The following is a 230,686-nucleotide window of genomic DNA, read 5'->3' on the forward strand; positions in this document are numbered from 1 at the left end:
ACGTTGTATATTACCGATAACTTCAGCATATACTTTACAAGCTGTGTCGAAACCGAATGATGTTTCTATCATTTCGTTTTTCAAGTCACCGTCAATTGTTTTCGGACAACCGATTACCTGAACACCTGCATTGATTTCTTTATAGTATTCAGCAAGCACACAAGCATTTGTATTCGAGTCGTCACCACCGATAATTACAAGAGCTTTTATATCTAGTTTTTTCAATATTTCAAGACCTTTGTCAAATTGCTCTTTGCTTTCGAGTTTTGTACGACCAGAACCGATAATATCAAAACCTCCTGTATTACGATATTCATCGATAATATCGGCTGTAAGTTCTTTATAATCATGATCAACCAAACCGCCCGGACCCATTAGGAATCCAAAAAGACGACTGCTCACATTCATATTTTTTATACCATCAAAAAGACCAGCGATAACATTGTGTCCACCGGGAGCTTGTCCTCCAGAAAGTATAACTCCTACATTGATAGCAGGTAAGTTTACTTTTTCTGAAGTTTCTACAAACTTGATAGTCGGCATCCCGTATGTATTAGGGAATAACTTTTTCACCTCTTCTTGATCTGCTACGGATTGAGTAGCTGCTCCTTCCTCAACTTTTACAGAGCCATACAATGCTTTTGGCATTTTAGGGTTATAAGCAGCTCTTGCAATTTGTAACGCACTTTTTTTCATTTGTTTTTATTGATTATATATAGTTTAATATTCTCATTTTTAAGGCATGCAAATTTCGTCATTTTTTTTGATATATGAAAGAGATTAATTCTCATCAAGGAGGATTTTTGCTAACCTCTTCTTATATTTTTACTTATTTTAAATTTTTGATATTTTTTAATGACTTTTTATTACTCTTTTCTACCTTAAAAGTTATTCTATTCGCATGCATATCATTTAGAGGCATTGAAACTTTCTTTTTGAAAGCAAAAACAAACAAAACAAAAGACAAAACAAATAATAAATATCATTTTTAACCATATTTAACTATGATATTGTAACTTTTTGTCACCAAACACGTCTTATATATAAAGAAACAAAAGTATCTTTGTATAACTAAATAAATAAAGCCATGAACCTAAAAAAATTATTATTATTCGCAGTTCTATTTTTATCATTGAGCATATATGCTAATGATCCGGAAACAGTGATGTTCAGCAATATAGAAACAACCGAAACAGGTTGTGTAAAGGAATTTTTGTTATGTGACAAAAATACAAACGCCCCTTTAACCAAGACGGTTTATAACTATGATGCTACCGGACGTATGCAAGAGAAAGCTACTTACGAATGGGATGGAGCAAAAGGTTGGATCGGTGTTCAAAAATATGAATATAGCTACGATAAAAACAATCAGCCAACAGCTCCTACCCTATACAAATGGGACAATAAATCTAGCAATTGGTCAAAAAAATAAAACTCTCCAATAGTGGGAAAGCGAAAGCCTTACATAAAAATTATGTGAGGCTTTTATTTTTCCATAACTACTCATTTGCAACCTTAACGCAAAAAGACAAAAGCATAAACTTCATGAAAATAACCATACTCCATACTCTTTCTTTGGATATATCATCGTATTTCTGAATAAAAAATGACCTTTTAAAAACTTTTTTATCTGTTCTATGTTTAAATATTAAAATATAACAGGAGAATGTGACGGTAAGAAAATGAGGAAAACCATTGAAGATTGTACAATCCTAAATTATTAGTACAAAGCCCACAAGGCTCAATCTAAGTCTTGGTACAGTAAAAAAAGGAGTCGAATAGAGTATTAAAAAAGAGAGAGATCATAAATATGGTCTCTTTTCGCTCATATAAATAATGAATGAATATAGCAACACAATATTCTGAATGATATACTTTTATACTCAAATACTTAAACAAGACTACCAAACCACATAATTAAATAAAATGGCTCTTGACTTTATTCTTATCACAATCGGAACAGTCCTTGTCATCATCGGAATTATCGGCTGTATCTTACCTGCCTTACCGGGAGTTCCGCTAAATTACATCGCAATTGTTTTGCTACAATTTACCTCCAAAACTAATTTCTCTACAGAATTTCTTGTTGCTTGGGGTATAATTATCATAATCGTACAACTATTAGACTATTACATCCCTATTTGGGGTACTAAGAAATTGGGAGGAGGTCCCTATGGTGTATGGGGAAGTGCTATAGGGATGATACTAGGTCTTTTCATCTTTCCTCCCTGGGGTTTTATTATCCTCCCTTTTGCCTGCGCAGTAGCAGGAGAAATATTGGACAATAAAGAGTTCAAAGTTGCACTTAAAGCGGGTTTTGGCGCTTTTGTCGGCTTCATAGCCGGAATCATAATGAAACTAACTGTTGCGATTATCCTGTCTTTCTTTTTCTTTAGAGAAGTTATCAGGTACTTTATCAACAACTAGGTATACAATTCAGGTTATAGCTATACTGTCCAACAACTGACACGTTTATCATCCATAATTATTCACGAACCAAATAAACAGAGCCAGTAAAATAAGACCCGCCGTAATAGCTAAAGCTATTTTGGCAGCACTATATGGCCTATCGCCCGTTACACGTCCCGTGCGTGCATTCACAAAGAAATGATATAGCTTGTTGTTATATGTATAGGACGACATATACACAGGCAACAATATCAATTTGAACTTCACGTCTCTAAAAGATGTCTTTTTGGAATGCACACGCTGTCTATCTCCTCCGATATCCTGATAGATAGCATAGTCGATATCCGACTCTATCTTACTTTTAGCAGCCGCATAGCCGGTTTGCATATTTATGTTATACTTCTCAGTAATAAAACCGCTAAGGAAGCGATTATCCGCCTCTACCATGTTCATCATATCCCAATTGCTGATCTCGGTCATCACTTGTGTTGTGATAATCTTAGATGCCGGAATCATAACATCGTCGAAGAACAAAGAAATATGCCCGCTTACATCACTCCAACGTGTACGTGTCTCGGTACGACGATTTTTACCGACTCCTACCGTGGTGGTATAATCATCGCCTCGTTCGCCGGTGTAATCCGTCTCGGTCTGAGCATCGTAAGTCCAACAAGGAATATAAACACCCTGTTGCCTACGATCGTACAAAGCCCTCGACTTTAATTTATTGGGAGCAAACCATCGTCTAGATATCCAAACAGACATATAGCTGCCGATCTCATTGTCAGAAATCTTGAATGGTAACAAGTACGACGGCTGAACAAGACGTTCCTCGTAGGCATCGGACTCAATAAGCGGTGTTGCACAATAAGGACACTCTACGGACTTCATACTTTCGTCGAAAGTAGATTCTGCGCCACAAGTACGGCAACTGATTACTTTGGTAGCCTTAGTATTTAGTGCCTCCGCTTGTTCTGCATAGGCATCAAAATCGAGCTCGTGAACATCATCTACCTTTTTACTATTGATGAGAGTATCCATTCCACAGTAATCGCAGTGAAGAAAATCTGTTCCCGGTTTGTATTTAAGAGCAGCGCCACATTGCGGACATTGATATGTGTCGCTGCCATTCAATGTAATCTGAACGTTATCCGCCATATTCTAATCTTGTTTTGGCAGAGGAGGAGGTGTCATTGTCCAAAGATCTTGCAAGTCCGGCTGATTTCCTGCCGGAGCCCAATCTGCCAATCCGCTTTTCCAAACCAAAGTATCACGAGTCAGTGTATTGCTTTTTGACAGCTCTACTAATGCAGCCTTATCAAAAGGACCTGCTTGCTGTCCGTTCACAGCTACGTAGTAAGATGCTGCACCCGGAAGTGGTGGTGGCACAGTTTGTCCCGAAGCACTCTGATTAGCCATCGATTGTACCATCTGATTAGCCATTGCCATACCTGCACCAAGCCCAACCCCCATACCGGCCGTACCCGAAGGGTTTTCGGCAGCCGCTTCCATAGCCTTTGCAGCCTTCATTTTGGTCAGTTTATCCAAATCTATTTTATCAAGGCGGCTGAGTTCGAATATCTCTTTCTTCACCTCATCAGGCATAGAAATATTCTCTATCAGGAATTTGGTTACATCCATACCGTATGCACCAAAATCATCCTTCATATAGCCGAATATAACTTCCGAAAGTTCATTCAGGTTAGCAGCATACGATTCTATCGGCAAATTTGATTCTGCTGCTGCATCCGAAAAGCGGGTAACAATGATACTCTTGAGCTGTTCTTTGATATTGTCGGTAGTAAAGGTCTGATTTGTACCAACTATCTCTCTGATAAACACCGGGGCATCGGTTATCTTGAATGAATACATCCCAAATGCTCTTATTTCGACCATTCCAAAACGGTTATCGTTTAATATTATGGCATTTTTGGTTCCCCATTTCTGGTCTATAAAGTTCTTTGTACTCACAAAATAAACTTCTGCCTTGAACGGACTATTAAATCCATACTTCCATCCTTTCAGCGTGGTGAGTATCGGCAGATTTTGAGTGTTAAGCGTATAAGTGCCGGGAGTAAAAGTATCAGCGATTTCGCCCTCATTTACAAATACGGCTATCTGTCCTTCGCGAACAATCAGTTTCGCATTGTTTTTTATTTCGTTGTTGTACCTCTCAAAACGATAAACAATAGTATCTTGCGTATTATCTAAAAATTCGATAATATCTATTAATTCATTTCTTAGCTTATCAAAAAGTCCCATACCTGATATTTTTTGAGTTAATATTCTGTCTTCAAAAATATATTATTTTTATCATTAAAAAGCAGTTTTACAGCTTTTTATTTTCTTTTCTTCAAGGTCGTACTACGATCTCATATTCAGCAACCAAAGTAATTTTCTCAACACAAAAAGTAACAAAAGTAACAGGTATCAGCATATTATTTATTGTCACTTTTTCCCTCTGAAAAATTACTCTTAAAGGTGACTGCTTCTATATTAGACAATTTTTATATATAAAAATCACAAGAAAAGGTTTCTTTAGGAGGGCATAAATTATAAAAAGAGATTGTTGTCGTGTTTCTTGTCATGCTAACGAAGGAAGGGCCTCATTACGATAAAGAGTTGGGGTGCTTCATTTCACCAGCATGACAATGAGGGGTCACAAGATTGCAATGGATGCGACCAATTCAGTTTGTATGACAGCACCCAAAACAAAAAAGGTTGTCCATATTAGACAACCTTTCTTCTACTATATATTTTCGATAGATCTACTTTTCCAATTCGTTCAGATTCTCATCAAGAGCCTCTATTTTCTTAACAAGCAATTCCATTTCTTCTTTCAGCTTTTCAATCTTATTATTTACATCCTTCAACAGTCCGCTTGCCCCTTTAGACGAAATAGACAGGAAGTTCATGTTGTTTTCATAAGTCTGAAGATCGGATTTCACTTTATTGTACTGATGCATCAAATGATCACGCTCTCTGTACAAAGCTCTCTTCGGATTATCTTGTTTCGAGATATCTTTTATATTCGATTTGAAAGATTCGAAACGACGTTCTGTCTTATCCACTTTCAGACGATCATAATGAGCGTCAACAGCCTGATGGAATTCTTTATAAATTTTATCCTTTTCTTTGAATGGAACAAAACCTATTTTATGCCATTCGTCTGCTAACTCACGCACCTTAGCGATAAGCTCGGATGGCTCTAAAGACTGATCAACATTTTTGATCTTCTCTATTATTTCTTTTTTAGCAGCCAGGTTATCCAACTCTTCGCTCTTCTGAGAAGACTCATTCTTCTTCTTTTGTTCGAAGAAATAATCGCAAGCCGTTACAAATTCCTTCCATATAGCATCCGAATATTTGCGAGGCACAGGCCCTATAGTCTTCCACTCTTTCTGTATAGCAATCAGCTTATCTGTTGTAGATTTCCAGTCTGTACTGTCTTTTAGGGCTTTTGCTTGTTCTGTCAATGCACGTTTCTTCTCCAGATTTTCGTCCATTTCGCCTCTCACACCCTTAAAGAATTCACTCTTCTTTTCGAAGAATGCATCGCACAACGAACGGAACTCTTCAAATATCTGATTATTTACTTTTTTAGGAACAAAACCGATTGTCTTCCACTTAGCCTGAAGCTCTATCACTTCCTTGCTCTTTTCATCCCATTCTTTGAAAGAAGTCAAAGTAGAATAATCTATGTTTTTCAAGGCTTCACAAATTGCAGTCTTTTCAACCAGATTTTCTTCTTCCCTACCTTTCAATGACTCGAAATGAGTTTGATATTTTTTATTTATGGCTGTAGAAGCATTCTTAAATCGAGTCCAAATTTCTTCCCTCAATTCTCTGGCAACAGGACCTATCTCGCGCCATTGCTGATGGAAATTCTGCAACTGATGAAAGGCTGAAACCGAATCAGTATCATCTATCAGTTTTTCTACCGACTCGCAAATCGCATTCTTAAGTTCAAGATTCTTCTTGAAGTCATAATCACGAAATTCATTGTTGATCTTTATCAGATCATAAAACTTCTCTGTATATATTTGATAAGATTTCCACAAATCTTTCTCTTTCGACTGAGGAACCAAGGTTATATCATTCCATCCCTGCTGCAAGTCTTTAAACTCTTTATATAGCTTATTGAAGTCATCAGAACTTTCGGTCAAATTCTTAATTGACTCTATTATCTGAAGTTTTTTATTATAATTTTCTTCTTTAAGACTTTCTTCGGCTGCTGCCTGGCTTGCACGTTTTTCTTTTAATTCGCTCAAGAAAGTTTTCAGTACATCCTCACTCGGATCAGGTGCAGGAACAAATGCTTCGGCATCGTTTCCAGCCTCAACAAATTCGGCCTTTTGCTCTTCTATAGCAGCAGAACGCAATTTATAAAAAGCTTGCTTAAGCGACTCTACTTCAGCTCTTGAAGGGATTTCAGTTTGTGCAGTCAAGTTTTTTAATTTTTCAATTATCTCATCTTTGGTCAAAGATACTTGCTTTGCCACCGAAGTCTCTGTAGATGTTTCCGATTGCTCTTTCGCTTCCTCTTCAACAGATTGGTTTGTAACTTCCTCTGGTAGATTATTTTCTGGCAATTCAGGATTTAGGTTCTCGTTCATATAGTTAGTTTTTAGGATGAAAGGCATAGCCTCTAGTAATTCATAAGGCAAATTAATGATTTTTTTTTGTTATTTCAACTATCAGAGCACACCTTTTTTAGTTTTTGATACTAAAAGCTCATTTTTCACCTTTTTTCTTTCAAACGCTGCTTTCTTCTTTCTTCCGCTTCACGCTCTTTTTGTTTGCGTTCTTGTTCTTTGACCTTTTCTTTTTCCTTCCGTTCTTTTTCGCGCTGACGCAAGCGTTCTTTCTGTTCACGTTCCTTTTGCTTACGGTCTGCCTCTTTCTGTTTGCGGGCATCCTCACGAGCCTTCACGGCAGCTTTGGCTGCATCTTCTTTTTGTTTCTCTTCCAGTCGTTTTTGTTCCTCTGCTTGTTTATTTGCTGCCTTTATCGAATCATCGAGTGCTTTTTCTACATTCGCTATCGAGTCTGTTCGGGCTTTCTCTATTTTAGTGATAGAATCTAAGCGGATCTTTTCTATTGCTTTTTGTTGTTTTTCTTGTTCTTTACGTAACTTCTCTTCTTCCTTGAGCGCTTGCTTCTCTTCTTTTGTCAGTTTTTCCCTATTCTTATATCGGTTAAACAAGCTCTTTATACCATCAACAGGATTGCTGACAACATCGGATATGCCATCGATAACGTCATTTACTTCTCCGGCTTTTTGCAACTGATCTTTCGACAACAAATCATCTCCTGTTATCTGCCTATCATTCACTTTCGTTTCAGGTTGTTTTTGTACAGGCTTTTCAGGCACGACAGGCGTCTGTGGTATAGTTACAGGCTTTTTTACCGATTCATCAAGCTCTTCCGCCTGACTCTCCTTTTTAGCCCCATCAACTTCTGCAATTACTACAGGCTGGGTAGATTCTACATACTTCTTACCACTCCATGAAGCTATCAACTGAGGGAATTGTTCTGAAAAATGTTCACTAAAATATGCCATGTATTGCTCTAAGCCAAGACGAGGTAGCACATTGATATAATTATCCGTTGATATCGGTACTACAAGAATTGCCTTATCGAGATGTTGTATCAACCCTTCTTTGCTGTATGCCTTCGAGAGATATGACCTTATAGCTGCAAAAGAATTAAACCCTTTCATCTGCAATACCTCATACGGCGGGTCTGTATCAAAACTCAAATCGAACGTCTGAATCACATAATTAGTGAAGTTATAGTCTGCCACCTGATACAGTAATTCGTTTCGGTCTATCGTCTTTGGTTTAAACATCAGCATCAACACATAAGGGACATCCAATGTGTCGGAATATTGTAATATCTTCCCTTTAGAAGCCAATAAAGAATCTGCGCCCTGATAAGCCTTACTCCAGTCGAATCCGGTGACAGGAGAGCCATCCGACAGTAATATTTTTCCACTTTTCAGCCGTTCGAGAATATCACTCGCTAAAGGAGTAATATCAGACTTCGGATACTTTTTCACCAAATCGGTCAAGTTCGCTTCCAAGTTGCCCGCATCACGTACCTGAGCATAAGTCAATGCATTCAGCAGAGTAAAATTAGGCATCAGGTCAGTAAACGGATATTTGGTATTCATTGCCGCATAGTTGCGCCTTACAGTCTCCACATCTGCCTGTTGGTATGCTTTATAAGCTTCGTTGTAGAGCGAATCCTGCAAGCTAGCCATGTTTCGGAAATTCCATTCATAGTCGGGTTGAGAAACAGGACCTGCGTACTTACCCGATGCAAACTCATTCATCAGTTTAGATCGGTATGTAGCCATCATATTGTTATCTCCCAAACGCATATAAATAAGAAACAACTGATAGTAAATTTCTTCCAGATTAGGCGTATTTGGAAAGCGGTGTATATTTGTATTAAAGGCATCGATAGCCAAATCCATATCTTGCAACTTATCTTTATATATCAGCCCCATTTTATACAAAGCATCCTCGATAAGAACATTCGATTCTTTTATTGCCTCAGGAGTAAGAGGTAATTGTTGCAGATAATATTCGACAGAGTATTCATCGTCAACGGCATTCTTCGGACTGTTTAGTTCTTCATTCTGAGCTTGAAGCTCCTTTATCCGATGCGCTTCTGTATCCAGTGAATCGGATTGTTGGGCTGTATCGACCTCATCAAAGATTCCTGTAGATCGCTTATTACGTCTGCGCCAATCATCTTCCAGCTTACGATTTCCCCATTGCTGCTGAAATGCTATTTTACCCTGATTTACTGCTTGCTCGTTGTAAAAATAGAATGTAGCTGCACCTTGTTGTGTAATAACAGGGGGTGCTACCGGCGTCTTGTTAGACTGGTCAAACAATTGTTCATTTATATCATCCCACGACGATATACGCTCCTGCCGTTCTTCGATCCGCCTTTGGTTCTCCTCTTCTTTTTGTCTCTTTTCTTCTTCTTTTTTCAGCTCTACGATCTTATCATTAATAATGCGAAGACGTTCCTCTTCGGGCAGTTGGGCTATATATTGCAAACTATCTTGCTCTTCTACCACTTTAACATGTACAACCAGCTCATCTAGCACACTCGATCTTAGAGCAACCTTCGGATAATCGTGATGAGATTTATTTAATTGAGGTAAAGCTTCTGAGTAACACGGTTGAGCCAAGACAAATTTCCGCTTAAGGAAATAAAGGTCTCCGAGTCTTATCTGAGCCATAGCCTTATCGTACCCATTACGGATACTTTCTTTGACACCTTTTCTATAGTTTTCAAGAGCCTTCAGGGTGTCTGTTTTCTCAAGGTATATATCTCCCAAAGAGGTATATATCTGATCGAGATATTCTTTGTTACGTGATTTCTTAGACATCCCCGACAGCATGGATAGTGCCTTTGTCTTTGCCGGAGAGTCATCCAGTTCTATCTGCCTGAGTTGCGCATTAAATGTATACTTATAAGGTGTACTCATACCCTTAACAGACGAGAATGCCTTATCGGCTTTGGTTTTGTCTCCCAGCTGAGCATAAAGCTGCCCCAAAAGATATTTCATACGAGTCTTTTGATGCTTGTTATGTTCGTTCTTTATGGCAATCTCTAATTGAGGTATGGCTGCCTCATACTCATTGTTATATACTAGATAGTTGGCTTTCACCAATGCATAAAAACCTTTATGTTTTTCGGGAGCTCCTCCTGCTATCTCTATTTTATGTAAGATATCGCCAGCTTCGTACAACCATCCCATTTCGGTATATGCACGGGCTATCCACAACTGACACTCAGCTACAATCTCGGGATTGGTACTGTATATCTTAGTTATATACAGGAACGTACTGACAGCTTGCAAATAGTTTCCATCCTGAAATTCAGCTTTCGCCAGCAACAGCCATACCTGATCCATAAATGGAGTATATTCTTTTTGACGAATCCACGCCTGATATTCGGCATCGTTTCGCCTATCGGGATCACGTTTGGGTTTTGCAGTTATCGAATGCAGCTTGATTGCTTTGGTTGTTTTGTCTATCGTGGTTGTAAAACTCCCCGATGATGCACCAAGCGAGTCCATACTTTTCGGGAAAATGTAGACCAATTGCGAAAGATTGTCTTCCCTCCCCTTCTCTTTTGCTTCGAGCGCTTCTTTGTAAGCTATATCAGCATTGTAGTGTATATTATAACGTGTATTCACCGAATGGTAAAAACGTGTCAAGGCGGTGTTCTTCTTATTAGAACATGACGATGTGATAAGTAGGATAAACAATACACCAAATCCTATGTATAGTGTACGTACTAGATTATTTTGTGACACGTATAAACCAACAGCTGATTAATCATATATAAAACACAAAAATAAGCATTTTATTGTTTTATATCCTATCATCACTTTTGAGCAAGTCTTCAATTATCAAAATCCGGATTTAATCTTTTTCATTATACCCAAAAGTATATCTAATGTCTATATATGAATACAGGTATAGACAAGCAAAAAAATGGTTACCAAGAGCTAAAAAATAAGCTTTCAGCTATACAAACTTATCGTGTACATATATAAACCAGGACAAGGAAAAGGAAAAGTGCAGCAGATACAATTAACATTGCTTTTCTCATATTCATTTATGGTATTAGGATTTCTACGAAGATATAAGATTTTAGATAAATAGAAACAAAAAGAGCCAAAATTTAACTTTCGGCTCTTTCTGAATTAGAATAAAGAGCATTTCCTTATTTTATCTTTTCCATTATTTCGTTCAAAGCCTTTGTCAAGCCTTCGGTATTTTTACCACCGGCTGTAGCAAAGTGAGGTTGACCTCCACCTCCACCTTGGATGTGCTTAGCGGCATCACGTACCAGTTGGGATGCATTCAATCCTTGATCTTTTACAAGGTCGTCACTTAGCATCACAGTAAGTAATGGCTTCCCTTCGTATTCAGTAGCTCCAACGAAAGCTGTATTTGCGGCGAATTGTCCTTTTATCTGGAAAGCTATATCTTTCACAACTTCAGCCGGGAACGGACCATTCAACACATAGAAGTCAATACCATTTATAACCTGCTTTTTCTTGATCAGAGCATCTTTAATCTGAACGGTCTTTTCCTTAACATACTCTTCAACGGTCTTCTTCATTTCGGCATTTTCCTCAAAGAATTTGCGAAGAGCCTGAGTCAGATTTGGTGTATTGTTAAACAGGGATTTCACCTCTGTCAATATATCTTGTTGAGCATAAAAGTAATCTTCGCAAGCCTCAGCCGTAATTGCTTCTATACGGCGAATACCCGCAGCAATTGAGCTCTCGTTGATAATACGGAACGAACCGATACGTCCTGTAGAAGAAATATGAGTACCGCCACAAAGTTCTACTGAATCGCCAAAGCGTATTACACGTACATCTTCACCATACTTTTCGCCAAATAGAGCCATCGCGCCCATTTCTTTCGCTTCGGCAATAGGGACATGGCGCATTTCCTCACGAATGATGTTCTCTCTGATCTTCCCTGTCACATAACGCTCTACTTCACGGATCTCCTTGTCTGTCAACTTTTGGAAATGAGAGAAGTCGAAACGAAGAACAGACGGAGACACATACGACCCCTTTTGTTCTACATGGCTACCCAGTATTTCACGCAAACCTTCATGCAACAAGTGTGTTGCAGTATGGTTGCACTCTGTTGCAGTACGGTTCTTTAGATTGATACGAGCTATAAATGTAGCTGTCAGATCTTGAGGCAGCTTATTCGACAAATGTACTGCCAGATTATTTTCACGCTTAGTATCCGACATTTCGATTGTTTCGTCATCGGTTACCAGCCAACCACTATCACCTACCTGTCCTCCCATTTCGGCATAGAATGGAGTGCGACTCAGTACAATCTGATAGAACTCGCTATTCTTTTGTTTTACCTTGCGGTAACGTAATATTTCGGTTTCACATTCAGTGAAGTCATAGCCTACAAACTCTGTGTCACCGTCTTTCAATGTTACCCAGTCTTCAGTTTCTACTGCTGCTGCATTCCGGGCACGGTCTTTTTGTTTTTGCATCTCTGCCTTAAAGCCAGCTTCGTCTACAGACATGTCATTCTCTTTCAGAATCAGCTCGGTAAGGTCGAGAGGAAATCCGTATGTATCATACAAGGTAAAGGCCTCAACACCACTAATTTCGGTTAACCCCTTTACTTTTGCATCGGCTATTTGCTTGTCCAGTAGTTTTATACCCGTCTCTAGTGTACGCAAGAAAGACTCTTCTTCTTCCTTCATTACTTTTTCAATCAGCGTCTGCTGTTGAATAAGCTCAGGATAAGCATCTCCCATTGTTTCGATCAATGCAGGAAGCAGCTTATACATAAAAGACTTGTGCTGATCAAGGAAGGTATATCCGTAACGAACGGCACGGCGAAGAATACGGCGAATCACATACCCCGCTTTGGCATTCGATGGCAACTGCCCGTCTGTTATCGAAAAAGCGATAGTACGCACATGATCGGCAATCACACGCATCGCAATGTCTTTCTTCACATCCTCTCCGTATGTGGTGTTAGCCAACGCACCAAGAGCCTTTATTATAGTCTGAAATACATCTGTATCATAGTTCGATGTCTTACCTTGGACAGCCATACACAAACGTTCGAATCCCATACCTGTGTCAATTACTTTAGCAGGAAGCGGATCTAGTGACTTGTCGGCTTTACGGTTGTATTGCATAAACACAAGGTTCCAGATTTCTACAACCTGAGGGTCACTCTGATTCACCAATGTCAGCCCGTCAACTTTCGCACGTTCTTCATCAGAGCGTAAGTCTATATGTATTTCGGAGCAGGGACCACAAGGACCTGTGTCACCCATTTCCCAAAAGTTATCTTTCTTGTTGCCATTGATAATCCGGTCTACAGGTAAATACTTTTCCCAATAGGCGGCTGCTTCATCGTCACGAGACAAGCCTTCGGAAGGACTGCCTTCGAAAACAGTAACATAGAGACGATTTTTATCTAATGCCAAAACTTCTGTCAGATATTCCCACGCCCATTCGATCGCCTCTTTTTTGAAATAGTCTCCAAAAGACCAGTTTCCAAGCATTTCGAACATCGTGTGATGGTAAGTATCGTGCCCTACCTCTTCCAAATCGTTATGCTTCCCACTCACTCGAAGGCATTTTTGAGAATCGGCTACACGTGCATACTTGATTGGCGCATTACCCAGAATAACATCTTTAAACTGGTTCATACCCGCATTCGTAAACATCAGTGTAGGGTCACCCTTGATCACCATCGGTGCCGATGGTACAATTTTGTGCTCTTTAGATGCAAAGAAGGATTTAAACGATTCACGAATTTCTTTAGAAGTCATCATATTTTTAAAATTAGTAAATTAGCAAATTAGCAGACATCGGATACATTCCTAACCGTTTGCTAATTTTCACATTTTCATGTTGCCACATTAATTTCTGTTTCTTTATTATAATCAATTTGCAAAAATAGCGCAAAAACTTTACTTTTGTCGAACTCGCGAAAATAAAAATGACAGGAACCATAAAATGAAGCGAAAAGTATATTACAGATACAATCCGCAAACACTCACATACGACAGAATTTATCCTAGCCGCAAAGATAGGATTATTGTGGTTTTCCGTCACCTGATATCGGGTATTGTAGTTGGCATAGTGGGTTTGGTAGCAGTTACCTATTTCTTCGATACGCCTTGGGATAAAGCCCAGAAGAAAGAAGATGAACTGATCCGTGCGCAGTATGAAGTCTTGTCTAAGCGAATGGACGAAGTTATAAATGTGATCGGAGACATACAACAACGTGATGATAACCTTTACAGGGCAATATTCCATGCCGACCCTATCCCCTCCTCTATCCGAAGCTCGGGAGTCGGAGGTATCGGCAGGTACGATTACCTGATGGAGCTGAAAAGCCCGGATCTGATTATCCAAACTACAAAGAAGATGGACTTCATCGAAAAGCAAATCTATATACAGTCTAACTCGTTTGATGAAGTGCTCAGCCTTGCCAAAAGCCAAAAAGATCGTCTGAAACATATACCAAGCATACAACCTGTACCCGACAGATACCTGAAACAAGTAGCCTCGGGATACGGCACACGCATCGACCCCATATATGGTACAGCCCGCTTCCATGCAGGAATGGACTTTGCCGCAAACATAGGAACACCCGTGTATGCGACCGGCGATGGTACTGTGATAGAGGTAGGCTGGAAGCAAGGATATGGTAAATGTATTATGATCAGTCATGGCTATGGCTATGAAACGTTATATGCTCACCTCAACGAATACAAAGTACGTCCAGGACAAAAGGTTACCCGTGGCGAGCAGATCGGAGAAGTGGGTAACACCGGGAAATCGACAGGCCCGCACTTGCACTACGAGGTACACGTAAAAGGTCAGCCCGACAATCCGGCCAAATACTACTTTATGGATCTCTCTCCTGCAGAGTATGATAAGATGTTACAAATTGCCGCTAACCACGGACAGGTAATGGATTGATGCCGCTATGAAAATCGATTTCGAAAATAGTAACCGCCTGTACTACTCCCTGAGAGAAGTTGCTTCGCACTTTAAAGTGAACGAATCGCTACTCCGTTTTTGGGAAGGTGAGTTTGACATCATCAGACCAAGGAAAACGGAAGGAGGTACACGCCAGTACACAAAAGCCGATATCGAGAACATTGCCATCGTTTATCATTTAGTAAGAGAAAAAGGACTTACCCTCGAAGGTGCACGCCAGACCTTAAGACAGAAAAAAGACGAAGAAGCCCGCAAAATACAGGTTCTCCAAAAACTGGAACAAATAAAAAAGGAACTGATGGATATGGAACGGGAGTTTGACGATTCTATCGATTGAGGTAATCTATATTTTCACCTTGCTTTATCTTATTCCTCCAACTATTTCTATAAAAAGTAACAAAAGTAACACATATCCCCCCTTTTTCAGTTGTCACCTTCTGTAACGGTATCCGGGAGGCAACGGACCTGTGTTCTGGTTGGGAATGGTAACGTGTTTTGATTTTTTCTTTGGCTGAGGCTCTACCTCCGTATCAGCTTCCTTTATTGCTAAGGGTTTATCTGACGGTTTTATTGGCTGATCGCCTACAACCGCTTCCTCTTTTTTCTTTTGTTCTACCGAATGATTATTTCTAAGATTTTCACGCAAAAGGTTTAGGCTCTCTGCTGTGGTAGGATCGCGCACCACGATTGTTAAAGCAGGTTCTTGCTTATACTCTGCCTCTTTCTCTTCTTTGGCTTCATTTTGCAACAATACCAGTTTTATAGCATGGGTATCGGGAGCATATTCCTTTTGCCTGACAGTGCGGGATTTCAATACTAACTTTTCAGGATTGCTCTTATCGGGTACATAAATAGTCCGGGTTTCGGTGAGGGTATAGCCTTCCAGCTTCTTCTTCAACGAACTACGTGCCAACATCAAGAGTTTGTCGTCTCGACATTCCATTGCTCTTTCAACAGCCTCGTTGAACTCAGGTTTTGTTTTACGCCATTCATAGAATGTTTTCCGATTTATATTCAATGCATTACATATTTCCGAAATACTATATGTATCCTCTTCGATAAAGGAAATTATCCTTTCTACCAATCGCTCTGTGTATTTTGCCATGTCTATTATAAGTTAAGTGCTAAAAGAATTTATTGTTGTCTTTTTTATCATTCTGAGGCATTAAAGGGTCGGTATACTTCTTTGCCTCACCATGACAAAAGACTATAAGACAATAATTATGATTGATTACTATAATAGATAAAATTGGACAAAAATGATAAAGGGGCATTTTGAAAGGAAAACAGGGTTCTTGCTATTCTATATTGAAATCGTTCATACGAGATTGTTCGTTTTATTCAGGATAATAGGCTGTGTTTCGGAAGTAGGGGCAGTGGCTTGTGCCTGCCCATTTATATCCGGGCAACCACAAGTGAGTGCCCCTACACACGCATATACGAAAAAGCACCTCTAAGTCTGATTGATAGACTTAGAGGTGCTTTATATTCATTCTTCAGGCAATTCTTATATGCCCAAATCTTTACATACTTGTTCTATTTTCTTTTCAGTAGCAGCATTCACTGCATCGTATTCTTCACGTGATTTCAACTTGTCCTGAACTTCAATGTAGAATTTTATCTTCGGTTCTGTTCCCGAAGGACGGATTGAAACTTTCGTTTTATCCTGTGTAAAGTATTGAAGTACGTTCGAAGTTGTAGGCATCTCGAGAGTATATTCTTCATTGATACTAAAATCTTGTGCCTTCAATGTCACAAAGTCTTTGATCAATATCACTTTCGAGCCGGCTATTTCTTTGATCGGATTTTCTCTGAAATTCTTCATCATCGCTTCTATTTCTTCAGCACCGCTTCTACCTTCTTTCGTTACCGAAATACCTTTCTCTTTAGAGAAACCATATTCCACATAGATATCCTGAAGCATTTCGTACAATGTTTTTCCGTTGTCTTTTGCCCATGCCGCAATTTCGCCAAACAAGATAGCAGCAGAAACAGAATCCTTATCACGCACAAAATCTTCGGCCAAGAATCCGTAACTTTCTTCACCCCCACCTATATAATTACGCTTGCCTTCCAGTTCGCGCATTACTGCAGCTATCCATTTAAAGCCGGTGTAGCACTCAAACATTTCCACGCCATTCTTCTCAGATACAACCTGAGTCAATGCACTGGTAACGATTGTACGCACTGTATAGTCTTTCTTCGAGAGCAATCCCAATTCCTTACGGCGTGTGATTATATAGTAGATAAGGATAAGCATTGTTTGATTACCATTCAGCAAGATAAATTCTCCTTTATCGTTGCGAATACCCGCACCAAAGCGGTCAGCATCAGGGTCAGTAGCAAATACCAACTCGGCATTTGTTTCTTCTGCTTTTTTCACAGCCAACGCCATAGCGGCAGGATCTTCAGGGTTTGGAGAAATCACTGTAGGAAAATCGCCACTCAACACATCTTGTTCGGGTACGTTTATAATATTGGTAAACCCGCATTCTTTTAGTGCTTTAGGGATAATTGTAAATCCCGTGCCATGCAGAGGAGTATAAACAATACCGATATTTGCATGACGCTTGATCGAATCGGGAGAAAGAAGCAATGTTTTCAAGTCCTGTATATAGGCATTGTCCATATCCTTGCCCAGTATTTCGATCAGCTTTTTATCACCGCCTTTAAATTTGATCTGGTCAACTTTCACTCTGTTCACCTCAGCGATAATGCTCTTATCATGCGGAGGAATAACCTGCGCACCATCTTCCCAATATACCTTATAACCGTTATATACTTTCGGGTTGTGAGAAGCTGTAATCATTATACCACTCTGACAACCTAGCTTGCGGATAGCATACGAGATTTCGGGAGTAGGTCGTAAGTCTTCGAACAGATATGCCTTGATTCCGTTTGCAGCAAAAATATCTGCCGAAATTTCAGCATACAAACGGCTATTGTTACGACAATCGTGACCGATCACTGCTTTTATTTCTTTTAACGAAGAAAACTCCTTCAATAGATAATTAGCCAGCCCTTGTGTTGCACCTCCGATTGTGTATATATTCACGCGGTTGGTACCTACACCCATAATTCCGCGAAGTCCTCCTGTTCCAAATTCAAGATCTTTGTAAAAAGATTCTATAAGTTCAGTTTTATCTTCTTGATCCAACAATGCCTGAACTTCTTTTCGTGTATCGGCATCGTATTTTTCCGACAACCATGTTTTTGCTTTAGCTGTTACCTGTGCCAGTAATTCACTGTTTTCCATGCTTTCTTCTTTATTTTAGTTTTATATTGATCTAAACAAAAATGCGAATAACAAAAATAACAATTTTTTGCTTTGAGGGGGTAAGAAGATCTAAGAAATATAGTCTTTCTCCACACTCCGACCAATCATATCCTTTAATCCATTGATTATTCACACAAAACTAAATAGGTGAATACCAAAAACATAATAAAGTATAATAAAACCTAATCGCTCGGTATCGCATTCCATTTAAGAAAAGTTCTTTTTGGCAGTTCCCGAAGAAAGCATTACTTTTGCAGCGGTTTTAACGCCCCCTACTCATTTTGGGCTAGTATTCACTAAAAATTAAGAATCATGGACGAAGACCCCTATCCGAGTTACAGAAACAAAACAGAAGTATTAACCTCTCTGTAAAGGGTCTTATTGTGATTTCCTTACAGAGATAAAGTAAGGAGATTGCATCATGAGTGAAATAATAATCCGCCTCCAACAGCTTATTGAAGACAAAAGCTGGAAAATCGTAAAACAAGAACTTAACAACCTCGATTCTGTTCAGATAGCAGAAATCATTGCCGACATACCAAAGTCTGATCAGATCATTTTATTCCGCCTCTTGCCACAAGAATTGGCAAAGGAGACTTTCAAACGCCTTTCTCACGACGAAAAAGAAGATATAATCGAAGGACTGGCTGTTAACATCAATGTAGTAACATCTCTTCTTAATGATCTTGATCCGGACGACCGTACGGCTTTTTTTGAAGAACTACCGGGCGAAGTGAGCCAGCGTCTGATGCAGATATTATCGGACGAAGAAAGAGAAATCACCACCAAGCTACTGGGCTTCCCAAAAGATAGTATCGGACGTCTGATGACACCCGAATACGTCGCTGTAAGACCATACTACACTGTAGAACAGGCTATAAACCATATCCGCAAGTTCGGACAAGACTCTGAAACACTAAATGTAATATACATCGTAGATGATAATTGGAAGCTTATCGCCGATATCCGCATCAAGGAAATAATTTTGGCTTCCGCCAACCAGACTATCGGCGAGCTTAGCGACAATCGGGTTATCTCGCTTAACGCATACGACGATCAGGAAGTTGCCGTAAAAATATTCTCCGACCACGACCGTGTAGCTTTACCCGTAACGGATACCAACGGCACATTACTGGGCATTGTTACCATCGACGACGTTATGGATGTGGCAGAAGAAGAGAGCACAGAAGACTTCCAAAAGTTTGGGGGTACAGAGGGGCTCGACCTGTCATATACCAAAACATCTCTTTCCGAAATGGTGAAAAAACGTGCGGGATGGCTAGTTGTACTCTTTTTAGGAGAGATGCTCACAGCATCAGCAATGGGCCACTTCGACGAAGAGATAGAGAAAGCCGTAGTGTTGGCCTTGTTTGTTCCACTAATCATTTCAAGCGGTGGTAACTCGGGTTCGCAGGCTGCCAGTCTTATTATCCGTGCATTGGCACTGGGCGAATTAAAGCTAAAGAACTGGTGGTATGTGATGAGAAAAGAAATTTTATCAGGTCTGCTTTTGGGTTCTATCCTCGGTGTAATAGGCTTTACACGGATATTTATATGGCAAGAACTGGGCTTATACGACTATGGAGAGTATTGGGTATGGGTTGCGTTGAGTGTATCCGTTTCGCTCGTATTTATTGTCTTATGGGGAACGTTCTCCGGCTCGATGATCCCCCTCATGCTAAAGAAAATTGGATTAGACCCCGCTACCGCTTCAGCTCCGTTTGTGGCAACGCTGGTGGATGTTACCGGACTGATCATCTATTTCTCTATTGCAGCTATGTTCTTAAGCGGAAAACTACTCTGACAAACTAATTATCTATAAAGTAAAGATCGGCTGGCTTAAGGTTATCTCTTGTCATACTGAGCAAGATGAATAATTTAAGCCAGCCGATCTTTTTTATATTATATTATACGAAAGCACCTTCAATCTATCCGACTCCGTATTTGATCTGATCGAATAAGAAAGGGAATATTTTTGCGTCTACGCCATGATTTAATAGACTTTCTCTGTCTGCATCAAACAACATAGCAAACAATTCGAAGTCATTCTCTTTGTATACAGCCTGTTTATAATGTTCGATAGCTTCTTTCATATTACCGGCGCAAAGGTCTACATGTCCGGCATTTAAGAAGTCATGTATCGTAGGTTTTCTTTCTAAAATTTGATTGTAATATTTTTGAGCTAACTCGTACTTTCTCAACAAGAATGCAGTCCATGCAATAGGACGCTGTGCTTTTGTACCCTTAGAATCTAATAGCTCTACCTTAAAATACGTATTTAAGGCCTGCTCATAATCGTTCATCTCCAGATAGCAATGCCCTATATTCAGCTCCGTGTTTACATTATCAGGATTCAATTTTGCTGCTTTCTGATAGTAGTACAATGACATATCGGGCTTCTTCAACGTTCGGTATATCTGTGCTATACGCCTTATGATCCACGAATTATCGGGTCTCAACACGTCCGCTTGCAAGTATGCAGCCAAAGCACCATCCTGATTGTTGAGCATTTGCTTACAATACCCTATTTTTTGCCAAATGTCATCATTCTGAGTATCAATATCAATCAGGCGATTGAAGACATCCAACGCCTCACTGAAATTATTTTTATCGAAACAATACTGAGCAATTTTTCTCATGCTTTCCTCATCGGATATCAATGGAGCAATAGACTTCTTGTCATAAAAATTCAAATTCAGCTTGAATACGTCAAAGAAGTTGTTGCGATATGGATGCAATTTAAAGAAACGATACAGGTCTTGAATATATTGATTTGAAGTAACCTCATCATCGATAGTAGGATTCATTGCCTGTGCCTCTTTTTGCAGTTGCTTGATTTCTTCCGATTCGGCACCCATCCGCCCCATCATCATATCCCGTTGTGCAGGAGATATTTGTAACAGGCTCAAACAAAAAGAATACTTGTCGGAGTTGCACATATGCCCCGAATCGAGAACGGCAGTCTTCAACAGATTACTTCCGCTATCTTCGGGAAACAGGCTCATAAGCTCAGAGTACGAAGGATCGAAGGGCATAAACCAATTGCTCATTTCGGAAAAGAAAGAAAAGTGCTTTAATCCCGAAAATGTAGAATGAAACACATCAGCACCTTCCATTTGCAAATTGGAATATTCCTGTAACTTTTTACCAAGTCCCGATTCTTCAAGCTCCTTTTGCCATTCAGGATTTTTCTCCGAAAAGTCTGTATCACCGCCCATCAGCTCTTCCATATTCAGTTTGCGACCGGCCAGATTATTAAACTTCATCATCTCTGGCAAAATCTCCTCCCTGATTTTCTTGCTAATCTGCTCGGTCTCGCGCGAACGAATCAACTGAATCACAACACGGCGAACAGCCCTGCGGAATTCCTGATTTTCGGACATAATATCCAATTGGTTTTGCAACTCAGGATACAATGACCAACGCACATCGTACATTTGCATGACAATCACAAGACCTACAATAGCCCTTACCCGCAGTTGCATATTGTCGGAAAAAGACATGTACATCAACACCTGTACTTTTCTATAGTCGAAGCGATGAAACAAGCTTAGAGACAATGCAGACAAAAGCAAGCTCTTTTCTCTTACAGGCATCACCTCATTTTCGAGAAAAGAAATATAATCGTTGTAGTCGCTTTCTTCAGCTCGGGGAGAAACATATACTTTGGAGAATAAATCGGAAGCTACACGTTCACGCCTTACCGCCAAATCGAGTTTTCGCTGGTTCTTTTCTTCTCCCACCTCAAGTAAATCGACAATAGACATAGAATCGGAAATATCCTTCAACTGCTTCAAATAATCAGGCAGCGTATTTGTCTTTAATCTGTTTATCCGATACTTTTCATAAAATATATTGGTCGACTCTGTATTTAAGAGTTCATCGGCAACATCGTCTGTCAGCTCATATAGAGATCTTAACAAGTTACGATAAACATTATCCCGTTCGGTATCTTCAACACCTTCAAACAGGTAATGAAGCATATATTTGTAGTTTGTCTCCAATTCGCTCAATGTTTCAGACACTTTCCAATCCTGAAGGTTTACGACCAACTTTGTCAGTGACTCAAACACATCTTTCAACTGTCTTTTTGACAGGTTTTGAAGAATTTCTTTTTTAAGAGCTATTATATCGCGACTGTTCATTCTTTAATACTATGTATGGGTTATGCTCAATTAGTCATTATCAATGTAGAAGGAGCATCACGAAGCAAGTTAGGTTTTTTTACATCCAGTTCTTTCCAACTATTGAGACTAATCAAGATCAAATCTTGTTTCATCAATATATCACTATCCACAGGTATATTGTTGTTCCACAGCTGAAATAAGTATGGGTTCACTGCTTTTATTGCCTTTACAGACTTTACAAATTCTATCGAGTTCTCGGCGAGTCCTACCCGATCCCATAATGTTATTCTCACGTATGAGTTTTCGGCCAGCCTTTCCATAAAGTCACCCATAAAAATATCATCCTCATCCAATATAGGAACAAAAATATTACGGATAGTTATTAATCCTTTATCAATAAATATGCCAACCGGCATATTGGTCTTCGAAATAATAGAGCGGGTACGATCATCGAACGGAGCATTGAATGTTCCTTTTTTTCTGATCTTGTTCTGCACGATAGAAAAGATATAATCGGGAACATAACTCAGAGCATTGGAGAAACGCCCTAGAAACCTGTCGGAATATGTATATCCTTTATTCCCAATCAAAAGGAAATCGTATTCTCCTTTGTTTGCAATTTTTATAATACTGTTCTGAAAATTATTTGTAACCTCAAACATTGTGTTTACATCCTGTTGCAAAGAATGAGCCTCCTCCTTAACGGGTTTAAAAATACGATCTTCTTCCTCATCTATATTGTATTGATGCATCGGGCTACCTTCCGTTAAATGCAATAATGTCAGATCAGACTGTGATTGTTTTCTTTTTATCAAACAACTTGCCAAAAGCAATAGCTTACGCCCTGTTTGAGGGCTTGAAAAAGGCACTAATACTTTAAATTTCTTTTGTGCCGAAATTTCAGAATAATTTTCGTTTCGTTTAAATATCTTATCCAGAATATTTAAACTAGGCGATGTCATAAAGGTGGTAACCAGTGCCATAATCACCATCATGGCAAATAGTTCGGGCGTTAATATTCCTAAGTCGAGACCGATATTCAATACAACGAGCTCCATCAAACCTCTGGTATTCATCAATGCACCTATCACCAAACTATCTTTCCAGTTTTGCCCCACAAAGCGTGCGGCCAAGGCGCTACCCAGAAATTTACCGGTTACAGCAACTGCAATCACAATAAAACACACTAGCCACAAATGTCCGGTATTTAATAAGCCAATTTCGGTTCTCAATCCTGTGAAAACAAAGAATAGAGGCAACAAGATTATCAGTGTTACATATTCTATCCTTTCGGTCAGAAGATTACGCAAACGGATATTCGAAGGCATTATAACCCCTGTAAGGAAAGCCCCAAACAAGGCGTGAATCCCGATAGCCTCGGTAGTATATGCCGATAGGAACAATATCAATATAAAGCCACCCATTATAGTTTTAGACATCCCTTTCGAATGGTGATTATCTGCAATATTTTTTAAGATCGGACGAACAACCTTAAACATAATAAGCACATATACCACAGCCATCAAAATCACATATAGGGAACTGGTGAAAGTTCCGGCTTTGGCTATCGCTATCACAGCAGCCAACAAACACCAGGCTGTGATATCGTCTATGGCTGCACAGGTAATAACCATAGGCCCTACGGGCGATTTGTTGATTCCTTTTTCGTGCACAATACGTGCCAAAACGGGAAAAGCTGTTATACTCATCGCAATCCCCATAAAGAGAGCAAACGAAACAAACCCGGAGTGTGCATGAGTAAAGTCTTCATATATAAAATATGCCAGTAATGCCCCTAACGTAAATGGAAAGACAATGCTGGCATGACTTATGATTACGGCACTATGAGCCCTATTCTTCAACACATTCAGATTCAGCTCCATACCCACAATAAACATAAAGAGTATCAGTCCTACCTGACTCAACAAGTTGATATTAACGAGTGAAGCTACAGGAAACAGGAATTGAGAAACCTCTGGAAAGTAGAAGCCTAATAAAGATGGCCCTAATACGATCCCTGCCGCTATTTCGCCAATCACAGAAGTTTGACCGATTTTTTTACAGATCCAGCCAAAAATTTTCACCACCAGCATGATTACAATTATCTGCAACATTAAGATGGCGAAAGGAACACTTATATTATGCAATAAGCTTTTGCCAAATTCGCCCCATGCGGTTTCCCCTGTTGTTTGCTCCGAGATCGTACGTCCTACCTCCAGATTATTTTTACCAAGTTGAAGTATAATAAGTAATATGAGAGAGAATGACCCTATCGATATAATGTAAAAAAGTACATTCTTTAATTTTTTCATATATGTTCTCCGTTAACAACCTAAATTAATTATAAGTACCTAATAATACTTTTGCCTAAGCGAAGACAAAATTATGGTTTATTTTCGAATCCTATCCCACTTTACTTTATCAGCGTATGTAGAAGCATAATACATATTAATCTTTTTTAACTAATATTTTATCTATACGAACACCATCCATATCTACAATTTCGATTATAAAATTTTTCCATTTCAGGATCTCCCCGGTCTTCGGTATATGCCCCAGGTTATCAAGTATCAGACCACTAACAGTATTATAATCGTATTTGTTATACATGTCTCCCATTCTGAAATAAACAAGAAAATCATAGAATGAGCATTGTCCATCTATCAGGCAACTTCCATCCTGACGCTGTACGATTGCAGGCTCTTCCAGCGGATCTAACAAAGTACCAACCAATGCTTCCAGAATATCTTTTAATGTAACAATTCCCCTCACCGCACCAAATTCGTCGCAAACGAGAGCATACGATACATGATTCGCTTTCATGTCAGCCAATGCACTATATACTTCCATACTTTCAGAAAAGAACTGAACAGGACGCACAACAGTCTTCACATCAAAGTCGGGAGATTCTATTTTCCCAAACATATCCTTCAGATAAACAACTCCCAACACATGATCCAAATCTTTAGTTCCTACAGGATATTTATCAAAGGGGTATTTATGTATAAGGGTTACGATCTCATCATTTGTCATATCCGTATCTATCCATACAATATCTCCCCGATTGGTCATAATAGATTCCAAATCTCTATCGCCCAGATTAAAGACACGCTCTACGATTTCTTTTTCTACATCACGCACTTCCCCGTCTTCTGCTCCTTCAATTACCATCGACTTGATTTCTTCTTCTGTAACTTTAGACTCGGATAGAGAAATACCCAGCATGCGAAATATTAAAGACGAGCTTTTGGATAACAGCCATACAAAAGGAGATACAACAATAGACAAATAATGCATCGGGCGAGCTATAACTTTAGCGACTTTCTCTGCCGAACTCATACCGATACGTTTTGGCACCAATTCGCCAAGAACAATTGTGAAATAAGTAACTATTATAACAATACCAAACCGAGCAAGCGGATATGCATAGTTTGCAGAAAGCCCCATATTGACAAATAGTGCCGATACATCGCTAGCCAACACATCGCCCGAATAGAGCCCCGTGAGGATACCGATGAGTGTAATCCCCACCTGAACCGTAGATAAAAAACGATCGGGGTTTTCGGACAATTGCATTGCAGTCTGAGCAGATTTACTGCCTCGCTTTGCTTCCGTTTTGAGACTTGATTTACGTGCTGAGATAACAGCAATTTCGGACATTGAAAAAACACCATTCAATAATATCAAAAGAACTATGATTGCGATTTCCATATATTTTATTAATATTCGTCAAGCGAAGGTAAAGATATTACAAATGCAAAATACATTTATTTGATATTTATTAAGAAAGTTTGAAAATCCATTCAATCTTAATTGCTTTGTTTGGTATTACCCATAAAGGAATAAAGGGGTGAAACAGGATATAACCCACTTCTCAAATAAATGATTCGATAGATTATATTAACAACCGAATGAAATAAATTTTGTATTTTTGACGGACTTTTTCGAAAAAATAAAAACATTAATATATGAACATCTCGTACAACTGGTTAAAAGATTATCTTGACTTCGATTTATCCCCTCAGGAAACTGCCGATGCCCTGACATCTCTCGGTCTCGAAACCGGCGGTGTAGAAGAAGTAGAAACAGTAAAAGGAGGTCTCGAAGGCCTAGTGATAGGTGAAGTACTCACTTGTGTAGATCATCCCGACTCAGACCACCTGCACATCACAACGGTAAACGTTGGAGAAAGTGAGCCGCTGCAAATAGTGTGCGGAGCTGCAAATGTTGCCGCAGGACAAAAAGTGGTGGTTGCCTTGGTAGGAACAAAACTATATTCGGGCGATGAGTCTTTTACGATAAAGAGATCTAAAATCAGAGGTGTGGAGTCGCTTGGTATGATATGCGCCGAAGACGAGATAGGAATAGGTACAAGCCATGCGGGAATCATCGTATTGCCTGCGGATGCTAAGGTAGGTACTCCGGCAAAAGAACATTACAACATACAGAGCGAATATATTCTCGAAGTAGATATTACGCCAAACCGTATAGACGGTGCTTCACACTTTGGAGTTGCCCGTGATTTGGCTGCATATCTGAAACAAAACAAACTAAAAGGGTCACTGAAAAGTCCATCAGTTGAAAGCTTTCAACTGGATGAACCAAACGGCGGTGTACCTGTAAAAGTAGAAAATACGGAAGCCTGCCCACGTTATGCAGGTGTAACAATAAAAGGCGTAAAAGTTACCGAAAGTCCTGAGTGGCTTAAGAACAGGCTTACTTCTGTAGGCTTGCGCCCAATCAATAATGTAGTAGATGTTACCAACTATGTACTGCAAGAACTGGGACATCCATTGCACGCATTCGATGTAGCTCATATCTCGGGAGGAACAGTAATTGTAAAAACCTTACCGGAAGGAACTAAGTTCGTTACCCTAGATGAAGTAGAACGTACACTTAGCGAGAGAGACCTGATGATATGCAACGACAAAGAAGGGATGTGTATCGGTGGAGTATTTGGCGGATTAGATTCGGGAGTTACAGAAAATACTACCGATGTTTTCCTCGAATGTGCATACTTCAACCCTACATGGATACGCAAATCGGCACGTCGTCATGGACTAAATACCGATGCTTCATTCCACTTCGAACGTGGCTGTGATCCAAACGATACGATTTATGTATTGAAACGTGCTGCGTTGTTGATACAAGAACTTGCGGGTGGAAAGATAGTAGGACCGATACAAGATATATATCCTAACCCTGTAGCAAAACCTACAGTAGAGCTGTTGTACGATAAAGTAAATAGCCTGATAGGAAAGGTTATCGAAAAAGATACTGTAAAATCTATCCTCGAAAGTTTAGAGATTACAATAGAGAAAGAAACAGAAGATACGCTTAGCCTATCTGTCCCTACCTACAGAGTAGATGTATTGCGTGATGTAGATGTGATCGAAGATATATTACGTGTCTACGGATATAACAACATAGAAATAGGCGACAGCCTGAAGTCAAACCTTTCGTACGAAACACCTACGGATAAAAGTTATGACTTACAAAACCTGATCTCCGAGCAATTGACAGGTAGCGGATTTAAAGAAATAATGAATAACTCGCTAACAAAAGAAGCCTATTATTCAGACTCTCAATTATACCCTGTTATTAACAGCGTACGAGTTATCAATCCGCTCAGCAACGACCTTAATGTGATGCGTCAAACGTTGATTTACGGAGGTTTGGAAAGCATTGCATACAACCGTAATCATCAGAACCCTGACATCAAATTCTATGAGTTCGGGAACTGCTATTTGTATGATGCTTCTAAAAAAGTGGAGGGTGAAACTTTAAAAGAATACAACGAAGAGTTTCATCTTGGCTTGTGGCTTAGTGGAAACAATATAAGCAATAGCTGGGCAGCAGGCGATGAAAAGACATCTGTATATCAACTAAAAGCCTATGTTGAAAATATATTAGCCCGTTTGGGTATCGCTCCCAACAGGTATGAATACGTACAGACATCGAACGAAATATTTACAGCAGCTTTAGACATACAAGCCAAGGGGAAAGGTAAATCGCTCGGTGTATTGGGTATCGTTAACAAGAAAGTGCTGAAATCGCAAGACATTAATGCCGAAGTGTTCTATGCCGAACTAAACTGGGACAGCCTGATGAAAGAGATCAAGAAACACAGCATTACATACACGGAAATATCAAAATTCCCGGCTGTAAAACGTGACCTTGCTTTGCTATTAGATAAGAATATCCTATTCGATCAGATAGAGAAGATAGCATACAAAGCCGAACGCAAGTTATTGAAGAACGTTTCTTTGTTTGACGTATACGAGGGCAAAAATTTACCCGAAGGCAAAAAGTCTTATGCAGTAAACTTTGTCATTCAGGACGATGAAAAAACGCTGAATGACAAACAGATTGATGCCATCATGCAAAAGATACAAAAATCTTTAGAAAGCGAGTTAGGTGCACAGTTGAGATAAATATCAAACTAAAATAGATGAAATAGGCTGCTTTGTAAAGCAGCCTATTTTTTTAATAATAATGAACGATATCTATTACCTCCGATCGTGACATTGCTCCGGGATTTATACCAAGCTCACCCTCGGGTACAGGAAGATTCAGCTTATCGAAATACTCTTTCCAACCATCTGTTATTTCATCCGAACCGGGAGATTTGAATGTCATAACATTAAGAGGAAAAATCGCAGTCCCGTTATTTGCTCTTAATAATACCTCATAGATGAATTCGGAACAATAATATTGATCGTTATTCATCACAAAGCCGTCGTCATATTCTTTCCCTACCAGCGTAAATCCTTCTTGTATTGCCCGGGGTATACAACATTGATATTCTGCCTTTAACCTCCCCACAACAGATACAGGATAACAGCCTTTATTATTTTCGGGATAGAGATATTCATGCAAGGGAGTAATAGCAACTCTGGGATGAGTAGCTTCGATTACATAGATGCTGTCATTTTCATCGATATAGACCATACCCACATGGGTGAAATGATATTGATCGATACTCGATGTTACTTCCTTTATTGCTTTGCCCATATCTCCCGAACAAGACTCCTGAAAAATAAGGTCTCCCGCTTGCAGCTTAAAGTTATCGGCTGAAATATGAAATGGCAGCAATAGAAATAAAATAAGAACAATTGTTTTCATATTATTGAGGTATGTAAAAGAACTGTCTGTTGTCATAAGAGATGTTTCACTCTGTTCAGTATAACAAAAACACTGTCTCTATGACAACAGACAATCCCAATTAATTCTATCTAAAAGTATAACTAATACCACCCATCAACCAAAAACCCGGTTGAGGAATATTCCCTCTATCAAAATAATGAGTATTGTACAGATTATTCATACTCAAATTCAACTGTAGGTCATTATACTTGTAGTTAAGCTTTAGGTCGAGAGTAGAGAATGACGGATAATGCTCATTACCAACCTTCACCAGATTTTCATACTTTTCATAAAATCCCATCCGTTTTTGAAAACGGAAATACCAGCCTGCCGAAAATCCTTTATAAATTTGATGATGAAACTGAGCTGTAAACTTATCCCGCAAATAATTCAAGCTATACAATGATATCATATTTTGCGCATAGCTGGTCTGGTGCATACGTGCATAGTCAAGAGATACGGAAGACTGCTCCCCTAATACAGGGAACACATCTGCCAATCGGAACTTTACTCCCATTTCAACGCCTTTTGTATCTACTTTTGTAAGATTCCACGATGCCCATTTTGTATCATTCGCATTCACCTTTACCCAGTCTATCATATCTCGTCCCCAGAGAAGAAAGCCTGTGAAATATGCAGAGAAAAACGATTTATTGTATTTGAAGTTAAGATCGAGAGACTCTGACTTCTCAGGTTTCAATCCGCTGTTTCCGTTGTGGGTTTCTGTTGTATAATAAAGATCAGTAAAAGTAGGCATCCGTGTCGATTTGCTCCACGATGACGATATGTTAAAATCTTCTACAGGGCGATATGTAGCGCTCACCGAGGGGTAAAATCTATATTTACCACTCAACAAAGTGTTGTGATTCATCAAAACGCCTGCAGACAGCACAACTTTTTCGATAGTTAAAGTATGCTCGAATGCCACACTCGCATTGGTGCGGTCATCATACATTTTATATTTCCGGTGAGGTTCTACCATCGGTTTACCTAATACCGAACTCATTATATCTTCTTTTCGCAACTCACCGCCCAAGCTGGTAATCCCCAATCGAGATTCATAGCTAAAGATAAGATTCGCTCCATAGGTGTCATTCCGGTGATAGTTGCGCCCCTTGTCGGTATCCTTGATCAGGTCAAACTGATCGTGATGCCTATCCCAATATACAATGGGAATTATTTTGAGTTTAGAACCAAACTCTCCTTTCAGAGACCCCATATATGTGCTTGTACGCTCATACTGATTGGGATATTTCGCCGAATAGAAAGTATTAGCTCCATATTTTTTATCGTTATAACCTAATTGCAAGTCAATTTTAGATTCGTTTAGTCTGAAACGTGTTTGCCACAACACATTATACAGATCATAGTCGCTATTGGCTATATAACCCGCAGAAGAGTTGTAGCCTACCGACAAACTATTTGTTGTTATTCCTGCTTTTGCCACACCACGGACTTCCATGCCACGCAACTTGTGCATGCCCGACTCTACACTGGCATAAGCTTTATAATCCGCACTTTTCTTTGTAATAATATTGATTCCCCCCGAAAAAGCACTGGCTCCGTATATTAGGGCTGATGGGCCGTGAATGATTTCGATACGTTCGATGTCGGAAAGATTGATTGGAATATCGAAACTGTAATGTCCTGTGTGGGGATTGGAGAGATTTACTCCGTTGAGAAGTACTGCGTTTTGATCGAATGTGCCACCTCTGATTGAGATATCGGCTTGTACACCATGTCCGCCTCGTTGAATCACATCTATGTTAGCGGCGTAAACTAACAAGTCTTGAATACTCCGGACGGGCGCCTGCTCTATTTGCTCTTTAGTGATTACTGTTACCAGCTTAGCTGTTTGGTTGATCGGCATCTCTACCCGCGATGCCGTCACCATCACTTCATCGAGCTCTTTCTCCATCACTTTTTGTTGTTGCTCGTTACTTGTAGTTTGTGCAGATGCGAGCGATACATGAAGACATGTAAGTGCACATCCTGTCACAACCCCAATGTTAACAAGCCTGTGCATACTGTTGAATGCACTGTAGGCTTTCCGCAAAAATCTTTTAAAGCGATAAGCCTGCTGTTTGTTTACTTGTTTTTGATTCATTTTGTTTAGTTAATTAATAATAAAAATGTCGCTGCAAAAGTAAAGAAATTCTGCACAACTTCACCTATATATATCAGCTAGAATTATAGAAGCAACAGTCTACAGCTTAAACAATTTAGAGCAAATAAACTTAAGCATCAAACACTTAGAGAAAGGAATAGTCAAGAAAAAAAATGTTTTAAAAATCCTTGAAATCAAACCACATTCTAAATAAAGAGCGAGCTTGATAGATAGTGTTCAAAAAAAATAAACAACTAATAATAAAACACCTCCATTCACATTGTATTCATTAGATACTCAAACTTCCACAGCTCAGGAGAGGTTCTGTAATTGATAATTTTTATGCGATACAACTTTCAAATAAAATATTTCTATTATATTTACTGTTTTGAACTAGCATAAAATACGAAGGAAACAAAATAAATAATGAACAATACCATTATTTTCTACAGAATTAAGAGTTTATTATTCCAACCAAAAGTATCTTAATAAATACATAAAAATGAAGAAATCATACGAACAGTTCATTGCTCGTCAAGAGCTCTTGAAGAAACAATATGACGACACATATTACCAAAAACAACATCAGCGAGGCAAACTAACTGCACGCGAACGCATCCTTCTTCTATTCGACGAAGATACATTTGAAGAAACAGATGCTTACGCCCCTCCTGCTACGTCCTCATTCGGAAAATCAGTAAAAGCTTTTGGAGACGGAGTGATTACAGGATTCGGAAAAGTTAACGGGCGTTTGGTGTATGCATATTCACAAGACTTTAATGTACTTGGAGGTTCTCTTGGAGCAACCCATGCCGCCAAAATAGCAAAAATACAGGACATGGCGCTCAAAACAGGTTCGCCAATGGTGGGACTTATCGACTCGGGAGGCGCGCGTATACAGGAAGGTATCAGCAGCTTGGATGGATATGCAAGTATATTCAAAAGAAATGTGCTTTCCTCTGGCGTTATACCTCAAATATCAGTAATAATGGGACCTGCTGCCGGAGGCGCAGTATACTCCCCTGCCCTCACCGATTTTATATTCATGACTGCCGACACAAGCTATATGTTTGTTACAGGCCCTAACGTGGTGAAAGAAGTACTCAACGAAACAGTATCCACCGAAGATTTGGGTGGAGCCTCGGTACACGCTTCAAAATCGGGAGTAGCGGACTTTGTATATAGCGACGACGAAAATACAATATTGGGCGTCAAGAAATTGCTATCCTACCTCCCATCAAATAATATGGAGAATCCACCGCTCACCGAACCGGCAGAAGCGGCAACACGGGATGATGAGCAACTCCGAAACATTGTTCCCGAAGATCCGGACAAGCCTTACGATGTAAAAGAAGTAGTGAGATTGATCGTAGACAATGGAGACTTTTTGGAAATATCGGAGAACCATGCGGCGAATATATTTACAGCTTTTGCCCGTATCGATGGTCGTGTAGTAGGAATAGTAGCCAACCAGCCCAAAGTAATGGCAGGAACACTGGATACACACTCTTCGGTAAAAGGAGCTCGTTTCATCAATATTTGCGATGCTTTCAATATACCAATTGTAACGCTGGTGGATGTTCCGGGATTCCTTCCGGGAACCGATCAGGAACATGAAGGCATTATCCGTCACGGAGCAAAGCTTTTGTATGCATATACATTTGCCAATGTACCTAAAATAACAATTATCCTCCGAAAAGCTTACGGTGGGGCATATATAGTAATGAACAGCAAAGGAATCGGAGGCGACTTTAGTTTTGCATGGCCAACTGCCGAAATTGCAGTAATGGGACCCGACGGAGCTATTGCTATTCTCTTCCGCAAGGAATTGAACGAAGCGGAAGATCCGGCTCTACTGAAAAAAGAACTTACCGACAAATATCGAGAAGAGGTTACAAATCCGTATATAGCAGACGAAAAAGGATATATAGATGAAGTGATAGACCCTGCTGTAACCAAACAAAAGATTGCTTCGAGCCTTAAAGCCCTTGAACGCAAAATTGAGTTACGTCCTAAGCGTAAGCATGGTAATCTACCTTTGTAATACTTAAAATTGTATCTGATGAAAAATAAAAATAAGATAAAATCAATTCTTATTGCCAACCGTGGAGAGATCGCTATCCGAATAGCGCAGACCGCCAAGAAAATGGGCATAGAATCTGTAGGTATACGCACAGTAAAAGAACCTGATGCATATTATCTGACTCAGGTAGACCGTATCGTCAATTTTCCGGATAGGGAGATAAACGAAACGCCTGAATTTTTGGATATAGAATGCCTGGTGCTATTAGCTAAAAGAAACAAAATAGACGCTATCCATCCCGGATACGGCTATCTATCCGAAAATGCAGAGTTTGCGACCCGCTGTACAGAGGAAGGAATTATTTTTATAGGGCCTTCGCCACGTATCATACAGAATATGGGTGACAAGATCACTGCAAAAAATATCGCAGCCAAAGGCAATGTTCCCATGCTAGGGGGTAGCAACGGTAGCGTCAGCACACTGGACGAAGCTATCGAAATTTCAAAATCGATTGGTTTCCCTGTAATCATAAAAGCTTCTGCCGGAGGTGGAGGGCGAGGTATGCGTATTGTACGCAAACAATCAGACCTCAAACAAATGTACCTGTCCGCTTCGTCCGAAGCACTGGCTGCATTCAGCAACCCATCTGTATTTATTGAGAAGTATCTGGAGAATCCGAAACATATTGAAATACAAATAGTAGCCGACACCCATGGGAATATTATCCATCTGGGAGAAAGAGAATGTTCGGTACAACGCAAACATCAGAAGTTGCTCGAAGAAGCCCCTTCTCCGGCTCTGGACGATGAGCTGCGGAAAAAGATGACTGATGCTGCTGTTTCTCTTGCAAGAGAAGCTAAATACATCAGTTTGGGAACAGTGGAATTCTTACTTGATAAGGACAAAAACTTCTACTTCATGGAGATGAACACTCGTGTGCAGGTAGAACACCCTGTAACCGAAATGATAACAGGATTAGATCTTATAGAATTGCAAATACGAATTGCCAACGGAGAAAAACTCCCGATTACGCAAGACGATGTAAAACTCAACGGATGGGCTATCGAATGCCGTATCAATGCAGAAGATGTGCAAGCTAATTTCTCACCATGTACAGGTATCATCAAAGCAATGAGTTTGCCAAAAGGGAGCAACACCAGAATAGATAAAGGCGTAGTAGTGGGCTCTGAGGTTACTCCTTTCTTCGACTCTATGATTGCCAAATTGATTATTCACGGAAAGGATCGGGATACCGCCATTGCAAGAACAATCAAGGCTCTCAATAAATTCCATATAAAAGGAATAAAGACAACGATACCATTCGACAAAGCTGTACTGCATAACAAAACATTCCAAAAAGGTGATTACAATACATCTTTCATCGAAAAGCAATTAGACTCACTCGTATATCGCGAGAAAGATGAAGACCTGTTTGCAGCACTGTTCTCTGCCAATCAGTTTAAGAAACAAAACGAGGCACTTACAGAGAAGAAAGAAGAAACAGACCCTTGGGCTATGAGAAACAGGATTAATAATATGTAATACATCGATTATGAAAAATAAACAACATAAACCAATCATAGCTTTAGATAAGAATTCGAACAAAACATTTGATTTCCTTATCGATGAAAATGGAAAATATACACACAATTCTAAAGAGCTGGACTTCAAAATAGAAACCACGCCTGATGGTTTTACCGCAATGACAGTGAATGGGCTTACCTATCCTGTAGAAGTAATAGCCCAGCACCAGAATGAATATGAATTGCAGGTGAATGGTGTCAGTTATGTATTTTCGATTGAGTCTCCTTTTTCGTTGGAGCGTAAGAAGCTATTGGCCAACTTACTAAGCGAATCTACTACGATACGGCTAAAAGCTCCTATGCCGGGTAAAATACTCGATGTTTTGGTGAAGGCCGGCGATACGGTAAAGGTAGGCGATACTCTTTTGATTTTGGAGGCCATGAAGATGCAAAATGCGATCTTGGCAAGCACCAAAGGTATCATAAAAAAAGTATTGGTAAAGAAAGGCGATACCACTAGCAAAAGTGATTTGTTGATAGAATTGGAGAAAGAAGTGTAATAAAAAGGCGATACCCGTTTCTAGCATCAGCAACAATAAATTGTATTTCCCCAACTTAATATCTTTTACGATATGTAGTATATAAAATAACCTGCTTCGGCGGGTTATTTCCTTTTTATGGGTTAAATTTGTACTCAAACAATCTATAAATGTCCAAAATATGAAAAAAACACTTTTAGGGATTATCCTCCTTTGTTTATGCTCTTTTATTTTTGCCCAAACTCTTAATGTAGCCACGTACAATATCAGAAATGATAATCAAGGTGATGCCAACAAAGGCAACGGATGGGCAACCCGATGTCCTGTTATTGCCAACCTTATAGCCTATAACGATTTCGACATCTGGGGTTCACAAGAAGTAAAACACAATCAGCTGATAGACTTGCTCGATGCATTGCCACAATACAGCTATGTAGGTGTAGGTAGGGACGACGGGAAAACCGAAGGCGAGTATGCTCCCATCTTTTTCAAAAAAGATAAATACAAAGTATTAAAGTCCGGACATTTCTGGATGGCAGAAAAAACGGATGAGCCAAACAAGGGCTGGGATGCTGCACTTCCCCGCATTTGTACATGGGTACAACTGAAAGAAACAAAAGGCAAGCTTAAGTTCTGGTTCTTCAACCTACATATGGATCATGTAGGAGTAATAGCCCGTGAAGAAAGTGCGAAGCTGGTACTGGCTAAGATAAAAGAAATGTGCGGCAATGATCCTGTTATCTTAACCGGCGACTTCAATGTAGATCAAACACACAAAAGCTATACATTGCTAAGCACATCGGGAATCCTTACCGACTCATACGACCGTGCAGCAGTGAGATATGCACTGAACGGAACATTCAATGCATTCAAACCCGATCTGCTGACAAGTAGCCGTATCGATCATATTTTTGTAAGCCCAAGCATGTCAGTAGAACGCTATGGTGTATTAACCGATACCTATCGTACCCCAAGAGATGGTGAAAGCAACATCAAAACGGGCGATTTTCCGAAGGAATATTCCTTCGATGGGTGCGACATACGTTTGCCTTCAGACCATTTTCCGGTGTCTGTAAAACTCATATACAAGAAAAAGTAGGAATAAACCGCTATATTTCAATTTTTAATGTTAATCTCTAGTTGTTCAGTTAATAATTTTGTACTTTTGCAGCGCCAAAGAGAAGGTGTTAAAAATCAACTTTATACAATTTATTTAATCATACTTTTAGAAAAGACATGGCTTTAAAATTTATGACTGCTGATGAGGCAGCCGCACTTATCAAACACAATGACAATGTAGGATTTAGCGGATTTACTGCCGCAGGATGTCCTAAGGTAGTACCAGTAGCGTTAGCTAAAAGAGCTGAAGCAGAACATGCAAAAGGGAATCCATTCCAGATAGGGATGTTTACCGGAGCATCTACAGGCGATTCTATCGACGGATCACTGGCTCGTGCTCATGCAGTTAAATTCCGTACACCGTACCAGTCTAGTAAAGATATGCGAAATGCTATAAACAGCGGGGAGGTTAAATATTTTGATATGCACCTTTCTCAGCTTGCTCAGGAAATACGTTATGGCTTTTTTGGACAAGTGGATTTTGCTATTATCGAAGCGTGTGACATTACCGAAGACGGTGAAATAGTACCAACATGCGGTGTAGGAATCACTCCTACTGTAGCTCGCCTTGCTAAAACTGTAATTGTAGAGCTTAACAGATGGCATCCGAAAGAAATGCGTGGTATGCACGATATTGCAGAATTGCCAAACCCTCCACACCGTAGAGAGATCGGGGTATATTCTGTAAAAGACCGTATGGGTACCGACTGCGTAAAAGTAGATCCTAGCAAAATAATCGTTGTAGAAACAAATACACCGAACGAAGGTGGTGGCTTTAGCCCTGTAGACGAAATAACAGCAAAAATTGGAGAAAACGTTGCTAACTTTTTCGTTAAAGAAATGGCTGAAGGCCGTATGCCTAAGACATTCCTTCCTGTTCAGTCGGGTGTAGGTAACATTGCAAATGCGGTATTGGCTGCAATGGGTCAAAGCAAAGAAATACCTGATTTTGAGGTTTACACAGAGGTTATTCAAGATGCAGTAATCAGCTTGATGGAAAGCGGACGTGTAAAATTTGCGAGTGGATGTTCGTTAACAGTAAGTAACCCTGTTATCGAAAAGATCTACAAGAATCTGGAATTCTTCAAAGAAAGACTTGTACTTCGTCCTTCTGAGTTTTCTAACAACCCGGGTATTGTGCGTCGCTTAGGTATTATCGCTATCAATACAGCTCTGGAAGCTGATATATATGGTAATATCAACTCTACTCACGTTACAGGCTCTAAAATGATGAATGGTATTGGTGGTTCGGGAGACTTTACCCGTAGTGCTTATGTATCTGTATTTGTAACTCCATCAGTAGCTAAAGATGGAAAAATCAGTGCATTTGTTCCTATGGTATCACATCAGGATCATAGCGAGCACTCTGTTAAAATCATTATCAGTGAATATGGAATTGCAGACCTTCGCGGTAAATGCCCTAAAGAAAGAGCAGAAGCGATTATCGAAAACTGTGTTCATCCCGAATATCGTCCTTTGCTAAGAGAATATCTTGCTCGCAGCGAACAGGGACAAACTCCTGTTGACTTATATGATGGTTTTGCTTTCCACGAAGCATTTATGGAAACCGGCGATATGCGCAACGTGAAATGGACTAAAGAAAAGAAAGCTTAATCTCGATAGATTAAAGATTAAGTATTACAATATTGTAAAAGATCCTGTACTCATAGCTGAGTACAGGATTTTCTATTTAGAACCATACAAGGTGTCCGTTTATGAACACAACAAGGCTTCCACAAATAAACTTAATATCTTAATATACTGCACATTAAAAATAATGGCACAGTAATTGACTTTATAGTAGTAAAATAAAATGTTTTACTATAAAGCGTACAATTATGAAAACAATAAAATTAATCGCAGTAACAATCGTCTCATTTCTATCTATCGGAATATGTGCACAGAACAAAGTTGAGGTAACATTAAAAGAAAGACAACCACAAGAGAAAGAATGTGTAATATATAAGAATAATGAGACTGCCTCTAAAATTGTATATGAATATGATTGCAATGGATACAGAACAAAACGCACATCTTATGAATGGGATAAGACTCTTGGGTGGATAGCCCTATCATTATACAAATTCGAGTATAACACCAACGACCAGATAGATCACATTTATTATACAGAATGGAACGATAGAAAAGGAAAATGGAATGATAATAGTGATATGATAACATATAAATATGATGCGGATGGCAATCTGGCAGCCATAGAACGAACAAAAGTAGACGGTAAACCCTTAGAGTTGGTATCATTATATTAAGGGAGTGTTTGTAAGAAAATCCTGATTTGCTAGAAACAAGTCAGGATTTTTACATTTCTTATAATCTAGCTTTTATTTTAACCTTTTAAAATTAAGGTTTTATTATCTATCTCCTATCTTTGTTATTCAATAATAGAAAAGTATTCAATGGAACACGTAAAAAAACCAGATTGGTTAAAAATAAAACTTGGGGGAAATAATAATTTTTCACAAACCAAACATATAGTAGAATCACATAACCTACATACAATTTGCTCGAGCGGAAGATGTCCTAATATGGGAGAATGCTGGGGACGAGGAACGGCCACGTTCATGATCGGGGGCGATATATGTACTCGGTCATGTAAGTTTTGTAACACAAAAACCGGAAAGCCTCTGGCATTGAATCCAAAAGAGCCGCAAAATGTAGCGGAATCCATCCGATTGATGAATCTGAAACATGCCGTTATTACATCCGTAGACAGAGATGATCTACCTGATCAGGGTGCTATGCACTGGGTGGAAACAATCACGAAGGTGAAGGAAGTAAACCCGAATACAACTCTAGAGGTTCTGATCCCCGATTTCCGAGGTAATACCGAGTTGATTGATATGGTTTGCAAAGCTGCTCCGAATGTTATCTCTCATAACATGGAAACAGTACGAAGCCTGACACCACAGGTGAGAAGCGCTGCTAAATATGATGTAAGCCTATCTGTGTTGAAGCGAATTGCAGAAAACGGATTAAAAGCAAAATCGGGTATGATGGTTGGACTTGGAGAAACAAGGGAAGAAATCTATCAGCTGATGGACGATCTTTTGGAGGCAAACTGCTCTGTTCTTACTATCGGACAATATCTTCAACCAAGCAAAAAACATTTGCCTGTAGTAGAGTATATTCACCCGGATGAGTTTAAGAGATTGAAGAGTATTGCTTTGGAGAAAGGATTTTATTATGTAGAAAGCGGTCCGCTCGTGCGATCTTCTTATCACGCCGAAAATTGCCTGTAATATTCAAACCTTACGGCAAATAGTAAGGACTTTCTTTTCATCAGATAGTGTGGTGGCGAATATATAAATTTCTCCACCTTCACTTATTCTTGTCTTTTTTCTGATCTCTTGAACAGAAACGGGAAAATTACGGGTCGTTATATTCGCTTGTTTTATAGCAGATAGATGCTGTTTTATATCTTTCTTATTAAAAGAGCATACAGTTTCAACAACAAACTTGCGCCCCTGAAATTCAGAGATCAGATCAGTAGACGTATATAAATGGCTGCTTGGGTGCAACTTCTCTAATTTGTAAATATCCGCTACAGATTTGTACATTCCCGCTTTCAATATCGAAGCATTGGGCTCGTACAGGTATTGTCCAACAGATGAAGCGTAATTAACATGAGCTGAATCTTCGTTCTCTTTACGAAATGACAGTATATCAGTCTTATCCTTTTGTATATTCACACAATGAATATGCTGATCTTTTTTATTCTTGTCTTTTATAAAAAGCAACTCCTTACACTCGTTCGCTACGCTTATAACATGGATATCTGATACGTTCCTCAAAGATTTTAGCGCTAATGAAATATCAAGCATGGGTGATAATTTTATCATTATCCTCTCGCCCTTTGCTTCCAATAAATCTTCTATCTCTATTATATTAGGGGTACAATCTTCTATACGGAATATCTTTCTCCCTTCGCTACTACGTCTTGCCGGATCGATATATATGAGATCAACAGGTGATAATTTTTCAAGATATGCTATTCCATCGGTACTCTCTACTCGAACATGTTTGAGTCCTAAAACATCTAAGTTATATTTCGCAACTTCAGCGAGTTCTTCCTGTTGCTCTATATAAATTGCCTCTTTAAACTTTGCAGCTATGAAAGAGAAATCGACACCAAAACCTCCTGTAAGGTCTATCATAGAATTTCCTTCCACCAACCCCGCCTTGTATCGGGCGGTCTGCTCCGAAGAACATTGTTCCATTGAGATATGCTTAGGATATAGAATGGAATCGATATGATACCACGAAGGCACTTTCTCTTTTGCGATCTTTCGCCCTGAAATTTGCTGTACTGCCAATTGAATATCTATATCAGGATATCGCTTTGCAGATAAAGCAAGCTCATGAATATCATCAGACTCATGCTCTTTTATAAAATCTATTAGTGAAGGACTTAGCATTACTTTTTCATTCTGATGAATCGGCTCAACGAGCTACCTCTCTTCGTGGAGTCTGGTAATATAGGAGTAACCGTATCTCGAACAGACTTCGTCTTTAATGTAGGGAATCCAAACAGATCTCTGAGGTTATCGAAGTCTTTCTTGTATATAAGACCTACCCCTTGAGATTGCGATGTTTTTCCGGTATAATAGAATTTCTCGTTATAGTGGTTGTATGCTTTTACGCGCCATGTTCCGGCATTATTGAGCAAATACTCGATATCAACGTCACTAATCATGGCTTCTTTGCCGTTATTGATATTTACATCATTGCGATATCCAAAGTTACCATTTATCAATAGCCGGTCATTCATCAAACGACTAGACAATATGAGTTCTACTTCTGTACTTGTAAAATCTTTGTCGCTATAACGTATATTCGTCCCGAGCTCCCATCTACTATCTATCTGGCTGACAATTTTGGTCAACTGATTGGACAGTGTAGCAGAAGCCACGGCGGCAAAATCTGAAGTTTCGTAAGGGGTATTCGATCCTTTAGGGCTATCAAACTTAGACAAGAGTAGCAAATATGCAACTTGCCAGTTGATCATATCAGGTGTATTTATAAGGCTCTTCACCTGCCGTGCCACTTCCGGATCGGCAGCAGGGAATTGTATATCAAGCCCCACGGTAGGTTGTCTCAATGGCCCTGTCAGATCAAGAACACAGTTTACCGGAATAGTCGTTTGCCCGGTTGTTTCTATTAAAGTTTGATCGAGATCTCTTAAACTAGCTGTAAGTTTATAGATAGCTGTTACATCCAAAATGGCTTCGAACGGATCACCCTTAAATTGTACTGTACTCCCATCCTCTATCGTAAACCGCCTTTCCATCAAGCGTTGGAAAGTAAAAGTGTAACTTCCTCTATTTATAGTATATGTTCCAAACAGACGAGGCGCAGATTTTGAGCTCCATTGAAATTGCATAGCACCACTACCCGTTCCGCTAATTAGATCACCGCCCACAGGATCCATAAGAATTTCTACTGTAGCGTTAGGTGTGGCATCAATATAAAAATTCATATTTATTTCCATCCCCGAACTCGCTTGTATCGGGGGTGCGACCTCTGCTATATTTGGAGAGGCTACAGAGTCGGTCTTGTGCTTCGATTTATAATTGATAAACGAATATTCATTTATGATATTCTCCATGAAATTCATACGGACGAGTGTCTTATCCTCAGTCCTCATGCTAATATCTATATCTACGGCTCGTTCGTCACCACCAATAGTTCCTTTTCCACTCCCGAATACCTTTCCATAGAAGATTGGATTTTGTTTTTGGGTGGCATTATATACAAGGAAATGATCGGCTGAGAGATCGACTAAATACATGAAATCCTTAAAATAATCGTGAGCCACCTTTCCGCTGGCTAAAGACTTATTATTATATTCATCGATGAGAGTGATGTTGGTAAAGTAGATAAGATCTTTCTTCATATAGATCGTATCCGAAAACTTATAATTTGTATTCAGGAAGTTAATCCCTATATTTCCATCCTTAATGTAAGCCTTGCCCTCAACGGTTACATCCGAAAAGTCTCCGAACAAATGGACTTTACCCGTACCTCTACCACTTATATTCTGAAAAACAGCCTCTGCGTACCTATTCAGAAAACTAATATCCAAGCTATCGGCATCAAAATTTATAGAAAGCCCCTGATGTATCGGATCTATTTCTCCGTCTACTTTTGTTTTCTTATTTTCTTTGCTGACAATCATGCCATCCAACATTATTTTGTTGGTTTCGTCATCCAGCTCACTGAATATATTTAACCGACCAAGCTCTGTTCCATTAAACTTAAAATCAGTGATATCCAAACGAGTATTCAGATACGGCTTGTTCTCGATGCTGGACATAAACAAGCTGCCTGTAGCCGCTCCACCAAATCTCAATACATCGATTGCTAATGTCTGGAATACATATTCTAAATTGATTTTTTTCAACTCTACCTTCAATATATCCGAAGAGCTGCTTGGCGAGTAACTGCCATTTATCTTTATCTCTTGACTTTTGTCACTTGTATATACCGAAAAATTATTAACAGTATAATGCCCATCCTGTATTTTAATATGAGATTTTTCCATCTTCCAAGTCGTATTGTTCAGCAACAGCTCGCTTGGTAGTGTTTCAAAATCAATCATCAAAGGCTTTCTGTCATCCTTGGTAAAGAGCGTGGAAATAGAAAAATCACCTTTAGCCTTCTGCATTCCATCATTAAGGAGAGAAATATTGGTATTTATCTTATTGTTGGCTAATGTAGATTTTACAGAGATTTCATTTGTCACTTCTTTTTTTCCAATTATAGAGGCATCTATACGTGTATTCACCACATTGTCTGAATTCTCATTTTCGGCAAGAACATAGCCGGATTTTATATTCATTCCGGCAGCTTTGATAGCCGGAGTAAAGATTTCCACTTTGAATTTATCCAAATGATTATCGTACCGTCCTACTATTTTAGCCTGATTTATGACTGTAACAGGTAGTTTGAATACAGAACTGAGTGTCTCCGTATTATTGATAGCAAAATCGAATGTAAAATTATTATTAACCTCGCTTTTTTCTACCTTCTTTCCATTTACTTTTATCAAAGCGGGCAAATATGGATGCAATGTCTCTAAAATACTATTTGCCATCGTAGAGAAAGAGTAGTCACCATTGACATGTCCGTTAAGGATATCAGACTTTATACTTAGTGTATGCCCCAAAGAATCTATTGTAGACTTAACAAGAAACTCGTCCATCTTGAAAACTTGATTTTCTCGAAGAAAGTCAACCGAATCGATACGTATATATCCTTGCGCATTATCTATATCCTTACCCACAAAGTCGGCATCTATATTAAACGATAAATAAGAATAAGGCATATTCTTTACCAAATGCAATTTATCTAATTGGATATCTGTAGCCTTTGCCTTAAAAACGAGTTCGGGCATATTCTTATCTGTAAGATCAAACAAGCCCGCTATATCGAGCTTTCCATTCGGGTCGTCAATCGCTAACTTACCATCGATGCGCAAACCATCATATCCGGCATCAAGCTTTATATTTTTATATGAATATTCTTTATAATCGAAGTTTGGAATAATCCCCTCGGCTTTACCTCTCAGCTTACCATTTTTTGGTTTTTCAAGATCCACTGTCAAGCTTAAAGAAGCCTTATTGAGATCTTTATTGTCCAAGAGTGTCCCCAAACTGAAATCGGTAGTATATACTTTACCTTTTACGTATGTTTCGATGCCCGGCTTCGGATTATTAACTCCGAAAAGGACATCTGTTTTAACCACTCCCAAATCAGTTTCTACACTACCAAAAGCGACAAGTTGATCGAGATAGCCCGAAATATCTCCTCTGAAAGATATTGCCCCAAGTTTTTTTAATTGAGCAGGCAGTTGCCTTTTTTTTGACGAGAAGTTGTCAATAATACTCGACAATTCAGTATGGGTTAACGATAATTCATCGACACTACCAAGTACATATGTCTTGGATGGGTCTCTCATATCTCTGATTTCTGCATTCGCAATCAAATGCATCTTCTTCCCGTAATCTAAGGATAATCCCGATACAGTGAGGTCATCAATCTTGCCTTTGACTTGCCCGCTTATAATGATCTTATCATCAAAGTCCTTTAAGATAGGGACTAATGCAGAAACATCCTGCGGCAATATATAAGAAGTAGCAACAACGCAATCGATACTGGCGTAATCCATTATCTTAGCGGTATCGCTGGTAGGAGTCAGATCTATTTCGCAACGACTTAGTTCTAATGAAGATGAAGGCAGGTCGAGTTCAAAATTCCTTATAGAAACTTTCTTCCCTTGAGTGATTATACGAAAAGTAAGATCAGATATATCCAATCCGCTTTTCTCTCTAAGAGCGAACTTTTTGACTTGAATGTTCAACGAATCTGATGTTAGAGATTTCATCGCTAACTTTGCATTCAAGTCCGAAACGGCTATATGGTTTTTGTCAAAATGATGAACAACTAACGGCTTATCTTTTACATCGTAATAGAATTGACCATTCGTAATATTTACAGCATTCAGTTTGACTTCTATTTTCGATTTGGGCTTATCGTCCTTTGGTTTAAAGGCATCGATAATATACTGTATATTCAGAGGCGAATCATCAGATTCTTTAGAAAGGTGAACCTCGAAGTCGGAAAGCCAAGCAGAGGTTACCACTATCTTATTTTGAATCAAAGAGATGAGATCGACACTGGCTGATATCTTATCGGCCAATAGTACTTTCTCCTGAGACTGATCATAGAGGTAAACACTGTCTAGCTGAACAGTATTGAATAGCTGAAAATGTAATTTACCGATACCTAATTCGGTTCCGATTTTTGCTTTTAGTTCTTCTACAATAATGCCTTTAGCATATTCCTGCACAGCAGGCATATTCAACAGTCCAAATAGCAGGGTTACGAGTCCAACTATTATACCTAATACAGTGAGAAATATTTGCTTAAACCGTTTAATATCGCTTCCTTTTTAGAGATACAAAATTACCAAAAAAAGTGATTCCCTCTTACTCCGAAAACAGTTATCTTGCACTTTTAGTGTACTATTAAGATTAATTATGGAAAACCTTTTCTAAACACACTTACAAGACAGAAAGCTTTCAGATACTACGCTATAATTTATTTCCGAAGCAAGTCGGTTATCATCAAAGGATTTGTTGTCTTCATTTCGTCTAAGACTTTCTTCACCTCATCATAAGCTGAGTTTGCCGATGTAATCCGATTCATCTCATTTGCAGTAAGTCCTACCATTTGCAAGAATGACACTTCTCCGTGCGGCGTTTGAATCTTTCCCAACTCAGGATCGGAAACAAAAGCAACCCCTACAATATTAATTTCGGCTGTAGAGTTGAGACGAATAGGGCCATTCGCCGGAATAACATGATATTCTTCAAACCACTTACCGCTCTTTATTACATAGCGGGCAAGATTATTCATGAGGTTGACCACCCAAGTAGGATCGTCGCCATCTTCGTCAAAAGGTTTGAGACGGAATGTAAATTCAAATCCCCATTTACTAAATTCACCTCCGGCAGCCTCTTCATTATAATAAAGTTCAGACATGCCATAGCTTACTAAGTGGCGATGAAACATATCTTTTTGCGAATCGTATATACTCACACCATCTAACGGGTCTTCTCCACCCACCATGTAATGCACAGGAGGAGCATAATGGCGAGGTTTTTGATCTCCATAAATACCTTCCACTACCTTATCTATCTCCAGCCACCCTACTGCATCTTCTTCATCGAATATATTCTTGTATTCTTTTTGTGTCATTTATGTACTATTCTATTCTTCTAATTTTCTGTTTTCTTTCGGACATTTAGCCCACCACACACCAATATCAGTACGATACATACAAATATAATCTTTTTAGTAAATAGTTACTGGCGATACACATAAAAAAGTGCCGGCACATGAAGTCACCGGCACATCTCTTACATTATATATCTAGTTACTCTATTGTGTCTTACTTAAAATAAGTCTCATCCAGGTAACTGAATTCCGATTTATCTGCCTTACGGATACCTACATAGATATCTTCCCACTGGGTAGGCCATCCGCCAAATATAGCACCTAGTCTAATTAGCTTGAATGCATGAGTACCTTTGGCCAATGCAACCGACTTATCACTACGTGAAAATCTGCGGGCTGTTCCATTGTTATCTTTTTCGTTAGATATCAACAATTTACCATCAATCCACAATTCATAGTCTGTAGTGAAGTAATAAACACCATCTTCAGGAATATTCACGTACCCGGTAAGGACAGTAGAATAATAGTCGTCGGCATACGGTTCTGTATAATTCGGTATTCTATGCTTAGACTTCTGTGGAGCAGCTACATATTCAGTTTCGGCAGCAGTCTTGCCTTCCAGTTCTGCCACTGTCCTTGTATATCCTTTATAGTATTCTGCTTTAAGTCCCGGATTAGCATCCTTTTCCTTCTCTACAGCCGGTGCATACGATTGCTTCTCGATAGTGATAGTACGCACATCGCTCATCTTGTCAGACAAGAGTACCGAACGTATTTTCAATGTTGTATTTTCAGTAAATGTCAATGGCTTATCATAAACCTGCGACGTCAATACAGGCTCGCTGCCATCGGTAGTATATACCATTTTTACAGGTTCTGTTGTTTTAAATTCGAGTGTAACCTGATCTGTGAATGCTACAAAGTTGCACGACGGCGCTCCCTTTTGCTCTGGTAGCGGTATATAATAATTGATGTTATGCATATCAAGACGCACACGCTGATTATCGATACGACGTTCAAAATCTTTATAGTTTTTCTTGTCTTTCGGAGTCCAATTCAGTTCAGCCAATGCAATAATACGCGGATAAATATCATATTCCATACCATTACCATTATACTTATATTCAGTCCAAACATTGGCCTGCGCACCTAAGATATGATGTTTCTTATCTTCGGCAATTTTTTCCGGAACAGGCTCATATCCATACACTTTCTCTAAATCCAAGAAGCCGCCTATCGTTACCGGAAGGTTTTTAGAATCACCTTGGTATTTGTCCAAGTACATCCATGCCCCAGGAGTCATTATCACATCATGCCCCATATTTGCAGAAGCAATACCGCCTTCTTCTCCTCGCCAACTCATTACCGTTGCCGTTGGAGCAAGTCCTCCTTCAAGTATTTCGTCCCAACCGATCATCTTCTTGTTATGTTTCAACAAGAACTTTTCGATACGTTGCACAAAGTAACTTTGCAATTTCTCTTCAGCAGAGTGAGTCTTATCCGCCTTTAAGCCAAGTTCTTTTATACGAGCCTGACACTTAGGACATACTTTCCATCTGTCTTTCGGACACTCGTCGCCACCAATATGGAAGTATTCGCTTTCGAACAAAGGAATCACTTCCTCTATTACATTTTCCAAGAACTGGAATACAGAATCGTTTCCGGCGCAATACACATCATTAGCCACACCCCAGAAACAACGCACATCGATTGGCTTTCCTGTACAAGACAGCTCGGGATATGCAGCAATTGCAGCGACACCATGTCCGGGCAATTCTATTTCGGGTATAACTTCTATAAAGCGTTCCTTAGCGTATGCCACAATCTCTTTCACCTGATCTTGTGTATAGAAGTAAGGGCCATATTCGTTCCCTTCACCCTCTGTTCTTTTTGCTCCTATCTCTGTTAGTTTAGGGTATTTCTTTATTTCGATGCGCCAGCCTTGATCTTCTGTCAGATGCCAGTGGAATGTATTGATCTTGAACATAGCCAACACATCCAATTGCTTCTTGATAAAGTCTACATCAACAAAGTGACGGCAAACATCTAGGTGCATTCCTCTGTACTTGAAACGAGGCTCATCTTTTATAGCCACTCCGGGTACTTTCCATGCAATATTCTTTACAAGCGTAGGACTTTCTATTTCGGCAGGAAGCAACTGCATCACAGTCTGCATACCATAAAACAAGCCATGCGGTGTTTTAGCCTGAATATCTATCCCCTTTTCGCTAACATCGAGCAAGTAACCTTCTTCGTTAACTGGAAGATCAGCGACAATAGACAAATTAATATAATCTGTAGCAGGTTTAGTCTTTTTAATACTCAAGTTGTATCCTGTAGAAGCTTTGATTTTTGCAGCAAAATAAGCAGCAACTTTTTCTACGTCTGCGTTGTCTGCTACAAACACGACACTTTTCCCAAGTTTGAAGGTATCTTCTCTTTGCGTCAACTCGAGTGGTAATGGCGTAATATTTATACCTTCATTGTATGGCTTAAGAACCGTGGGTTCACTTCCACCGCATGAAAGCATTAAAATTGTCACCATAAATAAAATGATTGGCGTAAGTTTTTTCATTAGTTTTTACAGGTTTAAAGTTTAATGATTATGGTATTTTAAGTTGATTTTACAAATATAACCATCGTTTATTGCATATCAGCTATCGAATAGTTAATTAACATTTAAAAAAGTAACCTTACCTTCCCTTTAAATAATACTTCAACGCAAGTATCCATAGAAAACAGCGAACAGTTCCAGTCTACAAAAAGTAACAAAAGTAACAGTTAACAATACATATTTTGATGTCACTTTTCACTGCCATAATTTAACAAACAAAAGCACGCTACTATATCAGATAAATCCAGTAAAGAAAGATTATCCAACCTCCACTACGATATAACAAAGGGACACTTCATATACATGAAGCATCCCTTCTCTAGTCAAACTTTGCAAATAAGCGTTAGATAGCGTTTATTTCTTTCAGAACAGCATTTGTTTTGTGAACGGCTGCTGCTGATGCTTCAAATTTTTCTTTTTCGTCTGCTGTAAGTTTAAGGTCGATGATCTTTTCCCATCCGTTTTTACCTAAAACTACAGGCACACCAATACAAATATCATTTTGTCCGTATTCTCCTTCAAGAGACACACAACAAGTAACTACCTTTTTCTGATCGTGAAGAATAGCTTCTACCACGTAAGCTCCGGCAGCACCTGGTGCATACCATGCCGATGTCCCAAGCAATCCGGTAAGAGTAGCACCTCCAACCATCGTATCGGCAACAACCTTGTCCAATGCTTCTTTAGACAAAAGGTCTGTTACAGGAATACCTTTGTATGTAGCTAAACGAGTTACAGGAATCATTGTAGTATCTCCGTGTCCACCTATTACCATACCTTCTACTTCATTCGGATTGCATCCTAATGCTTCGCTTAAGTAATATTTGAAACGTGAGCTATCCAATGCCCCCCCCATACCTACAACACGGTGTTTAGGAAGACCAGTCACTTTAGATGCAAGATATGTCATTGTATCCATTGGGTTGGATATGATAACAAGAACAGCATTCGGTGAGTATTTAAGGATATTTTCTGCCACACTCTTCACAATACCGGCATTTACTCCGATTAGTTCTTCACGAGTCATACCCGGTTTGCGAGGAATACCCGAAGTAATTACAACTACATCAGAGTTAGCTGTTGCTGCATAGTCGTTAGTCACACCTTTTATACGTGTATCAAATCCCAACAACTGCACAGTCTGGTTCATATCGATAGCTTTACCTTCCGATACTCCTTCTTTTACATCAAGCATCACTACTTCATCAGCCACTTCATTAAACGCAAGAACGTTTGCACATGTAGCACCTACATTTCCGGCACCTACTACTGTTACTTTAGACATAATAATTTGATTTAATATATTAATTAATAATTTGATTCTTTCATATTGCAACAAGACTGAAACAGATACTAAACAATCTCGCCTAAAAGCCTAACAAATGTACATGCTTATTCTGAAATAAAGAAGATTTTGTTCGTCAAAAATACCCCTATTTTATTAAAAAAAGCGAAAGGTTTTTAAATGCCTTTTGTTCAATCTGTATAAATCCGTTATATTTGTAGTCGCAGATTTTTAACATCATCATGGATACAGAAAAAAAGAGTAATTCGAAAATATTAATTGGAATAATAGCCCTCCTTATTTTGGGGATAGGTATAGCTAGTTACTTTATATTCAGCCAGAAGACTCAAATCGATGAACTGCAACAGGAAAGCGTTCTGAACAAACAGCAGTTGGAAGACGAGTACGAGAGCCTGTCGATGCAATACGAAGGGTTTAAGTTGAATATAAAAAATGATTCTCTTCTACAAAAGCTAACAAATGAACAAACTAAGGTTCAACGCTTACTTGAAGAGTTGAAGACTGTGAAAGCTGAAAATAAAGCTGAAATTTCCCGCTTGAACAAAGAGCTGGCTACTCTGCGCCAAATATTAAAGTCGTACATCGCACAGATTGACTCATTAAACAGGGCAAATGCTCAGCTCAGACAAGAAAAGCAGGAGATAACAAATAAGTATCAGGAAACATCAAGAACCCTGAATCAGGTAACTCAGCAAAAGCAGGACTTGACCGAAAAAGTAACCAAAGCCGCCAAGCTGGATGCCACCAATATAAGCGTGCAAGCCACAAATAGCAAAGGAAAGGTACAAAAGAAAATAAATAAAGTAGAGCAGCTGATAATCAATTTTACAATAACAAAGAATATTACTGCCGAGCCGGGTGAACGTACCATATATGCACGTATCATGAAACCCGATGATGATGTATTGACAAAAAGCAGAGCCAATACATTCCCTTACGAGAATGGAAATATCAATTACTCCATCAAGCGAGTTATAGAATACGGAGGTGAAGAAGTTGGTGTAACTATGTATTGGAATGTAGAAGAATATCTGATGCCGGGAACATACCGTGTAGACATCTTTGCTGATGGCAGTAGAATAGGCAGTAGATCTTTCTCTTTAGAAAACTAAAACCTTATTGATATATAAATGCAAATAGTAGAAGCTACTACAGACCATATTTATAATATCCAGGTACTATCAAATGTGATTTGGCCCGCTACATTTAGCAACATTCTTTCGCAAGAGCAGATAAGCTACATGATGGATATGATGTATAGTACGAGTTCGTTGGAAAAGCAGATCAATGAGTTAAATCATCACTATCTATTAGCCGAGGAAGATGGTGAATACTTAGGTTATTTATCGTACGAGCTGAACTACAAAGGCACACCAATAACCAAAATACACAAAATATATGTACTGCCGTCTATCCAAGGCAAAGGTGTCGGTCGCTTGTTTATAGATGCGGTGAGTAAACTTGCCCTGAAAAATAACAATACGCTTCTTTCGCTGAATGTAAACCGATACAACAAAGCGATTGATTTCTATAAACGAATGGGCTTCGATTTTTTCGCAAGTGAAAATATTGAGATCGGAAACGGCTTCCTGATGGAAGACTATGTGATGAATAAAGACCTGTAGCTAGTCAATAATAATATCAAATTGGTTTAGCAACCCCGCCAATCCATCTTTAGAAAAACGTGCTTTTTTGATCTGGTTCTGAGTTAGGTCTATTGAGTAATTATATGCAGTGGTAAAATCTACTTCTTGAAGATTGGTATTATAAAAAATCGTCTCTTCCAAATCAGCTTCCAAAAACTTTGACTGTTTAAGATCGGCACCCCCAAAGTCGACTCCCTTCAATGAAGTATCCTTAAAACGGGTTTTACTCATTTTTCGCTTTTCGAAAGAGGCATAATCCAATATGCAATTTTCAAAGTCGACATGAAAAATAAAATCGTGGCAATGATTAAATTTCACACCAAGCATTTTACAATTCTTAAAATGAATATTATTCAGAGTAGATTGATTGAGTTCGACCATCGACAAATTACAATCTATAAAGGAACAATCCGTAAAAGTACAAGCTATCAGCTTTGAGTGTGAGAAATCACATTTCGAAAAAGTACAATTATCAAACGACTTTTTATGTAATCCTTCTACGTAAGATTTACCTTCAAAGATTATATCTTCACTTACGATCATGCCCTCTCCTACTCTCTGATTATTTTCACTTCTCCGGTCTTACCCAATTTTATGATACTCGATGCTTTCGATTTATTTGTATCATCCTGCCTGTATTTTACGATATAATCTACACCCTGCTTTATCTCTTCGCTTATATCATCAAAGTTAGCTGGTGCAGGTTCCCCGCTGATATTAGCAGATGTAGAAACCAAGGCCTTCCGAAAACGCTTACACAACTCTTGAGAAAACTTTTCTTTTGTGATACGGATAGCGAGACTGCCGTCTTCTGCCATCAAATTAGGCGCAACATTTCGTGCTCCATCATAAATTATGGTCAATGGCTTTTCGGATAACTCTATCAGATCCCATGCTATAGAAGGAACTTCATCGATATAATAGTCGAGCTTGATAGGATTATCGAGCAAAGTAATTAGAGCTTTACTGTCAACCCTTCGCTTTAGTTCGTATACACGATGTACCGCTTCCTCGTTGGTAGCATCGCAACCTATACCCCATATTGTGTCGGTAGGATACAAAATCAATCCACCGGAAACAAGCACTTCAAAAGCCTTCTTTATATCTTCTTCCATAATTATTTATTATTAAGCAGCTGAGAAAAGTAAACATCTTCAAACTCTTCACCTCTTTGCAGCCAGTCTTTTAAAACCCCAACAGATTGATACCCTGCTTTCTGAAACAAGCTGATACTATTCGTATTGCTTTGCGCTATATACGCATAGATTTGATGAAGGTACAAAAAGTTGAAAGCATAGTTGCTCATCAGTTCCAGTGCTTGTTTGGCAAAGCCTCTTCTGCGATAGTCATCATCAATGAGGATACCAATACCGGCTCTGCGGTTATGGGCATCTATATCGTAAAGATCAATGGTTCCGACAGTTGTCTTCTCTTCTACGAGGTCTATCATCAGGCGCAATTGTTTGCTTTGGTATATATCCATCTCCAAAGAATCATTGATATACTGCCTCAGCACCAACTTAGAGTACGGAGCCAAAGTATTGCCATGATACCACAAGACTGTAGAATTCTCCCAGCGATATAAGATTTCTAAATCTTCGGGTTCTACGGCTCGCAAAACGATATCTTTGTTTTTCAATAGCATTTTGTAAAAGACTAATTTGTTAATAATTTCCCCTCTCGAACATTTCACCCAAGCGTATAAAGAAATTCTTCTTTCTTCTCCTCGCTCTTTGGTTTTCTCCCGAAGACATCATTATATTTTCGAATGAAACTTCTCCTCTTTCCATCGCTTTAATCGCATGATATATCACCCCCCAATCAGGAAGTCCGCCCAAATTGCGGTCGTCAATAAACAAATCTGCTGTTAATTTTCGGGATGCTGTTAACGAATCCTCCTCGGGATAATTTTTATTGGCTGCATAAAAATGCAACCCTTTATTTTTACAATAATCTACTGCTTCCTGCAACAGGCTGCCGTCTCGCACTGTCCAAAGAATAAGGATGTGCCCGTCTTGCTGCAATTGCAAAAGCGTTTCGATAGCAAAAGGAATGGGACGTCCGATTTTGGGATACTCATGTTCGACAATTGTTCCGTCAAAGTCTACTGCAATAACCATTTTATTTAATCTTTTATTTCTGATGTAGTATCGTTAGCTTCTTCTAAGGTCTTTCGGTTAGGATAACAAAAAAACAATGCAAATATAATTATAATTGTCATATACACAGAGTTTTTTGAATTAAACAGATACAGTCCCGCTATATTCAACATAGCCGCTGCATCTAGTACAAACATACGCAGAATATAGGCAGGAAGGTACTTCTCAAGAAACTTCTGGTGCTCCAGCTCAGCGATCCTCCGATACTGAGTATGGAATAATTTCAATGCGATTGGAATACTAGCCAAAGATATTATAATCGTATATTGCTCAAACACAACATTTGTACTTGTCGCAGTACCAAAAGTTAAACCTTTAGAGAATAATATAAATGTTAAAACAGTCAACAGCAAAAGAATGTTCGCCCAGAATAACAACATTAATGTTTTATATAGCTTTCGTTCTTTATTCTCCATTATAATTCTTACAATTTATATGACTCATTAAACAATGTCCTGTTCAGGATAGAGCGACCCAATGTTACTTCGTCGGCATATTCTATTTCATCTCCGATAGAAATCCCCCGTGCAATCATGGAAACCTTTATATCGAAAGATGATAATTTCTTATAGATATAGAAGTTGGTGGTATCTCCTTCCATCGTAGTACTCAATGCCAAAATAATTTCTTTCACGTCACCCTTGGCTACACGTGTCACCAGGCTGTCTATCTCCAGATCGGAAGGACCTATACCATCTATCGGCGAAATGATACCTCCCAACACATGATACAAGCCTTTGAATTGCATCGTGTTCTCAATAGCCATGACCTCTTTTATATTCTCTACAACACAGATAGTGGCTGCATCACGAGACTTATCCAAACAGATAGGGCAAATATCGTCATCACATATATTATGACAAACATTGCAATACTTCACTTCATGCTTCAAAGAAACCAATGCCTGAGCAAAACCTTCTACCATAGCATTGTCCTGCCTCAACAGATGCAATATCAACCTCAAAGCCGTTTTACGCCCTATGCCGGGAAGCTTTGCGAATTCATTTACTGCATTTTCTAATAAAGCGGATGGATATTTTTGATTCATGATGCCTGAAAATTTTCGGATGCAAAGATAAGAATTATTTAAGTGATTTTCTCACTGATTCAAGACATCTTAAATCTATTTAAATATTATAAGAAGGTATTTTTATGTAATTAGAGAACAAAGCGGGATTGCCATTTACAAGACAAATTTGTGCAGACTGGTTGCCTGAATAAATTTTGCTATTCGTTTTCCTGCCATGATAGGTTCAGCTTGTGAACTTATCGTTGACGATTCGGGTATTTCTATCATACCTACACTCATAGGTTAATATTATAATAGTAATTTCAGGATGCAATCGATGATGCTTTTATATTTTCCTCAAACGAATTTAGTTTATTTTTCTCACCCGCCAACCATATTACGTCACCTTCTTGGAACACAAAGCCGGAAGTGAAATTGATAATAGACTCATCTCCCCTATCGATACCGATCACCATAGATTCTGTTTTTTCACGGATACCGGCATCTACAATAGATTTATCAATAAGCGGAGATCCCGGTTCTACAAGATATTGGGATAAGCATATATAATATTCGGCTTCTTCCTCCATGAGCAAATCCGGCTCTGCCTTTTCCTCCAAATATTGAGACAGCTTTTGCATTTCCTCATCCGACCCCGAAACAACTAATTTATCAAATGGGTATATACGTGTGTTCCCATCAGGGATATTAATCTTATTACATCCTCTAACGATAGTCACAATATTTACACCCGTTTTTTGTCTAAAGTCTAACTCCCGCAAGGTTTTTCCGATGTTGGAGAATGACTGAGAGATTTCAAATTCAGCGATATGTATATTCTTCGAACGGAGGTCATTCGCTACAGTTGGCAAAATAGCTGCATTCTTCTCTTTTAGTTTTTGTTTCAGGTTTAAATTTTCAAGGAATCGTGCCTCTATCCTACGAGACTGAGCCTTGAACCCTTGAGAGAATATAATCAACGTTACAACAACCAACGAGATAATAACCATCAGTATTGTAAGCCTTGGGAATAGAGGAATCAATACCATTAGCACCAATACAATACAGATAATAATACGGAACACAATCAACGAAACCAATGCTCCTCTGTTAAGTCGGTTATCCTTCCACAGATTTTTGAACTCTTCGGAACGATTTTTCTTCATCATAATGGCTCGTAAAAATGGAGCCATCAGAGTGAGTGCAATAATCGCTATTAGAATCTGCCCCCAGACACTTCCGGGTACGTATTCTAAAATATATGGAGTTATGAAGTTCTGAAATACTAAGAGAATAGCCAAAGAGATAGTGAAATACACAGCCACTAAAGTGAGTATACTTTTCAATAATTTTCTCCAGTCATTTTGCTTATTTACGGTATCGTATCCCGATGCACCGTATCCATCTTTTATCTTAGCGAATTTATCGGGAATCCTCTTTTCCAACCAGCCGTAAGCCGTATCAGACAGCTTAATACAATACGGAGTAGTAAACGTTGTTATCACCGACACTGCCACTATTATCGGATACAGCGCATTTGTAATAACACCAAGACTAACACCTAAAGTAGCTATAATAAAGGAGAACTCTCCTATCTGTGCCAGACTGAATCCCGACTGCATAGCCACTTTCAAGCTCTCACCCGAAGCCAAGACACCTAATGTGGCAAAAGTGATACGCCCTATAAGCACAACTAAAGTAAGAATTATCACCAGTACGCCATATTCGGCAATAATAGCAGGATCGATCATCATTCCCACAGATACGAAGAAGACAGCTCCAAACAGATTCTTCAATGGCTCTATAAGGTGTTCGATATGTTTAGACTCGATTGTCTCTGCCAATATAGACCCCATTATAAAAGCACCCAAAGCGGCCGAAAAGCCGACAATAGAAGCAAAAAGAACCATGCCAAGGCAAAGTCCGATTGCCACAATCAATAAAGTTTCGTCATTCAGATACTTCTTCAGTTTCTTGAGTATTGTGGGTATCATATAAATACCTACAATAAACCAGATAAGCATGAAGAAGAACAGCTTTACGACACTGTTTGCCAATTCACCACTTTCTATATGCCGGCTCGATGCAAATGTTGTCAGCAAAACCATCATTATGATGGCTGCAATATCTTCAACAATGAGCATCCCGAATACGATTCCCGCAAACTTTTTCTTTTGCAGCCCCATATCATTAAAGGCCTTGATGATAATAGTAGTAGACGACATAGAGAGCATACAACCCAGATAAATACTATCCATCCGGGTCCAATCATCTATTAGATTTACAATGAATAGCTGCCCCGCCAGGTAGCCTATTATTATCATAGATCCCAAGTTGATAAGGGTAGCAATAGACGCTTTACCTCCAACATCCATCAGTTTTTTAAAACTAAATTCGAGCCCTAAAGCAAAGAGCAGAAAAATTACGCCGATCTCTGCCCAAATACCGACATTGCTCATATCCGATATTTCAGGTAGGGTTTTGAATATAGTTCTTATACTTTCGTCCGATGCTCCCGATATATCTATAACGAGTTTCTCTATGAACTTTTTAAAATGGAGACTTGCCAAAAATCCTGCAACAATGTATCCCAATACTACAGGTTGTTTTAGCCATTTGAATATAATAGTAACTATTCCGGCAGTTATTAATATAATTGCCAGATCACTTATAAAATCAGGAAGGTGAGCCATATAATTTTATTTTCTGCAATAAAATTCAGTATAATTTAATATAAAAATATTTGCTCTTGTTAACAGAACGTATAAAATGAGGTTTTTTCAATGTTTAAAATTATCCAAAAAAAATGATTATCGAAAATAAATAACCAAAAAGTTACACATTACAGTCTTTACTACTTTTTATTTATTTTATCATTTTTATTGTATCAATAATATATTTATGTTAGCTTTGGAGATAGTTTTTTACGTCCGATGTAAAAAAACACTTACATAACATAATGATTCAAAACAATCCAGCTCAATTTTCGCACTACAGACTGGAATTAAAACACAAAAAAATGAAAAAGATTATTTTATTAATTGTTTCCGTCATTATAGCAGGAAGCTATAGTTTTGCACAAGAGAAGGCTTATGCCCCAACGTCTTTTTGGGATCATTGGTTTATACAAGGTCAGGTCGGAGGATCTTATACAGTAAGCGAATTCCATAGCAAAGCTAAGTTTGGAGATCTCATAACCCCTCATGTAGCTATATCGGCAGGAAAATATTTCTCACCTGTAGCCGGAGCGCGTTTACAAGTGGGTGGATGGCAATCGAAAAACTATCTTGAATATACGTTAAATAAACAAGCGAAAACCGGAACTTACAAAGTGGATTATATACAAACAAGCGTTGATGGTTTGCTTAATTTAACAAATCTATTTATGCCATATAGCCCCGAGAGAGGTTTCAATCTGATTGGTATTGCCGGTATCGGTTATGCTCATGGTTTTGGAAAAGATAATATCGAAGGACTGGGAAGCATAGGCAGGACGAACAGTATTATACCACGTGTCGGATTTCAAGGAGACTTCCGTATAAGCGAAGCTGTAAGCCTTAATCTTGAGGTAATAGGCAATCTATATCCCGATAACTTCAATGGTGTGGTAGCTGATAAAAAATATGATGGTATTGTAAGCGCTCTTATAGGTCTTACTTACAACTTCACCAAAGGCGGGTTTAAGATGGTTGATGAGGCAGACCCTGCTGCAATCAGGTCGATGAATGATAAAATCAACGAATTAAGAGGACAAATAGGAAGCAAAGATTCTGAAATCAGCAGATTAAAACAAGAGCTGGCCGTTAAACCTGAACCTCAGATCGTAATAGAAAAGACGAAAGAGATCAAGGAGCAAACAGAAGTATTGATGAATGCTGTTGTTGTATTCCATATTGGTAGTGCTAAGCTTGAAAAGAATCAAGATATCAATATTTACAATGCAGCCCGTTATCTAAAAGATAATCCACAGGTAAATGTTATAGTTACAGGATATGCCGACAAGAGCACAGGTACTGCTGCTATAAACCAAAGACTTTCTGAACAACGTGCTGAGGCTGTAGCCAACGTGCTTGTTGAAGAGTATGGTATCTCAAGAAGCAGAATAACAACTAAAGCCAGCGGAGACAGAGAACAACTATTCCCTACAGATCAGTGGAATCGTGTAGTTGTATTTACAGCCGTTACAAAGTAAAAAGTTCTTGCAAAAAATAAAGAAGAGGCTGTCTCACTTTCGATGAGGCAGCCTCTTGTCGTATAAGTGTATTTGATTATTCTTCTTTTTCTACAATCTCCGAATCAATAAGCTTTACAGGCTTTGATTTTTTGCGAAGCTTCATATTCAGAAACTCTACCAGCAAAGAGAATGCGATGGCAAAATAGATATATCCTTTAGGTATCTCTCCCACCACTGATCCAAATATAGAAAGGTTAGATAAATGTGCTGCTTCTACGATTAGCATAACCCCTATCAATATCAGAAATGAAAGACCCAACATCTGAATAGTGGGATGCTCATTTACAAATCTACTTACAGGTCCGGAGAACAACAGCATTACCATTACAGCCAAAACAACTGCCGTTACCATTATCGTCATAGCACCCACATAGCCAAACTCACTGAAGCTGACAAGTCCAACAGCAGTAAGCACACTATCGAAAGAGAAAACAATATCAAGTGCTACGATCTGAGCAATAACTCCCCAAAAATTAGTTTTTGATTTAGCTGTAACCGAATCACTTTCACCTTCTAGTTTATGATGTATCTCGGTCACACTTTTGTATAATAAGAAAAGCCCTCCTACTAATATAATGATACTCTGCCCCGATATAGACCCATCAAACCATTGTGTATCAAAACTAACAATAGGCTTGGTGAGCTTCATCAGCCACGATATACAAAAGAGCAAAGCAATGCGAAAAAGCATAGCCAAAACAAGACCCACAGTACGGGCTTTGGGCTGTTCTTTGGCAGGAAGCTTAGCTGATACTATAGACAAAAATACAATATTGTCTATACCAAGTACAATTTCCAGAAAGGATAAAGTCAGAAGTGCAATCCACGCACTAGGCAAAAAGAACGTTTCCAGAATTTCCATCTTTATTTTTTTGTGTCAAAATTAATAAACATTTTGACACAAAAAAGAATCAATGTTTTTTTTCGAGATAGTCTTTTATAACAGCATTTCCGTCTGTCTTTATCAAACCCAGCATATACTGAATCTTAAGCTGCAGTTTTTTTAGTTTTGTTTTTAGTTTTGTCTTCAATTTTGCTTTCTTAATACATTCTCAATAGACAAATATAAGATATAAAATATACATCCACAATTTACTAGGTTAAATATTAACTTCGTTTAGTTTTATTTTTATCACGTCTACATATTAAAAAACATATTTATAAAATATGATGTATCTTTGTTTAAATATCAATAAATACATATAATCTCACAATATACATGACCATAAAGAAAAAGATAATCAACGACCCTGTTTTTGGCTTTATTACGATACCGAACCTATTTTTATATAAATTGATTCAGCATCCTCTACTCCAGCGGCTAAACCGTATCAGGCAAATGGGATTAGCTTTTTTTGTATACCCCGGAGCACAACACACACGCCTACACCACTCTATAGGAGCTATGTACCTGATGGATGAGGCAATAAAGGTTTTACGGATAAAAGGGCACGAAATAACAGACGACGAGGCAAATGGAGCGTTAGCTTGTATATTGCTGCATGATGTGGGGCACGGCCCGTTCTCTCATGCTTTGGAGCATACGTTGACAAATGGTATCCATCACGAAGATTTTTCTTTGGCACTTATGAATTACCTAAACAAAGAGCTAAAAGGACAATTAAGCACATGTATATCAATATTCAAGAATGAATATCCAAAGAAATTCCTGCATCAGTTAGTTAGCGGGCAGCTCGATGTTGATCGCCTCGATTATCTTCGACGTGATAGTTTTTTTACAGGTGTGACGGAAGGAAATATCGGTTCGGCTCGTATCATAAAAATGCTTGATATAAAAAACGATAAACTGGTAGTAGAAGCAAAAGGCATTTACTCTATCGAAAACTTTTTGACCTCACGCCGATTGATGTATTGGCAGGTGTACCTTCACAAGACGGCCGTTGCCGCCGAAAAGATGTTGATAAAAGTTCTGATACGAGCTAAAGAATTAACAAACAATGGGGTTAATTTATTTGCATCTCCTGCTTTGCAGTATTTCTTGCAAAAAAACATAGATAAAGCCTATTTCGAAAAGAAAATGGATGAAGTACTGCTTCACTTTGTTAAGTTAGATGATAATGATATTTGGAGCGCACTCAAGGTGTGGGCTGATCACGATGATGTAGTATTATCAAAATTGAGTGATTGCCTTGTAAACAGAAAATTGTTTAAAATAGAAATAACGAATGAAGAGCTTCCGACCTCTTATATACAGGAGTATATAGAGCGATATATGAGTGAATTTAATATTACAGAAAATGAAGCGGCCTATTTCTGTTCCTCAGATGTTATCTACACCAATATGTACAATGAAGTGGATGACAGCATTGATATTTTATATAATGATGGGACGATAAAAGACATTTCCGCTGCTTCGGATATGCTGAATATACAATTGCTATCAAAAAAAGTAGAAAAGCACTATTTTTCTTATCTTAAGATATTACCGACAAAGAATTAAAATAAAGATATATTACTTTTGTACTTAATTATGAATATAGTACAGGTCGAACAATATATAGACGAGCACCAACTATTAGAAGACGGTAGCAAGGTTATTGTAGGGGTTAGCGGTGGAGCCGACTCTGTCGCTCTACTGGATATCCTGCACTCGTTGAAATATAAGTGTGTGGTGGCACATTGCAACTTTCATCTTCGGGGAGAAGAGTCTAATCGTGATGCTTTTTTCGTAGAAGAATTGTGCCAAAAGTACAACCTTAAATATGAAAGGGTAGATTTTGATACAGAGGCCTATGCCGAGATCCATTCCATCTCGATAGAAATGGCAGCAAGAGAATTGCGATATAACTGGTTTGAACAAATAAGAACAATCCACCTGGCTGATAAGATTGCAGTTGCACATCATCGTGACGATTCGGTAGAAACCATACTTCTAAACCTCATAAGGGGAACAGGGATAAGAGGATTGACGGGAATAGCTGCCCAAAACAATAACATTATTCGCCCTCTTCTATGCCTCAGCAGAAAAGATATTTTAGAATATCTTAAAGACAGAGGATTGAAATATGTAGATGATAGTACCAATAATGAGGACTTGTATACACGAAATAAGATAAGGCTAAATATTATCCCATTGCTGGAGACAATCAACCCATCGGTAAAAGATTCTATTATCCGCACAGGCGAGCATTTATCGCAGGTGGAGAATATCTATAATTTTTATATCCAACAGGTAAAGGCAGATGTGTTGAGTGACGATAGCATCAACATCCGAACGCTGATTAAATATTTAGAGCCGGAAGCGATACTCTATGAGTTGCTTGCTCCTTACAATTTTAATACAGCAACAGTAAGACAAATTTTTGAATCGATCATAAGTCAGTCCGGAAAGATATTTTACTCCGACACGCACAAGCTGATTAAGGATAGGGAATTCTTTATAATAAAAAAAAGAGAGAAGCTCTCTGTAGACAGCTTTCTGATAAGGGAAGAAGATCGCTTGATGAGCTATCCATTACAACTATCTATCGAAACAATCCAAATAGATAATGGCTTTGTAATAGAAAAAAATAAAAATATTCTCTATCTGGATAAAGATAAAATAAAATTCCCGCTAACACTCAGAAGGTGGCATCAAGGCGATTGGTTTATTCCATTCGGGATGAAGGGCAAGAAAAAGGTCAGCGATTATTTCACCGATCAGAAGTTTACTTTGTTCGAAAAAGAAGAAGCCTGGCTACTTTGCTCAGAAAATGATATTGTGTGGATTGTTGGGGAACGTTCCGACGATCGATTTAAGATAGACAAATCTACCAGGCAAATCCTAAAGATACAGACAACAGATAATCAATTATAAAAAAAGCACCTCTCTCTATAAAAAGATGAGGTGCTTTTGTATTTAGTTAGACACTTATTTCAATTCGTATCCGGCTCCCTTAGCGTATGCTTTTTGGGTATTTACCAACTGCTCAAAACTCGCATTATAAGCATCCATTTTAGCATCATATTCGTCCGAAATCTTATCGAACTCTTCGTCCGAAGACTCTTCTGTTAAAGTCGTAAATTTCCTTCCGGCTTCTACGATTGCTCTTAAATCTTGGTATGTTTTCAAAGCAGCATTTTTAAATTCCTCTGCACCTTTTGGAGCTTCTAAGGCTTTCACAATATCCAGTTCTGCATCAATCTTTACCAATGCACTATCTGTTGCAGCAGCAATACTTTCATAAGAACCGGAAGCAATAGCCGCAGAAAGAGTCTCTGTATACGAATCGCTTACATGAGAAATAGTCTCATTCGCCTCTACAATCGTATCGTTAAATTTAACAGGAGACGTTCCACCACAAGAGGTTAAAATAAGACTTACTGTGAGTAATGATAATAATAATTTTTTCATTTCTAATTATGTTAAGATTTTTAATAAGAAATCAAAGATAGCTAAAACATATATTGAAGCCAATCTTTTAGGAAGATAAGGCTCTCTTCTTAGCCAAGAACTCTTTGATTCCTCCGATATGCTCACGCACTTTTTTATCCGAAAATTCATAGACTTTTGTCACCAGCCCGTCCAAGAAATCACGGTCGTGGGAAACAAGGATAACTGTTCCATCATAGTCTAGCAAAGCATTCTTCAGCACCTCTTTAGTCTTCAAGTCCAAGTGGTTTGTAGGCTCATCGAGAATAAGCAGATTTACAGGTTCAAGCAACAACTTTATCATAGCTAAGCGTGTTCTCTCCCCTCCCGAAAGTACTTTTACTTTCTTCTCCGAATCGTCCCTGTTAAACATAAACGCTCCCAAAATATTACGAATTTGAGTACGTATATCCCCTTCTGCAACCCGATCGATAGTCTCAAAGACTGTGAGATCTTCATCTAACAAATCAGCCTGATTTTGTGCAAAGTAGCCAACCTGTACATTATGTCCTAAAAGTATACTGCCATCGTATGAGGTTTCGCCCATCACGCATTTTACAAATGTAGATTTTCCTTCTCCGTTCTTTCCTGCCAAAGCAATTTTCTCGCCACGCTCTATCATTAGATTGGCATTTTCAAAAACCAGATAGTCATCATATTTTTTCGTTACCATATCTACCGTCAACGGATAATTACCCGAACGTGTAGCCGGCTGGAAACGAATACGGATTTGCGATTTGTCTTCTTCATCTATCTCCACACGCTCCATCTTTTCCAATTGACGGATACGGCTTTGTACAAGCACCGCTTTAGCCGCTTGCGCTCTAAAGCGTTCTATAAATTCTTCTATCTCGGCTATCTGTTTTTGTTGAGCCTCCCATGCATGTATTTGTTGTTGGCGACGCTCCTGTCTCAGTTCTACATATTTAGAATAGTTTACCTTATAGTCGTAAATACGCCCCATCGTCAACTCAATCGTACGTGTAGTTACCGCATCGATAAAAGCACGGTCGTGGGAAATAAGAACCACAGCTTTTGCCTGAGTATTTATAAAGTCTTCGAGCCAACCAATAGATTCTATATCAAGGTGATTGGTAGGTTCATCGAGCAACATTACATCGGGATTACTCAACAAGAGTTTAGCAAGCTCGATACGCATACGCCATCCTCCACTAAACTCATTGGTAGGACGATCGAGATCGGCACGCTTAAAGCCTAGACCAAGCAATGCTTTTTCGACTTCACCTTCAAAGTTGACATCTTCTACCATTGCCAAGCGTTCGTGGGCATGAGTAAAGTCATCTATCAGTTTGGCATAATCATCAGATTCGTAGTCGGTACGTGTTTCCAACTGCTTATTCATATCCTCAATCTTTGCTTGAAGATCGAAGATATAAGAGAATGCTAAAGATGCTTCTTCACGCACTGTACGTTCATCGGTAATTTTCATTACCTGAGGAAGATACCCAACGGTAACGCCATCAGGCCCGGTTATTGTCCCTCTGAAATGCGTATTGACACCTGCCAGAATTTTGAGCATAGTACTCTTCCCTGCCCCATTCTTACCAACAAGCGCAATTTTATCTTTATCATTAATGATATAGCTGATATTATCGAACAATACTCTATCCCCTAACTCAACTTTTAAGCTGTCAACAATTAACATCGAATCTGTATTTTATTTTTTGAAGGTGCAAAGGTAGAGAAAAATAAGACACGAAATATCAAAACGAATTACTGTTAATCGTTATCGTTGGAAATAGGAAAGAGAAGAGACAGTCATCTCTTCTCTTCTGAATAATAAAAAGATAAGTAATATTTTTAGCCTTACCTTACTTGAAAGAAGTAAATTTCAGGCAAACAGGCATATCCAGTTCTATATCCTTATATGTATTTTCCAAAAGGCCTGTAACCCGATCTATAAGGAATATTTGGATGACATCATTATCACGACTTGCCACCAATAAGAATTTACCATTCGGAGTAATCACGAAATTACGGGGGTGCACTCCTGTTTCCTGATAGCCAACTTTGGTTAGCTTACCATCAGCCTGATTTATAGAGAATATAGCGATACCATCTCCTTTCAGCCGGTTGGATGCATAAAGGAATTTGCCGTCAGGCGACACATGAATATCAGCACTACCCTTTGCGCCAAGTGTATCGGCTTGGATTGTTTGAATTTGAGTCAGATTCCCGGCATTTGCATCGTAGTTGAATGCGATAACAGCGCCCGACAGTTCATTGATAAGGTAGGCATACTTTCCATTCGGATGAAAATCAAGATGCCTTGGTCCTGATCGGGGTGCTACATTAAAAGCAGCAGGTGTTCCCACCTTGAGATAACTCCCCGCATCTTCTTCATTTATAGTGAATTTATGTATTTTATCTGTTCCCAAATCATCGGCGAACAAATATTTCCCATCAGGAGAATAGCGTACACAATGCAGGTGAGGCGCTTTCTGACGCTCTGCATCTGCCCCTTTTCCTGTAAAACGAATCAATTGAGCAGCAGTAGTCAGCGTTCCGTCACCATTAATATCAAAGGCTGTAATACTACCACCCGAATAATTAGCGGTAACAACATGCTTGCCAGTATTGTCGAGCTCTATATAACAAGGATCAGCACCACCTGTCAATTGCGAATTTAGAAGTTTTAGCGTGCCATCTTTCTTATCGAAAACGAAAGCATTGGCCCCAGCTTTTGCGTCTCCGGTTTCGGAAACAGAATAAACATGCGTACCTTCTTTATTGATAGTAAGGTATGATGGATTGGTCACCTTAACCACACTTTTATATTTGGAAAAACCTGAAACAGTATCAAATTGATAAACATAAATACCTTCGCTCTCGCCTGTTGTATATGTACCCACCAGCAAGTACAAACTTGTTTCGTCTGAGATAGTTTCTGCACTCATATTTGTTGTATCCGACGGATCAATATTTGAATTATCCACATTTGTTTTTTGTTTACAAGAAATAAGGGAAAGAACAGCGAAAGCTGAAAATAAAATATATTTACGCATAATACTCTATTTTATGTAAAAGATGAACCTGAAAATGTTTACTAGAACAAAAGAAGTCAAAAATTATTAGTTTACGGCATTTTTTCAATACAAAATTCAAAAGAAATATTTTGCTTTAATAAGATTAAAAAGCTATCTTTGTCGGCTGAAAAAGAAGAAACAATTTAAACTACTATAAAATGAAGAAAGATATTCATCCAGCAAACTATCGTCCGGTTGCTTTCAAGGATATGTCAAACGATGAGGTATTTATTTCACGTTCAACTATCAATGCTAAAGAAACTATCGACATAGATGGTGTTACTTATCCATTGGTGAAGCTTGAAATCACAAGTTCTTCTCACCCGTTCTATACAGGAAAACAAAAACTTGTAGATACAGCAGGACGTGTTGATAAGTTTATGAACCGTTACGCTAAGCGTACACAACCAAAGAAATAATTGTAATCTAATTACAAGTTTAACTAAAAAAGGCTATTCGAATGAATAGCCTTTTTTAGTATATATAGGTCAATTATTTCACGATACTACCTTTTCCAATTTACTTATAGTCTCGTTGCCCAATCTAGTCTTCGATTCGATATGCTTCAAAACAGTCTCCACAAAAGGATTTTCTTCAAAGATACCACGCACTTGTTCAAAATCTATTTTTTGCTGATGTTTGTCTCCATCCACACCAAAACCAGTATGAGAAGATAACGAAAATTCCTTCTTAGCATCCTCGTAAATCATTCTATCCAACTCTACAACAGCCTCTTTCCATTGACTTACAATATCGACAATATCCTGAGCGGTAATTGTATCCAAAGACAGATTATAATATTGCTGTATCTTATCCCACGCCCAAGTCCATTCAAGTGAGTAATAGTTTTTATGCAGTTGTTCAAAAATAGCATTCATTTCACTCACATGTTTTATATTATCCGACTCGATATCATCTATAAGCTTATCGATCTCAGAACGAGGAACAAGCATACCTCCCACATCACTCCATTCATTCAGTCCCACTTCGGTATCAGGTTTCAAACATTCCCTAATTTCCTCATTGCTAGTATATGAACACTTGGATAAGCGTGAAATTATAGAGTTTCCAAGAAACTTGTTAATAGCCATATTGTACAACTTCAATCCTCTCTTCAGAGAAGTTCCTTTGATACGGCAACTCTGATATGTGTACGATCCCGATGTCTCGCCACAAGTCTCTTTCAGCCCTTCCAATATTTCGATCGCCTTAAACATTTTCTGTATTGTATAAGGACTCAGTAGGTTGAAGTTTATCTGATCTAGTTTTTCAGGATCTTTTCGTTTATCCCTTTTTGGAAATTTCTGTGCATCACGAATCGTACCTACACTACGCAAGTTAATACCGGGAACCAATACCGACTCATCTTTATCCTCTATCAGATAAGAGAACGGCATGTTGGAAGTATCTGCATTATAATAGTGGCGTCCCATAATAAGAGAAAAAGCTCCGATGCGCGAAGGCCATAGGATATACGAATTACTGGTTGTTTTTCCTCCACGCTCTACAATGCCCTGATGAATAGGTCCCAGTTTGTACATGTGATTACTCTGATTAGAACCCGAACCGGCATTCATAAAAGAAAACATCCCGGCAATCAAGAGTGTAGACTTGTGATGAGTCACTGTATATGGCCCGGCAAACAAAGCGCAGGCTTCACCGTTCTCACCCTGACAATTGCTAAAAAATAATGAATCGCTCGCCGAATAGGTATGCCCCAATTGGCATGATTGCCCTACAAAGCAGCGGGTAAGCATCGTCCCATCCTCGACACGTGAACCCGAACAGACAATAAAGTCATTCGCCATTACGCTATATCCGATATGAACAGGATCGTACTGATTACTGTTAATGCTTCCGTTCTCAAGATGGCGTGCTCCTTCTATTGTGGCATAATCCCCTATGTGCACATTTTTTATTGCTCCTGCATTTACAATCGTCACATTATCGCCTATGTACCCAAAATCAGAGGTACGTTCTTTGGCATAATCAGCGACCATGCCCTGAAGTTTTTTTATCAATGCAGGTCGATGGCGATAGAAAGAAAGAATATAGGCGAAATGAGCACTCAGTTTATCATAGATCATAACCTCACGCCCGCCCGTTTCATTTAATACCGAAACCTCTATTCCATTCCCAAACGATGATTGTCCTTCTACATACAGGTGGTGTATGTTTTGTATGCGCACATTGCTGCCAATACGATAGTTGGCTATATAATTCTGTACATTTTCGATAAGGACATTATCACCTAATTCGCAATTATGAAGACAGGCATGTTTCAGACCCGAATGCTTTTTAAGCCCTCCCGGTAATGTGAATTCATCTTCAAAAACACCTAACTTAACTTTGCCCGAAAAATTAGTATGTTTAATATAGTCTGGTTTGAAGTTCTTATGTACCGAAATATTGTTCCAGTTATCGGCCAAACAGCCCTGACTCTCAAGTCTTGTTATTTCTTCGGGGGTTAGATTTCTGTAATCCATATATTATATTTAGATTAAAGCTTGAATAAAAAAACGATTTGTATACATCTTACAATAATACACACCGTATTTTTACCAACTGAGACAAATTTAATAATAATGTCTTTCAGTACTATCGAAATTCTATCTTTTTAATAAGAAACCCCGATTATAAATTAAACTATAATCGGGGTTTCTTACTTTATATTAATTCGCATCCGCTACTTCAATATCTTCTATCGGTGTGGATAAGCCCTCTATCCGCCGCTGTAAGCTATATTTACTTATCAGATCGGCAATTTCAGGGTCGAGAGGTGCACGATAAACCTTCGATGGGTCTAACTCGCAAGCACGCATCAAGTGATCAATTGCCTCATTATCCTTATTTGAACGAATCGACAGTATGGCTCTCAAATATTCTGTGTTTCCTGTTTCAGGCAAACCATCCAATACTTCTTTAGCTTTGGCATTATACCCCATACATATCAAGCACAATGCTGTATTATAATCGGGATAATCGGACAAAATTTCCAAAGCCTTCCAATATTCTCTGTCTTGCAGTAGTTTCAATCCTTTTTCGTAGTTGGGTCTTTCCTGAACATCCAGCGCAGTTTCTTCGGTCATACCTGGACGATGCATATTAAACTCGAAAGTAGCTTTATTTAGCAACGGGTATACAGAGTCTCGAATCACCTTATAGTCGTCCGCAAAATCTTTCTTTATCTTGGCTTCCGTCTCATCGGGATCTATAGCCCCTTCGAGCAGTGCAAGAATCTGCGTTTTATTCATTATATCATTTCGCTGCTGAATCTGGTTTACCAAGGTATTCCAGTCTTCTCCTCCAAACTCGACTTTAATAACATTGTTGGCATCATTCACTTCGCCCGATAGAGACTTAACAAAGTACTCTTTTATCGCATCGGCTCGTTTTTCGGTTAATTTATAGTTTTTGTCGTATGATCCATCCAGCGCTGTAGTTACTCTAAGTACAATACTGTCGACAACAAATTTACCATCTTCAGTAAATGCACGGTATGTATTTAACACATTATTTATTTGGGCTTTATTATCCTTATAATTGATACCAAAAGCAGATTGGCCGGGCTGAAACTTCACATACGCAGTCAGACGGTTGTATGCATCCCTATACAGTTTTGTTCTTTTATAGATAAGTGAAGTATCTACCAACTGCGACAATGATGATATAAAATATGAAATCGTATCACCGGGTGCCATCATATAACGACTTCTATCCACAGCATCTACACGCCCATTCATTGTCAGACTAAGTTTTTTAAGCCCCACTGTTACGGGATGATCTTGCTTATACAGATATACAAAATCACGACCTGTATCTATAATTGTATCCAGACGAACTCCTTCTTCGTAAGGAAATGGTATCATTTCTTTTGCCACCTCTCCTTTACGCTCTTTTTTCATTTCATTTTCTGCAATAGCTTCAAACATATATCTGTTTTGAGCTATTTCGATAGAGTCACTTTCGGTGAGTACGTTGTTTATTATATCATCCAACGAACGCCCTTCTTCGTACGCTTCACGAAATTTGGCGGGCATCTTCATATAGCTTACTTCAAAGTTCTTATCATCCAACACTAGCGCTTTTGCGTTCTTATTGAATTTCTTCATATATTGAGCAAACAAGCCCACGGTATCTTTACCATTAGCCATATCGCGGATCACCTGCTCGCGTGCTTTACGCACATATTCATTATAAAAGCGTTGGCGATACCCTTTGAGCTTAGCTAGCTCGGCTGCATCAAATTTACTTTTCTCTGTCTTCCATTTCTCATATTCCATCTGCTTGCTCCACTCCCTGTAATATTCTTCATAATACAAGTTCTGGCGATTTCTAATATCTTTTTCAGTTCCGGCTCTATCGAAGAATACCTCGTCATATTTATCATTTCCGACAATAGACTTCATATAATTATCATATTCGGCATAGTCCTGCTTTTGCTTTGCAAGAAAAGCTTCACCTTTAAGTACTACATCTTTCAGTGGTATAATAGAATCGTTGTGGAACAGTTTAGGGGATAGCGTCGTTCTGAAATTTTCAGACAAAAGTTCTTTAGGTACTCTTACTAAAAAATCTACTTTTACCCGCCCATTGCGCTCGGGCGTAAAGCGAGACTTAGCCGTAACTACAACTTCTGATAGTTGTTGCACCTCATTGAGATTCGTTGCTTTTTTACCTTCCCGGTCAACAGACTCTGTTATATTTTCAGCATTGGTAAAAGTCACTTCTTCAGAAACAGTCCTTGTGCCTCTTACATTCACCCCCTTCTGAAATGGAAGTTCTATTGTTGCTCTTTTCAATTGCTGCATAAATAATGGTTTCACCATTGCTTCTTTGGGCTTATCTTTGGAATAAGAAAAGCCTCGCCCTGCAACATCCTCTCCACGGGAAGCTCTTATATTACGAACCGACTCCGAAGATTTACATGAGAACATGATGAATGATATTATTACCAGAAAAAGAATAGAAAAACATGTTGTCTGGGCAACACGTGTAGTAATGTTTGTTTTCATAAGTTTGCTTTCGTGTATCATTAAACAATAATGATCTGTGTATTGTATAGTTTTTGTAAAAACAGTGCAAAGATAGACAATGTCTACCAATATTTAAACAAATAAAAATTAATTTTTCGGAATAAAACAAAAGCTGATCATCTTTTCTATCAGAATAAGAGACATTTAGATCAACACACCTCTCCAAAATAGATATTCGATAAGTATTTCAGTAATATGTTAAAAAAACAAAGAATGTCGGATATTTATTACCCAACATTCTCTTTCTTATTCATGATTATTGTCTATGCGTGTTTCTTTCTTCTTTTTTATTCGTCCTGCCTTTCGCAGTGCCTGATCAAGTATATATTGAATTTGTCCGTTCGTACTACGAAACTCATCGGCAGCCCATTTTTCTATTGCTTCCATCATCTCCGGATCGACTCGCAAGACGAAACTTTTAACTGCTGATTCCTTTTCTTTCTTAGCCACAATTATATATTTATTGATGAAGCGTTCCGGCATTTACAATTGGTTGTGCTGCTTCGTCGGCACATAACACGACAAGCAGATTGCTAACCATTGCAGCCTTACGCTCTTCATCCAATTCTACAATTCCTTCTTTCAAGAGTTTGTCCAATGCCAGTTGAACCATACTTACAGCACCTTCCACTATCTTTTCGCGAGCAGCAATAATCGCATCTGCCTGCTGACGACGAAGCATTACACTCGCAATCTCAGCAGCATACGCCAGATAATTGATGCGTGCTTCTATCACTTCTATACCGGCAATCGCCAAACGACTATTCAGTTCCTCTTCGAGCTTCTCGCTGATTTCACCATTATCGGAGCGCAATGTCACATCACCGTCTTTGCTTTCATTGTTGTCGTATGCATACATACCGGCTACCTGACGCAAAGCTGCATCGCTTTGTATCTTTACAAAGTTCTCGTAAGCCTGCATTCTGTTCGAAGATTGAATATAATTATTCACTGAACCCATAACTCCCGAGATAGAAGATGTATCGATATCAAACATCGCCTTATACGTATCTTTTACTTTCCAAACCAGCACAGAACCGATCATAATAGGATTTCCAACTTTATCGTTCACCTTTATAGGCGGCACATCGAGATTACGTGCTCTGAGCGTCAATTTCTTTTTATAATAAAAAGGGTTCACCCAAAGAAAACCGTTATCGGTAATAGTCCCTTTATATTTACCAAAGAAAACCATTACTCTGGCTTCGTTAGGTTCTACAACCATAAATCCTAGAACGGCTAAAGAACATAAAACCATACAACATACAGCTATAAACACTAAAGGAATATAGCCTAGACTAAAAGACCAGATACTCGCTGCCAATACTACAATAATGATAAATAAGGCTAAGAAGCCTGAAATCTTAGTGCCTTTAAAATCTTTTTCGAGTGTTTCCATATTTATTATGATATTAAAATGATATCATAAAAATAAATATAATTTTGAATAACACAAAACAATTTACAAAAAAAAGAGCCTTATTATTCAACAAGACTCAGAACGTATATATATAAATATTGATCAATTCGATTCAAATTCGAGTATCTCACCATACTCTGCCAACTTGTCGAAGGCTCCTTGCAAGTCTGTTTGTCCAAAATAAACTCTAAAACAGTTGATAACTCCGCCATGAGCAAAAACAACAACAGAAGAATAATCTTTCTTTACCAGCTCGTCGATGAAAGATGCAACACGTGCATACATCTGATCGAAAGATTCACCATTGGGTGTGGGTGTCCTTATCCAGTCCTTATCCCATTCTTCCATATCAATACGATCCCATTCTTTCATCTCCCAATCACCAAAATGCAATTCTTTCAGACGGTCGTACAATTGAATATCGGTAAAACCACAATACTCTGCCAGACGCTTTGCTCTGCTTAGCGGACTTGAAAAAACGGCATCAAACTGCAAGTCTTGTAACTTTTGCTTCACCACCTCAGCTTCGCTCTCAAAGGTATCTTTTAGCGGTACATCCGTTTGTCCGTAACAAACACCATTAACTCCTACAGCCGTGTGGCGCACTATATATATTTTCATATTTAAACTTACGTATAGATAATAATTCTCCCTAGCATAATTTCAGAATAATACTTATCCCCAGAAAGAAAGACAATTCGCATAATAGAAACATTGCACCGCAACAATCTCCTGTATACCCTTGTATCTTTCTTCTCATGAGTAAAATCAATCCAAGGAAAGCAAAGATAGGAAATATTATAGCCGCCCAAAAGTGAATATTTAATAATAAAACGAAAGGCAGCAAGCCAAACAAAGCCGAAATAAGAGCCGTGCGCAAAGACATCTTCTTATACACTGTTTTCGATTTACTCGTTTCCGCATTTCGGGCGTATGGAAGGAATAAGGTAATTTGGGAACTGACAAGCTTGCATAACGGATCGCCCACCAAAATTACAGTACAAGCCAAATGCAGACCTAGATTTTCTAAAAAGAAATAAAAGAATAAGAAGTAAAATATCAAGCTGATTACTCCATAAGTACCGATATGCGAATCTTTCATTATCTCCAATATGCGTTCGCGGGTAGTACCACCGCCAAAGCCATCGAAGAAATCGGCAAAACCGTCTTCGTGCAATGCTCCTGTAATAAGCAGGCGGCTAAGAAGAGCCACAATTATGGCAATGGAATAAGGTAAAACCTGAGCAGCACACCATAGCACCCCCGCCATAACGCTGGCAGTAAGCCAGCCTACGACAGCCCAGTAGTTTATCACCTGCTTAAAATATTCGGCAGGGACATTAAATGCTTTTATACGCCAAAAAGGTAAGCGTGTAAAAAATACTAGTGCTGCTGCTATTTGTTTCATCAGTTATAGAGGTTGCCTTCGGAAAGGCAAGTTGCAATTTTAAAAATACTTCGTTACTTGAATTTCTTTAAATGAATTCATTTCATTTATCATACGCACAGCCGAATCGACGATAGGATATGCGCAAATCGCACCTGTTCCTTCTCCCAGCCTAAGCCCTAAACTAAGAATAGGTTTTGCATTCAAATACTCCAACACAAGCTTATGGCCGGCTTCATCTCCCTGATGTCCGAAGACAGCATAGTGCAAAACATTTTTATTCAACTTTGATGCCACCAACATACAGTTTGTCATAATAAAGCCATCGATAAGAATTATCATTTTCAGTTCGGCAGCCTTGAGCATAGCACCTACAGTCATCACCATTTCATAACCACCGAAATAGCGCATAATATCTTCGACAGAAGCATCGCCTTTGTAATTATCCATCGATTGCTTCAGCACCTTATACTTATGGTTGATAATATTGCCTGTGTGATCACATCCTGCACCAATACATTGATCCAAAGGGATACCTGTGAGGTATGTCATCCATAGGGACGATGAAGAGGTATTTGTAATTCCCATTTCACCAAAGCTAATCACGTTACATCCCTCATCGAAACAAGCTTGCACGCATTCAGCACCCGATTGTATGGCTTGTTCCATTTCCTCTTTAGTCATAGCAGCCTCATGGAGATAGTTACGTGTGCTTTTTCGGATCTTCTTGTGGATAATCGGATCTTCGGGCTTAAAGTCGAAATTAACACCGGCATCAACAACCTTTAGATTGAAACCATGCTGACGTGCCAAAAAGTTGATACCTGCTCCTCCATTCCAGAAGTTTGCTATCATCTGATAGGTTACCTCTTGCGGCGATGGGCTCACACCTTCTGCTGCGATACCGTGATCTCCTGCAAATACGATGTGACATGGATTTGTCAACTTCGGATTCAAAGATTGTTGTATCCAACCGATTTGCATAGCCAACTCTTCGAGCTTCCCTAAAGACCCTTTAGGCTTTGTCAGATTATCAATTTTTTCTTGTAAGTAAGAGCGTACTTCGTCTTCCGGTTTTTCGATGTTAAATTGTTGCATTGTATATTTAGTTTCTTTTAGATTTTAATTTTACAGACGTTTTTCGTTGCCATGCTGATAGTACAAAGCATTTCGTTTTTCAAAAGGTTCTTCGCAATCAACAGGATATAGTGTTATTAATAACAAAAACGACAAAATTTATGATCACTTCACTTTCAGTGGAATACCCGAAACCATCAGATAGACCTCATCAGCGTTTTCGGCAAGATATTGATTAAGCCAGCCTTGCAAATCGGCAAATTTACGTTGCAAGTCGTTTTGAGACATTTCACCCATGCCTATTTCGTTTGTAACAAAAATAAACACCACATCTTGAGCAACAAGCTTTCTGAATTCAGATTTCAAAGCAGCAAGGGCAGCTTCAACATCCGAATTCAGATCGAAGAAGAAATTCGTTGCCCATAGCGTAACGCAGTCAATAAGCACTACTTGATTGTTAAAGGAATGCTCACCCAAGAATTTCTCTTCTTCTACATTTATCCAATTATCTGCCCGCTCGGCTTTATGCCTTTCTATCCGCTGACGATGTTCGTCATCCCATATTCGCGAAGTTGCCAGATATACAGGATTGGGAGACAAAGACAATGCTAACTTTTGTGCATAGCTGCTTTTACCCGAACGTTGCCCTCCTGTTATAAGGGTTATTTGCTTAGCCATTTATTTTCTCTTATACAAAAAATCTTTCCAGCGTTCTTCTACATCACCTGCTTTATACATTTCGTAACGAGCCATTGTGAAGAACAAATCGGACAAACGATTAATAAATCGCATAACAGCTGCGGGAACTTCATCCTGCTTGTTTAAAGTCCACAAACGACGTTCGGCACGACGAGCCACAGCACGAGCCAATTGCAAGTTTGCTGAAACGACTGTCCCTCCGGGCAAAACGAATGTTTCGCTGGGTCCCATTTCATCTGTCATTTTATCCATGCATTCTTCGCAAAATTTATCCAGATTTTCATCCAGAACATTCTGATTTGTATCTCTTATATCCGACGGTGTAGCCACCTGAGACATCACAACCATTATCTCTGTTTGTATCTTGAACAGAATGGGCTGCCACTCATGATCTGAAGATAAGTGAGCCCGAACAACACCTATTACAGAGTTCAGCTCATCGATTGTACCATTGGCTTCAATTCGTGGATGATCTTTACTCACACGTTTTCCTCCAAAGATTCCGGTTTTACCTTTATCTCCTCCTCGGGTATATATTTTCATTTTTTATGATATGTATTATATTATATATTAAAGTATTTCGTTCTGTCATTCTGAAAGATATTAAAGAAGTCAACACGACAAGATTAACTCCTATATAAAGTCTAACAAAGATACAACAAGTAGAGATGAATCTATCCCATTTTTTAGGCTTTTTCATATAATTTATCTAATAGGATGGGGAGACAAAAAGAATGGAAAGGACGGAGAAAAGTAACAGCAATAAAAAAGTAAAAGAGCTGTTACCTTTGTTACTTTTTAACAATTTATTCCTGTTAAATAATACATTCTCTATCTCGTTTTTTAGTTTATCTTTGTCTGTAATTTAATTCGTTAACGTCAACCTCATGCGATTAAACATTTGCATCGTTTCAATTTTTATCTGTCTCTTAGTGGCAACCTCATGTACCGAAAAGAAGGTAGTATTCAACCAACGGGAATTTATCTCTCTTTCGGGAAAATGGCAATGCGATCTTGGTGAAATAAATCTGCCCGGAACTGTAGATGAAAGCCGTCTCGCTCCCCGCAATAGTGATACGCTGAGCACAGGGCAGCTTACACGGTTGAATCCTTATGTAGGAAAAATGAAATATACCAAAGAGATTGAAATACCGGCAGGTTCAGCTCAGAAAGAATGGCGACTGATCATGGAGCGAACAAAACCTTCTACGGTGTGGATAGACAAAGACAGCATAGGTACAAGCTCGCTGATACTATCACCTCAGATATATAATCTCGGAAAACTAGCCGCAGGAAAGCACACTGTGACTATCGTAATAGACAACAGCCCTACTTCTGTACCGCAAGGGATACATGGCTCGCATGCTTGGACCGATGCTACACAAACAAACTGGAATGGCATAATCGGAAAATTCGGGCTCGAAGCCAATGATGGCATTCTCATTAGCGACCTTCAGGTTTATCCAAATGTTTCTTCTAAGACAATACCAGTTGTAGCACAAATCAACTCGTCAGTAAGCGGAAAAGCTAAAATATCGGTTCAGGGATATCTATGGAATACTACACAAAATATAGCTATACCCGATCAAGTTATCAGTATAGACCTGAAAGAGGGTCTGGAAACATATAAATTTGATATTAACGTGGGCAACAAACACGTTTTGTGGAGTGAATTTGATCCTGCCCTATACAAGGTTAATTTCGAAATAGAAAGTCAGAAAATAAAAGACAGTTATACTATCGACTTTGGCATCAGAGACTTTTCGGCAAAAGGGACACAGTTTGAAATCAATTCTCTAAAAACATTTCTACGGGGCAAACACGATGCCTGCGTATTTCCTCTCACCGGCTATCCGCCGATGAATAAAGAAGAATGGAAAAGACAAATGCGCATCGCCAAAGAGTATGGAATAAACCATTACAGATTTCACTCGTGGACACCTCCGCAAGCAGCTTTTGATGCGGCAAACGAAGAAGGCATATACATGCAGGCCGAACTACCTTACTGGGGAGCAATGGATACGACAAACATCGACCTCAACAAATTCTTGATTAACGAAGGCGAGCATATCCTTACTACTTATGGAAACAATCCTTCGTTCGTTATGATGGCTTTGGGTAATGAGCTTGGAGGTGATGTAAAACTCATGCGTAGCATTGTAACAAATTTCCGCACTTCCGACCAACGTCATCTCTATGCCTTCGGAGCGAATAATATGCTGGGTACTGCCGGACAACAACAAGGTGAAGATTTCTTTGTCACATGCCGTGTTGGCGGACAGGTAGGTTCCGACGATTATTCAACTCATACCCGTGCGACCTTCTCTTTTGCTGATGCGAAGAACGGAGGATATATAAACGCTACATATCCTTCTACTGCCATCACTTTCTCGAAAGCTGTAGAAAACTGTACAGTACCGATTATAAGCCACGAGAATGGTCAATTTCAGGTATATCCCGATTATAACGAGATAAAAAAATATACCGGAGTACTGTATCCTTACAATATGGAAATATTCCAGAAACGCCTTCAGGAAAATGGACTTGAAGATCAGGCTGATGCCTTCCATAAAGCTACGGCACGTTTTGCTGCGCTCTGCTACAAGGCTGATATAGAAATGTGCCTTCGCACACCGGGATTTGGAGGTTTCCAATTGCTCGATTTGCAGGATTACCCGGGGCAAGGGAGTGCTTATGTAGGTATATTGGATGCATTTATGGATAATAAGGGCGGAATGGCGGCAGAAGAATTCGACGGTTTTTGTGACGAAATAGTCCCACTTTCCATTATGTCGAAATACTGCTGGAGCAATAACGAGATATTTACAGCCGAGATAAAACTAAGCAACTATTCGAAGGAAGCCCTCTCGAAAAAGAATTTGTCATGGACGCTAAGCAAGGCGCATAGCAATGTAAATGTAGCCAGAGGAGAATTTCCTATCAATATTTCTCAAGGTCATTTAGGCGAAGTAGGAAAAATAAATGTACCTCTTCAAGATATAAATACGGCAACTCAACTCGTATTGACTTTACAAACAGGTCCTCATGTAAATAAATACGATTTATGGGTATATCCCGACAAGGAGATCTCTGTAAAATCGGATATAAAAGAAACTTCGAGCCTGAAACAAGCTTTAGACTTGCTACAGCAGGGAAATAAAGTATTATATACTCCCGATCACAAAGAAGTAGAAAAACTTTCTGTGGGTGGATTGTTTACTCCCGACTATTGGAACTATGCCATGTTCAAGAATATTTCGGAATGGCTGAAAAGGGATGTCTCTCCGGGAACACTGTCTATATTGACAGACCCTTCGCACCCGCTATTTAAGGAGTTTCCGACAGAAACACATAGCAACTGGCAATGGTGGATTATATCAAAAAATTCTCGACCATTTATTCTCGACAGAACCCCTAAGGACTATAAACCGTTGGTACAGGTAATTGACAATATAGAGCGTAACCACAAACTAGGATTGATATTCGAAATGCAGGTTGGCAAAGGAAAGTTGCTTGTTTGTATGTGCGACCTGAAAGCCATCAGCGACAAACCTGAAGGGAAACAGTTTGGGCAGGCAATTCTCGATTATATGAGTTCTGCCGACTTTGCTCCTACAAATGAGTACACAGCAGAAGATATAAAAAGCCTGTTTAGTACTTCTATAAAAGAGAAGAAGATCGTAGGAGTAAAGAATATTACTACCTATAAGTAAATAGAACTTATCATTCTGAATGAAGTCAGAGATCTCATATCCGATAGAGAATGTTCGTTACATTCAGAATGACAAGTTATAATAGTTACTGATATAGCGTCTTAGCTATCCCCTGTTCCAAGCCGCGAAGCTCAGCCAAACCACGAAGGCGGCCAATGCAGGAATATCCCGGATTGGTTTTCTTGTTCAGATCGTCAATCATCTGATGTCCGTGATCGGGACGGAAAGGGATAGATATATTACGTTGCTGTTGTATTTCCAGGAGTCCTTTCATTACACCATACATGTCCACATCGCCTTCGAGATGATTTGCCTCGTAAAAGTTACCCTCCGCATCACGCTGAGTAGAACGCAAATGCACGAAGTTGACTCTGTGACCCAAGCGTTTGATCATATTAGGCAAGTCGTTATCGGCACGCACACCGAATGAACCTGTGCAAAAGCATAGTCCGTTAGACTTGTTAGGCACAGCCTCAACCAATTTATTAAAGTCTGATTCCGTGCTCAGAATGCGAGGTAATCCTAAAATCGGATAAGGCGGATCATCGGGATGGATAGCCAGCTTCACACCTGCCTCATCGGCAACAGGCGCAATCTCTTTTACGAACTCTATCAGGTTTTTTCGTAGCGTTTCAGCATCTATATCTTTATAGCGATCAAGCTGCGCTTGAAACTCTTCAAGGGTAAAACTTTCTTCTGCACCCGGTAGTCCGGCAATCATATTACTGACTAATAGCTCTTTATCCTCCTGCGTCATTTCTTCGAAGCGTTTCTTCGCTTTAGCAATATCTTCCGATGAGTATTCTTGCTCTGCACCGGGACGTTTTAGTATAAACAATTCGAATGCCATAAAAGCCGCACGCTCAAAACGTAACGCCTTCGACCCGTCGGGCATTGTATAAGCCAAGTCGGTACGTGTCCAATCCAGCACTGGCATAAAATTGTATGTAACAATCGTTATGCCGCATTTAGCTAGGTTACGAATGCTTTCTTTATAGTTATCAATGTACTTTCGGTAGTCTCCTTCCTGAGTTTTTATATGTTCATGCACAGGGATGCTTTCCACAACAGACCACCTGAGACCGGCACTTTCAATTATATCCTTGCGCTTTTGTATTTCTTCCACTGTCCACACTTCACCATTCTTGATATGATGCAGTGCGGTTACAATGCCTGTTGCCCCTGCTTGCTTTATATCCAACAATGATACCGGGTCATTTGGCCCGTACCATCTCCATGTTTGTTCGCTACGTATCATATATTATTTTTTTTATATTCAGTATATATCAAATAGTAAATGAATCAAACCCTCCGTCTACAACAAGAATAGAACCATTTACAAAACCCGACGCATCGCTTACCAAATAGTGAATAGAGCCTAACAGTTCATCTGATTCTCCAAATCGACGAAATGGCGTATGTGCTACAATTGATTTTGCCCGGTCGGTATACGAACCATCAGGATTAAGCAATAGCGAACGGTTTTGCTCGGTAATGAAGAAGCCTGGAGCAATGGCATTCACCCGAAAATTATCCCCAAATTTGAGAGACAGCTCTCCTGCCATATACTTTGTAAAGTTGGCTACAGCAGCTTTTGCCACACCATAGCCCATTACACGGGTTAACGGGCGAAACGAAGACTCGGAAGCAATATTGATTATGTTGCCTTTGCCATTGTCTACCATTGCCTTTGCAAAAACCAAAGTAGGTAATACCGTCCCAAAAAGATTAAGGTCTATCACATCCCGAAATGCACTAACATCTATATCGAAGATCGTTTTATCGGGCGGAATAGTAGCCCCCGCCATATTCCCTCCGGCTGCATTTATCAGCACATCGATTTTGCCATACTTGCGGACTATCGCTTCTCTATTTTCTTCAAGGTTGGCCTTATTCAGAACATCTGACACAAAGAAAACGGCCTCATTGCCCGATGATTTTATTTTCTCAGCAAGGGCTTCACCCTTTTCTTTAGAGCGCCCGAGAATAACAACTTTAGCACCTTGTTCTGCTAAGTATTCTGCCATCTGTGCGCCTAATATGCCATAGCCTCCTGTTATGGCTATAACTTTATCTTGGATATCGAATATGTTTTTTTTCATAGTTTATAATTACTGTAATAGTCAACGTTTTCTTTTATGAGTATATCGATCGGCATATAGTTTACTTTTTCGGGAGTTTGCTTGAATAAGAAATAGTTTCCCATTGCTTTCAAGGCATCATATCCTTGCAACTCGGGACGCTGCGATAGAATGAAAGATATACGCCCTTCTCTCAGTCCTTTTACATTCCGTTCTATGGCGTCATGCCCTACCAGCCTAATCTTATTTTGCTGATCGGCATCAAGTTTTTCCAAGAGGGTAACTAGTTCATATATCCGTGAATTGAGAACGATTCCCCCAACCAACCCCTGACTATTATTGATGATGTCCTTCACTTGAAGAAGACTCATTGTATAGTCATCGGGATTGATTTCAATATGATGAATATTCCCCCTAAAGTTGTTGTTCTCGAGATATTCCATAAATCCGTTTTCACGGGTTTTCATCTGTACAGAGATTTCCTTATACCTAAAACGTATATGGGCTATTATAATATCAGCGACCGTCCCTACCTCGTTCAATAAAAGCTTAGCGGCAATAACACCTGTACCGAATGAGTCGCCACCAAAGTAAGAAAGGTCTTTTTGCCCCGATATACCCGAATCTATATAAATGTATGGCGTGCCTTTAGCATCCAGTTCTTTTGACAACTTGATAACATAATCACCAAACAGAGTAGCAATTAACACGCCATCAAACTCTTTCTCTTTAAAAGAATTAACGGCATTGATAAAGGAAAAGCGGTCATATTGATTGAAAAGGAAGTACTCTGTGCTTATATTGAATTTCTTTAATTCATCTGTAGCTTTATCGATGCCTTCACAAACCAACTGCCAATAATCGCCGGAAGAATAAGTTGGTGCAAGAATAGCAAACCTGTAACTCTTCTTTGATGCCAGAAAACGGGCGACCATATTCGGTTCGTAGTTTATTTCTTTCAGAACCTTTTCTACTTTGGCTCTTTTCTCTTCTGATACTCTTCCCCTATTGTGCAGTACCCTGTCGACCGTGCCGGTGGAAACACCAGCCATGCGGGCTATATCTATAATTCGTATATTCATATTTCGATAGAAACTGTATGTCTGTATACACATTACTTGATTGCAAAATTAATCTTTTAAGATTAGCAAACAACATGTGTGCGCACACATATTTAGGGAGTAAAATATAAACAATTGATTACAAGCAGATAAATAATATCACTATGCTAAACAACATATTTTAGATGAAAGGGTAATTATTTAAAAATACAACAGCAAAAACAGATCGACACATACGGCAAAGACCATCAATATTTCCGTACGGGTATTGACCCGAACAGCAACTTTAAGGTCTGCTGAAGTCAGTTCTTTATCATTATATCCGATATAAGGCTTTTCGACCCGTTGTCCGAAATAGACATTCGATCCACCAAAGCGACAATTAAGAATACCGGCTAAAGCAGCCTCAGGATAGCCGGAGTTGGGACTTGCATGCTGAGAGCCAAACTTTCGGACAAAAGATAGTAATGAGATTTTTCCACTTACGACTATCATCAGTAAAGATGTTAGACGTGCAGGAATATAATTTGCAACATCATCTATCCGTGCAGCCCAACACCCAAATTGCTTATACCGATCGCTCTTATATCCAATCATAGAGTCTAGCGTATTGATCATCTTATAGGCAAACATGCCGGGTACACCCAGAAGTATAAACCAAAATAATGGAGCGATAACTCCGTCACTAAGATTTTCGGATAATGTTTCTAACGCAGCCGTACGTATCTGCTGAGGCGACAGAGCAGAAGTATCACGTCCTACGATACGGGCAACCTGTTTTCGTCCTTCTTCGACCGAAGAGTCGACAGCCACAAAAACATTTCTGACCTCATCTATCAAAGTCTTACCTGCAAGGCAAAAGAAAACCACGACAGAGGAAAAAAGTATAGATAAATATGGACTCAGGTAATCCAATCCTTTAATAATAAAGAAAATAATAAGGAAGCTCGATAATATCAGAATAATAGAGAATAAAGCTCCTTTCATCATTCGTTTATTTCCTTTGTTGAGTCGCTTTTCGCCCCATGCTATAACTTTACCCATAGCCACAACAGGATGGGGCAACCAGCGGGGGTCGCCAAACAATTTGTCGGCAGTCCAGCCTATCAGCAAAGGCAAAAGAGTATACAAGAGTTTTATATCCATTCTTTAATTGCTTTTACAAACGCATCGTTTTCTTTGGGCAACTGTGTTGCAACACGAAAATAATGTTCATTCAAACCATGAAAATTAGAAGCATCACGGATTAGTATGCCATGTTTCTGAATCAAATATTCTTTTAGCTCCGAAGCTGTTTTATCCGTCAGCCGACATAAGAAAAAATGTGTATCAGTATCATACACCTCTAATCTTTCTATTTGTGATAATATCTTATGAAACCGTTTTGCTTCTGCGATATATTCTTCAATCTTTATTATCTCAGCTCCATTCTCCAATAGGAATTTACCCGCCTCTATCGCCAATCCGTTAACCGACCACGGCATACAATATCTAGAAATCAACGCCACTGTTTCTGAGCAGGCTGTTATATATCCTAATCTAAGTCCGGGAATAGCATAACGCTTTGTCATTGAATGTAACAATATCACATTCTTGTATTGCATTGCTTCCGATACAGCAAAAAGTGATTTGGTTGTAAAATATTCATAAGACTGATCTATAACAATATATTTCTCAGGATGAGATATTATATATTCTTTCAATCTCTCTTTATCTGTCACCGTTCCTGTCGGATTGTTGGGGTTACAAAGCCAAACGATATCTGCTTGTTTTGGTATATCATCTATAGATTTTACCATACTGACAATATGGTCATTTACCAAACAGGCATCACCATATTCGCTAAAGGTAGGCTGAATAACAGCAGAATGCTTTCCTCTAAAAGCCTGAGCTATCATATAAATGGCTTCGGTAGCACCATTTGTTATGCAGATATTATTTGTAGCTACTTGATTCCGGTCTGCTATCAGTCTCGAAAGAGAGATTGCATCCGGCTCGGGATACGAGTGTATCGACGCTATACAAGAACACAAATAGTCATCCAATACAGACAAGTCTTGCCGGGTATATATATTAGAACTGAAATTACTTACGATCTTCTTACCGTAGTTATATATATCGTCTCCGTGCCCGTTGATCATGATAAGCCGTTGTTGTCTGTCATTATTTTATAAACCAAATCCATATCCACATACTTACGAACATGGTCTGCCAACTTATTGTATTGTTCTTCCTTGAAAGCCTTGAAGTCGAAAGTCGTATCGGATAATTTATCGGCATAAGGAGATAAAAGATAATCTATAACTATCCCATTGTCCAAAATACCATGTATATATGTGCCAAAACATTTCTCATTCACAAAACATCCGTCTTCTCTGCCATCTTCCAGCCTATTTAAAGAAGCTTGTTTTGCATTCTCCATCGGAGTCGTTGCTCCCATGTGTATTTCATAGCCTTCACATACAGATTGGGTATTCATGAAAGAGAACTTCACCTGACGGGTTACTTTTTCGCCTTCCATTTGTGTTGTTACGGGTAGTAGTCCAAGCCCGGGTAAGCGTTCGATATTACTTTCCACGTGATTGGGATCGCAAACCTCCTGCCCCATTATCTGATAGCCGCCACAGATACCGACTACTGTCGCTCCGTTTTTATGGGCTTTTACAATACTTTGGGCTACACCGTTGCGACGAATCTCGTATAAGTCGGAAAGAGTACTCTTGCTGCCGGGTATGAGTACGATGTCCGCTTTTTCTATTTCATCTGTATTATTTGTGTAATAGAGATGTACACGTGGGTCGCGCTCCAACACATTAAAGTCGGTAAAGTTAGACAAGTGCCTTAGTAATACGACTGCAACATTCACCTTACCATGTGTGGACTGAAGATTCTTTGTTTGCAGCATCACCGAGTCTTCCTCTTCTATATAAATATCCTTATAGTATGGCACAACGCCTATTACCGGTATTTGGCAAAGGTCTTCTATCATCTTAACACCCGATTCGAACAAGCGGATATCCCCCCTGAACTTATTGATAAGGATACCTTTTACATATTTTCTTTCTTCTTCTGTCAGCAACATAATAGAACCATAAACAGAAGCGAAAACACCACCCCGATCTATATCCGCCACCAATATTACATCGGCTTTAGCATGTATAGCCATCGGCATATTTACCAAATCGACAGCCCGCAGATTTATCTCCGAAATACTGCCTGCACCTTCCATCACCACAGGATTGTATCGCTGTGCTAAACGATCGAATGCATCATTTACTTCTTTGCGGAGTTGCTCTCTACCTTCCACTCTAAAGTACTCATAAGCATGTTGATTACCCACCGGCTTTCCATTAAGCACAACTTGACAAACCTTGTCAGTCGTTGGCTTCAACAGCAAAGGATTCATATCCGTATGGCAAGGTACGCCCGCAGCTTCGGCCTGTACAGCCTGTGCACGCCCTATCTCCAGCCCTTCGGGTGTAGCATAGGAGTTTAACGCCATATTTTGTGCTTTGAAAGGTGCAGGACGATAACCATCCTGTAGAAAGATACGGCAGAACGCCGCAGTTATTATACTTTTTCCCACATCGCTGCCCGTTCCTGCAAACATGACAGGACGAAGCTGCTTTGAGGCTTTTTGAGAATGAGACATGAAAAATGAACTATAATTTACGAGTCGTAAAGGTAGAACTTTTATCTGTGAAAAAGTGTATCTTTGAGTGTATCAATTTATCTATTATATATACGTGGAACGAAAAAGGTGACAGATCAGAAACATACAAACGCCTGTTACTTTTGTTACTTTTGTCACCTTTTTCTCTAAAATAACTTTGTATCATGGTAAGAATAAACATATCGGAAGAGATTAAGAACCTTTGGCCCGACTTTCACGGAGCTGCTATTTTTGCGAAGGTAAAAAACACTCCACACAATAAGGAGTTGTGGGATGAGATCAACATATTATCGGAAGAATATAAAGCAAATCACGAGATAGAAGATATAAAAAAAAATCCGGCTATCGCAGCCACCCGAGAGGCATATAAGAAGTTTGGAAAAGACCCCAATCGCTATCGCCCGTCTGCGGAAGCCTTATGCCGTCGTATCTTGCGTGATTTACCATTATACCAGATCGATACATTGGTTGACCTCATCAACCTTGTTTCGATAAAGACCGGTTATTCGATAGGAGGATTCGATGCAGATAAAATACAAGGAAACAGCTTAACATTGGGTATAGGCAAAGAAAACGAACCTTACGAAGGCATCGGAAAAGGCATCTTAAATATAGAAGGTTTACCTGTATATCGTGACTCTTTGGGTGGCATCGGCACACCAACAAGCGACCACGAAAGAACAAAACTAAGCGAAGAAACAACTAATTTCTTGGCTTTGATAAACGGATATAGCGGAACGAATGGTTTAAAAGAGGCTGCTGAATATATGCAGGCCTTATTGAAAAAATATACAGGCTCGGAAGATGATAAAATAGTTTATTATTAAACGGAACGATCATGAAAATATTAACAGGCACTCAGATAAAAGAAGCGGATAGATATACAATCGAACATGAACCGATAAGTTCTATCGACCTGATGGAAAGAGCTTCTAATACTATTGCTGAATGGATATGCAACAATATAAGTAAAGCCTCTCCCCTCTTATTCCTCATAGGAAAAGGAAATAACGGCGGCGATGGACTAGCTGTTGCCCGCATTTTGTTTCATGCAGGATATGACTGTTCGGTATATCTTCCGTTCGAGAAAGAGCAACTGACGAGTGAATGTGCGGTCAACTTAGAACGACTCCCTTCTTATATTGAAAGGGTTACAGATATAAAACGAATTTCCAATAAACATATCCTTATAGATTCGCTTTTAGGAACAGGTGTAAAAGGTACTTTGAAAGAGCCTTTATTATCTATTATCAAAAAAGTTAACTCATTATCCAATGAGGTTATTTCTATCGATCTTCCATCGGGTATGATGAGTGAATTCGGTAATACGGATCAGACGGTTATAAAAGCGGATATTACCCTTACCTTAGAGTTTCCCAAACTTGCTATGCTTTTGCCTGAAGCCGGAGAGTATTGCGGAGAAATAATTACCCTTCCAATTGGGCTTAACAGAGAATATATTGAGCACACCCCATCGCTATACCACTATATTACACTGGACTATATACAAAGCATACGACTCAAACGAGAAAAATTCAGCCACAAAGGCACTTATGGTCATGCATTGCTTATTTGCGGATCGAAAGGAATGGCTGGTGCGGCCACCTTAGCTACAGGTGCGGCTCTACGTTCGGGATGCGGACTGGTGACCACACACATACCTTATAACGAGCGCTTTGCAATACAGGCAAACTACCCTTCGGCAATGATGAGCCTCGATGATGAAGATTACTTCTCTTCTGTACCCAAAGATTTATCTAAATATTCGGCAATAGGTATCGGCTGCGGACTTGGACAGGAACACCAGACAGGTGAGGCATTCAAAGAACTACTGGCCGCCTCATACAAACAACCCTTTGTCATAGATGCTGATGCACTGAATATATTAGCAGACAATTACCATATAAAGCAGCGAATCCCGGAAAACATTATTCTTACACCTCACCCGGGAGAGCTCAAGCGTTTGGTTGGAGAATGGCACAACGAGGAAGAAAAGATAAACCTAGTGAAACGCTATGCAGCTGACATAAAATCGATCATTATCGTGAAAGGAGCACACACGATGATATGCTTACCCGATGGCAACTGCTATTTCAACTCTACAGGAAACAGCGGCATGGCCAAAGGTGGTAGTGGTGACGTTCTCACAGGTTATATTACAGGATTATTGGCAAGAGGATACAGTAGTGCTCATGCTGCAATACTGGGAGTATACGTACATGGACTTGCCGGAGATAAAGCTGCTGCCAGATGGGGGATTGAGAGTATGAATAGCAAGGATATTATCGACTTCCTTTAACGAAGGAAACGGAAAAAAAGAAGCCCGCAAAATCACATCGCAGACTTCCTGTACCTTAACACAAACTTTACAAACTACACATTCTTATAACGATACGCAGAATGAAAAAGTTCATGATTTCTAATTAATTAACAATATATCTATCTATTATTATTCAAAAATAGAAGAAATATTGTACGCTTATCAAAAGTTAATCCACACCAACGAAATAGAATAAATCTATATACGATAGACGCACCCAGAATTAGACATAAACAACTAATAATAAACAATATAAAAGACAATCGAAACAATCTACAACAAATTAGCCGAATAAAATTAGTTGCAAGTGCAATTGTTTCAATAATATTTATATCTTTGTTATACCAACCACAAAATTATTACTTACGCACGATAATAGCTCCTCATAATTAAAAGATTAAGATTATGGAAGCTAAAAAACAAGCATTAGAAAAGAGTTTGATAAGTCTACAAAGCAACATGCTAAGTTTTGCTTTTAGATTAACGTCGGATAAAGAAGATGCGAAGGACCTTACGCAGGAAGCAACCCTTAAAGTATTAAGCAACTTTGATAAATATTACGACAATATCAACTTCAAAGGATGGGTTTTTACCATTATGCACAACATCTTTGTGAATAATTACCGCCAGACCGTTCGTAACCAAACCATAGTTGATCAGACTGAGAATTTATATTGGATAAATCTTGCCCAGAATTCAGCATCGGATTCTCCTGAAGATGCTTATTCATACTTAGAAATATATAAGGTATTGAATACATTTAATGAAGAACATCGGATTCCTTTTACAATGCATCTATCCGGATATAAATATGAAGAAATAGCTAAAAAGATGAATCTTCCATTAGGCACAATAAAAAGTCGTATCTTTTTTGCGAGAAAAAGATTACAGGAATTACTGAAAGATTATGACTAAAAACGATTTATTCATATATTGAATTAATATCAATATATATAACAAGGACATATTTTGTATAAGAGAATGTGTCCTTGTTTTATTATTACAATTATTCTTCAGTAAAAGCAGAGATATGTCTCTTAAATGTAGAAAAACAAACACTTATAAATATTATCTATAGTTCATATCCCTATAAAAAGTAAAAAATATATACCATTTATCAAAACTTCCTGCTAATTTTAGATTTTGTAGTTTGTAGTAGTGACCACTAAAAAATTATACCAATGAAGATACACGAATACCAAGCTAAAGAATTATTCTCATCTTACGGTATCCCTGTTAAAGAACAAATACTATGCTATGAGCCTGGAGAGGCTGCAGTTGCATACGAAGAGTTGGACACGGAATGCGTAGTAATAAAAGCACAAGTACTAACCGGAGGTCGCGGCAAAGCCGGAGGAGTAAAACTCGCAAAAAGCAAAGAAGAAGCCAAAGATCACGCAAAGAATATTCTTGGACTAACCATCAAAGGCTACCCCGTTACGAAAGTCATAGTAACTGAAGCCGTAGACATAGCGTCGGAATATTATATGAGTTTTATAATAGACCGGAATACAAAGTCAGTCATACTAATGATGTGTGCCGAAGGTGGAGTAGATATTGAAGAAGTAGCAGAAAAGACTCCTGAGAAAATTTATAAATTTGCCATAGACCCGTTAATTGGGTTACCTGACTATCTCGCCCGCAAATTTGCCTTTGTCTTGTTTCAAGACCTAAATCAAGTAAATCAATTGGCTTCTATACTACAGAAGCTATATAAATTATTCATAGATAAAGATGCATCATTGGCTGAAATTAATCCGCTGGTTACCACCAAAGACGGAAAACTACTGGCTGTGGATGCAAAAATGACATTCGACGATAACGCCTTATATCGTCAGCCAGAAATACTGAGCCTTTTTGAGCCTACGGAAGACGAAAAAGTAGAAACAGCGGCGAAAGAGAAAGGATTCAGCTTTGTTCGACTCGATGGTGAAATTGGCTGCATGGTAAACGGTGCCGGACTAGCTATGGCTACAATGGATATGATAAAACTATATGGCGGTGCCCCTGCAAACTTTCTTGATATTGGAGGAAGCTCCAACCCCAACAAAGTAATAGATGCCATGACTCTGTTACTAAAAGATCCGAAAGTAAAAGTTGTGTTGATTAATATATTTGGCGGTATAACTCGCTGTGACGATGTTGCGTCGGGGTTACTTTCTGCCTTTGAGCAACTAAAAACTGATATTCCTGTTATTGTGCGCCTTACAGGCACAAATGAGAAAGAGGGAAGAGAGATGTTGCTCGGAACTCGATTTAAGGTTGCAGAAACAATGAGCGAAGCCACCCGAATGGCAGTGGCAGCCTCCAAAGAATAAGCTTATTGCTGATATTAAGTAATGATCAAAGCTAAAAAAGAAAACTATGAGTATACTTATAAATGAATCAACACGATTGATAGTACAAGGAATTACCGGTAGAGACGGTAGCTTCCATACAAAAAAAATGTTAGAATACGGGACTAAAGTTGTAGGAGGAACTACTCCGGGAAAAGGAGGAACTGATATTCTTGGCGTTCCTGTATTTAACACTGTCGCTGATGCTGTAAAAGCAACACAAGCAAACACATCTATTATATTCGTTCCGGCACGCTTCGCAGCAGATGCTATTATGGAGGCAGCAGATGCAGGTATAGAACTGATTATTTGCATATCGGAAGGTGTTCCTACATTAGATGTAGTGAAAGCGCACCGCTTTGTGCAAATGAAGGGAGCTATACTTATTGGCCCTAATTGCCCCGGATTAATGTCTCCCGAAAAAAGCTTGGTGGGAATATTACCCGGACAAATATTCAAGAAAGGAAATATCGGAGTTATCAGCCGCAGCGGGACTCTAACCTACGAAGTTGTATATCACTTAACAGCAAACAGTATGGGGCAATCTTCAGCAATAGGAATGGGAGGAGACCCTGTTGTAGGATTATACTTCCGTGAATTACTGGAGATGCTTCAAAACGATCCCGATACAGATGCCATTGTTATGATTGGAGAAATTGGCGGGAACGCAGAAGAACAAGCCGCGGAGTATATAAAGAAACATGTAACAAAACCTGTAGTTGGCTTTATTGCCGGACAATCGGCTCCTCCGGGAAAACAAATGGGACATGCGGGAGCTATTATATCGAGCGGATCGGGTACTGCTGCCGAAAAAATTGCAGCATTAGAGGCTGCGGGCGTCCAAGTAGCGAAAGAGCCGTCGGAAATACCGGGTATATTAAAAGAAAAGTTGAAGAAGTAAAGAAATCACAAGATAAAACAGAAAGAGGTTGCCAAGTTTGGCAACCTCTTTCATTAAAAACCCATCGATAAAACAAAGTTATTTAATTTCAATCTTTTTTACCTTATCCTCTAATGCCTTATTTAACTTCGGTAAAGTGATTTGCAATACTCCGTCTTTTTGTGAAGCTTCAATGCTTTCTGCATCAACGTTCTCAGGGATTGCAAAACTACGTGAGAATGAAGAGGCTCTGAACTCTTGACGTAAAACTTTTTCGTTTTCATCCTTTTCTTCACTCTGCGTTTCACTCTGAGCCGAAATTTTAAGAACACCCTTTTCTATCTCTATTCTTACATCCTCTTTCTTAAATCCGGGTATAGACAATTCAATATTGAATGATTTGTCATTTTCAGTAATATTTGTTGCCGGAAGATTTCCTTCAACAAAGCTGAATAAATCATCATTCAAATAATTGCTAAAGAATGTAGGGAAAAAGCTACCACTTCTGTCAAATTTTCTAATTAATTGATTTTTCATTGCTGTATCCTCCTTAATTTAATTAATCTTTATCTGTTATTACAGAATCTAATTTTATCTGTAAATACAAATGCAAAAAGCAGACCAAACTGCAATTATGTCACAAAAACAAATATAAAAACCAAACGAAAACAAATTAAAATATTAATAATCAAAACATAGACACAAAACAAACAAAAAATACAAAACAAGACATTATGTCACTAACAAGAAAAACTTCTATATCCAACATATAGAAGTTTTTATAAATTAATAAAGGCTAAACTTATTAAAAGCCTAGCCTCTATCTATAATAGAATATTAGTATTATTTACAGAGAATGAACGTGAGCAGCTAATTTTGACTTCAAGTTTCCTGCTTTATTCTTGTGAATTACATTCTTCTTTGCTAATCTGTCAAGCATAGAGCAAACTGAAGGATATTGCTTTTGAGCCTCTTCTTTATCAGTCAGTAAACGGAATTTACGAACTGCATTACGAGTTGTTCTAGCTACATATCTGTTTCTCAAGCGTCTTGTTTCTGCTTGTCTGATTCTTTTTTCTGCTGATTTATGATTTGCCATATCGACTAATCCTTATATTGTTATTTTATTTCTTATTAAGTAGCCCATAGGGGAGTCGAACCCCTCTTTCAAGAATGAAAATCTTGCGTCCTAACCGATAGACGAATGGGCCATCTTGTGGAGCTTCTCTGTTTTGCAGTATCATTCTCCCTTGATTGCGGATGCAAAGGTAAGGCATTTTTGGTTATGTGCAAATATTTGCAGCTATTTTTTTCTAAAATATTTCACACAAAACGATAGACTCCTGATAGTCAACAATATTATTTAGCCAATAAATAGAGAAGAATATCCATTAACAAATAAAAACTTGTGAAGGTCTCCATATTCTCCTATTTTTGTAATGAATTTATACAAAACACATGAAGAAAATTTTAATATTTTTATCCCTTATATATGCATTTAGCTCTGTAGCGCAGAATGCCTACAGGTCTCCGCTTGATATACCACTCATTCTCAGTGCCAATTTCGGAGAACTCAGACCAAACCATTTTCATTCCGGCATCGATCTTAAAACCGAAAGAGTGGTAAACAAGCCTGTGTATGCTATGGAAGACGGATATGTATCCCGTATCTCTGTTTCGGCATCGGGCTATGGACTTGCACTCTATATAGACTACCCTTCCACCGGACAAACAAGTGTATACGGACACCTCAATAAGTTTGCACCCAAGATAGCAAAATATATAAAAGACAAACAGTATGAGCGTGAAAGCTTCCACATAGACATCGCATTAGGAAAAGAAGAAATGCCGGTAAAAAAAGGTGAATTTGTTGCTTATAGTGGAAATACGGGATCTTCAGGAGGCCCACACGTACACTTTGAAATAAGAAACACTACGAATCAAATAGCTATCGACCCTTTGGAGTATTACAAAGATGCTATAACAGACACACAAGCACCTCAAATAAAAGGAATAGCGATATATCCTATAAATGAAAGAGGGGCAGTAGATTTTAGCCGCCACCCTTACCACAGAAATATTTCCATGCTAAAAAATGGAGCTTACGCCACATTAAAAGACACAGCAGAAGTATGGGGGAAGATTGGATTTGGAGTTTATGCGAATGACAGAATGAATGGTACTTCAAATATATATGGCGTAAAAAAGGTCAGGCTGTTTTGTGACGACAAAGAAATATTTTCTTCTAATCTATCTCATGTGGATTTCAAACAAACCCGGATGATTAATAGTATGACAGACTTCGATTTTTGGAGCCGGAGGAGAATTTTCTATCAAAAATCTTACATTGAACCGGGTAATAAACTCCCTTTTTATAAATCGGTAAACAATGGTTATATTGATATAAAAGAAGAGCGAGTATACAATCTTCGCTACGAACTTGAAGATATGTATGGAAATCAAACAAACTATTCGTTCAGCGTAAAAGGAAGAGAGCAAACGATCCCTCAGAAAAGAAATTGCACACAACGAATGACATGGAACGAGGAGAATAGCTATTCAACAGAATCATTCAGCATCAGCATTCCCAAAGAATATCTCTATAATGACCTGTGCTTTATGCTAAAAAAAATTCCATCAGCGAAACATCTTGCTGACTTATACAAAGTCAATGACACACATGTTCCTTTACATAATTATTGCAATATTACAATAAAATTAAAGAAAGACACCTTATCCAATAAATCTCAATATGGCATTGTACGCCTCAAGGGGAATAACGAAGTCTGGATAGGGGGAACATACAAAGATGGAAGAATCATTGGACGAATAAGAGAGCTTGGAAACACATACACCATTAATGCCGACACTAAAGCCCCTACAATCAATGCTATCCAACCCGAAAGATGGGCAAGACATGCTGCTATAAGAATCAAATTATCGGACAACCTCAGCGGGATAGCTTCATACAAAGGCACAATCAACGGCGCATTCGTATTGTTCGAAAACGATGTGAAATCTCCGATCTATTCTTATAAGCTCGATCCCTCGCGACTAAAAAAAGGACAAATACAGAAATTAGTATTCACAGCAACAGATAAGTGCGGAAACACTTCAACATACCAGTATGAATTTAAATATTAGAAATCGTCATTTATAACTTCTTCAGATCTTCGATAAACTCATCTATTATAATCTCCGGAGTAGCCCAAGATGTAATAAATCTCATTGCCGAATGATTATCATCAACAACACTCCATGTAAGAAAAGAATAGTCTTTTTGCAGACGACTTATCACTTCATTCGTTAATATTGGGAATATTTGGTTGGTATCAGAGTCTATCAGCATAGTATAGCCTAAGGATTTGAATGCAAAAGCCATTTTCACAGCCATTCTGTTTGCATGCGCTGCCAAGTCAAAGATCAGGTTATTCCGGAGCAGTTGATCAAATTGCACCCCCATCACCCTACCCTTTGCAGTAAGAGCGCCTCGCTGCTTGAGGTGAAATTTGAAATCTTTGTCTAACTCTGGGGTTGTTATAACAACCGCCTCTCCTAACAGTGCTCCACATTTTGTACCACCAATATAAAACACATCAGTAAAAGCTGCAATATCGACTAAAGTCATATCGTTAGATTCAGCAGCCAAAGCCATAGGCAAACGAGCTCCGTCCATAAACAAAATCAAATCGTTTTCTTTGCAGAAAGAATAAAGGTCAGATAACTCTTGCTTTGTATATATAGTTCCCAATTCGGTAGAATTAGATATATAAACGGCTCTTGTACGAACAACATGATGTCCACGAAGCTTATTCAAGAAGGGTTTGATATCCTGCGGACGCAACTTTCCGTCGGCAGTTGGTGCTGCTTCTACTTTATGCCCGGTTGCCTCTATTGCTCCTGTTTCATTTACGTAAATATGCCCGGTTGTAGCAGCCACAACTGATTCAAAAGGACGCAGAATAGAAGATAAAACGACTAGGTTAGCCAAAGTTCCACCAGCTATCAGATGCACCCCCACATTCGGTTTGTGTGTTAATTCCGCAATCATCTTAGCTGCACGCTGCGTATATTCATCATCTCCATATCCCGATTGTTGTACGAGATTACTTTCCACGAGAGCTTCTAAAACAGAAGGATGGCAACCCTCAGAGTAATCATTAGCAAAACTATACTTCATTTTATTTTTTTATTATTTTTCGGGTGTAAATTTAAGTATAAAGAGAGAATATTGATTAGAATATATAGAAGGAAATATAAGGTCCTTACAAATAAAAAAACATCCTAAATTAGGATGTTTATAATTTATTTTCAAACTCTTATATCTCGAACAGGAACTTCCCTAACATTAACCTTAGGGATAGGAATTTTCAAATCCAAATCGCGAACCACTTTCTGCTCTTTCACCACCGGAGTATCGGTATTTTCTACTCCAAAATCAGCGATAGTACTTTCAACGAAACTATCTATCTTATGGAAAGGAAGTGGCAGAAGCTCATGCTTATATAGCTTCTCTATCTCTATGACCCTTGTTTCTTTATTCTTTATCCAAACAAGAACCTTTTTTATCTTTGTAAATAAGCTTTTAACAGTGAGATCTGTAATTAATATTTCGTAGCAACCAACGCATTTAGATATATGACTCCCACTATCGTTGACAGTATATCCGGCTTCAGTTATCTCCCTGATATACTTTTTTATATATGGTGAATATCTTTTCATGAGTTATTATAAAATGTGAGTTAATAGTTAAATTTTAAGGAATCGGACTTCCTATACAATCATCAGGGTAGATTTATTTGCTATCCCTACCGCATAATCTTCAAAAACGGGCGAAATTTCATTCGGTTTTCCATTTTCGAAACATCCCCTGACTTTCTCATACGCTAAGAATGACATTTCAAATTCGGGTTGACCTGTAACTAATATAGGTTGATCTAAACGATTATACCAATAGTATTGTCCTCCAAACTTTTTTCTTGCCACTTCAAATACGTAGGCTCCAATTTTTATTATCATCTTCCTTTTAGTCTCTGGGTCAGCTTTTTTATAGAAGCCAATACTATCCTTTATTATCAGGTCAACTTCACGTAAGCTTTCGATTGTAAAATCAAGCTTAGCATCATCTTTAAACTGTTTGACTAATAGGTTTGCATTTGCAGACATGTCATCAGTAAATTGCTGTCGATCATTATCCGTTATTTGTGCTATCTCTTTCTTTTTTCGCAGAAAATCAAATAATCCCATATCTTCGGTGTTTATGTTCTACCTCTAAAAAAGAAAATATAAACAAACGCATACCCTAAAAACAACTATACAAGCCATAATGTTTAAAAGATACAACCTTTGAAAAATATTTTATAAAACAACAGCTGAGTAAAAACAGAGAAAGATTCTCTTGTTTTTACACTAACGTCCGGCAAAACATAATTATATATTAAAGCTTTACAGCTCTTTTCTCAATCTCTTGGCTTTTTTCGAAACAAACATCATACGTTAATTTTATATTAAAGAATAATGCTGCAAGTATATAATGAGTATAAAAAAGCCTATATAAAACAACTAATATTGCAAAAGAGACTAAATACAAAACATATTTTTAGTTTTTATAAGAGAAAAATCAAGTTCTATATAAGGTCCTTAACAGCTAATATCAGTTTGTCTTCTGCAAATTTAATGTATTATACTAACGAAACAAACTTTATTGATGAAATTTGTTAAAAAAACATAGTCACCTATCCTAGAAGCAGCAATGAGAGGAGGAAAAGTTAACAATTGGTGAAAAAGATCTATATTTACATACTATAATTCAAACATGAAAATATAAAATATGAAAAAGGTTTTTGTAAGTGGATGCTATGATATGCTCCATAGCGGCCATGTTGCATTTTTTGAAGAAGCTGCCGGTTACGGAGATTTATATGTGGGGATAGGTTCCGACAAAACAGTAAATGAACTAAAAGCCCGAAAAACCATAAACAGTGAGCAGGAACGCCTATATATGATAAAGTCCCTCCGGTTTGTAAAAGATGCCTGGATCAATAAAGGAAGTGGCATATTAGACTTTATTGATGATCTGAAGGAGCTGAAACCCGATATTTTCTTTGTTAATAGTGACGGACACAGTGCTTTAAAAGAACAGCTATGCAAAGAACTTCATATAGAATACATCGTAAGTAAAAGAATTCCTCATGCCGGACTACCAACCCGATCCACAACGGCTTTACGTGAAGAATGTAGAATTCCCTATCGGATAGATTTAGCTGGGGGCTGGTTAGACCAACCAAATGTTAGCAGTTTATATCCGGGAGCTGTACTAACAATATCTATTGAGCCCGACTATGACTTCAACGACAGGAGTGGTATGTCAACCAGCTCACGCAAAAAAGCCATAGAACTATGGCAAGTAGATATTCCGACGGGAGATAAAGAAAAACTCGCTAAAACGTTGTTCTGCTTCGAGAATCCTCCGGGAACAAAATATGTGAGCGGCTCGCAGGATTCATTGGGAATCGTTCTGCCCGGGCTAAACAAACTATATTATGAGGGGGATTTCTGGCCATCGCATATAGAGAAGGTATTGGATGATGAGATATTGTTGTGGCTAGAAAAACATTTGTGGCTTGTACCATTATATCCACGCCACCAAGACTATGATGTCCTATCAAACACAAATATTACACTTGAAAATGCAAAAAGATTAAGCGATGCCGCTGATAATGCATGGAAGTCACTAAAAGAAAAAGATATAAAAAAACTAGGTGAAGCCATCAGAGAAAGCTTCGAAGCTCAAATCGTGATGTATCCGCACATGGTATCGGACGATATTCTTGAAGTTTTAAACAAATATAAATCATCTGCTTTAGGCTGGAAGTTAAGTGGAGCCGGAGGTGGTGGTTATCTAATTTTCGTCAGCGAAACGCCTATAGAAAATGCAATTCAGATAAGAATAAGAAAAGCCGAATAAGAAATATAGAATGATTAAAGGGACAGATACTTAATTGATATCTGTCCCTCTCTATTTTAATAAAACCTATCAAGCTCAAGCCACTAGCTCAAACAGGTCAGATGATATTTAATTCGTATTTACTGAAGTTTAACAGCCTTACCCGTAGCATTACTCTTTATAGCTGCCTCCAGTATTTCAACAACAATCAGGTTATTTTCTAAAGAAGACAAGTCTGTTGATTTTACTTTGATATCTCCTCGCACAGCAGCTTTTAGGTAATAGAAAGAATCATTATAAGGTTCGGGCAAAGCATCTGCAACCATTTTAGTCTCTTTGTTTCCTGAAAAGAAACGCATATCCTTTGCATTATCCTGATATAGGGCTCCTTTATTTCCATAAATATGCATATCCTTTCTGCCAAACGGCCAGTTCCATGAAGCCATAATAATGGTAGTTACCCCCGGATATTCGAGAACTATGGTAGCATCATCGTCCACTTTTGGATACACATCGGGCTTCTGATGCTGCAATACGGCTGACACACTCACAGGCTTTTTCCCACCCATAAGCCATGTGCTCAGATTCGCACCATAGCATCCAAAATCTATAACAGCTCCTCCTCCATTTTTCACAGGATCGGTCAACCATTCCAAAAACTCAGGACCACATCCAATCTCTACGGGTCCGGAATGTCCATCATATACATTTATTCGAGACACCTTCCCAACAGCACCATCTTTCTGAATCATATCGTATGCCTTATGATTGGCAGGATACCATGTAGTTTCATAATTGGTAAGAACCATAATATGATATTTTTGTGCTAGTTCAGCCATTCGCTTAGCCTGCTGTACAGTAGTAGCTAGGGGCTTCTCTACCATCACATGAACACCTCTAGGGGCACACGCTTCTACCACACGAAGGTGGTCATATATAGGCTCATAGACTATTACGGCTTCCGGCTTTGTTTTTTCAAGCATTTCGTCCAAATTCTGAAAGAAAAGCTTTTCGTCAACTTTAGCCCGCAGCATTTTATTATTCCATAGCTGCGTGGTTTTTTCGGCAACTCCCACAACCTGAAAATCACCTCTATCCAGACGTGACAGCACTTCCCACAGATGTCCATGAGACAGACCTACTACACCAAGTCGCAATGGCTTGTCTTTTTGGGCAAAAAATGGTAAAGCAAGGGAAAAGAGAATAGTAAACAGAAAAATCTTTGTTAGTTTCATTATTCAAGGGCATTATTATAAAAGATAAAAAGAACTATCGATCAATCAGACAATTGTACTCAACTCGGCTCCTACCGTCAATTGACGAGTTATATTTTCTTGACTAATATATCAGCCAAAGCCTCATCAATATGTTCGAAGGCAAAACGGTAATGCTTATCCAATAAATGCTGAGGGATAGCACGTTGCCCATCTATAAGCAATGTTGCACTCTCACCCATCATCATTTTTATCACAAATGATGGTATTTTAAACAAGCATGGACGGAATAAGGTTCGTGAAAGCACTTTAGCAAAACGCCTATTGGTAATCGGATTAGGTGAAGTAAAATTGAAAGCTCCTCTTGCTTCGGGTGTGTCTATCAGGAATAATATACCGTTGACCATATCCTGAATATGGATCCATGATATATACTGGCTTCCGGATGCTAATACAGCACCAAGCCCCAGCTTGAAAGGAAGAACCAACTTGGGCAACATTCCCCCATCCTTAGACAAAACGATACCAGTTCGTAGAATACAAACACGCGTATGTCTGTTGTCTGCAGCCATTGCCAAAGCCTCCCATTTTTTGCATAGCAAATGAGTAAAGCCTTCTCCCGGTTCTGAATTTTCATTTAGTGTATCATCATCCTGAAGTCCGTAATAACCAACAGCAGACCCTGAAATAAATACAGAAGGAGGTGTGTTGCTCAATTTGATCAGTTCGGTCAAACGACGGGTTGTATCCCAACGGCTATCACACATGCGTTCCTTTTGCTTTGCTGTCCATCGTTTACCGGCAATAGATTCGCCCGCCAAATTTATGATCACATCGTAACCATCCAACGAATCTAATGCATCCAATGATTGACAATATTCAATCCCTGCTCCCAGTTTTTGTTCTGCTTTGACTTTATCTCTGCTCAAAACTGTGATCTTATGATTTTGTACTAATAAAGCTTTGACTAATACCGTACCGATTAACCCTGTACCTCCTGTAATAAAAACCCGCATATATATTTATTTAATACTAGAATGTTTATTGGATACAAACAACCCGGATCAACACACTATACAGAATGCATAGTTATGCAAATCTACATATTTATTCTTATTATTTTTTAATATCACTCTTTATAAAAATAATATTTTTGTAACTAAATGAAATTATTTACTGCGGTGGAGTATATCAGTAAAATGTTATCATGTTTTTCATCCAAAGCCATATTTATTTGGTGATCTCAGTTAATATCAATAATTTTATAGACTGTTTGTTAATAAACCATTCTTATGAGTAAAGTTATCATTAATTCGTATCAAGACTTTGAACAATATGTAGGTAAAGAACTTGGTGTTTCTGATTACCTTAAAATTACACAAGAACGTATCAACCTGTTCGCAGAAGCTACACTAGACTACCAATGGATTCACGTAGATGTAGAAAGAGCTAAAGTAGAGAGCCCTTTTAAAAGTACTATCGCACATGGCTATCTGATGGTTTCGATATTACCTTATCTATGGGATCAGATCATAGAAGTAAATAATATAAAAATGCTGATCAACTATGGCATTGAAAAACTAAAATTCAATCAACCCGTAGTAGCAGGTAACGAAGTTCGCCTAAGAGTAAAATTAGACTCACTAGTTAACTTAAGGGGTATTGCCAAAGCTGAGATAAAAGTTGTATTGGAGATAAAAGATTCTCCTAAAAGTGCATTGGAAGAAACTGTTATATTTCTATATCACTTCAATAGTTAAGAACAAACATCGTTTTGGAATAAAATAAAGGAAGGTATTTGAAAACTCAAACATCTTCCTTATTTCTTTATAATCTTAGCTTTAATAATCTCCAAAAGTATTATAACCACTATAAACTGATGTGTTGGCCGACTTCACTTCATGCTCAACCTCACTGAGTATAGCTCCGGAATTAGCATCAATCTGAAGCATTCTATACTTAGAACCTTTTTGCAGCTTAACACCCCACTGTTGGGAATTATCATTGTACCACACAATAAAAGACCAGTTATCGCTTCCTGCCAGAGTATTTATGTAGCCTTTATCTTCTAGAGTTTTAAGCAGACTGTTATAACCAAAAGCTCCTCTGTATAGATCATAATTGACGACACTACAGTTTCCCCGCTCGTCACATTCAAGCCATTTACCGATAGGAAACTGATGAGGCAAATAGATTCCTTTTCGTTTTAAATTCCCACTAGGATAAAACTCTTTGAATATACGATATACAGCAGGCAAGGGCGGCACTTCATACACCTCTATAGGCAATCCTTTGCGGAGGTTTGATATACGTTTCAGAGTACCGTCCGGCTCGGTATAAACATAATCAAGGCTACCTGATTGCGCTACTTGACTTCGGAAAGCATTCATATCGAATTTTTCGTAGCTAAGAATCACTTGCTGACGAGGATATATCTCTACTTGTACACTATTTTGGCTATACAGTGCACTATGGGCACAAAACATGGAGAGGAAGAAAAATGATATTCCTATTTTTTTCATTTTAAGTATGTGTTTTAGTTCAGTTTGTGTTGTATATTTCTTCAAATATATAAAATTTACAATTAAAAAAAGAAGCTCTTGTTGAAAATTAGAATATCTTTATACTGATAAAAAGCTAGTTAAAGATATATCTGATATAAAACTTAGAATATCGTTTTCAATAGAATATCATGTCTATATCTCAAAAGAATAAAATTATGCTAAAAGAAGATACGCTAAAATTCCTTCTAGAATTAAAAAAGAATAACAATCGGGAATGGTTTGCTGAAAATAAATCGTGGTACGAACGTGCCCGCAAGGATGTTGAATCATTAATAGGCGAAATGGCATTAAAAATAGCAACATTCGATCCTGAGATTGGGCATATCGATCCAAAGAAATCTCTTTTCCGCATCTATAGGGATGTTCGTTTTTCACAAGACAAATCACCATACAAAACACATTTTGGAGCTATATTTCGCGCTCGCACAGCAGACCAGGCATCGGGCTATTATATGCATATCGATCCCGACGAGCTATTCCTATCTTTAGGATATTACATGCTTGATAGTACCCAACTAAAGAATATCAGACGTGGTATCTATGAAGATTTTGACACATTCAATGATATACTAAACGAAAAAAGCTTTAAACAAGAAATAGGAGATCTATATCGTGACGAGGATACGCTCCAACGTGTACCAAATGGGTTTGACAAAAACCATCCTGCAGCAGAATATCTAAAGCTCAAACGCTTCTATGTATGCAAACCTATATCGAAGGAACAATTATTGAGTGAAGATTTTGCAGAATACGCAGCTAAAATATATAAGATAATGCATCCGTTAGGCGAATTTCTGAGCGATATTGTAAACGAATAAGCGGGGCAAAGGTATTATTCTAGTACAACATTTGAGAAGTATGCTGTTTCTAAAATATTTTCTTCATGCGAACAAATAAATATCCCGATGTAACATTTAGCAGGCAGTTGCATTTCTATCTCATTGTCGGCTATTTGAGGAGTTAAGCTTGTTCCGATCTTCATACTGAAGAGGTTCCCTTTACGCTCAAATTGTATTTGACTAGGAGCTCTATTGGCTGAAACAAGCTCTTCTGTAACGCCACCTTTAACCATTCGGTATTGCAATGAAGTAAGTCCGTCTCCATGAACAGCAATATCAGCATAGCGAGAATCGGCATCTAACGTCTCACGAACTTGTATCCCAATCTTGCGATGCGTATTTACTCCTTCACTTTCGAACATAATATTTGCCCGTAAAACAAAGTCTCCTTCTTTCTCAAGCCAGGCAAAATGAAAAGCATCTAGTCCGCCCCACATATTCGCTCCTGCTCCCTTTAGTGTATAAATACCTTTCAGAGAATCATAAGACATTGAACCTTTGAGCTTACAATCACCGATATCTGTAGATTGAATAAACAACTGTACTCTTTCGCTATCTTGACTTCCTTTACAGCCTAACAACATTACAGTGTATATCAAAAGAGACATTGAAAGTATAGACAATGTAGATATTTTCATCGTATTATGAATTCGTATTTTAGGTTACAATGGTATATTACAGAATAAATATATTATTCTTTTGTAAACAAGAAGGATTGGTTTTTCTTTATTTTTCTGGTACTGTATACTACTTAATCATAAATATAATACAATCCTCAAATATATCCAAACAAAACCCTTTTATATAATTTTATCTATTTTCAGACAATGCACTTACCCTTTTATCAATCACAGAACTAATTCGTTGTATAACCTCTCGAAAGTGTCATCCAAATCGTCTGAGAATCCCGAACGAGAAGTAGATGTTTGTATAGAAGTGCTACGAACGGCAGTAAGCCAACGATACCGATCCGATATTTCGTAAGATGCAATCTTGCCCCCCACTTTCGTTCCGGAGCATATTTTATCAAATACTTCTAAATTGATATATAATGATTCTAAGTCCAACTCAGACGAAAATAAACACAACTTCTGCTCGTCCAATACATAACGAGCCTTTATATATTTAGCCCTTTTGCAGTACATAATAAGCCCAACATTGATAAACTCTTCGCGTTCTACCCTTGGCACAACACGAATAACAGCATATTCATAGAAGTGTTTCCCTGGCATGTTGTGCTTCTTTTATAAATATTTCTGAATGTGTCAATCTCTCCTTCAGGAAGTTTACATATACCTGACGTATATCCGCCGGAGTTTCACCTTCCTCTCCCCAATGCAACCAATCGTCCGGCAGCAAAGCGACAATCTCTTCTATTTTCTCCGGTACAAGAATCTCTTTAAAGACCTTATCAACCTCCTCCAATTCTGAAGCATAAGGCAACAATACATGATCTTTAACCTGAGTAAATGGGCTTAGCGCATATTTCTCCCAATTTACCCACGAATGGTGAAAATAAAGCGACGCTCCATGATCGATAAGCCATAGCTCTTTATGCCACATCAGCATATTCGTATTTTTGGTTGTGCGGTCTACATTTGTCAATAGGGTATCCATCCATACTATCTGAGAGGCTGTTTTACTATCAATCTGCACTGCTACGGGATCGAAAGTTAACGCCCCTGACAAAAAATGCAGCCCCATATTTAAGCCACGACTAGCTTGCAAGAGGTCTTGTATCTCTTCGTCACCCTCGGTACGACCAAAAGCCTCATCCAGATTGATAAATACTATTTCAGGGACACGAAAGCCTAGCGTTTGAGCAATGAGACTACCGACCAATTCACTAACCAGCATTTTTGTACCATGTCCGGCTCCTCTGAATTTGACAACATATTTGAATCCATCGTCTCCTTCTGCCAATGCAGGCAAGGAACCTCCTTCCCGTAAAGGAGTTATATAGCGTATAACATTTACTGTTCGTAATTCCATTTCCAATAGCGCCCTTTCCTTTTTTATTATTGACTTCGTTCGTGTTGATAAAGATAAAAAATAGTCAGCGATTATGCCCTATTATTGCATATTATTAATGCCTGTAGATCGCTTGTATACTAATAAAAAAAGCCCACAACATCACGTCGTAGGACTTTCTCATGCCTTAACACAAACTTTACAAAACTACATGTTATATAACCATAACTAGTAGAATAAAGTTCAATCTATTTTGTTAATTAACTATATTTCCTTATCTATTTTTAGAACATAAACATTTCAAAAGAAACTGAATTCCGCAACTTCCACAAATACATAAATGATATGAAAACAAGAGTTTACAATATACTTTTTATGTTATAATTTAAATTTTCAGGATTTCAGAAAGTGGTTCATCTTCCGATCAGACATTATAAGGATTGGGTCATGTTTTGCAAATATATAATTGAAATGTTTTCTTCGATAACATACCTAATCTTGATAAAAGCGTGCAGCAGCTCCAGATGGTTTATCTCCAACCGAGGTTTATCCTTCTGATTATATTGTTCTTTGATCTTATAATTTGATGATTGAATATATTGATCGTAGTACTTACATACCATGCTTATATATTTATTATTAAGTTCTCTTTCATAGAGAAGATTATCATTCGACTGATAAACAAAATCTCCAAATAAATTAACAAAGCCTATTAATTGAGTTATTGACTCATCATAGAAATCATTCCCTCGTATATTATTTTCTATTTGTCCTACATTATAAGACTCAGCATATTCGGGCAAGAGATCTCCAAAGCATGCCAACCAATTCATCAAATTGTTTGGTTGTTGAAGTTTATCTACATTTCTCAGAAGAATCTCTTTTATCTTCACTAAATCAGTAACAGCAAAAATACATCCTGATTTATCAAGCATGAAGGAATGACGTCCTTCTACATTTGGATCACTATACCAAACCATATACAATGGAAAAGTATAGTTCTGCGAACAATACTTGATAATCCAAATACTAAATGATGAACAGATATCATCAAATGAATCTATTTTTACTTCACGAATCATCTCAGAGTAGATAATCTAAAATCCTTAGAAAATGTAAAAGCTCCTATCTTAACTGACTCGGCTTTATTATAAATAATTTATAATAAACCCAATCACTTTGATAAACAACAGTTTTTTATAGTATTTTACTTCTTATAATACAAATATAAGAGATCATTTTACCTTTTACAACTTTTTGAGAGAATCCTGGATATAAGAGTATCATTTTTAACGATAATAACCTTCAAAGGCTTAATAGAGAATGACAATAAAAATGCCTAACCATATCTGATATGATTAAACATAATTCTTAAATATAAAAAGGAAAGGACGAAAGTCTTTTTAAAGCATTTTTTACACCAAAGACCTAAAGTCCCTTGTATCGGAAATATTTAATTAGCCCTGAACTAATGATATAAAATCATTAAATTTAAGAACAACATCCGGATATTCTGTATCTTTAATATAGTGCGAAATTTTCACCTCTTTTTTATTGAAATCAAAATCCAAATCCGATAAGTTCAATGTAATCTCGGTATCAGTTTGCCTATCAATATTTTTCACAAGTCTCTCTCTTACTTTTTGCGATTTTGCTATTCCCTCTTTAAATATTAGAAGTGTTTTAGTCATCGTCTATTATTTTTATTTAAAATCTTCCGATGGCAAAAATAATTTTTTTAAATAAAAATAAAAAACATGCTACTAATTAGTTATTAACAATATAACGCTTTTAACCAAATTGAATATTCTCCTATCCTATTTTATTTCGTATTCAAGAATTACATTGTTCTATATACATTACACACAGAATAGGCCTAACTATCAATCATAGCACAATATAGAACGATTAAAAACAAGGATTATTTTTCTCTTTTTTATATCAAATCACTTGATAATATAAAAATAAAAGTTACTTTTGTTTTTAATTACACGAGGTATTGAAGATTAAAACATAAGGGAAACTTTTACATAAATTTATTAAAACTGCATAACTCTTTATTTTCCTACCAAGAAAAGATTTGTTATTCACAGTAAATAAGAAAAACTATAATTCCCTCTTAAAAAAAATATACAATTTTACATCTATAGTATAGATAAAATTGGAATAAGTCAAAAAGCAAAATGTTTTTTGGAGTAGGAATATATACGAAAGTAATTTATGTATATGCAGACGCCTGACATTAACACAGACAATTTATCAAACTGCAGGCGCAGCCTCCTTGATTATTCAAGGAGGCTTATTTAATGCTCATTTCATTTAGTTACTACATCATAGTTGATATATACTTTTTTACTGTAATTTTGTCTTACTAAAAAGTCTTACTAAAATCTACAGGCTATATATTATAAGATGAGAAATATAAAACCTCAAAGTATAGGGATTGTCATATCAACTTACAATAATCCCGAATGGTTAGAAAAAACCTTATGGGGATATACCCTACAGACTCACAATACATTTGAATTAATCCTTGCAGATGATGGCTCGGGTGAAGACACCAAGGAATTAATAGATAAATTCAGGAATAAATATTTCCCGAATATAAAGCACATCTGGCACCCGGATGAAGGTTTCAGAAAGTGCAAAATACTAAACGATGCCATAGTAGCTGCAGAATCAGAATACCTTATATTTACAGACCACGACTGTATCCCTCGGAAGGATTTCATCGAGACTCATTTAAGATATGCCGAAAAAGGATATTTCTTATCGGGCGGATATCCCAAATTACCGATGGAGACCAGCAAAGCTATTACTTATGAAGATATCATCTCCGAAAATGCATTCGACATTAAATGGCTAAGACAACACGGCCTGAAGAGTTCTTTCAAGAATACCAAACTCTTAAAGTCAAAAGTCTTTGCTTCATTTATGAATTTCATCACGCCCGCAAAAGCCTCATGGAATGGCTGCAACTCATCAGGCTGGAAAGAAGACATGCTGGCTATAAATGGATTTAACGAGTCTATGCAATATGGAGGATTAGACAGGGAGTTTGGCGAACGAATGGTTAACATGGGAATACGATCGAAGCAAATCAGATATTCAGCCATTTGCGTACACCTCGATCATTCTCGCCCCTACAAGAACAAGGAACTAATAGAGAGAAATAAAGAAATACGCGGAAACGTAAAAGCTAACAGAATTATAAGAACTCCGAACGGAATAGAAAAGCTTTAATTCTTAGTGCAAAATATAAAGTACATCTTATTTATAGGCAACCACCTGCTTTAGGACATCGGCAATGCTATTATCTGAACCGAAAACAAAAAGATAGCGATAGCTGCCATTGTATTTAGTAGGAGCCTGAGACAAATCCTTATTCAATCCGAAGCGATAAAAATATTCGGCAAACAAGACGTTATCCGAGATTTTAGAAAAGTATAAGTTTGGCGTTTCCTCAACAGAACCAAAGAGCTTTACCAATTCACGAGAGTATTCTTTTGTATATCTATTTATATTATCAATGCTATCAATACGAGTTATGCAGTCAAACGAAGATTCGCCATTCTTCTGAAAATATTTCCAAAAAGGGCTTCTTTCCATAAACATAAGTGTATCTGAAACTATATAGTTACGCTCTGAATTCTTAGAGTCTGATAGCAAATAATCATAAGCAATCTTATATCTTTCGCCATTATCACCTAAAGCATTCTGAGCCATTAAATTTACACTCGAACAAAATATAAATAAAAGTATAGCAAATCTCATTTTTCAACAAAAATCATCACAAATAAAACTCATTAATCGACTGTTTAGATACCAAATAAGCATAAAAAGCATCAAATTAACACATAACACAAAGGCAAATTTATAAAAATTATTTATAAATCCTAGTCATTTCTATTCTACAATTATATTTTCTTTATGCTAACTCCAGCTATCCATCCCACCAATATACTGCAAAACACATTATAACGTACATTATACATCAACTCTATAAAAGATCGCTATTTTCTATAGAGACTAAAACTAGATAATATAAAAAGGTGACAAAAGTAACAGTTGTTATACTATTTTATTCTTGTCACTTTTGTTTACTCTCTATTATAAGATAAATAAAATGATATATTATAAAAGAAGAGCTGCCTTATTCAAGCAGCTCTTCCATATAATTAGAGTTTGGTTAAAAAACCAAATTATTCAGCTAACAAAATATGTAGAATCTGTACAGCCGCTTTGGTTACTGATGTACCGGGACCAAAAATAGCAGCTACACCCGACTTGTACAAGAAGTCATAGTCTTGAGCAGGAATTACACCTCCTGCAATAACGATGATATCTTCTCTACCTAGCTTCTTAAGCTCATCTATTACTTGAGGCACAAGAGTTTTGTGGCCGGCAGCAAGAGACGAAACACCAAGTACATTCACGTCGTTTTCTACAGCCTGACGGGCAGCTTCTTCCGGAGTTTGGAACAATGGTCCCATATCCACGTCGAATCCGCAGTCAGCATAACCTGTAGCTACAACTTTTGCACCACGGTCGTGTCCGTCCTGACCCATCTTGGCAATCATGATACGTGGTTGACGACCTTCTTTCTTTGCAAACTCTTCCACAAGTGCCTTCGCCTCATGGAATGTTGGGTCTTTTTTACTTTCTGATGAATACACGCCTGATATAGTTCTGATTACTGCTTTATAACGTCCAACAACCTCTTCGCAAGCATCGGAGATTTCACCTAAAGTAGCACGCAAGCGCGCAGCTTCAACAGCAAGCTCCAACAGGTTGCCTTTCTTCGTTTTCACACATTCTGTGATAGCAGCTAATGCTTTTTTCACAGCTTCGTTGTCACGTTTAGACTTCAAGTCGTTCAAACGTTCGATCTGTTGACGACGTACTTCGGTATTGTCAACATCAAGAATATCAATAGGATCTTCTTTTTCGAGACGATACTTGTTGATACCTATAATTGCTTGCTGACCAGAGTCAATCCTTGCCTGAGTACGAGCAGCAGCTTCTTCGATACGCATCTTAGGAAGACCTGTTTCGATAGCCTTAGCCATACCACCCAGTTTTTGAACTTCCTGAATCAAATCCCAAGCCTTATGCACAAGTTCGTTGGTTAGTGTTTCCACATAATAAGAACCAGCCCAAGGATCGATCTCTTTACATATTTGAGTTTCTTCCTGGATATATATCTGAGTATTACGTGCAATACGAGCAGAGAAGTCGGTTGGCAATGCGATAGCCTCATCCAATGCATTTGTGTGCAAAGACTGAGTGTGTCCCAAAGCAGAAGCCATAGCTTCGATACAAGTACGTCCGACGTTGTTGAAAGGATCTTGCTCTGTCAACGACCATCCTGATGTCTGAGAGTGAGTACGCAATGCTAGAGACTTCGGATTTTTAGCCCCAAAGCTTTTCACAATCTTAGCCCACAAAAGACGTCCGGCACGCATTTTGGCAATCTCCATAAAGTGATTCATACCAATAGCCCAGAAGAATGACAAACGAGGAGCAAAAGCATCTACGTCGATACCTGCATCGATACCTGCTTTAAGGTATTCCATACCGTCGGCAAGCGTATAAGCTAGCTCGATATCGGCAGTAGCTCCCGCTTCCTGCATGTGATAACCCGAGATAGATATAGAGTTGAACTTAGGCATCTTCTGAGATGTATATTCGAAGATGTCAGCAATAATTTTCATTGAGAATTCCGGTGGATAAATATATGTATTACGCACCATAAATTCTTTAAGAATATCATTTTGTATAGTACCCGCCATTTCTTCCAGCTTAGCACCTTGCTCCAATCCTGCATTGATATAAAATGCAAGAACAGGAAGTACCGCACCGTTCATTGTCATAGATACTGACATCTGATTCAATGGAATACCTTCAAACAAAACTTTCATATCTTCTACCGAGCAAATAGACACCCCGGCTTTACCCACGTCACCTACTACACGAGGATGGTCGGCATCGTATCCACGGTGTGTGGCAAGGTCAAACGCAACAGAAAGTCCTTTTTGACCCGAAGCCAAGTTGCGGCGATAGAATGCATTCGACTCAGCAGCAGTAGAGAACCCGGCGTACTGACGGATTGTCCAAGGACGCATAGCGTACATACCCGAGTATGGTCCACGCAAGAATGGAGGAATACCTGAAGCATAGTTAAGATGCTCCATCCCTTCCAAATCTTCTTTTGTATAAACAGACTTAACCGGAATGAGTTCGGGTGTCATCCAGTCAGCTTCTATACCATTATCAGCAGCCCATTTTGTAGCGTCTGTAGCAACAAAACCCGAACTGTTGATATCAATGTTTTTGAAATTAGGTTTCATATTTATTTTTTATTTGATTATTTACGATATAGGAAATAAAATGAAAACAGCCACATCCCAAATAGCATGGGATATAAGCACTGTCAGCAAGTTTCTGTTTTTCATATATATGAATCCCCAAAAAGCCCCACAGATAAAGGCAGCCATAAAAAGCATAAAATTGAACGCCCATATATGCACAAAGGCATAGATAAGTGTTGTTATAATATATGCTTTCATACTTCCGAGTTTGCTTTCGCTCAATGAACGTTGAACATATCCACGCCAAAAGATTTCTTCGGCAGGACCTATCCAAAACAATAGAGCCAATGCAAGAAACAATTTGCTTTGCCCATCTTTCATGGCATACACATCGCTTACTTGCGGATGAGCAAAATCGAAAAGCATTCCGGAGATTGCATTACCTAAATAGAAAACTCCCCATAATACGATTGCAGAGCCAACACCCAAAGCAACATCTTTTATATTAAAAGAAAACTCGGCTTTCCAGTCTTTTCTAAATAGAAAACTCAAGGCTGTGAGTGTTCCTGCGGCGGCAAGCATTACATACCAAAAATTGATATGCGGGCTTGTCCATTGCGAAAACATCACAAACCAGAAGACTATTGCTACTAGGATTGCACCTGCAAGTTTTTTCATATCAGGATAGCTAAAATTAGGGCTAACGACAATGATGCGCTAAACATCAATTGTAGTTGAGCAGTTCCTTTGTCCAATTCATTAATAGGAGTAACATCATCTTCTGTTATCTGCGACATGGCTTTACAGTTCTTATATGCTACCGGTACTGTTATCAGAGTGATAAGAGCCGTTACCGGCAAAACATTAAGAACCACCATTACTATTATGGACACATAAGCCAATATAGTCAACAGATAATAATGTATCACAGAGGCCTTCATCCCGATCAGCATTGCATATGTTTTGATTTCCGCATAACGGTCGCTTCTGATGTCTCGTGTATTATTTGCATGCAACACGTTGACAGTAATAAACGCCATAGGGAAAGAAACAAAGAGCAACGACCAATCGAAGTGCCCAAGCATTACATATCCTGTACCCAGCATAATAGAGGGTCCATAAACCAGAAAGATAAGAAGATCTCCCAATGCTTTGAACTTGAAACGATAATAAAACACAGCGCCGATAGTACCAAATAAACCAACCCACAACAAGTCTATACCTGCTTGCGAAACCAAAAATAAACCAAGTGTTATCCCCAAAGCAATAAATGCCCATCCGTAAATAAACACCTGTTTAGGAGTAAACAGTTTGCTGGTAAGAATATCTGTTCCTACCTTGCCTTCTCTGTCTACACCATATTTATAGTCGTAATAATCACTGATCAGGTTACCACCTGCCTGAAAAACAACTGCGCCAATGATTGCAATTACACCCAATATCCAGTTAGCAGAGCTTTCGGGGTAAACGTGTATTGTATACATCATTGCAATAAGAGCAGGAAGAGATGATACCGGAAACGACCATGGTCGCGTAGCAATCACCCAGTTTTTTAGTGTTGGTTTTTTTGTTTCCATTTTTATCCGAATTATAAAATATTATTCGATGCCCAGTTTAGCATTGAACATTTTCAGAGTCTCAAGGACGTTGCTCTTCACATTAATGAAGTGTTCTATACCTTGCGCTTTCAAATCTTCCATGCATGCAGGAGCTCCGGCAACAACAAAATGTTCTTTGCCTTCGATCAACTTATGAGCTTCAGGAGCGTATGTTGCGTACTCATCGTCACTAGAACAAAGTACAATAACATCTGCTTTTTTCTCACGAGCAGCTTTGATTCCTGCTTCAACTGTTTCGAAACCTAAATTGTCGATAATCTTGTATCCGGCACAAGCAAAGAAGTTACTTGAGAACTGTGCACGTGCAAGACGCATACCCAGATTACCAATTGTTAGCATAAATACTGTAGGAGCACCATGTTTCTCTGTAGCCAGGCGAAGTGTTTCGAATGCTGTACCTAAGCGGCTGGTAGGTAACGGCATACATTCTCCTTTTTCGGAAGAACATCCGCAATTACAACCTTCTTTAACGATTTTGCTTTCAGCCTTCTCCGTAAAGTTAGGATATTGATTAGTACCCAATAATACTTCCCGGCGAGTAGCCAATGCTTTGAAACGGGTATCAGCTGAAGTCTTAACGGCAGTTTGTACTGTTGCCGCTTTCAATGCTTCATAAAATCCTTTTTCGTCTACTTCAAGGAACAATTTCCAAGCTTGTTCAGCTATAGATTTAGTAAGGTTCTCGATATAATATGAACCCGCTGAAGGGTCAGTTATCTTATCGAAATGACATTCTTCTTTCAACAATAATTGTTGGTTACGTGCGATACGTTCAGAGAAGTCATCCGGAGTTTTATATGTTTCGTCGAAAGGACGTACTGTCAACGAATTAATTCCGGCAATAGTGGCCGACATTGATTCTGTTTGTGTACGAAGCAAGTTCACGTGGGCATCGTAAACAGTCTTGTTGAAAGTAGATGTTTGTGCATGAACATATATTTTTGCAGCACAACGACAGATTCCTTCAGGAGATTTGTTCGGGCATTCGTTAGCACAAATAGGTTTGTAAGCTTCTACTATTTCGGCCCATAACCAGCGTGCAGCACGGAACTTAGCGATCTCCATAAAATAGTTACCGCCAATACCAAAGTTAAATTTGATCTTCTTAGCAACCAATGTCGCGTCTAGTCCTGCTTCAACAAGAGCAGACATCAACTGATTACCATTAGCCAATGCATACCCAAGTTCTTGATAGATGTAAGCACCGCCATCATTCAATGCATAGGCATTAACAGCCAACACTCTGAAACGAGGTAGCGGAGCCGCAGCTTTAACTATCTCTGCTGCTTTATCTACCCATCCGTCTGCATTACGTCCCTTTTTCAAAAGTGGTTTGAAAGGATCGTAGTTTACAGAACCAAAGCACTTCATCACATCTGCACCCGATTCTTTGATGTATTCAACTAAGATCTTAGTTAATTCCAAAGATTTGCGATGACATGTACTAAAGTTAAGCTCTACAGCTTCAGGGTGAATGTCTTTCAACAATGTCTTGATGTTGTCGGCATTTACGTCATCTCCTTCGATATGAAATCCTAGAGATGTGATACCTTTGTAAAGTACGTCAAGAGCTTTTGCGTTTGCTGCCTTGAAATCTCGGACGTCAATATCCTGACGAGTATACCAGTCGTTATCTTTCTTGGTACCACGCACGTAAGGAAATTCACCCGGAAGTGATACAGCCGTGTTAAGGCCTTCAAGGTCCTCACTTCTGTAAAAAGGGTTTACATTGAACCCTTCGTTTGTTTTCCAAACAAGTTTTTTCTCAAAATCAGCCCCTTTCAGGTCTGCTACTATTTTTGCCATCCACTCTTCAGTAGATATCGGCGGAAAATTTGAGAAAAGCTTTTCTTTCTGATTAGCCATGATTAATAAAATTGTTTAATATATAGGTTATATTTTATTGATTCTTAAAAGATTATAAATGGCCTATCTATATTTACATAAATGTTATTTATAGGTGCTTAAATTCAAACAGTTATCCTTATTAAAAATGCACCACAAAAGTAATCCTTTTTGTTTGGTTGGTAAAGTTTTCGAGCCTAAAAAAACTTAGGATTGGCAGTTTATATGTTAATAATGAAAAGGACTTTAGCATTTTCATACCATTTGGTTCTTCCATCGGGCAGCTTGTTTAAGAGAAATTTAAAATACCAAATCCCAATTTTAAGACTTCAAAAAAACATCAGAAGTTTGGCTATTCTATCACCCCCTGAACAGAGTGATATAACAAAGAAGAAGAATAGAACCTGAGTTCTATCCTTCAGCATATTAAGACATAAGAAAGTCTTTACTTTACATCTGCATTCATCAGAATATTGGGCTTAGCCACAAATTCCCTGAAATCATCTGCGGACGAATGTCCTTTGAACGGCGCATAAAAATGTTCCGGCTTATCGCTCTCCCAGGCATTGCGCCAGAATAATACCCATGCTATTTTATATTGGTTTATAACAGGATATATAGCTTGTGTAAAATATATAGAATCCGGTATAGATTCCATTCCCGTTTCCCCGATAGTCGGTATTTTACCCGACTTAGCGGCATAACCGGTTACAATCTTAAGATTGAGATCCATCGCTTCTTTGTATTTTGCTACGGCTTCACTGTCTTTACCCGGCACATAGCAATCATAACCCACTATATCAACATATTCATCACCGGGATAACGCTCAAGATAATCGGCTTCATTTTTTGTTTCTGATGGAGAATAGGCATAAAGAAGATTGTGTACGTTTTTCTTATCACGCAGATACTCTACGGTCATAACCCACAATTGTTTATACTCCTCGGGCGTACACTGTTTACTACCCCACCAAAACCACGCTCCTGTATGTTCATGGTACATACGGAACACAACGGGAATCAGGTTACCTTTATCATCCTTCAGGTCGAGAAAGAAATCTGCAACACGATCGAGCCATGTGAGGTACTTTGCATGATTAGAGCCATTAGGCAGTATCGTTCTTACAACCGAATCCTGCGCACAGTCCCAAGCGGTATTTCCTGTTACGATATTATCTCCATGCCAACTGGCTGTTGTTATACCTCCTCTATCGTAGGTTTCTTTGATATAGTGCTTCATATCCGAAAAGTAGACAGAATCGAGATTAAATTGAGCCCCGATTTCGACATGACCTAACTCCCACCCTACCACTGCAGGATAATCGCCCGTCACATCTTTCACATCCGACCGCCCGGCTTCTTTATACCAGCCATGACCATACGCCAAAGCATCTTGATGACCAACCATTATACCCTTATCTAACGACTTGAATAATCGGTTGTACAGCTCCACAGTTTCTTTTGTGGCATTTTTATCAATAGGCAATTTCATATCTGCTATCGTTTCTTTTTGCTTACATGATACGAGTGCCATAGCTACAGACATTAGTAATACAAATGTTTTCTTCATTATATATTCATTTTTCAGTTTGTTAAAAAGTAACAACCAACGGCCATAGGAGCGAAGTGTATGCAAAAGTAACAGGTTCAAGCTATTTTATTCGTGTCACTTTTTTGTACGATATATAGCATTTCTGGTTCTAATCATTAAATAGATAATTAACTGTCTCAATTATATATATCAGTCACATCATTCTCCATCAATATGGTTTCAGACTGAGTGAACTCCTTAAAATCGTCAGCGGCAGGATGCCCTACAGTTGGTGCATAATAATGATGCTCCATATCACTGGCATTGCGCCATACAAGAACATAGCAAATCTTCACCTGTTGCAGAATAGGCAGTAATGTTGCCGTAAACCAATCCGATTGAGGTATCCCCTCCAATCCTGTCTCGGTGAAGGCTGCCAGTTTACCTTTGCTTTCGGCTATATCTGACACTATTTTAAGCTTTTTTGCAGTAAGCTGAGGATTATTCGCTCCATCGGGACGAAAATCCCAATAGTTGTCCATACCCAGCATATCCACATATTCATCACCCGGATAGTATTCCAAGAATTCCTCTTCTGTAGGAAACCTACAATCGGGCGAAAACGCATATATGAAGTTGTGTACCCCTAAATCATTCCGTAAATAGTCGATCGTAAACCGCCACAAAGCAATGAATTCATCTTTGGTACAATGTCCCTTTCCCCACCAGAACCAATCGCCATCATATTCATGAAACGGACGAAATATAACAGGAATAAGCACTCCCTCTTTATCCTTGAATTCTGAAACTACATCAGCAATAGATTGCAAGTATTTCTTATATTTATCGTGTAATTTTCCTCCGGGAAGAATATCAGGAACAACTTCTATAGGGTCTTTCTCCCAATAAAAACTCCCATCGTTAGCAGGATTACTTGCATGCCAAGCGAAGGTGGAAATACCGCCCCTATTGTAAGTATCAACAACGGAAGTAATCAACTCATACTTAGCTTTCTCAAACTGCTCTGAATCGGAGGTGGTCACATTGGCAAAATCGAGCCCAATAACGGCTGGATGGCTGCCCGTAACATCTTTGACATCACTCCTATTCTTATCTCCAACCCAAGTACGTCCGTAGCTGGTAGCTTCCTGATGCCCGAAAAGAACTTTACCGCTCTTCTGTATATCTTTCAAGTTCTGATATAGGATTTTTGTTCGCTCTGTAGCTTGCCTGTCAACCAATATATCAGAAGCTTTGACAGGAACAATAATAGATACGAATAGAAAAAAGAGGATATGCCTCATCATCACGGTAAAGGTTAATAATCAACAGTCTCCCGGACTGGCCGGAAAACTGTTGAAATAATAATACTTAATTTAATTCCATACTCTATACTCTGGGTAAGTATGGAGTCTCTCACCTAAAAAAACCAACCTATATTGAAAAACAATTATTTTACAGTAAACAACACCTTGCCTTTTATATCATTAGAGGAAGAACCCACCTGAAATTCAAAATCTCCGGGCTCTACCACTCGTTTATTTTCGAGATTGATAAAAGAAAGATCGTTTAGCTTCAACTTAAATGTTACAGTCTTTGTTTCACCTGCTTTTAATGCTACCTTCTCAAAACGGCGTAATCTTTTCACATCCGGAACCAGTGATGCAACCAAGTCGCTTGTATAAAGTTGCACAACCTCTTTTCCATCACGGCTACCTGTATTTTTTATATCTACAGATATAGTTACTTCTTCGTTCGAATGAAGAGGCAACTGAGACTTATCTAGTTTGATATTTGAATATGCGAAAGTTGTGTAACTCAAGCCATACCCGAACGGATATTCAAAGTTATAGTCTCCTTCGTAATTGTATGCTGCATCGGTATTTACCTGCTCATCAGAATATTTATGGAAATACGGCACTAATGAATTCGGATATGCCGGATATGTATAAGGCAATTTACCTGAAGGGTTTACATCTCCCGCCAAAATATCTGCCAATGCATCGGCTCCGTAAATTCCCGGTAGATATGTCTGTACTATACCATCTACTTTGGATGAGAACTTAGAGATCAGACGAGGACGACCTTCGCTCAATACCAAAATCACTTTCTTCCCCAGCTTGAGCATTTCCTGAGCCAGCTCTGTTTGTAAGTCATTCAGATATAAATCGTTCAAATCACCCGGTTTCTCGCAATATGAATTTTCGCCCAAACACAATATTATATAGTCTACATTCTTAGCGGCAGCAATAGCCTCATCGAAACGATCTTTATGCTCTGTATCCCATTTTGTTTCTTTTGTGTAGCTCACACCCGGAACATAAGAAACATTTGCTTTGCCGAATTTTTGTTGTACCGCATCAAGAATGTTATGATACAAGTCTCCAAACTCGTCTATTTTTTCACCTTGCCAAGAGAATGTCCATCCTCCGTTCAATGCACGTCTACTAACAGCATTAGGGCCTGTCACCAGAATTTTTGCACTTTTAGTCAACGGCAATACATTGTTGTTGTTTTTGAGCAATGTGATACCGTCAGCTGCTGCATTGTAAGAAGCTTGTTGGAATGCCTTAGAATTAAACTCCGGATAATCTTTTGCATACGTATTCGGCGTTTCAAACAATCCAAGCTTTATTTTCACAGTCAATACCCTTGTTGCAGCGTCATCGATGCGTGACATCGGCACTTGACCTTCATTGACAAGCTCTGTCAACAAATCGCAGAATTCTTTATAGTTATAAGGGATCATCGACATGTCGATTCCTGCGTTAATACCGGCTTTGATCGCTTCTTTGATAGAAGGAACCATTTTGTCACGGTTATACAACTTGTTTATATCTTCCCAGTCTGTAACAATCATACCCTGAAAGCCTAAATCTTCACGTAGCAATTTAGTCATCAGCTCATAGCTGGCATGTACAGGTACATTGTTTATAATACCCGAGTTGATCATTATAGTATGTGCACCGGCATCGATAGCCGCCTTAAAAGCAGGAACATGATATTCGAGTAATACATTCTCGGGAATATAAGCAGGGGTGCGGTCTTTTCCACTGATTGGTGCCGAATAGCCTATAAAGTGCTTGATACATGAAGCCACCTTTGTTGGGTTTGCAATGTTATTATCATCGCCTTCATATCCTTTCACCAATTCGTATCCGAAAACCGAACCGATATAAGGGTCTTCTCCAAATCCTTCGTACTGACGAGGGAAACGTGGATCTAGCCCTAGGTCCAGTACAGGAGAGAAGTTCCAAGGTACATTACTTGCACGTGTTTCGTAAGCCGTGATTTCTCCCATCTTGCGGGCATGTGCCGGATTCCATGTAGCGGCAATACCTATTTCCTGAGGGAACATAGTAGAACCTGCCGTATAAGTAGCTCCATGTATCTGGTCGAGACCATAGATAACAGGAATTTTCATACGGGTTTCCTTCGTTGCTACTTCCTGAATCTGCTCTACAGCTTTAGTCCACCACTGAGGCGTACGCGCACGTGTACCGGGAGCGTTAAGAATAGATCCTACATGGTATTTAACAACAGCTTCGCGCACTTTGTCTGCATCTATCTCCAATGTGCTGGTAGGAGGAGTGTCCTGACCTTTACAAACCAGATCAACCGTTATCTGAGACATCTGCCCTATTTTCTCTGCCAATGTCATTTTCGACACCATCTCGGCTGCTCTTTTCTCAGCATCACCCTTTTGTGCATACATGCCGCAGGCAATGCCCAATACAACTACTAATACTGCTAATTTTCTCATATAAAATATTTAAGTTCTACAAATAAACTATTCGTATACATTGTCATCCTGAATTTCACAGTAAACAATTTCTACTCTAGCGGTAAGGTGTTTTCTGTTCTCAATAAGACAATATATGTCAAATATACCTCAAAAAACACGATCTCCGAAACAAAGAGTTTATAATTCAAACTAAAAATTAACCTAATACTACCTCTATTTTATTCACCGAACCGGCAGGCTGTAGCGGAATAATGTTTCCAGACAAAGCCTTTCCGTTAACTGTTATACTTTTTACTCCTCGATTCACTCCTGTATTTTTAATATAGATGAGATAAGTTGCATCTCTAAATTTGCGTGTTACCTCAAAGCCTTTCCAATCGGAAGGGATACAAGGATTTACTTCCAATCCATTATAATCCGGTTTGATACCCAGAATAAATTGGGTGATCGCATAATAATTCCATGCTGCCGTACCGGTTAACCAAGAGTTCTTAGCTTCACCCGGTTTGAAGGCATCTTTCCCGGCAATCATCTGAGAATATACATAAGGCTCTACTTTATGCAATTCTGATATTTCTTCGGTATAAGAAGGGCATATCTTACGGTAATATTCCCATGCATAGTCGCCTCGTCCCAAGATGGTTTCGGCAATCATGATCCAGGGATTATTGTGGCAGAAAATACCTGCATTTTCTTTATAGCCGGCAGGATAAGAAGAAATCTCTCCGTATTCGACTACATATTCTGTAAACGCCGGATTATTCAAGACAATACCATTGGGTGTATCCAGATATTTTTTGACAGAATCCAGCGATTTCTCTACCATACCTTCTTCTAGTCCAACCTTTGCCATCGCACACCAACCTTGCGACTCGATAAATATCTTTCCTTCCTTATTTTCATTACTACCGATTTTCTTTCCGTAATAATCATAGGCACGAAGATACCAATCGCCATCCCATCCATGTTTCTTAACGGCTTCGATCATAGAGTCGATATAACCCTGTGCACGGTCAGCTTCCTGATTATTTCCTATCTGGCGGCAAAGCGTTACATAGTCCTGACCACAAACAATAAACAGTCCGGCGATCATCAAAGATTCGGCTTTAGATCCTTCCGTTTTGTTTTCAGTCGTCTGGAATGACTCATTCGGATCCCACGAAAAACAATTTAGATTCAAACAATCGTTCCAGTCGGCACGCCCGATAAGAGGCAGTAAGTGAGGTCCCAAGTTTTCGATCACGTGATTGAATGAAACAGTCAAGTGGTGAAACAGAGATTTCTCTGTTCCCGCCTGATTGTCGAAAGGAACAGCCTCGTCTAATATAGAGAAGTCTCCCGTCTCTTTCAGATAGGCGATTGTTCCGAAAATGAGCCACATCGGATCGTCGTTAAAACCACCGCCGATATCATTGTTCCCTCGCTTGGTGAGTGGCTGATACTGGTGATAACAACCGCCATCACTAAACTGTGTAGACGCAATATCGATGATACGCTGACGGGCACGTGCGGGAATTTGGTGAACGAAACCAACCAAGTCCTGATTGGAATCGCGAAACCCCATGCCTCGCCCGATTCCCGATTCGAAAAAAGATGCGGAGCGAGAAAAATTAAACGTAACCATACATTGGTATTGGTTCCAAATATTGACCATGCGGTCTAATTTTTCTTCGTTGCTCTTTAGCACATAGCTGCTTAACAAATTATCCCAATAGGTTTTTAATTCATCAAATGCAGCCTGTACTTTTGCAACCGTATCGAACTTAGCAATAGTCTCCTTTGCTTTGCTCTTATTGATAACACCTTTCGATTCCCATTTATCCTCGCGGTTTTCGTATTCTACATAACCCAATACGAATATCAGTTCTTTCGTTTCGCCCGGTTGTAATTCTATTTCGAGGTAATGCGATGCTATAGGCGACCAACCGTGAGCCACAGAGTTGGAAGGCTTTCCCGCCATCACCGCTTGCGGATCACGAAACTCATTATACAAACCTATAAATGATTCCCTGTCGGTATCAAACCCTTGTATCGGAGCATTTACGCTATAGTAAGCATAATGGTTTCTACGCTCTTTGTATTCTGTTTTATGATAAATGACAGAGTCTTCTATTTCTACTTCTCCTGTAGAGAAATTACGCTGAAAGTTTTCCATGTCGGTAGCAGCATTCCACAAGCACCACTCGGCAAAAGAAAATAGTTTGAATCTTTTGGTCTCCGTCGACTTGTTTGTCAACTTCACCTTCTGAACTTCCGCCCATGTCTTCAGCGGTACAAAGAAAAGTACCTCTGCTTCTATTCCGTTTTTCTCCCCGGTAATGGTCGTATAACTCATTCCGTGGCGGCATTCATATTTATCGAGTTCGGTCTTGCAAGGCTTCCACCCCGGCGACCAAACAGTTCCGCCATCGTTGATATAAAAATAGCGTCCGCCATTATCCATAGGGACATTATTGTAGCGATAACGAGTAATACGGCGAAACTTAGCATCTTTATAAAAAGAGTAACCTCCGGCAGTATTTGATATCAAAGAGAAGAAATCTTCATTACCCAGATAGTTGATCCATGGCCATGGCGTCTGAGGATTTGTAATCACATATTCCCGACGCTGATCGTCAAAATATCCAAACTTCATATTTTAATTTTAAGCATTATTTTAAATCGAAATGTTCTATCATCTCCATACACATACGTCCATTATGATACGGGCATTTCCAGAACCCTGCCTTATCATCTTTTTGATTGATTGTTCCGTCTTCTTTTCGGCTCCAATACCATTCGCCATTCTCTTGGTCGACGATCTGATTGCGGATATAATTCCATATCCGTGCAGCTTTTTCTTTATATGCTATGTCTTTAGAGTTTTTGTACGCATACATATATCCTACTACAGATTCTGCCTGTACCCACCAATGACGATCGCCATCTATGTGATTCCCATCCTTTTCGTATATCATACTGCCTTCGGCCTGCAAACCTTCGGATGCAGCATCTGCTATATCCAATGATATATTTTTTATTTCGGCAAGTAAGTCTCTATCGCCCAATACATCAGCAGCTTCGAACAACAACCATGAAGCTTCGATATCGTGTCCGTAGGATATGGCTGTAGACTTCACATTCCACTCTTCGTCGAAAAAGAGATTCAGATGGTTTGTTTTCTTATCCAATATACGCTCGGTGAAAATACCAATCAATCTTTTCTGAGCTGCTTTAAGCTGCTCATTGTCCCACACCCGCCACAGATTGGTATATGGTTCCAAAACGTGCAAATGTGTATTCATTGTTTTCTTTTCATTGGCATCCTTATCACTCAGGCGCATATCTTCGATAGGCTTCCAATCCTGAGTATAGGCTTCGAGATAGCCGCCCAATTTATCATCATGACATTTCTCTATCAGATAGAAGAATTCTTTTGCCAATTCAAGAGCCTGCTTGTTTCCTGTTGCGCGATAAAACTCCGAGAAACCGTATAGCATAAACCCTTGCACATAGGTTTGTTTTTTTGTACTTACAGGATTTCCTTTATAATCGAGCTCCCAATATACTCCGCCGTATTCCCTATCAAGAAAATATGCAGTAATATAATCGAAAGCCCGTTGAGCCATATCGAGGTATTCCTTCTTCTTCAATATGCGGTATGCAGAAGAGAAAGTCCATAGGATACGGGCATTTAGTATAGCACCCTTATTTGCTTCGGAGTGCAGTGCATTGTTTCCGTCTATCTGGCCGTAAAATCCTCCATGCTCTGTATCCTGCATCTTATCGATCCAGAAAGCCAATATATTATTCTCCAGTTCGTTTTTGAAACCGTTCATAGATCAATCTTTTTGGGCACGTTTAGCATCCAGTTCGGCAGTTATTTCTTTTACTTTCTTTTCAGAAAGGGGATAAGCCATCATTCCAAGGAAAGCAATAATACAACAAATAGCAGGAAGGATACTTATCATAAGTCGCTCTCCAAAGATCGTTTCCATACTTTGCTGAGCAATATGCGGATTGTATTTGAATATGGATAAAATCCATCCGGTAAGAGCTGCACCTAATGCCCAGCCTAATTTTTGGGACATAGAAGACGATGAGAAAATCAGCCCTGAAGCACGACGGTTCGTTTTCAGTTCCTGATAATCTACAATATCAGCAAACATGCTCCAAAGAAGAGGTAGAACATAACCTGCACAAAGAGAGATTAATGTTTGTAACAATAATATCCAGCCTAACTCATTAGGTATAAAATAGAACACTACACTTAACACTGCGGCTCCCGCCATCGCTAACATATATGTTCTTTTCTTTCCGTATTTAGAAGATAAGACAGGAGCTAGAATAACACCTACAAGATTGGCCGCCTGACCAACAAGGAAGTAAATAGTAGTCATGTCCCAACCTGTAACCGGCATTCTGTATGCAAACTGTACGTAGTCTCTGAAATAGTAGATAGCGACCCCATCACGAACTGCATTAAACAACAAAGCAGCAAGCCCTGTACCTACCAATATCCACCAAGGCGCATTATGAAACAGATTTTTTAAATCCTGCTTTACAGAAGTATTTTCATCTTCATTAACAGGTTCTACACGTTCGCGCGTCCATCTGAAACAAAAGATGAACAGAATAGTACATAACACCCCTATAGAAGCTACAGCTAACGTCCAACCAATAGGAGATGTACTTACAGATGTTTCAGTTACCGCTTTTGTAACATCCACAGCCGCTTCACCCTCCAGACTAGCAAACATATCAACCAACGGCTGCAACAACATAAAGGTTATAAAGCTACCAATGAAAGCAAAAGACATACGGTACGAAGAAAGGATATTCCGTTCTTGCGGATTGGATGACATCACACCTAATAATGAAGCATAAGGCACATTTATCAGTGAGTATACAATCATCATCAGGGAATAAGTGATATAAGCATAAACGAGTTTCCCTGTTGATCCGAAATCGGGAACAAAGAATGTTATAACTCCCATTACGGAGAATGGCACAGCAAACCAAAGTAAATATGGGCGATATCTTCCCCAACGGGTCTTAGTACGGTCGGCTGCTATACCAACGAATAAGTCAAATACCGAATCCCACAGGCGGGCAACCAGAAACATAGTTCCTGCCGCTGCTGCTGTTATACCAAAAACATCTGTGTAAAAGAACAAGGAGTACATGCCGAATATCTTCCAAAACATGGAAGAAGCCATATCTCCAAATCCGTAGCCGATTTTCTCTTTTAAAGTAACTGTTGTTGTTTTCATGGTGGATAATAGGTTGTCTCAAAAGTAAAAACACTATATCAGAGTGTTATCCTCTTTGTCACGCCGGACAAGTCGGAAGTCCTCCATTACATCCGGCATGACAAAGAGATAGTGAAAAATACCCTCAAAACATTTAGTATTATTATTTTAATTCTAGATTTTTCTTAATCAAGGCCGACAATGTCTGCACCGATGTAGCCGAACGATAACCGTCAGGCGCTGTATTGAAACAATAATCAACCAAGCGATCTACAGAAGATACAGCCACATGCATACGTGTGTCGCATGAAGCATAATACAGATATACCGTACCATCGTCATCAGCTATCCAGCCATTCGTAAACAATACATTAGACACGTCTCCTACCCTTTCTTCATCCATCGGAGCCATTAAGTGTCCTGCAGGTTCTGCTATCAACTTATCGGGTTGCTCCAAGTCTGTCATGTAAAGATACAATACATATCTTAATCCCGCAGCACAGGCACGCACTCCATGTGCAAGGTGAAGCCAGCCTTTTGATGTTTTTATAGGATGTGGCCCTTCTCCATTTTTGAGTTCCTTGATGGTATGATAGTAACGAAAATTGATTATCTTTTCTTCTTTTACCTCTGCATTGGTAATATCATCTATCAGTGCCCAACCAATTCCACCACCACTACCGGCATCAATAAATCCGTCTTGAGGGCGTGTATAAAGTGCATATTTTCCGTTTACAAATTCGGGATGTAAAACAACATTACGCTGTTGACTCTTTGTTTTCAGATCAGGCAAACGCTCCCAATTGATCAGATCTTTTGTACGCGCAATACCTGCTGCAGCTACAGCTGAAGACAAATCTCCGGCTGGCACTTTCGGGTCTTTCCTTTCGGAACAGAACACACCATAGACCCAACCATCTTGGTGAGCAGTAAGGCGCATGTCGTAAACGTTTGTGTCGGGGTTGTCAGTCTCGGGCATTACAATAGGATAATCCCAAAAACGGAAATTATCTATGCCATTGGGACTTTCGGCTATTGCAAAGAACGATTTACGATCATTACCTTCTACACGTACAGCCATTATATATTTTCCATTCCACTTGATTGCTCCTGCATTGAATGTTCCGTTTATCCCGAAACGTTCCATAAAATAAGGATTGGTTTGGGGATTGAGATCATAACGCCAAAAGACAGGTGCATGACCGGCTGTTAATACAGGATTCTTATATCGTTCGAAAATACCATTTCCCGGTAATATTGGTTCATTTTTTAATGTAACTAAATTCTCATATTCAGCTGTAACAGCGTTAAGACGGGTATTGAAAATATTGCTCATCACTTGATTTTTAAGGGGTTCAACCTGATTAAGTTTATTAGAATTACTTTATAATTTGTGTTTTAGCTTCTATTTAGTATTTAACTTATCTGCATATTCTTTTATTAATTTGATTGTTGAATCTGTATCAAACACAGAGTTCAAACCTTGCTCTTCTTGCGCCGGATCTCCTACATAGTCGTCCCACGGTTTCCAGAATTCATGAGTCGGACGTCCCAGTCCACCCCATGCCCAGAAATTACACCCTGCAATATTCCCTTTTTCCTTAGAAGCTGTTACTACGTGTTTAAAGATATTGGCATAGTATTTATCACGGGCTGTAACAGGGTCATCCAGAGTATATTTATGATTATCGCGAGGAAAGCCAAATTCTTCGATTGTCATCGGCTTATTCAGTTTTTTTGCCACAGCCAGATGCTCAGAGATATATTTATCTGTTCTCACGATTGCCGTATCTACCGATTCTTTAATCTTGGTTATATCAATCCAACTCCAGTTTTTAGGCCAGATATGTATTGTCAGATAATCAACATTCGGATCTGCATGTATCTCTTCATAAAGAGTCATATCTCCTTCCGAACCCATAAGGCCTTCGTTTCCTATAGAAATCAGATGATTAGAGTCTAGGGAACGTATCAATGCTGTTGTTTCTTTGAGCCATTTCTTAAAAGCAGGCTTACCTTCGTCACTAAACACACGCGGCTCGTTTCCCACCTGCCACGACATAAGGGCTGTATCTTCTGCATATTTTTTCCCTGTATATTTATTTGTACGAGAAACAACATGCTTTACATGATTGAGAAACATTGTATGGCAACTGTCGCAATCGGCATATTGTGCCACATGCTTAACAAATACAGGCCAGTCATAAACTCCTTTTTCGGGAACATTTCCTTTTCCTGACCATTCGAGATACTGACCATAACCGCCACTCCATTCCCAGCTATTATTGAGATAGAGAACAGCATGCATATTGCGTTTGCCCAGCTCTGCCATGAAGAAGTCTAGTCCATCGAAGATAGTATCGTTGTATACCCCGGGTGCTGTTTGCAACGTTGGCCTCACTTTTACTGCTTGTCCGGCAACACCATCTGCCCCCACCAGTACACGTAAGTTATTGATGCCATTTTCTTTCATGAAGTCGAGTTCTTTCAACAAGCGTTCACGATTCCCGCCTTCTCCTGTAGAGCCTAATATTGCGCCATACCAGTAGTTTGTACCAATAAAATAATACGGATTGTCGCCTATTACAAAGTGACCATCTTTTTGTTTTACAAAAGCAGATTCCGACATGGTTGTACTTTTCTTACTGTTACAAGAAAAAAGACTTAGAACTGTGATCGTAAAAAGAATTAGTTTCTTCATTATTATTTTATGTTTAATTTTTCTTTGATAAACGCTTTCGAAGCATCATTATACTCTTTACCAACACTGTGGGCAAACTCAGGGAATGCCATCCAACGTTTTTCAGATTTTACCTGATTGTAAGCCGCAAAATTTATGTGTGGCGGACAAACATTATCCTGAACTCCAATTCCCATGATAAGAGGACAGTCAATCCATTGAGTCAAATTCTTGATATCAAAATAAGTAAGAAGTGAATAAATATCTTCCCATTTAGCCTCAGGATGCGTTTTCATATAATTATCAAAATCACTTTTAGGCCAAGGGGCTATTTTGAAATAATCTGGATAATCGGATAAGAAAGGAATACTGGGTGCTGCTACTTTTACGCGTTTGTCGAGGGCCGCAGCCACAAATGAAAGTGCTCCACCTTGGCTACCACCTCTTACAGCAATCTTTTCCGCATCTACTTCTGGTCGGCTGCAAACAAAATCAAGTGCCCTGACTACATCCAAAAATGCCCCACGATAATAGTAATTATCTTTATTGTCGAGCCCGTATGTAATCCATGTTCCAAAACGATTTGTAGGTTGATTCAATGCTTGCCCCCTGATCGATAAAACAAAGTATGCAAATCCATCCCACCACTGATTTGGCGGATAAGGTTGTGAGCCATAGCCCATATACTCTACAATTACGGGATGCTTGCCTTCTCTCTTAGGCTTGGCATAATATCCCCTTATCAGCTCATTACCAAAAGAGCGCATCTCAACCAAATAAACATCGTAATCTATCTTCGAATATTCGGGAACGAGTGTCAATTTATAGTCCGGAGCAACTTTTGCAAGCCCTTTCAAGTTCTTATCCCAGAATGCTTTGAAATCATCTTTTGCATCGAGAGGCGAGTGAATCTTTTCGGGTTCGAAGCCAATATTAAACTTTTTCTCACAGGCTATTGTGGCGTTGCGGCGAAACTGAACGGTATATCTATAAAACCCGGGATTTGGATTATCGAAGCTAAAGGACTTGGATATTGAAGCTTTTCCATCTATTTCTATATTCATAGAGTCAGCCTTTAGCGGTTGATAATCGTCTGTTGTGAGTGTTACGAACAGTTGTCCCTGCACTGCCCATTTGTTCTTATTATCGAGACTTACTTTTATCTGAACAGGATTAGGAGCCATAAATATATAGTCGGAATCTGCCACCTGAACATTTAAAGCTAACTTATCTTTTGTTTCAGCAGTAGAAATCGATAGAGCAGCTCCTTGAAGAAAACCACCGACATTCCAACCATCATGAAACTTAATTGCAATCAGATTTTCTCCTGTGAGATTAATATCTTCTTCGGGAACAAAATAGTTTCGTTCATTATCAAAGTAGCCTCTATAGTCTTGCGGAAATTCACCCGTTTTACCGACAAGCTTACCATTAAAATAAACCTCATCGGTAGCAGCTAAACGTCCGAGATGAAGTATAATTCCACCTTTATTCTTTATGGCATTACCCAAGACATCCGACATCTGTATTCTTTTACGATACCAACCAAAGCCGTTATCCAGTTTGATGTTTTGATCTTTTAAGGATTTAGATGACAACACTTCTTGCCATGCAGCATCATTGTAGTCTACGTTCATCCAAAGGCTATCGACACCTTCTCCTGCATGGAATTTCCAATCGGCAGAAAATGATTCGGAAACAGTGGGGGCGAGATTTTCTTTTACCGCTTGTTTACAGGATAAAACAAGAAAGAAAGTGATTACGGATAAGAGATATATCGTATATTTTTTCATGGTCTTTTAGCTATGATTCTATTTAATGATAGATAGTACAAATTTATAATTGTCGGCATCTTATTACAAATACTTTTTTAATCAATTATAATACTTTTTTTGGCATTTTCCAGTATCTACAAACTAAACACTATTGGCTTATTATACATATAAATAAGAATATTCAACAGACAGTATGGAGAATACCGACATCTACACAAAGAATAATACTTTTTTAATCTTTCGTTACAACTCACTGTTCTTTTCACTGTAGTGCGGCCTTTACTATTTTACCCCATTCTTTCAAATCGGTATCCTTCCAGCCGGTAGCAGGAGATGTAGAATCTTTAATCATCGAACATGTTTCGTTTTTATCTGCGATAGACCATGCAACCCAACTTATCTGATGTTGTTTCATCCAGTTCAACCAATTGTTCCATTCTGTTTTGTTTATAGCACCATCACCCGATGCTTCCATTCCTGCACACTCCGACACAAAAATCGGAAGCCCTTTTCCGATGGCATAATCAGCCCTATCTCGTAAATATTGCTTATGTGTTGCAGCATAGAAGTGTAATGTATACATGATATTATCATAGCCTTTGATCGGATTATCTGCAGCCAAATGTATATCTTGATCCCAATGAGGCGTTCCTACCAATATTACATTTTTAGCATCTATCGCTCGAATTGTTTTAATTATTTCTTCCGAGTATGCTTTTACTGTTTCCCATGAATCTTCTACCGGCTCATTGAATATCTCGTATATTATATTCGGGTAGCCTTTGTATTTATTGGCAGCTCTGGTAAAGAACTCTTTAGCTTCCTGTGTCTTTATCCCATGACTATGCCAATCTATAATAACATACATTCCGTTTTCGATAGCCGCATCAACAACGTTATCGAGGCATTCGTTCGCTTTTTGAGGGTTGGTTAGGTATGCTCCTTCAGGTTCAACTCCGATGGCTGCACGCACCAGATTACAGTTCCAATCTGATTTGAGCCATGCTACTGTAGACTTATTATAGAAGCGCGGCCACCAATTATGCCACCCAAAACTTACCCCCTTGAGAGCTATTGTCTTGCCGTCCTTATCTACCAATGAAGTACCTTTTACTGAAAGTTGACCATGCCGCTCTACAAAAGTCTGAGCAATTATTTGATCTGCATTGTCTCCGCTACATCCGACAAACAGGAAAAACAGTAGAATGTAAGCCTTGTAAAAATTCTTAATCATAACTCTCTATATTTTGTGAAAAAACTCTCCTTGCCCTAAAACAAGGAGAGAGTTAATATTCATTCTTTATATTATTTCATGCTCGGAACCTGGTCACGAGTAATCACATAAGTTTGATTCATGGCATCTTTCCACCATTCGTCAGTAGCATGTTTGCTACCACTATCAGCTTTTTCATACCATGGCATAAACCACGCCCAGCGAGCTCCCGCAGTCCATTGTTCGGATAGGAGACCAACTGTTCCACATTCGGAAAGTGCAATAACCTTATGTCCATAGCGAGCAAACTCCGATTGGTATATAGATACACAATCGCTTGTATTCTTATTATATAAATCACGACCAATGATATCTACATACTCATCACCCGGATACCAGCTACTATCGTCAGACTCGCTTGTCCACACCCAGATCAGATTGTTTACACCTTGCGATTTGAAATAGTCGAACATGGCAATCCAAAGTTTTTTGCAAGAACCGGCATCTTTACCCCACCAGAACCAGCCTCCGGCAGCTTCATGGAATGGACGCCAGATCACAGCAATCCCTTCCGATTGCAATTGTTTCAATGAAGTAGCCACCTTTGCAAGATCGGCCTTAAAGACTTCATTTTCGCGTGTTCCTTCAACTGTAGCCTTGGCTGCATCGAAGTAAGTATCAGCTTTGTAAAAAGCATAATCTCCATTTGAATCGGCAGGTATCAGATAAACAGCTGTTACTGTGTAATCATGTCCGCTTATAATGAGACCCGAAGACTTTAATTTGGTTAGGATACCATCTGTTATTTTCATCTCATAATAATCGCCGCTGATAGAGAAATATTCGTAACCCTCGGCAATCTGTCCCCAGTCGCTACCTTTTAGTGAGCCTTGAGCGCCTGATGCCACGTCTTTGATTGCAACACGGATAATGTCGTTAACCTTCGCTGATGCAAACCCCTCAAGAGCTGACGCATCTGTAAGCTGTACATTGCCCGACCAATCGGAAGGCATAGCTACATTACCATTCCATAACCTAGCCGATACGGGCACATTCCAATGCCACATAATAGAAACCAATCCACCTGCATCCCACCAGTTTTTTACAGGCGAAATATCACTATAGTCAATCCAGTTGCTAGGAGAATATGGTAAATGCACATAATCGAAAGTATTTAATGCGGGGTATTTTCCTGTTAGTGCATGAACGGCTTCTGCCTCTTCTACATTCCAGTTTACATTAGCCATCGCACCGGAGATAACTTTTTGTTTATAGCTTTCTACCAAAAACTGATACACCTTCTTTGCCTGAGCTGTAGCATTCGGATTACAAAGCGTAGCTGTTATAACAGGATCGGCCTTTGTTGTAAAGCTGATCGTTGTTTCGGGTGCTTCTTTATAAGTAGGCCCAAGTACAACGCCTGCAGGAACAACTAGTTTGTAAGTTTTTCCTTTTTCCAATCCGGTAGCTTTAATTGTTACCTGACTTAACTTGAATGAAACATCCGTTATAGCAGCCCCCTCTAAAGTAATCTTTTCGTGCCCGACTTTAGGGCAGAATATATTTTGATCATAGGTCAGGACAATAGTTATGTCAGCTTCAGGCAAATCTGTTGTTCCATCAGCAGGTGTACTACTTGCTAATTGGGGAATGCCCGGATCGCCGATAACCGGATCATCAACATCGGAACAGGCAGTCATTAGGATAACCCCCAATAGGATATAAAAAATATTTAGTGCTATTTTTTTCATAATATATCTTTTTGTAAAGAGCTTGCCTAATGTAAATTCAGATTAGGCAAGCCTTTATTTATAATATTACCGACCAGTTATAATAGAAACCTTAGAAATTACAAGATGCTCTCCTTGAATAATAATTGCTGTAGTTGACCAACCATCGTTAGCCCCTAATATATTGTCAAGGAATGGTTGAGTTAATTCCATCTCATAATATGTTAAACTTGTATCAGTAAACACCGGTGTATCCCACGTTGCCCAGTTTGCATTATTAATCTGCAACTGTCCATATCCAGTAACTGTAAAATAGAATTTAAGAATTGCTCCGGCTTTTATTCCATCAAAAGATTCCTTATACAGACGGAACGCACCTCCAGCACCTTCACCCGCCCAAGATCCAAGGTCACGAGTTTCATTCATTATCACAGTTTCTACTATTCCCGAAGAGATAATACGTATTGTATAAGTCACTTCCCCATTAGATGATATCAGCTTAAACGCTGTATTTCCATTAGCATTAGTTGGAACAAGTATGCTGAGGGTGGACCCCTGTAAGATATACTGTGTATTATTTCCGTTCACTTGAACATTGGTCAGTTTATCTCCATTCTGAACATCTACTTTCAAAATAGTACCTGACTTAATTTCTTCATCAGAACCTGGAAGAACAGGAATATAACAGAAGTCTGGTTTAGTCACTGTCAAAACCGAGCCCTTTACAGTCTCTCCATTTTTCATTGTTAATGTCAGTTCTCCAGTCTCTGCATCTACCGGGGCTTTTACCACCAAGTCTGTGGAAGATGCGGGAGTAACTTCTACAACTTTGTTCCCTCCGAATGTTACAGATGCTACAAGATCAAGATTCTTACCTTTTATTGTGAATTCATTACCGGCAGCTACAGAAGATGGATTGTATGACAATATCTCCGGTTTTAGTGTAGTAATTTTTACTGACACAGTTTTTCCACTAGCTGTATTTAGGATAAGATCTCCTGTTTTAGCATTAGCCGGAGTAGTTACTTTTATCTCCGTAGCACTCTTTGATGTAGGCGTTACAGCCTCTGATACACCCGGAAATAACGCTGTAGTAACCAAATCCATATTTACACCTTTGATAGAAATCTCGCTCCCATCTTTTATACCTGTAGCAGGAGTAGCCACCAAATCCGTTGGCACAGCGACACCTATATTGGCTATAGCTACATGCACACCCGAGTAGGCAACCATCACTACAGCGCCATCGGTGATACCTTCAGGCAGAGTAAATGCCAATACATTATCTTTTATAGCATGAGCGGCAGGCGTTCCATTAGGAAGCTGTACAGACTCTACCAGATCAAGATCCTGGCCTATTGTAGAGACTACATCTCCCGGTTTTTTATTGGTAAGATCCAATACCTTTTCTACAGAAGGAAGAACTACTTGCAATTCTGTCTCTGATTTCAGTTCTACCGGAATAGCCGCTGTATCAGCCAAAATAATAATTCCGGTCTGTGCTTCGCGAGGGACAACAACTTCAATCTTTTTACGCTCCCATGTCAAGAAATCTTTATAAGAAACTTCCACATTATCAGAAAACACTACTTTCTGAATCAAATTCAGATAATCACCTTCTATTGTAAGTGTCTGACCTGCCTTTACAGGAGACGGTGCAAACCTGGTAATAGAAATAGGCTCTGTATATGTTAGCAATGTTTTAGTCGTAACTTCTGTACCTGAAGCAACAAGTTTAACATAGCCTTCTTTAGCATCCTGAGGAATGGTAATCTTTATTTTTTCTTTACTTACCACTTCTATATCAGTAACCTCAATACCTTCGGGAAGGATTACACTTGTTACTTTATCAAGATTTTTCCCGATAAAGGTCAGCTCGCTACCACGTAGAGCCGGACTTGGGCCAAAGGCTTCAAGGACTACAGCACCCGAGCCATTATCATCATCGTTACTACAACTCGACACGCATGCTAAAGCTGTAATAATAAGACATAAAGAACAATATTTTAATATATTTATTTTCATAATAATACAGACTTATTTATATTTTACAATACGCACATTGTCAATCCATAGCTTCACATTCGATTCACCATCAGCCGGACCAAAGAACATAGCATGAAGATCAACCAAATCACTAAGTTTTGTTATAGCACGTTTATCATCTGATTCATCTTTGCTGTATTTAAAATCTGTCAATGGAATGGTTATTGTAACCCATCCGTCAGTTACATAGTTTGATTTAACACCATTATTCAAATACGGTTTCCAATGAGCTTGAGCCTGATTTCCATCTACATCATGAGTATCTACCAAGTTCGAAAACCATAATAACAATGGAACATCATGCCATTCATGAGAATATACTTCAAAACGAAGTGCCAAATCCGCAATCTCACTTTGCCCTTCGGGTACAATTGATTGGCGAACAGGATTATTATAATAAATCTGCAAGGCATTAGCAGGCCAAGCCCAAGAGGCTAGCTGACCTTCTAGAACAAGATATCGGTCGGAAGGACCTCCACCATTACCAAAAGCACTCAAGCCCCAAGTGTTCCAGCTTGTATCTTCATTATCCATAAGAATGTGTGTTGTTGACGTTTGCTTGTTATTATCTCTGAAACAGAATAAAGAACGAGCTGGACCATACACAGATTCTATAGCTAAAGGCCCCGGTTTTGCTCCAACAGGAACTCTAACGGAAATGTTATTCATATCAGAACTAATAATCTCCGCTTCAAAACCTCCTTCAAAAGTAACTTTCAATGGACTATTTTCCTCATTGATAAAATACAAGCCCTGAATTTGTGCAATGTCTCCATCTTTAACATATTCACAAGTCATAGTTTTAGCTATAGGAGTAGGAACTTTTGTTTCGAAAGTATAATAGCAAGAGTCATTATTTGTATATAATTTAATCAAATCTTGCTTTTCGCTCGGAATACCTGATGGTATATTGACAATGATAGCATTATCTGTCACAAAATTCGGGTTTAACTTCGCTTTCTGATCATTAAAGTAAATCTTATTAACTTTCGACAAGTTTTCCCCAATAATAGCAATCTGAGTACCCAAATATCCACTTGTCAATAAAGAGTCTGAAACAGTAGCGTCGCATGGACGTATGTATCTGACTACCGGAGTACCTCCCCCCGAGCCACCTTTATCATCATCATCCGAGCACGAATTAAATGAGACAAGAGCAAGTAATACAATAGCTATATTTAAAATATATTTTTTCATAATCTAGTCTTACTTAAAAGTTAAAATGCATAATCAACAGGTTCCTGGGTTATACTTGGTGTTTTTGTTACAGTTTCGGCAGGAACAGGCAACACAAGATTTTTTTCTGTAATAGTTATAGTTCCTACATTTTTATCAAGATAAAATATAGAGCCTTTACCTGACGAATCATCACTCGGATCTATAGAAGTAAATCCTCCATGATGCGCATTGCTGGCATTCCGTTCTTGCCATGTATAACTACCATTAGAAATATATTGACGTTCACGCTTCATTCCGTTCAAATAAGAAAGAGCCTTAGTTATATCCCTGTAGCTCATCCTTTTGATATCAAGGTAATTGATACCTTCAAGAGCGAATTCGAGACGACGTTCTTTGATCAACTGATCGTAAGTAATAGAAGTGGCTTTTGTAGAAAATCCGGCACGTTCACGTACCTTATCATATACGGTCAATGCCAAAGCGTCAGTAGTAGATGTACCCGAGCCGATACATGCCTCAACATAACACAGATATACATCTGCCAAACGGAGTAAATAAATATTATTACCTGCATCCTGATTGGATGTTCCTGCAACTCCGTCACAATCGGAATTAGCTCCGATTACATATTTCCTTACATGTGCCAACATACCATTTGATGTTTCGGTAGACTCATCTTGCGAAAAATTATGATAAGTATATCCACCGCCACCCAGATTTGAGTAGCTGTCTCCGTTGCGCATGTATGTATAATAACGGCGGGCATCATTCGAATCAAAAGCTTCTTGCAAGCTAAGAGTCGGGCCCTTACCTGCACCCCATGATGAACCAAGGGTAATGAGTGCATTACGTGATAAAGAGACATTACGTCCGTTACCGTATCCATAACCATCGTTTGTACACTGAATTGCAAACAAAGACTCTGAAGAGTTATTTCCTTTTGGATAAAACATGGTAGAAAGGTCTGAATATAATTTCAATCCACTATCATTAATTACCTCAGCTGCATAAGATTTAGCTTTAGCAAAATTATCGGATGATGATGCATCAGAAAGGTGAGAAGCCATCGTTAGATGAAGCTTTGCCAACATACCGATAGCGGTATATTTAGAGCATCTACCAGTCTGAAATGGAGTTGAAGGAAGATTATCTTTAGCAAATTCGAGATCCTGACGGATAAACTCGTAAACGCTTGCTTGTTTGTGACGAATCACCTGACCTCCGGAGATATTATTATTTGTAATAATCGGAACATCCTGCCAATACTCCGTTAACCAATAATAAGCAATACCACGAATACAACGAGCCTCGCCAAGAGCACGGTTTATTACCGTTTCGGAAACACCATTAGATCTTGCTGCGGCAGGCATACCATTGATAATGTTATTACAGTACGAAACTACACGGTAAAGTCCATTCCAGCCCTGCGTAAGGAAAGAATTCCCATTCTGAAAAGTCATATAATAGAATTGACCTTCCTGATCGTACGTATAATAAAGGTCTCCGGCAAGCTCATCTCCTGCCATCCACATAAAATTCATTCCAAAGTCTTGCCATACGAACGCAGCATATAGAGAAGCAGAGTTGGCATTAACGGCAGACTCTGATGTGTAATATGTCTCCAGCACCTGCTCTGACTCAGGAACTATAGTCAAGAAATCATTACAAGATGTAGCACCCAGAATAATGGATGAAAGACAAATTGATTTGATTATATTTTTAATATTCTTCATGTTTTTATCTTTAAAATTAGAAAGTAACATTTGCACCTAAAGTAAATACACGAGGTGATGGATAACGTCCCATATCCACGTTAGAAAGACCTGCCTGCTGGTTGTAAGAACCAATTTCAGGATCTAAACCTGAATAACCTGTAAACGTATACACATTCTGAACGTTGAAATAAAGTTTACAGTTAGATATGCCTGTCTTCTTCAACCAAATCTTTGGCAAGTTGTATGCCAATGATATATTTTGAATGCGTAAATAGCTTCCATCTTCTATCCAACGATCACTCATACGGTTGTTACCATTGATATCATTGCCACTCCAACGAGGCAGTGTTGCATTCGGATTGATTATATAGCTATTATCTACATTTGACACATCATAGTTATTTCCATTAACGTATCCCAATTGTGCACGATTAAGTACTGTAGTTGATTGATTGTCCCACTGAGACATTACACCTTCTGTTTTTACACGTACATAGTTCAGAATATCACCTCCTACCGATCCGGTGAGACCAATGCCCAGTTCCCAATCTTTGTAGCTAAACGTATTGGAAAAGCCAAAAGTAAAGTCCGGATTAGGATCTCCAATAACCGTTTGGTCATATTCGTTGATGATGCCATCGGGAACACCATTCGGTCCACTGATATCTTTAAACTTAACATCACCAACCCAAGCACCGGTAGTGCGATGAATCTCTACACCTTCGGGCTTCGCTGAATTTCTCAAATCTTCCGCATCTTTATAAAGTCCGTCGGTTTTGTATCCATAAAATACACCGATAGGTTGTCCTACCGAAATCATCGATACTGTTTGGAAAGCTGCATACCAGTCTAACCTTCCATAAAAAGGTGTACCTAAGTCATCCAGTTCTTTTACTTTATTGCGATTCAAAGAGAATGATAAGGCTGAAGTCCAGTTAAAATCTTTACCTGCTATATTGTGTGTATTCAATGATATATCTATCCCCTTATTATCCACTTTTCCGATATTCATATAAGGAGTTTGAATATCTGTCCAACCAGATCCACCCAGAACAGGCGATACAGATGGCTGAAGCAACAAGTCTTTTGTTGTTTTATGATATAAGTCTACAACTAAACTTATACGATTATTAAACAATCCCAAATCAACGCCGGCATTATACTGTACCGAGGCTTCCCATTTTAGGTCAGGGTTAGCATTATTTGTCATACGATATGCTGTACCAAACACTGTTTGAAAAGCTTGCATAGTTGATCCATAACGATAGGTAGGTAAGTTGTCGTTACCATTCATACCATAGCTTAAACGCAATTTTAAGTTTGACAACCAGTCTTGCGTATTTTCCATAAATTTCTCACTGGAAACACGCCATGCCGTAGAAAATGAAGGAAAATATCCCCAACGATGATTTGCACCAAACTTAGAAGAACCATCGGCACGCAATGTAGCCGTCAATAAATAACGATTGTCAAAATTATAGTTGGCACGCCCAAACACAGAAACCTTCGACTGAGCATCTTTAGAACCGCTACTTGCCACAAACTTACCATCAGAGCCAATCACATGAATATCATTTGACGACAATTGATCTTTTTGCAGTTGCAGGCTTTCCCATGATGACTTAGAAGCTTCTGTTCCGGCCATAAAATTAATACTGTGCTTATCAAAAGTCTGATTGTACGTAGCATAGTTCATCCAGTTCCAATATAAGCTATGCGCTTCGTTTTGCATAATCATTATATTGGTATTCTTCAACTGTCCATATTCATAACTTGGTTTGAATCCCTTATTTGTACTATTGGAACCATCAATACCCACTTCTGAACGAAAATTGAGATATTGATTAAGGGTGAACTGCCCATAAATGTTAGCTATAATCCTCTCGCGGCGCAATGTATTGATCTGATCTTTGGTCAATGCCACAGGATTGTATATCGAAGACCCGTTTACGGTCTCAGGCCCTGCATAATTTCCATCAAAATCATAAACAGGAACTGCCGGAGACATCAATGCTGCTTGCATTACCACACCATTGATACCATCGTTATTGATGATCGATTCATCTGTACGCGAATAGGAAAGAGATGCTCCTACCTTTATATATTTATTAAATTCATTATCAACATTCACCCTACCGGTAAATCGTTCGAAATCGGAGTTTAGTAATATACCATCTTGATTTGTATAACTTATAGATGCCAGATACTGAGTTTTATCTGTTCCTCCATTTAGGGAAAGGCTATGGTTTTGCATCCATGCATTGTCCATTACGGCATCTTGCCAGTTTGTACCTTTACCCAACAAAGAAGGATCAAGATAAGCTTGATCAACATTCGGCAAGAAGCCTTCCTTATAAAGCTGTTGTTGGTAAGTTCCATACTGACTGAGGTTCATCATATCCAACTTATTGATAGGAGATTGAAGAGAGATACTTCCATCATACGTAATATTGGTACGCCCTTTGTTTCCTCTTTTAGTTGTGACGATCACAACCCCGTTAGCTCCGGCAGAACCATAAATTGCGGCTGCAGACGCATCCTTCAATACATCTATAGATAGGATATCGCTTGGAGCAATAGCTGATAATGGGTTTACTACGTTTTGACCGTTAGAACCTCCCGACCAAGAAAACCCCACTGTAGATGAACCGGCACCACTCATCGGTACTCCGTCAATCACATACAGAGGTTCATTTGTCAAATTAATAGAGGAAGCCCCACGAATACGTATCGAGGTCGCTGCTCCCGGTGCTCCCGAATTGGAAGCGACCTGTACTCCGGCCACACGTCCTTGGAGTGCCTGGTCGAGGTTTGTGATAACGGACTCTTTAAGCCTATCGGCCGATAAGCTACTAACAGAACCCGTAAGGTCACTTTTTTTCATTGTACCATACCCCACAACAACGACTTCTTCCAAAGCCACATTGTCTTCTTGGAGGGCTACATTAATAGGTTTGTCTGATTCTACTTTTACTGATTGAGGCGTCATACCTATAAAAGAATACGTAAGGACATCGCCCTTATTCGCTTTTATAGTATAATTTCCGTCAAAGTCAGTCATCACACCGACTTTGGTCTGTGTTTGAACTGTCACACCCGGCATCGGTGAGCCGTCTTTAGCATCTGTTACCTTCCCTGAAATTTGATAGCTCTGTGCATACATAGCACATGGCATCAGACATATCAGGAGCAATAAAAAAAGGATTTTTCTCATAATTTAAGGCTTCGATAATGATTAGTAATATTTTTACACGGTTAGATTTGCTTTATTCTCATATTGCTTCTTAGCGTAATACAAATGTATTTATGATAATAAAATATAACAAATACTATATTATCACATAGTAATACTTTATTATCAAAAACAAAAAGTAGACTCTTAGGCTTGCAAGCTCAGAATCTACTTTATCATCTAATTATAAGGTATATATTACATAAATAAGGGTTATCAACAAAGGATAATAGTAATATTTTTCAGCCGATACATACGCAGAAAGGATTAAATCGAAATCAAAAAAACATCATAAATTGACAAAAAAGTATTATCATACAAAAAACTTAGACTCTTTATAGTTTTCTCTAAATTCGCGCGGAGTACATCCTTTTTTCTTTTTGAATATACGATTAAAGTTGGATAGATTATTAAACCCGCACACGATGCTAATCTCAGCAACACTATGGGTCGTATCAACCAGCATACGCGTAGCATGTCCCAAGCGTATATCATTTAACGAGTCTATGAAATTACGTCCTGTACGCTGTTTTATAAAACGACTGAAAGCAACCTCGGTCATCCCGACCAAATTAGCAACATCCGAAAGGCGGACTTCTTTACTATAATTTTCTAACATGTAATTATAAGCTCGTTCTATTCGTCTGCTATCATAATTTTGTGTATGCTCATTAAACGATCGGCTGGATAGTTCCCGCATAGGCGACAAAGACAAATCGGATAGGATACCAAACAGATTTAAAACAGAATGCGCTCCCTCATGTTCCGAAGCAAGAGAATAAAGCCTATCTTTTATTTGTTTTATGGTTTCTTTCGAAAAGGTAACCCCGTAGATAGCTTTCTCAAACATCTCTTTTACAGATCTGAATTGATTTTTCTGCAAAAGCTGTTCATTAAGCAGATCTCCATGAAACTGAATTGTTATTTCTTTTATCTCTTTCGATTGGCATCTATGATCGAGCCAACCATGCTCAAGGCTCGATCCGGTAATTAAGGTTAATTCTAAATCTTCAATTTCCTCTATACTATCTCCGACGACCCTCCTTGCCCCAGCTCCATTTTCTATAAAATTCAGTTCAAACTCAGCATGAACATGGATAGGAAATGTAAAATGCTCTTTTATACGGGAAAAAATCATGAAACAGTCACGTTGCGATAGAGGTGTGACCTCTCTCAATATCGAGTCCTTCATTGTATCTTAATGTTAGAATATTCATATTTTTCTCAAAAGAAAACATTGTTTCCGAAAAAACAAATACATTTATGCAAAAAATATAACATAGCATAATATATAATACGCAATATTAAAGAAAAATAAAAAAAATTGCGATTTGCACTTTTTTTATTATATTTATCCTACACGATATTGAAAATATTTATAACAAACTAATTAATTGAACCAACCGTAAACTACATTTAATTACTTACAATTATGAAAAAATTAATAGTTAGTCTGTTTATATTAACAGCGATGACAACCTTCACAACTATCAAAGCTCAAGATAAAATCGTTATCAGCGAAAGAACCGCAGCCAAAATAGAAAGTATAAGAGCCAAAGCTGCAAAAGATGCTGCGGATGCAGATAAAAAAATGGAGCAAGAAATAGAAAAGGCAAAAAAGCAAATAGATTCTGACACTCAAAAAGCAGCACAAGACGCTAAAAAAAGAATGGAAAGAGACTCAAAAAAAGGCGCAGACAAAGCTCAGAAAAAAGCAGACAAAGCTATAGCAAAAGCGAAAGAGAAAGCTGAAAAGACGAAACTAAAAGCTAAGATGAAAGCCGAAAAAGAGATACAGAAAATAAAAACTGAAAAAGCTATCAATATCTAATTTTAACATTCAATAACACTTAAGTAATGAAAGGAGAACTCTCTCGACAAAGCGCAGGGAGTTCTTTTTATTTTAAGGAACTGGATCATACCCATGTCCACCCCAAGGATTGCAGCGAGCGATACGCTTTGTCGCGAGCCAAAAGCCTTTGAATGGTCCATACTTTTTGATTGCCTGAATTGCGTATTCCGAACATGTAGGCGTATAACGACACGAGGGAGGTAGCATAGGCGAGATACTGTATTTATAGAAATATACAGGTAACAACAATATCCAGGATAATAGTTTCTTCATTCGGTTTGTTCTATTTTCCTTATCTTATCGGATAATAGGATTTGAGCCTTTTGCATCGCCTTCTCTATCTCAGCATATGTAGGTAATTCTGTCTTCAAATACAAGAAAGCAATATCCAATCGCTTGTTATGAATTTGTAACAGTTCCGACAAAGATGATTTATTTAATCTGTAAGCTTCCCTTATCAGGCGTTTTACCCTATTACGCTTTACCGCTCGTTTAAACTTTTTCTTAGCCACACTTATCATCACCGAAGCATACTGATTCTCCTTATTATCCTCATCACTGAATAAATAAACCACTCGTAGAGGATAAGCCACAAAAGAATTTCCATTTGCAAAAATGTTCTCAATAGCCTTAGCACTACAAAGCTTCTCTTGTTTCGAAAATGTCTTTTTACAATCGGTAGAATATGCTTCTGTCATCACTTTTTCTAAAGAAGCAAAGATACATTAAATAATTTTCAAAAAACATTCTTGCTCTTTAGCTATCAAAGAAAAATATTTTCAAACAAAATACAACAAACATATATACAGAACATTACACCACAAACGCATTCGTATTTTTTAATTTTCAGATCAGAATATATAGAAAAATTCATTTTTACATGTAACCTTTTCCGAGGTAACTACGTCATAAAAGTAACGAGCTCGAGATAACAAATCAATATGTAAGGAATAAGGAATATGAAACAAAGATTAATAATACTAACCGCACTATTTATAATCGTCTCATCAACACTGTTAGGTCAGATTAATATATCGGGAACCGTGGTTGATACAGATACACATGACATTATAGAATTTGCAAACATCGCACTGCTAAAGCAAGACTCAAGTTTTGTAGCAGGCGCATCATCAGATACAAAAGGTCTATTTGCTTTTAATAACATCCCCACAGGTGACTATATATTATCAGCCACATTTGTAGGATATGGAAAAAGATATATCCCGGTTAAGAATGCTGTTGAAAACACAGATCTGGGAAATGTGCCATTGAAACCCTCTGATATAGCACTCAAAGATGTAACAGTAACAGCAAATGCAGTTATACAAAAGCCCGATAGGAAAGTGATTATCCCATCTGATACCCAGATAAAAGCATCGAATAGTGGTATTACATTATTACGTAATCTTCAGCTATCTCGCATTATCGTAAACCCTTTGAACAATACAATTACCTTGCCGGGTGGTGATGCCGTACAACTTCGCATCAATGGCGTAGAAGTAACTATCGCTGAGATTACAGCCATCCAGCCCGAAGATATAATCCGTATCGAATATCATGACGATCCGGGAATGCGCTACGGAAATGTAGGTGCTGTTATCGATTATATCACACGTCGCAGAGATTCGGGAGGAAATGTATCGGCAAATCTGGCTAATGTACCTTTTGGAGTATTGGGCTGGGGCGAAAATTTTCTTTCAGCTAAAGTGAATCATAAGAAGTCTGAATTTGGAGTTAATACATATTGGTCACACAGAAATATAGAATGGACACGCGAAAATGAGGAGACATTTGTATTTCCGGACAAAACACTGACTCGCACAGAAGAAGGACAACCAACAACATTTAAAGACGACAGACTAAACGTTGCGCTCAATTATAGCTTAAATGAAGCGGACAAATACATGTTTAACGCAACATTAAGAAATAATTATCAGAAAACACCGAATCAGTTTTCGGACAGAAACAGTATGATCTACTCTTCGGATAACAATAACCCTCTGTCAATCTCCGATCATTCGACATGGAGAAGTTATTCACCTTCGTTAGACTTGTATTATCAGCGAAACCTAAAGAATGATCAGCTTTTGATATTCAATTTAGTAGGCACATACATTGACTCTAAATCTACACGTTCGTATCAGGAGCGCAGAAACAGTATACTGAATACAGATATATATTCATCGGTACTTGGAGATAAATATTCCTTAATAGGGGAAGGTATATATGAGAAAACACTGAAAGCAGGGAAAATATCAGCCGGACTAAAACATACGCAAAGTTATACAAGCAATAATTATGAAGGAAATGTTGCTGCCAATGTAGGGCTCAACTTTGCTGAAACATACGGATATGCAGAGTTCCAATTTAAAAAGAATAAGTTTAACTATTCGTTAGGACTGGGCGTAATGCGCAACTATAATAGTCAAGGTGAAAACCATAACGAAAAATATATCTTCCGCCCAAATGTGCGTGTATCTTATAGTATCAACGATAATGCATACATCAGATACAATGGATACATATCAGGATATTCGCCCTCATTGTCGGACTTGAACAATGTGGAACAAGATATTGACTCATTACAAATCCGCAGGGGGAATCCGAACCTTCAGACAGTATGGTATTATACCCATACACTAACGGGCGGATATAACAAAGGAATATTCGGAGTAGAATTCTTTATGCGATATAGTTACGATCATAAACCAATCATGGAACAAGTAACTTTCGAGGATGGTAAATTCGTTCGTACAAATATCAATCAGAAAGGTTTCCATAGACTAAACACCGAGGCAACATTCAAATTGAAACCCTTTGGTGAATATCTGACACTATCCGTTACACCGGGACTCAACCGATATATAAGCTATGGAGAAGAATTTACTCATACGTATAGTTCGTGGCGTGTACGCGGTTCTGCTGTATTCAATTATAAAAAATGGTCTTTATCAGGAGAAATGTATACACGCTGGAATAACTTCTGGGGCGAAACAATGGAAAGAGGAGAACGCATTCATTCGGTATCGGTAGGATATTCAGACGAAAGCCGTTTACTGGGGCTGGAAAAAGTTAAATGGAGCCTTACCGGAGGAATGTTTAATCCATTTTCAAAAAGTTATTCGCAAGGCAGCCGCAATTATTCGACGCTGACACCGAACAAATCGCTTGTTTACACTGATAATCTGAAACAGATATTTGTAATAAATTTCACAATAAACTTCAACTTTGGACGTCAGTATAAAGCAGGCAACAAACGATTGAATAATGATGATACGGATGCAGGTATCATGTCAGGATCGAAAAAGTAAATCTCATACAACAAAATAATATTAAGATTAACTTAATATTGATTGTGTTTACAAATTGCCTCTACAGACGTGATGTTTGGAGAGGCAATATTTTTTTCTCTTTACTTGATAAGTAATTGGTAAAAAAGAATGGTTTACTTATTGCATTACAAAAAACTCTGTGGTACTCTTTTTACTCTGTGGTAAAAAAAATGAATAAGAGCGCATGCGACAACAATTCCTTTTTATAACTTAATATATAAAAAACATAATTTAATAGGTGTTGTTATCTATCATTTCCAACAGTTGCAACATGCCATTATTAGAAGCTCGCATAATATTGGATTCTCTATATTTCCCAAACTGATACCTTTTTGTAATGCTTTTATTTTTGTATACAGTACATATCCATACCGTACCGACAGGATTCTCTTCTGTACCACCATCCGGTCCGGCTATTCCGGTAGTAGCTATTGCACAATCTACATTCAAGAGTTGTTGTATACCCTTTGCCATCTGTGTAGCTACAATTTCGCTTACAGCAGTATATTTATCTATATTTTCTTGAGAAACATGCAATACATTTACTTTTTCCTCATTTGCATAAGAAACAACAGAACCTTTGAAATACTTAGAAGAACCCGGAACAGATGTAATCATATGTGCAATATTTCCACCTGTACAACTTTCGGCTGTGCCTAAGGTGAGCCCTTTTTCGAAAAGCCGTACCCCTAGTATTTTTTCGGGAGAAATATCTTCTTCTGCTATAATAGCATCGCCCAGTAATGCTTGTAGCTTTTCAACCTCTGCCTCCATCTCCGGCAAACGATGTTCTCCCCTGACAAACAAACGCAGCTTCATCAGACCCAAAGACGGAAGATATGCCAACCCGAAACCTTGCGGCAGATTATCTTCGAAGTCGGCAATATACATTGCCAAAGCAGATTCGGTATAACCTTTTACGATAAATACTCTTTTGAGGTATGCCTCTATATCATACTTGTTCTTCAAGCGGGGAAGTATCTCGTTTTCCATTACATACCTCATCTCGTGAGGTACACCCGGCATAGAAACCAACACTTTATCTTTATGGTCGAACCATGTAATGGGAGCTGTACCTACCTTATTTTGTATCACGGTACAATTTCTAGGCACATAAGCCTGATTGCGAGTCAATTCGTTTAGAGATGTAAAATTAGATATTACATTCCTTATATTATCCAATACAGCATCGTCAAAAACTAATGTAGTATCAAAATACTCGCAAAGGGTTTTCTTCGTTATATCATCTTTCGTAGGGCCAAGACCACCCGTCATCAATACGACATCAACTCGTTGAAAAACATCGCTTATCGTATCTTTTATTTGCTGAGCATTGTCGCCTATCGACTGCATCTCTTCTACCTCAAATCCGGCTAGAGTAAGATTCTGAGCCATCCATGCAGAATTTGTATCCACAATCTGACCTATCAGAATTTCATCACCAATTGTAACTATTGCTGCTTTCATTTCTATCTGAAATTTTACAAACTTTTATTTTCAATTTGACAGATGCAAATGTACTATAAAAGCTTATTTCGGCAACAAATACTTCAGAAATGAAATACCACAGATTAGATAATTTACATAATGTTCACAAATGAAAGACGACAATCAGTTATCAAATAAATAACGCTGGATAAACATCATAAACACTTCTTTATCCGAATGATATTTTCTCAACAATCTAGACCAGTCTCTTTCATCAAGTTCTATTTTCGTTCCTTTATTATCTTCATAAACCATTCTGTCGAAAATATCTTTCTTTAGTGATGCTTTTTCTCCCTGATTGTTTTGATATTGTTGATAACCGAAAATATCTATTTTATATTCCTCTTTGTAATTTGATGGGTTCTCGCACATATCCTTGAATCGAAAGAAAGCGTCCATATCATCGTAATAAGAGTAACGAAGCATATCTTCTCGATATTCTTTCGAATATTTTATTTCGTTATTCCTACTATCGCTGTATACCCATGCATCGAAAATATCCTTCTTGAGGGAGGCTCTCTGCCCTTTGTTGTTTTCGTATTGCTGATAACCAAAAATATCGACTTTGTATTCCTCTTTATAGTTTGACTGATCAGCATATCTTTCTATCAACCATAGAAAGATTCTTTTATCATTTTGGTGAAAATCTTGAAGTATAGAACTCCAATATTCTTTAGAGTATTTTACTTCGTTATTTCTATTGTCACTATATATCCAATTGTCGAAAACATCCTTTTTTAGCGAAGCCCTTTTTCCCCGACTATCTTCGTATTGTAAATAACCAAAAATATCTCTGCTTATATTACTTTGGTATTGATCCATCGAGAAATCTTTCCTTACTTCCCTATCTCTACCAGGTTGAGAATAAAGGCTCATACTTATAAGAGCAGAAACAAGGATTATATATATGCGTTTCATAGTGTATTATATTAAGTACAACATTGTGTATAATTATAAGACCTAGGCCGATAATAAAGGTTTAAATGATATTCTTATTTTTTTATTGCTTTTATACGCTGCAATAATGTAGGATGAGAATAATTAAAAAACACATATAAAGAATCAGGATTCAGGTTGCTTAATGATTTAACCGACAACTTCTTCAGCCCGCTAATGAGCGAATCAGCTAGCCCAAAATCAGCGGCATAACTATCTGCTTGATATTCATTTTTACGGCTATGAATACTCGAAAGCACATTAATAACAAAAGAAACCGGAGTAAAGAAAATAGAAAAAGCTATTAGTCCTAAATGAAACGATGCCGACTGTCCACCCAAGGCTACTGCAATGTCTTTATTGTCGAGAAGTAACGACAGTAAAAACAACATGATTCCTGTATAACAAATAGAGATAAACATCCCTTGCAGTGTATGCTTTTTCTTGTAATGTCCTATCTCATGAGCCAGTACAGCGACAATCTCGTCTTTATCAAGATCATTGATCAAGGTGTCGAATAAAACAATGCGTTTCTTTGCGCCAAATCCTGTAAAGTAAGCATTGGCCTTGGTCGACCGCTTCGAAGCATCCATTACATAGATATTATTAATTGCAAATCCAGCCTTTTGAGCAAAAGCTTCAATTGCATCACGCAACTCTCCTCCTTCCAAAGGTGTTTGCTTATTAAATAATGGCACAATTATATTGGAATAAAATAATGTCATAAACAACGAAAACACAGTAATAGCAGCCCAAGCATAAAGCCACGCATTAGCACCCAGAGTATCGTAAAGCCAAATTATAAGAGAGAGAACAGCTCCACCTAAAAGAGCGGTCAACAGGAGACCTTTAAGTTGATCGAGCCAAAATATTTTTGTAGTAGATTTATTGAATCCAAATCGTTCTTCTATCACAAAAGTACTGTAATAGGCAAACGGTAGGGTTATGGTTTCATTGAGTAAATAGACAATACCAAAGAAAGCAAGGGATAAAAACATCTCATTGGTGATATACTGACGGAGCAATTCATCTAACCAGCCAAAAAGGCCTAAGCATAAGACAAATAGTAATATCACAAAAGAAAATAAGCTCGTATAAAGACTAAACCGGCTATTTACTTTCTGATACGCCTGCTGCTTTATATATTCTTCTTTATTATAAATTCCTTCTAGTTGAGAAGGAATTTCGGGACTCATACGCTTCCTATTACGGTAAGCTAGGTATTGTGTCCATACAAAATCCAGGACTACAATCAGTAATATGATACTCAGATATAATGACATAGAGATTTTTTCTTAGAGAAAACAAATATACGAAAGTAAAAATTAAACTTACGGACAATTATTATCAAAATGCAATAGTCTTAAATACAAATAAATGAACTCACAAAAAAAAGCTGCAAAATCTTAATTTTGCAGCTTTTTTATTTTAATTATATTTATTGCTTATTCTTCGAAGTCTTCTTTCATATTATGGAAAACATTCTGAACATCATCATCGTCTTCAAACTTATCCAGCAATTTTTGGATTTGCTCCTGTTGCTCTTTTGTAAGTTCTTTCAGATCGTTCGGTATGCGTTCAAACTCGGCACTATGAATTTCATAGCCGTTTTCTTCAAGATATTTTTGAATTTCGGAGTAAGATTTGAATTCACCATAAAGGATAATATCGTCTCCATCGTGTTCTAATTCATCCACACCATAATCGATCAATTCGAGCTCTAGGTCTTCTAGCGAAACACCTTCTTTAGGTGCAATTTTAAATACACATTTATGGTCGAACAAAAACTCAAGACTACCTGATGTACCAAGAGATCCGTTATGCTTATTGAAGTAGCTACGCACATTAGCCACTGTTCGGGTAGGGTTATCTGTCGCAGTTTCTACTACTATAGCGATACCAAAAGGTCCGTATCCTTCATATACCACCTCCTTATAGTCTGCCTCATCTTTCGATGTAGCTTTCTTGATGGCACGTTCTACGTTCTCTTTAGGCATATTTTCTTTTTTTGCCTGCTGCACCAATACACGAAGACGAGGATTGGTATCCGGTTCGGGACCGCCTTCTTTCACAGCTATAGTAATTTGTCTTCCCAACTTAGTAAATACGCGGGCCATATTCCCCCAGCGTTTCAGCTTTGTCGCTTTGCGGTATTCAAACGCTCTTCCCATAAATATTTATATAATCGTTATTATCTTGTTTTTTGCTATGCAAAAGTATAAAAATTATCGAACAAACCTCCTAAATTTTGCTGAATGAAGAATATTCATCTCAAAAGTATATGAATATCATTTCGTATATATCAGCAGGGTATAAATAAATTATCCCCTATCTAGTCCTCACCTTTCAATATTGGTAATTTGATATGATATCTGGTAGCAAAGAATCGAATTACCACTACAAATACGGCTGTGGAAACTTCTATGACTAACAACTGAATATTGAAATAATAAAGAATACTAAACAATATTCCGCCCAAAATACAGGCAACGGCATATAGTTCCTGAGTAAATATTATGGGAACTTCATTGATAAGAATATCTCGTATTATCCCCCCTACTATACCGGTTATCGTAGCCATAGATACACATACCCATACCGGATAGCCGAGCACCAAGGCTTTTTCGTACCCTACAACAACAAATAGTCCAAGACCGATACAGTCGAACCAAAAGATCGTATTATTGAGATGAACCAGATATTTACGAAAACCGAGAACTATGATAAAAGCAAAAAGCGTACACCATATATAACGGCTCGCCTGCATCCAAAATACGGGAACATCGAGAAGAAGATCACGAAGTGTTCCTCCTCCCGTAGCAGTCACAAAGCCGATAACAATAGCGCCAAACCAATCGAAACGCTTCGCCGAAGCCAAACGGATACCACTGATCGCAAATGCTATTGTACCCAATACTTCAATTATATCGACAACCTCTATGTGTGTCAAATCAGCAAAAAAGAACATGGTAGAAAGAATTATGTTGTGAATTGTGTCAGGTGGCAGTTTTACTAATAAAATCTACATTGCCACTATATGAAAAAATATTTAATCTTCATCGTTTGCAATCATACCGCTGCCTATGCACAGTTTAGAGTCGTTGTCGTACACCACGCCAAACTGCCCGGAGGCAATACCTTGCACTTTATCGTCGGAATATATACGGTATAAGTCTCCTATTTTTTCAATTCTACCTCTTGTAAATTCAGGGGTATGACGGATCTTAAAGGTTATATCCTTAGAGCCATTAAAGTCGCCCCAAATATCTTCGGTGATAAAAGAAAAACCAGCCAGATTTACCACTTTCCCATATTGGGTTTCAGGGTCATATCCGTTAGAAACATACACGATGTTTCGTTTGGTATCTTTCTTGATTACAAACCAAGGACCGCCACTCAGCCCTAAGCCTTTGCGTTGCCCTATGGTATGATACCAATAACCATCATGCTTACCCAAGATTTTACCTGTTTCCAGTTCTACAATCTTTCCTTTGCGCTCACCCAGATATCGGCGGATAAAATCGTTATAATTGATCTTACCCAAAAAACAAATACCTTGGCTATCCTTACGTTGAGCCGATGGCAATCCTGCCTGTGCAGCAATAGCCCTCACTTTGCTCTTAAGCAAGTTACCTATCGGAAACATGAGCTTCGAAACCTGTAAGTAATCTATTTGCCCAAGAAAATAGGTCTGATCTTTAACATGATCCTTAGCTGTCGAGAGCCACGTTTTTCCATTTATTTCTGTAGTTGTAGCATAGTGTCCTGTCGCTATTTTGTCAAACTCGTGTCCCCATTTTTGTTCGAAACATCCAAACTTGATCAGCTTGTTACACATCATATCGGGATTAGGTGTAAGACCACGCTTCACTGCATCTATTGTGTAGCTCACTACATTCTCCCAATACTCTTCATGTAATGATACCACTTCCATCTTACAACCATATTTTTTAGCAATATATGTTGTAATTTCTATATCTTCTTCTGCGGGACAATCAATATAACCTTGTTCGTCCTCCATGCCTATTCGTATATAAAATATCGTAGGATCGTAGCCTTGTTCTTTAAGTTGATGTACAACCACAGAGCTATCTACGCCTCCCGACACCAACGCTGCAATTTTCATTTTTTGAAAGGATAATTAATGCGAGATAAAATAATCTGCAAAATTAGTAAAAATAGTTGTAAATTCGGAGTTATCCATTATAAGATATTAAACGATGACATTCTTGTATATCACCTATTAACCAGAGACTTCAAGAGCCCCAAGGTCAGCCCAGCTCCAATGCGAACATAGAATTGACCTCTGCAATTAAACGTATTGTAGTCGTAACCTGCCGAAACATAACACATGTAAGCGTCAAAATACAGGTTAGGCGATAAGACGATACCATTACCACGTCCGAAGCCAAAATTATAACCCGCATCAAACTTAACGGCGGCTGTAAATGGTGAATAGTTGTTGGTAATAACAAAGAATGAAGCAGGCTTTATATTTAAACCTGAAACCGATGACGAAGCAGGAGAAATATAATCTGTACCTCCGCCTATTCCGAATATGAAGGGTGCGGATTTATCATTCAATACAAACTGAGGAATATAGCTATTTACTGAAAGCTGTAATCTATCTTTTTGTGCAAACTGAGCGCCAACACCTAGATATTGAGCGAACGCCATGAGAGGCATCAGCATAAAAAAGACAAAAAAGACTTTCCTCATTATACTATATTTACAGATACTAAAAATATGATTATTATTCGAATATTACCATATTTCGGTTTTCACAAAGGACTTGATAGAGCCCATACCGAAACAAAATCCGGCACGGACAAAGAACTGCTGTTCGTTTCCTGTTACGTTAAAGTCATACCCAGCTTTTGCAAAAAAGAATTTATAATCTATATATACATTCGGAGTGATTACAATTCCGTCCTTCCCATGCCTGAAATTAAACAAATAACCCGCATCGCATCCCACTAGAATAGTTACCTTATTTTTATTGAATAACGATTCGCTGATAAAACTAGTAAGCTGTATAGGTTTCAGGTTTAGTCCTGCAACAGGTGAGCTCCCTCCCGTGTAATCGATACCACTGGATATAAAAGAATTGAAAGGGTTCTTTTTATGCCATACCGGATAAGAGGCGTTGGCTGTAAACTGGAAGTCATTTCCTTTACCTTTGGCATCGGCATACTGAACACCTACTCCTAAAAATTGAGCAGAACAGGCCAAAGGCAAAAGTATAAATAGTAATATGATTCTTATCTTCTTCATCACATTCAAATAATATTAATCTACAAATTTACACTTTATTTTCAACCTCAGCTACTTCTTTATCCAAGTCTGCTTTCGATTTACTTGCTGTTACCAGATACACACCCACAAAAATAAGGATACCAGCAATCAGTTTATCTATTGTAAATTTATCCATCCCTACCGATATTGCGATAAAAGAAGCAATGAGAGGTTGTAAATTATTATACATAGCTATCGTGGTCGGCCTTATTCGCCGTTGAGCCAACGGAATCATCATATAAGTAAAAAATGTAGCACCCACGAGTGTAAACCCGACAAGCAGATAGGGAAATATATCCTTTTGAGTAAATAAAGGAGCCTCTGTTATTTCTTTATAGAAAATTGGTGACAAGATAATTGCGGAATAAAGGAACATCCACTTCATCAATGTGATAGGTGAATATTTGGTTGACAACGGACGTGTTATAACCAGATAGAAGGCATACGAAAAAGAAGCACTCGCCACCGACAAGTTTCCGATCATATCCGCTTCCTGTCCGGGATGCCCCAAATGGCTCGTATATACCAAAAATATAGCACCGGCAGCACCAACAACCACACCTCCTACTTTCTTTGCCGTTACAGGTTCCTTTAGTACAATGGCTGCTATAATCATAGCAAACAAGGGCCCTGCCGTAGTTATTATAGATGCATCGATAGTAGACGTACGGCTGAGACCATAAGCAAAAAGCCCCTGATTGAGTACCATACCAAAAAGCCCACCGACAAACAGAATCAGCATATCTTTCTTCTCTACTTTTTCTTTCGGAGTGAATAAAGAAGTAAACCAAAAAGCAAGACCACCAAATGACATACGCATAAGTGTCATACCAAACGAAGAAAGGTATCCGTGAGAATATACATATTTGTTGACAGGGATATTGATTGCAAATACGCAAATCACAATGAACATTATAATGTTCCCCTCTTGTTTTGGTGTCAATCTCATTGTTTAATTACAAGTTAGATATATATCTAAAAAATATTGATTAATTATCTTTTTCTGAATCATCAGAGTGTGCCATTTTACTTATTTGCTTATCCTGCAATCTTGAAAAGAATATCAGCATGCAAATTGCTCCTATCATAGCACAAAACATATCCGACTGGGTATCCCATACATACCCTTGCGTGCCCAGAAAATCTTCCGCTCCGTCTCCCGACAAAACCGCAGTCCACCACTCTATCAGTTCGTAAAAGGCACTAATTGCTAAACAAATACAAATAACGAAGAATGGGATCCAACCTTTCTTCCGAACCACGTCCAAACGAATAAGCAGTTCACGGGCAACCATAGCAGGAATAAAGCCTTGTGCAAAATGCCCGACCTTATCGTAATTGTTCCTGTCCTGATCAAAAACCTCTTTTACCCAATCGAATAGTGGTACACGGGCATAAGAATAATGAGCTCCCACAAACAAAATGATAAGATGGATAAGAATAAAAATATAGGTCATATCCGTAAACCGAAATCGCTTGAAAGTAGTCATTAATAGAATAACTGCCGCAAGGCATATCCCGGCTTCCAGAAACCACAATCCTGTCTCATAAGGCTGATACCCCGACCAAACGGCTACGAGAACAAAGATGATAAGAAAAACCCAATATTTCTTCTCCATAGGAAATATGAAATAACTCTATTTGTATGTGTTATATGAAATCACCTCTTCGGTTGTTTTTCGTTTTTTGTCTCGTAAAGGTTGAGCCGGATAGCCGATAATAATATCGAGTACCACCCTCTTGTTGTCAGGAATATTGAGTAATTTCTTGATTTTCGATTCGGCAAACCAACCCAATATACAGCTTCCTAAACCTTCGGCTTCTGCCGCAAGACAAATATGTGCAGCAGCTATACCAATATCCAGAAACGCAAAATGCTTGTCTTTTACAATACCTCCGATTCCCGAACTCAAATTTACTTTTTCTTCAACGACTACGATATGAACAGGAGCCTGCTTCGTAAAATGATTCATCCCCAACAGACGGGCAGAAGCGGCATCTGCCACCTTGTTCTTCAATTCGGGCTCGTCTACTACAATAAAATGCCATGGCTGTGCATTGCATGCCGAAGGTGCTAAACGTCCGGCATCGAGTATGCGGGCTATGATTTCTCTATCTACTGTACGTGTAGTATCAAAAGCTCGTGTACTTTGGCGATGCTTTACCAATTCGTAGAAATCGTCCTTGTTCATTTATCAAAGTTGAGTGATGCGGCTGATATATTTACCTATAATATCAAATTCGAGATTAACTACACTACCTACTTTAAATTGATGAAAGTTTGTATGCTCGTAAGTATAAGGAATAATAGCTACCTCAAATGTATTATTTGTAGGATCAACCACAGTAAGACTGACACCGTTAACAGTAACAGAACCTTTATCAACAGTAAGATATCCTTTTTTTGCCATTTCCCGGTCAAATTCATATTCGAACTTAAAGTACCAGCTACCGTCTGCTTCACGTATTTCAACACATTTTGCTGTCTGATCTACATGTCCCTGTACAATATGACCATCGAGGCGTCCGTTCATCAACATACTGCGTTCCAAATTTACTTTATCTCCTACTTTCAGCAAGCCAAGATTTGAGCGCTCCAATGTTTCCTTTATAGCTGTCACTGTATATGTATCTCCCTCCAAATTTACCACTGTAAGGCACACGCCGTTATGAGCCACACTCTGGTCTATCTTCAATTCGTGAGTAAATGAACATTTCATTGTAAGGTGCAGGTTTTCGGCTTCTTTACGTAACGATACTACTGTTGCTGCTTCTTCTACTATTCCTGAAAACATGATTTATTTCCTTTAATTTATTTATATATTTTTTTCGCGGTATAAAGTTACGTATTTATTTAGAGTCTATTTATAGATTTCTACTTTTTGTCATGTTTCCGCATCCTTCACAAAACAATACAAGATTCGAATTAAGAAGATTTCGTTATTTTTGTATTTGTGGAAAAAAACAACCAACCTTATTTATATCATTTAGCATCATGAAAGAAACACTTAAAAACATTGGTAACAAATTTGCTTTTGAGGGAACAGTAAAAGAAATTCGCCCTATGGGAGAAGGACTTATCAACGATACTTTCTTTGTACAAACAGAAGGAAACAGTCCCAATTATATCCTCCAACGCAAGAATAAAAATATATTCAAAGACATTCCATCCATGATGGAAAATATCTATAAGGTAACCACGCACCTAAAGCAGAAGATAAAAGGACAGGGTGGAGATCCGCTTCGTGAAGCACTTACCGTTACACCGACAACCGATGGGAAGCTATATTACAAAGACGAAGAAAATGAATATTGGGCAGCTTGCTTATTTATAGAAGATACGATAACATACCAATTTGCCGATTCGCCTGAGTTGGCAGCACAGGGAGGGAAAGGCATCGGGAAATTTCAAGCTATGCTAGCTGATATGAAAGAACCTCTGGCAGATATACTACCCGGATTTCATAATATGCGCATACGTTTCAGCCAGTGGGATGATATGTTGGCTAAAGATCCCGTAGGCAGAAAATCGCAGGTACAGCAGGAAATAGATTTGATAGAGAACCGCAGAAAAGAAATGTTGGACTTCTGGACAAAAGCAGAGACAGGAGAACTACCGATGCGTGTAACTCACAACGATACTAAAATAAGCAATATCTTGTTCGACAAACAAGAGAATGTACTCTGTGTAATTGATCTCGATACGGTGCTTAACAGCATCTGCCTCAATGATTATGGCGACGCCATTCGTTCTTATGCAAATGCAGGTAAAGAAGATGATGAAAATCTCGACAATGTGTATCTTAAAATGGATATTTTTGAAGGCTACACCAAAGGCTACCTCTCCGAGACAAAAGTATTTCTTATTCCAGCCGAAATAGAGAATCTTGCATTTTCAGCGAAATATATCACATTCGAACAAGTACTTCGCTTTCTGATGGATTACATAGACGGCGACAATTATTATAAGGTTAAATATGACACGCATAATTTAGTACGTACCCGTGCACAATACAAATTATTGGAATCAATAGACAAGAATTACAATCAGATGCTGGCAATTATAGATAAATTGGCAAAATAACAAAATACAAGTTTACCCCGCATAGAGAATATTTTAGAATTGTCTTTTTTCTGCAAGAGATAACATGCATTTAATCTATTAGTTCTATCTTTGTGCTCTAATTTTTCAATCTGGTCCCAAAATGAATAAAGTACTTTATATTCTTCTTCTTTTATTAATAACTCCCTTTTACGTAAAAGCCCAAGACTATGAAAAAAACTGCTATTACGGCATAACATTCGAAGTTAGCAGAAACCAGAACTGGGGTTATGGTGAATTGGTTATTACGGGAGTAGAGCCCAACTCTCCTGCCGAAAAATCGGGAATAAAAATAGATGATATAATAATGGAGATCAATGGGCAGGCCACATATCTGAGAGACAATCAGACCATCGCAAACTGGCTGTTTGATAACAAATACGACCCCGAAGTAAAATTTACAATCCGCAATATGAATACTTACTTCAAGGAGTACCCGCTTATGCGTAAATGTATTGCGACTAATTCGGTAAGCGAAAAACAGTTGTCTGAGGTATACTCTTTTTATAGCCTTGAAAACACCAATCATCAGATATTTACGCTACCGCTACATGTACAGACAAACCCCGATGTAGATTTCACAGATTATCACACGTACGACTTTTATGATGCGGGAAAGAATGTGCCGGCTATAGACAAGCAGATTACAACCTTATTAGAAAAAGAATTACAGTCGAAAGGTTTGGTTAGAGATACTTCCGATCCAGATATAGTAGTACAGGCATATTACAGCTACTCACCCAACAACAGATACACAGGGTTGAATAACCCCAATTATAACCCTACATCATTACGATACGACTGCGACAAAAAACAATTGGTACTTCTACCTATATTTGATTCCAATGATCCTAAAGTAGGTTCTTCGGCTCAATACATAGTAGAATATGGCTTCAGCTTCTACGATCGTAAATACATAGACAATTCGAAGCTAACTCAAATATGGGATTGTAACATCAAAGATTATCTTTCTGCTCAGTATTCGCTCGAAGACTATGTGAAACTTCATACACCTTTGATGCTCAAACAGTTTCCATACACTCAAAACAAAAGAGAAGCTAATTATATTGTAGAAACCAACAAATATAATTATACAGGGATTTATTATGATGCAGATGATCTGGGACATATAAAAGATGTAGATTTTAATTCCCCTGCTTATATTGCCGGTATACGTCCGGGCTACATTATAGAAAAGGTAAACAACAGAAAATTTGAACGCAACAAAGATGTCCTGTCTGCCGGATATCGTTATTTCATAGATGACACAATGGTATTCAGAGATCAGACTACTCGCTTTATCAACTCGGAAGGCTTTTCGGACTGTATGTTCTGGAGTGCAGGATACTATAATGACATTGCGAAAGAATTTACGAAACCCGATTATTTCACGCAATTTTCTTACCTGTATGGCTTCGAAAAATACGTCAATAACAAATCGGATAATAAAATCACAATCGAAGCTTGGGATGGAATACAAAGACGTATTTTTCAAATCGTTCCTGAAATAAGACATTCTGTAACAATCAGAACTTTGTAAGAATGTAATAGATAAGAAACAAGCAGTAAAAGCTATTTCTTTGTAAACGAAGAATGAGACTGTCTTTAGTCTAAATTATAATATAATTTTATTCCTAAAGGTTGGTATGCTTTGATTATCAGCCAATAATTTGTACCTTTGTGCCCGCATTTGGGTAATGAGATATTATCCTATATCGTATATAATCTGTAATTGAATAATAATAATGATAACAGTTTCTAATCTAGGGATTCAGTTTGGAAAAAGAGTACTTTTCCAAGACGTGAATCTTAAATTTACAAGTGGCAATTGCTATGGTATAATCGGCGCTAATGGCGCAGGGAAATCTACACTTCTCAAAATACTTAGCGGCGAAAAAGATGCTACAACCGGAACATTTTCTTTAGGACCGGGTGAGCGCCTCTCTGTATTGTCTCAAGATCACTTTGCGTTTGATGATCAAACGGTAATGAACACCGTTCTACAAGGGCACAGTACGCTATGGAGTATTATGCAAGAAAAAGATACTCTGTATGCCAAAGAAGATTTTTCGGACGCAGATGGTATCAGAGCATCGGAGCTTGAAGAACGATTTGCCGAACTTGAAGGATGGAATGCAGAGAATGACGCAGCAATGCTATTAAGTGGACTTGGCGTAAGCGAAGATTTGCACTATCAGATGATGGGTGATATGAGCGGTAAGCAAAAAGTACGTATTTTGTTAGCTCGTGCTTTGTTTGGTAATCCAGACAACCTGCTTCTCGATGAGCCTACCAACGACCTTGATATTGAAACTGTAATGTGGTTGGAAAACTATCTGGCAAATGCAGAGAATACAATATTGATTGTATCGCACGACCGTCACTTCTTAGACTCTGTGTGTACACATACTGTAGATATAGACTTTGGTAAAGTAACTATGTTTGCAGGTAACTATAGCTTCTGGTACGAATCGAGCCAATTAGCTTTGCGTCAGCAACAACAACAAAACAAAAAAGCTGAAGAAAAGAAAAAAGAATTGGAAGAATTCATTCGCCGATTCAGTGCCAATGTAGCCAAGTCGAAGCAAACTACCAGCCGTAAGAAGATGCTTGAAAAGCTGAACATTGAAGAAATTAAGCCATCGTCTCGTAAATATCCGGGAATTATCTTTACACCCGATCGTGAGCCCGGAAATAAGATATTGGAAGTTAGCGGACTAAGCAAATCGATAGAAGGGAAAGTATTATTCAATAATGTCAGCTTCAACATAGAAAAAGAAGATAAGGTTATCTTCCTTTCGAAAGATCCGCGCGCGATGACTGCATTCTTTGAGATAATAAATGAGTATGCCAAGCCTGATGCAGGAACGTTCAGCTGGGGGCAAACTATTACCAACGCTTATCTACCGTTGGATAACAGTGATTATTTTAAAGAAGACCTGAACCTGATCGACTGGCTATCACAATTCTCTGATGACACAAGCGAAATCTATATAAAAGGATTTTTGGGCAGAATGTTATTCTCGGGTGAAGAAGTACTAAAAAATACAAAAGTACTCTCAGGGGGCGAAAAGATGCGCTGTATGATAGCACGGATGATGCTAAAGAGCGCAAACTGCCTTGTTCTCGACTCACCCACCAACCATTTGGATTTGGAATCGATACAGGCTTTCAACAATACACTCATTCAGTTTAAAGGGAATGTATTGATGGCGTCGCACGACCACGAATTTATACAAACTGTCTGTAATCGTGTAATAGAATTGACACCGAATGGAATTATCGACAAGATCATGGATTATGATGATTATATCACTTCGGAGGATATAAAATCATTACGAAACAAGATGTACAAATAATTAACATATATCTAAAAGCGATAATTCAGTACGGATTATCGCTTTTTACCTTTAACATAAACCTTAAAAAAGGATAACAAGCACGCAAAACCTATCATTTTTCTATTTCATTAACACCTTCGTGTATTTTTAACATAACTACTATAGTTAATACCAAATATTTGCCTATATTTGTATTGGCTACAGATGTGTAGCTAACACACAATAGTAGAATTTTGCCAATAATGTGGCATATATATATTTTCCTGTTTATAGAGATAGGAAAATGATGAAATATCAGGAAGGAGTTATTTAGGGTGTTCTGGGCATTTGTAACCCCCAATATCCGAGTAAGTCTCCTTATTTATTACCGACCTTACAGATTTAAATTTCCGCTTGTGAAAGTGGATTTTGGATAGCGCGGTTATTGGGTATAACTCCTTTCAGATATTATTATAATCCCAAAATATCTAAAAGTTATACTTGATACGGAAAAAAGTTCCTATATATCTTTTGTGTGCAAAAAATCACGATCCATATATTTTTAGACTTTTACCAATTGAATATTACATATTTATCAAATAAAGATAAAACATCACTAACATCCGTGTTAATACTAAAAAAATAGGCCCTCTTTTACAAGACAGCCTATTAAAATTTATATTTTGTATTTGTTTACTTCTCTCCTTCGAGCATAGAATCTCTATAACCTAAGAAATATAGGATACCATCGAGACCTACATTAGATAAGGATTGTTTCGCATTTGCTTTCACTTTTGGTTTAGCATGAAAAGCAATACCTAATCCTGCTATATTCAGCATCGGAAGGTCGTTGGCTCCATCTCCGACGGCAACGGTCTGACGAATATCAACTTTTTCTACTTGTGCTAACAAACGAAGTAACTCTGCTTTACGCTTGCCATCAACTATATCGCCTACATAATTGCCCGTCAACTTACCATCCTCGATCTCTAACTCATTTGCATAAACATAGTCGAAACCATACTTATCTTTCAGGTAATTTCCAAAATAAGTGAATCCGCCGGATAATATAGCCAGCTTGCATCCACTCTTTTTCAATATCCGAATAAGGCGTGTCATTCCTTCCGTTACAGGTAGATTTTCTGCAATATCCTGCATAACAGACTCATCCAAACCTTTCAACAAGCTAACACGTTTTTTAAAGCTTTCACTAAAATCAATCTCTCCTCGCATAGCAGCCTCAGTAATGGCTTTTACTTCATCTCCCACCCCTGCACGTTCGGCAAGCTCATCTATAACTTCGGTCTGAATCAATGTAGAGTCCATATCGAAACAAACAAGACGACGCATACGGCGATACATATTTTCTACCTGAAAAGCAATATCGATCCCCATATCATCTGCCAGTTTCATAAAGTCATGCTTCAGGGCATCTACATCATCTACAGTTCCTCTGATTGACAATTCAATACATGAACGGCTTGGACGCTCCGAAGCAGCCAATGGCACACGGCCTGTCAGACGAATTATTTTTTCGATATTTAATTTATGTTTTTGACTTACCTGTGCTACAGCCGAAATATGAGAAGGGTCTAAAACACGTCCCAGAACTGTAACTATATATCTATTCTTTGTCCCTTGAAGATTCACCCAACGCATATAATCGTCCTTACTGATGGGTGAGAATCGGATAACAACGCCCAATTCTGTAGCTTTAAAAAGCAAATCTTTTATAACGTCTCCGGCATTTGTTGCTTCGAACATAATTGCCAAAGAAAGAGAATGATGTATATTAGCCTGCCCTATATCAAGTATATTAGCATTGTGATCTGCTAAAACCGCAGTTAAGGCTGCAGTAACCCCGGGCTTATCCTCTCCTGACAAGCTCGCCAGGATTATTTCAGATTCTTTCATATATAAATATTAAGCTATGCATTAAAACCTATTTGGTAAAGAATTTAATTCTCTCCAAGCAATTTTTTCTCAGCAGATATTACTTTTTCAAATTCGAATTGATCTACAATTTGCTGCTTGAGTATATCAATACTATCATTGCACAGATTGCCAATACTGCCTTCGTGCGTATGATGTACTTCTTTATTGTGACTAAAATTCCCTTTTTCTATTTCCAACCCAACTTGCTTATAAGCATCACGGAAAGGAATACCCTCGAGAACCAGTCTGTTAACTTCTTCGACACTGAATATCAAAAGATATTTAGGGTCATCGAGTATATGTTCGTTTATCTTCACCTCACCCATCATTTGCGCAACCATATGCAAACAATCATTCATTTCTTCGAATGAAGGAATAAATAATTCTTTAATTATTTGCAAATCTCTGAAATATCCGGATGGAAGATTATTGGTGATCAACGTTATATTGTTGGGTAAGCCTTGCAGCTTATTACATTTTGCGCGTGTAAGCTCAAATACATCAGGATTCTTTTTGTGAGGCATTATGCTCGATCCTGTAGTATATTCGTCAGGCAATTTAATAAATCCAAAATTCTGACTGTTGTATAAGCATGCGTCATACGACAATTTCGATAATGTTGCGGCAATGTTAGCTATAGCAAAAGCGACGACACGCTCCATCTTACCACGTCCCATCTGTGCATAAACAACGTTATAATTCATGGAGTCAAAACCTAACAGATCGGTTGTCATCTGACGATTGAGTGGAAATGATGATCCGTATCCCGCCGCCGATCCAAGTGGATTCCGATTACATATCCGATATGCAGCCAAGAGTAATTGCAGATCATCCACAAGACTTTCGGCATAAGAACCAAACCATAGTCCAAAAGACGAAGGCATAGCTATCTGCAAGTGCGTATAGCCGGGCATAAGGATATTTTTATATTCCTCACTTTGCTCCAAAAGAACATCGATTAGTTTCGTAACCGAGTTTACGAGAGAATGAATCTGATCGCGGGTAAAAAGCTTGAGATCAATGAGTACCTGATCGTTACGGGAACGACCACTATGAATCTTTTTACCGACATCTCCCAGCTTGCGGGTAAGCATAAGTTCTACCTGAGAATGCACATCTTCAATACCATCCTCTATTACGAATTCGCCAGAAACTGCCAGTTTATATATTACCTTCAGCTCTTTGATTAAAACAGCCAATTCTTCTTTTGTCAAGAGCCCAACAGACTCCAACATGGTAATGTGAGCCATAGAGCCTAAAACATCATAAGGAGCAAGATATACATCCAACTCCCTGTCTCGTCCAACGGTATAAGACTCTACATCTTTATTTACTTGAACGCTTTTTTCCCAAAGTTTCATTGGTATTCCTCTATTCTTCCTTTATTCAAAATATCAGCATAAGGCAAAGCAGAAAGACTTTCCGCTACCTTATCTAATCCTGCCTGCAATGGTTTAGAAACCATAGGTTTCAAGAAAGGATTCAAATCTGCTTTAATCGTGAGTTTCATCTTTGTTTCGTCGTCAGCCGAGGATTTTAGTTGTATCCACATTGTGACATCAAAAGGCAATTGCTCTGCCTGAAATTTTATTGTTTTATTGGGGTCACGTTCAACCACAACAAAACGTATTTTTCCCACGGGATCAACAGTAACGGTACACGAATCCTGATCAAAAGACAAATCTTTGACCATATTCTGAGGTATCTTATCTTTAGCCAGTTCCAGATTGTTCAAATCGGAAAGTACTGTATATATATCCGCATCAGAATGCGGAACAGTTTTTACTTCACTTACAAATTCAGCCATTATATATTATGGATTATTTCCAATCAGCCGGAGACTTTCTCCATTCCTGCAATGTATCCAGATCAGACTCGGCGATATATTCTATACGTAAAGCCTCTTTTAGGACAGCATCGTAATCGGTAAGAGTAATTAGTTTCACATCAGCTTTTTTAAAATTTTCTGTTGCAACAGGAAAACCATATGTAAAATTAGCAACCATTCCAATTACCTCAGAGCTATCGCGACGAATCGCCTCTACTGCTTTAAGACTACTCGATCCTGTAGATATAAGATCCTCTACTACTACAACTTTACTGCCCGGTTTCAACTCACCCTCGATAAGGTTTTCCAATCCGTGATCTTTAGGTGTAGCCCGTATGTAAACAAAGGGTAAACCTAATGCATCAGCTACTAAAACTCCCGGTGCGATAGCTCCTGTAGCAACTCCTGCTATGGCATCAGCCTCCTGAAAATTTTCGAGAATAAGACGAGATAATTCGGTTTTAATAAAAGTACGTATGCGAGGATACGATATCAACTTACGATTATCACAATAAATAGGTGATTTCCATCCTGACGCCCATGTAAAAGGGTTTGAAGGTTGCAGTTTAATAGCCCTAATACTAAGTAATTTTTCAGCAGTCAGTTTCTCTAAAGTGTCCATTTTTGTTTGATATAAATAACAACAATCAATATTATTCGGTTACAAATATACAATTAATAGAAATAACAAAAGAAATTATACCATAAAGAAAATATGAAATAAAGATAAAGAACGTTTTATAACGCAAAAAGGAGCTACTTAATGAAAGTAACTCCTTTTGTATAGAAAGTCGTATTGGTGGATATACCGAAACTCCGTAAAACAGGATTTGAGTGCTTCGATCCCTTTGTAATCCACCGCGCTAAGCAACCCGAAGGTGTGGCCCGCCATTAGAATCAAAAGCTTGTCTCGGTCATTTTTTAATTGATGAGCTTCCCAATCGACCAACACGACTTAAATCTTTATATCAAATATATGAATATTTATCCTTCACTCCAAATAAAACTTCAATATTTTACTTGTTTTTGCTTCGTACTACAGCCACATCCCGAACATCCGCAGCTACCTTTTTGCTCATTCTTAGAAAAAAAGAATCCGTAAATTTTAAACAATACAAGCAAGGCAACAGATAGGCCTATAATACCAACAATAATTTCTTGAAACATATATTTATCCTCCGTTTCTGAAAACAAAGTTACATAAGATAAAAGAAAGTTGACGTTAAAGAGAGGTTAAAAGACATAAAAAAACTCCAAGCAAGAGCTTGGAGTTTTTATTATAATACATTCTTCTTATTTAGGAAGAGCTGCTGACCAATTCGGATTCTGAACTACACCAGATCCTGAATTAATTTCATCAGCTGGTATTGGAAATACAAATTTCGACACATCAAAATTTGGTTTCGTACCATTAACAACTGTAATTAATTCACCTGTACGTCTAGCATCATAATATCGGTGTCCTTCTTCAAAGAATTCGCGAACACGCTCTTTAGATATAAAGCCCAACAAGTCTGCTTTTGTAGAAGGCAACTTATCTGGAGAAGTAATCGCTACGTCTCTTTTAGCTGTGTAAAATAAAGCTTCTTGAGCCAGTTCAATATTCTCTGCTTTTGCTTCTACTTCTGCAATAATAAGATACATCTCTGATTTGCGGAATACGGGTATATTATTAACGGCTTGAGCAGTAGAAATACCATCAAATTTAGCAGGATGCGAACCATTTATAAGCCCTAATCTTATATCTGTACTGTTAAAAAACTTACTCGCAAAACCTGTTACTAGAGCTCCTTTGTATGAACCATATAATGTATTCAATGCATTGGCTGAAAGGTTATCATCTGTAGTTTTGCTAATAGTAAAGATATCTTCATCCGAAATTGCAATTGATGACCACATAGATATATATCCTTCATTAGAAGGTTCTTTATAACCTTTTAATTCTATTGCCTTCTGTGCTGCAACTTTTGCTGCAGCCAGATTTCCCATATAAAGATTAACTCTTGCCTCTAGAGCATATATCGCAGCACGATTGAAGTAGAAAGCTGAAGGCTCCTTAATGTCTGCAGATAATGCATCTTCCATCAACTTTTTTGCTTCGGTGATGTCCAAAAGTATGCGATCATAAGTTTGCCCTACAGTTGCTCTTTCTGTTTTTTCAAAAGCATCCAAAGGTTTATCTACTAACAATGGTATACCTAAATTATTTGTACCAGCATGATATGGTAATGCAAACATATTTACCAAAGTAAAATTAGCCAATGCTCTTAGAGAATAACATTGAGACACATACAAGTTAATATTTGCTTTATCTGCATCAGACAAATTAGGCGACGAGCTTAACACTTTATTAGCCCCTTGTATAGTACGAACACAACGGTCTATAACTTTATAACCATATTCCCAAACCTCTTCCAGTTCGCCAGTAGCAGATTCAGAAACTACATAACGACTAATATTAGCGAAATGACCTGAACTTTGGCTACCAACAGCTATATCAGCAGACATATCACCAAAGGCCACCACATTTTTACCATAAAAACGGTATGTACCTAAAGCCCAGTATGCTCCAATCATACCGTTTTGAACATCCTGTACCGATGTATATGCCTCCTCGGTAGGAATATCTTGATAGTTCTCAGTATCCAGACTACAAGACGTTGTCATCGCCGAGATCCCCAATATCAATAATAATGATATATATATTTTTTTCATAAAATCTTTCTTTTTTTATTTAAAAACCAAGTGAAACTCCAAATGTTATTGTTCTCGGAAGAGGGAAGTTCCACCATTGAACACCATTAGCACCAACACCCGATGGATCAAAACCTCTATAATCCCCGTCTGTGAATGTATATAGATTTTCTGCATTTACAAATACACGTGCAGAGCTAATATATGCCTTTTTAACTAAGTCTTTAGGCAATTTATAACCTAATGCCAACGATCTTATTTTCAGATAGTCTCCATTCATCAAAAACCTAGAAGATGCTGAATTTTCATAACCAGTATCAAAAGCTGTCAATCTTGGAACCTTTGCATTATCTCCAGGTTTCTGCCAACGGTTATCAAATACATATGAAGTATACGTACCATACCATGTTCCCCCGATTTGTTCATCATAGCGAAGATTATTGCCATATATTTTTCCACCTAAAGAGTAATTAAATTGTACGGCTAAATCAAATCCTTTGTATTCGAATCTTGTATTAATAGAGCCTAGCAAATCAGGATTAGGATCACCTACATATCTCTTTGTCGCAAGGTTATAATTTGTAGTAGTTTCATCTCCTGTTGCATTCAAATACCACAATCCGTCTCCTGTTTCAGGATCGACACCAGCCCATTCTTTCATCTTGAACTGATATAACGGACGACCAACTTCCGTGATCGAATATGTTCCTTCTATAGGCAAATCTGTACTTAATTTTTTTACTTCATTTTTATTTGTTGCAAGAGTCACTCCAACACTCCATTTCAGATCATTCTTATTAATAATATTTGCATTTACAGAGAATTCGAACCCTTTATTAGCCAACTCTCCAATATTACTATAGTAAGAATTCAAACCTGTAACAAATGATGTCGGTACGGCAAAAACCATATCTGTTGTTTTATGGTAGTAATAGTCAGCTTCAACATTCAAGATATTGAATAAAGAAAGATCGACACCAACATTAAATTTGTTTGTTTGCTCCCATTTCAAATTTTTGTTACCAAACTGAAGGCGTCCGCTTCCCGGTATACCATTATAATTATATCCGAAACCAAACAGATCATTTGCAGCATACCAACCATCTGTACCTGCTCGACCAACCTCCTGGTTACCAGTTGTTCCATAACTTGCACGGATAGTCATATTATTCAACCAACTTTTAGTTGATGCCATAAATGCTTCTTCTGAGATTCTATATTTGGCACCTAACGACCAGAATGAAGCCCATCTCTTATTAGAACCAAAACGAGAAGAACCATCATAGCGGAAACTACCCGATAGATAGTATTTAGACTTATAGTCGTATTGCGCATTCAAGAAGTATGAGTTCAGTAGAAGCTCATATTGATATGTAGCAGCGCTGCCAGGTACTGCGGCATTAGCTACCTGATCCAGAAAATCTACAGGATAGTTGCTCGCTGACAAATACGCTTCTTTCATCATTGTCTTTTGTCCTTCTTGACCAACTAAAACATTTAAATTATGTACATCCTTAAATGTTTTAATATAATTCAATGTATTTGTTATAGTCAAGAGGGTTCTGGTTGTTGTAGAATTCTCCCCCATACCTCTCATGTCTGAACCTTGAGGCTGTAAGAATGACCAATAACCAAATTCGTCAAGATAATAAACATCAGCCCCAAATTTTGATAAGAATGTTAGATTTTCATTCAGATTCAATCGCAAGTATGGAGATACTATAACTCTATATTGTTTTGCACGGCTTTTGTCACCATTCGCACTTCTCTGCGCAACAGGATTATACCCATTTATCGTATTAAAATTCCATCCTCCATTAGCATCTTTAACCGGAGTAAGAGGAGATTGCATGTATGCCTGAGTAATAGGGTCTGAATAATATCCACCACCTGAACCCATATTAGTTTCAGTTAGTGATAAGTTTGTATTCAATCCATACTCAACAAACTTTGTTGGAGCCTGATCAAAATTGAAACGAAGAGAATATCTAGATAAATCCTTACCTATAATAAAAGAATCATTATCAAGATAATTAAAAGACAAATAATACTTAGGAGCTGTTGGTGAAAGTGCTCCTCCCTGTAAATCAAGACCATATTCCTGAACGAAGCCAGTACGAGTTACTTCATCATACCAGTTTGTATCATTATCCATGTCAAAATCCGTATACCACGCATAAAATTCCTTCATACCCTCTTCTGTATAAGGAAGACCCAATTTATAAACTCCTTGGTAGTAGTCTACAGTAGAGTCATCACCATATACATTATGATCATTAATTAAAGCTTCGGTAGCAAGTTTTATATTCTTATCCCTATTGATCAACTTATAGTTTTTATTTACAGAAGGACGGTTTTCTACACCTAGTTTTGCTGTAAAGTTCACTGTTGGTTTACCTGATTTCCCCTTTTTAGTAGTAATTACAATTACTCCATTGGCAGCACGCGCTCCATAAATGGAAGTAGCTGTTGCATCTTTCAAAACGGTAATACTTTCTATATCTGAAGATGATAATGTAGACAATGGACTTAATTCTTGTCCTTCATCCTTACGAATTCCTACAATATCCGAAGAAATAGGAATACCATCCACTACATATAACGGCTGAGTACCAGAATTAATTGAATTACGTCCACGAATAAAAATATTAGCAGGTGCTCCTGGCTGTCCAGAACTAATATTCATTTGAAGTCCTGGAACTGTACCATCCAAAGCTTTGATAACGTTAGCATCGTTACGGGATTCAATATTAGCTTGTCCCACAACAGATGCGGCTCCCGTAAAAGCAGCTTTTTTTGTTACCCCATAACCTGTTACGATGACTTCGTCTAAAACTGTCTCATCACTTTTCATTGTCACCTTCATATTTGGGGTAACTCTAGCCTCAACAAGCTGCATTCCCACCAAAGAAAATACCAATACACCCTTTCCTTCTGGAACACTAATAGAAAAAGCTCCATCAACATCTGTTATCGTACCAATAGTTGTTCCTTTTACAACAACCGAAGCTCCAACAACAGGCTCACCAATATCATCTAAGACAATACCGGTAACACGAGTTGTTTGGGCTGTAATAAATCCTATGCTTATAAATAAGCAGGATAGAATTAACATCACTCTTTTCATCATACAAACACTACTTTAATTTCTAAATTAAAACTTCAACCCAACACTAACACTTTGATGCAATATCAGACTTTTTAGCATTAGTTTGTTTTTTGATATACAAATTTAGGCAATTTTCACGAAAAAACAAATCTTAGATTAAATTATACAAATTTTATCATTTTGAAAGTAAAACATAATTAAATACAGATTTACAAACATATACAAACATCTAAAACGTTAAATAAATAACATATTGAAACCACCGAGAAGCTATATACAAAAAAAATATTCAAAAAACAGATTCGTTATTCTCTTGAAAAAGCAGAAATTTAACATTTAATCATAACTTTTTCAAAAAAAAAGAAAAGAGCAACCAAAGTCGCCCTTTCCATATTATAATTACAACAATAAGAAACAATAGAATAAAAAAGAAAGAAAATAAGAGAAAATCAGAACAAACATCCAACTTGATAGACTACAAAAGAAATAAACCAGGCTAGTAAAGTTGTGTAAACAATACTAAAAACACCCCATTTCCAAGAGCCGGACTCTTCTTTTATAGCAGCAATAGTTGCGACACATGGAAAGTAAATTAGCACAAAAAGCAACAAACTGACAACTACCAATGGCGTAAATGTCGTGCTCCCATCTGTTTGCTTATCAGCTAAAAGACGAACCTCCAACGATTCCTGATCTTCAGAGCTCCCTGTATACAACACACCCAAGGTGCTTACTACAACCTCTTTGGCTGCCATACCCGAAAGAAGACTAACACTTATCTTCCAGTCAAAACCGAGAGGCCTCATTATAGGCTCTATCGCTTTGCCCACACGACCAATATATGAATCTTCTTGATGTTCTGTATTTCTACCTTCCTCTATTTCTTCGATTTGAGCAATCTTTTCTTCATCACCTAACCCTTCTTGCTGCTCAACATGGGTTATCATATTATCATATTTCAACTCCCGTTCTTTGTCTCGTGGAAAATAACCTAAGAACCAGATGATAATAGATGCAACCAAAATGACACCTCCCATTTTTCGCAAATACTGCTGAGATTTATCCCACATATGTATAGTCACCGACTTAATTGTTGGCATACGGTAAGGTGGTAATTCCATTACAAATGGCGTGTCTTCTTTAGGGAAAAGAAAACGCTTGAATAAGCGGGCAGATATCACAGCCAACAGAATCCCGGTAAAATATAAACCAAATAAAGCGAAGCTTGCATACGACTTAAAGAAAACCCCGACAAACAACAGATAAACAGGCAACCGTGCGCTACAAGACATAAACGGATTGACCAACATGGTTATCATACGACTATTACGGCTTTCGATAGTTCTTGTAGCAAGTATCGCAGGCACATTGCAACCAAATCCCATAACCAATGGAATAAAAGATTTTCCATGCAATCCCATTTTATGCATCACCTTATCCATTATAAAAGCTGCCCGAGCCATATAGCCGGAGTCTTCCATAAAGGAAATAAAAGCATACAGGATCAATATATTGGGAAGAAAAACTATAACACCGCCAACACCGCCAATAATACCATCAACAATTAAGTCTTTAAGCATACCGTCAACCATATTTCCTCGGATAAAATTACCGAGTACTGCCACCCCGTTTTCAATCCACTCCATAGGATATCCACCCAAACGGAATGTACATTCAAACATCACCCACATAAAGAAGAAAAATACAGGAAAACCAATATACTTATTAGTAACCACTGCATCTATCATCCGAGTTATATCGGATTCGAAAAGTTTTTCTTTGAGTGTCTGCTTCAAACCTCCTGCCACAAAACCATATCGGGCATTCGTCAGCACGGACTCGGTATCTTCTTTTAGGGTATCTTCTATATATTTAACCTCACTGTCTCTCAGAGCATAGATATCCGCAGCATTTGACAATGAGCCGACATAGGAGTCTACATCCTTATCTTTTTCCAACAATTTTGTTGAAATATAACGGCGGGGGAAAATTAACGACGTTTCTTTTTCCTTTTCAAGAAGTATATTGAGTTTGCTTATTGCATTTTCTACAACATTACCATAATATATATGTACACGTCTAACGATAGGTTCTTTCTCCTCATAGACACGTATCACCGCATCGAACAGATCACCTATACCTACTCCCGTTTTAGCCACTGTAGGAACAATAGGAATACCAATCATCTGAGACAGACTCTGATAATCAAATTCGCTCCCGGTTTCCAACAGTTCGTCATACATATTAAGAGCGATCACCGTAGACACCTCCATATCGATAAGCTCGGTAGTCAAATATAGGTTTCGCTCGAGATTAGAAGCAGCAACAATATTGATTACCACATCGGGTTTATCTTCTACAATATGTCTTCTTACAAACAATTCCTCGGGAGTATATGCCGAAAGCGAATAAGTTCCGGGCAAGTCGACAACTTTAAAAGTATAACCTCCATGCTTAAACTTTCCTTCTTTCGAATCGACAGTTACCCCTCCATAGTTGCCTACATGCTCGTGAGCTCCGGAAGCAATATTGAAGAGGGAAGTCTTTCCGGCATTAGGATTACCCACCAATGCTACCCTTATTACTTTTTTCGAATCAGAATTTGGTTTTCGCAATGAGGCTACGACATCTTCCGTGGTGGAATAATAATCTAAAGATCCATCTGTCAGAGAGTGTGACAGATTCTCATCCCTTACTTTATGTGGTTCCGGATATATAACTTCGATTAGAGCGGCTTCGCTTCTTCGGAGCGAAACCTCATAATCCATTATTTTATATTTAATCGGGTCTTTGAGGGGAGCATTTAATATCACCTTTATGGTTTTCCCTTTTATAAAACCCATTTCGAGAATACGTTTACGAAAAGCACCACTTCCATTTACGCGTACAATGACACCTTTCTGTCCCGTGTTCAAATCAGATAAAAGCATACTAAAAATCTTTCACTTAATTAGAGATACAAAGATGGGTATTTTTTATATAAAAAGAGAAGGAAAAATGACTTTATTTAGAATGAGTATAAAAAAGAATCTTTACCGAATAAGAAAACAAACCTCACCAACACAAGCAGAAATAACAATCACCACAAGCCACATCGAAATGAAAATCACCTGATTAAACAAAAAAAAGGAAAAAGATAAACCAATGCTCAAGAGGAGCGTAATCAATGACAAAACCCCAAACCTACTTTCACAAGCAGATAATGAGATAAAAACACTTGTTAGTTTAAAGATAAGAGTCATTGCAGGATAATAAATGCCCAATAAATCCTTCGTCACTCCTCTCTTGCATTGGAATATATTGTATAAAGTATTTTAAAGATCAGAATATAAAGGAAACACTTATTAGCATAATTTATTACTAACCTATAACAAATTTATTAAAAAAAATGGGTTTTTATATTATAGCAGTAAATTATGTATAGCTCTTTTTTATTTACATAGATGGCATTTGTACTATTCCACAGCCTTCTAGGAGTTTGTAATAAAGCTCTCCCTTTTAATTTTCACAAAAGTAAAGTAATTTTTATATTCTGCAAAAAGAATAAGCCCATTTTATAAAATTTGAATACAGAATGAGTTAATCTATTTCACTATATTTGCACTCTATTTTAATAATAGCGCTGTGATTTATCCGGAAAACTTTGAATATAAAATAGGATTTGACAAGATCCGCCAACTACTCATAGCAAAATGCTTAAGTCCACTGGGGGAAGAAAAGGTTACCAATCTGGCCTTCTCTTCTGATTATACACATATATCAGAATCGTTGTCTCAAACCGAGGAATTTATGCGCATCATAAACGAAGAAGACAACTTCCCTACAAATTATTTTCTTGACGTGAGGCATGCTCTACGCAACATACGGGTAGAAGGTACATGGATAGACGAAGCAGCCTTGTTTGATTTACGAAGATCGTTACAAACAATACGGGACATTGTTCTTTTCCTAAAAAAGGAGGAGGAAGAAAATACCCCTTACCCATACTTGTATGCATTGGCCGGAGAAGTTGCCATATTTCCCCAGCTAATAAGTAAGATTGATAATATTCTGGATAAGTTTGGACGCATAAAGGATAATGCATCGGCTGAGCTAAGCCGCATACGGAAAGACATAGCACATGTTTCGAGCGGAATATCGCGAAGCCTTAATGCAATCCTACGTACGGCTCAGAACGAAGGGCTTGTAGAAAAAGACGTAACCCCCACTATGCGTGACGGACGCCTTGTAATACCCGTAGCACCCGCATTTAAGCGAAAGATAAAAGGGATTGTACATGACGAGTCGGCTTCGGGCAAAACTGTATTTATAGAACCCGCCGAAGTAGTAGAAGCCAACAACCGCATAAGAGAGCTGGAAAGTGAAGAACGCAGAGAGATTATAAAAATACTGGTGACATTCACCGATATACTTCGCCCGCTGGTAGCAGACATATTGCAGTCGTATGAATTTCTGGCTACAATCGATTTTATAAGAGCAAAAGCTACATTTGCTATCGATCTCGATGCTATAAAACCAAGCATAGAAGACAAGCAAATTATAAGATGGTACAGAGCGAAGCACCCTCTGCTATTTATTTCTCACAGAAAACAGAATAAGCAAATTGTACCTCTCGATATAGAACTAGAGGAAGACAATCGCATTCTTATTATTTCGGGACCAAATGCAGGAGGAAAATCCGTTTGTTTAAAGACAGTGGGACTACTTCAATACATGGTACAATGCGGAATACCGATACCTTTAGCAGAAAATTCGAAGGTAGGGATATTCAATAAAATATTTATAGATATAGGTGACGAACAGTCTATCGAAAATGATCTGAGTACATACAGCTCGCACCTAACCAATATGAAGTTCTTTGTAAGAAACTGCGATAAAAAAACAATCTTACTTATAGACGAATTTGGAGGTGGAACCGAACCGCAAATCGGCGGCGCAATAGCCGAATCACTGCTTAAACGCTTTAATGAAAAAGAGTCTTTTGGAGTAATTACAACTCACTACCAAAACCTCAAGCATTATGCAAATGAACACAAGGGCGTTATCAATGGGGCAATGCTATACGATCGCCACCTGATGCAACCGCTGTTCACTTTATCTATAGGCAACCCCGGAAGCTCTTTTGCGATAGAAATAGCCCGAAAAATAGGTTTGCCCGAAGATGTTATTACCGACGCCTCTGAAATAGTAGGCAGTGATTATATCAATATGGACAAATACCTGCAAGATATTGTCAGAGATAAACGCTATTGGGAAACTAAGCGCCAAAGTATCCGTCAGAAAGAAAAACGACTTGAAGAGATTACCACAACATACGAAACAGATCTGTTGAGTGTCGAGAAACAACGAAAAGAGATACTCCGTCAGGCTAAGGCTGATGCAGAACGGGTTTTATCGGAGGCCAATGCTAAAATAGAGAATACGATACGTACAATTCGTGAATCGCAGGCCGAGAAGGAAAAGACAAAGCAAGCACGATTAACACTGAATGAGTTCAAATCGTCATTGGAAGACGATAAGATTTTCTCGGATGATAAGATAGCCAAGAAAATTGAGAAGTTAAAAGAGAAAGAAAAAAATAAAAAGAAGAAAAGCGAACAGCCGAAAGAAAGTAAAGAACAAACTATCGCTCCCGGAGACAATGTACGCATCAAAGGGCAAACTTCAATCGGACAAGTCCTTGACATACAAAAAGGAAGCGCTACAGTTGCATTTGGCATGATCAAATCGACCGTCAAACTCGAAACGCTTGAATACATAAGTAAAAATCAGGTAAAACGTGAAACCCGCAGCACTACAGTCAGCGTAGCAGCCAGCGACGATCTCCGAGAGAAGAAACTCAACTTCAAGCAAGATATAGATGTGAGAGGTATGCGTGGCGAAGAGGCACTGCAAGCTGTCATGTATTTTGTAGACGATGCAGTACTCGTAGGGGTCTCACGAATACGAATATTGCACGGAACGGGGACAGGAGCACTAAGACAGATGATACGAGATTATCTCCGTACAGCTCAAGGTGTACGAAATTTCCAGGATGAGCATGTACAATTTGGAGGTACAGGAATTACTGTAGTAGACCTTGAATAATTAAACAGAAAAGCAAAAGGATAAAGAGATGGCAAAAACTGCAATTTTGATAGGAAGTACCGGATTGACGGGTTCTCATCTGATGAAAATACTATTAAATAGTGACATCTACGATAAAACGATATGTTTTGTACGTCGCGAAACTAAAATATCGCACCCCAAACTGGTTCAGCATATCGTAGACTTCGACGACGTAGACTCGTATAAAGATTATATGGAAGGCAATGATATGTTTTGCTGCCTGGGAACGACCATCAAAAAAGCCGGAAGCCAAGAAGCATTCAAAAAAGTAGACCTTACCTACCCTCTTCAGTTTGCAAAGGTAGCTGCGGTAAATGGAATAAAGCAATTTTCGATAATATCAGCCATTGGTGCTAATCCGGAATCGAGCAACTTCTATTTACGGATAAAAGGCAAGTGTGAAGAAGAGCTAAGGAAATTGCCGTTCCAATCTATATCCATATTCAGACCATCGTTATTGGAAGGCAACAGGAAAGAGTTTCGGCTTGGAGAAAAAGCACTGAGTTTTGCCATGAAAATATTCTCCATATTTCTTACAGGCAAATTAAAGAAATACCGTCCTATCAAAGCCAAGGATGTAGCTGAAGCCATGTATAGAGTTGCTCAACAGAATACAGTAGGGCTTCATGTATATCGTTCGGACGAGATAACAGAGATTGCGAAATAAGGTTTCACATCAGCAATCTTAAAACCTACTATTATGAAGAAGGTTCTCTTATTCTGCTTACTCTCCATCTCTTTTCTTCACCTTTTTGGACAAGATGTTTCTTACACAAAAGGCGACATTGCCGGACGGTGGGTAGAAGTAAAAGAAACAGACAAGCCGGGGCAATATTCAGAGCCGGAATATCCTTATATATACATATTCAAGGATGATTATACTTTTCATTTGGGAGAATCAATGAACGGAGTCATTCTTTTCAATATTACAGGAAAATATTTAATAGAGAAAAACAGCATAGGCATTACTTATTTTGAATTCCTACAAAACAGCAATACTAAAAAACTCACAAAAAAAAAATTGTCGTTACAAATACGATCCATCAAAAACGGAATAATGAGACTATCCGTTTCCGATTACGATTTTTCTTTTCCGCTCATATTAAAGAGGCAAAATTTGAATCGATAAGACTGGATTAACATCCCTAAATAACAATTTACAAAAAAATACAATTACTATATACAAAGAGGCTAAAATGATAGAATACAATTAAATAAAGCAAAAACAAAGCCATACATTCCATTCTTTTACAGATATTATTATATCTTTGCACAGCAAACAGGCATAAACTATACAAAACGTTCTCCAAATGATAATGACGAAAAAACTACTTTGCATTTTTCCCTTAATATGTACTATTATAGGATTAAGCAGTTGCAACAGCGATACTCCTGACAAACCGAATACCAATACAGAAACAATTACTCCATCCGACCTTACCAAGGATGATTTGTTGGGCACATGGGAAATATATAACTCGGAGAAACAAGTAATTAAAGTAAAGGAAGATGGATCGGAATCAGCATATCCAAATTTCAGATCAATAGATTACGACGGATTTATCAATAAGTTTTACATAGACTCGAAAGGTGTTTACACATTCGAAAACTCAAATGTACTGGATGAACTTATAGATAAAGGTACCTACGATGTAAAGGATGGTCTGATCACCATGAACGTTACACAACATAACGGAAGAGATACTTCTTTTGTAAATACTGAAACAATCTCTATATTTTATAAAAACAAGGAGGCTTTTACTGTATTCAAACACTTTACAGTAGATGGCTATAAGATCAAAGACGGCAGATCGATGAGAAATATAGAAAAAGCGCCTAATATACATCCCAATATGGAGAAAGTAGATGTTAAGGGCAAATATAGCAGCCTGCTCGGAAAATGGGAAGTATATGATTATCAGTTATTGGCTAATGGCGTATACGACGCTACTTATTCGAAAGAAACGCTGGCTAAGCTGAAAGGCAACACATACACCTTCAAAGACGAGGGAAATGGAAAGACATCGGTAAATATAGATTTCCGTGATCCGGATAATGATGGAGTACAAATCACAGGTAAATATCCCGTAAAAATCGTTGACGATATTGTTTATTATTTTGTAGACAATGCAGTTGACACACTAGGAAATCATGTACCCACAGCCCCTTTCCTTTGGGTTACGGACTGGAAAAAAAGAACGGATTCGTCTACGAATAAAGAATTTGATTCTTTTATTAGCTTCAACAAGTTCAGGACAGATGCCAGACCTGACATAATATACGAAATGAGAAGATTCCTCAGAAGAATAGACTAGAAAGCATCATACACATACATACACAAATTATAGAAGAACAGGCAAACCTACAGTCCTGTTCTTTTATATTTTAGAGACCTGTCTCCTCCTTGCTTAAAGACTAAAGAGTCGACAGTTAAAGTGTATATATCAAGCTTATTATCGAATACAGAATCTTTATACAACATCAGTGTAAAATTATGGATAACAAAGGTAAAGTCAGACTTTGCAAGTCCGACAATTTCTTGCGTACACTTATTTCCATTAAAGTATAAATATACATCTTGCTGATTCAGGTCTAGGTCTGCCGAATCATTCTTTTTCGATTCCACAGCCACAAGCTGCCATTTTCCTTGTATCATCTGGTTATTTACCTCATCGCTATTGTAGGGTTTGCAACTACCCAAGAATAGGAAAGTAAAGATAACACCAACAAGACTTACCAATCTAATAGACATTCGTTCCATGTTTATCACAAAAAAACAAATTATTTTTCATTAACGAGACATTCGCTCCATAAAAAGACAGAATATTCTCATTGCTTTTACAAAATCCTGCTATATTTGTTCAACTGATTTTATTTATCTTTTTTAAATACCTTTAAGCACAAGTTACGTATGAAAACAATAGGGAATATAATATGGTTGATCTGCGGAGGCTTTATGATAGCTATCGAGTACTTCATTTCCGGATTTCTTATGTTATTAACCGTCATAGGCATTCCCTTCGGACTACAAGCTTTCAAGCTGGGGATACTTGCTATATGGCCATTTGGAAGCCATGTTGAATCGAAAGACTATGCTCCGGGCTGTCTCAATCTGGTGATGAATATTATATGGATCATAATCGGAGGATTCTGGATTGCCCTTACACATTTGTTTTGGGGGGTTCTTCTCTGTATCACAATAATAGGTATTCCGTTTGGAAAACAGCATTTCAAACTGATACATCTGGCTCTTGTACCTTTTGGAAAAGAGATCAGATAAACCAATCATCAAAACAGCTCTATCCCCTCCTGATAAGTCTTAAACTTCAGCTCGGGAAGTAATTCATTTCTCATACGATGGGTATCGCCATAGTATGACACCATTCCTATTTTGATAAAGTCTACTGTGAGAGGACTCTGTGTGCCAAACAAAGATGAATACAGCTCAAAGCCTTTTGCAGCAGCCATTATCATCCACACAGGCATATGCCAAGGCTTGCAATTCCCTTTATAAGCAGTAATTTCGTCCAAAAATTGCTGTAAGGTTTGCACTCCTTCGTCACCGATGTGATATATTCCGTTGATACCAGGCCTCAATGCTGCGGCAATCGTGGCGTCTGCAAAATCAACTTTCGAAATAAGATGAATATATGTAGGTTTCCGCCACACGCCCAAAAGCCAATGTCGAGCAAACCACTGTGCAGCATCTATCATTAGTATCCCTTTGCCGTAGACCATTCCTACCCGCAGAGAAACAGCCTCTATACTATATTTTTCACCATAACCGAACAAGAGTTTTTCTTCTTCGAGACGAGTACGGGCATGCATCGATTCGGGATTTCCTGTTAAGTGCCCTGTTGCTGGATTATCGGGAGTACATTCTCCTTCCACATGGGGAAAACTAATCAAGATTATACGTTTTACCTTCTGCTGTACAGCTGCGTCGAGTAAGTTTTTAAAGTATATTGTGTTTGTTGTAGGCAAAAACTTTTCGGGATTGGCTTTGAACAAAACCCCGGCAAAATGTACAACCACATCAACTCCGGCTAAAGCGTCATCCAATGTTTTGGGGCTTGCCAGATCGACCCGGAACACAGATACATTGTTCTTACCTTTCAGATTCTCGGCTACATCTTTTTTATGTATCAGCAAATTCAGGTGTACATTTTCTTTGTGTTGAAGTTCCTGAGCTAAGAGCCCTCCTAAGTTTCCGGCAGCCCCGGTGATAGCTATTTTCTTCATTGTGCAATTTTTGTTCGAAATATAAATATATGAAATATTTCGCCATGTTACAGAAACATGTAAAGCCATCTACACAAAAAAAAGAGATAAACATACGATCATCTCTTTCTCTATATCATAAAAAACAACCGGAGTTAAGCCTTCGCTGCATTTGCTTTAGCCTTTGCTTCTATTTCCGACAATTCGTTTGCCAGCTTTCCTGCCACCTCGCCGGTAACTTCATTTATTTTTTGTTTTCCTTTTCTTACTTCTTGCCTTGCCTTCACACCTACACGCAAAGCTTTGCTTTTGCCAACAGCCATGCCATAATCTAGCTCAGACTTCGCTTTGTCTGTAGCGTTGTTTACTCTTGTACGTAATTCCTCTCTTGTTTCCTCATCGGATAGTTTCAATGCTGCATATACACCTAGTGCACCTACAGCCAAACCTAAAATAAATCCCTTCATAATGTGCTGTAATTTATGTGTTATATAAATCTATTTTTAACAAATATAAGATATTTATAATGATAACAATCAATTAAATGCATTTGTTTACTTTAAATAACTTGTATATTCCTTTTTTAGGATAGTTAAACACAATGAATCAAATCTGATTTTTGAATTAAGAAAGTTTATAATGCAAAACCATTCTATATAGATTCTGATTATTTTTTCCTACCTTCAACCCCTCTAAAGCGGTATACTGATGAAACATTTACTTTTTTGTTTTTCATTCTTCACTATCTTGATGGCATGCAGCACTCAGCCTACACTGGAGGGGCGTTGGGCTGTGGAAATGGAACACAACCGTGACACTGCCATTATAGTAAACGGAGATACCATTGTAGCTCCGGAGTTGAAGATAGACCGAGATTCTATGTATCTGGAAATAAAAACGAATGGTCTTGTCAGCAAAACAGAATGCTTAGGCTTTTATACGATAAACAACAATCTCATTACCGTTACGGATAGAATGGGAAAACAAAGGACAGAAAAATTTGAGATAAAAGACGATGTCCTAACCATCTTAGATAAGGATGATCCCAATAAGATTATAATGAGGCTGGTTCGTATCAGAGAAAAAGAATCGGACTGACGAGCAAACCGCATCCGACAAAATCCTATTATCAATCATCTAAATCACTTTCCGTAATCGCAAACAAAGAAGAAAGTGTAATCACCTACAGTTTTGGCATTCACCTCGAGCCATCTCAGTTTATTTTTAGATGTAACTGTTTTTTGAATCAGTTTACCAGATGAGTCATAATCCTCTACAGATAAGACTCTAAAGCGTCTGTTCGAACAATCGTACATACTATAATAGATACAGTAACTGAAATCGTTCCATTTCTCCGCCTTTTCCGGCTTTTTCATCCCCACATACCTGTCTCTTATTTTATCCACATACGCCTTACGAGCTTCGGCAGACGTGTATATTCGTTTTTCGTAGGCGTAAGACACTGCTCCATCTTGTTTTAGATTGAGGGTGTCTGTATAAATCTCCATGTCTTCGGTTACGGCTACATTGTGCCAACCATAAATATCTGCTCCCACCTGACGGGACGTCTGACAAGCCGAAAAAGACAGTACGGCTATAATTGTGATTAATATCTGTTTCATCCCGATTTTTCGTTTAATGCACATCAATCAATTTTCTTATAATAATGACATCTGTCTATTTATAAATAGAAAATGTAAACTTACAAAATAACCTGAAAGGAATGCCAGTCTTTGATCTAATTCTCTGATAAAATAGTTTTCAACATCAGGTTTACTTATCATTTTTTATTTAATAATATTACTATCTTTGCTATAATAAGATAAGCGAAACGAAAACATTGCATAGACAAAACATCTTTGCTAAGAACTCTTTAGCGAATGTATGTATCCATACATTTCTTTAGATTTTTAAATTTGTAACTTAAAAATGAAATATATATCAATATTCTGCGGCTCGGCCTCAGGTTCTGATAAAATCTTTGCAGAACAAGCAACCCTCCTCGGAAAAACAATCGCACAAAAAGGCTATGGAGTTGTATATGGAGGTGCACACGTAGGACTTATGGGATATGTAGCCAATGGGGCACTAAGTGAGGGTGGAGAAGTGATAGGTGTTATACCCGAATTTCTAAAAAGCAAGGAGTTGGAGCATACCAACCTGACAGAGATTCATATCGTAGAAACAATGCACCAGCGCAAAGCCTTAATGAACGATATCAGCGATGGAGTTATAGCTTTACCGGGAGGATACGGAACCTTGGACGAATTATTTGAAATGCTTACTTGGGCTCAATTGGCATTACACAAAAAACCGATAGCAGTATTGAATACCAACGGATATTACGATCCGCTTATTACAATGTCGAAAACAATGATCAAAAATGGTTTCCTGAAAAATGAATATCTTGATCTTTTGTTGGTAGATGGTAATATTGGCAGTTTGCTGAAAAAAATGGAAGATTATATACCTCCTACCAATGACAAATGGTTTGAAGTGAAATAATCCTTCAATCTTAATATACAAACTAAACAAAACACACCTTAGTATGAAAAAGTATTTATTCATTGCAGTGGCAATGCTGGGATCAGTTACAATTGTAAATGCCCAGACCGTAACAAAACGTGTTGTAGATAGGACAAACAAAGGAGACTCGAAAACGCATTACAATTATTTATTACTGGATGCTGTCAATTACAGTGATGCAGCATACTCCAGATATGAAAAATTGGTGCAAGATGTGTGGGATAAAAAATCGAATGCTAACCTCACGAAAAACAAAATAGAAGCTTTGGAGGAAATCGATAAATACCTGACGACCGTAAAAGAGACTCCTATATACAAAGGGGGAGAGAGTTACCAACTTGCAGTATTGGCATATCTCAGTGCTGTAAAAGACAAAGTTATTGCTCTGGAGCATTTGGGAACACTGGGCGATGATGCAAACACCGACGCTATAGTGTACAACAAAGCATCTGCTAAATTTACAGACATATCGAACGAAGCCATTGATCTGAGAAACAATGTTAGAGATAAAAAAAGTGAATACGAAAAGACATTCTATATACAAAAATAAAACAATATAAATATGGCACTTACTGTTGGAGATAAAATACCTGAAATTTTAGGAATCGATCAGGACGGAAAAGAAGTAAAAGCATCCGACTATAAAGGGAGTAAGCTTGTATTATATTTCTACCCCAAAGACAATACCCCGGGCTGTACGGCTCAGGCCTGTAGTATCCGAGACAACTTTTCGCAACTCCGAAAAGCCGGTTACCAAATACTGGGCGTTAGTGTCGACAATGAGAAGTCGCATCAGAAGTTTATAGAAAAGCAACAACTGCCTTTTCCTCTGATTGCCGATACAGACAAAAAGCTTGTGGAGCAATTCGGTGTATGGGGAGAAAAAACACTTGCCGGACGTAAATACATGGGCACATTTCGCACAACATTCCTGATAAACGAATCGGGCATTATAGAGCAAATAATAACTCCGAAGGAAATAAAAACCAAAGAGCATGCTCAACAAATATTAGATCTAAATAAATAAAAGTTTTATATAATTATCAAAGAGAAATAATGGCAGAAGAAAAAGAAAAAAAAGCAGCCCCTAATACAGAGAAACTGAAAGCTCTGCAAGCTGCAATGGACAAGATAGAGAAGAGCTACGGAAAAGGCTCGATAATGAAAATGGGCGATGATAAAGTCGATGAGATAGCTGTTGTTTCTACAGGTTCTATAGCCCTGAACGCTGCACTTGGTGTAGGTGGATACCCTCGTGGCAGGGTGATCGAAATATACGGTCCCGAATCGTCAGGTAAAACAACCTTGGCTATACATGCTATAGCCGAAGCACAAAAAGCAGGAGGTATAGCAGCCTTTGTGGATGCTGAACATGCCTTCGATCGTTTTTATGCCGAAAAACTGGGTGTTGACATCGAAAACCTATATATATCGCAGCCCGACAGCGGTGAGCAAGCTCTCGAAATAGCAGAGCAGTTGATTCGTTCTTCGGCTATTGATATCATTGTTATCGACTCGGTTGCCGCACTGACTCCTAAAGCAGAGCTGGAAGGCGAGATGGGTGATTCTAAAATGGGATTGCAGGCTCGTTTGATGTCGCAGGCATTACGTAAATTGACTGCTGCTATCAACAAAACAAATACCATCTGTATATTTATCAACCAGTTGCGCGACAAGATCGGTGTTATGTTCGGTTCGCCCGAAACAACTACCGGAGGTAACGCCCTGAAATACTATGCATCTGTACGCCTCGACATTCGCCGTATCGGACAATTGAAAGACGGAGATGAGGTAAGGGGTAGCCAGACTCGTGTGAAGGTAGCAAAAAACAAAGTTGCTCCTCCTTTCCGCAAGGCTGAATTCGATATCATGTACGGTGAGGGTATCTCTCGCTCGGGAGAGATCATAGACCTTGGCGCAGAGCTTGGTATCATCAAGAAAAGCGGTTCGTGGTACAGCTACAATGAAACCAAACTGGCACAAGGACGTGAGTCGGCAAAAGAAGTGATAAAAGACAATCCTGAGTTGGCAGAAGAGATAGCAGGCTTAATTTTTCAGGCATTGAAAGAAAAACACTAATATAAGTAAAGCAATCTAGGAATAGCGAAGAGGCTGCTTGAAGAGTAAAACTATATTTTGCTCTTCAAACAGCTTTTTTTATTATCATATCCCTTTCTATTTATCTTATATAAAGAGTGCATCCGAATATTATCGACCCATTATTCTGGTCTTTAGCGAAAGACAGAAGTATATAAAAGGTTACACATAAGAAAGTAATAGAATAGTGTCACTTTTGTCACCTTTTGCATTCAAAAACCAACATAGGTAATTATCCATCAAACACTTATAGATAAAATTTAAAAAGTAACATCTGTCACCTTTTTATAGAGAATTCATGTAATATGCTGTAGTATCTTCCTGTATATCGGATGCTGGTGCAGTATATAATCGTTACCAATCAGAAAGAGCTGCTCACGTGCACGGGTAAGAGCAACATTGAGTTTACGATCTACTGTTCCCTCTCGGTTCATACTACAAAAGTTTTTGAGTTGGTAAGATTTATTGAAACAGAAGGAAAGTATAATCACATCACGCTGGCTGCCTTGATAACGCTCTACGGTATCGATCATAATATCAGACAATTCGGCTATACCTGTTTCTTCGAACTTTTTTCTTATCAGGGCTATCTGATTTCGGTATGGAGTGATAATACCAAGTGTTCTTTGAGGGTCGAAAAGAAGATTATTAGCCTTGTAGATATCCAGTAAAGCGATTGACAAGGAGACAGCAATTTCGGCTTCGGCATCGTTCGTTTTATCGGATACACTTGCATCATCTATCTCTCTGACAGGGATAAAGCAAACCCGCTTGTTTGATATCATGGTCTGATATGGATCATTCGGATCAAAAGAAGGATAATTCAAGTCGGCTTGCTGCCTCTCGGTTGCGATCTTTAATATATTGTCATAGAAGTGAGGATTTACAAGACGTGCAATATCCTGATGCATACGTCCATGATATGTAAGTGTATCATAGGCATGCGTCCATGCTTGTTTTTGGCAAATACGGAACAGCCGTTCGAAAAGAGATTCACGGCAATCGTAAAGCTCTATATCATTTAAGATGCTACCATCGACCTTCGATCGGGATTCATCTTGTAATGTTATAGTAGACAGCTGCTTATGATCACCAATCATAATAAACTTATCAAACTGAGGAAGCAGACCTATTATCTGAGATTCCAATATTTGTGAAGCCTCATCGATAATTGCCACATCAAAATGTTTCAGATCGAATAGTTCCGGCTTACCCATGATAGATGCTAATGTTCCTACAAATATGCGAGTTGAGGCGATTGCCTGTAAAAGGTCTTTGCGGTTTGTAGCTTTATATGAGATATTCTGCAACAGTCGGTGGCGATATGCCTCTCCGCATGATAGTTCCGAACCGATACGGATATATCGGTCGCACACGGAGTCATCTTCCGAGAAAGCCTCACAGATAGCAGCACATAGCTCATCTACAGCACGATTGGTGTATGCCATAACAAGGATGTTGCTATCTTCTTTTGCATGAAGACGCTCGATGAGTTGCCGTGCAAATATGGACGTCTTACCTGTACCGGGAGGTCCTACGATAAGGAAGTAATCATCAGCCGACAAGGCTTTTTTTATAACGCTTTCGCCCCTCTCCTCTTGAGTCAGTTCTTTGTCGGGACAGTTGTTCGCATAGATAGTGTGAGGCTCTTTAAGTCCGAGCAAGAGTTCCTTCTTATCGGCAGGAGCAGAGAGAAAACCAAACAGGCTTTTATACATGGCATTGTACCCATGATCGAGCTTATCGTGCTCTACCGCCCAAAGCCTGTAACGAGAGAAGAAAGCTCTGTTTCGCTGCTTGTATCTAAAACGGAGGGTGACCGAATGAGATGATATTTCTACGACTGTGCCTTTTAGTATTTGGTTGGTGAGTACCGTATCTTCCTCATCTTGCTTCGGATATAAGATACAGATTTCTCCTACCCGAAAGTTTACACAATCTTGAGGAGCTAATCGATTGAATCGGATCACCATATCCCGACCACTGTCGTCTATATCTTCTATCTCGAGATCAGAGATCAGATCTAAGGCTTCTTTGCGTTCGGAGAAAGTTGTATTCCACAAGGCAGAGACACTCATTGCTGTATCAAAGTTCTCATCTCCTGTTTTTTGCAAGTATAACTCCCTTGCCACAAAGTTGATGTAGCGATAGGCGTATATCTTTTCTAATGCAGATGATTTAGTGAGAACGTCTTCCAGCTCTTTTAGCTTATCTATGAAGAACTTAGGTACTCTACCATAATTATCTAAATTGAAGAGCTCTTTGAAGGTTTGTTCTACTGTTTGCACATCGCCCGAATACAAATCGTGTTCGGTAGCAACAATCAGATTGCGGGTATTGATAATCTCTTTCTCCAAGCGTTGGTATCTGGCTGCAAAACGGATATTCTCTCCGGCATTGTCGGCACTCGAATATAAGATAGTAGGATAGATATGACGTGCATCTTTGTTAAATACACTTTGTATCATCAGCCGATAGACGGCAGTCTGCGTTTCGTGGTTCGAAGCGATCTTTGTTACATCTTCACGAGGATAAGGTGGCTTGCCCGACTTTAATTCTATGATACGGTCTGCACCGTCCTCCCCATCGGAGAGTTGCAACAGGTCGAGCCGTCCCTGAAAACCGTATTTCTCACAAAAGAAGGAAGGCTCTAATGTACACAGGGTAGTATCAAAGCCGTTTGCGGGCATATCGTTTATTATTACTCGCCGGATGTTATTGAACTGGCCCTCTGCTCTCGACATGAAGTTGCGAAAATCCAAATTGTCCTTTATGTCTTGGCATGATGCATATTCGAAGGGCATCTGACGGAAAGATTTCAGAAACACATCTTCAAACTTCAGTGTTCGGGGATTTTCGGCATAGATAAGCTCATCGAGAAAGAAGTTTGCCAGATTTCCTAACAGGATATAGTGAGAATTCGCATTCGGCTCAAACTTTCTGCGGAAGTAATGCAAGTGAGAATTACCATACGATTGAAAACACTCCGCCATTGCAGAAGCATCGATCAAATAGTCAGGCTCAAGTACAAATAAGGCAGGAATGTAGCAGTCGTGTCCGTCCTTTTTTACATCTAGCAAGTTTAGCTGGGCACCAATCCACAAGCGATCGATAGTAGAGTTGAATATCTTGTTAGCAGATGTATTATATCTTACGGCTAATGTTTCTTGAGGTAAAGTTTCAGGTTGACAGATCAGCAACTCATTTTCTTTATCTATATCGAGCACCTGCACACGCAGCCTATCCAGCGGTAAGGTTTTGTTATCCTCCTGTTCAGCTTCTCCGGGTATTTGGGGGCTATGATCGCCTTGCAAGACTCCGTAAAACAATTCTATACTTTGTTTCGCATCGTCGTATTGCTTGGGCGTAATCAGATTATTCTCATCTCTTTGCAGAAAAGAACTTCGGATACGGATTGTATGTAACCGCCACTCTATACGCTTCGGCAAATCATACTTCTGAGAGATGAAGACCAGCCGAGAAAATAAAGAAGGAAACTGCAAAGATTCACCTTTAGTGATTTCCTTGCAGCTTCTTTCCAGTATCTGTTTGAGGCAGATATATTTATTTCTTAGCGATAGATTGGTTTGATCTATCTGTTGTATCTCGGAGAGATAATCGGATAATAGAGATGTATTACCATACATTTTTACTAATCTCTAACTTCCAAATCAAGGTTGTTACTAATATCAAAATATGCAGGACCTCCGTCATATATATTTGAGTAAAACGTAATCTTCATATCTACAGCTCCATTGCGATATAATAATTCATTAACATTCCTCATGAAGTTAAAATAAGCATTATCATCGATTGTAATCTTTGCGCCATCTTCTCTTATACTTATTGGTGTTTCGTAAGCATAAACACCGACACCTGGAACTTCGATGTAAAACCTGTTAATAACATCTCCTCTTAAAAGATTCGATATTGTAAGCCATGAGTCATTTGTTTTTATACCAATAAGATCCTCTCTTGAAGGATTGAATTGTGGTATTTCAGTAATTCTTACAGTTGTATATGCTTGTCCATAACCATTGTGATCTATATTAAGATTAAACTTTATATCCAATGTGCCTGACTTCCAATAGTAATTTTCATCTGTTTCACACGATGAAAATCCGACTAAAACGAGGAGAGTGAATAAGATTACGCAAAGCTTGTTCATATAGTATTTCATAATTAAATAATTTAGTGACAAAGTTAAATAATTTTATCTTATATATATGACTATGAAAATGAGGTTTTGTAACATAGAGAATAATAGATATAGAAAACTTTTATAAGTGAGTACTTGTTATATATCAAAATAGAATATCTATCTTTGACAACGAAATCTTAGGGGTGCCTTAAAATAACGGGCTGAGATCACACCCATAAACCTGATCCGGGTAATGCCGGCGGAGGGATAGAGAAATATGCAATTGCGCACACGCATATCTTTAACATTCGGGAAATCATCTTATCAAACCCCTTTTTTGTTTAACATCAGGACATATTTACGTATGTCTGGCAAAATTTATATCTTAAATGAAAAAGGTCTTTCTTTCTCTTTCCTTAATATTGATAAATGGAATAGGGATTTTCGCACAACAAAAAGCAGATAGTTTGAAAGTTGTAAAACTAGATGAAGTTGTTGTGTCTGCAACACGTGTAGGTCAGGATGCTCCGGTAGCATACTCTAGCTTGACCGAAAAACAACTAAAAGGAGACAACGCCGCAAAAAACATTCCGGCTATAATGCAAACCCTCCCATCGGTAGTCTCATATACAGAAGGTGGAACGGCTGTAGGTAATACTTCGTTTCGCATTCGTGGAACTGATGCCAATCGTATTAATATCACCCTGAATGGGATGCCTCTGAATAATCCTGAAAGTCAGGAAGTATACTGGGTCAATTTGCCGGATTTGTCAAATTCATTGCAAAGTATGCAAGTGCAACGCGGAGTGGGAACATCTACCAACGGTGCGGCCTCTTTCGGGGCTAGTATTTCGATGCAAACACTGGGGGGAAAACCCAAACCCTATGCCGATATATCTACAGCCTACGGACAATATAATACACTATTATTGTCGGGAGCAGCAGGTACAGGCATTATGAAAAGCGGATTATCGCTAGACGCAAGATATTCTTACGTAAAGAGTGACGGGTATATCCGTAACGGAAAGGTAGACCATAAGAATATCTATGCCGCTTTGTCTCACTACTCCGACAGGCAACTGATACGGCTGATTTATATGAACGGAATACAGCATACCGGCATTACATGGGAAGGTATCGATCCGAGCATGCTGGCTATAAACAGGCGATACAACCCGGCAGGAGAATACAAAGACGACAATGGCAATACACGCTATTACGATAACGAGACGGATAACTACTATTCGAATATCGGACAGTTGATCTATACCCGTTATCTGACAAACACATTGACATTGAATGTAAACTTGAGTTACAATCATGGTTATGGCTATTACGAGAACTATAAGACAGGACGTAAATTTTCAGAATTCGGACTCGAAAATCAGACTGTAGAAGGTACTACTTACAAAAAATCAGATCTTATCCGTCGCAAACTGATGATGAATCATTTGTATGTAGGAGGGGTGAATCTGAAATGGGAAAAAGACAAGTTTGACTTCACCTTAGGTAGTATGTACAGCTATTATGATGGAACTCATTATGGACGATTGCTCTGGGTAAAATTCAACCAGAATATACCTGTAGGTTACGAATGGTATAGAAATGATGCAGATAAACAAGACATGAATGTTTTCCTGAAAACAGAATATAAACCGATGACTAACTTGTCGATATTCGCAGAAGTGCAAGAGCGCTATGTAGACTATCGCATGAAAGGGATCGATGATGATCTTACAAATCTATCAAGCAAAAACTACTATAGTTTTGTTAATCCAAAAGGGGGAATATCTTACCGCTTTGCGGATTATAACGAGATTTACGGATCGTTGGGTATATCTAACAGAGAACCTCTGCGTGCCGACCTAAAAGAATCTCTCAAAGATGGAGGAATCCCTATCAAATCCGAACGGTTGTATGACTATGAGCTGGGCTACAAATATGCGAATGCGACAATAGCTTTCAGTACCAATCTTTATTACATGAATTATAAAGACCAGTTGGTGCAGACCGGAAAGTTGAATGATGTTGGTTATAAGTTGCAAGAAAATGTACCTGACAGCTATCGCACAGGGATAGAACTGGCATTGTCTTATACGCCTAATTATTGGTTGCAGTTAACCGGAAACTTAACCCTGAGCCGTAACAAGATAAAGAATCATACTGTTTACTACGCTTACTATGACAATCAAACAGACTGGAATAGCTTAGGGCAGATCTCAGAAACATTCAAATCTACCGACATTTCATTTTCACCAAACACTGTCGGCAGCTTTACGGTTACATTCAAGCCATTCGAAAAAGAAGATATAAGCTTCTCTTTCATAAACAAGTACGTTGGCAGAATGTACTATGATAATACCTCAAACCCTGATAACCGCTTGTCTGATTATTTCGTTACAGACTTCGCAGCATCATACACTTTGGATACGAAGAAGGTAGGAAAATTTGATTTTCAGTTTTTTATCAACAATCTGACAAATGTAATGTATAATGCAAATGCATGGGTGGATACATATAAGTTTGCAGATGGAACAGAACAAGTTTACAAAGGTCTATTCCCTCAGGCAGGTGCTAACGTGATGGGCAAGATAAGATATCGGTTTTGATATATTTTGATTTACTTTGTGGGATGCAGTAAAACATCCCACAATTTTATAGAGAACAATGATTGAATATTTTATAGAAAACAATTGGGTCAGCATAGTCGGAGCGATCATCGGTCTTATTTTCCTTTACTTAGAATACAAAGCTAATGTATGGATGTGGGCTGCAAGTATCGTTATGGCAGCTTTTTATATCTATATATTCTATAGTACGCAGCTATATGCCAGCATGGGTATATACATCTATTTCTTCGGGGCATCTATATATGGCTGGCTGGTATGGATATTCCGCAACAGGAATACAGAAACAGGAGATGAGATCATCTCTCATGCCGCCAAACGTTACACCTTGCCTATAATTATCGGTGTAGCTCTCATAGCCATATTTATCTATGGCATCCTTACTTCGTTTAGTGACAACAACGTATATATCACGATCGGAGACTCTCTGACTACCTCCCTCAACATTGTAGCACTGTGGATGATCTCCCGAAAGTGGGTAGAACAATGGCTGTTGGTGATTCCCGCTAATTTAATTTCAAGCATTTTACTCTTTGCTCAACATGATATTATGTCGGGCTGTTTATTTTTCATCTTTTTCGTTGTCTCTATAATGGGGTACTATAAATGGAAAAGATTAGCGCTAGGTTCGTGACATAGTCTTGTTATTGTCATAAAACAGAGATATGTAACACAAAAGATATAAAAAATGTTATCTTTGTATCAATAGTGATAACAGTTAGAGCAAACAATTCTACAAGATAATTACATGAAAATCTTCCAGGTTATTACGGTTTCTGAATATGGCGGCGCCCAGACTATAGTTGCAGACCTGGTAAAAAAATTCAGTTCTGAACACGAGCTCTTTCTCCTATATGGAGGTAATGGCGAAGCCTGGAGTAATTTGGGGGATAATTTCACTCGCATTAAGCTAAACAATCATTGCAAAGAGGTGTCAATAAAAGATATAATGCTTTTATTGAAATTATTCTATTATCGTATCAAGTACAAACCCGATGTTGTGCATCTGCACTCTTCTAAGATGGGAGCGATAGGGCGATTAGTCTTCGCTCGCAAAACAATTGTATATACTGTACATGGATTTGATTCGATAAGAACGGCTTTCCGAAAATTCTTAGTTATCGAAAAACTGTTGAAGAACAAAGCATTCCGCATCATTGGAGTAAGCCAATACGATGTGGATATGATGAAGGAAGAAAATATCTACAAAAACGTAGAAAGGATATACAATGGCGTTGCAGATCACTATCTGACAAATAAAATTGAACAAGATACTCTGAGGGAAAAATTAGAGAGTATAAAAAAAGATTATCCCAAAACAATCATGTGCATTTCACGAATATCGAAACAAAAAAAATTCGATTTATTCCTTGATATTGCACAAAAAATGCCTCAATATGCCTTTGTGTGGATTGGCAATAAAGAGGAAATAGAGGGACTACCGCCCAATGTATTTTGTTTGGGTGAAATGCATTCTGCTTTTACTTATTTGAGATACGCTGATGTTTTTGTATTACCATCCAACTACGAAGGTTTGCCAATGTCGATACTCGAGGCCCTGGCATTCAAAGTTCCGGTAGTTGCATCTGCCGTAGGGGGTATTACAGAGGTATTGGACGGGAAGAATGGTTTTGCGGTAGAGAATAAAGCCTCTATCTTTGAAGAAAAAATACAATATATTTTATCTGAAGAAAACATTCAGAAGAGTATGTCTGAGTGTGCAAGACAATCATATCTTGCAAATTTTACAATAGAAAAAATGGTAGACAGCTATGGTGCTGTCTTTAACACAATAGTAGCAAATAAAAAATGAGCCAACCTTTAGTCTCTGTATTAATACCCTGCTATAATGTAGAACGGTATGTGGAAGAATCGATCAACTCGATCCTAAACCAAACATACCGCAACCTTGAGATTATAGCCATAAATGACTGTTCTACAGACAGAACAGGAGACTTACTACAGGCTATGGCAGCGAAAGATTCTCGTGTAAGTGTTTTCACGAATGAGAAGAATCTCAAATTAATACAAACATTGAACAAAGGTATCTCGCTGTGCAAAGGTGATTATATCGCACGTATGGATGCTGACGATATCTCGTTGCCTACTCGCATCGAAAAGGAGGTCGCATTCTTGGAGAAACATACCGATCATGATATAGTAAGTACACAGTTCTATGCCTTCCGATCAGAAAATCCGAATAAAAAAGATCTGAACCATAGCCCGACACACGATCGTGAGTTGCGAGGATATATGCTTTTTCGGTCGGGGATATGCCATCCGGCGGTAATGATTCGTAAGAGGGTATTTAGCGAACTAGGATTAAAATTCGAGCCGGAGTATTTACACGTCGAAGACTATGCATTGTGGTCTGAAGCTATGTACAAAACAAAGTTAGGAAATCTGAGTGAGCCTTTGTTGCTCTATCGTGTGCATAAGCAACAGGTATCCTCTTTGCACGAAGAACTGCAAACAGAGAATAAGAAGAAGGTGTTTAAAATACATTGCAAGCATTTGGGCTTGCCTACCAATGACGACTTTATAAACATCTATACTTCTGTAGCTGAATGTGTTCCTTTACAATCGTCATTCGACTATCTTGACAAGTGTGAAGCATTTATGACTTCTTTACTCAAACTGAATAAAGACAAAGACTTCTGTGACGAAAATTATCTTGTGAAGCTTCTTTCGCTTACATGGTTGCGCCTGTGTGCAAATTCTCGTTTAGGTCTGAAAGTAATAAAGAAAATGAAGGCTTCATCTTTGTACAATGAAAAAAATTATACTTCAAGAGATTTGGCTATCTTTTATACAAAGTGTACTTTTAGACTCAGATATAAAAAGTCCCTTATTTACAAACTAGTATTTAGATAAAGCGTATGCCTAAATTGAAACAGGTACTACCAATGTTCATTCCTTTATTGGTAACGTTCTATTATATTTATCCACAGGCTTTGGATGTACGAGGCTCATCTTTCATCTCTCTATCGGGTTTGATCGGACTAGCTATCTATGCCTATCATCGTTTTCCATTTCGGGAAGTTGTATATGTGATGGTTGCCACTTTTGCTTTATTTCTGATTTTTTACACTTCGGTATGGTACAATGGTGTCGATGACGGAGGATTTAGCTTCGACTATGTAAAGAGTAGGATTGCCTGGTTCTTTACTGCATATATTATTATGTTGCTTATCTTTAAGATACATAAAAAACCTACCCTCAATACAGTTCTCTTATACATTATCGGAGCCATCGCATTGCAGTCTCTTTGCGCATTTTTGATGTATATAAGCGATCCTGTTAAAGAATTTCTAACATCTTTGCAGATGGAAGGCGGAGAATACACTGAAGAAATCATGGAGGAAGCCGAAGGGCAACGCCTGTTGGGATATGGCATCGGGTTCTTTGGGGCGGGAGCAATCAGTGGTATTGCCCTTATCTTTCTTTCTTATCTGTTTATGAGAATGAAACTTACTACGAAAGAGTTTATTATACTGGCCGCATTGTATGTGTTTATTTTTTATATTGGTCTGTTTATGGCTCGTACAACGATTGTAGGTATGGCGGTGGGATTTGCTCTTATTGCGGTATTGTACCTGTGGGACAACAGGGCAGTGAAGAAACAAGCGAAAACTTTTTTCATAGCAGCAGCATTCCTCATGGTTGCCGGATATACTTTTGCGATGTTTTACTTTTCGAGCTTTGCTGACTGGGCTTTCGAATTATTTACAAACCTCTTTGTACACGGACGATTAGAAACGAATTCTTCCAGTGGATTATCTCAAATGTTTTTGATACCGACAAAATTCTCAGAACTGATTATAGGAGAAGGGACAGCTACGTTTTTTGGTACCGATGTGGGATATAGCCGACTTTTATTCTTCTCGGGAATAATAGGTACTTTGGGATTTTTCGTATATCAGCTATATATCATAAAACTTAGCTTAACAAAAGACTGGGGCGTTAATATGGTTGCCATATCCATCTTTGTATATACCTTGGCCCTGAATGTAAAAGGACTTATAGACTTAAATCTCATATTATACATTATCTTCTTCTATTTCATGTTCTATAAATATTACGTATATATGCCTAAGCTATATGCGAAGAGCAAAATAAAGATGAAACAAAGAAGCATAAATAATGAAGATAAAGAAGCAGTAATAGCAAAAATAACAAAATGAAAGAATGTATTATATTAGCCGGAGGGCTGGGCACACGTTTGCAATCGGTAGTAAGCGATGTTCCGAAATGTATGGCCGAAGTAGCCGGAAAACCATTCTTAAGTTACTTGTTCGACTATGCAAAAAATCAGCAATTCGATCACCTGATTCTTTCATTGGGTTATAAATCGGAAGTTGTACTACAGTGGCTCGACGGCAAGTCATACCCTTTCAAGATATCTTATGTTGTAGAAGACTCACCCTTAGGAACAGGCGGGGCAATCAAGTTGGCATTCGACAAAGTGGAAACAGATAAAGCTTTTATCTTCAACGGAGATACCTTCTTTGATGTAGACACTACTCTGCTAGCTGAGTTTCATAAGGAAAAGAATGCGATGGTATCCCTAGCATTGAAACCCATGACAAATTTCGACCGTTATGGTTCTGTCGATTTGGATAAAGGGGAACGCATCATCCATTTTAACGAGAAACAGCATTGTGCAAATGGGATCATAAACGGAGGTGTATATATAATAAACAAAGACCTTTTTTCGACATTAAGCCTTCCTGAGAAATTTTCTTTCGAAAAAGATGTGATGGAAATGCACATCAACGATATTCCATTCTACGGCTGTGTGCAAGATGGTTATTTTATAGACATAGGAATTCCTTCCGACTTTGCGAAGGCAAACCAAGATTTCAAGAACTTGTAAAATTAAGATGGACAAACTAAATTTAGACAAATACAAGTATTTATTTCTCGACAGAGATGGCGTTATCAACGTAGAGCGCCCCAACGATTATGTCAAGAATATATCTGAATTTGTATTTATAGACAAAACTTTACAGGCTATCAAAATGTTATCTTCTAGATTCGAACGTATTTTCATTGTCACCAATCAGCGTGGAGTTGCCCGTGGTAAGATGAGCATATCCGACTTAGAAGAAGTGCATAGCTATATGCTATCTCAGATAGAAGCTTCGGACGGACATATAGATCGACTATATTATTGTACTGATCTTACATCCGACTCTATAAACAGAAAGCCCAATGTGGGAATGGCTTTTAAAGCATTGGCTGACTTTCCGGAAATAGAGTTCGAAAAATCAATTATGGTAGGCAATAGCATGTCAGACATTGAATTCGGCAACAAACTGGGAATGTATACAATACTAGTGGGTGATAAATATCCCGAAGGTCATAAAATATACAAGAACATTAACGCACATTACAAAAATCTATATAAGTTTGCAGATAGTCTGCTCAAGATATTTTAAAATATCAAGTCATGATAATAAGAAGTAAAGCCCCATTCCGATTAGGATTAGCAGGTGGAGGAACAGATGTATCTCCATACTCGGATTTGTATGGAGGATGTATATTGAATGCAACTATAAATCTGTATGCATTCGCAAATATTGAGCCTCGCACCGACAACAAAATTGTATTCCGTATTCCACAAACAAATGAGGAATATATTTTCGATTCTGCGATCGAACTACCTATCTCCAACGATAAAGCCGACTTGATGAAAGGTATATACAACAGGGTAATCAAAGACTTTATAAAAAAGCCATTGTCTTTTACACTGACCTGTGCGCTCGAAGTTCCTTTTGGCTCGGGACTAGGAACGTCCTCTACCCTCGCCATTGCTATATTGGGAGCATATACCGAATGGCTCTCTTTGCCGCTTGGCGATTACGACCTCGCATATTTGGCATATCAGATAGAACGGATAGACCTAAAGCAAGCGGGAGGAAAACAAGATCAGTATGCCGCAGCATTCGGAGGATTCAACTTTATGGAATTCTATGCTGAAGACAAAGTGATTGTGAATCCTCTACGCATTCGCAACGAAATAATCAATGAGCTATCTAACAACCTGTTGCTTTGCTACACCAACTCGAGTAGAAATTCGGGAGATATCATCGAAAAGCAACAAAAGAATGTTAAAGATCATCAAGAAAGGTCAATAGAAGCAATGCATCAGATAAAAAAACAGTCTTATGAAATAAAGGAAGCTATTCTGAAAAATAATCTGGACGAAATAGGAGATGTTTTACATCGGGGATGGACCTACAAACGAGACATGGCGGACGGAATTTCAACCCCACTATTCGAAGAACTATACAATACAGCCATATCAGCGGGAGCTACAGGAGGTAAAATATCGGGAGCCGGAGGTGGAGGATATGTGTTTTTCTATTGTCCGGGCAATACACGTTTTTCCGTAGCTAAAGCTTTACAAGGATTGGACGGACAGATACAACCATACACTTTTACAAAAAAGGGATTAGAAACCTGGTATACTAAATAAAACTAGATGAAAGTAGCAATTCTTATACGTGTATACGACCGAGTTGAAGATTTGAAACATAATCTTCAGATCATATCTGATACATGGAAAGAAAATGATTATTATACAATTGTTGTCAGCAATGGCAAAAGCAATGGCTATGAAGTCACCCCCGATTCGTTACCGCTCATCGACAAGATGGTAATACTGGAGGAGAACGCAGGACATAGGCGGGGCAATTCGCAATTGCTAATGGAAGGTATTAAATATATCCCATCAGATTGTAAATACACCCTTATCCTCGAAGCTGACACATGGATGTATGGTGATCGTATTATTTCTAAATATACAAGCTTGCTCGATAAATCTGATTTTGCAGTTTGGGCTAGTGCCGACTGGTATGATAAGTACTATGCCTTAGCTACAGATTTTGCAATTATCAAAACACAATATATTATCAAGAATCCGGGAATTTTTAATTTTGAACTTTTTCCCGAGTGCCATATCTCCAACTTCTTGAGGGATACAAATGCTGGTTATCTCTGGATAAAGGAAAATATGCCGGTGCATGTTCCTAGTTATGTGAAATACAAATACCCTTATATACCAAACATCAAAGAGGGACGTTTTTATGTCTTTCCCAAATCAAAAACAGTTACGCACCATATTGAGTATCTGAAAGGAGGAATGGAGCAAAAGAAACGTTATTTTAATATCATTGCCAACGATGATTACTTCACAGATATAAAAAGTAATAACAAAAGCTGGAACAGATTAAAAATGAGGTTTTGGATTGGATTGAGTAAGTTATTAGTGAAGAGAAGTTGGTATAGTGGTAAAACCTACAAAATTATAGAACAGCAGAATACTTAATATATGATATTCTCTACATACAGTTTTGTATTTATTTATCTGCCGCTGGTGCTTTTACTATACTTCGGTATGGCCCGTTATGTAAGCCGCAGATTCCAGCAAATATTTTTGATCGTAGCATCGCTGATATTTTATGGAGCTATATTTTTTCAGGGATTCGGACATCTCTGGTATATCGCATTGATTATGTCTTCCGTGATAGTCAACTACTCTGTTGCAACCGGAGTGGAGAACATAACGAGGCCTCCTACACGTAAAATAGTATTTACAATAGGTGTCATATTCAATGTTGCGCTTTTAGGCTATTATAAATACTCCAACTTCTTTTTAGACAATATAAACCATATTTTCGGAACGGAATTTATACTCAAACAGATTATAATACCCTTAGGTATAAGTTTTTTTACATTTCAGCAAATAGTATTTCTGATAAATATATGGAAAAAAGAAAAACGTGTTCCCAATTTTATAGATTACACACAGTTTGTCATCTTTTACCCGTATGTCGTGATGGGACCTATTGTTTTCCTAAAGGATATACTACCCCAATATCTGGATGAGAAAAATCGCTTTTTCAATGCAAAGAACTTCTCAGCCGGTCTTTTCATCTTTGTGATCGGTCTTTTCAAAAAAGCTGTAATAGCCGATACGCTCGACAATTTTGTATTTTACTCATACCTATCGCCCGAAAAGCTTGGTTTTGCGACCTCATGGCTAACCGCCCTGTCTTATTCATTTCAGATATATTTCGACTTTAGCGGATATTCCGACATGGCAATAGGATTGGCTAAGATGATGAATATCAACCTTCCGGTCAACTTCTATTCTCCATACAAGTCTGTAAGTATAACTGAATTTTGGAAACGGTGGCACATCACATTAGGTCGGTCCCTGGCCATACTGATATATTATCCGCTGGGGGGAAATCGCAAAGGTCTTGCCCGGACGTGCATCAATCTGTTTGCCGTATTTTTTGTAAGCGGTATTTGGCATGGGGCAGCCTGGACTTTCGTCGTATGGGGCATTGCACACGGGGTAGTACGCATATTTGAAAAGTTATTCATGAAGTATCTGGAGAAGATACCCAACCTCATACGGATATTCTTCACATTTATGTTTGTAAATGCAGCATGGGTATTATTCCGTTCGCCAACATTCGACGTAGCCCTCACCGTTCTTAAGAATATGTTCGCTCCTGAGAGTTTCAGCTTTAGTGGTATAGCCCACATGGCTTACAACACCAGTATAACATATCCCGACTCTATGGCTGTGATGTATGTATTGGCTATCCTTTCTATTGTAGCTACATTGGTATTTTTGTATCCCAAGAACAGTATAGATAAGTACAATGAATTCAAACCGACGGTAAAAAATGCGATGGTTATTGCCTTGCTGTTGACAGTATCGGTAATTCATTTTTCGAGGGTAGGTGCGTTTATTTATTTCAACTTCTAGCCTATGAATAAGAAAGAAAATAAAAACTCATTCAAAAAGTTTCTTAGCGTATTTACAATAGCTTCTATTGTAATGCTGCTAGGCGTGGGCTGTCTTACTTATATTGTTGATCCATTTTTCCAGTTCAGAGTCAATGAAGATGGACGCTATTTTCTGAGTCCATGGCTTCAAAATGGAGGACTCGCACGCAACTACGACTACAATACTGTTGTACTCGGGTCATCGATGGTGCAGAATTATGATATATCTATTCTCAAAAAGAATAACCCTTCTGTTAAGCCTGTTAAGCTATCAAGCGGAGGAATGAACAACGAAGAAATGAAATATCTATACTCGTTGGTAAAAAAGGATAGCGTAAGATCTTTCATTATAAATTTTGATATTCCTCAGTTTAATCTCGGCTTTGAAGAAGTGCGCTACCCTCGATTCCTATACGAAGACAGGCCTATCAATAAACTACAATATCTATATGGATATGAAGCATGTATACGCTTCTTACCCATCGACCTGATACTACCTCTATATCTGAAAACTAAAGAACAGATACCCGTAGAGTATGTGATGAAAACAGAAATAGATCAAATAGGCAACAACAGCTATTTGAACTATTACAATGCCGATCATGTAAAAAATCTCTATCTAAGCGGACAAACAGTATCTATACAGCGACTGGATGGAATGAAGGAACGAATGCACAATAAACTTGCTTCATTATTGGAAAGTATGGCTATAGACGATCATAAAGACATTCATTATACAATTATTTTGTCTCCATATTCGGCTCTGTACTGGTATCATACCAAAGAAAGTGGGTATTACGACCAGTTCATCGATTTCATATATCACTTGCAACAGTCTTTAAAGGCATACAACAATGCCCGATTGATGTTCTTTTTCAACATGAATGAGATTACCGATCTGAATAACTATTCGGACGTTACACACTTCTCTCCGGCATTGACAGACAAAGTACTCGAAAATATTTATAATCCGGAATATGAACTTAACTCATCCAATATTGATAATAAGATACACCAACTGGATAGTTTAGTGAATATATTTGTAGAACAAAACAAAGATTGGTTACCCCAAAATTGACATAATATGTTTGTAGTTAACGGAAGATACTTGACACAAAAAGCAACAGGCGTACATCGATATGCTTTCGAGATATGTAACAAACTTCATGAAATGGGTGTCGATTTTCATGTAGCTGTACCGAATGAAATCCATCCGGATTATAAGTTCAATTTCAAGGTGGTGAAGTGTGGTTCTTTGAATACACATCTCTGGGAGCAGATCTCCCTACCTCGCTATCTGAGACGTATTGGCAGTCCATTACTGATAAGCTTCACAGGCTGTGGCCCCCTAAATTACAGCAATCAAATCATGACCATCCACGACGTATCGCATGAGCGTTATCCCGAATGGTTCTCTAAAAATTATTACCGTTTCTACCATTACATGATGCCTCGCATCGGAAAAAAAGCACATGCAGTACTTACCGTCAGTGAATTTTCGAAGAAAGAAATAGTGAATACTTTGGGTATAAATGCCGAAAAGATACATGTAGTACATAGTAACGTACCGTTTCATAATAAGCCAAGTAAGGAGGAAATATTGAGTTTCACACGCAATCCCGAAGCGGAAAGATATATTCTGGCAGTATCATCGATGGATCCCCGCAAAAACTTTATACGACTTGTAGAAGCTTTTGACAAAATAAAAGACAAGTCGGTGAAACTATATATTATAGGGATGTCGTTCAAAGCGTTCAATACACCTGATCTGCAAAAGCTGATCGGGGAAAATGTCCACCTTCCGGGCTATATACCCGATGAGAAATTACAAACAATGTATCAGAATGCCTTATTATCTGTATACCCCTCGCTATACGAAGGTTTTGGCTTGCCGCCACTAGAATCGATGACATACGGCTGTCCGGCTATCAATTCAGATATACCTGCCTTACGCGAGGTAAGCCAAGATGCGGCATTATACGTAGATCCTTACAATGTAGACGATATTACTCAAAAGATAGAACAGTTGCTGGTTGATGATCCGCTACGAAAAGAATTACAAGAAAAGGGTTTACTACAAATAAAAAAATATTCGTGGGACAAGTCAGCCAAACAAGTTTACGAGTTGGCTCAATTATTTATGTAAATTTTTGATTCGACTCTCTGATTTTATCCTTTACTATTTGCACCAAAGATACAACAAGAAGAATAAGAGAGGCAGCAAAACAAGCGAATCCAAGTACTTTATCCGAATCAAAATTTAGAATACCTACTGATGTTAATAATAAAGCAGTAGGGATCAATGCGTATGACATTGTAAAAGGCCTGGAAGTTTTCATTATTGGTATTATTTGTGCTTATTTATTTATTAGATGCATAAAAAGCCAGAAAGATGCAAAAACATAGATTATTTAAACAAATTTAACAAGAATTATATCTCGCAAATTATGCTACAGTCTCCAAACAGGTGATTATTACTATAAATAAAACAAATTACGAAAGAAATAGTTCATCTGTGAATCGGGCATTCAAGACATTCGCAAATAAAATTATTCTACAATAAGCTGTCATGCCATTCTTTTATCCGCTTTTTTAGAATGTTATCAATACTAAAAAACATTCCGTCACAAGCGATACAGAATAAAACTCATCGATTTTGGTTCTTTCTATAAAAAGACTATATTTATAAGAACAGAGTGTATTTATGGCTTTATGCTATATCAACCTTAAATACGTATAATATAGGTCAATAAATAAAATCGGATATGTTCATATAGTAATTACAGATTTTGCTTTTTGATTAAAAAGCTCTTGCTTTTACTTTGAAAATACCTTTATTTAACCTACTTTTGCAGGGTAATAGAAAAAAGCGATTACGCATGTTTTTTTTCTATAATAGTCAACGATCAATACATCTAAAATTAACTATTCTAAATAACTAAAAACAGATTTGATTTATGAGTTGGTTACTTAAATCTTCTATTGGCAAGAAGTTGATCATGAGTATCTCAGGTATCGCTCTTGTCTTATTCTTGCTGTTTCACGCGGCGATGAATGTAACGGCGGTGTTTTCGGAAGAGGCCTACAACACCATTTGTGCCCTTCTTGGTGCTAACTGGTATGCTGTGGCAGGTACTGCCGCCTTAGGAGGCCTTGTTGCAGTTCACTTCATCTATGCACTTATCTTAACCCTACAAAACCGCAAAGCTCGCGGTAATGATCGTTATGCAGTAAATGTACGCCCTAAAAACGTGCAATGGGCATCTCAGAACATGTTTGTTTTGGGAGTAATCGTAATTGGATTCCTAGTACTACATTTCAGCCAGTTTTGGTATAAAATGATGTTTGCCGAACTAATGGGACATCATCATGTAGAATTAGGCGATACTACAGTATCTCCTCAAGATGGAGCTGCTTTTATCAAATACTATTTCAGCCAAGCATGGGTTGTTGTAGCATATTTGGTATGGTATGTAGCATTATGGTTTCACCTATCTCACGGATTTTGGAGTGCAGTTCATACCATCGGATGGAACAATCGCGTATGGATGAATCGCTGGAAAGTAATTGGACAAGTAGTTGCTACTATTATTTGTCTTGCGTTTGCATTTGTAACTATTTACTTCTACGCAAGAGCTACTTTTTGCCCATTTGTTTAGGCACTGATTATTTTTGTTAATTGATTAAAAGAAAAACAGATATGAGTACTATACTAGATCCAAAAAAAGATTCAAAAATACCTGATGGGCCATTAGCAGACAAGTGGACCAACTATAAAGACCACCAGAAACTGGTGAACCCTGCTAACAAACGTCGCCTTGACGTTATTATCGTGGGTACAGGTCTTGCAGGAGCTTCAGCAGCAGCATCACTTGGTGAGATGGGCTTCAATGTACTGAACTTCTGTATACAAGACTCTCCTCGCCGTGCACACTCTATCGCAGCACAGGGAGGTATAAATGCAGCAAAGAATTATCAAAACGACGGCGACTCTGTATACCGTCTATTTTATGATACAATCAAAGGTGGTGACTACCGTGCTCGCGAGGCGAATGTATATCGTCTTGCAGAAGTATCGAATAGCATCATCGACCAATGCGTAGCTCAGGGAGTTCCTTTTGCTCGCGAATACGGCGGTTTACTTGACAACCGTTCATTCGGTGGAGCTCAGGTATCTCGTACATTCTATGCTAAAGGACAAACCGGACAGCAATTGTTACTAGGCGCATACTCGGCTCTGAGCCGTCAGGTGCAAAAGGGAAGCGTAAAGCTTTATACCCGCTACGAAATGGTTGACGTTGTTCTCATCGATGGCCGTGCACGTGGTATTATCGCACGCAACCTTGTAACAGGTAAACTAGAACGTTTTGCGGCACATGCTGTAGTAATAGCAACAGGCGGATACGGAAATGCATTTTTCCTTTCTACCAATGCAATGGGTTCTAACGGATCGGCAGCTATCCAAGCATACAAAAAGGGTGCTTACTTTGCAAATCCTTGTTATGCTCAAATTCACCCAACATGTATTCCTGTTCATGGAGAATTCCAATCGAAATTGACATTGATGTCAGAATCTCTTCGTAATGACGGACGTATATGGGTACCTAAGAAAAAAGAAGATGCCGAAGCAATCCGTGCAGGTAAATTAAAACCAACTCAGATTGCAGAAGAAGACAGAGACTATTATTTGGAAAGACGTTATCCTGCCTTCGGTAACCTTGTACCACGCGACGTTGCATCTCGTGCAGCCAAAGAAAGATGTGATGCGGGATATGGAGTAGGATCTACAGGTCTTGCCGTATATCTTGACTTCAGCGATGCCATCAAACGTCTTGGACGCAACGTAGTAGAAGCTAAATACGGTAACTTGTTCCAAATGTATGACAAAATCGTTGACGAAAACCCATACGAAACACCGATGATGATTTATCCGGCTATCCACTATACAATGGGTGGCATCTGGGTTGATTATGAATTGATGACTTCTATCAAAGGTTTGTTTGCACTGGGAGAAGCTAACTTCTCTGATCACGGAGCAAACCGTCTTGGAGCATCAGCATTGATGCAGGGACTAGCCGATGGATATTTCGTATTACCATATACTATTCAGAATTATCTAGCCGATCAGATTACTGTACCTCGTTTCAGCACAGACCTTCCTGAATTTGCGGAAGTAGAAAATGAGATCAAAGAAAAGATAGCTAAACTGATGGCTATAAAAGGAAAACGTTCTGTCGACTCTATTCACAAGCAGCTGGGTCTTATCATGTGGGATTTTGTGGGTATGGCACGTACAAAAGAATCTCTTGAGAAAGCGATCGAAGAACTGAAAGCTGTCAAAAAAGAATTCTGGTCTAATGTTCTTATACCGGGCGAAGCCAATGACCTGAACACAGAATTGGAAAAAGCTCTACGCTTGGCAGACTTCATCGAAATCGGTTTATTAATGGCTTATGACGGATTGAATCGTAACGAATCGTGTGGTGGTCACTTCCGTGAAGAATACCAAACTCCTGAAGGAGAAGCGATGCGTGACGATGAAAATTACTCTTATGTTGCATGTTGGAAATATCAGGGCGAAGAATCAGCTCCTGAGCTTGTAAAAGAGCCACTAGACTATGAGTTTGTAGTAAGACAACAACGTAATTACAAGGCATAAAATAAACGACAATGGAAAAACTAATAAATATAACATTAAAAGTTTGGCGTCAAAGAGGTCCACAAGTAAAAGGGGCTTTTGAGACATATTCACTTGATGGTATTTCAGTAGATAGTTCATTTCTTGAGATGCTTGATATTCTGAATGAAACCCTTATAAACCAAGGAAAAGAGCCGGTAGTATTTGACCACGACTGTCGTGAAGGTATTTGCGGTATGTGTAGTCTTTATGTAAACGGACATCCACACGGACCGGATGAAGACATTACAACTTGCCAGTTGCACATGCGTAAATTTAAAGATGGCGAAACTATCACGATCGAGCCATGGCGTTCGGCAGGATTCCCTGTTATTCGCGACTTGATGGTAGATCGTAATGCTTTCGATAAAATCATTCAAGCTGGTGGATATGTAAGTGTAAATACCGGAGGTATACCTGATGCCAATGCTATCCCTATCCCTAAGGTAGATGCTGATGAAGCAATGGATTCGGCTTCTTGTATCGGATGTGGAGCTTGTGTTGCTGCTTGTAAGAACGGTTCGGCTATGCTCTTCGTTTCGGCGAAAGTAAGCCAGTTGGCACTTCTTCCTCAAGGACGTGTAGAAGGTGCTCGCCGTGCTAAAGCAATGGTGGCTAAAATGGACGAACTGGGATTCGGAAACTGTACCAATACAGGCGCATGTGAAGTAGAATGTCCTAAGAACATTTCTATTAGCAATATCGCTCGTCTTAACCGCGAATTCTTATCAGCTAAATTTAAAGACTAATAATCTTTATAAATATATGGAAAGCGACTGCCTCATGGTAGTCGCTTTTTTTGTAATATTGTATAATGAGACCTAATATTATGAAAAAATATTTTCTAATCTTATTTAGTATCGCTTTCATCTATGCATGCAAGCGATCTGACACCACTTTTCCGACTGTAATTAAAGAAATAAACAATGAGGATATTATCATACAATGGCTAAGCAACTCTGAACTAGCCCCACAAAAAACCGAAGTGATTATAGCCAAAACAAAAAAACTCGTTGACACTATTTGTATTGCCGACAATATAGTCGATGTATCATTTTATAATGGGATTTTGGGAGAATGTAATATCATTGTTATTGGCTTTTTAGGTACTCCTTATAATAATACACAACAAACAGACATAAAGAATAAAACATTTAACTATCAAATACTAATAGACCACAACTACTTCGAGATACATCAGATGAACGAGAGAAAGATTATTCATGGAGGAATAATAGATAAAGGGACATCTACTTGGCGTGATTTTGAAGGACAAAAAGAACGTTATACCCCAACACTAGATGATGTAAAATATACTGAGAAAATCTTGACGGACAGTATTGTTTATATAAAGAGAGAAGAACCTTCCCATTCAGACTTTATAACAAAGAACCTAAATCGTTATTTAAGACAATATGTAGGATTTATGAATGAAAATGGAGACAAAATCGTTTGGATTAACTTTCTATATAAAAATGACAGTTTTATAAATACAGCTTATCTAAACGATGCTGTGATAACGGTAAATGACGGTGGAGAATATTATTGGTCTATTAAAGTAAATATAACAAAGAATAAATTATACGACATCGCAGTAAATGGAGATGCATAAAACCATATCTTTATAATAAAAAATTATGTCTCTAAAATATGCAGTAATAGGAACCGGAGCTATAGGTGGATATTATGGTGGAAATCTAGCTCACTCAGGACAGGAAGTTCACTTTTTGTTTCATTCAGATTATGACTATGTAAAGGAACATGGGCTACAGATTGATTCCATTAACGGAAACTTTCATTTATCGGATGTTCTGGCCTATCGCAAGACAAAAGACATGCCTGCATGTGATGTTGTTTTGGTTGCGTTGAAATCAACAAACAACAGCCTCTTAAATGAACTGCTCCCTCCCCTCTTACATCAAGACACAGTAGTAATATTGATACAAAATGGATTGGGATTGGAAGCTGATCTACAAGAAACTTTTCCTGAATTACAAATTGCAGGCGGCTTGGCTTTTATCTGCTCCAGCAAGATCGGAAAGGGGCATATAGGGCATTTTGATTATGGAAAACTCAATTTGGGATCTTACTCTTGTAGAGATTCTAAAGTGTTGGAACAGGTGTGCTCCGATTTCGAAGGAGCAGGAATAGAATCAAATATTCTTGAACTTGAGTTAGCACGGTGGATGAAGCTTGTTTGGAACATTCCGTATAATGGCATGACCGTTGTATTGAATACAGAAACAGACATACTGATGAATCATCCGTCAACTGCACAGCTATTGAAAGAGATGATGCTCGATGTGATACGTGGTGCTAATCATGTAGGACAAGGAAAGTTTATCATACCAGAATCTTACGCTGATGAAATGCTACAAATGACGCAACAAATGAAACCGTATTCACCAAGCATGAAACTTGATTTTGATGCTCATCGCCCTTTAGAAATCGAGTATATCTATACACGCCCGATAATAGAGGCACAGAAAGCAGGATACGAGATGATCCGGGTTTCTATGTTGGAGAAACAATTGAGATTTATTCAGGATCAATATATAAAAAAATAAGCGAAAACTTGGTTTCCGCTTATTTTTCATATTTTATATTGCTATCTATGGATTTATCAAAAATAACACAGCACGATTTTTATCGTTTTCCAATTGGAACGGCTGTAATCCATCGCCTTTCCAGTTCACAGATATTCTATTTTTGGCAATACCATATTTTGTTTCCAAAGCTTTTGCCACCTCATTAGAACGTTGTTCCGATAGCTTCATATTTATTTTAGCAGTACCTGTTTTCTTATCCGCATATCCTGTTACGACAACAGTCGAACCGGGATGCTCGTTCAAATAATTCACAGCCAACTCAATCTTAGACCATTCGGATGCATCTATCACATATTTATTTATACGGAAAAAGACAGGGTTAGGCAAAAAGAAAGGATCTTTCTTGACAGGTGCTATAACCGGATCGGGATTTTTGATAGGTCTGGTCTCCGCCTCTATTGGAGGAGCATCTTTTACCGGCGCACACAGTGATGGTATACTGTCGGGACAGCCAAAATACTTTCTCCTGTTGCTGGCAGCATTCGACAATACAACAGTTTGCCCCGGAGTATCTCCTCTCAATATTGTTACACGATCATCACTGATTAATTGCACAGCCGGATCATTCGATGTAGATGTGGTAGTTGCATTTTGAGCTTTTACGGGGAATACAAATAGCCCCAAAAGCATAAATGACAGTAGAAGTCTTAGTTTCATAATGATATACTTGGTGTTAAGGTAAATACCTATTTTGTTTGTATTAATTGACAAATTTAATATATTTCTTATATTATAGGAAATATTTTAAGAAAAGATTTATGAAATGTAAAAAATGAGATAAATCTCCTCTCTTTTTTGAATAAAATGCTTGATATTAATTCTTTATTCCGGAATACTGCAAGCACCGACATACGACTTTCATTATCTTTGTAACTTAGTTCTTACTTATGGATAAAAAGATTGTAATTGAAATAAAAGGAGCGACTCCTCGCATTGATAGTTTAAGATTTAATCATCCCGTAAACTGGATGATTAAAGAAAACGAACACTGGGCGGTTATTGGTCCAAATGGCGGAGGAAAAACACTCTTAGTAGATATATTGTTGGGTAAATATGCACTTAAAGAGGGCGAGATTGTCTGTACTAGTGAATCCGGGGCAAATCGATCCGTATCATCTGTTGTAAAAAGTGTTGCTTTCAGGGATATATATAGCATTATTGATACACAGAACAGCTACTACCAACAACGATGGAATAAGGGAGATGAGCAAGAAGTACCTCTAACAAAAGATTTGGTACAGAATGCCGATCAAACATGGTTGAATACATTGGTAGAGTGGTTTAGGATAGAAGACCTGATGAATAAAGAGGTTAATCTTCTATCGAGTGGAGAGCTCCGTAAATTCTTGATTGTGTGCTCTCTTTTATCGAAACCCCGCATTTTGATACTCGACAACCCGTTTATCGGACTCGACACGTCGTCCCGAACGATTTTGAAAGATTTACTTACCCGATTATCCGAACTCGATAATCTGCAGATTGTATTGATCCTATCCAACCCCAACGATATACCGGATATGGTTACCCATATTCTGCCGATAAAAGACAAACAGATATACCAACCGATGTCTCACATGGCTTTTAAGGAAGATAGAGAGTTTGTAACTTCATTATTCCCCTCAGTCGGTATCGAAGGACTGGAGACACTTAAGCAAACACCTAATGACGAAGAGACCAAGGCTTATGAGAATGCCGCTATTCTAAAAAACATTCATATCCGATACGGACAACGAACAATATTAAAAGATCTGGATTGGGAAATCAAACGAGGTGAAAAATGGGCTCTGCTTGGAGCCAATGGGGCGGGCAAATCAACCCTATTGAGCTTGATATGCGGTGATAATCCGCAAGCCTATGCAAATGACATAACGTTATTTGACCGTAAAAGGGGCACAGGTGAAAGCATCTGGGATATAAAAAAGCGAATTGGATACATCTCTCCCGAGATGCATCTTTACTATCTAAAGAATGTGAGATGTCTCGATGTTGTTGGATCAGGCTTTTTCGACACTATCGGTTTATACAGAAAGTGCGACACAGAACAAGAGGTCGTGGCTCTAGAATGGATGAAGCTTTTCAGAGTGGAACATCTCAAAGATGTATCTTTTCTGAACGTGTCTTCGGGAGAGCAACGCCTGATATTGTTAGCCCGGGTCTTTGTGAAAAATCCCGATCTCCTTATACTCGACGAACCGCTGCACGGACTGGATATAATTAATAAAGGTAGAGTAAAGGAAATCCTTGAAAAGTACTGTGATTCAAACAAGTCGCTAATCTATGTCACTCATTATGAAAACGAAATCCCGAGCATAGTGGACAGGCGGAAAGTTTTGATAAAAAATGAATGAAAGTTATAAAGTAATTCTACTTTCCTATCCCTGCATTTATTTTGCAGAAATGTTGTAAAAAATTATTATTTTTGAAGCAGAAATAAATAAGCATAAATTAAAATGATATTCCGTTTTTTACTTTTATCAGATGAAGTTGAAGACTTCAAGCGTGAGATTCAAATAGATGCAGATAATACTTTTCTTGATCTGCATCAGGCAATTATTAAGTCGGTAGATTATAAAGACGGTGAGATGACTTCATTCTTTATCTGCTCTGACGACTGGGAAAAAGAACAAGAAATCACCCTTGTGGAAATGGATACAAGTTCGGACGAAGATTCGTATACAATGGAAGAATCTATCCTGAACGATTTTCTGGAAGATGAAAGACAAAAATTGATGTACGTATTTGATTATATGACAGAGCGTGCATTCTTTATGGAACTACGAGAAATCATTACAGGAAAAAACCTCGAGCAGGCCATATGCACTAAATCTACAGGAAACCCTCCTACTCAGTTTGTTGACTTCGAAACAATTGCTGCAAGTTCTACATCGTTGGATACGGGTGAGACTTTCTATGGCGACGAAGGATACGACATGGACGAACTGGATGCCGAAGGCTTTGACGGATTAGACGATGTTCAGTTGCCTAGCGACGAAGAATATTAATGAAACGCCTGATAGTACTGCTTGGCCCCACAGGAGTGGGGAAAACAGCACTAAGTCTCAACTTGGCTGAGCACTATCTGTCGCCTATCATATCAGCCGATTCCCGACAATTTTTCAAAGGACTTGAAGTCGGCACAGCTGCGCCGACTACAGCTCAAAAAGATCGTGTTGTACATCACCTTGTTGGTATGCTTGATGTTACCGACTACTATAGTGCCAGCGAATTTGAGCGTGATGCCCTGAATATAATAGAAGATCTTCATAAATCGCACGATGTACTTATAGCCACTGGCGGTTCTATGATGTATATCGATGCTCTCTGCAATGGTATCGACGATGTACCCACAATAGATGAGAGCCTTCGCAAAGAGGTCTATGAATTGTACGAACGAGAAGGTTTGGAACCGATACGGGCACAACTAAAAGTACTAGACCCTGATTTTTATAACGAAGTAGACCTAAAGAATTATAAGCGTGTGATTCACGCTTTGGAAGTTTGCCTGATGACGGGCAAGCCTTATTCATCATTCCGAACACAAACAAAAAAAGAACGTCCGTTCGAAATTATAAAAATAGGATTGACTCGCGACAGAGCCGAATTGTACGAAAGGATAAACAATCGTGTAGATGAAATGATTTCTTCGGGGCTGCTAGAAGAAGCCGAACGTTTTTATCCACAACGGCACCTCAATGCATTAAATACGGTCGGATATAAAGAGTTGTTCAAATATATGGATGGCGAGTGGACTCTTGATTTTGCTATCGAAAAGATAAAACAAAGTACACGGATTTACTCTCGCAAACAAATCACATGGTTTAAAAGAGATAAAGAAATTCACTGGATAAACTTATCTGAAACAAGTGAAGATGATGCGTTAAAAAAAATAATATCCATTAGCGGATATTAACAAAAAGTGGGCTTTTGTTGTTTAATTAAAATAGAAGCTGTATTTTTAACAATCATAAAAAAACTATTATATGAGAACAAGGCTATACAAGTATTTAGTTATCTCTCTTTTGACAGTATTTGGCATTACCGGATTAACGGGTTGTGGAGACGATATTACCGAACAATATTATGTAGGTTCGGAAGTTAAAACAAGAGACTTTAAGGTAGAAAAAAATCAATGGGGATGGAATGACGTTTACAATCGCTATGAATCAACTATAAGCGTAAAAGAGATAGATGAGAGATTGTATAAATTTGGTACAATTGCTGCAACTGTCTTTGTAAATGAAGAAGCTCCGGATGGAAGTATTTATGAAGTACAAAAAAACTTACCTTTCGTACAAGCATATAAAGACTTAGCAGTTCCTTATACCGAGTATATAGGTTTCGACATCTTTTATGGAAATGGGACTGATCCTTCTGTAACCTTTTATATTCAAACATCGGATGGTTCTCCTGACACTCCTGTTCTACCCAATGCTTACAATTTCAAGCTTGCTTTGATATGGGATAGTGAATCTTACTAGATGCTTTTAAAATATACAAAACAGGCATAATCAACCCATGCCTGTTTTTTTATGCCTTTATGAAAAAAATATCTCTTAGTGAGGTATTGCTATAATTGTATCAAAATAAAGTAACAATAAAAACATACCGTAAAAGTGTTACTTTTGTTACTTTTACATACGCTTTGCTCCTGTGACCGCTGGTTGTTACTTTTTGGAATCGAGATGTTTTTTACTAAGCAAGTATTTAAAATACAAATTATAGCTAAATACACAATTTACAAGGCTTTCGGCCGTTAATTAAAATAAAATGTACTTACTTTGCACTCCATTATCACTGGCATTTGTGAATGAAACTTAACTATATAACATTATTCTTTCTGTTTTTCACTCTAGGTTCGGGTGTTGTATATGGTCAGTGGGATTCCCAGATCAGCCAATATTGGAATATGAAGAACTTTTATAACCCTTCGTTTGTTGGAGAAAGAAATGTTATAGAAAGTTCTTTGCTACATCGCCGTCAGTGGACAGGTCTCGACAGAGCACCGGTAACATCGTTGGTTTCATTGAATATGCCTATGAACTTTTTGGGCAAGGAACATGGAGTGGGTGCAATGGTTATAACTGATAAATTCGGATTATTTACGAATACCTCCACCATGCTGCAATATGCCTATCAATTTAAGTTTAAGAAAAACAGATACCTGAGAGTGGGCTTACAAGGGGGGATGATGAATATAGACTTCGATGCTTCCGGGATAAAGAATCCACCAAGCGGAGAAGGAGGAACAGGAAACGGATCTGAAGGAGAAACAGACCCTACAAACCCAACCACAGCTATAGGCGAAAAGAAGTTTGATATGGGACTTGGTGTATCGTGGATCACCCCTACCTATTACTTAGGGGCTTCTATAACGCACCTAATGCAGCCTAAGTTTGATATAGATGAGCAAACTACCTCTTTTATTTCTCGTATCTATTATCTGACAGGAGGATACAATATAAAGCTGGGAAATCCGTTGATAGAATTGCAACCATCTGCTCTCTTTAAATCTGATGCTGTGACCTATCAATTGGAAGTTACAGCTAAAGCCGAATATAAAAAGATGTTCAATGGAGGAATATCTTGGAGAAAAGGAGACGGTTTTGTATTTTTGCTTGGTGTGAAAATAAAAAATATAGATGCAGGCTATTCATACGACCTTTCTACATCGGAGATATCGAAGGTCAGTCATGGAAGCCATGAATTGTTTATACGCTACAGTATGCCGTTAGAAAGGCGAAAAGACAGACATTCGGGCAAAAGTATAAGGATATTGTAATTATAAAAAAGACGAGTATACAAACTTACAAGTAGAATAAATAAAAAAGTTGACTGACAGAATCAGATCATAAAAGAAATATGAAACATTTGTTTTTTGCAATTATAACTTCACTCATCCTGTTTACATCTTGTGGTAAATCGGTAGGATCAAGTATCGGCGGTGAAGTGGTTGGCGAAAAAGGATCGTCGTGGGCCGAACCTACACCTTATGGTATGGTACTGGTCTCGAGAGGTTCTATAGAAATGGGACCGGCCGAGAACGATTCCCTATGGGATATACAAGCCAATCCGAAAGGGGTTTCGGTAGATAATTTTTGGATGGACGAGACAGAAGTCACCAATTCCAAATATCGCCAATTTGTCTATTGGGTACGCGATTCAATTATTCGTGAACGCCTGGCCGACCCTTCCTACGGAGGAAACGAAGCATTCAAAATCACAGAAGACAGATACGGTGACCCGGTAAAACCATACCTCGATTGGAGGAGACCGATACCTAAACGCCCTTTGGAAGAAGAGGAGTTGGCAATAAACAGCGTGACTTTTATACACCCCATAACAGGAGTTAGAGGCCTAGACCCTCGTCAGATGAATTTCAAATATGAATGGTTCGATTATACCGAAGCAGCAAAACGTAGAAACCGTTTGATACCTCAGGAACGAACCCTCAATACAGATATTGCAATAGACGTCAATCAAGTAGTGATGATATCAAAAGATACTGCTTATATCAATGAAGAAGGACGTCCTGTAAACCAAACAATCGTTCGCCCTCTAAGCTCATTATTCGATTTTGTACATACCAAGATTGTAAACATTTATCCCGATACTACTGTTTGGGTAAACGATTTCAACAATGCTTACAATGAGCCATATATGCGCATGTATTTTTCTCACTCGGGGTATAACGATTATCCGGTTGTAGGTGTAACTTGGGAACAGGCTACTGCTTTCTGTGAATGGAGAACCATGTTCTACAAAATGGGACAACCAAAAAATGGACGTCCGATCGAAAACTTCCGATTGCCCACAGAAGGAGAATGGGAATTTGCCGCACGTAATGGTAAGACCGAAAATAAATATCCGTGGGATAAAGAAGGTACAATGGATGAGAAGGCTTGCTTTATGGCAAACTTCAAACCCGGAGAAGGAAACTATACGAAAGACGGGAACCTTATCCCTGCTCGGGTAGCATCTTATGTACCGAATCGTTTTGGTATATATGATTTGGCCGGTAACGTTTCCGAATGGACTTCTACCGCTTATACCGAATCGGGTACAGCAATGATGAATGATATGAATCCTCAATACAAATACGATGCTGCCAAAGAAGACCCATACGCTATAAAGAAAAAAGTAGTAAAAGGGGGATCGTGGAAAGATATAGGGCGAAACATCAGAGGAGACATGCGTGAAGGCGAGTTCCAAAACCAACCACGCTCGTATATCGGATTTAGATGTGTAAGAACTCAGGTAGGATTTGCAAAATCTAAGAAGTAAAGAAAATGAATAAGATATATAAAATACTAGCTATCGTTATTTGCGGATTGAGCTTTATCTCTGTGCTGCATGCACAAGAACAGCCCGAATCGCTTCGAGACAGAATAGCCAAAAGGCAACAGCAACAACAGGGTAATACCCAGCAAAACAACAACGGGCCAAAAGTTCCTCAATTGTCTGTTCGTGCAGAAATGATGAACGACACACAGACACAGGATTTATCGAATGCGACATGGATCAGAGAGGTGTATCGATTCTTAGACCTTACAAAGGGAAAGAATGCTGCCCTGTATTATCCGGTACAGCCTATTGGTAATCAGATGAACTTCTATACAATGATCTTTAAACTGATGGGTGATGGAAACCTCGTTGCTTATGATTGGAATAATGGCACTGACCTTTTTGTGGATAATCTGAAAATCAATTTTGGAGACGTACTCCAAAGGCTCGAAATACCTTATCAAAAGAATGGCAATGCTTATTCTTATGATGAATTCAGCATTCCCAGCAACGAAGCACTAGGATATTATATAAAAGAAGCTTGGTACTTCGACCAGTCTAACTCTGTGCTAGGTGTGAAAACAGTAGCTATCTGCCCCGTACTGTTTCGTCAGCAATACGTTGATGGTATAGACTTCGGAACATCTACAAACCAAGGCTTAAAAGAACCTCAGTTTTGGATACCATACGAAAATATACGCCCGTATGCAGCCCGTATGCCTATTATGGCTTCGGATAAGAACAACGTAATGAATAAAACCATTGACGACTACTTCCGTATGCGCTTGTATGAAGGTGAGATATACAAGACTACCAATATGGAGAATAAGTTCCTCAATCAGATATATACGACTCCTGAAACATTGAAAGAGGCTCAAAACAAAATAGAGGGCGAATTGAAGGAGTTTGACAAAGAGTTGTGGATAGTAAACGATTCTATCAATCAAGTTCAATCAGGCAATACAAAAAGCACAAAGAAGAGCAACTATAAAGCACCCAAGACAAAGAAAGCTAAAAGTACCTCTGCTATCTCGTATTCGGCCAGAGACAGACGATAATAAATAAACTGATATATTTTAGAGAAGAGGTTGTTTTGCAAAAAGCAACCTCTTTTTTTATTTAAGTTTGCCACACTGACATATCAAAAAGCACACTTATAGGTTTTATATATATCACATTGACTATTAATATGACTTTTTTGTGTTAAAATATTTTACTTTTAAATAAATACATCTTATCTTTGCAAAGAGTTTTAGGTTATTACTATACAAGATAATTAAACAGAGAGTACCATGATAAATAACAGGTATTCTCTGTCTTTTTTTGTCTTATAGGTTTAGGTTATTAAAGTAAAGATTGTTTATTAAAAAAATTGGTTATGAAAAGGTTATTAATTTTATTTGTAGCTGTGCTTGGATTAGGAGCCAGCTCTTACGCGCAAAACGATTATGATGTTCTTTGGGTATTGAACAACAAATCAACATTCGAAACTGTTGCAGAATATGTGAATGCAACTTCCAATCAGAAAGAATACATGAGAGCTATCTTCTATGATTCTATTGAAAAACTAAAAAGCGCGTTGATCGACAATGATAAAGAAGCGGCAGAAAAAGCGCTATTCTTTAATTTGGCTAATGTAAGATCAGTTTTGTCTGAAAAACAGTATAGAAAGTATTTGACAATATTAAATACTACTATCAACGATCAGCAAGGCAAGTACATGGCTAGCAAATGAGAAAAACGAGATTGAAGATAGAGGATGTTTCTTAAATAGAGACATCCTTTTTTATTTTATCCTTCTTCATCTTATCAATCATCCAGATCAATAGCAAATAGATTGGCATAACAACAGGATATAGCAAAAAGAGAAGGAATACATATCCATGCCTTCCCGAAGCATACTCTCCTATCACTGCATCTATTAAAGAATATGACCACACAAACAAACACAAATAAAGGATAGGTGCTAAGATACCTCCAACTATCACAACAGGGGAAAAACGTTTTGTGGGCTTCCTGGTCCGATATTTCAAAGTAAGATAAACATGTATAATACCCAGTACTAGAATAAAAGCAAGCACTAACCAGTGCCCAATTACCACAAAAATATTAGCAAACCATCCTACTTGAGGTGTGTAAGTTATAACAAATTCATCTGACGGTATCTCCGAAAAATGCAAGTGTGTTACAGCATCGGTAAGGCTTGTTTTTTCAGCAGGTAAATTCGTTTCGAATGTGCCGTCCAGCCCTGTTATATCTATCTCAATATCCAGTCCTCCGAATGTACGCCAAAAACGAACCGGCGCAAGATTGTACCTCAACGTAAATTCTCTGACAGGATTACCGACATACACATTCGCACGCACTGTATACTCCACCCTGATAGCATGCTCTCCCTCAGAAAGATCAACTTCAAAATATTTGAGTCCGATCAAATTCGGAACATTTTCTTTCGAGTACAAAAGATGATTATCCAAAGAATCTATCCACGAAAGAGCCGCCTTGTTTTCATACGAAGAAGGTACTTTTGAGACCTCAGCTTCTTTATCATCTACCCACACACGAAAGGCATCGTCTTGCGAAACATCCGTCATCGTGTCAAAAATGAGGGGAATCTGCTTCCCTGCCCTATCTGATTTAATTGTATAGATCACCGTATACTTAGCTGTATAAAAATCGATAATGCGGACATGTAAAGACTCATGCAGAATATCTATATCCTTGCTCGAATAAGCCTCACTCATCGGGTTGCCTCCGATCCACGGAGACGCCATATTCGCCGAAGCGGATACGCAAGCAATTATCAAAGAGAATAGAAGTAAAAATCTTTTTAGCATAGTTTTGTAAAACATTTATTTAAGGTTATTTATAAGATAACCTTTCGTCGGAAATATTTGGTTAAGTTGCTTTTTTATAGCTTGCTTCTCTTCGGCTGTAGCCTGAGAACAGATGCGTACTATTTCATCCAGCTTAGTTTCTCCGATAATTAACAACAATGGAGAAGACGGACGCGAATCGTACAACTTTTGCAAGTCTGCCATTGCTTCTATAATACGTATTCTCCCACGTGAAGCATTGGCAGCCATTTCGTCCAACCCATTGCGATGATAATTGTACCAGAAAGAATGAAAAGCTTTAGAGCTCTCATCGGTAAGAGCTACGGCAAGATCATACCTGTTATCATTTTTGCCGGAAAAAGGCTCCCACCCTTTTGTATTCAATGATTGAGCCATATTAGCTATTTCCATCGCCCTCGCAAAATACGGAGCACCGCCATTTAAGGAAAACGAATCAAAATCGAGCCCTATCACAACATAAGCATAAAAAGATATTACTGCCACCAAATTATTAGAAAGTGTAATATTGCTCAAGTCGAGAGATTCTCCCGGTGTATAATTAAACTCAAACTTAGTATCTCTATAGTTGATCAGAGTAGTTATATACGTCGAATTATATACAGGGCGGCGTGAAGTAACCTGCATTTCTGCAACAAAACTATTATCCGAAGTCATTTCACTTATCGAGATGTTCACTGTGCAATCAATACGCTCATTTCTGTTGAACGAGGTATTTGTCCATGTCTGGTCATTCAACAACTGATTGAGTGAGCTCTCCATTGCCGAAAACAGATTTTGATTTGCCGCAGGAACTTTACTACTGTTTATAGTTAGCTTCGCGTTCAACTCCTGTGCCTGTATTGTAGCAAAAGAGATTATCGCAGATATTATAAATAAAGCCAGCCTTAACATACTATTCGAGATTATATGTAATACTCAACACCTTAAACTCTGTCCGGCGGTTTACCTGATCAGCCATCTCCTGTTGCTCTGAGGTGAGCCCTTCTATAAACTCCTCATTCAGTATATCACCCTCTTTCAGAAAGTCATACTTCTTTACGATAGCTTTGGTAACCGTCTTAGGCTCACTTTTACCTTTGCCCACAGCCGTTAGTCGATCTTTGGATATTCCTCCGGCTATCAGATAATTGACCACAGATTCAGCCCTGCGTTGCGAGAGTTTAATATTATAGTCGTCCGACCCTTTTCTGTCGGCATGAGCCGATAGTTCGATTGTTACATTCGGATTGGTATTAAGCAAGTCGATCAAACCATCCAATTCTTTTTTAGACTCGGGGAGTAATGTCGCCTTGTCGAACTCATAGAATATATTTTCCAATACCACCGGCTTATTGATCGGAGTAAGGATGAAATCTAACAGGTAGGTTGAATCCTTCTCTATCGCTATAGTTTTGAGAGACATACGTGTATTCAAGTGATCTTTGGCACTTGCCAGAAACACATAGTCTACCCCTTGCTTTACGTCCATTTTGTAAGTCCCGTCGTTCTTTCCGGGAAACCTCATATTCGTTCCGTCACGCCCTACAACGCGTATAGTAGCATTGGTTACAAACTCATCGTCTGTATCCACAATATATCCTTCAGCTATAGTTGTAATTACCGGATATGCAAAAGAATATATATGATCAAATCCTTTGCCATCGCCACGGTTGGAGCTAAAAAATCCACTTTCTTTGTTTCCTTCGAATGTTATACCAAAATCATCGGCCTGCGAATTTATAGGGAACTTCATATTCTCTACCTTCCAGCCTTTAGACTTCTTGTCATATTCAGCCTTATATATATCCAGACCACCCATCCCTACATGTCCGTCCGAAGAAAAATAGAGCGTAGAGTCGTTTCGCATATACGGAAACATTTCGTCTCCTGCGGTATTGATATCCGGCCCCAAATTCTCAACAAATTCGACCAGATCGCCAACCATACTTGCCCGCCAAATATCTTTACCGCCATAGCCTCCGGGCATGTCGGACACAAAATAAATGTAGTCACCCGAAGGTGTTATCGACGGATGAGCATAAACACTGGTTGTATCACGTTTGTTTATTTCTATTTTCGTGCCCTTTCCCCATGATCCCGACGAACGGTATGAGACATATATAGATGGAAAGGATGTATTTACCGAATCGAGTTTTGTTTGTGTAAAATACATTGCAGAGCCAGTAGCCGAAAATGAAGTTGTGCCCTCGTCAGATGAAGTATTTATCGGTGAATCCAAATGCTCGGGTTTCATCCAGTTTCCACTCTCGTCTTTGCGAGACATGAATATATCATTGAGCTTAGATCCTGTAATATTGCTTATCGTATCTCCTATAACACCTTCTCGGTTAGATGTAAAGTACAACTGATCGTAATCGGGAGGAAGCAACATCGGACTAAACTCACCCCGATTGGAATTAAACAAATCCATCCTCTTCACTGTATATAATGTCGGATTAGCTTTCCACTCAGGGGCTACCTTTGTACCTTCCAGCCCGTTAAGAGCAAATTTATTATCAGGGAAAAGCTTTAAGAAATCAGCGTAGTAACGAGCAGCTTGCTTATAATCTCCCACCTTCTGCAACGATCTGGCATATTGCAGATTCAGAGTGCTGTCGTTCACCTTATATCTAACAGCATTAGCATACGCCGCATTCGCTCGCAGTGGATTGTTTATCAACCTGTAACTCTCCGCCATACGCAAAGCGACTTCTCCTCTTAACTCTCTCTTCTTTACTGGAATGCTGCGGTATATCTTGCGATACATGTCTGCCGCAACAAAGTATTCTCCTTGTGCAAATTTACGGTCTGCATCTTCCAGTTTTACCTGTTTACAAGAATATGCAAACAATAAAAGAATAAGGATACTAAATATGTAAGATATAGATCTTTTCAAGCTTTTTTCAGGTTATTACAATAAGTTATTACAGTTTACAAATATAACTCATTTCTGCTTAGAATATTGCTTCCCCAAACGGGAAACATGACAGGCTAATTATCAAGCCTTTATTCTTTTTCGCAGAACTTTACATTTCCTGCCAAGAGAATCCTATTTCTCAAAAAGTAACAACCAGCGGTCACAGGAGCAAAGCGTATGTAAAAGTAACAGTATTTTACTGCTTTTTATGTGTCACTTTCTTTCTTAATCTTTCCCCTCATAAGGGAATACTATTCACCCTATTAATAAGATAAATTCAATAAAAACAAATATATCTAAATAATAAGAAAGGGATACTCTATGCGAATATCCCTTTCAAAAAAGTATAGTTAGATAGGTGTTATCTTACTTTCCATTTACTCTGAAACGTTCATTACCGTTCTTAATGAAGTCTACTATTTGATTGGCTGCAGCAATACCGGCATTGATATTTGCCTCTTCGGTTTGCGCACCCGATTTTTTAGGTGTAGAGAAATATCTTCCTGCAAATTTTTCTGTCATTTCAGCATGATTGCCGGGAAGTACATCTGTTACATATTTGAAATCTTTACGTTCTTCCATTACCTTCACTATCGAAGCTTCATCTACTACTTCTTTACGAGCAGTATTCAGCAGCAATGCATTTTTAGGCATTTTGCTAATCAACTCATAGTTTATAGAATTAGCGGTTTCGTCTGTAGCAGGCATATGCAAAGATACGTACTGACATGTAGTGTATAATTCTTCGGCAGAACCAACAGCTTTTACGCCTTCTTTTTCGATAGCTTCTTTAGACAGGAACGGGTCGAAAGCATAAACTTCCATACCAAAGCCTTTGGCTATACGAGCAACATTGCGCCCTACATTTCCATAAGCGTGGATTCCCAGTTTTTTGCCCAAAAGCTCTGTTCCCGATGTACCTTTAAAGAAACTGCGAATAGCGTATACAGCAAGACCAAAGACCAACTCTGCAACAGCGTTAGCATTCTGTCCCGGAGTATTCATCACGCATATCTTGTTTGCTGTAGCAGCTTCCAAATCTATATTATCATAACCTGCTCCTGCACGTACAACAATCTTTAGATTCTTAGCAGCATCCAATACTTCCTTGTCGAAGATATCGCTACGAATAATTGCAGCATCAACATCAGCTACCGCATCTAGCAATTGTTTCTTCTCTGTGTACTTTTCGAGCAAAACCAATTCAAATCCGGCTTTCTCTATAACTTCTCTGATTCCAGTTACAGCCTCAGCAGCAAATGGTTTGTCTGTAGCAATAAGTACTTTCATTATTTAGCTATTTTCTTTTCAAATTCTTTCATTGCATCCACCAATGCCTGAACACCTTCGATAGGCATAGCATTGTAAATAGATGCACGGAAACCACCAACAGAGCGGTGTCCTTTTAGTTCACACAATCCACGTTCTTTCGCAAATTCTAAGAATGCTGCTTCGTTTCCTTCATATTCGGAGGTCATCACAAAACATACATTCATCAACGAACGGTCTTCAACCTGACATGTACCTTTAAACACGGAGCTACGATCGATTTCGTTATATAGCAATGCAGCCTTTTCTTTGTTGCGTTTATACATTGCATCAAGACCTCCATTCGCTTTCAGCCATCTCAATGTTTGCATTGCAGCATATACAGGAACAACTGGAGGCGTATTGAACATCGAACCGTTTTCGATATGCGTACGATAATCCAACATTGTTGGGATAGGGCGATTTACCTTTCCTAATATTTCATCTTTTACGATAACGAAAGTCACTCCCGATGGAGCCAGATTTTTCTGAGCACCACCATATATCAAAGCATATTTTGATATATCTACCGGACGAGAGAAAATGTCTGACGACATATCTGCAACCAACGGCACCGGAGAATTGAGATCGGTATGTATCTCTGTTCCGAAAATCGTATTATTGGTAGTGATGTGGAAATAATCCGCATCGGTAGGAATTGTATAATCTTTTGGGATATAAGTATAGTTAGCAGCCTTAGATGATGCCACTTCAACTACTTCACCAAACAGTTTAGCTTCTTTCTGAGCTTTACTTGCCCACGTCCCCGTATTCAAATATGCCGCTTTTCTTTCTAGTAAATTAAAAGGTACCATGCAAAATTGCAAGCTAGCACCTCCTCCAAGGAAAAGCACCGAGTAGCCCGACGGAATTTCTAATAATTCCTTAAACAGTTCAACTGTTTCGTCCATTACAGCCTGAAAATCCTTGCTCCTGTGGCTTACCTCCATTAAAGAAAAAGAAGAACCATTAAAATCCAGAATAGCTTTTGCTGTCTCCTCCATTGTTTGTTGGGGAAGGATTGATGGCCCTGCACTAAAATTATATTTCTTCATTTTATATATTAAATTAGGGAATTAAGAACTCTTCAATATTATTTTTTGGACTTCAAAATTACTAATTATATATGAAATACTGTGATTAAGAATGACTTTTATTGATTTTAATTTCAAGAATCTAGCAAAATGCTTTTTGTATCAGAGGTATTTGGATTTTTTACATATTATGATACTTTTAGCTATTGTTTTTATATATTTGCATATAGCAAAAAGTAAGATAAGATTGCATTGCCTTAGTTGATTTTTAACCTTATAATCCATTCAATTCAAACAGCATGGCCCTAATAAAACCGTTTAAAGGAATAAGACCACCCAAAAGTATTGTTCAGCAAATTGCCTCACGCCCCTACGACGTTTTAAGCTCTCTGGAAGCTCGGCTCGAAGCAGAAGGCAACGAAAAATCTCTTTACCGCATCATAAAACCGGAAATAGATTTTGAAGAAACAATAGATGAACATCATCCCGACGTATATCAACGTGCAGTACAGAATTTCAAGAAGTTTCAGGAAAAAGGTTGGTTGGAGCAGGATCCGGAAGAATACTACTATGTATATGCGCAAACCATGAATGAAAAAACTCAATATGGGCTGGTAGTATGCTCTCATGTAGATGATTACATGAATGGAAAGATAAAAAAACACGAACTCACACGCAGAGATAAGGAAGAAGACCGCATGAAGCATGTACGTGTGAATAATGCGAATATAGAGCCTGTATTTTTTGCCTACCCTGACAATAAAGACTTGGACAAGATAATAACAAACGCAATATCTACTCCGGCCGAATATGACTTTGAAGCAACAGACGGTGTAGGGCATCATTTTTGGGTAATAAAAGATCAAGAGGACATACAACAAATAACGGATATATTTGCAACTATACCTTACCTGTATATCGCCGACGGACACCATCGCTCAGCAGCGGCAGCACTGGTAGGAGCAGAAAAAGCGAGACTAAACCCTCATCATAGGGGAGACGAAGAGTATAACTACTTTATGGCTGTTTGCTTTCCTGACAACCAACTCAATATAATAGACTACAACCGTTTGGTAAAAGACCTGAATGGATTAAGTGTTGCCGAATTTCTCAAGAAACTAAAAGCACATTTTATAATAGAAGAGAAGGGTTCTGACATTGAAAAGCCCACCGCTTTACATAATTTCTCCATCTTTCTTGACGGCAAATGCTATAGCCTGACTGCAAAAGAAGATACTTACGACGACAACGACCCTATAGGCGTCTTGGATGTGACTATATCTTCGAAGTATATATTGGACGAAATTTTAGGCATAAAGGATTTGCGTTCCGATCAGCGTATCGATTTCGTAGGAGGAATTAGAGGATTGGACGAACTGAAAAAACGTGTAAACAGCGGTGAGATGAAGCTGGCACTGGCCTTATACCCGGTCACCATGAAGCAACTGATGGACATTGCCGACTCGGGCAACATCATGCCACCAAAAACAACATGGTTTGAGCCTAAACTACGGTCGGGACTTGTTATTCACAAGCTCGAATAATATATTTTTTCGCTAAACCTCAAGTATAAGAAAGTAAAAATAAGCCGATGTTGCAGAACTCTACAACATCGGCGTTCTTTATTTGTTATATAAAAAGGTATATTTGTCAATTATACAATTTAACACCACCACAGAATTATGATAATAAAACATTTTACAGACAACGATCTGTACAAATTTTCCGTCATGTTAGCTATCCAAAAACTATATCCGTGGGCATACGTCCGATATGCTTTCACGAACCGGGGGAAGACTCAATTTCCTGAAGGATTCGCCGAACGGATGAAGGAAGAAGTAGCGTCTATGGCTAACCTGCAATTAACAGCCGAAGAGAAGAAATTTATAAAAGCTAAATGTTATTTCTTCGATCCCGTATTTGTAGACTTTCTTGAAGGATTCAGATATAAACCGGAGGAAGTGACCATTACTCAAGAAGGAGGAGACCTCAGCGTAGTAATAGAGGGCTATTGGTACAGAACTGTACTTTGGGAAGTTCCGCTACTGGCAATTATCTCCGAGCTTTATTTTCAGATGACAGGAGCTACCCCGCAAAATGTAGAAGAAAATGCAATCATAAAAGCAAAAGCCCTGAAAGAAATGGAAGCCGATTATTCCGAATTTGGTACTCGCAGACGTTTTTCTTTCGACGTAGAAGATAAAGTTATAGGAGCGCTTCAGGCTCATTCGGGAAAGTACTTCAAAGGGACGAGCAATGTATATTTTGCGATGAAACACAATACGATTCCTATTGGTACAATGCCGCACGAATGGTTTATGTTTCATGGCGCAATATTCGGTTATCGGTCGGCAAATATCAAGGGATTGGAAGCATGGGTAGAAGTCTACGACGGCAGTCTGGGTATTGCATTGACAGATACATACACTACCGATTCTTTTTTCAACTCGTTTAGTCTCAAACAGGCCAAACTATTTGACGGAGTACGCCACGATAGCGGAGACCCTCTTGTTTTTGCAGACAAGGCGATCTCTTTTTATCAACAAAACCGTATAGATGCTACTTCCAAAACATTAGTATTCAGCGATTCGCTAAATCTAGATACTGTAAAAGAAATAAAAGATCATGTTGCCGGACGTATACACGACACGTATGGTATCGGCACATTCTTTTCGAACGATGTAGGATCTAAAGCGTTGAATATCGTTATCAAACTAACGGATGTAAAACTACATAAGAAAGATGCGAACTTCATGAAAGCCGTAAAACTTTCGGATGTAGCAGGAAAGCACACCGGAGATCCGAGAGAAATAGATCTAAGCATAAAAACATTAGGACTGGAATAATAAACAAATAATATATGTCTAAGCTATTTAGTAATTTATCGATACGTAATCTTACTCTCAAAAATAGGATTATCATGTCTCCCATGTGTCAATATTCGGCGCATGACGGTTTCGCTACCGATTGGCACCTTGTCCATTATACCAGTAGAGCTGTAGGTGGTGTAGCAGCCGTTATACAGGAAGCAACCGCCGTTTGTCCCGAAGGTCGTATATCCTATGGAGATTTGGGTATATGGAAAGATGACCATATCTCAAAACTCAAGGAAATAGTAAAAGTAATCGAAGAAAACGGCTCTATACCGGGAATACAACTGGCTCATGCCGGGCGTAAAGCAAGCTGCGAACTCGGATGGAAACGTGGAGAGCAAATAAAAGAAGGCGAAAACAGTTGGCAGACTGTAGCACCCTCCCCTATCCCTTTTTATGAGACAGACAATACTCCGGCAGAATTGACAGAGGTTGAGATCGAAAAAATCATATACGATTTCGCTCTCGCTGCCCAAAGGTCTATAACAGCAGGATATAAGATAATAGAGATACATGCGGCTCATGGATACCTTATCCATCAGTTCTTATCTCCTCTTACCAACCAAAGAAAAGATCAATATGGCGGCACATTCGAGAATAGAATTCGGTTATTGATTAGGATAGTGGATGCTGTAGGGTTATTATTAGATGAAAGCCACTCGTTATGGGTAAGGATATCAGCTACCGACTGGGTAGACAATGGTTGGAATCCGGAAGAATCGACACAACTAGCATCGTTATTGAAAGATAAGGGAGTAGATGTTATCGATGTATCGTCAGGAGGTAATCTGCCGCACGTAAAAATACCTGTAGGGAAAAATTATCAAGTACCTTTTGCCAAAGAAATAAAAAGCCGAACAGGAATACTTACAGGAGCTGTAGGGCTTATTACTGAAGCAAATCAGGCAGAGGAGATTTTACAAAAAGAGGAAGCCGATCTTATTTTTATCGGCAGAGAATTATTAAGAGATCCTTATTTTGCGCTTCATGCAGCAAAATCGTTGGGAGATGATCTAAAATGGCCTCTTCAATACGAGAGAGCAAAGTAAAAGTATAAAATTAAGCGGCTGTAATGGGAAGGATGACAAACCCTTTTCATTACAGCCGCTTCTCTTTATTCTTCCATCAAATCGAGGACTCTATCATATCCCCATTTTTCGGCAACATCGTCATCGGACGTGAATCTATTTTGCCATTTAAAGTCTACAACTTCAATACGCTTCGATGCCGAGCCATCCCATTCCACAGTAAAGCCCTGATTCTTGAGTTGGGCGACAATTTTGTTACCTATCAATATGGCTTCCTTGTCGTTCTTCTCTTTTTCTCCATAAAAACCAATACTTAGCACGCCGGTTTGTATTACACGTTCCAAATCCTGCCCGTGATAATAACAATATCCAATAGGTTTTACCCCATTATCTTCCAGGTCTTGCCATACATCCTGCACATCATATATAGCTTCAGATTGTGTATATCCGGCATTGTGCAATGCTACGATTTTCTCTTTACAAAGGTTGTCGAAAACTGTATGCAGCTTATCCGTATCAGTAGGGCGTTGCCATGTTTCACTTTCAGATTCATTTTTCGCATACTCCTTGCCAAAAATATCCCGAATCCACTCTTCAGAGATTTCGCTTTCCCAGCCTTCATCTTCTACAGCTTCAATAGCCTCTGTAATAATATCTTCTAAAGATTC

At 38.5% G+C, this 230,686-nt stretch carries 188 protein-coding genes, 1 tRNA gene and 1 riboswitch (2 of these 190 running past the window's edge); of the genes, 74 read left to right on the plus strand and 115 right to left on the minus strand.

What is annotated here, in order from left to right:
• Positions 1–696: the beginning of a diphosphate--fructose-6-phosphate 1-phosphotransferase gene (locus tag HMPREF9456_RS08250; RefSeq protein ID WP_006843040.1), read on the minus strand. The gene continues 951 nt to the left of window position 1, outside the view; only the first 696 of its 1,647 coding nucleotides appear in the window; the start codon lies at positions 694–696; its stop codon lies beyond the left edge, outside the window.
• Positions 697–1,087: 391 nt separating this feature from the next.
• On the opposite strand from HMPREF9456_RS08250, the gene HMPREF9456_RS08260 reads away from it, so the two are divergent.
• The gene (locus HMPREF9456_RS08260) at positions 1,088–1,432 is read left to right on the plus strand and encodes a DUF3836 domain-containing protein (RefSeq protein WP_006843041.1); all 345 of its coding nucleotides are present in this window, start codon (positions 1,088–1,090) and stop codon (positions 1,430–1,432) included.
• Positions 1,433–1,926: 494 nt separating this feature from the next.
• Positions 1,927–2,427 carry a DUF456 domain-containing protein gene (locus HMPREF9456_RS08265; RefSeq protein WP_006843042.1) on the plus strand — a complete coding sequence of 167 codons (501 nt, stop codon included), beginning with the start codon at positions 1,927–1,929 and terminating at the stop codon, positions 2,425–2,427.
• A 48-nt stretch (positions 2,428–2,475) separates the two neighbouring features.
• Here the strand turns inward: HMPREF9456_RS08265 and HMPREF9456_RS08270 are convergent, their stop codons facing one another.
• From HMPREF9456_RS08270 to alaS, 5 genes are all read right to left on the minus strand, one after another.
• Positions 2,476–3,567, minus strand: coding sequence for a TFIIB-type zinc ribbon-containing protein (locus HMPREF9456_RS08270; protein WP_006843043.1), 1,092 nt, complete (start codon positions 3,565–3,567; stop codon positions 2,476–2,478).
• A gap of 3 nt (positions 3,568–3,570) precedes the next feature.
• Complete coding sequence (locus HMPREF9456_RS08275; protein ID WP_006843044.1) at positions 3,571–4,671, minus strand: SPFH domain-containing protein; 1,101 nt, start codon at positions 4,669–4,671, stop codon at positions 3,571–3,573.
• A gap of 506 nt (positions 4,672–5,177) precedes the next feature.
• Positions 5,178–7,025, minus strand: coding sequence for a DUF349 domain-containing protein (locus tag HMPREF9456_RS08280; RefSeq protein WP_006843045.1), 1,848 nt, complete (start codon positions 7,023–7,025; stop codon positions 5,178–5,180).
• Positions 7,026–7,150: 125 nt separating this feature from the next.
• Complete coding sequence (gene porW / locus HMPREF9456_RS08285; protein WP_006843046.1) at positions 7,151–10,753, minus strand: type IX secretion system periplasmic lipoprotein PorW/SprE; 3,603 nt, start codon at positions 10,751–10,753, stop codon at positions 7,151–7,153.
• Between the two features lie 413 nt (positions 10,754–11,166).
• The gene (alaS, locus tag HMPREF9456_RS08290) at positions 11,167–13,785 is read right to left on the minus strand and encodes an alanine--tRNA ligase (protein ID WP_018074873.1); all 2,619 of its coding nucleotides are present in this window, start codon (positions 13,783–13,785) and stop codon (positions 11,167–11,169) included.
• A gap of 184 nt (positions 13,786–13,969) precedes the next feature.
• Between alaS and HMPREF9456_RS08295 the strand changes: the two genes are divergently transcribed.
• Positions 13,970–14,941, plus strand: a complete 972-nt coding sequence (locus HMPREF9456_RS08295) for a M23 family metallopeptidase (protein ID WP_006843049.1) — start codon at positions 13,970–13,972, stop codon at positions 14,939–14,941.
• Positions 14,942–14,948: 7 nt separating this feature from the next.
• Positions 14,949–15,299 (plus strand): MerR family transcriptional regulator, encoded by a 351-nt coding sequence (locus HMPREF9456_RS08300; protein ID WP_006843050.1) that lies wholly within the window; start codon positions 14,949–14,951, stop codon positions 15,297–15,299.
• A gap of 93 nt (positions 15,300–15,392) precedes the next feature.
• Here HMPREF9456_RS08300 and HMPREF9456_RS08305 read toward each other — a convergent pair whose 3' ends face one another.
• Positions 15,393–16,067, minus strand: a complete 675-nt coding sequence (locus HMPREF9456_RS08305) for a bacteriophage terminase small subunit (protein WP_006843051.1) — start codon at positions 16,065–16,067, stop codon at positions 15,393–15,395.
• A 154-nt stretch (positions 16,068–16,221) separates the two neighbouring features.
• Between HMPREF9456_RS08305 and HMPREF9456_RS17210 the strand changes: the two genes are divergently transcribed.
• Positions 16,222–16,419: a hypothetical protein gene (locus tag HMPREF9456_RS17210; protein ID WP_006843052.1), complete on the plus strand. Its 198-nt coding sequence runs from the start codon at positions 16,222–16,224 to the stop codon at positions 16,417–16,419.
• Between the two features lie 50 nt (positions 16,420–16,469).
• Here the strand turns inward: HMPREF9456_RS17210 and HMPREF9456_RS08310 are convergent, their stop codons facing one another.
• Entirely contained in the window at positions 16,470–18,218 is a 1,749-nt protein-coding gene (locus HMPREF9456_RS08310; protein WP_006843053.1) for a phospho-sugar mutase, read from the minus strand.
• Positions 18,219–18,660: 442 nt separating this feature from the next.
• Here HMPREF9456_RS08310 and mgtE point away from each other — a divergent pair, with 442 nt between their 5' ends.
• Complete coding sequence (mgtE, locus tag HMPREF9456_RS08315) at positions 18,661–20,043, plus strand: magnesium transporter (RefSeq protein WP_006843054.1); 1,383 nt, start codon at positions 18,661–18,663, stop codon at positions 20,041–20,043.
• A gap of 124 nt (positions 20,044–20,167) precedes the next feature.
• On the opposite strand, the gene HMPREF9456_RS08320 is transcribed toward mgtE, so the two are convergent.
• The 3 genes from HMPREF9456_RS08320 to HMPREF9456_RS08330 all read right to left on the minus strand — a co-directional run bounded on the left by HMPREF9456_RS08320 (position 20,168) and on the right by HMPREF9456_RS08330 (position 26,077).
• A complete protein-coding gene (locus HMPREF9456_RS08320) occupies positions 20,168–22,384 on the minus strand; it encodes a tetratricopeptide repeat protein (RefSeq protein ID WP_006843055.1) in 2,217 nt (738 codons plus the stop codon).
• Between the two features lie 26 nt (positions 22,385–22,410).
• The gene (locus HMPREF9456_RS08325) at positions 22,411–24,678 is read right to left on the minus strand and encodes a cation:proton antiporter domain-containing protein (protein WP_006843056.1); all 2,268 of its coding nucleotides are present in this window, start codon (positions 24,676–24,678) and stop codon (positions 22,411–22,413) included.
• Between the two features lie 136 nt (positions 24,679–24,814).
• Complete coding sequence (locus HMPREF9456_RS08330) at positions 24,815–26,077, minus strand: hemolysin family protein (RefSeq protein ID WP_006843057.1); 1,263 nt, start codon at positions 26,075–26,077, stop codon at positions 24,815–24,817.
• 257 nt (positions 26,078–26,334) lie between these two features.
• Here HMPREF9456_RS08330 and pheT point away from each other — a divergent pair, with 257 nt between their 5' ends.
• Positions 26,335–28,800 carry a phenylalanine--tRNA ligase subunit beta gene (gene pheT, locus HMPREF9456_RS08335; RefSeq protein ID WP_006843058.1) on the plus strand — a complete coding sequence of 822 codons (2,466 nt, stop codon included), beginning with the start codon at positions 26,335–26,337 and terminating at the stop codon, positions 28,798–28,800.
• A 52-nt stretch (positions 28,801–28,852) separates the two neighbouring features.
• On the opposite strand, the gene HMPREF9456_RS08340 is transcribed toward pheT, so the two are convergent.
• Together HMPREF9456_RS08340 and HMPREF9456_RS08345 are read right to left on the minus strand one after the other, a co-directional pair.
• Positions 28,853–29,491, minus strand: a complete 639-nt coding sequence (locus HMPREF9456_RS08340) for a YiiX/YebB-like N1pC/P60 family cysteine hydrolase (protein ID WP_245531007.1) — start codon at positions 29,489–29,491, stop codon at positions 28,853–28,855.
• A gap of 106 nt (positions 29,492–29,597) precedes the next feature.
• The gene (locus HMPREF9456_RS08345; RefSeq protein ID WP_006843060.1) at positions 29,598–31,619 is read right to left on the minus strand and encodes a TonB-dependent receptor plug domain-containing protein; all 2,022 of its coding nucleotides are present in this window, start codon (positions 31,617–31,619) and stop codon (positions 29,598–29,600) included.
• A gap of 502 nt (positions 31,620–32,121) precedes the next feature.
• Here HMPREF9456_RS08345 and HMPREF9456_RS08350 point away from each other — a divergent pair.
• The 7 genes from HMPREF9456_RS08350 (at position 32,122) to lipA (ending at position 40,080) form a co-directional block, all read left to right on the plus strand.
• The gene (locus HMPREF9456_RS08350; protein ID WP_006843061.1) at positions 32,122–33,663 is read left to right on the plus strand and encodes an acyl-CoA carboxylase subunit beta; all 1,542 of its coding nucleotides are present in this window, start codon (positions 32,122–32,124) and stop codon (positions 33,661–33,663) included.
• Positions 33,664–33,681: 18 nt separating this feature from the next.
• Positions 33,682–35,184, plus strand: coding sequence for an acetyl-CoA carboxylase biotin carboxylase subunit (locus HMPREF9456_RS08355; protein WP_006843062.1), 1,503 nt, complete (start codon positions 33,682–33,684; stop codon positions 35,182–35,184).
• 10 nt (positions 35,185–35,194) lie between these two features.
• Positions 35,195–35,725, plus strand: coding sequence for an acyl-CoA carboxylase biotin carboxyl carrier protein subunit (locus tag HMPREF9456_RS08360; RefSeq protein ID WP_006843063.1), 531 nt, complete (start codon positions 35,195–35,197; stop codon positions 35,723–35,725).
• 160 nt (positions 35,726–35,885) lie between these two features.
• Positions 35,886–36,803 (plus strand): endonuclease/exonuclease/phosphatase family protein, encoded by a 918-nt coding sequence (locus HMPREF9456_RS08365; protein WP_006843064.1) that lies wholly within the window; start codon positions 35,886–35,888, stop codon positions 36,801–36,803.
• Between the two features lie 137 nt (positions 36,804–36,940).
• The gene (locus HMPREF9456_RS08370; protein WP_018074874.1) at positions 36,941–38,437 is read left to right on the plus strand and encodes a butyryl-CoA:acetate CoA transferase; all 1,497 of its coding nucleotides are present in this window, start codon (positions 36,941–36,943) and stop codon (positions 38,435–38,437) included.
• Between the two features lie 224 nt (positions 38,438–38,661).
• The gene (locus HMPREF9456_RS08375) at positions 38,662–39,090 is read left to right on the plus strand and encodes a DUF3836 domain-containing protein (protein WP_006843066.1); all 429 of its coding nucleotides are present in this window, start codon (positions 38,662–38,664) and stop codon (positions 39,088–39,090) included.
• A 147-nt stretch (positions 39,091–39,237) separates the two neighbouring features.
• The gene (gene lipA, locus HMPREF9456_RS08380) at positions 39,238–40,080 is read left to right on the plus strand and encodes a lipoyl synthase (protein WP_006843067.1); all 843 of its coding nucleotides are present in this window, start codon (positions 39,238–39,240) and stop codon (positions 40,078–40,080) included.
• Positions 40,081–40,083: 3 nt separating this feature from the next.
• Here the strand turns inward: lipA and HMPREF9456_RS08385 are convergent, their stop codons facing one another.
• From HMPREF9456_RS08385 to mdh, 5 genes are all read right to left on the minus strand, one after another.
• Positions 40,084–41,256, minus strand: a complete 1,173-nt coding sequence (locus HMPREF9456_RS08385; RefSeq protein WP_006843068.1) for a THUMP-like domain-containing protein — start codon at positions 41,254–41,256, stop codon at positions 40,084–40,086.
• Complete coding sequence (locus HMPREF9456_RS08390) at positions 41,256–45,779, minus strand: translocation/assembly module TamB domain-containing protein (RefSeq protein WP_477181430.1); 4,524 nt, start codon at positions 45,777–45,779, stop codon at positions 41,256–41,258. Before HMPREF9456_RS08390 ends, HMPREF9456_RS08385 begins: the two co-directional genes overlap by 1 nt.
• Positions 45,780–45,940: 161 nt before the next feature.
• Complete coding sequence (locus HMPREF9456_RS08395) at positions 45,941–46,600, minus strand: suppressor of fused domain protein (protein ID WP_006843070.1); 660 nt, start codon at positions 46,598–46,600, stop codon at positions 45,941–45,943.
• 193 nt (positions 46,601–46,793) lie between these two features.
• Entirely contained in the window at positions 46,794–49,154 is a 2,361-nt protein-coding gene (locus HMPREF9456_RS08400) for a family 20 glycosylhydrolase (protein ID WP_006843071.1), read from the minus strand.
• A gap of 382 nt (positions 49,155–49,536) precedes the next feature.
• Positions 49,537–50,478, minus strand: a complete 942-nt coding sequence (gene mdh, locus HMPREF9456_RS08405; RefSeq protein ID WP_006843072.1) for a malate dehydrogenase — start codon at positions 50,476–50,478, stop codon at positions 49,537–49,539.
• Positions 50,479–50,720: 242 nt separating this feature from the next.
• Here mdh and HMPREF9456_RS08410 point away from each other — a divergent pair, with 242 nt between their 5' ends.
• Together HMPREF9456_RS08410 and HMPREF9456_RS08415 are read left to right on the plus strand one after the other, a co-directional pair.
• Positions 50,721–51,611, plus strand: coding sequence for a hypothetical protein (locus tag HMPREF9456_RS08410; RefSeq protein WP_006843073.1), 891 nt, complete (start codon positions 50,721–50,723; stop codon positions 51,609–51,611).
• A gap of 18 nt (positions 51,612–51,629) precedes the next feature.
• Positions 51,630–52,124, plus strand: a complete 495-nt coding sequence (locus HMPREF9456_RS08415; protein ID WP_006843074.1) for a GNAT family N-acetyltransferase — start codon at positions 51,630–51,632, stop codon at positions 52,122–52,124.
• Here HMPREF9456_RS08415 and HMPREF9456_RS08420 read toward each other — a convergent pair whose 3' ends face one another.
• The 8 genes from HMPREF9456_RS08420 to HMPREF9456_RS08450 form a co-directional block, all read right to left on the minus strand.
• Complete coding sequence (locus tag HMPREF9456_RS08420) at positions 52,125–52,688, minus strand: pentapeptide repeat-containing protein (protein WP_006843075.1); 564 nt, start codon at positions 52,686–52,688, stop codon at positions 52,125–52,127.
• Positions 52,689–52,696: 8 nt separating this feature from the next.
• A complete protein-coding gene (locus tag HMPREF9456_RS08425) occupies positions 52,697–53,260 on the minus strand; it encodes an L-threonylcarbamoyladenylate synthase (protein WP_006843076.1) in 564 nt (187 codons plus the stop codon).
• 2 nt (positions 53,261–53,262) lie between these two features.
• Positions 53,263–53,790 (minus strand): GNAT family N-acetyltransferase, encoded by a 528-nt coding sequence (locus tag HMPREF9456_RS08430; protein ID WP_006843077.1) that lies wholly within the window; start codon positions 53,788–53,790, stop codon positions 53,263–53,265.
• A 19-nt stretch (positions 53,791–53,809) separates the two neighbouring features.
• Entirely contained in the window at positions 53,810–54,265 is a 456-nt protein-coding gene (locus HMPREF9456_RS08435) for a BT0820 family HAD-type phosphatase (protein WP_006843078.1), read from the minus strand.
• Positions 54,266–54,270: 5 nt separating this feature from the next.
• Positions 54,271–54,720: a hypothetical protein gene (locus HMPREF9456_RS08440; protein ID WP_006843079.1), complete on the minus strand. Its 450-nt coding sequence runs from the start codon at positions 54,718–54,720 to the stop codon at positions 54,271–54,273.
• A gap of 8 nt (positions 54,721–54,728) precedes the next feature.
• A complete protein-coding gene (recR, locus tag HMPREF9456_RS08445; RefSeq protein WP_006843080.1) occupies positions 54,729–55,352 on the minus strand; it encodes a recombination mediator RecR in 624 nt (207 codons plus the stop codon).
• 135 nt (positions 55,353–55,487) lie between these two features.
• Complete coding sequence (locus HMPREF9456_RS17615) at positions 55,488–55,613, minus strand: hypothetical protein (protein WP_006843081.1); 126 nt, start codon at positions 55,611–55,613, stop codon at positions 55,488–55,490.
• Positions 55,614–55,636: 23 nt separating this feature from the next.
• The gene (locus HMPREF9456_RS08450) at positions 55,637–58,006 is read right to left on the minus strand and encodes a monovalent cation:proton antiporter family protein (protein WP_006843082.1); all 2,370 of its coding nucleotides are present in this window, start codon (positions 58,004–58,006) and stop codon (positions 55,637–55,639) included.
• A gap of 326 nt (positions 58,007–58,332) precedes the next feature.
• Between HMPREF9456_RS08450 and HMPREF9456_RS08455 the strand changes: the two genes are divergently transcribed.
• Positions 58,333–59,505 carry an OmpA family protein gene (locus HMPREF9456_RS08455; RefSeq protein ID WP_245531009.1) on the plus strand — a complete coding sequence of 391 codons (1,173 nt, stop codon included), beginning with the start codon at positions 58,333–58,335 and terminating at the stop codon, positions 59,503–59,505.
• Positions 59,506–59,581: 76 nt separating this feature from the next.
• Here HMPREF9456_RS08455 and HMPREF9456_RS08460 read toward each other — a convergent pair whose 3' ends face one another.
• Positions 59,582–60,409 carry a TerC family protein gene (locus tag HMPREF9456_RS08460; RefSeq protein WP_006843084.1) on the minus strand — a complete coding sequence of 276 codons (828 nt, stop codon included), beginning with the start codon at positions 60,407–60,409 and terminating at the stop codon, positions 59,582–59,584.
• Positions 60,410–60,766: 357 nt separating this feature from the next.
• Here HMPREF9456_RS08460 and HMPREF9456_RS08465 point away from each other — a divergent pair, with 357 nt between their 5' ends.
• Positions 60,767–62,008, plus strand: coding sequence for an HD domain-containing protein (locus HMPREF9456_RS08465; RefSeq protein ID WP_006843085.1), 1,242 nt, complete (start codon positions 60,767–60,769; stop codon positions 62,006–62,008).
• A 30-nt stretch (positions 62,009–62,038) separates the two neighbouring features.
• Positions 62,039–63,364 (plus strand): tRNA lysidine(34) synthetase TilS, encoded by a 1,326-nt coding sequence (gene tilS, locus HMPREF9456_RS08470; RefSeq protein WP_006843086.1) that lies wholly within the window; start codon positions 62,039–62,041, stop codon positions 63,362–63,364.
• A gap of 54 nt (positions 63,365–63,418) precedes the next feature.
• Here the strand turns inward: tilS and HMPREF9456_RS08475 are convergent, their stop codons facing one another.
• From HMPREF9456_RS08475 to HMPREF9456_RS08485, 3 genes are all read right to left on the minus strand, one after another.
• The gene (locus HMPREF9456_RS08475) at positions 63,419–63,901 is read right to left on the minus strand and encodes a hypothetical protein (RefSeq protein ID WP_006843087.1); all 483 of its coding nucleotides are present in this window, start codon (positions 63,899–63,901) and stop codon (positions 63,419–63,421) included.
• Between the two features lie 67 nt (positions 63,902–63,968).
• Positions 63,969–65,585, minus strand: a complete 1,617-nt coding sequence (locus HMPREF9456_RS08480) for an ABC-F family ATP-binding cassette domain-containing protein (RefSeq protein WP_006843088.1) — start codon at positions 65,583–65,585, stop codon at positions 63,969–63,971.
• Between the two features lie 166 nt (positions 65,586–65,751).
• Positions 65,752–66,945 (minus strand): lactonase family protein, encoded by a 1,194-nt coding sequence (locus HMPREF9456_RS08485; RefSeq protein ID WP_006843089.1) that lies wholly within the window; start codon positions 66,943–66,945, stop codon positions 65,752–65,754.
• A 179-nt stretch (positions 66,946–67,124) separates the two neighbouring features.
• On the opposite strand from HMPREF9456_RS08485, the gene HMPREF9456_RS08490 reads away from it, so the two are divergent.
• Complete coding sequence (locus tag HMPREF9456_RS08490) at positions 67,125–67,385, plus strand: type B 50S ribosomal protein L31 (RefSeq protein WP_006843090.1); 261 nt, start codon at positions 67,125–67,127, stop codon at positions 67,383–67,385.
• Between the two features lie 78 nt (positions 67,386–67,463).
• Here HMPREF9456_RS08490 and HMPREF9456_RS08495 read toward each other — a convergent pair whose 3' ends face one another.
• The 9 genes from HMPREF9456_RS08495 to HMPREF9456_RS08535 form a co-directional block, all read right to left on the minus strand.
• Positions 67,464–69,452 (minus strand): DUF4954 family protein, encoded by a 1,989-nt coding sequence (locus HMPREF9456_RS08495; RefSeq protein ID WP_006843091.1) that lies wholly within the window; start codon positions 69,450–69,452, stop codon positions 67,464–67,466.
• 186 nt (positions 69,453–69,638) lie between these two features.
• Positions 69,639–71,981: a hypothetical protein gene (locus tag HMPREF9456_RS08500; protein ID WP_006843092.1), complete on the minus strand. Its 2,343-nt coding sequence runs from the start codon at positions 71,979–71,981 to the stop codon at positions 69,639–69,641.
• 267 nt (positions 71,982–72,248) lie between these two features.
• Positions 72,249–72,485 carry a type II toxin-antitoxin system antitoxin gene (locus HMPREF9456_RS08505; protein WP_006843093.1) on the minus strand — a complete coding sequence of 79 codons (237 nt, stop codon included), beginning with the start codon at positions 72,483–72,485 and terminating at the stop codon, positions 72,249–72,251.
• Positions 72,463–73,401 carry an SPFH domain-containing protein gene (locus HMPREF9456_RS08510; protein WP_006843094.1) on the minus strand — a complete coding sequence of 313 codons (939 nt, stop codon included), beginning with the start codon at positions 73,399–73,401 and terminating at the stop codon, positions 72,463–72,465. Before HMPREF9456_RS08510 ends, HMPREF9456_RS08505 begins: the two co-directional genes overlap by 23 nt.
• Positions 73,402–73,524: 123 nt before the next feature.
• Entirely contained in the window at positions 73,525–74,043 is a 519-nt protein-coding gene (gene cobC / locus HMPREF9456_RS08515; RefSeq protein ID WP_006843095.1) for an alpha-ribazole phosphatase, read from the minus strand.
• Between the two features lie 31 nt (positions 74,044–74,074).
• Positions 74,075–74,830, minus strand: a complete 756-nt coding sequence (gene cobS, locus HMPREF9456_RS08520; RefSeq protein WP_006843096.1) for an adenosylcobinamide-GDP ribazoletransferase — start codon at positions 74,828–74,830, stop codon at positions 74,075–74,077.
• A 39-nt stretch (positions 74,831–74,869) separates the two neighbouring features.
• Positions 74,870–75,907 (minus strand): nicotinate-nucleotide--dimethylbenzimidazole phosphoribosyltransferase, encoded by a 1,038-nt coding sequence (cobT, locus tag HMPREF9456_RS08525; RefSeq protein ID WP_006843097.1) that lies wholly within the window; start codon positions 75,905–75,907, stop codon positions 74,870–74,872.
• Between the two features lie 144 nt (positions 75,908–76,051).
• Positions 76,052–76,564 (minus strand): bifunctional adenosylcobinamide kinase/adenosylcobinamide-phosphate guanylyltransferase, encoded by a 513-nt coding sequence (gene cobU, locus HMPREF9456_RS08530; RefSeq protein ID WP_006843098.1) that lies wholly within the window; start codon positions 76,562–76,564, stop codon positions 76,052–76,054.
• Complete coding sequence (locus HMPREF9456_RS08535) at positions 76,565–77,128, minus strand: cob(I)yrinic acid a,c-diamide adenosyltransferase (protein WP_006843099.1); 564 nt, start codon at positions 77,126–77,128, stop codon at positions 76,565–76,567.
• A 344-nt stretch (positions 77,129–77,472) separates the two neighbouring features.
• On the opposite strand from HMPREF9456_RS08535, the gene HMPREF9456_RS08540 reads away from it, so the two are divergent.
• Positions 77,473–80,298 carry a glycoside hydrolase family 2 protein gene (locus HMPREF9456_RS08540; protein ID WP_006843100.1) on the plus strand — a complete coding sequence of 942 codons (2,826 nt, stop codon included), beginning with the start codon at positions 77,473–77,475 and terminating at the stop codon, positions 80,296–80,298.
• 85 nt (positions 80,299–80,383) lie between these two features.
• Here the strand turns inward: HMPREF9456_RS08540 and uxuA are convergent, their stop codons facing one another.
• The 6 genes from uxuA to HMPREF9456_RS08570 all read right to left on the minus strand — a co-directional run bounded on the left by uxuA (position 80,384) and on the right by HMPREF9456_RS08570 (position 87,092).
• Positions 80,384–81,556: a mannonate dehydratase gene (gene uxuA / locus HMPREF9456_RS08545; RefSeq protein WP_006843101.1), complete on the minus strand. Its 1,173-nt coding sequence runs from the start codon at positions 81,554–81,556 to the stop codon at positions 80,384–80,386.
• Between the two features lie 28 nt (positions 81,557–81,584).
• Positions 81,585–82,400, minus strand: a complete 816-nt coding sequence (locus HMPREF9456_RS08550; RefSeq protein WP_006843102.1) for an SDR family oxidoreductase — start codon at positions 82,398–82,400, stop codon at positions 81,585–81,587.
• Positions 82,397–83,461 (minus strand): LacI family DNA-binding transcriptional regulator, encoded by a 1,065-nt coding sequence (locus HMPREF9456_RS08555; RefSeq protein ID WP_026177057.1) that lies wholly within the window; start codon positions 83,459–83,461, stop codon positions 82,397–82,399. Before HMPREF9456_RS08555 ends, HMPREF9456_RS08550 begins: the two co-directional genes overlap by 4 nt.
• Before the next feature lie 180 nt (positions 83,462–83,641).
• Positions 83,642–84,586 carry an adenosylcobinamide-phosphate synthase CbiB gene (gene cbiB, locus HMPREF9456_RS08560; RefSeq protein ID WP_006843104.1) on the minus strand — a complete coding sequence of 315 codons (945 nt, stop codon included), beginning with the start codon at positions 84,584–84,586 and terminating at the stop codon, positions 83,642–83,644.
• A complete protein-coding gene (locus tag HMPREF9456_RS08565) occupies positions 84,577–85,581 on the minus strand; it encodes a threonine-phosphate decarboxylase (protein WP_006843105.1) in 1,005 nt (334 codons plus the stop codon). Before HMPREF9456_RS08565 ends, cbiB begins: the two co-directional genes overlap by 10 nt.
• Positions 85,578–87,092 (minus strand): cobyric acid synthase, encoded by a 1,515-nt coding sequence (locus HMPREF9456_RS08570; RefSeq protein ID WP_006843106.1) that lies wholly within the window; start codon positions 87,090–87,092, stop codon positions 85,578–85,580. The genes HMPREF9456_RS08565 and HMPREF9456_RS08570 overlap by 4 nt, the downstream gene beginning before the upstream one ends.
• 185 nt (positions 87,093–87,277) lie before the next feature.
• Between HMPREF9456_RS08570 and HMPREF9456_RS08575 the strand changes: the two genes are divergently transcribed.
• From HMPREF9456_RS08575 to sucD, 5 genes are all read left to right on the plus strand, one after another.
• Positions 87,278–87,940 (plus strand): B3/B4 domain-containing protein, encoded by a 663-nt coding sequence (locus tag HMPREF9456_RS08575; protein ID WP_006843107.1) that lies wholly within the window; start codon positions 87,278–87,280, stop codon positions 87,938–87,940.
• 11 nt (positions 87,941–87,951) lie between these two features.
• On the plus strand, positions 87,952–89,412 hold the full coding sequence (locus tag HMPREF9456_RS08580; protein WP_006843108.1) for a bifunctional ADP-dependent NAD(P)H-hydrate dehydratase/NAD(P)H-hydrate epimerase: 1,461 nt from the start codon (positions 87,952–87,954) through the stop codon (positions 89,410–89,412).
• Between the two features lie 426 nt (positions 89,413–89,838).
• Positions 89,839–90,348, plus strand: coding sequence for an RNA polymerase sigma factor (locus tag HMPREF9456_RS08585; RefSeq protein ID WP_006843109.1), 510 nt, complete (start codon positions 89,839–89,841; stop codon positions 90,346–90,348).
• Positions 90,349–90,614: 266 nt separating this feature from the next.
• The gene (sucC, locus tag HMPREF9456_RS08590; RefSeq protein WP_006843110.1) at positions 90,615–91,751 is read left to right on the plus strand and encodes an ADP-forming succinate--CoA ligase subunit beta; all 1,137 of its coding nucleotides are present in this window, start codon (positions 90,615–90,617) and stop codon (positions 91,749–91,751) included.
• 46 nt (positions 91,752–91,797) lie between these two features.
• On the plus strand, positions 91,798–92,670 hold the full coding sequence (gene sucD, locus HMPREF9456_RS08595; protein WP_006843111.1) for a succinate--CoA ligase subunit alpha: 873 nt from the start codon (positions 91,798–91,800) through the stop codon (positions 92,668–92,670).
• Between the two features lie 78 nt (positions 92,671–92,748).
• Here sucD and HMPREF9456_RS08600 read toward each other — a convergent pair whose 3' ends face one another.
• The 3 genes from HMPREF9456_RS08600 to HMPREF9456_RS08610 form a co-directional block, all read right to left on the minus strand.
• Positions 92,749–93,186, minus strand: coding sequence for an Hsp20/alpha crystallin family protein (locus tag HMPREF9456_RS08600; protein ID WP_006843112.1), 438 nt, complete (start codon positions 93,184–93,186; stop codon positions 92,749–92,751).
• A 310-nt stretch (positions 93,187–93,496) separates the two neighbouring features.
• Entirely contained in the window at positions 93,497–93,748 is a 252-nt protein-coding gene (gene rpsT, locus HMPREF9456_RS08605; protein WP_006843113.1) for a 30S ribosomal protein S20, read from the minus strand.
• A gap of 40 nt (positions 93,749–93,788) precedes the next feature.
• Positions 93,789–93,860 (minus strand) — tRNA-Glu (locus HMPREF9456_RS08610).
• Between the two features lie 247 nt (positions 93,861–94,107).
• Here HMPREF9456_RS08610 and HMPREF9456_RS08615 point away from each other — a divergent pair.
• Complete coding sequence (locus tag HMPREF9456_RS08615) at positions 94,108–95,793, plus strand: M23 family metallopeptidase (protein WP_006843114.1); 1,686 nt, start codon at positions 94,108–94,110, stop codon at positions 95,791–95,793.
• 10 nt (positions 95,794–95,803) lie between these two features.
• Here the strand turns inward: HMPREF9456_RS08615 and HMPREF9456_RS08620 are convergent, their stop codons facing one another.
• The 3 genes from HMPREF9456_RS08620 to HMPREF9456_RS08630 form a co-directional block, all read right to left on the minus strand.
• The gene (locus tag HMPREF9456_RS08620; RefSeq protein ID WP_006843115.1) at positions 95,804–96,829 is read right to left on the minus strand and encodes a threonine aldolase family protein; all 1,026 of its coding nucleotides are present in this window, start codon (positions 96,827–96,829) and stop codon (positions 95,804–95,806) included.
• Between the two features lie 131 nt (positions 96,830–96,960).
• Positions 96,961–97,371 (minus strand): hypothetical protein, encoded by a 411-nt coding sequence (locus HMPREF9456_RS08625; RefSeq protein ID WP_006843116.1) that lies wholly within the window; start codon positions 97,369–97,371, stop codon positions 96,961–96,963.
• A 51-nt stretch (positions 97,372–97,422) separates the two neighbouring features.
• Complete coding sequence (locus tag HMPREF9456_RS08630) at positions 97,423–97,896, minus strand: hypothetical protein (protein ID WP_006843117.1); 474 nt, start codon at positions 97,894–97,896, stop codon at positions 97,423–97,425.
• 583 nt (positions 97,897–98,479) lie between these two features.
• On the opposite strand from HMPREF9456_RS08630, the gene HMPREF9456_RS08635 reads away from it, so the two are divergent.
• Complete coding sequence (locus HMPREF9456_RS08635) at positions 98,480–99,616, plus strand: adenylyltransferase/cytidyltransferase family protein (RefSeq protein WP_006843119.1); 1,137 nt, start codon at positions 98,480–98,482, stop codon at positions 99,614–99,616.
• A gap of 119 nt (positions 99,617–99,735) precedes the next feature.
• Here the strand turns inward: HMPREF9456_RS08635 and HMPREF9456_RS08640 are convergent, their stop codons facing one another.
• A complete protein-coding gene (locus HMPREF9456_RS08640; RefSeq protein WP_006843120.1) occupies positions 99,736–100,830 on the minus strand; it encodes a Gfo/Idh/MocA family protein in 1,095 nt (364 codons plus the stop codon).
• Between the two features lie 89 nt (positions 100,831–100,919).
• Positions 100,920–101,825 (minus strand): TIGR01777 family oxidoreductase, encoded by a 906-nt coding sequence (locus HMPREF9456_RS08645; RefSeq protein ID WP_006843121.1) that lies wholly within the window; start codon positions 101,823–101,825, stop codon positions 100,920–100,922.
• A gap of 276 nt (positions 101,826–102,101) precedes the next feature.
• On the opposite strand from HMPREF9456_RS08645, the gene HMPREF9456_RS08650 reads away from it, so the two are divergent.
• Positions 102,102–102,569 (plus strand): MaoC family dehydratase, encoded by a 468-nt coding sequence (locus tag HMPREF9456_RS08650; RefSeq protein ID WP_006843122.1) that lies wholly within the window; start codon positions 102,102–102,104, stop codon positions 102,567–102,569.
• Positions 102,570–102,650: 81 nt separating this feature from the next.
• Here the strand turns inward: HMPREF9456_RS08650 and HMPREF9456_RS08655 are convergent, their stop codons facing one another.
• Positions 102,651–103,331 (minus strand): hypothetical protein, encoded by a 681-nt coding sequence (locus HMPREF9456_RS08655; protein ID WP_006843123.1) that lies wholly within the window; start codon positions 103,329–103,331, stop codon positions 102,651–102,653.
• 197 nt (positions 103,332–103,528) lie between these two features.
• Here HMPREF9456_RS08655 and HMPREF9456_RS08660 point away from each other — a divergent pair, with 197 nt between their 5' ends.
• Positions 103,529–104,191, plus strand: coding sequence for a DUF2461 domain-containing protein (locus HMPREF9456_RS08660; protein WP_006843124.1), 663 nt, complete (start codon positions 103,529–103,531; stop codon positions 104,189–104,191).
• Between the two features lie 14 nt (positions 104,192–104,205).
• Here HMPREF9456_RS08660 and HMPREF9456_RS08665 read toward each other — a convergent pair whose 3' ends face one another.
• From HMPREF9456_RS08665 to HMPREF9456_RS08685, 5 genes are all read right to left on the minus strand, one after another.
• A complete protein-coding gene (locus HMPREF9456_RS08665; RefSeq protein ID WP_006843125.1) occupies positions 104,206–104,850 on the minus strand; it encodes a hypothetical protein in 645 nt (214 codons plus the stop codon).
• A 210-nt stretch (positions 104,851–105,060) separates the two neighbouring features.
• On the minus strand, positions 105,061–105,444 hold the full coding sequence (locus HMPREF9456_RS08670) for a DUF3037 domain-containing protein (protein WP_006843126.1): 384 nt from the start codon (positions 105,442–105,444) through the stop codon (positions 105,061–105,063).
• Positions 105,422–106,204: a HipA family kinase gene (locus tag HMPREF9456_RS08675; protein ID WP_006843127.1), complete on the minus strand. Its 783-nt coding sequence runs from the start codon at positions 106,202–106,204 to the stop codon at positions 105,422–105,424. The genes HMPREF9456_RS08670 and HMPREF9456_RS08675 overlap by 23 nt, the downstream gene beginning before the upstream one ends.
• Positions 106,205–106,614: 410 nt before the next feature.
• Complete coding sequence (locus HMPREF9456_RS08680) at positions 106,615–107,265, minus strand: hypothetical protein (RefSeq protein WP_006843128.1); 651 nt, start codon at positions 107,263–107,265, stop codon at positions 106,615–106,617.
• 375 nt (positions 107,266–107,640) lie between these two features.
• On the minus strand, positions 107,641–107,874 hold the full coding sequence (locus tag HMPREF9456_RS08685) for a hypothetical protein (protein WP_006843129.1): 234 nt from the start codon (positions 107,872–107,874) through the stop codon (positions 107,641–107,643).
• Positions 107,875–108,595: 721 nt separating this feature from the next.
• Between HMPREF9456_RS08685 and HMPREF9456_RS08690 the strand changes: the two genes are divergently transcribed.
• Positions 108,596–109,426 carry a glycosyltransferase family 2 protein gene (locus HMPREF9456_RS08690; RefSeq protein WP_006843130.1) on the plus strand — a complete coding sequence of 277 codons (831 nt, stop codon included), beginning with the start codon at positions 108,596–108,598 and terminating at the stop codon, positions 109,424–109,426.
• A gap of 27 nt (positions 109,427–109,453) precedes the next feature.
• Here the strand turns inward: HMPREF9456_RS08690 and HMPREF9456_RS08695 are convergent, their stop codons facing one another.
• The 21 genes from HMPREF9456_RS08695 to HMPREF9456_RS08795 form a co-directional block, all read right to left on the minus strand.
• Positions 109,454–109,909 carry a hypothetical protein gene (locus HMPREF9456_RS08695; protein WP_006843131.1) on the minus strand — a complete coding sequence of 152 codons (456 nt, stop codon included), beginning with the start codon at positions 109,907–109,909 and terminating at the stop codon, positions 109,454–109,456.
• 476 nt (positions 109,910–110,385) lie between these two features.
• Complete coding sequence (scpA, locus tag HMPREF9456_RS08700; RefSeq protein WP_006843132.1) at positions 110,386–112,533, minus strand: methylmalonyl-CoA mutase; 2,148 nt, start codon at positions 112,531–112,533, stop codon at positions 110,386–110,388.
• A 21-nt stretch (positions 112,534–112,554) separates the two neighbouring features.
• Positions 112,555–113,172, minus strand: coding sequence for a CPBP family intramembrane glutamic endopeptidase (locus HMPREF9456_RS08705; protein WP_006843133.1), 618 nt, complete (start codon positions 113,170–113,172; stop codon positions 112,555–112,557).
• Positions 113,169–114,071: a prenyltransferase gene (locus HMPREF9456_RS08710; protein ID WP_006843134.1), complete on the minus strand. Its 903-nt coding sequence runs from the start codon at positions 114,069–114,071 to the stop codon at positions 113,169–113,171. Before HMPREF9456_RS08710 ends, HMPREF9456_RS08705 begins: the two co-directional genes overlap by 4 nt.
• Positions 114,072–114,092: 21 nt before the next feature.
• Positions 114,093–115,979, minus strand: coding sequence for a methylmalonyl-CoA mutase small subunit (gene mutA / locus HMPREF9456_RS08715; RefSeq protein WP_006843135.1), 1,887 nt, complete (start codon positions 115,977–115,979; stop codon positions 114,093–114,095).
• Between the two features lie 424 nt (positions 115,980–116,403).
• Entirely contained in the window at positions 116,404–117,528 is a 1,125-nt protein-coding gene (locus HMPREF9456_RS08720; protein ID WP_006843136.1) for a glycoside hydrolase family 26 protein, read from the minus strand.
• 158 nt (positions 117,529–117,686) lie between these two features.
• Positions 117,687–118,796, minus strand: coding sequence for a glycoside hydrolase family 26 protein (locus HMPREF9456_RS08725; protein WP_006843137.1), 1,110 nt, complete (start codon positions 118,794–118,796; stop codon positions 117,687–117,689).
• 143 nt (positions 118,797–118,939) lie between these two features.
• Complete coding sequence (locus HMPREF9456_RS08730; protein WP_006843138.1) at positions 118,940–121,252, minus strand: glycoside hydrolase family 3 N-terminal domain-containing protein; 2,313 nt, start codon at positions 121,250–121,252, stop codon at positions 118,940–118,942.
• Between the two features lie 178 nt (positions 121,253–121,430).
• Positions 121,431–123,869: a glycoside hydrolase family 94 protein gene (locus HMPREF9456_RS08735; protein ID WP_006843139.1), complete on the minus strand. Its 2,439-nt coding sequence runs from the start codon at positions 123,867–123,869 to the stop codon at positions 121,431–121,433.
• A 16-nt stretch (positions 123,870–123,885) separates the two neighbouring features.
• Positions 123,886–125,052, minus strand: coding sequence for an AGE family epimerase/isomerase (locus HMPREF9456_RS08740; RefSeq protein ID WP_006843140.1), 1,167 nt, complete (start codon positions 125,050–125,052; stop codon positions 123,886–123,888).
• Positions 125,053–125,055: 3 nt separating this feature from the next.
• A complete protein-coding gene (locus HMPREF9456_RS08745) occupies positions 125,056–126,486 on the minus strand; it encodes an MFS transporter (RefSeq protein ID WP_006843141.1) in 1,431 nt (476 codons plus the stop codon).
• Positions 126,487–126,628: 142 nt separating this feature from the next.
• Positions 126,629–127,801 (minus strand): glycoside hydrolase family 130 protein, encoded by a 1,173-nt coding sequence (locus HMPREF9456_RS08750; protein ID WP_006843142.1) that lies wholly within the window; start codon positions 127,799–127,801, stop codon positions 126,629–126,631.
• A 69-nt stretch (positions 127,802–127,870) separates the two neighbouring features.
• Positions 127,871–129,166: a glycoside hydrolase 5 family protein gene (locus HMPREF9456_RS08755; protein WP_006843143.1), complete on the minus strand. Its 1,296-nt coding sequence runs from the start codon at positions 129,164–129,166 to the stop codon at positions 127,871–127,873.
• Between the two features lie 2 nt (positions 129,167–129,168).
• Positions 129,169–130,938 (minus strand): acetylxylan esterase, encoded by a 1,770-nt coding sequence (locus tag HMPREF9456_RS08760; RefSeq protein ID WP_006843144.1) that lies wholly within the window; start codon positions 130,936–130,938, stop codon positions 129,169–129,171.
• Positions 130,939–131,182: 244 nt separating this feature from the next.
• Positions 131,183–132,154 carry a glycoside hydrolase family 5 protein gene (locus tag HMPREF9456_RS08765; protein ID WP_006843145.1) on the minus strand — a complete coding sequence of 324 codons (972 nt, stop codon included), beginning with the start codon at positions 132,152–132,154 and terminating at the stop codon, positions 131,183–131,185.
• 71 nt (positions 132,155–132,225) lie between these two features.
• Entirely contained in the window at positions 132,226–133,884 is a 1,659-nt protein-coding gene (locus tag HMPREF9456_RS08770; RefSeq protein ID WP_006843146.1) for a glycosyl hydrolase, read from the minus strand.
• 66 nt (positions 133,885–133,950) lie between these two features.
• The gene (locus HMPREF9456_RS08775) at positions 133,951–135,888 is read right to left on the minus strand and encodes an IPT/TIG domain-containing protein (protein ID WP_006843147.1); all 1,938 of its coding nucleotides are present in this window, start codon (positions 135,886–135,888) and stop codon (positions 133,951–133,953) included.
• 12 nt (positions 135,889–135,900) lie between these two features.
• A complete protein-coding gene (locus tag HMPREF9456_RS08780) occupies positions 135,901–137,106 on the minus strand; it encodes a glycan-binding surface protein (protein WP_006843148.1) in 1,206 nt (401 codons plus the stop codon).
• 20 nt (positions 137,107–137,126) lie between these two features.
• The gene (locus HMPREF9456_RS08785) at positions 137,127–138,821 is read right to left on the minus strand and encodes a RagB/SusD family nutrient uptake outer membrane protein (protein ID WP_006843149.1); all 1,695 of its coding nucleotides are present in this window, start codon (positions 138,819–138,821) and stop codon (positions 137,127–137,129) included.
• A gap of 16 nt (positions 138,822–138,837) precedes the next feature.
• A complete protein-coding gene (locus HMPREF9456_RS08790) occupies positions 138,838–142,017 on the minus strand; it encodes a SusC/RagA family TonB-linked outer membrane protein (protein ID WP_006843150.1) in 3,180 nt (1,059 codons plus the stop codon).
• A 331-nt stretch (positions 142,018–142,348) separates the two neighbouring features.
• On the minus strand, positions 142,349–143,227 hold the full coding sequence (locus tag HMPREF9456_RS08795; RefSeq protein ID WP_006843151.1) for an AraC family transcriptional regulator: 879 nt from the start codon (positions 143,225–143,227) through the stop codon (positions 142,349–142,351).
• A gap of 240 nt (positions 143,228–143,467) precedes the next feature.
• Between HMPREF9456_RS08795 and HMPREF9456_RS08800 the strand changes: the two genes are divergently transcribed.
• The gene (locus tag HMPREF9456_RS08800) at positions 143,468–143,866 is read left to right on the plus strand and encodes a hypothetical protein (RefSeq protein ID WP_006843152.1); all 399 of its coding nucleotides are present in this window, start codon (positions 143,468–143,470) and stop codon (positions 143,864–143,866) included.
• Positions 143,867–143,938: 72 nt separating this feature from the next.
• Here the strand turns inward: HMPREF9456_RS08800 and yidD are convergent, their stop codons facing one another.
• A complete protein-coding gene (gene yidD, locus HMPREF9456_RS17065) occupies positions 143,939–144,160 on the minus strand; it encodes a membrane protein insertion efficiency factor YidD (RefSeq protein ID WP_006843153.1) in 222 nt (73 codons plus the stop codon).
• Positions 144,157–144,585, minus strand: coding sequence for a ribonuclease P protein component (rnpA, locus tag HMPREF9456_RS08805; RefSeq protein WP_006843154.1), 429 nt, complete (start codon positions 144,583–144,585; stop codon positions 144,157–144,159). Before rnpA ends, yidD begins: the two co-directional genes overlap by 4 nt.
• A 261-nt stretch (positions 144,586–144,846) precedes the next feature.
• On the opposite strand from rnpA, the gene HMPREF9456_RS08810 reads away from it, so the two are divergent.
• Positions 144,847–147,198 carry a carboxypeptidase-like regulatory domain-containing protein gene (locus tag HMPREF9456_RS08810; RefSeq protein ID WP_006843155.1) on the plus strand — a complete coding sequence of 784 codons (2,352 nt, stop codon included), beginning with the start codon at positions 144,847–144,849 and terminating at the stop codon, positions 147,196–147,198.
• Between the two features lie 252 nt (positions 147,199–147,450).
• Here the strand turns inward: HMPREF9456_RS08810 and HMPREF9456_RS08815 are convergent, their stop codons facing one another.
• The 12 genes from HMPREF9456_RS08815 to HMPREF9456_RS08870 form a co-directional block, all read right to left on the minus strand.
• A complete protein-coding gene (locus HMPREF9456_RS08815; RefSeq protein WP_006843156.1) occupies positions 147,451–148,686 on the minus strand; it encodes a CinA family nicotinamide mononucleotide deamidase-related protein in 1,236 nt (411 codons plus the stop codon).
• Positions 148,687–148,830: 144 nt separating this feature from the next.
• Positions 148,831–149,625, minus strand: coding sequence for a hypothetical protein (locus tag HMPREF9456_RS08820; RefSeq protein ID WP_006843157.1), 795 nt, complete (start codon positions 149,623–149,625; stop codon positions 148,831–148,833).
• 74 nt (positions 149,626–149,699) lie between these two features.
• Positions 149,700–150,926, minus strand: coding sequence for a M48 family metallopeptidase (locus HMPREF9456_RS08825; protein ID WP_006843158.1), 1,227 nt, complete (start codon positions 150,924–150,926; stop codon positions 149,700–149,702).
• A 162-nt stretch (positions 150,927–151,088) separates the two neighbouring features.
• Positions 151,089–151,814 carry a YebC/PmpR family DNA-binding transcriptional regulator gene (locus HMPREF9456_RS08830; RefSeq protein WP_006843159.1) on the minus strand — a complete coding sequence of 242 codons (726 nt, stop codon included), beginning with the start codon at positions 151,812–151,814 and terminating at the stop codon, positions 151,089–151,091.
• 161 nt (positions 151,815–151,975) lie between these two features.
• On the minus strand, positions 151,976–152,611 hold the full coding sequence (locus HMPREF9456_RS08835) for a trimeric intracellular cation channel family protein (protein WP_006843160.1): 636 nt from the start codon (positions 152,609–152,611) through the stop codon (positions 151,976–151,978).
• 81 nt (positions 152,612–152,692) lie between these two features.
• Complete coding sequence (mnmA, locus tag HMPREF9456_RS08840) at positions 152,693–153,769, minus strand: tRNA 2-thiouridine(34) synthase MnmA (protein ID WP_006843161.1); 1,077 nt, start codon at positions 153,767–153,769, stop codon at positions 152,693–152,695.
• Between the two features lie 110 nt (positions 153,770–153,879).
• A complete protein-coding gene (locus tag HMPREF9456_RS08845) occupies positions 153,880–154,362 on the minus strand; it encodes a hypothetical protein (RefSeq protein ID WP_006843162.1) in 483 nt (160 codons plus the stop codon).
• 45 nt (positions 154,363–154,407) lie between these two features.
• On the minus strand, positions 154,408–154,917 hold the full coding sequence (locus HMPREF9456_RS08850) for a hypothetical protein (RefSeq protein WP_006843163.1): 510 nt from the start codon (positions 154,915–154,917) through the stop codon (positions 154,408–154,410).
• A gap of 28 nt (positions 154,918–154,945) precedes the next feature.
• Positions 154,946–155,887 (minus strand): DMT family transporter, encoded by a 942-nt coding sequence (locus HMPREF9456_RS08855; protein ID WP_006843164.1) that lies wholly within the window; start codon positions 155,885–155,887, stop codon positions 154,946–154,948.
• A gap of 40 nt (positions 155,888–155,927) precedes the next feature.
• Complete coding sequence (locus HMPREF9456_RS08860; protein ID WP_006843165.1) at positions 155,928–156,557, minus strand: DUF2238 domain-containing protein; 630 nt, start codon at positions 156,555–156,557, stop codon at positions 155,928–155,930.
• Positions 156,558–156,575: 18 nt separating this feature from the next.
• Entirely contained in the window at positions 156,576–157,130 is a 555-nt protein-coding gene (locus HMPREF9456_RS08865) for a nitroreductase family protein (RefSeq protein WP_006843166.1), read from the minus strand.
• Positions 157,131–157,133: 3 nt separating this feature from the next.
• Entirely contained in the window at positions 157,134–157,733 is a 600-nt protein-coding gene (locus HMPREF9456_RS08870; protein WP_006843167.1) for a riboflavin synthase, read from the minus strand.
• Positions 157,734–157,933: 200 nt separating this feature from the next.
• Here HMPREF9456_RS08870 and HMPREF9456_RS08875 point away from each other — a divergent pair, with 200 nt between their 5' ends.
• From HMPREF9456_RS08875 to HMPREF9456_RS08885, 3 genes are all read left to right on the plus strand, one after another.
• A complete protein-coding gene (locus tag HMPREF9456_RS08875; RefSeq protein WP_018074888.1) occupies positions 157,934–159,022 on the plus strand; it encodes a phosphotransferase enzyme family protein in 1,089 nt (362 codons plus the stop codon).
• 121 nt (positions 159,023–159,143) lie between these two features.
• Positions 159,144–160,580, plus strand: coding sequence for a PDZ domain-containing protein (locus HMPREF9456_RS08880; protein WP_006843169.1), 1,437 nt, complete (start codon positions 159,144–159,146; stop codon positions 160,578–160,580).
• Between the two features lie 205 nt (positions 160,581–160,785).
• The gene (locus HMPREF9456_RS08885) at positions 160,786–162,399 is read left to right on the plus strand and encodes an ABC-F family ATP-binding cassette domain-containing protein (protein WP_006843170.1); all 1,614 of its coding nucleotides are present in this window, start codon (positions 160,786–160,788) and stop codon (positions 162,397–162,399) included.
• Between the two features lie 654 nt (positions 162,400–163,053).
• Here HMPREF9456_RS08885 and serB read toward each other — a convergent pair.
• The 7 genes from serB to feoB form a co-directional block, all read right to left on the minus strand.
• Complete coding sequence (gene serB, locus HMPREF9456_RS08890; RefSeq protein ID WP_006843171.1) at positions 163,054–164,274, minus strand: phosphoserine phosphatase SerB; 1,221 nt, start codon at positions 164,272–164,274, stop codon at positions 163,054–163,056.
• Between the two features lie 44 nt (positions 164,275–164,318).
• Positions 164,319–165,662, minus strand: coding sequence for an argininosuccinate lyase (gene argH / locus HMPREF9456_RS08895; RefSeq protein ID WP_087880104.1), 1,344 nt, complete (start codon positions 165,660–165,662; stop codon positions 164,319–164,321).
• Entirely contained in the window at positions 165,653–166,102 is a 450-nt protein-coding gene (locus HMPREF9456_RS08900; protein WP_006843173.1) for an SRPBCC family protein, read from the minus strand. Before HMPREF9456_RS08900 ends, argH begins: the two co-directional genes overlap by 10 nt.
• A 13-nt stretch (positions 166,103–166,115) precedes the next feature.
• The gene (gene pyrE / locus HMPREF9456_RS08905) at positions 166,116–166,745 is read right to left on the minus strand and encodes an orotate phosphoribosyltransferase (protein WP_006843174.1); all 630 of its coding nucleotides are present in this window, start codon (positions 166,743–166,745) and stop codon (positions 166,116–166,118) included.
• Positions 166,746–167,416: 671 nt separating this feature from the next.
• Positions 167,417–168,838, minus strand: coding sequence for a RagB/SusD family nutrient uptake outer membrane protein (locus tag HMPREF9456_RS08910; protein ID WP_006843176.1), 1,422 nt, complete (start codon positions 168,836–168,838; stop codon positions 167,417–167,419).
• 19 nt (positions 168,839–168,857) lie between these two features.
• Positions 168,858–171,947 (minus strand): SusC/RagA family TonB-linked outer membrane protein, encoded by a 3,090-nt coding sequence (locus HMPREF9456_RS08915; protein ID WP_006843177.1) that lies wholly within the window; start codon positions 171,945–171,947, stop codon positions 168,858–168,860.
• Positions 171,948–172,375: 428 nt separating this feature from the next.
• Positions 172,376–174,856, minus strand: a complete 2,481-nt coding sequence (gene feoB, locus HMPREF9456_RS08920; RefSeq protein WP_006843178.1) for a ferrous iron transport protein B — start codon at positions 174,854–174,856, stop codon at positions 172,376–172,378.
• Positions 174,857–175,550: 694 nt separating this feature from the next.
• On the opposite strand from feoB, the gene HMPREF9456_RS08925 reads away from it, so the two are divergent.
• From HMPREF9456_RS08925 to HMPREF9456_RS08940, 4 genes are all read left to right on the plus strand, one after another.
• Positions 175,551–178,013, plus strand: a complete 2,463-nt coding sequence (locus HMPREF9456_RS08925) for an endonuclease MutS2 (RefSeq protein WP_006843181.1) — start codon at positions 175,551–175,553, stop codon at positions 178,011–178,013.
• A gap of 28 nt (positions 178,014–178,041) precedes the next feature.
• A complete protein-coding gene (locus tag HMPREF9456_RS08930; RefSeq protein WP_006843182.1) occupies positions 178,042–178,701 on the plus strand; it encodes an oxidoreductase in 660 nt (219 codons plus the stop codon).
• A gap of 33 nt (positions 178,702–178,734) precedes the next feature.
• Positions 178,735–179,163: a lipocalin family protein gene (locus HMPREF9456_RS08935; RefSeq protein ID WP_006843183.1), complete on the plus strand. Its 429-nt coding sequence runs from the start codon at positions 178,735–178,737 to the stop codon at positions 179,161–179,163.
• A 181-nt stretch (positions 179,164–179,344) separates the two neighbouring features.
• On the plus strand, positions 179,345–180,349 hold the full coding sequence (locus tag HMPREF9456_RS08940) for a hypothetical protein (protein ID WP_006843184.1): 1,005 nt from the start codon (positions 179,345–179,347) through the stop codon (positions 180,347–180,349).
• A gap of 47 nt (positions 180,350–180,396) precedes the next feature.
• Here the strand turns inward: HMPREF9456_RS08940 and HMPREF9456_RS08945 are convergent, their stop codons facing one another.
• Complete coding sequence (locus HMPREF9456_RS08945; protein ID WP_018074891.1) at positions 180,397–180,786, minus strand: lipocalin-like domain-containing protein; 390 nt, start codon at positions 180,784–180,786, stop codon at positions 180,397–180,399.
• Between the two features lie 159 nt (positions 180,787–180,945).
• Between HMPREF9456_RS08945 and HMPREF9456_RS08950 the strand changes: the two genes are divergently transcribed.
• On the plus strand, positions 180,946–181,314 hold the full coding sequence (locus HMPREF9456_RS08950; protein ID WP_006843186.1) for a YccF domain-containing protein: 369 nt from the start codon (positions 180,946–180,948) through the stop codon (positions 181,312–181,314).
• Between the two features lie 8 nt (positions 181,315–181,322).
• On the opposite strand, the gene HMPREF9456_RS08955 is transcribed toward HMPREF9456_RS08950, so the two are convergent.
• Both HMPREF9456_RS08955 and HMPREF9456_RS08960 read right to left on the minus strand, forming a co-directional pair.
• Positions 181,323–182,276, minus strand: coding sequence for an NAD-dependent epimerase/dehydratase family protein (locus HMPREF9456_RS08955; RefSeq protein ID WP_006843187.1), 954 nt, complete (start codon positions 182,274–182,276; stop codon positions 181,323–181,325).
• Positions 182,277–182,410: 134 nt separating this feature from the next.
• Complete coding sequence (locus tag HMPREF9456_RS08960; RefSeq protein WP_006843188.1) at positions 182,411–182,722, minus strand: hypothetical protein; 312 nt, start codon at positions 182,720–182,722, stop codon at positions 182,411–182,413.
• Positions 182,723–182,963: 241 nt separating this feature from the next.
• On the opposite strand from HMPREF9456_RS08960, the gene HMPREF9456_RS08965 reads away from it, so the two are divergent.
• On the plus strand, positions 182,964–183,353 hold the full coding sequence (locus HMPREF9456_RS08965; protein ID WP_006843189.1) for a hypothetical protein: 390 nt from the start codon (positions 182,964–182,966) through the stop codon (positions 183,351–183,353).
• Between the two features lie 44 nt (positions 183,354–183,397).
• Here HMPREF9456_RS08965 and HMPREF9456_RS08970 read toward each other — a convergent pair whose 3' ends face one another.
• Entirely contained in the window at positions 183,398–183,877 is a 480-nt protein-coding gene (locus tag HMPREF9456_RS08970; RefSeq protein WP_006843190.1) for a surface-adhesin E family protein, read from the minus strand.
• Positions 183,878–184,184: 307 nt separating this feature from the next.
• Here HMPREF9456_RS08970 and HMPREF9456_RS08975 point away from each other — a divergent pair, with 307 nt between their 5' ends.
• Genes HMPREF9456_RS08975 through recA form a run of 4 tightly spaced genes read left to right on the plus strand, consistent with a single transcriptional unit; the run spans position 184,185 to position 186,860 of the window.
• Positions 184,185–184,760 carry an LOG family protein gene (locus HMPREF9456_RS08975; protein WP_006843192.1) on the plus strand — a complete coding sequence of 192 codons (576 nt, stop codon included), beginning with the start codon at positions 184,185–184,187 and terminating at the stop codon, positions 184,758–184,760.
• A 43-nt stretch (positions 184,761–184,803) separates the two neighbouring features.
• Positions 184,804–185,331, plus strand: a complete 528-nt coding sequence (locus HMPREF9456_RS08980; RefSeq protein WP_006843193.1) for a hypothetical protein — start codon at positions 184,804–184,806, stop codon at positions 185,329–185,331.
• 12 nt (positions 185,332–185,343) lie between these two features.
• Positions 185,344–185,808 carry a thioredoxin-dependent thiol peroxidase gene (gene bcp / locus HMPREF9456_RS08985; protein WP_006843194.1) on the plus strand — a complete coding sequence of 155 codons (465 nt, stop codon included), beginning with the start codon at positions 185,344–185,346 and terminating at the stop codon, positions 185,806–185,808.
• Positions 185,809–185,837: 29 nt separating this feature from the next.
• A complete protein-coding gene (recA, locus tag HMPREF9456_RS08990; protein WP_006843195.1) occupies positions 185,838–186,860 on the plus strand; it encodes a recombinase RecA in 1,023 nt (340 codons plus the stop codon).
• Positions 186,861–187,174: 314 nt separating this feature from the next.
• Here the strand turns inward: recA and HMPREF9456_RS08995 are convergent, their stop codons facing one another.
• Together HMPREF9456_RS08995 and HMPREF9456_RS09000 are read right to left on the minus strand one after the other, a co-directional pair.
• The gene (locus HMPREF9456_RS08995; RefSeq protein WP_006843196.1) at positions 187,175–190,525 is read right to left on the minus strand and encodes an AAA domain-containing protein; all 3,351 of its coding nucleotides are present in this window, start codon (positions 190,523–190,525) and stop codon (positions 187,175–187,177) included.
• Between the two features lie 5 nt (positions 190,526–190,530).
• Entirely contained in the window at positions 190,531–191,058 is a 528-nt protein-coding gene (locus HMPREF9456_RS09000) for a hypothetical protein (RefSeq protein WP_006843197.1), read from the minus strand.
• 150 nt (positions 191,059–191,208) lie between these two features.
• Positions 191,209–191,304, plus strand: a riboswitch (TPP riboswitch).
• Between the two features lie 104 nt (positions 191,305–191,408).
• On the opposite strand from HMPREF9456_RS09000, the gene HMPREF9456_RS09005 reads away from it, so the two are divergent.
• From HMPREF9456_RS09005 to HMPREF9456_RS09060, 12 genes are all read left to right on the plus strand, one after another.
• Positions 191,409–193,628: a TonB-dependent receptor gene (locus tag HMPREF9456_RS09005; protein ID WP_006843198.1), complete on the plus strand. Its 2,220-nt coding sequence runs from the start codon at positions 191,409–191,411 to the stop codon at positions 193,626–193,628.
• Positions 193,629–193,686: 58 nt separating this feature from the next.
• Positions 193,687–194,280, plus strand: a complete 594-nt coding sequence (gene pnuC / locus HMPREF9456_RS09010; protein WP_006843199.1) for a nicotinamide riboside transporter PnuC — start codon at positions 193,687–193,689, stop codon at positions 194,278–194,280.
• A 114-nt stretch (positions 194,281–194,394) separates the two neighbouring features.
• Complete coding sequence (locus tag HMPREF9456_RS09015; RefSeq protein ID WP_006843200.1) at positions 194,395–195,459, plus strand: glycosyltransferase; 1,065 nt, start codon at positions 194,395–194,397, stop codon at positions 195,457–195,459.
• Positions 195,456–196,520, plus strand: coding sequence for a glycosyltransferase family 2 protein (locus HMPREF9456_RS09020; RefSeq protein ID WP_006843201.1), 1,065 nt, complete (start codon positions 195,456–195,458; stop codon positions 196,518–196,520). The genes HMPREF9456_RS09015 and HMPREF9456_RS09020 overlap by 4 nt, the downstream gene beginning before the upstream one ends.
• Before the next feature lie 5 nt (positions 196,521–196,525).
• Positions 196,526–197,830 carry a hypothetical protein gene (locus HMPREF9456_RS09025; RefSeq protein WP_006843202.1) on the plus strand — a complete coding sequence of 435 codons (1,305 nt, stop codon included), beginning with the start codon at positions 196,526–196,528 and terminating at the stop codon, positions 197,828–197,830.
• Complete coding sequence (locus HMPREF9456_RS09030; RefSeq protein ID WP_006843203.1) at positions 197,827–198,522, plus strand: nucleotidyltransferase family protein; 696 nt, start codon at positions 197,827–197,829, stop codon at positions 198,520–198,522. Before HMPREF9456_RS09025 ends, HMPREF9456_RS09030 begins: the two co-directional genes overlap by 4 nt.
• Before the next feature lie 7 nt (positions 198,523–198,529).
• A complete protein-coding gene (locus HMPREF9456_RS09035; protein WP_006843204.1) occupies positions 198,530–199,087 on the plus strand; it encodes a D-glycero-alpha-D-manno-heptose-1,7-bisphosphate 7-phosphatase in 558 nt (185 codons plus the stop codon).
• Positions 199,088–199,098: 11 nt separating this feature from the next.
• Complete coding sequence (locus HMPREF9456_RS09040) at positions 199,099–200,127, plus strand: GHMP family kinase ATP-binding protein (RefSeq protein WP_006843205.1); 1,029 nt, start codon at positions 199,099–199,101, stop codon at positions 200,125–200,127.
• Positions 200,128–200,133: 6 nt separating this feature from the next.
• Entirely contained in the window at positions 200,134–200,979 is an 846-nt protein-coding gene (locus HMPREF9456_RS09045; RefSeq protein WP_006843206.1) for a hypothetical protein, read from the plus strand.
• A gap of 3 nt (positions 200,980–200,982) precedes the next feature.
• Positions 200,983–202,434 (plus strand): MBOAT family O-acyltransferase, encoded by a 1,452-nt coding sequence (locus HMPREF9456_RS09050; RefSeq protein WP_006843207.1) that lies wholly within the window; start codon positions 200,983–200,985, stop codon positions 202,432–202,434.
• A 3-nt stretch (positions 202,435–202,437) separates the two neighbouring features.
• The gene (locus tag HMPREF9456_RS09055) at positions 202,438–203,532 is read left to right on the plus strand and encodes a hypothetical protein (protein WP_006843208.1); all 1,095 of its coding nucleotides are present in this window, start codon (positions 202,438–202,440) and stop codon (positions 203,530–203,532) included.
• A 6-nt stretch (positions 203,533–203,538) separates the two neighbouring features.
• Entirely contained in the window at positions 203,539–204,600 is a 1,062-nt protein-coding gene (locus HMPREF9456_RS09060; RefSeq protein ID WP_006843209.1) for a glycosyltransferase family 4 protein, read from the plus strand.
• On the opposite strand, the gene HMPREF9456_RS09065 is transcribed toward HMPREF9456_RS09060, so the two are convergent.
• Positions 204,593–204,793, minus strand: a complete 201-nt coding sequence (locus HMPREF9456_RS09065) for a hypothetical protein (protein WP_006843210.1) — start codon at positions 204,791–204,793, stop codon at positions 204,593–204,595. The two genes, HMPREF9456_RS09060 and HMPREF9456_RS09065, sit on opposite strands and share 8 nt — an antisense overlap.
• Positions 204,794–205,411: 618 nt before the next feature.
• On the opposite strand from HMPREF9456_RS09065, the gene HMPREF9456_RS09070 reads away from it, so the two are divergent.
• The 5 genes from HMPREF9456_RS09070 (at position 205,412) to HMPREF9456_RS09090 (ending at position 210,698) form a co-directional block, all read left to right on the plus strand.
• On the plus strand, positions 205,412–206,113 hold the full coding sequence (locus tag HMPREF9456_RS09070; RefSeq protein ID WP_006843211.1) for a succinate dehydrogenase cytochrome b subunit: 702 nt from the start codon (positions 205,412–205,414) through the stop codon (positions 206,111–206,113).
• Positions 206,114–206,154: 41 nt separating this feature from the next.
• Positions 206,155–208,113 (plus strand): fumarate reductase/succinate dehydrogenase flavoprotein subunit, encoded by a 1,959-nt coding sequence (locus HMPREF9456_RS09075; RefSeq protein ID WP_006843212.1) that lies wholly within the window; start codon positions 206,155–206,157, stop codon positions 208,111–208,113.
• Between the two features lie 11 nt (positions 208,114–208,124).
• Entirely contained in the window at positions 208,125–208,880 is a 756-nt protein-coding gene (locus HMPREF9456_RS09080; protein ID WP_006843213.1) for a succinate dehydrogenase/fumarate reductase iron-sulfur subunit, read from the plus strand.
• 80 nt (positions 208,881–208,960) lie between these two features.
• A complete protein-coding gene (locus HMPREF9456_RS09085; RefSeq protein ID WP_006843214.1) occupies positions 208,961–209,743 on the plus strand; it encodes a hypothetical protein in 783 nt (260 codons plus the stop codon).
• 25 nt (positions 209,744–209,768) lie between these two features.
• Positions 209,769–210,698, plus strand: coding sequence for a putative 2-dehydropantoate 2-reductase (locus tag HMPREF9456_RS09090; RefSeq protein ID WP_006843215.1), 930 nt, complete (start codon positions 209,769–209,771; stop codon positions 210,696–210,698).
• Between the two features lie 45 nt (positions 210,699–210,743).
• Here HMPREF9456_RS09090 and HMPREF9456_RS09095 read toward each other — a convergent pair whose 3' ends face one another.
• A complete protein-coding gene (locus HMPREF9456_RS09095; protein WP_018074895.1) occupies positions 210,744–211,397 on the minus strand; it encodes an OmpA family protein in 654 nt (217 codons plus the stop codon).
• 230 nt (positions 211,398–211,627) lie between these two features.
• Between HMPREF9456_RS09095 and HMPREF9456_RS09100 the strand changes: the two genes are divergently transcribed.
• From HMPREF9456_RS09100 to HMPREF9456_RS09135, 8 genes are all read left to right on the plus strand, one after another.
• Positions 211,628–213,088 (plus strand): ATP-binding cassette domain-containing protein, encoded by a 1,461-nt coding sequence (locus tag HMPREF9456_RS09100; protein WP_006843217.1) that lies wholly within the window; start codon positions 211,628–211,630, stop codon positions 213,086–213,088.
• A 102-nt stretch (positions 213,089–213,190) separates the two neighbouring features.
• Positions 213,191–213,742 carry an IS1096 element passenger TnpR family protein gene (locus tag HMPREF9456_RS09105; RefSeq protein ID WP_006843218.1) on the plus strand — a complete coding sequence of 184 codons (552 nt, stop codon included), beginning with the start codon at positions 213,191–213,193 and terminating at the stop codon, positions 213,740–213,742.
• Positions 213,742–214,650, plus strand: a complete 909-nt coding sequence (miaA, locus tag HMPREF9456_RS09110; protein WP_006843219.1) for a tRNA (adenosine(37)-N6)-dimethylallyltransferase MiaA — start codon at positions 213,742–213,744, stop codon at positions 214,648–214,650. The genes HMPREF9456_RS09105 and miaA overlap by 1 nt, the downstream gene beginning before the upstream one ends.
• 70 nt (positions 214,651–214,720) lie before the next feature.
• A complete protein-coding gene (locus HMPREF9456_RS09115) occupies positions 214,721–215,218 on the plus strand; it encodes a hypothetical protein (protein WP_006843220.1) in 498 nt (165 codons plus the stop codon).
• 329 nt (positions 215,219–215,547) lie between these two features.
• A complete protein-coding gene (locus HMPREF9456_RS09120) occupies positions 215,548–216,519 on the plus strand; it encodes a PorP/SprF family type IX secretion system membrane protein (protein WP_006843221.1) in 972 nt (323 codons plus the stop codon).
• A gap of 80 nt (positions 216,520–216,599) precedes the next feature.
• Positions 216,600–218,021 (plus strand): T9SS ring complex lipoprotein PorK/GldK, encoded by a 1,422-nt coding sequence (porK, locus tag HMPREF9456_RS09125; RefSeq protein WP_006843222.1) that lies wholly within the window; start codon positions 216,600–216,602, stop codon positions 218,019–218,021.
• Positions 218,022–218,026: 5 nt separating this feature from the next.
• Positions 218,027–219,079: a type IX secretion system ring subunit PorN/GldN gene (gene porN / locus HMPREF9456_RS09130; protein ID WP_006843223.1), complete on the plus strand. Its 1,053-nt coding sequence runs from the start codon at positions 218,027–218,029 to the stop codon at positions 219,077–219,079.
• Between the two features lie 320 nt (positions 219,080–219,399).
• Entirely contained in the window at positions 219,400–219,756 is a 357-nt protein-coding gene (locus HMPREF9456_RS09135; RefSeq protein WP_006843224.1) for a hypothetical protein, read from the plus strand.
• Positions 219,757–219,787: 31 nt separating this feature from the next.
• Here HMPREF9456_RS09135 and HMPREF9456_RS09140 read toward each other — a convergent pair whose 3' ends face one another.
• The 5 genes from HMPREF9456_RS09140 to serC form a co-directional block, all read right to left on the minus strand.
• The gene (locus HMPREF9456_RS09140; protein WP_245531010.1) at positions 219,788–220,858 is read right to left on the minus strand and encodes a hypothetical protein; all 1,071 of its coding nucleotides are present in this window, start codon (positions 220,856–220,858) and stop codon (positions 219,788–219,790) included.
• Positions 220,859–220,873: 15 nt separating this feature from the next.
• The gene (porD, locus tag HMPREF9456_RS09145; protein WP_006843226.1) at positions 220,874–221,770 is read right to left on the minus strand and encodes a type IX secretion system protein PorD; all 897 of its coding nucleotides are present in this window, start codon (positions 221,768–221,770) and stop codon (positions 220,874–220,876) included.
• Position 221,771: 1 nt separating this feature from the next.
• Entirely contained in the window at positions 221,772–223,754 is a 1,983-nt protein-coding gene (porE, locus tag HMPREF9456_RS09150) for a PorE family type IX secretion system protein (RefSeq protein ID WP_006843227.1), read from the minus strand.
• Positions 223,755–224,141: 387 nt separating this feature from the next.
• Positions 224,142–225,065: an NAD(P)-dependent oxidoreductase gene (locus tag HMPREF9456_RS09155; protein WP_006843228.1), complete on the minus strand. Its 924-nt coding sequence runs from the start codon at positions 225,063–225,065 to the stop codon at positions 224,142–224,144.
• On the minus strand, positions 225,065–226,138 hold the full coding sequence (gene serC, locus HMPREF9456_RS09160) for a 3-phosphoserine/phosphohydroxythreonine transaminase (RefSeq protein ID WP_006843229.1): 1,074 nt from the start codon (positions 226,136–226,138) through the stop codon (positions 225,065–225,067). The genes HMPREF9456_RS09155 and serC overlap by 1 nt, the downstream gene beginning before the upstream one ends.
• Before the next feature lie 278 nt (positions 226,139–226,416).
• Between serC and HMPREF9456_RS09165 the strand changes: the two genes are divergently transcribed.
• From HMPREF9456_RS09165 to HMPREF9456_RS09175, 3 genes are all read left to right on the plus strand, one after another.
• Positions 226,417–227,661: a DUF1015 domain-containing protein gene (locus HMPREF9456_RS09165; protein WP_006843230.1), complete on the plus strand. Its 1,245-nt coding sequence runs from the start codon at positions 226,417–226,419 to the stop codon at positions 227,659–227,661.
• 138 nt (positions 227,662–227,799) lie between these two features.
• Entirely contained in the window at positions 227,800–228,963 is a 1,164-nt protein-coding gene (gene pncB, locus HMPREF9456_RS09170; protein ID WP_006843231.1) for a nicotinate phosphoribosyltransferase, read from the plus strand.
• Between the two features lie 14 nt (positions 228,964–228,977).
• Entirely contained in the window at positions 228,978–230,039 is a 1,062-nt protein-coding gene (locus HMPREF9456_RS09175) for an NADH:flavin oxidoreductase/NADH oxidase (RefSeq protein ID WP_006843232.1), read from the plus strand.
• 65 nt (positions 230,040–230,104) lie between these two features.
• Here HMPREF9456_RS09175 and HMPREF9456_RS09180 read toward each other — a convergent pair whose 3' ends face one another.
• Positions 230,105–230,686, minus strand: the 3' portion of a protein-coding gene (locus tag HMPREF9456_RS09180) for a DUF6891 domain-containing protein (protein WP_006843233.1). 60 nt of this gene lie beyond the right edge of the window; only the last 582 of its 642 coding nucleotides appear in the window; the start codon falls outside the window, past its right edge — the gene reads right to left on this strand; its stop codon occupies positions 230,105–230,107.

Origin of the sequence: Dysgonomonas mossii DSM 22836 (genome assembly GCF_000213575.1) — a bacterium.
Lineage (GTDB): Bacteria > Bacteroidota > Bacteroidia > Bacteroidales > Dysgonomonadaceae > Dysgonomonas > Dysgonomonas mossii.

Excerpts from the sequence above, each read along its gene's own strand:
- HMPREF9456_RS08420 (WP_006843075.1), bottom strand. The coding sequence starts at position 52,688 with ATGATCGTAAGTGAAGATATAATCTTTGAAGGTAAATCTTACGTAGAA.
- HMPREF9456_RS08370 (WP_018074874.1), top strand. The coding sequence starts at position 36,941 with ATGGCTTTAAAATTTATGACTGCTGATGAGGCAGCCGCACTTATCAAA.
- HMPREF9456_RS08395 (WP_006843070.1), bottom strand. The coding sequence starts at position 46,600 with ATGACACAAAAAGAATACAAGAATATATTCGATGAAGAAGATGCAGTA.
- HMPREF9456_RS08400 (WP_006843071.1), bottom strand. The coding sequence starts at position 49,154 with ATGAAAAAACTTACGCCAATCATTTTATTTATGGTGACAATTTTAATG.
- HMPREF9456_RS08995 (WP_006843196.1), bottom strand. The coding sequence starts at position 190,525 with ATGTATGGTAATACATCTCTATTATCCGATTATCTCTCCGAGATACAA.
- pncB (WP_006843231.1), top strand. The coding sequence starts at position 227,800 with ATGATAATAAAACATTTTACAGACAACGATCTGTACAAATTTTCCGTC.
- HMPREF9456_RS09090 (WP_006843215.1), top strand. The coding sequence starts at position 209,769 with ATGTCTCTAAAATATGCAGTAATAGGAACCGGAGCTATAGGTGGATAT.
- HMPREF9456_RS09175 (WP_006843232.1), top strand. The coding sequence starts at position 228,978 with ATGTCTAAGCTATTTAGTAATTTATCGATACGTAATCTTACTCTCAAA.
- recR (WP_006843080.1), bottom strand. The coding sequence starts at position 55,352 with ATGAATCAAAAATATCCATCCGCTTTATTAGAAAATGCAGTAAATGAA.
- HMPREF9456_RS08355 (WP_006843062.1), top strand. The coding sequence starts at position 33,682 with ATGAAAAATAAAAATAAGATAAAATCAATTCTTATTGCCAACCGTGGA.
- rpsT (WP_006843113.1), bottom strand. The coding sequence starts at position 93,748 with ATGGCAAATCATAAATCAGCAGAAAAAAGAATCAGACAAGCAGAAACA.
- miaA (WP_006843219.1), top strand. The coding sequence starts at position 213,742 with ATGAAACGCCTGATAGTACTGCTTGGCCCCACAGGAGTGGGGAAAACA.
- HMPREF9456_RS09105 (WP_006843218.1), top strand. The coding sequence starts at position 213,191 with ATGATATTCCGTTTTTTACTTTTATCAGATGAAGTTGAAGACTTCAAG.
- HMPREF9456_RS08795 (WP_006843151.1), bottom strand. The coding sequence starts at position 143,227 with ATGAAGGACTCGATATTGAGAGAGGTCACACCTCTATCGCAACGTGAC.
- HMPREF9456_RS08480 (WP_006843088.1), bottom strand. The coding sequence starts at position 65,585 with ATGTTAATTGTTGACAGCTTAAAAGTTGAGTTAGGGGATAGAGTATTG.
- serC (WP_006843229.1), bottom strand. The coding sequence starts at position 226,138 with ATGAAGAAATATAATTTTAGTGCAGGGCCATCAATCCTTCCCCAACAA.
- HMPREF9456_RS08640 (WP_006843120.1), bottom strand. The coding sequence starts at position 100,830 with ATGAAACTAACAAAGATTTTTCTGTTTACTATTCTCTTTTCCCTTGCT.
- pheT (WP_006843058.1), top strand. The coding sequence starts at position 26,335 with ATGAACATCTCGTACAACTGGTTAAAAGATTATCTTGACTTCGATTTA.
- pnuC (WP_006843199.1), top strand. The coding sequence starts at position 193,687 with ATGATTGAATATTTTATAGAAAACAATTGGGTCAGCATAGTCGGAGCG.
- HMPREF9456_RS08495 (WP_006843091.1), bottom strand. The coding sequence starts at position 69,452 with ATGGATTACAGAAATCTAACCCCCGAAGAAATAACAAGACTTGAGAGT.
- scpA (WP_006843132.1), bottom strand. The coding sequence starts at position 112,533 with ATGAAACCTAATTTCAAAAACATTGATATCAACAGTTCGGGTTTTGTT.
- tilS (WP_006843086.1), top strand. The coding sequence starts at position 62,039 with ATGAATATAGTACAGGTCGAACAATATATAGACGAGCACCAACTATTA.
- HMPREF9456_RS09055 (WP_006843208.1), top strand. The coding sequence starts at position 202,438 with ATGAATAAGAAAGAAAATAAAAACTCATTCAAAAAGTTTCTTAGCGTA.
- HMPREF9456_RS08550 (WP_006843102.1), bottom strand. The coding sequence starts at position 82,400 with ATGAAAAAAAACATATTCGATATCCAAGATAAAGTTATAGCCATAACA.
- HMPREF9456_RS08555 (WP_026177057.1), bottom strand. The coding sequence starts at position 83,461 with ATGAATATACGAATTATAGATATAGCCCGCATGGCTGGTGTTTCCACC.
- HMPREF9456_RS08810 (WP_006843155.1), top strand. The coding sequence starts at position 144,847 with ATGAAACAAAGATTAATAATACTAACCGCACTATTTATAATCGTCTCA.
- HMPREF9456_RS08260 (WP_006843041.1), top strand. The coding sequence starts at position 1,088 with ATGAACCTAAAAAAATTATTATTATTCGCAGTTCTATTTTTATCATTG.
- cobC (WP_006843095.1), bottom strand. The coding sequence starts at position 74,043 with ATGAAAATATATATAGTGCGCCACACGGCTGTAGGAGTTAATGGTGTT.
- HMPREF9456_RS08815 (WP_006843156.1), bottom strand. The coding sequence starts at position 148,686 with ATGAAAGCAGCAATAGTTACAATTGGTGATGAAATTCTGATAGGTCAG.
- HMPREF9456_RS08690 (WP_006843130.1), top strand. The coding sequence starts at position 108,596 with ATGAGAAATATAAAACCTCAAAGTATAGGGATTGTCATATCAACTTAC.
- HMPREF9456_RS08625 (WP_006843116.1), bottom strand. The coding sequence starts at position 97,371 with ATGAAAAGATATTCACCATATATAAAAAAGTATATCAGGGAGATAACT.
- HMPREF9456_RS08765 (WP_006843145.1), bottom strand. The coding sequence starts at position 132,154 with ATGATTAAGAATTTTTACAAGGCTTACATTCTACTGTTTTTCCTGTTT.
- HMPREF9456_RS08960 (WP_006843188.1), bottom strand. The coding sequence starts at position 182,722 with ATGAAGGGATTTATTTTAGGTTTGGCTGTAGGTGCACTAGGTGTATAT.
- HMPREF9456_RS09085 (WP_006843214.1), top strand. The coding sequence starts at position 208,961 with ATGAAAAAATATTTTCTAATCTTATTTAGTATCGCTTTCATCTATGCA.
- feoB (WP_006843178.1), bottom strand. The coding sequence starts at position 174,856 with ATGCTTTTATCTGATTTGAACACGGGACAGAAAGGTGTCATTGTACGC.
- HMPREF9456_RS08880 (WP_006843169.1), top strand. The coding sequence starts at position 159,144 with ATGAATAAAGTACTTTATATTCTTCTTCTTTTATTAATAACTCCCTTT.
- HMPREF9456_RS09065 (WP_006843210.1), bottom strand. The coding sequence starts at position 204,793 with ATGAAAACTTCCAGGCCTTTTACAATGTCATACGCATTGATCCCTACT.
- HMPREF9456_RS08865 (WP_006843166.1), bottom strand. The coding sequence starts at position 157,130 with ATGAACAAGGACGATTTCTACGAATTGGTAAAGCATCGCCAAAGTACA.
- HMPREF9456_RS08725 (WP_006843137.1), bottom strand. The coding sequence starts at position 118,796 with ATGATGAGGCATATCCTCTTTTTTCTATTCGTATCTATTATTGTTCCT.
- cobS (WP_006843096.1), bottom strand. The coding sequence starts at position 74,830 with ATGAAACAAATAGCAGCAGCACTAGTATTTTTTACACGCTTACCTTTT.
- HMPREF9456_RS08435 (WP_006843078.1), bottom strand. The coding sequence starts at position 54,265 with ATGGTTATTGCAGTAGACTTTGACGGAACAATTGTCGAACATGAGTAT.
- HMPREF9456_RS08360 (WP_006843063.1), top strand. The coding sequence starts at position 35,195 with ATGAAAAATAAACAACATAAACCAATCATAGCTTTAGATAAGAATTCG.
- mnmA (WP_006843161.1), bottom strand. The coding sequence starts at position 153,769 with ATGAAAATTGCAGCGTTGGTGTCGGGAGGCGTAGATAGCTCTGTGGTT.
- HMPREF9456_RS09020 (WP_006843201.1), top strand. The coding sequence starts at position 195,456 with ATGAGCCAACCTTTAGTCTCTGTATTAATACCCTGCTATAATGTAGAA.
- HMPREF9456_RS08410 (WP_006843073.1), top strand. The coding sequence starts at position 50,721 with ATGGATACAGAAAAAAAGAGTAATTCGAAAATATTAATTGGAATAATA.
- HMPREF9456_RS08365 (WP_006843064.1), top strand. The coding sequence starts at position 35,886 with ATGAAAAAAACACTTTTAGGGATTATCCTCCTTTGTTTATGCTCTTTT.
- HMPREF9456_RS08475 (WP_006843087.1), bottom strand. The coding sequence starts at position 63,901 with ATGAAAAAATTATTATTATCATTACTCACAGTAAGTCTTATTTTAACC.
- HMPREF9456_RS08415 (WP_006843074.1), top strand. The coding sequence starts at position 51,630 with ATGCAAATAGTAGAAGCTACTACAGACCATATTTATAATATCCAGGTA.
- HMPREF9456_RS08980 (WP_006843193.1), top strand. The coding sequence starts at position 184,804 with ATGAAAAAGTATTTATTCATTGCAGTGGCAATGCTGGGATCAGTTACA.
- HMPREF9456_RS08835 (WP_006843160.1), bottom strand. The coding sequence starts at position 152,611 with ATGTTCTTTTTTGCTGATTTGACACACATAGAGGTTGTCGATATAATT.
- HMPREF9456_RS08300 (WP_006843050.1), top strand. The coding sequence starts at position 14,949 with ATGAAAATCGATTTCGAAAATAGTAACCGCCTGTACTACTCCCTGAGA.
- HMPREF9456_RS09035 (WP_006843204.1), top strand. The coding sequence starts at position 198,530 with ATGGACAAACTAAATTTAGACAAATACAAGTATTTATTTCTCGACAGA.
- alaS (WP_018074873.1), bottom strand. The coding sequence starts at position 13,785 with ATGATGACTTCTAAAGAAATTCGTGAATCGTTTAAATCCTTCTTTGCA.
- porK (WP_006843222.1), top strand. The coding sequence starts at position 216,600 with ATGAAACATTTGTTTTTTGCAATTATAACTTCACTCATCCTGTTTACA.
- HMPREF9456_RS08650 (WP_006843122.1), top strand. The coding sequence starts at position 102,102 with ATGAGTAAAGTTATCATTAATTCGTATCAAGACTTTGAACAATATGTA.
- HMPREF9456_RS08295 (WP_006843049.1), top strand. The coding sequence starts at position 13,970 with ATGAAGCGAAAAGTATATTACAGATACAATCCGCAAACACTCACATAC.
- HMPREF9456_RS09115 (WP_006843220.1), top strand. The coding sequence starts at position 214,721 with ATGAGAACAAGGCTATACAAGTATTTAGTTATCTCTCTTTTGACAGTA.
- HMPREF9456_RS08270 (WP_006843043.1), bottom strand. The coding sequence starts at position 3,567 with ATGGCGGATAACGTTCAGATTACATTGAATGGCAGCGACACATATCAA.
- HMPREF9456_RS09075 (WP_006843212.1), top strand. The coding sequence starts at position 206,155 with ATGAGTACTATACTAGATCCAAAAAAAGATTCAAAAATACCTGATGGG.
- HMPREF9456_RS09070 (WP_006843211.1), top strand. The coding sequence starts at position 205,412 with ATGAGTTGGTTACTTAAATCTTCTATTGGCAAGAAGTTGATCATGAGT.
- HMPREF9456_RS08780 (WP_006843148.1), bottom strand. The coding sequence starts at position 137,106 with ATGAAAAAATATATTTTAAATATAGCTATTGTATTACTTGCTCTTGTC.
- HMPREF9456_RS08885 (WP_006843170.1), top strand. The coding sequence starts at position 160,786 with ATGATAACAGTTTCTAATCTAGGGATTCAGTTTGGAAAAAGAGTACTT.
- HMPREF9456_RS08455 (WP_245531009.1), top strand. The coding sequence starts at position 58,333 with ATGAAAAAGATTATTTTATTAATTGTTTCCGTCATTATAGCAGGAAGC.
- HMPREF9456_RS08855 (WP_006843164.1), bottom strand. The coding sequence starts at position 155,887 with ATGAGATTGACACCAAAACAAGAGGGGAACATTATAATGTTCATTGTG.
- HMPREF9456_RS09140 (WP_245531010.1), bottom strand. The coding sequence starts at position 220,858 with ATGCTAAAAAGATTTTTACTTCTATTCTCTTTGATAATTGCTTGCGTA.
- HMPREF9456_RS08965 (WP_006843189.1), top strand. The coding sequence starts at position 182,964 with ATGAAACATTTACTTTTTTGTTTTTCATTCTTCACTATCTTGATGGCA.
- HMPREF9456_RS09050 (WP_006843207.1), top strand. The coding sequence starts at position 200,983 with ATGATATTCTCTACATACAGTTTTGTATTTATTTATCTGCCGCTGGTG.
- HMPREF9456_RS17210 (WP_006843052.1), top strand. The coding sequence starts at position 16,222 with ATGATAAAGGGGCATTTTGAAAGGAAAACAGGGTTCTTGCTATTCTAT.
- HMPREF9456_RS08750 (WP_006843142.1), bottom strand. The coding sequence starts at position 127,801 with ATGAGCAATATTTTCAATACCCGTCTTAACGCTGTTACAGCTGAATAT.
- HMPREF9456_RS09095 (WP_018074895.1), bottom strand. The coding sequence starts at position 211,397 with ATGAAACTAAGACTTCTACTGTCATTTATGCTTTTGGGGCTATTTGTA.
- HMPREF9456_RS08585 (WP_006843109.1), top strand. The coding sequence starts at position 89,839 with ATGGAAGCTAAAAAACAAGCATTAGAAAAGAGTTTGATAAGTCTACAA.
- HMPREF9456_RS08635 (WP_006843119.1), top strand. The coding sequence starts at position 98,480 with ATGAAAAAGGTTTTTGTAAGTGGATGCTATGATATGCTCCATAGCGGC.
- HMPREF9456_RS08910 (WP_006843176.1), bottom strand. The coding sequence starts at position 168,838 with ATGAAAAAAATATATATATCATTATTATTGATATTGGGGATCTCGGCG.
- HMPREF9456_RS08820 (WP_006843157.1), bottom strand. The coding sequence starts at position 149,625 with ATGAAACGCATATATATAATCCTTGTTTCTGCTCTTATAAGTATGAGC.
- serB (WP_006843171.1), bottom strand. The coding sequence starts at position 164,274 with ATGAAAGAATCTGAAATAATCCTGGCGAGCTTGTCAGGAGAGGATAAG.
- mgtE (WP_006843054.1), top strand. The coding sequence starts at position 18,661 with ATGAGTGAAATAATAATCCGCCTCCAACAGCTTATTGAAGACAAAAGC.
- HMPREF9456_RS08735 (WP_006843139.1), bottom strand. The coding sequence starts at position 123,869 with ATGAAGTTTGGATATTTTGACGATCAGCGTCGGGAATATGTGATTACA.
- HMPREF9456_RS08325 (WP_006843056.1), bottom strand. The coding sequence starts at position 24,678 with ATGAAAAAATTAAAGAATGTACTTTTTTACATTATATCGATAGGGTCA.
- HMPREF9456_RS08695 (WP_006843131.1), bottom strand. The coding sequence starts at position 109,909 with ATGGCTCAGAATGCTTTAGGTGATAATGGCGAAAGATATAAGATTGCT.
- HMPREF9456_RS08485 (WP_006843089.1), bottom strand. The coding sequence starts at position 66,945 with ATGCGTAAATATATTTTATTTTCAGCTTTCGCTGTTCTTTCCCTTATT.
- sucC (WP_006843110.1), top strand. The coding sequence starts at position 90,615 with ATGAAGATACACGAATACCAAGCTAAAGAATTATTCTCATCTTACGGT.
- yidD (WP_006843153.1), bottom strand. The coding sequence starts at position 144,160 with ATGAAGAAACTATTATCCTGGATATTGTTGTTACCTGTATATTTCTAT.
- lipA (WP_006843067.1), top strand. The coding sequence starts at position 39,238 with ATGGAACACGTAAAAAAACCAGATTGGTTAAAAATAAAACTTGGGGGA.
- HMPREF9456_RS08510 (WP_006843094.1), bottom strand. The coding sequence starts at position 73,401 with ATGGAAACACTCGAAAAAGATTTTAAAGGCACTAAGATTTCAGGCTTC.
- recA (WP_006843195.1), top strand. The coding sequence starts at position 185,838 with ATGGCAGAAGAAAAAGAAAAAAAAGCAGCCCCTAATACAGAGAAACTG.
- HMPREF9456_RS08915 (WP_006843177.1), bottom strand. The coding sequence starts at position 171,947 with ATGATGAAAAGAGTGATGTTAATTCTATCCTGCTTATTTATAAGCATA.
- rnpA (WP_006843154.1), bottom strand. The coding sequence starts at position 144,585 with ATGACAGAAGCATATTCTACCGATTGTAAAAAGACATTTTCGAAACAA.
- HMPREF9456_RS08580 (WP_006843108.1), top strand. The coding sequence starts at position 87,952 with ATGAAAATATTAACAGGCACTCAGATAAAAGAAGCGGATAGATATACA.
- HMPREF9456_RS08870 (WP_006843167.1), bottom strand. The coding sequence starts at position 157,733 with ATGTTTTCAGGAATAGTAGAAGAAGCAGCAACAGTAGTATCGTTACGT.
- HMPREF9456_RS08500 (WP_006843092.1), bottom strand. The coding sequence starts at position 71,981 with ATGAAAACAAACATTACTACACGTGTTGCCCAGACAACATGTTTTTCT.
- HMPREF9456_RS08620 (WP_006843115.1), bottom strand. The coding sequence starts at position 96,829 with ATGAAGTATAGTTTTGCTAATGATTACTCTGAGGGTTGCCATCCTTCT.
- HMPREF9456_RS08465 (WP_006843085.1), top strand. The coding sequence starts at position 60,767 with ATGACCATAAAGAAAAAGATAATCAACGACCCTGTTTTTGGCTTTATT.
- HMPREF9456_RS09025 (WP_006843202.1), top strand. The coding sequence starts at position 196,526 with ATGCCTAAATTGAAACAGGTACTACCAATGTTCATTCCTTTATTGGTA.
- bcp (WP_006843194.1), top strand. The coding sequence starts at position 185,344 with ATGGCACTTACTGTTGGAGATAAAATACCTGAAATTTTAGGAATCGAT.
- HMPREF9456_RS08570 (WP_006843106.1), bottom strand. The coding sequence starts at position 87,092 with ATGTCTCATTCTCAAAAAGCCTCAAAGCAGCTTCGTCCTGTCATGTTT.
- HMPREF9456_RS08630 (WP_006843117.1), bottom strand. The coding sequence starts at position 97,896 with ATGGGATTATTTGATTTTCTGCGAAAAAAGAAAGAGATAGCACAAATA.
- HMPREF9456_RS08440 (WP_006843079.1), bottom strand. The coding sequence starts at position 54,720 with ATGGAGAATAAAGAACGAAAGCTATATAAAACATTAATGTTGTTATTC.
- HMPREF9456_RS08665 (WP_006843125.1), bottom strand. The coding sequence starts at position 104,850 with ATGAAAATATCTACATTGTCTATACTTTCAATGTCTCTTTTGATATAC.
- HMPREF9456_RS09080 (WP_006843213.1), top strand. The coding sequence starts at position 208,125 with ATGGAAAAACTAATAAATATAACATTAAAAGTTTGGCGTCAAAGAGGT.
- uxuA (WP_006843101.1), bottom strand. The coding sequence starts at position 81,556 with ATGATACGTAGCGAACAAACATGGAGATGGTACGGGCCAAATGACCCG.
- HMPREF9456_RS09155 (WP_006843228.1), bottom strand. The coding sequence starts at position 225,065 with ATGAAAGTACTTATTGCTACAGACAAACCATTTGCTGCTGAGGCTGTA.
- HMPREF9456_RS08970 (WP_006843190.1), bottom strand. The coding sequence starts at position 183,877 with ATGAAACAGATATTAATCACAATTATAGCCGTACTGTCTTTTTCGGCT.
- HMPREF9456_RS08800 (WP_006843152.1), top strand. The coding sequence starts at position 143,468 with ATGAAAAAATTAATAGTTAGTCTGTTTATATTAACAGCGATGACAACC.
- cbiB (WP_006843104.1), bottom strand. The coding sequence starts at position 84,586 with ATGGATATAAAACTCTTGTATACTCTTTTGCCTTTGCTGATAGGCTGG.
- HMPREF9456_RS08345 (WP_006843060.1), bottom strand. The coding sequence starts at position 31,619 with ATGAATCAAAAACAAGTAAACAAACAGCAGGCTTATCGCTTTAAAAGA.
- HMPREF9456_RS09100 (WP_006843217.1), top strand. The coding sequence starts at position 211,628 with ATGGATAAAAAGATTGTAATTGAAATAAAAGGAGCGACTCCTCGCATT.
- HMPREF9456_RS08330 (WP_006843057.1), bottom strand. The coding sequence starts at position 26,077 with ATGGAAATCGCAATCATAGTTCTTTTGATATTATTGAATGGTGTTTTT.
- HMPREF9456_RS08755 (WP_006843143.1), bottom strand. The coding sequence starts at position 129,166 with ATGAAGAAACTAATTCTTTTTACGATCACAGTTCTAAGTCTTTTTTCT.
- HMPREF9456_RS09000 (WP_006843197.1), bottom strand. The coding sequence starts at position 191,058 with ATGAAATACTATATGAACAAGCTTTGCGTAATCTTATTCACTCTCCTC.
- HMPREF9456_RS08430 (WP_006843077.1), bottom strand. The coding sequence starts at position 53,790 with ATGCTATTGAAAAACAAAGATATCGTTTTGCGAGCCGTAGAACCCGAA.
- HMPREF9456_RS08655 (WP_006843123.1), bottom strand. The coding sequence starts at position 103,331 with ATGAAAAAAATAGGAATATCATTTTTCTTCCTCTCCATGTTTTGTGCC.
- HMPREF9456_RS08265 (WP_006843042.1), top strand. The coding sequence starts at position 1,927 with ATGGCTCTTGACTTTATTCTTATCACAATCGGAACAGTCCTTGTCATC.
- HMPREF9456_RS09030 (WP_006843203.1), top strand. The coding sequence starts at position 197,827 with ATGAAAGAATGTATTATATTAGCCGGAGGGCTGGGCACACGTTTGCAA.
- HMPREF9456_RS08770 (WP_006843146.1), bottom strand. The coding sequence starts at position 133,884 with ATGAAAAAAATAGCACTAAATATTTTTTATATCCTATTGGGGGTTATC.
- HMPREF9456_RS08940 (WP_006843184.1), top strand. The coding sequence starts at position 179,345 with ATGATAATGACGAAAAAACTACTTTGCATTTTTCCCTTAATATGTACT.
- HMPREF9456_RS08745 (WP_006843141.1), bottom strand. The coding sequence starts at position 126,486 with ATGAAAACAACAACAGTTACTTTAAAAGAGAAAATCGGCTACGGATTT.
- HMPREF9456_RS08950 (WP_006843186.1), top strand. The coding sequence starts at position 180,946 with ATGAAAACAATAGGGAATATAATATGGTTGATCTGCGGAGGCTTTATG.
- HMPREF9456_RS08830 (WP_006843159.1), bottom strand. The coding sequence starts at position 151,814 with ATGGGAAGAGCGTTTGAATACCGCAAAGCGACAAAGCTGAAACGCTGG.
- HMPREF9456_RS08670 (WP_006843126.1), bottom strand. The coding sequence starts at position 105,444 with ATGCCAGGGAAACACTTCTATGAATATGCTGTTATTCGTGTTGTGCCA.
- HMPREF9456_RS08450 (WP_006843082.1), bottom strand. The coding sequence starts at position 58,006 with ATGGCTCACCTTCCTGATTTTATAAGTGATCTGGCAATTATATTAATA.
- HMPREF9456_RS08535 (WP_006843099.1), bottom strand. The coding sequence starts at position 77,128 with ATGAAAATATATACCCGAGGAGGAGATAAAGGTAAAACCGGAATCTTT.
- HMPREF9456_RS08930 (WP_006843182.1), top strand. The coding sequence starts at position 178,042 with ATGGCAAAAACTGCAATTTTGATAGGAAGTACCGGATTGACGGGTTCT.
- HMPREF9456_RS08615 (WP_006843114.1), top strand. The coding sequence starts at position 94,108 with ATGAAGAAAATTTTAATATTTTTATCCCTTATATATGCATTTAGCTCT.
- HMPREF9456_RS09120 (WP_006843221.1), top strand. The coding sequence starts at position 215,548 with ATGAAACTTAACTATATAACATTATTCTTTCTGTTTTTCACTCTAGGT.
- HMPREF9456_RS09060 (WP_006843209.1), top strand. The coding sequence starts at position 203,539 with ATGTTTGTAGTTAACGGAAGATACTTGACACAAAAAGCAACAGGCGTA.
- HMPREF9456_RS08975 (WP_006843192.1), top strand. The coding sequence starts at position 184,185 with ATGAAATATATATCAATATTCTGCGGCTCGGCCTCAGGTTCTGATAAA.
- HMPREF9456_RS08310 (WP_006843053.1), bottom strand. The coding sequence starts at position 18,218 with ATGGAAAACAGTGAATTACTGGCACAGGTAACAGCTAAAGCAAAAACA.
- HMPREF9456_RS08460 (WP_006843084.1), bottom strand. The coding sequence starts at position 60,409 with ATGGAAATTCTGGAAACGTTCTTTTTGCCTAGTGCGTGGATTGCACTT.
- HMPREF9456_RS08875 (WP_018074888.1), top strand. The coding sequence starts at position 157,934 with ATGAAAGAAACACTTAAAAACATTGGTAACAAATTTGCTTTTGAGGGA.
- HMPREF9456_RS08685 (WP_006843129.1), bottom strand. The coding sequence starts at position 107,874 with ATGACTAAAACACTTCTAATATTTAAAGAGGGAATAGCAAAATCGCAA.
- HMPREF9456_RS08785 (WP_006843149.1), bottom strand. The coding sequence starts at position 138,821 with ATGAAGAATATTAAAAATATAATCAAATCAATTTGTCTTTCATCCATT.
- HMPREF9456_RS08565 (WP_006843105.1), bottom strand. The coding sequence starts at position 85,581 with ATGATCAACGGGCACGGAGACGATATATATAACTACGGTAAGAAGATC.
- HMPREF9456_RS08710 (WP_006843134.1), bottom strand. The coding sequence starts at position 114,071 with ATGGAAACAAAAAAACCAACACTAAAAAACTGGGTGATTGCTACGCGA.
- HMPREF9456_RS08340 (WP_245531007.1), bottom strand. The coding sequence starts at position 29,491 with ATGAAAACAATTGTTCTTATTTTATTTCTATTGCTGCCATTTCATATT.
- mdh (WP_006843072.1), bottom strand. The coding sequence starts at position 50,478 with ATGTCTAAAGTAACAGTAGTAGGTGCCGGAAATGTAGGTGCTACATGT.
- HMPREF9456_RS17615 (WP_006843081.1), bottom strand. The coding sequence starts at position 55,613 with ATGAGTGTAGGTATGATAGAAATACCCGAATCGTCAACGATAAGTTCA.
- HMPREF9456_RS08825 (WP_006843158.1), bottom strand. The coding sequence starts at position 150,926 with ATGTCATTATATCTGAGTATCATATTACTGATTGTAGTCCTGGATTTT.
- porD (WP_006843226.1), bottom strand. The coding sequence starts at position 221,770 with ATGTTAAGGCTGGCTTTATTTATAATATCTGCGATAATCTCTTTTGCT.
- HMPREF9456_RS08730 (WP_006843138.1), bottom strand. The coding sequence starts at position 121,252 with ATGAGAAAATTAGCAGTATTAGTAGTTGTATTGGGCATTGCCTGCGGC.
- HMPREF9456_RS08900 (WP_006843173.1), bottom strand. The coding sequence starts at position 166,102 with ATGGCTGAATTTGTAAGTGAAGTAAAAACTGTTCCGCATTCTGATGCG.
- HMPREF9456_RS08660 (WP_006843124.1), top strand. The coding sequence starts at position 103,529 with ATGCTAAAAGAAGATACGCTAAAATTCCTTCTAGAATTAAAAAAGAAT.
- HMPREF9456_RS08955 (WP_006843187.1), bottom strand. The coding sequence starts at position 182,276 with ATGAAGAAAATAGCTATCACCGGGGCTGCCGGAAACTTAGGAGGGCTC.
- HMPREF9456_RS08280 (WP_006843045.1), bottom strand. The coding sequence starts at position 7,025 with ATGAACGAGAACCTAAATCCTGAATTGCCAGAAAATAATCTACCAGAG.
- HMPREF9456_RS08790 (WP_006843150.1), bottom strand. The coding sequence starts at position 142,017 with ATGAGAAAAATCCTTTTTTTATTGCTCCTGATATGTCTGATGCCATGT.
- HMPREF9456_RS08705 (WP_006843133.1), bottom strand. The coding sequence starts at position 113,172 with ATGAAAAAACTTGCAGGTGCAATCCTAGTAGCAATAGTCTTCTGGTTT.
- HMPREF9456_RS08740 (WP_006843140.1), bottom strand. The coding sequence starts at position 125,052 with ATGAACGGTTTCAAAAACGAACTGGAGAATAATATATTGGCTTTCTGG.
- HMPREF9456_RS09015 (WP_006843200.1), top strand. The coding sequence starts at position 194,395 with ATGAAAATCTTCCAGGTTATTACGGTTTCTGAATATGGCGGCGCCCAG.
- HMPREF9456_RS08935 (WP_006843183.1), top strand. The coding sequence starts at position 178,735 with ATGAAGAAGGTTCTCTTATTCTGCTTACTCTCCATCTCTTTTCTTCAC.
- HMPREF9456_RS08350 (WP_006843061.1), top strand. The coding sequence starts at position 32,122 with ATGAAGAAATCATACGAACAGTTCATTGCTCGTCAAGAGCTCTTGAAG.
- HMPREF9456_RS08540 (WP_006843100.1), top strand. The coding sequence starts at position 77,473 with ATGCGATTAAACATTTGCATCGTTTCAATTTTTATCTGTCTCTTAGTG.
- cobT (WP_006843097.1), bottom strand. The coding sequence starts at position 75,907 with ATGCAACAATTTAACATCGAAAAACCGGAAGACGAAGTACGCTCTTAC.
- HMPREF9456_RS08575 (WP_006843107.1), top strand. The coding sequence starts at position 87,278 with ATGGTAAGAATAAACATATCGGAAGAGATTAAGAACCTTTGGCCCGAC.
- HMPREF9456_RS09135 (WP_006843224.1), top strand. The coding sequence starts at position 219,400 with ATGAAAAGGTTATTAATTTTATTTGTAGCTGTGCTTGGATTAGGAGCC.
- HMPREF9456_RS08305 (WP_006843051.1), bottom strand. The coding sequence starts at position 16,067 with ATGGCAAAATACACAGAGCGATTGGTAGAAAGGATAATTTCCTTTATC.
- porN (WP_006843223.1), top strand. The coding sequence starts at position 218,027 with ATGAATAAGATATATAAAATACTAGCTATCGTTATTTGCGGATTGAGC.
- HMPREF9456_RS08775 (WP_006843147.1), bottom strand. The coding sequence starts at position 135,888 with ATGAAAATAAATATATTAAAATATTGTTCTTTATGTCTTATTATTACA.
- HMPREF9456_RS08680 (WP_006843128.1), bottom strand. The coding sequence starts at position 107,265 with ATGATTCGTGAAGTAAAAATAGATTCATTTGATGATATCTGTTCATCA.
- HMPREF9456_RS08720 (WP_006843136.1), bottom strand. The coding sequence starts at position 117,528 with ATGAAGAAAACATTTGTATTACTAATGTCTGTAGCTATGGCACTCGTA.
- HMPREF9456_RS08860 (WP_006843165.1), bottom strand. The coding sequence starts at position 156,557 with ATGGAGAAGAAATATTGGGTTTTTCTTATCATCTTTGTTCTCGTAGCC.
- HMPREF9456_RS08945 (WP_018074891.1), bottom strand. The coding sequence starts at position 180,786 with ATGTCTATTAGATTGGTAAGTCTTGTTGGTGTTATCTTTACTTTCCTA.
- HMPREF9456_RS08600 (WP_006843112.1), bottom strand. The coding sequence starts at position 93,186 with ATGAAAAATCAATTAATTAGAAAATTTGACAGAAGTGGTAGCTTTTTC.
- HMPREF9456_RS08385 (WP_006843068.1), bottom strand. The coding sequence starts at position 41,256 with ATGCTAAGTCCTTCACTAATAGATTTTATAAAAGAGCATGAGTCTGAT.
- pyrE (WP_006843174.1), bottom strand. The coding sequence starts at position 166,745 with ATGGACACTTTAGAGAAACTGACTGCTGAAAAATTACTTAGTATTAGG.
- HMPREF9456_RS09045 (WP_006843206.1), top strand. The coding sequence starts at position 200,134 with ATGAAAGTAGCAATTCTTATACGTGTATACGACCGAGTTGAAGATTTG.
- HMPREF9456_RS09005 (WP_006843198.1), top strand. The coding sequence starts at position 191,409 with ATGAAAAAGGTCTTTCTTTCTCTTTCCTTAATATTGATAAATGGAATA.
- HMPREF9456_RS09040 (WP_006843205.1), top strand. The coding sequence starts at position 199,099 with ATGATAATAAGAAGTAAAGCCCCATTCCGATTAGGATTAGCAGGTGGA.
- HMPREF9456_RS08675 (WP_006843127.1), bottom strand. The coding sequence starts at position 106,204 with ATGGAATTACGAACAGTAAATGTTATACGCTATATAACTCCTTTACGG.
- HMPREF9456_RS08850 (WP_006843163.1), bottom strand. The coding sequence starts at position 154,917 with ATGAAGAAGATAAGAATCATATTACTATTTATACTTTTGCCTTTGGCC.
- HMPREF9456_RS08425 (WP_006843076.1), bottom strand. The coding sequence starts at position 53,260 with ATGGAAGAAGATATAAAGAAGGCTTTTGAAGTGCTTGTTTCCGGTGGA.
- HMPREF9456_RS08760 (WP_006843144.1), bottom strand. The coding sequence starts at position 130,938 with ATGAAAAAATATACGATATATCTCTTATCCGTAATCACTTTCTTTCTT.
- sucD (WP_006843111.1), top strand. The coding sequence starts at position 91,798 with ATGAGTATACTTATAAATGAATCAACACGATTGATAGTACAAGGAATT.
- HMPREF9456_RS08505 (WP_006843093.1), bottom strand. The coding sequence starts at position 72,485 with ATGCCGGAACGCTTCATCAATAAATATATAATTGTGGCTAAGAAAGAA.
- HMPREF9456_RS08845 (WP_006843162.1), bottom strand. The coding sequence starts at position 154,362 with ATGAGGAAAGTCTTTTTTGTCTTTTTTATGCTGATGCCTCTCATGGCG.
- HMPREF9456_RS08645 (WP_006843121.1), bottom strand. The coding sequence starts at position 101,825 with ATGCGGGTTTTTATTACAGGAGGTACAGGGTTAATCGGTACGGTATTA.
- HMPREF9456_RS08320 (WP_006843055.1), bottom strand. The coding sequence starts at position 22,384 with ATGAACAGTCGCGATATAATAGCTCTTAAAAAAGAAATTCTTCAAAAC.
- HMPREF9456_RS08275 (WP_006843044.1), bottom strand. The coding sequence starts at position 4,671 with ATGGGACTTTTTGATAAGCTAAGAAATGAATTAATAGATATTATCGAA.
- HMPREF9456_RS09165 (WP_006843230.1), top strand. The coding sequence starts at position 226,417 with ATGGCCCTAATAAAACCGTTTAAAGGAATAAGACCACCCAAAAGTATT.
- cobU (WP_006843098.1), bottom strand. The coding sequence starts at position 76,564 with ATGGCTAAGCAAATAACCCTTATAACAGGAGGGCAACGTTCGGGTAAA.
- HMPREF9456_RS08375 (WP_006843066.1), top strand. The coding sequence starts at position 38,662 with ATGAAAACAATAAAATTAATCGCAGTAACAATCGTCTCATTTCTATCT.
- mutA (WP_006843135.1), bottom strand. The coding sequence starts at position 115,979 with ATGGCTAATCAGAAAGAAAAGCTTTTCTCAAATTTTCCGCCGATATCT.
- HMPREF9456_RS08490 (WP_006843090.1), top strand. The coding sequence starts at position 67,125 with ATGAAGAAAGATATTCATCCAGCAAACTATCGTCCGGTTGCTTTCAAG.